The sequence below is a fragment of the Domibacillus sp. 8LH genome (assembly GCF_038806185.1).
GTDB lineage: Bacteria > Bacillota > Bacilli > Bacillales > Domibacillaceae > Domibacillus > Domibacillus indicus_A.
This window is the reverse complement of sequence record NZ_JAVJNG010000002.1, coordinates 344,762-575,447: the sequence shown is the minus strand read 5'-3', so window position 1 is coordinate 575,447 and position 230,686 is coordinate 344,762. Positions and strand designations below refer to the sequence as shown.

General features: G+C 45.5%; 193 protein-coding genes, 2 pseudogenes and 8 riboswitches (2 of these 203 cut by a window edge). Of the genes and pseudogenes, 46 read left to right on the top strand and 149 right to left on the bottom strand.

From position 1 onward, the window contains the following. A protein-coding gene (locus RG959_RS06215; RefSeq protein ID WP_342796389.1) for an N-acetylmuramoyl-L-alanine amidase crosses the window boundary here: on the top strand, window positions 1–127 show its 3' end. The gene continues 404 nt to the left of window position 1, outside the view; the window shows 127 of its 531 coding nt (coding positions 405–531); its start codon lies beyond the left edge, outside the window; its stop codon occupies window positions 125–127. 36 nt (window positions 128–163) lie between these two features. On the opposite strand, the gene RG959_RS06210 is transcribed toward RG959_RS06215, so the two are convergent. The 22 genes and pseudogenes from RG959_RS06210 to spoVAC all read right to left on the bottom strand — a co-directional run bounded on the left by RG959_RS06210 (window position 164) and on the right by spoVAC (window position 21,713). After that, window positions 164–511 carry a phage holin family protein gene (locus RG959_RS06210; protein ID WP_342796388.1) on the bottom strand — a complete coding sequence of 116 codons (348 nt, stop codon included), beginning with the start codon at window positions 509–511 and terminating at the stop codon, window positions 164–166. 28 nt (window positions 512–539) lie between these two features. Beyond that, window positions 540–1,742 (bottom strand): DUF4097 family beta strand repeat-containing protein, encoded by a 1,203-nt coding sequence (locus RG959_RS06205; RefSeq protein WP_342796387.1) that lies wholly within the window; start codon window positions 1,740–1,742, stop codon window positions 540–542. Window positions 1,743–1,807: 65 nt separating this feature from the next. Next, window positions 1,808–4,660, bottom strand: coding sequence for an excinuclease ABC subunit UvrA (gene uvrA, locus RG959_RS06200; RefSeq protein ID WP_342796386.1), 2,853 nt, complete (start codon window positions 4,658–4,660; stop codon window positions 1,808–1,810). Between the two features lie 10 nt (window positions 4,661–4,670). After that, entirely contained in the window at window positions 4,671–6,647 is a 1,977-nt protein-coding gene (uvrB, locus tag RG959_RS06195; RefSeq protein WP_342796385.1) for an excinuclease ABC subunit UvrB, read from the bottom strand. Window positions 6,648–6,794: 147 nt separating this feature from the next. After that, window positions 6,795–7,031: a CsbA family protein gene (locus RG959_RS06190; protein WP_251270042.1), complete on the bottom strand. Its 237-nt coding sequence runs from the start codon at window positions 7,029–7,031 to the stop codon at window positions 6,795–6,797. Window positions 7,032–7,097: 66 nt separating this feature from the next. Beyond that, window positions 7,098–7,733 carry a YfbR-like 5'-deoxynucleotidase gene (locus RG959_RS06185; protein ID WP_342796384.1) on the bottom strand — a complete coding sequence of 212 codons (636 nt, stop codon included), beginning with the start codon at window positions 7,731–7,733 and terminating at the stop codon, window positions 7,098–7,100. A 157-nt stretch (window positions 7,734–7,890) separates the two neighbouring features. Then, the gene (gene yhfH, locus RG959_RS06180; protein WP_242231866.1) at window positions 7,891–8,019 is read right to left on the bottom strand and encodes a protein YhfH; all 129 of its coding nucleotides are present in this window, start codon (window positions 8,017–8,019) and stop codon (window positions 7,891–7,893) included. Between the two features lie 478 nt (window positions 8,020–8,497). Then, window positions 8,498–9,691, bottom strand: coding sequence for a PDZ domain-containing protein (locus tag RG959_RS06175; RefSeq protein ID WP_342796383.1), 1,194 nt, complete (start codon window positions 9,689–9,691; stop codon window positions 8,498–8,500). Between the two features lie 94 nt (window positions 9,692–9,785). Then, window positions 9,786–10,916 (bottom strand): trans-sulfuration enzyme family protein, encoded by a 1,131-nt coding sequence (locus RG959_RS06170; protein WP_342796382.1) that lies wholly within the window; start codon window positions 10,914–10,916, stop codon window positions 9,786–9,788. A 75-nt stretch (window positions 10,917–10,991) separates the two neighbouring features. Then, window positions 10,992–11,531: a redoxin domain-containing protein gene (locus RG959_RS06165; RefSeq protein ID WP_342796381.1), complete on the bottom strand. Its 540-nt coding sequence runs from the start codon at window positions 11,529–11,531 to the stop codon at window positions 10,992–10,994. Between the two features lie 127 nt (window positions 11,532–11,658). Next, window positions 11,659–11,766 carry a YjcZ family sporulation protein gene (locus tag RG959_RS06160; protein WP_242231870.1) on the bottom strand — a complete coding sequence of 36 codons (108 nt, stop codon included), beginning with the start codon at window positions 11,764–11,766 and terminating at the stop codon, window positions 11,659–11,661. Window positions 11,767–11,899: 133 nt separating this feature from the next. Continuing rightward, entirely contained in the window at window positions 11,900–13,258 is a 1,359-nt protein-coding gene (locus RG959_RS06155) for a murein hydrolase activator EnvC family protein (RefSeq protein ID WP_342796380.1), read from the bottom strand. Between the two features lie 33 nt (window positions 13,259–13,291). Beyond that, on the bottom strand, window positions 13,292–14,176 hold the full coding sequence (gene ftsX / locus RG959_RS06150) for a permease-like cell division protein FtsX (RefSeq protein ID WP_342796379.1): 885 nt from the start codon (window positions 14,174–14,176) through the stop codon (window positions 13,292–13,294). Further along, window positions 14,166–14,852 carry a cell division ATP-binding protein FtsE gene (gene ftsE / locus RG959_RS06145; protein ID WP_342796378.1) on the bottom strand — a complete coding sequence of 229 codons (687 nt, stop codon included), beginning with the start codon at window positions 14,850–14,852 and terminating at the stop codon, window positions 14,166–14,168. The genes ftsX and ftsE overlap by 11 nt, the downstream gene beginning before the upstream one ends. Window positions 14,853–15,063: 211 nt before the next feature. Continuing rightward, window positions 15,064–16,188 (bottom strand): Ger(x)C family spore germination protein, encoded by a 1,125-nt coding sequence (locus tag RG959_RS06140; protein WP_342796377.1) that lies wholly within the window; start codon window positions 16,186–16,188, stop codon window positions 15,064–15,066. After that, the gene (locus tag RG959_RS06135) at window positions 16,185–17,273 is read right to left on the bottom strand and encodes a GerAB/ArcD/ProY family transporter (RefSeq protein ID WP_342796376.1); all 1,089 of its coding nucleotides are present in this window, start codon (window positions 17,271–17,273) and stop codon (window positions 16,185–16,187) included. Before RG959_RS06135 ends, RG959_RS06140 begins: the two co-directional genes overlap by 4 nt. After that, window positions 17,270–18,742, bottom strand: coding sequence for a spore germination protein (locus RG959_RS06130; RefSeq protein WP_342796375.1), 1,473 nt, complete (start codon window positions 18,740–18,742; stop codon window positions 17,270–17,272). Before RG959_RS06130 ends, RG959_RS06135 begins: the two co-directional genes overlap by 4 nt. A gap of 90 nt (window positions 18,743–18,832) precedes the next feature. Continuing rightward, window positions 18,833–19,192, bottom strand: a complete 360-nt coding sequence (gene cccB / locus RG959_RS06125; RefSeq protein WP_342796374.1) for a cytochrome c551 — start codon at window positions 19,190–19,192, stop codon at window positions 18,833–18,835. A 143-nt stretch (window positions 19,193–19,335) separates the two neighbouring features. Beyond that, window positions 19,336–20,031 (bottom strand): annotated as a pseudogene (locus RG959_RS06120) (DUF421 domain-containing protein); the annotation flags it as partial. Between the two features lie 25 nt (window positions 20,032–20,056). After that, on the bottom strand, window positions 20,057–20,233 hold the full coding sequence (locus RG959_RS06115; protein WP_342796373.1) for a DUF1657 domain-containing protein: 177 nt from the start codon (window positions 20,231–20,233) through the stop codon (window positions 20,057–20,059). After that, window positions 20,230–21,240, bottom strand: a complete 1,011-nt coding sequence (gene spoVAD, locus RG959_RS06110; protein WP_342796372.1) for a stage V sporulation protein AD — start codon at window positions 21,238–21,240, stop codon at window positions 20,230–20,232. Before spoVAD ends, RG959_RS06115 begins: the two co-directional genes overlap by 4 nt. Next, complete coding sequence (spoVAC, locus tag RG959_RS06105; RefSeq protein WP_342796371.1) at window positions 21,240–21,713, bottom strand: stage V sporulation protein AC; 474 nt, start codon at window positions 21,711–21,713, stop codon at window positions 21,240–21,242. Before spoVAC ends, spoVAD begins: the two co-directional genes overlap by 1 nt. Before the next feature lie 153 nt (window positions 21,714–21,866). On the opposite strand from spoVAC, the gene RG959_RS06100 reads away from it, so the two are divergent. Next, window positions 21,867–22,853 (top strand): M23 family metallopeptidase, encoded by a 987-nt coding sequence (locus RG959_RS06100; RefSeq protein WP_342796370.1) that lies wholly within the window; start codon window positions 21,867–21,869, stop codon window positions 22,851–22,853. A 45-nt stretch (window positions 22,854–22,898) separates the two neighbouring features. Here the strand turns inward: RG959_RS06100 and prfB are convergent. The 13 genes from prfB to recQ form a co-directional block, all read right to left on the bottom strand. Next, window positions 22,899–23,997 (bottom strand): peptide chain release factor 2 gene (gene prfB, locus RG959_RS06095; protein WP_342796369.1). Its coding sequence is split into 2 segments (ribosomal slippage): window positions 22,899–23,924 and window positions 23,926–23,997, totalling 1,098 coding nucleotides; the frame shifts between segments, so codons are not numbered across the junction. Between the two features lie 137 nt (window positions 23,998–24,134). Beyond that, complete coding sequence (gene secA, locus RG959_RS06090) at window positions 24,135–26,645, bottom strand: preprotein translocase subunit SecA (protein WP_342796368.1); 2,511 nt, start codon at window positions 26,643–26,645, stop codon at window positions 24,135–24,137. A 95-nt stretch (window positions 26,646–26,740) separates the two neighbouring features. Next, on the bottom strand, window positions 26,741–27,790 hold the full coding sequence (locus RG959_RS06085) for an SEC-C metal-binding domain-containing protein (protein WP_342796367.1): 1,050 nt from the start codon (window positions 27,788–27,790) through the stop codon (window positions 26,741–26,743). Window positions 27,791–28,011: 221 nt separating this feature from the next. Continuing rightward, window positions 28,012–28,563 (bottom strand): ribosome hibernation-promoting factor, HPF/YfiA family, encoded by a 552-nt coding sequence (gene hpf / locus RG959_RS06080; RefSeq protein WP_309091183.1) that lies wholly within the window; start codon window positions 28,561–28,563, stop codon window positions 28,012–28,014. Between the two features lie 141 nt (window positions 28,564–28,704). Further along, window positions 28,705–29,049 (bottom strand): flagellar protein FliT, encoded by a 345-nt coding sequence (gene fliT / locus RG959_RS06075; RefSeq protein ID WP_251270061.1) that lies wholly within the window; start codon window positions 29,047–29,049, stop codon window positions 28,705–28,707. After that, window positions 29,049–29,453, bottom strand: coding sequence for a flagellar export chaperone FliS (gene fliS / locus RG959_RS06070; RefSeq protein ID WP_342796366.1), 405 nt, complete (start codon window positions 29,451–29,453; stop codon window positions 29,049–29,051). Before fliS ends, fliT begins: the two co-directional genes overlap by 1 nt. 20 nt (window positions 29,454–29,473) lie before the next feature. Continuing rightward, window positions 29,474–31,321, bottom strand: a complete 1,848-nt coding sequence (gene fliD / locus RG959_RS06065) for a flagellar filament capping protein FliD (protein ID WP_342796365.1) — start codon at window positions 31,319–31,321, stop codon at window positions 29,474–29,476. A gap of 14 nt (window positions 31,322–31,335) precedes the next feature. Next, on the bottom strand, window positions 31,336–31,686 hold the full coding sequence (gene flaG, locus RG959_RS06060; protein WP_342796364.1) for a flagellar protein FlaG: 351 nt from the start codon (window positions 31,684–31,686) through the stop codon (window positions 31,336–31,338). 162 nt (window positions 31,687–31,848) lie between these two features. After that, window positions 31,849–32,823, bottom strand: a complete 975-nt coding sequence (locus RG959_RS06055; protein WP_342796363.1) for a ring-cleaving dioxygenase — start codon at window positions 32,821–32,823, stop codon at window positions 31,849–31,851. A 16-nt stretch (window positions 32,824–32,839) separates the two neighbouring features. Further along, window positions 32,840–33,256, bottom strand: a complete 417-nt coding sequence (locus tag RG959_RS06050; RefSeq protein ID WP_342796362.1) for a MarR family winged helix-turn-helix transcriptional regulator — start codon at window positions 33,254–33,256, stop codon at window positions 32,840–32,842. 75 nt (window positions 33,257–33,331) lie between these two features. Next, window positions 33,332–33,625, bottom strand: coding sequence for a TspO/MBR family protein (locus RG959_RS06045; protein WP_342796361.1), 294 nt, complete (start codon window positions 33,623–33,625; stop codon window positions 33,332–33,334). A 71-nt stretch (window positions 33,626–33,696) separates the two neighbouring features. Beyond that, complete coding sequence (locus RG959_RS06040; RefSeq protein ID WP_342796360.1) at window positions 33,697–34,632, bottom strand: RecB family exonuclease; 936 nt, start codon at window positions 34,630–34,632, stop codon at window positions 33,697–33,699. Further along, window positions 34,625–36,751: a DNA helicase RecQ gene (gene recQ / locus RG959_RS06035; protein ID WP_342796359.1), complete on the bottom strand. Its 2,127-nt coding sequence runs from the start codon at window positions 36,749–36,751 to the stop codon at window positions 34,625–34,627. The genes RG959_RS06040 and recQ overlap by 8 nt, the downstream gene beginning before the upstream one ends. A 185-nt stretch (window positions 36,752–36,936) precedes the next feature. Here recQ and RG959_RS06030 point away from each other — a divergent pair, with 185 nt between their 5' ends. The 7 genes from RG959_RS06030 (at window position 36,937) to mmuM (ending at window position 44,785) form a co-directional block, all read left to right on the top strand. Then, window positions 36,937–37,854 (top strand): proline dehydrogenase family protein, encoded by a 918-nt coding sequence (locus RG959_RS06030; protein WP_342796358.1) that lies wholly within the window; start codon window positions 36,937–36,939, stop codon window positions 37,852–37,854. 19 nt (window positions 37,855–37,873) lie between these two features. Continuing rightward, window positions 37,874–39,415, top strand: coding sequence for an L-glutamate gamma-semialdehyde dehydrogenase (gene pruA / locus RG959_RS06025; RefSeq protein WP_342796357.1), 1,542 nt, complete (start codon window positions 37,874–37,876; stop codon window positions 39,413–39,415). Between the two features lie 170 nt (window positions 39,416–39,585). After that, complete coding sequence (gene putP, locus RG959_RS06020; protein WP_342796356.1) at window positions 39,586–41,058, top strand: sodium/proline symporter PutP; 1,473 nt, start codon at window positions 39,586–39,588, stop codon at window positions 41,056–41,058. Between the two features lie 12 nt (window positions 41,059–41,070). Further along, window positions 41,071–42,300, top strand: coding sequence for a PucR family transcriptional regulator (locus RG959_RS06015; protein ID WP_342796355.1), 1,230 nt, complete (start codon window positions 41,071–41,073; stop codon window positions 42,298–42,300). 31 nt (window positions 42,301–42,331) lie between these two features. Continuing rightward, window positions 42,332–42,799 carry a low molecular weight protein-tyrosine-phosphatase gene (locus RG959_RS06010; protein ID WP_342796354.1) on the top strand — a complete coding sequence of 156 codons (468 nt, stop codon included), beginning with the start codon at window positions 42,332–42,334 and terminating at the stop codon, window positions 42,797–42,799. A gap of 214 nt (window positions 42,800–43,013) precedes the next feature. Further along, window positions 43,014–43,850 carry a basic amino acid ABC transporter substrate-binding protein gene (locus RG959_RS06005; protein ID WP_342796353.1) on the top strand — a complete coding sequence of 279 codons (837 nt, stop codon included), beginning with the start codon at window positions 43,014–43,016 and terminating at the stop codon, window positions 43,848–43,850. Then, window positions 43,847–44,785, top strand: a complete 939-nt coding sequence (gene mmuM / locus RG959_RS06000; RefSeq protein WP_342796352.1) for a homocysteine S-methyltransferase — start codon at window positions 43,847–43,849, stop codon at window positions 44,783–44,785. The genes RG959_RS06005 and mmuM overlap by 4 nt, the downstream gene beginning before the upstream one ends. Window positions 44,786–44,828: 43 nt before the next feature. Here the strand turns inward: mmuM and RG959_RS05995 are convergent, their stop codons facing one another. The 3 genes from RG959_RS05995 to RG959_RS05985 all read right to left on the bottom strand — a co-directional run bounded on the left by RG959_RS05995 (window position 44,829) and on the right by RG959_RS05985 (window position 47,941). Next, window positions 44,829–46,007: an S-layer homology domain-containing protein gene (locus RG959_RS05995; protein WP_342796351.1), complete on the bottom strand. Its 1,179-nt coding sequence runs from the start codon at window positions 46,005–46,007 to the stop codon at window positions 44,829–44,831. A 191-nt stretch (window positions 46,008–46,198) separates the two neighbouring features. Then, window positions 46,199–46,816 carry a histidine phosphatase family protein gene (locus RG959_RS05990; protein WP_342796350.1) on the bottom strand — a complete coding sequence of 206 codons (618 nt, stop codon included), beginning with the start codon at window positions 46,814–46,816 and terminating at the stop codon, window positions 46,199–46,201. Between the two features lie 87 nt (window positions 46,817–46,903). After that, a complete protein-coding gene (locus RG959_RS05985; protein WP_342796349.1) occupies window positions 46,904–47,941 on the bottom strand; it encodes a PTS sugar transporter subunit IIC in 1,038 nt (345 codons plus the stop codon). A 155-nt stretch (window positions 47,942–48,096) separates the two neighbouring features. Here RG959_RS05985 and RG959_RS05980 point away from each other — a divergent pair, with 155 nt between their 5' ends. Continuing rightward, window positions 48,097–48,771, top strand: a complete 675-nt coding sequence (locus tag RG959_RS05980) for a hypothetical protein (protein ID WP_342796348.1) — start codon at window positions 48,097–48,099, stop codon at window positions 48,769–48,771. A 34-nt stretch (window positions 48,772–48,805) separates the two neighbouring features. On the opposite strand, the gene RG959_RS05975 is transcribed toward RG959_RS05980, so the two are convergent. The 17 genes from RG959_RS05975 to RG959_RS05895 all read right to left on the bottom strand — a co-directional run bounded on the left by RG959_RS05975 (window position 48,806) and on the right by RG959_RS05895 (window position 67,097). Next, entirely contained in the window at window positions 48,806–53,908 is a 5,103-nt protein-coding gene (locus tag RG959_RS05975) for an OmpL47-type beta-barrel domain-containing protein (RefSeq protein ID WP_342796347.1), read from the bottom strand. An 82-nt stretch (window positions 53,909–53,990) separates the two neighbouring features. Further along, a riboswitch (cyclic di-GMP riboswitch) is annotated at window positions 53,991–54,085 on the bottom strand. Window positions 54,086–54,376: 291 nt separating this feature from the next. Beyond that, window positions 54,377–55,201, bottom strand: coding sequence for a flagellin N-terminal helical domain-containing protein (locus RG959_RS05970; protein ID WP_342796346.1), 825 nt, complete (start codon window positions 55,199–55,201; stop codon window positions 54,377–54,379). 420 nt (window positions 55,202–55,621) lie between these two features. Continuing rightward, entirely contained in the window at window positions 55,622–55,849 is a 228-nt protein-coding gene (gene csrA / locus RG959_RS05965; protein ID WP_342796345.1) for a carbon storage regulator CsrA, read from the bottom strand. 3 nt (window positions 55,850–55,852) lie between these two features. Further along, complete coding sequence (gene fliW, locus RG959_RS05960; RefSeq protein ID WP_342796344.1) at window positions 55,853–56,287, bottom strand: flagellar assembly protein FliW; 435 nt, start codon at window positions 56,285–56,287, stop codon at window positions 55,853–55,855. Between the two features lie 12 nt (window positions 56,288–56,299). Further along, on the bottom strand, window positions 56,300–56,860 hold the full coding sequence (locus RG959_RS05955; protein ID WP_342796343.1) for a DUF6470 family protein: 561 nt from the start codon (window positions 56,858–56,860) through the stop codon (window positions 56,300–56,302). Window positions 56,861–56,875: 15 nt separating this feature from the next. Continuing rightward, window positions 56,876–57,778, bottom strand: a complete 903-nt coding sequence (gene flgL, locus RG959_RS05950; RefSeq protein WP_342796342.1) for a flagellar hook-associated protein FlgL — start codon at window positions 57,776–57,778, stop codon at window positions 56,876–56,878. A gap of 18 nt (window positions 57,779–57,796) precedes the next feature. Then, complete coding sequence (gene flgK, locus RG959_RS05945; RefSeq protein WP_342796341.1) at window positions 57,797–59,359, bottom strand: flagellar hook-associated protein FlgK; 1,563 nt, start codon at window positions 59,357–59,359, stop codon at window positions 57,797–57,799. Window positions 59,360–59,370: 11 nt separating this feature from the next. After that, window positions 59,371–59,811 (bottom strand): flagellar protein FlgN, encoded by a 441-nt coding sequence (locus RG959_RS05940; protein WP_342796340.1) that lies wholly within the window; start codon window positions 59,809–59,811, stop codon window positions 59,371–59,373. Between the two features lie 14 nt (window positions 59,812–59,825). Then, on the bottom strand, window positions 59,826–60,263 hold the full coding sequence (locus RG959_RS05935; RefSeq protein ID WP_309088969.1) for a YaaR family protein: 438 nt from the start codon (window positions 60,261–60,263) through the stop codon (window positions 59,826–59,828). 19 nt (window positions 60,264–60,282) lie between these two features. Then, window positions 60,283–61,095, bottom strand: a complete 813-nt coding sequence (locus RG959_RS05930) for a flagellin N-terminal helical domain-containing protein (protein ID WP_342796339.1) — start codon at window positions 61,093–61,095, stop codon at window positions 60,283–60,285. Window positions 61,096–61,098: 3 nt separating this feature from the next. Then, complete coding sequence (locus RG959_RS05925) at window positions 61,099–61,536, bottom strand: flagellar export chaperone FliS (RefSeq protein WP_342796338.1); 438 nt, start codon at window positions 61,534–61,536, stop codon at window positions 61,099–61,101. A 43-nt stretch (window positions 61,537–61,579) separates the two neighbouring features. Further along, the gene (locus RG959_RS05920) at window positions 61,580–61,864 is read right to left on the bottom strand and encodes an EscU/YscU/HrcU family type III secretion system export apparatus switch protein (protein WP_342796337.1); all 285 of its coding nucleotides are present in this window, start codon (window positions 61,862–61,864) and stop codon (window positions 61,580–61,582) included. Beyond that, window positions 61,861–64,038: a hypothetical protein gene (locus RG959_RS05915; protein ID WP_342796336.1), complete on the bottom strand. Its 2,178-nt coding sequence runs from the start codon at window positions 64,036–64,038 to the stop codon at window positions 61,861–61,863. The genes RG959_RS05920 and RG959_RS05915 overlap by 4 nt, the downstream gene beginning before the upstream one ends. 75 nt (window positions 64,039–64,113) lie before the next feature. Continuing rightward, the gene (gene flgM / locus RG959_RS05910) at window positions 64,114–64,383 is read right to left on the bottom strand and encodes a flagellar biosynthesis anti-sigma factor FlgM (RefSeq protein WP_251274674.1); all 270 of its coding nucleotides are present in this window, start codon (window positions 64,381–64,383) and stop codon (window positions 64,114–64,116) included. Window positions 64,384–64,661: 278 nt separating this feature from the next. Next, window positions 64,662–65,072, bottom strand: coding sequence for a TIGR03826 family flagellar region protein (locus tag RG959_RS05905; protein ID WP_342796335.1), 411 nt, complete (start codon window positions 65,070–65,072; stop codon window positions 64,662–64,664). A 58-nt stretch (window positions 65,073–65,130) separates the two neighbouring features. After that, window positions 65,131–65,793, bottom strand: a complete 663-nt coding sequence (locus RG959_RS05900; protein ID WP_342796334.1) for a ComFC family protein — start codon at window positions 65,791–65,793, stop codon at window positions 65,131–65,133. Beyond that, window positions 65,790–67,097, bottom strand: a complete 1,308-nt coding sequence (locus RG959_RS05895; RefSeq protein WP_342796333.1) for an ATP-dependent helicase ComFA — start codon at window positions 67,095–67,097, stop codon at window positions 65,790–65,792. The genes RG959_RS05900 and RG959_RS05895 overlap by 4 nt, the downstream gene beginning before the upstream one ends. A gap of 147 nt (window positions 67,098–67,244) precedes the next feature. Here RG959_RS05895 and RG959_RS05890 point away from each other — a divergent pair, with 147 nt between their 5' ends. Further along, window positions 67,245–69,539, top strand: a complete 2,295-nt coding sequence (locus tag RG959_RS05890) for an S-layer homology domain-containing protein (protein ID WP_342796332.1) — start codon at window positions 67,245–67,247, stop codon at window positions 69,537–69,539. A 57-nt stretch (window positions 69,540–69,596) separates the two neighbouring features. Here the strand turns inward: RG959_RS05890 and RG959_RS05885 are convergent, their stop codons facing one another. Next, entirely contained in the window at window positions 69,597–70,451 is an 855-nt protein-coding gene (locus RG959_RS05885) for a DegV family protein (RefSeq protein ID WP_342796331.1), read from the bottom strand. Between the two features lie 106 nt (window positions 70,452–70,557). On the opposite strand from RG959_RS05885, the gene RG959_RS05880 reads away from it, so the two are divergent. After that, entirely contained in the window at window positions 70,558–71,493 is a 936-nt protein-coding gene (locus RG959_RS05880) for a DMT family transporter (protein WP_342796330.1), read from the top strand. Between the two features lie 184 nt (window positions 71,494–71,677). On the opposite strand, the gene RG959_RS05875 is transcribed toward RG959_RS05880, so the two are convergent. From RG959_RS05875 to RG959_RS05835, 9 genes are all read right to left on the bottom strand, one after another. Next, window positions 71,678–72,937 (bottom strand): dihydrolipoamide acetyltransferase family protein, encoded by a 1,260-nt coding sequence (locus RG959_RS05875; RefSeq protein ID WP_342796329.1) that lies wholly within the window; start codon window positions 72,935–72,937, stop codon window positions 71,678–71,680. Between the two features lie 13 nt (window positions 72,938–72,950). Continuing rightward, window positions 72,951–73,979 carry an alpha-ketoacid dehydrogenase subunit beta gene (locus tag RG959_RS05870; RefSeq protein WP_342796328.1) on the bottom strand — a complete coding sequence of 343 codons (1,029 nt, stop codon included), beginning with the start codon at window positions 73,977–73,979 and terminating at the stop codon, window positions 72,951–72,953. Further along, on the bottom strand, window positions 73,976–74,935 hold the full coding sequence (locus tag RG959_RS05865; RefSeq protein ID WP_342796431.1) for a thiamine pyrophosphate-dependent dehydrogenase E1 component subunit alpha: 960 nt from the start codon (window positions 74,933–74,935) through the stop codon (window positions 73,976–73,978). Before RG959_RS05865 ends, RG959_RS05870 begins: the two co-directional genes overlap by 4 nt. A gap of 201 nt (window positions 74,936–75,136) precedes the next feature. Beyond that, window positions 75,137–76,960, bottom strand: coding sequence for a sigma-54-dependent Fis family transcriptional regulator (locus RG959_RS05860; protein ID WP_342796327.1), 1,824 nt, complete (start codon window positions 76,958–76,960; stop codon window positions 75,137–75,139). A gap of 142 nt (window positions 76,961–77,102) precedes the next feature. Further along, window positions 77,103–77,570: an S-ribosylhomocysteine lyase gene (locus RG959_RS05855; RefSeq protein ID WP_251274684.1), complete on the bottom strand. Its 468-nt coding sequence runs from the start codon at window positions 77,568–77,570 to the stop codon at window positions 77,103–77,105. 30 nt (window positions 77,571–77,600) lie between these two features. Beyond that, window positions 77,601–78,155 carry a YybH family protein gene (locus RG959_RS05850; protein WP_342796326.1) on the bottom strand — a complete coding sequence of 185 codons (555 nt, stop codon included), beginning with the start codon at window positions 78,153–78,155 and terminating at the stop codon, window positions 77,601–77,603. 132 nt (window positions 78,156–78,287) lie between these two features. Then, window positions 78,288–78,473 carry a hypothetical protein gene (locus tag RG959_RS05845; protein ID WP_251274686.1) on the bottom strand — a complete coding sequence of 62 codons (186 nt, stop codon included), beginning with the start codon at window positions 78,471–78,473 and terminating at the stop codon, window positions 78,288–78,290. A 133-nt stretch (window positions 78,474–78,606) separates the two neighbouring features. Continuing rightward, complete coding sequence (locus RG959_RS05840) at window positions 78,607–79,287, bottom strand: response regulator (protein WP_342796325.1); 681 nt, start codon at window positions 79,285–79,287, stop codon at window positions 78,607–78,609. 13 nt (window positions 79,288–79,300) lie between these two features. Then, window positions 79,301–80,467, bottom strand: coding sequence for a sensor histidine kinase (locus RG959_RS05835; RefSeq protein ID WP_342796324.1), 1,167 nt, complete (start codon window positions 80,465–80,467; stop codon window positions 79,301–79,303). Window positions 80,468–80,790: 323 nt separating this feature from the next. Here RG959_RS05835 and RG959_RS05830 point away from each other — a divergent pair, with 323 nt between their 5' ends. Then, the gene (locus tag RG959_RS05830) at window positions 80,791–81,429 is read left to right on the top strand and encodes a YigZ family protein (RefSeq protein ID WP_315694231.1); all 639 of its coding nucleotides are present in this window, start codon (window positions 80,791–80,793) and stop codon (window positions 81,427–81,429) included. Window positions 81,430–81,513: 84 nt separating this feature from the next. Then, on the top strand, window positions 81,514–82,554 hold the full coding sequence (locus RG959_RS05825; protein WP_342796323.1) for an LCP family protein: 1,041 nt from the start codon (window positions 81,514–81,516) through the stop codon (window positions 82,552–82,554). Window positions 82,555–83,202: 648 nt separating this feature from the next. Here the strand turns inward: RG959_RS05825 and RG959_RS05820 are convergent. Then, a complete protein-coding gene (locus RG959_RS05820; RefSeq protein WP_342796322.1) occupies window positions 83,203–84,270 on the bottom strand; it encodes a glycosyltransferase family 4 protein in 1,068 nt (355 codons plus the stop codon). 253 nt (window positions 84,271–84,523) lie between these two features. On the opposite strand from RG959_RS05820, the gene secA2 reads away from it, so the two are divergent. The 4 genes from secA2 to RG959_RS05800 all read left to right on the top strand — a co-directional run bounded on the left by secA2 (window position 84,524) and on the right by RG959_RS05800 (window position 90,573). Further along, the gene (gene secA2, locus RG959_RS05815) at window positions 84,524–86,875 is read left to right on the top strand and encodes an accessory Sec system translocase SecA2 (protein ID WP_342796321.1); all 2,352 of its coding nucleotides are present in this window, start codon (window positions 84,524–84,526) and stop codon (window positions 86,873–86,875) included. A 3-nt stretch (window positions 86,876–86,878) separates the two neighbouring features. Beyond that, a complete protein-coding gene (locus tag RG959_RS05810) occupies window positions 86,879–87,778 on the top strand; it encodes an accessory Sec system S-layer assembly protein (protein WP_342796320.1) in 900 nt (299 codons plus the stop codon). 293 nt (window positions 87,779–88,071) lie between these two features. Further along, window positions 88,072–89,517, top strand: a complete 1,446-nt coding sequence (locus tag RG959_RS05805) for an MBOAT family O-acyltransferase (protein WP_342796319.1) — start codon at window positions 88,072–88,074, stop codon at window positions 89,515–89,517. A 12-nt stretch (window positions 89,518–89,529) separates the two neighbouring features. Continuing rightward, window positions 89,530–90,573: a hypothetical protein gene (locus tag RG959_RS05800; protein WP_342796318.1), complete on the top strand. Its 1,044-nt coding sequence runs from the start codon at window positions 89,530–89,532 to the stop codon at window positions 90,571–90,573. 28 nt (window positions 90,574–90,601) lie between these two features. On the opposite strand, the gene RG959_RS05795 is transcribed toward RG959_RS05800, so the two are convergent. The 3 genes from RG959_RS05795 to RG959_RS05785 all read right to left on the bottom strand — a co-directional run bounded on the left by RG959_RS05795 (window position 90,602) and on the right by RG959_RS05785 (window position 94,663). Continuing rightward, a complete protein-coding gene (locus tag RG959_RS05795) occupies window positions 90,602–92,047 on the bottom strand; it encodes a peptidoglycan endopeptidase (protein WP_342796317.1) in 1,446 nt (481 codons plus the stop codon). Window positions 92,048–92,172: 125 nt separating this feature from the next. Beyond that, window positions 92,173–94,173 carry a penicillin-binding transpeptidase domain-containing protein gene (locus RG959_RS05790; protein ID WP_342796316.1) on the bottom strand — a complete coding sequence of 667 codons (2,001 nt, stop codon included), beginning with the start codon at window positions 94,171–94,173 and terminating at the stop codon, window positions 92,173–92,175. 67 nt (window positions 94,174–94,240) lie between these two features. Further along, window positions 94,241–94,663 (bottom strand): hypothetical protein, encoded by a 423-nt coding sequence (locus tag RG959_RS05785; protein ID WP_242231943.1) that lies wholly within the window; start codon window positions 94,661–94,663, stop codon window positions 94,241–94,243. A 195-nt stretch (window positions 94,664–94,858) separates the two neighbouring features. On the opposite strand from RG959_RS05785, the gene RG959_RS05780 reads away from it, so the two are divergent. Together RG959_RS05780 and RG959_RS05775 are read left to right on the top strand one after the other, a co-directional pair. Then, window positions 94,859–96,001 (top strand): MFS transporter, encoded by a 1,143-nt coding sequence (locus RG959_RS05780; RefSeq protein WP_342796315.1) that lies wholly within the window; start codon window positions 94,859–94,861, stop codon window positions 95,999–96,001. A 79-nt stretch (window positions 96,002–96,080) separates the two neighbouring features. Beyond that, window positions 96,081–97,208: an amidohydrolase gene (locus RG959_RS05775; protein ID WP_342796314.1), complete on the top strand. Its 1,128-nt coding sequence runs from the start codon at window positions 96,081–96,083 to the stop codon at window positions 97,206–97,208. 23 nt (window positions 97,209–97,231) lie between these two features. On the opposite strand, the gene RG959_RS05770 is transcribed toward RG959_RS05775, so the two are convergent. The 3 genes from RG959_RS05770 to RG959_RS05760 all read right to left on the bottom strand — a co-directional run bounded on the left by RG959_RS05770 (window position 97,232) and on the right by RG959_RS05760 (window position 99,907). Further along, window positions 97,232–97,873 (bottom strand): protein kinase family protein, encoded by a 642-nt coding sequence (locus RG959_RS05770; protein WP_342796313.1) that lies wholly within the window; start codon window positions 97,871–97,873, stop codon window positions 97,232–97,234. A 362-nt stretch (window positions 97,874–98,235) separates the two neighbouring features. Beyond that, window positions 98,236–98,994, bottom strand: coding sequence for a LysM peptidoglycan-binding domain-containing protein (locus tag RG959_RS05765; protein ID WP_342796312.1), 759 nt, complete (start codon window positions 98,992–98,994; stop codon window positions 98,236–98,238). A gap of 355 nt (window positions 98,995–99,349) precedes the next feature. Further along, window positions 99,350–99,907 carry a 3D domain-containing protein gene (locus RG959_RS05760; RefSeq protein ID WP_251274570.1) on the bottom strand — a complete coding sequence of 186 codons (558 nt, stop codon included), beginning with the start codon at window positions 99,905–99,907 and terminating at the stop codon, window positions 99,350–99,352. 230 nt (window positions 99,908–100,137) lie between these two features. Here RG959_RS05760 and RG959_RS05755 point away from each other — a divergent pair, with 230 nt between their 5' ends. From RG959_RS05755 to RG959_RS05745, 3 genes are all read left to right on the top strand, one after another. Continuing rightward, the gene (locus RG959_RS05755) at window positions 100,138–100,800 is read left to right on the top strand and encodes a hypothetical protein (RefSeq protein WP_342796311.1); all 663 of its coding nucleotides are present in this window, start codon (window positions 100,138–100,140) and stop codon (window positions 100,798–100,800) included. 19 nt (window positions 100,801–100,819) lie between these two features. Continuing rightward, window positions 100,820–102,070, top strand: a complete 1,251-nt coding sequence (locus RG959_RS05750; protein WP_342796310.1) for an efflux RND transporter periplasmic adaptor subunit — start codon at window positions 100,820–100,822, stop codon at window positions 102,068–102,070. Window positions 102,071–102,173: 103 nt separating this feature from the next. Beyond that, a complete protein-coding gene (locus tag RG959_RS05745; protein ID WP_342796309.1) occupies window positions 102,174–103,790 on the top strand; it encodes a M14 family metallopeptidase in 1,617 nt (538 codons plus the stop codon). A 52-nt stretch (window positions 103,791–103,842) separates the two neighbouring features. On the opposite strand, the gene RG959_RS05740 is transcribed toward RG959_RS05745, so the two are convergent. The 3 genes from RG959_RS05740 to serC all read right to left on the bottom strand — a co-directional run bounded on the left by RG959_RS05740 (window position 103,843) and on the right by serC (window position 109,661). Continuing rightward, entirely contained in the window at window positions 103,843–107,235 is a 3,393-nt protein-coding gene (locus RG959_RS05740) for a S8 family peptidase (RefSeq protein ID WP_342796308.1), read from the bottom strand. A 146-nt stretch (window positions 107,236–107,381) separates the two neighbouring features. Further along, complete coding sequence (locus tag RG959_RS05735; protein ID WP_342796430.1) at window positions 107,382–108,542, bottom strand: phosphoglycerate dehydrogenase; 1,161 nt, start codon at window positions 108,540–108,542, stop codon at window positions 107,382–107,384. Between the two features lie 24 nt (window positions 108,543–108,566). After that, window positions 108,567–109,661 (bottom strand): 3-phosphoserine/phosphohydroxythreonine transaminase, encoded by a 1,095-nt coding sequence (gene serC, locus RG959_RS05730; RefSeq protein WP_342796307.1) that lies wholly within the window; start codon window positions 109,659–109,661, stop codon window positions 108,567–108,569. 473 nt (window positions 109,662–110,134) lie between these two features. Between serC and RG959_RS05725 the strand changes: the two genes are divergently transcribed. After that, window positions 110,135–111,451: a trypsin-like peptidase domain-containing protein gene (locus RG959_RS05725; RefSeq protein ID WP_342796306.1), complete on the top strand. Its 1,317-nt coding sequence runs from the start codon at window positions 110,135–110,137 to the stop codon at window positions 111,449–111,451. Window positions 111,452–112,004: 553 nt separating this feature from the next. Next, the gene (gene uraA, locus RG959_RS05720; RefSeq protein WP_342796305.1) at window positions 112,005–113,267 is read left to right on the top strand and encodes a uracil permease; all 1,263 of its coding nucleotides are present in this window, start codon (window positions 112,005–112,007) and stop codon (window positions 113,265–113,267) included. 36 nt (window positions 113,268–113,303) lie between these two features. Here uraA and RG959_RS05715 read toward each other — a convergent pair whose 3' ends face one another. Beyond that, complete coding sequence (locus tag RG959_RS05715; protein ID WP_342796304.1) at window positions 113,304–114,176, bottom strand: CvfB family protein; 873 nt, start codon at window positions 114,174–114,176, stop codon at window positions 113,304–113,306. Between the two features lie 126 nt (window positions 114,177–114,302). Between RG959_RS05715 and RG959_RS05710 the strand changes: the two genes are divergently transcribed. Next, window positions 114,303–114,431, top strand: coding sequence for a hypothetical protein (locus tag RG959_RS05710; RefSeq protein ID WP_309089047.1), 129 nt, complete (start codon window positions 114,303–114,305; stop codon window positions 114,429–114,431). Window positions 114,432–114,465: 34 nt separating this feature from the next. On the opposite strand, the gene RG959_RS05705 is transcribed toward RG959_RS05710, so the two are convergent. From RG959_RS05705 to RG959_RS05690, 4 genes are all read right to left on the bottom strand, one after another. Next, window positions 114,466–119,406, bottom strand: coding sequence for a lamin tail domain-containing protein (locus tag RG959_RS05705; protein ID WP_342796303.1), 4,941 nt, complete (start codon window positions 119,404–119,406; stop codon window positions 114,466–114,468). Window positions 119,407–119,551: 145 nt separating this feature from the next. Continuing rightward, window positions 119,552–120,592 (bottom strand): ribonucleotide-diphosphate reductase subunit beta, encoded by a 1,041-nt coding sequence (locus RG959_RS05700; RefSeq protein WP_242231957.1) that lies wholly within the window; start codon window positions 120,590–120,592, stop codon window positions 119,552–119,554. Between the two features lie 12 nt (window positions 120,593–120,604). Continuing rightward, a complete protein-coding gene (locus RG959_RS05695) occupies window positions 120,605–122,830 on the bottom strand; it encodes a ribonucleoside-diphosphate reductase subunit alpha (protein WP_342796302.1) in 2,226 nt (741 codons plus the stop codon). Between the two features lie 141 nt (window positions 122,831–122,971). Beyond that, window positions 122,972–123,141: riboswitch (cobalamin riboswitch) on the bottom strand. Between the two features lie 143 nt (window positions 123,142–123,284). Beyond that, window positions 123,285–124,529, bottom strand: coding sequence for an S-layer homology domain-containing protein (locus RG959_RS05690; protein ID WP_342796301.1), 1,245 nt, complete (start codon window positions 124,527–124,529; stop codon window positions 123,285–123,287). Between the two features lie 156 nt (window positions 124,530–124,685). On the opposite strand from RG959_RS05690, the gene RG959_RS05685 reads away from it, so the two are divergent. Further along, entirely contained in the window at window positions 124,686–124,850 is a 165-nt protein-coding gene (locus RG959_RS05685) for a hypothetical protein (RefSeq protein WP_315694192.1), read from the top strand. 91 nt (window positions 124,851–124,941) lie between these two features. Here the strand turns inward: RG959_RS05685 and RG959_RS05680 are convergent, their stop codons facing one another. The 3 genes from RG959_RS05680 to RG959_RS05670 form a co-directional block, all read right to left on the bottom strand. Further along, complete coding sequence (locus tag RG959_RS05680) at window positions 124,942–126,309, bottom strand: aspartate kinase (protein WP_342796300.1); 1,368 nt, start codon at window positions 126,307–126,309, stop codon at window positions 124,942–124,944. Between the two features lie 158 nt (window positions 126,310–126,467). Beyond that, window positions 126,468–128,603: a 5'-nucleotidase C-terminal domain-containing protein gene (locus tag RG959_RS05675; RefSeq protein WP_342796299.1), complete on the bottom strand. Its 2,136-nt coding sequence runs from the start codon at window positions 128,601–128,603 to the stop codon at window positions 126,468–126,470. A gap of 160 nt (window positions 128,604–128,763) precedes the next feature. Then, on the bottom strand, window positions 128,764–130,155 hold the full coding sequence (locus tag RG959_RS05670; protein WP_342796298.1) for an O-antigen ligase family protein: 1,392 nt from the start codon (window positions 130,153–130,155) through the stop codon (window positions 128,764–128,766). A gap of 281 nt (window positions 130,156–130,436) precedes the next feature. Between RG959_RS05670 and RG959_RS05665 the strand changes: the two genes are divergently transcribed. Then, complete coding sequence (locus RG959_RS05665; protein ID WP_342796297.1) at window positions 130,437–131,162, top strand: hypothetical protein; 726 nt, start codon at window positions 130,437–130,439, stop codon at window positions 131,160–131,162. Window positions 131,163–131,202: 40 nt separating this feature from the next. Here the strand turns inward: RG959_RS05665 and RG959_RS05660 are convergent, their stop codons facing one another. The 7 genes from RG959_RS05660 to RG959_RS05630 form a co-directional block, all read right to left on the bottom strand. Then, window positions 131,203–133,191, bottom strand: a complete 1,989-nt coding sequence (locus RG959_RS05660; protein ID WP_342796296.1) for a hypothetical protein — start codon at window positions 133,189–133,191, stop codon at window positions 131,203–131,205. Beyond that, a complete protein-coding gene (locus RG959_RS05655) occupies window positions 133,166–134,065 on the bottom strand; it encodes an ABC transporter ATP-binding protein (protein WP_342796295.1) in 900 nt (299 codons plus the stop codon). Before RG959_RS05655 ends, RG959_RS05660 begins: the two co-directional genes overlap by 26 nt. Beyond that, window positions 134,058–134,447: a GntR family transcriptional regulator gene (locus tag RG959_RS05650; protein ID WP_309089070.1), complete on the bottom strand. Its 390-nt coding sequence runs from the start codon at window positions 134,445–134,447 to the stop codon at window positions 134,058–134,060. The genes RG959_RS05655 and RG959_RS05650 overlap by 8 nt, the downstream gene beginning before the upstream one ends. A 609-nt stretch (window positions 134,448–135,056) precedes the next feature. After that, window positions 135,057–135,698 carry a class A sortase gene (locus RG959_RS05645; protein ID WP_342796294.1) on the bottom strand — a complete coding sequence of 214 codons (642 nt, stop codon included), beginning with the start codon at window positions 135,696–135,698 and terminating at the stop codon, window positions 135,057–135,059. Further along, on the bottom strand, window positions 135,695–137,140 hold the full coding sequence (locus RG959_RS05640) for a SpaA isopeptide-forming pilin-related protein (protein WP_342796293.1): 1,446 nt from the start codon (window positions 137,138–137,140) through the stop codon (window positions 135,695–135,697). Before RG959_RS05640 ends, RG959_RS05645 begins: the two co-directional genes overlap by 4 nt. A gap of 123 nt (window positions 137,141–137,263) precedes the next feature. Continuing rightward, a complete protein-coding gene (locus RG959_RS05635; RefSeq protein WP_342796292.1) occupies window positions 137,264–138,115 on the bottom strand; it encodes a prohibitin family protein in 852 nt (283 codons plus the stop codon). Further along, window positions 138,084–138,248 (bottom strand): hypothetical protein, encoded by a 165-nt coding sequence (locus tag RG959_RS05630; RefSeq protein ID WP_242231970.1) that lies wholly within the window; start codon window positions 138,246–138,248, stop codon window positions 138,084–138,086. Before RG959_RS05630 ends, RG959_RS05635 begins: the two co-directional genes overlap by 32 nt. 170 nt (window positions 138,249–138,418) lie before the next feature. On the opposite strand from RG959_RS05630, the gene RG959_RS05625 reads away from it, so the two are divergent. From RG959_RS05625 to RG959_RS05610, 4 genes are all read left to right on the top strand, one after another. Then, window positions 138,419–140,062 carry a PhoX family protein gene (locus RG959_RS05625; RefSeq protein ID WP_342796291.1) on the top strand — a complete coding sequence of 548 codons (1,644 nt, stop codon included), beginning with the start codon at window positions 138,419–138,421 and terminating at the stop codon, window positions 140,060–140,062. 12 nt (window positions 140,063–140,074) lie between these two features. Beyond that, window positions 140,075–140,269: a twin-arginine translocase TatA/TatE family subunit gene (locus RG959_RS05620; RefSeq protein ID WP_050179753.1), complete on the top strand. Its 195-nt coding sequence runs from the start codon at window positions 140,075–140,077 to the stop codon at window positions 140,267–140,269. Between the two features lie 68 nt (window positions 140,270–140,337). After that, a complete protein-coding gene (tatC, locus tag RG959_RS05615) occupies window positions 140,338–141,042 on the top strand; it encodes a twin-arginine translocase subunit TatC (protein ID WP_483298852.1) in 705 nt (234 codons plus the stop codon). 160 nt (window positions 141,043–141,202) lie between these two features. Further along, window positions 141,203–141,532 carry a helix-turn-helix domain-containing protein gene (locus RG959_RS05610; RefSeq protein WP_251274287.1) on the top strand — a complete coding sequence of 110 codons (330 nt, stop codon included), beginning with the start codon at window positions 141,203–141,205 and terminating at the stop codon, window positions 141,530–141,532. A gap of 32 nt (window positions 141,533–141,564) precedes the next feature. Here RG959_RS05610 and RG959_RS05605 read toward each other — a convergent pair whose 3' ends face one another. Together RG959_RS05605 and RG959_RS05600 are read right to left on the bottom strand one after the other, a co-directional pair. Continuing rightward, window positions 141,565–142,011 carry a YaiI/YqxD family protein gene (locus RG959_RS05605; protein WP_342796289.1) on the bottom strand — a complete coding sequence of 149 codons (447 nt, stop codon included), beginning with the start codon at window positions 142,009–142,011 and terminating at the stop codon, window positions 141,565–141,567. Continuing rightward, the gene (locus tag RG959_RS05600; protein WP_342796288.1) at window positions 141,992–143,317 is read right to left on the bottom strand and encodes a M48 family metallopeptidase; all 1,326 of its coding nucleotides are present in this window, start codon (window positions 143,315–143,317) and stop codon (window positions 141,992–141,994) included. Before RG959_RS05600 ends, RG959_RS05605 begins: the two co-directional genes overlap by 20 nt. A gap of 148 nt (window positions 143,318–143,465) precedes the next feature. On the opposite strand from RG959_RS05600, the gene RG959_RS05595 reads away from it, so the two are divergent. Further along, complete coding sequence (locus RG959_RS05595; RefSeq protein ID WP_342796287.1) at window positions 143,466–144,092, top strand: DUF975 family protein; 627 nt, start codon at window positions 143,466–143,468, stop codon at window positions 144,090–144,092. A gap of 26 nt (window positions 144,093–144,118) precedes the next feature. On the opposite strand, the gene RG959_RS05590 is transcribed toward RG959_RS05595, so the two are convergent. After that, window positions 144,119–144,622, bottom strand: coding sequence for a VanZ family protein (locus tag RG959_RS05590; protein ID WP_342796286.1), 504 nt, complete (start codon window positions 144,620–144,622; stop codon window positions 144,119–144,121). Between the two features lie 204 nt (window positions 144,623–144,826). Here RG959_RS05590 and RG959_RS05585 point away from each other — a divergent pair, with 204 nt between their 5' ends. Continuing rightward, window positions 144,827–145,153, top strand: a complete 327-nt coding sequence (locus RG959_RS05585; RefSeq protein ID WP_342796285.1) for a helix-turn-helix domain-containing protein — start codon at window positions 144,827–144,829, stop codon at window positions 145,151–145,153. Between the two features lie 87 nt (window positions 145,154–145,240). On the opposite strand, the gene RG959_RS05580 is transcribed toward RG959_RS05585, so the two are convergent. From RG959_RS05580 to RG959_RS05540, 9 genes are all read right to left on the bottom strand, one after another. After that, entirely contained in the window at window positions 145,241–145,450 is a 210-nt protein-coding gene (locus RG959_RS05580; protein WP_342796284.1) for a hypothetical protein, read from the bottom strand. A gap of 286 nt (window positions 145,451–145,736) precedes the next feature. Further along, on the bottom strand, window positions 145,737–145,922 hold the full coding sequence (locus tag RG959_RS05575) for a hypothetical protein (RefSeq protein WP_342796283.1): 186 nt from the start codon (window positions 145,920–145,922) through the stop codon (window positions 145,737–145,739). Window positions 145,923–146,176: 254 nt separating this feature from the next. Then, entirely contained in the window at window positions 146,177–147,397 is a 1,221-nt protein-coding gene (locus RG959_RS05570; protein ID WP_342796282.1) for an ATP-grasp domain-containing protein, read from the bottom strand. Window positions 147,398–147,986: 589 nt separating this feature from the next. After that, the gene (locus RG959_RS05565) at window positions 147,987–148,283 is read right to left on the bottom strand and encodes an iron-sulfur cluster biosynthesis family protein (protein WP_251274260.1); all 297 of its coding nucleotides are present in this window, start codon (window positions 148,281–148,283) and stop codon (window positions 147,987–147,989) included. Then, window positions 148,280–149,746, bottom strand: coding sequence for an aminomethyl-transferring glycine dehydrogenase subunit GcvPB (gene gcvPB, locus RG959_RS05560; RefSeq protein WP_342796281.1), 1,467 nt, complete (start codon window positions 149,744–149,746; stop codon window positions 148,280–148,282). The genes RG959_RS05565 and gcvPB overlap by 4 nt, the downstream gene beginning before the upstream one ends. Then, complete coding sequence (gene gcvPA / locus RG959_RS05555; RefSeq protein WP_342796280.1) at window positions 149,743–151,083, bottom strand: aminomethyl-transferring glycine dehydrogenase subunit GcvPA; 1,341 nt, start codon at window positions 151,081–151,083, stop codon at window positions 149,743–149,745. The genes gcvPB and gcvPA overlap by 4 nt, the downstream gene beginning before the upstream one ends. Beyond that, a complete protein-coding gene (gcvT, locus tag RG959_RS05550) occupies window positions 151,080–152,177 on the bottom strand; it encodes a glycine cleavage system aminomethyltransferase GcvT (protein ID WP_342796279.1) in 1,098 nt (365 codons plus the stop codon). The genes gcvPA and gcvT overlap by 4 nt, the downstream gene beginning before the upstream one ends. Before the next feature lie 65 nt (window positions 152,178–152,242). Beyond that, window positions 152,243–152,324, bottom strand: a riboswitch (glycine riboswitch). A gap of 3 nt (window positions 152,325–152,327) precedes the next feature. Next, window positions 152,328–152,422, bottom strand: a riboswitch (glycine riboswitch). A gap of 196 nt (window positions 152,423–152,618) precedes the next feature. Continuing rightward, window positions 152,619–154,511 carry a S8 family peptidase gene (locus RG959_RS05545; RefSeq protein ID WP_342796278.1) on the bottom strand — a complete coding sequence of 631 codons (1,893 nt, stop codon included), beginning with the start codon at window positions 154,509–154,511 and terminating at the stop codon, window positions 152,619–152,621. 13 nt (window positions 154,512–154,524) lie between these two features. Next, a riboswitch (cyclic di-GMP riboswitch) is annotated at window positions 154,525–154,608 on the bottom strand. A gap of 301 nt (window positions 154,609–154,909) precedes the next feature. Continuing rightward, the gene (locus RG959_RS05540) at window positions 154,910–155,818 is read right to left on the bottom strand and encodes an SGNH/GDSL hydrolase family protein (protein ID WP_342796277.1); all 909 of its coding nucleotides are present in this window, start codon (window positions 155,816–155,818) and stop codon (window positions 154,910–154,912) included. 141 nt (window positions 155,819–155,959) lie between these two features. On the opposite strand from RG959_RS05540, the gene RG959_RS05535 reads away from it, so the two are divergent. Together RG959_RS05535 and RG959_RS05530 are read left to right on the top strand one after the other, a co-directional pair. Beyond that, on the top strand, window positions 155,960–156,619 hold the full coding sequence (locus tag RG959_RS05535; RefSeq protein WP_342796276.1) for an ABC transporter ATP-binding protein: 660 nt from the start codon (window positions 155,960–155,962) through the stop codon (window positions 156,617–156,619). After that, on the top strand, window positions 156,616–157,938 hold the full coding sequence (locus RG959_RS05530) for an ABC transporter permease (protein WP_342796275.1): 1,323 nt from the start codon (window positions 156,616–156,618) through the stop codon (window positions 157,936–157,938). The genes RG959_RS05535 and RG959_RS05530 overlap by 4 nt, the downstream gene beginning before the upstream one ends. Before the next feature lie 176 nt (window positions 157,939–158,114). On the opposite strand, the gene RG959_RS05525 is transcribed toward RG959_RS05530, so the two are convergent. Then, complete coding sequence (locus RG959_RS05525) at window positions 158,115–160,469, bottom strand: phosphodiester glycosidase family protein (RefSeq protein ID WP_342796274.1); 2,355 nt, start codon at window positions 160,467–160,469, stop codon at window positions 158,115–158,117. Between the two features lie 218 nt (window positions 160,470–160,687). Here RG959_RS05525 and RG959_RS05520 point away from each other — a divergent pair, with 218 nt between their 5' ends. Continuing rightward, window positions 160,688–162,742, top strand: coding sequence for a methyl-accepting chemotaxis protein (locus RG959_RS05520; protein ID WP_342796273.1), 2,055 nt, complete (start codon window positions 160,688–160,690; stop codon window positions 162,740–162,742). A gap of 115 nt (window positions 162,743–162,857) precedes the next feature. On the opposite strand, the gene RG959_RS05515 is transcribed toward RG959_RS05520, so the two are convergent. Then, window positions 162,858–162,986 (bottom strand): hypothetical protein, encoded by a 129-nt coding sequence (locus RG959_RS05515; RefSeq protein WP_285881935.1) that lies wholly within the window; start codon window positions 162,984–162,986, stop codon window positions 162,858–162,860. Between the two features lie 38 nt (window positions 162,987–163,024). Next, window positions 163,025–163,106, bottom strand: a riboswitch (cyclic di-GMP riboswitch). Window positions 163,107–163,688: 582 nt separating this feature from the next. On the opposite strand from RG959_RS05515, the gene RG959_RS05510 reads away from it, so the two are divergent. After that, on the top strand, window positions 163,689–164,780 hold the full coding sequence (locus tag RG959_RS05510; protein ID WP_342796272.1) for an ATP-binding protein: 1,092 nt from the start codon (window positions 163,689–163,691) through the stop codon (window positions 164,778–164,780). Window positions 164,781–164,793: 13 nt separating this feature from the next. Here RG959_RS05510 and RG959_RS05505 read toward each other — a convergent pair whose 3' ends face one another. From RG959_RS05505 to RG959_RS05365, 29 genes and pseudogenes are all read right to left on the bottom strand, one after another. Then, a complete protein-coding gene (locus tag RG959_RS05505; protein WP_342796271.1) occupies window positions 164,794–165,186 on the bottom strand; it encodes a Rok-like winged helix domain-containing protein in 393 nt (130 codons plus the stop codon). Between the two features lie 197 nt (window positions 165,187–165,383). Then, window positions 165,384–165,788 carry a Rok-like winged helix domain-containing protein gene (locus RG959_RS05500; RefSeq protein WP_342796270.1) on the bottom strand — a complete coding sequence of 135 codons (405 nt, stop codon included), beginning with the start codon at window positions 165,786–165,788 and terminating at the stop codon, window positions 165,384–165,386. Between the two features lie 647 nt (window positions 165,789–166,435). Then, complete coding sequence (locus RG959_RS05495) at window positions 166,436–167,257, bottom strand: carbohydrate ABC transporter permease (RefSeq protein WP_342796269.1); 822 nt, start codon at window positions 167,255–167,257, stop codon at window positions 166,436–166,438. Window position 167,258: 1 nt separating this feature from the next. Beyond that, window positions 167,259–168,254, bottom strand: a complete 996-nt coding sequence (locus tag RG959_RS05490) for a carbohydrate ABC transporter permease (protein WP_342796268.1) — start codon at window positions 168,252–168,254, stop codon at window positions 167,259–167,261. Then, complete coding sequence (locus RG959_RS05485) at window positions 168,208–169,521, bottom strand: ABC transporter substrate-binding protein (protein ID WP_342796267.1); 1,314 nt, start codon at window positions 169,519–169,521, stop codon at window positions 168,208–168,210. The genes RG959_RS05490 and RG959_RS05485 overlap by 47 nt, the downstream gene beginning before the upstream one ends. A gap of 20 nt (window positions 169,522–169,541) precedes the next feature. Continuing rightward, window positions 169,542–170,702: a diphosphate--fructose-6-phosphate 1-phosphotransferase gene (locus RG959_RS05480; protein ID WP_342796429.1), complete on the bottom strand. Its 1,161-nt coding sequence runs from the start codon at window positions 170,700–170,702 to the stop codon at window positions 169,542–169,544. Between the two features lie 13 nt (window positions 170,703–170,715). Further along, window positions 170,716–171,504 carry a DeoR/GlpR family DNA-binding transcription regulator gene (locus RG959_RS05475; RefSeq protein WP_342796266.1) on the bottom strand — a complete coding sequence of 263 codons (789 nt, stop codon included), beginning with the start codon at window positions 171,502–171,504 and terminating at the stop codon, window positions 170,716–170,718. A gap of 397 nt (window positions 171,505–171,901) precedes the next feature. Continuing rightward, window positions 171,902–172,732 carry an SGNH/GDSL hydrolase family protein gene (locus tag RG959_RS05470; protein WP_342796265.1) on the bottom strand — a complete coding sequence of 277 codons (831 nt, stop codon included), beginning with the start codon at window positions 172,730–172,732 and terminating at the stop codon, window positions 171,902–171,904. Between the two features lie 105 nt (window positions 172,733–172,837). Further along, window positions 172,838–173,401: a hypothetical protein gene (locus RG959_RS05465; protein ID WP_342796264.1), complete on the bottom strand. Its 564-nt coding sequence runs from the start codon at window positions 173,399–173,401 to the stop codon at window positions 172,838–172,840. Window positions 173,402–173,406: 5 nt separating this feature from the next. Then, complete coding sequence (locus RG959_RS05460; protein ID WP_342796263.1) at window positions 173,407–173,970, bottom strand: YdcF family protein; 564 nt, start codon at window positions 173,968–173,970, stop codon at window positions 173,407–173,409. A gap of 381 nt (window positions 173,971–174,351) precedes the next feature. Beyond that, window positions 174,352–174,741 (bottom strand): SMU1112c/YaeR family gloxylase I-like metalloprotein, encoded by a 390-nt coding sequence (gene gloA2 / locus RG959_RS05455; protein WP_342796262.1) that lies wholly within the window; start codon window positions 174,739–174,741, stop codon window positions 174,352–174,354. 476 nt (window positions 174,742–175,217) lie between these two features. Then, entirely contained in the window at window positions 175,218–175,421 is a 204-nt protein-coding gene (locus RG959_RS05450) for a hypothetical protein (protein ID WP_342796261.1), read from the bottom strand. Between the two features lie 37 nt (window positions 175,422–175,458). After that, window positions 175,459–175,545, bottom strand: a riboswitch (cyclic di-GMP riboswitch). Window positions 175,546–175,915: 370 nt separating this feature from the next. Then, complete coding sequence (locus tag RG959_RS05445) at window positions 175,916–176,479, bottom strand: YdcF family protein (RefSeq protein WP_342796260.1); 564 nt, start codon at window positions 176,477–176,479, stop codon at window positions 175,916–175,918. Window positions 176,480–176,577: 98 nt separating this feature from the next. Beyond that, window positions 176,578–177,732 (bottom strand): DegT/DnrJ/EryC1/StrS family aminotransferase, encoded by a 1,155-nt coding sequence (locus RG959_RS05440; RefSeq protein ID WP_342796259.1) that lies wholly within the window; start codon window positions 177,730–177,732, stop codon window positions 176,578–176,580. Between the two features lie 126 nt (window positions 177,733–177,858). Next, the gene (locus tag RG959_RS05435) at window positions 177,859–178,524 is read right to left on the bottom strand and encodes an acetyltransferase (RefSeq protein WP_342796258.1); all 666 of its coding nucleotides are present in this window, start codon (window positions 178,522–178,524) and stop codon (window positions 177,859–177,861) included. A 50-nt stretch (window positions 178,525–178,574) separates the two neighbouring features. Then, entirely contained in the window at window positions 178,575–179,186 is a 612-nt protein-coding gene (locus tag RG959_RS05430; protein ID WP_342796257.1) for a sugar transferase, read from the bottom strand. A gap of 35 nt (window positions 179,187–179,221) precedes the next feature. Further along, window positions 179,222–180,502 carry a nucleotide sugar dehydrogenase gene (locus tag RG959_RS05425; RefSeq protein ID WP_342796256.1) on the bottom strand — a complete coding sequence of 427 codons (1,281 nt, stop codon included), beginning with the start codon at window positions 180,500–180,502 and terminating at the stop codon, window positions 179,222–179,224. 1 nt (window position 180,503) lies between these two features. Next, window positions 180,504–181,733 (bottom strand): glycosyltransferase family 4 protein, encoded by a 1,230-nt coding sequence (locus tag RG959_RS05420; protein WP_342796255.1) that lies wholly within the window; start codon window positions 181,731–181,733, stop codon window positions 180,504–180,506. Between the two features lie 14 nt (window positions 181,734–181,747). Next, window positions 181,748–183,817, bottom strand: coding sequence for an alginate lyase family protein (locus tag RG959_RS05415; RefSeq protein WP_342796254.1), 2,070 nt, complete (start codon window positions 183,815–183,817; stop codon window positions 181,748–181,750). Window positions 183,818–183,823: 6 nt separating this feature from the next. After that, a complete protein-coding gene (locus tag RG959_RS05410) occupies window positions 183,824–185,938 on the bottom strand; it encodes a bi-domain-containing oxidoreductase (protein ID WP_342796253.1) in 2,115 nt (704 codons plus the stop codon). Beyond that, on the bottom strand, window positions 185,935–187,362 hold the full coding sequence (locus RG959_RS05405; protein ID WP_342796252.1) for a lipid II flippase MurJ: 1,428 nt from the start codon (window positions 187,360–187,362) through the stop codon (window positions 185,935–185,937). The genes RG959_RS05410 and RG959_RS05405 overlap by 4 nt, the downstream gene beginning before the upstream one ends. A 2-nt stretch (window positions 187,363–187,364) precedes the next feature. Beyond that, window positions 187,365–187,556: pseudogene (locus RG959_RS25575) on the bottom strand (DapH/DapD/GlmU-related protein); the annotation flags it as partial. 335 nt (window positions 187,557–187,891) lie between these two features. Further along, on the bottom strand, window positions 187,892–189,142 hold the full coding sequence (locus RG959_RS05395) for a hypothetical protein (RefSeq protein WP_342796250.1): 1,251 nt from the start codon (window positions 189,140–189,142) through the stop codon (window positions 187,892–187,894). Between the two features lie 133 nt (window positions 189,143–189,275). Further along, window positions 189,276–191,108: a polysaccharide biosynthesis protein gene (locus RG959_RS05390; RefSeq protein ID WP_342796249.1), complete on the bottom strand. Its 1,833-nt coding sequence runs from the start codon at window positions 191,106–191,108 to the stop codon at window positions 189,276–189,278. Window positions 191,109–191,390: 282 nt separating this feature from the next. After that, a complete protein-coding gene (locus tag RG959_RS05385; RefSeq protein ID WP_342796248.1) occupies window positions 191,391–192,146 on the bottom strand; it encodes a tyrosine-protein phosphatase in 756 nt (251 codons plus the stop codon). 98 nt (window positions 192,147–192,244) lie between these two features. After that, entirely contained in the window at window positions 192,245–192,925 is a 681-nt protein-coding gene (locus RG959_RS05380) for a CpsD/CapB family tyrosine-protein kinase (protein ID WP_342796428.1), read from the bottom strand. A 16-nt stretch (window positions 192,926–192,941) separates the two neighbouring features. Then, complete coding sequence (locus tag RG959_RS05375; protein ID WP_342796247.1) at window positions 192,942–193,685, bottom strand: YveK family protein; 744 nt, start codon at window positions 193,683–193,685, stop codon at window positions 192,942–192,944. A gap of 188 nt (window positions 193,686–193,873) precedes the next feature. After that, entirely contained in the window at window positions 193,874–194,386 is a 513-nt protein-coding gene (locus tag RG959_RS05370) for a hypothetical protein (protein ID WP_342796246.1), read from the bottom strand. Between the two features lie 8 nt (window positions 194,387–194,394). Continuing rightward, window positions 194,395–194,877, bottom strand: a complete 483-nt coding sequence (locus RG959_RS05365; protein WP_342796245.1) for a sigma-70 family RNA polymerase sigma factor — start codon at window positions 194,875–194,877, stop codon at window positions 194,395–194,397. A 462-nt stretch (window positions 194,878–195,339) separates the two neighbouring features. Between RG959_RS05365 and RG959_RS05360 the strand changes: the two genes are divergently transcribed. Beyond that, window positions 195,340–195,945, top strand: coding sequence for a TetR/AcrR family transcriptional regulator (locus RG959_RS05360; protein ID WP_342796244.1), 606 nt, complete (start codon window positions 195,340–195,342; stop codon window positions 195,943–195,945). Between the two features lie 43 nt (window positions 195,946–195,988). On the opposite strand, the gene RG959_RS05355 is transcribed toward RG959_RS05360, so the two are convergent. Continuing rightward, entirely contained in the window at window positions 195,989–198,118 is a 2,130-nt protein-coding gene (locus RG959_RS05355; RefSeq protein ID WP_342796243.1) for an S-layer homology domain-containing protein, read from the bottom strand. Window positions 198,119–198,349: 231 nt separating this feature from the next. Here RG959_RS05355 and RG959_RS05350 point away from each other — a divergent pair, with 231 nt between their 5' ends. From RG959_RS05350 to RG959_RS05340, 3 genes are all read left to right on the top strand, one after another. Beyond that, window positions 198,350–199,240: a hypothetical protein gene (locus RG959_RS05350; RefSeq protein WP_342796242.1), complete on the top strand. Its 891-nt coding sequence runs from the start codon at window positions 198,350–198,352 to the stop codon at window positions 199,238–199,240. 244 nt (window positions 199,241–199,484) lie between these two features. Further along, complete coding sequence (locus RG959_RS05345) at window positions 199,485–200,459, top strand: S-layer homology domain-containing protein (RefSeq protein ID WP_342796241.1); 975 nt, start codon at window positions 199,485–199,487, stop codon at window positions 200,457–200,459. 139 nt (window positions 200,460–200,598) lie between these two features. Next, entirely contained in the window at window positions 200,599–201,318 is a 720-nt protein-coding gene (locus RG959_RS05340) for an SH3 domain-containing protein (RefSeq protein WP_342796240.1), read from the top strand. Window positions 201,319–201,353: 35 nt separating this feature from the next. Here the strand turns inward: RG959_RS05340 and RG959_RS05335 are convergent, their stop codons facing one another. Beyond that, the gene (locus RG959_RS05335; RefSeq protein ID WP_342796239.1) at window positions 201,354–202,913 is read right to left on the bottom strand and encodes an S-layer homology domain-containing protein; all 1,560 of its coding nucleotides are present in this window, start codon (window positions 202,911–202,913) and stop codon (window positions 201,354–201,356) included. A 27-nt stretch (window positions 202,914–202,940) separates the two neighbouring features. After that, window positions 202,941–203,024, bottom strand: a riboswitch (cyclic di-GMP riboswitch). Window positions 203,025–203,173: 149 nt separating this feature from the next. Between RG959_RS05335 and RG959_RS05330 the strand changes: the two genes are divergently transcribed. Continuing rightward, on the top strand, window positions 203,174–204,184 hold the full coding sequence (locus tag RG959_RS05330; RefSeq protein WP_342796238.1) for an S-layer homology domain-containing protein: 1,011 nt from the start codon (window positions 203,174–203,176) through the stop codon (window positions 204,182–204,184). A 203-nt stretch (window positions 204,185–204,387) separates the two neighbouring features. On the opposite strand, the gene RG959_RS05325 is transcribed toward RG959_RS05330, so the two are convergent. The 9 genes from RG959_RS05325 to RG959_RS05285 all read right to left on the bottom strand — a co-directional run bounded on the left by RG959_RS05325 (window position 204,388) and on the right by RG959_RS05285 (window position 220,629). Continuing rightward, complete coding sequence (locus tag RG959_RS05325) at window positions 204,388–205,128, bottom strand: hypothetical protein (protein ID WP_342796236.1); 741 nt, start codon at window positions 205,126–205,128, stop codon at window positions 204,388–204,390. 5 nt (window positions 205,129–205,133) lie between these two features. Then, entirely contained in the window at window positions 205,134–208,910 is a 3,777-nt protein-coding gene (locus RG959_RS05320; protein WP_483298851.1) for a DEAD/DEAH box helicase, read from the bottom strand. Between the two features lie 213 nt (window positions 208,911–209,123). Beyond that, window positions 209,124–212,183 carry an S-layer homology domain-containing protein gene (locus RG959_RS05315; RefSeq protein WP_342796234.1) on the bottom strand — a complete coding sequence of 1,020 codons (3,060 nt, stop codon included), beginning with the start codon at window positions 212,181–212,183 and terminating at the stop codon, window positions 209,124–209,126. 246 nt (window positions 212,184–212,429) lie between these two features. Then, window positions 212,430–215,210 (bottom strand): S-layer homology domain-containing protein, encoded by a 2,781-nt coding sequence (locus tag RG959_RS05310; protein ID WP_342796233.1) that lies wholly within the window; start codon window positions 215,208–215,210, stop codon window positions 212,430–212,432. A gap of 614 nt (window positions 215,211–215,824) precedes the next feature. Beyond that, complete coding sequence (locus RG959_RS05305) at window positions 215,825–215,965, bottom strand: hypothetical protein (protein WP_342796232.1); 141 nt, start codon at window positions 215,963–215,965, stop codon at window positions 215,825–215,827. Between the two features lie 688 nt (window positions 215,966–216,653). Then, a complete protein-coding gene (locus RG959_RS05300) occupies window positions 216,654–217,748 on the bottom strand; it encodes a glycosyltransferase (RefSeq protein ID WP_342796231.1) in 1,095 nt (364 codons plus the stop codon). After that, complete coding sequence (gene galU / locus RG959_RS05295) at window positions 217,745–218,620, bottom strand: UTP--glucose-1-phosphate uridylyltransferase GalU (protein WP_342796230.1); 876 nt, start codon at window positions 218,618–218,620, stop codon at window positions 217,745–217,747. The genes RG959_RS05300 and galU overlap by 4 nt, the downstream gene beginning before the upstream one ends. A gap of 14 nt (window positions 218,621–218,634) precedes the next feature. Then, entirely contained in the window at window positions 218,635–219,906 is a 1,272-nt protein-coding gene (locus RG959_RS05290) for a nucleotide sugar dehydrogenase (RefSeq protein WP_342796229.1), read from the bottom strand. 3 nt (window positions 219,907–219,909) lie between these two features. After that, window positions 219,910–220,629 carry a WecB/TagA/CpsF family glycosyltransferase gene (locus tag RG959_RS05285; RefSeq protein WP_342796228.1) on the bottom strand — a complete coding sequence of 240 codons (720 nt, stop codon included), beginning with the start codon at window positions 220,627–220,629 and terminating at the stop codon, window positions 219,910–219,912. Window positions 220,630–220,862: 233 nt separating this feature from the next. Between RG959_RS05285 and csaB the strand changes: the two genes are divergently transcribed. Next, window positions 220,863–221,984 (top strand): polysaccharide pyruvyl transferase CsaB, encoded by a 1,122-nt coding sequence (csaB, locus tag RG959_RS05280; protein ID WP_342796227.1) that lies wholly within the window; start codon window positions 220,863–220,865, stop codon window positions 221,982–221,984. A gap of 2 nt (window positions 221,985–221,986) precedes the next feature. After that, complete coding sequence (locus tag RG959_RS05275) at window positions 221,987–223,153, top strand: glycosyltransferase family 4 protein (RefSeq protein ID WP_342796226.1); 1,167 nt, start codon at window positions 221,987–221,989, stop codon at window positions 223,151–223,153. Window positions 223,154–223,295: 142 nt separating this feature from the next. On the opposite strand, the gene RG959_RS05270 is transcribed toward RG959_RS05275, so the two are convergent. The 4 genes from RG959_RS05270 to murJ all read right to left on the bottom strand — a co-directional run bounded on the left by RG959_RS05270 (window position 223,296) and on the right by murJ (window position 228,963). Next, the gene (locus RG959_RS05270; RefSeq protein ID WP_342796225.1) at window positions 223,296–224,225 is read right to left on the bottom strand and encodes a nuclease-related domain-containing protein; all 930 of its coding nucleotides are present in this window, start codon (window positions 224,223–224,225) and stop codon (window positions 223,296–223,298) included. A gap of 254 nt (window positions 224,226–224,479) precedes the next feature. Beyond that, window positions 224,480–225,895 carry an NADP-dependent phosphogluconate dehydrogenase gene (gene gndA / locus RG959_RS05265; protein WP_315694073.1) on the bottom strand — a complete coding sequence of 472 codons (1,416 nt, stop codon included), beginning with the start codon at window positions 225,893–225,895 and terminating at the stop codon, window positions 224,480–224,482. Between the two features lie 51 nt (window positions 225,896–225,946). Beyond that, complete coding sequence (locus tag RG959_RS05260) at window positions 225,947–227,449, bottom strand: hypothetical protein (RefSeq protein WP_342796224.1); 1,503 nt, start codon at window positions 227,447–227,449, stop codon at window positions 225,947–225,949. Next, entirely contained in the window at window positions 227,446–228,963 is a 1,518-nt protein-coding gene (gene murJ / locus RG959_RS05255; protein ID WP_342796223.1) for a murein biosynthesis integral membrane protein MurJ, read from the bottom strand. Before murJ ends, RG959_RS05260 begins: the two co-directional genes overlap by 4 nt. Window positions 228,964–229,161: 198 nt before the next feature. On the opposite strand from murJ, the gene RG959_RS05250 reads away from it, so the two are divergent. Next, window positions 229,162–229,284: a hypothetical protein gene (locus RG959_RS05250; protein WP_255821829.1), complete on the top strand. Its 123-nt coding sequence runs from the start codon at window positions 229,162–229,164 to the stop codon at window positions 229,282–229,284. A 50-nt stretch (window positions 229,285–229,334) separates the two neighbouring features. On the opposite strand, the gene RG959_RS05245 is transcribed toward RG959_RS05250, so the two are convergent. Next, window positions 229,335–230,686 carry the 3' portion of an S-layer homology domain-containing protein gene (locus RG959_RS05245; RefSeq protein ID WP_342796222.1) on the bottom strand. The gene runs 601 nt beyond the window's last position, so only the last 1,352 of its 1,953 coding nucleotides appear in the window; the start codon falls outside the window, past its right edge — the gene reads right to left on this strand; its stop codon occupies window positions 229,335–229,337.

Here is a 230,686-nt window from a genome sequence, read left to right as displayed (position 1 = left end):
GCCCGCTATTTTAATCGAAGCCGGATTTATGACCAATAAAACGGAAGCGTCCCTGCTGCAAAGGACGGATTATCGAAAAACGTGCGCAAGAGCGATTGCGTCAGCGATTCGGCTGACCTGTATGTAGCCAAAAAAAGCAGGAAGCGGCTGCTTCCTGCTTTTTTTATTTTCTTCTTAAAATAGTCGATTGCAAAATCATATTGACCAAAGCCATAATGATGGCGATCACAAGCGCGAGCCCGAAACTTTCAATTTCAAATGCGTAGCCCATAATGCTGTCTGTCATCAGAAGCGTAATAGCGTTAATGACAAATAAAAACAACCCAAGTGAAATCATCGTGATCGGCAGTGTTAGGATCACAAGCACTGGCCGGACAATAAGATTTAAAACGGATAATACCAGGCTGGCAATAACTGCATAGAGGAAACTATCCACATGCAGCCCTGGAAAATAGCCTGCCAATGCAACAAGCAAAATGGCATTAATAAGCACGCCTGCTATCCAGCCCATTCTGAAAACTCCCTTGCTTCTTTAGTAATTAAATGCCATCCCCAAACGAATCCTCGTCCGAGCCTGGCGGCGGTGTCTGGCGCAATGAAGACATCCGCAGTGTAATCGAGCCTGTTTTCGTTTCCGCATCAATCATGAGCTGACGGTCACCCATCACGTTTTCACTTTCAAACTTCAATGATTTTTGGATGCGCTCATCTTTTTCTGAAACATGGCCCATTCCTGTTTCCGGCAGCGTCAGCCGGCCTGCGGTTGTGCGAATCTCTCCTTTTACAGCAAGATCCTGTGGTACATAAAGTTCAATATTTCCCGTCATGGATTCAGCGCGGACTGCCTCGGCCTGATCTCTTTTCGCATCGTATAGCAGGTTGCCATTAAACGTCTGCAAATCGGCAAACCGATAGGTTCCGACCATATGAATCGCACCGTTAAACGTATTAAGCTCTGCCCGTTCTCCTTCACAGTCAATCAGGCGGATCGGGCCGTTTCCTGTTTCTGCTTCGATCACCGCAATGCGGCTGTTTTTCAATTCTATTTTCCCGTTTCCGGAACGGACCTCAAGCTTCTCTGCTTCTACATCCCTCATATCAAATGCACCGTTAAATAGTTTTACCGACACATCATCCAGTTCCTTTGAAGGAATAAAAAGCGTAATATCTGTTTTCATCAGCTTTAAGCCGACTGAAAGAGACAGTTTATCTTCGCGGGCATAAAAAATGCTGTTTTTCAAAAAGGACTGTTTTGCTTCTTCTTCTGTAGAAACGCCAAATACTTTCACATGGCATTCCGCTTTTACACCTTCGCCATCCCATGGACGGACTGTAACGGATCCATTCGCTGTCTCAAGCTTTAAACGGCGCGGCGTTACATTTTGCTCATGAAAAACATGTGTAAATTCAGTTCCTTTTCCGACAAATGGCATTTCTACATCTTTCAATCGTTTAACAGCTGACTGCATAAACTCGAATAACTTGTCTTTTGACTGAGTAACGGTTTCGGTTGTCGGGCGCTGGCCGGCCATTTTTTGACCGAACTTCTCCAGTTCTTCAAAAAGGCCGCCCAGGTTGAAGCCTTTCGAGCTCTCTTCCTCTTTTGCTGCAGAAGAACGCGTTTCTTTCTCGCTTGAGATGGCGCTGCCCTTCTCTAAGGCTTCAATCAATTTGACTGCTTCATCCGCTGAAATCACTCCGGATTCAACCATTTTTAATATGCGCAGTTTTTCTTCGCTCATCAATGTAAACCTCCCGTTTTTCGTTTCTATTCGTATATACGAACGCTCCATCAAAAGGTTTCATTTTATTCTGCTTTGACAGCCATACGCTCACGATCACGCTCTAAAATTTTCTTCAAATAGTGACCAGTATGTGATTCTTTCGTCGCAGCGATGTCTTCAGGCGTGCCGGATGCTACGATCGTTCCACCTTTATCGCCTCCTTCAGGGCCAAGGTCAACAAGATAATCGGCCGCCTTAATCACATCAAGGTTGTGCTCAATGACCAGCACCGTATCACCATTATCAACGAGGCGCTGCAGCACTTGAAGAAGCCGGGCAATATCATCGGTATGCAGGCCCGTTGTCGGCTCATCCAAAATATAAAACGAGCGGCCGGTCGAGCGGCGGTGCAGCTCGGATGCCAATTTAACACGCTGCGCTTCCCCGCCGGACAAGGTAGTGGCCGGCTGGCCAAGCGTAATATAGCCGAGGCCGACATCTGCAATGGTTTGAAGCTTCCGGCTGATTTTCGGAATGTTTTCAAAGAACTCAAGCGCATCTTCAACGGTCATTTCAAGCACATCTGAGATGCTTTGGCCTTTGTATTTTACTTCAAGCGTTTCCCGGTTATACCGTTTGCCATGACATACTTCACACGGTACGTATACGTCCGGCAGAAAATGCATTTCAATTTTAATGATGCCGTCTCCCCGGCACGCTTCACAGCGGCCACCTTTTACGTTAAAGCTGAAACGGCCTTTTTTGTACCCGCGTACCTTCGCTTCGTTTGTCTGCGCGAACACATCCCGAATGTCATCAAAAACACCCGTATAAGTGGCCGGGTTGGAGCGCGGCGTGCGGCCGATCGGCGACTGGTCAATATCAATGACTTTATCGAGCTGATCGATTCCTTTCACTTCTTTGTGGGCGCCTGGACGCGCTTTTGCCCGGTTCAGCTTTTGCGCCAGTGCTTTATAAAGGATCTCGTTAATGAGCGTACTTTTTCCTGAACCCGATACACCTGTTACAGCTGTAAATACGCCGAGCGGGAATTTCGCTTTTACGTTTTTTAAATTGTTTTCTTTCGCGCCAATGACTTCAACCCAGCGGCCATCCGGCTTGCGCCGCTCCTCCGGAAGAGGAATGTATTTATCGCCCGACAAGTACTGGCCGGTGAGTGATTTTTCATTTTTCATTACTTCTTCCGGTGTGCCCGCCGCAATAACCGAACCGCCGTGAACACCTGCGCCCGGACCGATATCGATCAAATAGTCAGCTGCAATCATGGTGTCTTCATCATGCTCAACGACAATAAGGGTGTTGCCAATATCACGCATATTCTGCATCGTGCGAATCAAGCGGTCATTATCACGCTGATGAAGGCCGATGGAAGGTTCGTCTAAAATGTACAGTACACCGGTCAGGCGTGAGCCGATTTGCGTGGCGAGCCGGATCCGCTGCGCTTCTCCACCGGAAAGTGTGCCGGCTGCACGGCTTAATGTTAGATAATCAAGGCCGACATCAATTAAAAATCCAAGCCGTTCGCAAATTTCCCGCAGCACAAGGCGGGCGATTTGCATTTCCTTTTCAGTCAGCTCAATATCTTTGAAAAAGTCAGCTGCTTCTTGAATGGAAAAAGCAGTCGTATCAGAAATGGTTAAGTCGTTAATTTTAACGGCCAGGCTTTCTTTTTTCAGCCGCTGTCCTTTACAAGTCGGGCACTTCGATTCACCCATATACTTTTCCATTTGTTCCCGGATATAATCCGAGCTTGTTTCTTTATAGCGGCGCTCTACATTGCTGAGTACACCTTCAAAGACGATATGGTTGTCCCGGATTTGTCCGAAGTCATTTTCATACCGAAAACGGATGCGGTCCTTTCCAGAACCATTCAAAAGTTTATCCTTATGCTCGTCTGGAAGGTCTTTCCACAGTGTATCCATATCAATCTTGTAATGTGTACAAACCGCTTTTAAAAGCTGCGGATAATATTGAGAACTGATCGGTTCCCATGGAGCAATCGCATTGTCGTTTAAAGACAGGTCTTTATCAGGAATCACTAAATCCGCATCTACTTTTTTCTTCATGCCAAGACCGTCGCAGGATGGGCAGGCACCGAATGGGCTGTTGAATGAAAACATGCGCGGTTCCAGTTCCCCAACCGAAAACCCGCAATGCGGGCAGGCATGGTGCTCACTAAACAGCATTTCTTCTTTACCGATCACATCGACGATGACATTTCCTTCACCAAGGCGGAGAGCCGTTTCCATCGAATCTGCCAGACGCGCTTCTACACCTTCTTTTACGACGATCCGGTCAATAATAACTTCAATGGAATGCTTTTTGTTTTTTTCCAGTTCAATCTCTTCTTCTAAATCACGCATGTCTCCATTTACACGCACGCGGACATACCCTTGTCGTTTTATGTCTTCAAATACTTTCGCATGCGTGCCTTTACGGCCGGAGACAACCGGAGCGAGCACTTGAATTTTAGTTCGTTCCTCCAGCTCCATAACCCGGTCGACCATCTGGCCGATCGTCTGGGAAGTAATTTCAATGCCATGGATCGGACAGATAGGCCGCCCAACCCGTGCATATAAAAGACGCAGGTAATCATAAATTTCTGTTACGGTTCCTACGGTCGAACGCGGATTACGGCTTGTTGTTTTCTGATCGATGGAAATCGCCGGTGATAATCCCTCGATAGAGTCGACATCCGGTTTATCCATCTGCCCTAAAAACTGGCGGGCGTAGGCAGACAGCGATTCTACATAACGCCGCTGTCCTTCCGCATAAATGGTATCAAAGGCAAGCGATGATTTTCCTGATCCGGACAAGCCGGTTAATACGACCAGCTGGTCACGTGGAATGGTTATATCAATATTTTTTAGATTATGGGCACGTGCCCCTTTTACAGATATATGATCAATGGCCATGAGGGCACCTCTATTCTGATTTTAATTCAAACAATGCGTCACGAAGCTCGGCAGCACGCTCGAAATCGAGTGCTTTCGCTGCTTCTTTCATTTCCGCCTCTAAGCTCGCAATAAGTTTTTGTCTTTCCTGCTTTGAAATTTTTCGGCCGGTATTCTTTGAAGCGTATGTTTCGGTTTCCTCCGCTGCTTGTGTGGCACGTATCACATCGCGGATATCTTTTTGAATGGTCATTGGCGTAATGCCGTGCTTCTCATTGTACGCTTCTTGAATTTCACGGCGGCGTTTTGTTTCTTCGATCGCTTTTGTCATGGAATCTGTCATTTTATCAGCATACATAATGACTTTTCCTTCGGCATTACGTGCAGCCCGGCCAATGGTTTGAATAAGCGACCGTTCGGAGCGAAGGAACCCTTCTTTATCTGCATCGAGAATAGCCACTAGCGATACTTCCGGGATATCGATTCCTTCCCGGAGTAAGTTGATTCCGACGAGAACATCATACTTGCCGAGGCGCAAATCGCGGATAATTTCAATTCGCTCAAGTGTTTTAATTTCCGAATGCAAATACTGCACTTTAATGCCGATTTCTTTCAAGTAATCCGTTAAATCTTCCGACATTTTCTTTGTTAATGTTGTGATCAGTACGCGTTCGTCTTTTTCGATGCGTTCATTGATTTCGCCGAGCAGATCGTCAATCTGCCCTTCGATCGGCCGGACGTCAATGGTTGGGTCAAGCAGGCCAGTCGGGCGAATAATCTGCTGTGTCATTTCTGGCGTTTGCTCAAGCTCATATGGGCCTGGTGTTGCCGATACGTATACAATCTGGTTAATGTGCTCTTCAAATTCCGAAAAAGTAAGAGGCCGGTTATCCTTCGCGGATGGAAGGCGGAACCCATGGTCAACAAGCACCTGCTTGCGCGCCTGGTCGCCATTGTACATGCCGCGCACCTGCGGCAGCGTAACATGGGACTCATCAATGACCATTAAAAAGTCATCTGGAAAATAATCCAATAATGTATAAGGAGTTGAACCTGGCGGACGAAGTGTTAAATGGCGCGAATAGTTTTCAATTCCTGAGCAAAAGCCCATTTCCCGCATCATTTCCAGATCATAGCGGGTCCGCTGTTCTAAACGCTGCGCTTCTAGAAGCTTTTCCTCTGCCCGAAGCTCTGCCAGGCGCTCTTCCAGCTCCTGCTCAATGTTGCCGATGGCAATGTTCATTTTTTCTTCCCGCGTAACGAAGTGGCTGGCCGGGAAAATAGCGGCGTGCTCGCGGTCACCCATAATTTCTCCGGTCAAAGCATCCACTTCGCGAATGCGGTCAATTTCATCTCCAAAAAATTCAACACGAATACACCGCTCGTCTCTTGAAGCCGGAAAAATTTCTACTACATCTCCACGAACCCGGAACGTTCCGCGTTTAAAATCAATGTCATTTCGTTCATATTGAATGTCAACAAGGCGCCGAAGCAAATCATTTCGCGGCACCTCCATGCCTGTGCGGAGCGAGATCACCATTTCCTTATATTCTTCCGGTGAACCGAGGCCGTAAATGCACGACACAGACGCGATAATAATGACATCATCGCGTTCGAATAGAGAAGACGTTGCCGAGTGGCGCAGCTTATCAATTTCATCGTTAATACTGGCATCTTTTTCAATAAATGTATCCGTTTGCGGGACGTACGCCTCCGGCTGATAATAATCGTAGTAACTGACGAAGTATTCCACTGCGTTATTTGGAAAAAATTCTTTAAACTCACTGTAAAGCTGGCCAGCAAGCGTTTTGTTATGGGCGATGACAAGCGTGGGCTTTTTCACTTCCTGAATCACATTTGAGACGGTAAATGTTTTCCCTGTACCTGTCGCGCCAAGCAGCGTTTGATGTTTTTTGCCACTGCGAATGCCTTCGACAAGTTCTGCAATGGCTGCCGGCTGGTCGCCCTCCGGTTTATATTTAGAAACTAAGTTAAATTCATGCGCCAACGCATTGTCCCCCTGTCTATATCCGTTCTTCTTTCTTTTATACTTCCCATTTTATCATGATCGAAACAAAAAAAGCCAACAAAAAGCACACACCTGTTCGGAATGAGTGTTTTTGCGGCGATAAAAAACACCGAATCCACTTCGGTGTCAATTCAGCTTTACCTTCAGCCGTTTCATCATTCGGTTGGACAGCCAAAGGCCGGCTGTAATAGAAAAAGCGTCCATTACGATCAATTCCCACGTATGGGTATATCCTTTATAGGCAGATGCGGCAATCAGTGCGACTGTCAAAATAACGCCAAGAAACTGGTTGTATGTTACACGTGAAAACAGTAAAACAAGCAAAGCCGGCATAAACATTGCCAGAATCAGCTTATCCACCATCATGCCCTCCTAAGTTTTTTCTTTTATCATACTGGATTTTTCTTTTTTCGGAAAGATTGGATTTTGTTATGACCGGTTAATAATGCGCTCTGTTAAATCTCGAAGCTCACTGTGCGGCATAAATTTCTCAGCCAGCATATCCGGCATAATGTGGTCGATAAAATACTGCACACAACGAAGATCTTGAAATTTTAAAATCGTGTTGAGCGCTTCTTCGTAAATTTCAAAGAAAAGCGGGTCTGGATTTCGTTTTAAAATTTCTCCATACGCTTCATACAGCAAATCCACTTTATCGGCTACTGACAAAATGCGTCCTTCAAGCGTACTGTCTTTCCCTTCTTTTAAACGCCTAAAATAGGCTTCGTGGAACTCCGGTGGAAATTCCGCTTCAATAAAGCGGCGTGCCATTTTTTCTTCTACCTGCGAAAACAGCTCTTTTAATTCTGTTGTCGCATACTTCACCGGCGTTTTAATATCTCCGGTAAACAACTCCGCATAATCATGGTTGAGTGCTTTTTCATATAAAGACCGCCAGTCCACTGTTGCGCCTTTCATTTCCTCGACTGTGCCTAAAAATTGAGCGATTTTTGTAACCTTGAATGAATGAGCCGCCACATTATGGCTTTGAAATTTAAACTTCCCCGGCAGGCGGTATAAATGCTCAAGATCTGACAGTGTTTTAAAGTATGTATGTACCCCCATGACATCCACTCCTTTTCTAATGAAGAAACCTGTTCATTTTCTGTAAGGTATGATGACTATTGTAACGGCAAATAAACAGAAAAAAAAGAAAAATCCACTCTGTTATGGAACAACGAGTGGATTTTTGTATTGAATCCGATTACATTCTCCGAAAAAGTTACTCTTCTACTTTACTTAAACAGCGTTCACATTCCGTATGGTACGACTCATGCTGCTCTGTTATCTGTGCCCCGCACTGGCAGCACTCTTTCCCCGGGATATTACGGTAAAATTCTAACGGCATCATGTTCATGTCCCCCTTCTGATTTTTGGTTGATGTGTTGCTGTACGTTTATTGTATTATAACAGATACAAAAAGTCAACATGTGTTATATAATAAATTCGTTTTTTGCGATAAAAAAACGCCCTTCGAAAAGGGCGTTTCAGACTGTAGATAAATTATATGGATCCGTGCACATGAATGGGATAGATCGGCGGCATCCAGGCAGCTCCGCTTTCCATGGGGCAGGCGCTGAGCCCAGCTTCGCCTGGCGGCTCCACCGGTCTCCGCTGCCCGCTAGTCCCATAGGAGTCTGCGCCGCCCTCCCGCCGCCAAGTGGCTTGCGACAAGATTGTATAGAGTTAATAAGGTCATATCTTTCTGTTTAAAAAAGGGGAAAATGTCTATTCGGTCCTTGCTTACGGATCTTCCACACCACTTATCGGCTCTTTTTTAAAAGCGAAAGACTTTGTCTAGACAATGAAACGCCCTTCAAAAAGGGCGTTTAATCAGAAAACACAGAGTCATCCAGATATTCTTTTTCTTCAGGCGCAAATAGCAGGCCAAGCTCATGGTGTTCATTTTCATAAATAGAGCCTTGCGTAAATCGAACCTGCCCGTTTGTACCAATCACTTCAAGCTTGCAATAAGCAGCATTTTTCTGCAGCGCTTTATAAAATTCTGGTTCTGTCCCTACTGGTATCCCGTTTACTTTTGTGATAATTTCACCAATCATCAGCCCCATCTTTCGGGCAGGTGCTCCCGGCAGAACGCCCACCACCATGATTCCTTTCGGCTGGGTTGTAAAAAAGTATGGACGATGCTTTTCATAGCTGAAATGCCGGCGGGTAATTGCTATGCGCGCAATAGCCGCGAATAAAACAGCGGCCGCGGACAGCTGCCATACCCAATAAGAGCCTGCCGCAATAAGCAATGTCAGAGCACCGGCCCAAATAACACTTTTACCCGTCGCCTGTACGGCCAGCGCCGGAAGTGTACTGCGCACAGTCATTGAAAAGCCGACTAGAAACGGAAATAAGATCAGGTAGTAATGCTCGGCGCCAATTGGGATCACCGGCCACCAATCCGCAAATGATTCAAGCGGGCGGGCTCCTGGAACCGGGAGAAATACTGGAACAAGCCAAAGGCGCCGCGCCAAATGAACCGCCGTTTTTTGTCCGCGCTTACTCATCTCCAGGCGCGGCGACGTTCCCTGATAACCGCGCTTATGAATAAGCACCCCTTCGGCTATTACCAGAAGTGCCGTGATAAGGGCTAGAATAGATAAAATGCTTTCTATTTTCAAAGGTTCATAGGAAATAAATGAATATCCCGCGTAATCGGCCAGAACAAATACAGCATAAGCGGCTGTTAAAGTCCAGGCAGGCGACAGCAGAAAAAAGCCGCCAATACTGAAGATAATAAACAGCGCTGCCATAAAGCTGAGCAGGTCAGCCGGTAAAGCCAGGCCAAGACCAAGAGAAATAATAGACAGCACGAGACCTACTGCCAGGCTCGACGGCAAAATAAACCGGATTTCTTGATATATATCATATACGCGTGTGCCGAAGTCCTTGCGTTCACGCGTGACACGAAACATGCCGACTACAAAAGCCAGAACAAATGAAAAATAAAAGACAGGGTGAAGCAATAATCTTCCTGCAGCCGTAATGAGCTGCATGAGCCAGTCCAAAGCCATAAAAGTCCCTCCAGAGCGTTGCACAAAAGTCTTTCTCTCTATTATTGTATCAGAAAGCTTCTGCAATCGTTAACAGACTTATGGCGCTTTTTCATCAAGCTTCGCTGAGCGCCTTTTCAAACTGACCGATAATGTCTTCTGCTTCTTCAATACCAATTGAAATACGAACGGTTTTCTCAGAAACACCGACGGCTGCTTTTTCTTCTGCATTAAGTGAACGGTGGGAAGTACCAAACGGCCATGAAACGGATGTTTCTACACCGGCAAGCGACGGAACAATCCCGATCCAGCCAAGTGAGCGGAAGAAAGCAAATTCGTCTGTATCTTTCGCCAGGTCAATCGTAACGATCGCTCCATTCCCCTGCTCAGATACGCCTTTTGGATAAAAAACTTTTTCTACTTTTGAATGAGTACGGAGCCAGTCTGCCACTTTCTCTGCATTGGCAGACTGGCGCTCCATCCGCAGGCCAAGCGTTTTGGCTCCTCGGCATGCGAGCCATGATTCAAACGGGCTTAAGTTCATGCCAATGTTCACAACACGGCTTCTCGCTGCTTGTATGTATTCTTCCTTTCCAACTACAACACCTGCTGACACGTCACTGTGTCCGCCGATATATTTCGTCGCTGAGTGAACAACGAGATCTGCACCTAACTCGTAAGGCTTGATTAAAAACGGAGTGGCAAACGTATTATCCACCATTAAAACAAGTTCTTTTTTCTTGGCAAGAGCCGATACTTCTGCTATATTCTCAACACGCAAAAACGGGTTTGTAATTGATTCTGTATACAGCATAACCGTTTCCGGGCGGATGGCCGCTTCCACAGCTGACAAGTCTTCAAAATCTACAAACGAAGTTCCAATGCCCATACGCGACAGCTCTTCTTTCATCGCATAAAACGTGCCGCCATATACATCCTGCGCGGCTACAATGTGATCGCCGCTTTTGGCCACAGCCAGAACTGCAGCTGTAATCGCACCAAGGCCAGATGACGCTGCTACTCCCTCTGGTGCTCCTTCAAGACGTGCTGTAATATTGGCCAGCTCATCTGCATTGGGATTGCCGACACGTGTATACAGATAAGGGGATTCCCCATTATAATAGCCTTCCATTTCTTCCAAGCTGTTGAATGCAAACACAGATGTCTGGTAAATCGGCGTAACCTTGCTTTGAATATTTTTTGGCAGCTTTTCGCCATGTAATGCTTTTGTGTTAAAAGAATCCATCGTTGTCCACTCCTTTTCATCTGTCCATTATATTCCGAAAATTGCACAAAAACAATCCGCCCGGCAGGGAGCGGATTAGCGGATTAGCTCTTTCATCATCGGTTCGTCCATCGGACCAACGATTTTTTGGGATACCGTGCCTTCTTCATCAAGCACGTATGTAGTAGGGATTGTATACACATCATACTCCTCTGTCACTGCACCGCTTTCGTCGAGCAGCACAGGAAACGTGATATCATATTGATGGGCAAAATCCTTCGCTTTAGACGAACTTTCTTCTATATTAACCGCCAGTATCTCAACATTGTCCGGCTTTTCCTCGTAAAAGGCCTGCATGTGAGGCATTTCGTCTTTGCACGGGGGGCACCATGTTGCCCAGAAATTTAAAAACACTTTCTTCCCTTTGTAATCCGACAGCTTCACCTTTTTCCCATCTATTGTTTCCAAATGGAAATCTGGTGCTTTCTCTCCGATTGCAATACCGTTTTTGTCGTTTGTCACGGCTATACCTTTTTCACCGATATCCGTTACGTCTTTACGATCTTCATACAACCGAAAGCCGGCCAGCCCTATTAAAAGAATGAGCAGTGCGATGCCTAGCCATTTCTTGCGCATATGCGTCTCCTCCAGCAGGTTATGATCATTCCTCACTCCTTCCATCATATCATATGACCGCTTCCCCCCACTTATCTGCAAACAGTAGAAAAACAAAAAAAAGCCGCCATAAAGCGGCTTTCCTGCATTAAAATCCCCAGCCAACATATGCTGCGCCCACGATGATAAGTAGAATAAACAATACGACTACAAGCGCGAATCCGCTGCCGTACCCGTTTTCTTTGTATTCGCCCATGTTTCTCCACCTCCCTGTCCGTTACACTTACAGCGTATGCACAAAGGAAAAAGCCGGAAGGGCAAGCCGCCTAGATAAAGAAAAAAGTGCTCGTCCCCTCCTGCTTTTGGGCAGGGAAGACAAGCACTTTTTCTTACAGGTCAATATATTGAGCCGGGTCAACAGCGTTTTCTTTGCCTAATGTCCAAGGACCTTTATGAATTTCGAAATGAAGATGTTGTCCGTAAGAACGGCCTGTGTTACCCATGTAGCCAATCACCTGGCCTTTGGATACGCTGCCGCCTTGTACAACACGCTCAGACAAATGCGCATAAACGGTTGTATAAACTTGTCCATTGATAGAATGCGAGATAAAAATCGCATTTCCATATGAATCTGAATAATAAGAACGGCTCACTACACCATCTGCAGCAGCTACGATCGGCACACTTTCGCTGTTCGCAATATCTATCCCTTTATGGTCGCCAAGTGAACGCAGGCCGAACCCTGACGTAAAAGTTCCCTCGGCCGGGCGCATAAACATGCCGCCTGTATCAGCTGGCGCTGCTGTTGAACGAGCCTCCTGCTTTGGCTCTGCTGCTGGAGCCGATTGCTGTTCTTGAGCAGCCGGTGCTGATGAAGAAGCAGCGGCGGCTTTTGAAGCTGCGGCTTTTGCTGCCGCTGCGGCTTCCTGCTCCGCTTTCTTTTTCGCCGCTTCTTCCGCTAAACGTTTCTGCTCGGCAATACGGGCTTGTTCTGCTTTGATGGCTGCTTGAATCGAAGCTTCCTGCGCGCTTAGCAGGCTTTGTTCTTCTTCAAGGCTGAGCTTTTGCTCATGCGCTTCATGCTCATCCGCAACAAGACCTTTCATCACTTCATTTTTCGCTGCACGCTGTTTTTCCAGCTTCGCTTTCATTGTTTGCAAGTCTGCCAGCATGTCTTCCAAGCTTGCAAGCTCTTCTTTTACTTTTTGTTCATTGGCTTCAAGCTGTTTTTTGTCCCGCTCCTGCTCCTGCAAAATCTCTTTATCTGCATTTACAAGCGCCGTAACGGCTGTTGCACGGCTGACAAAATCACTGAAGCTTTCTGCTCCAAGCAGTACTTCCATGTAGTTGGCCGATCCGCCGCTTTGCTGAATCGAGCGGGCACGGTCTTCTAATACTTCCGTACGCTCAGCGATGCGAATCTTTAACTCTTCGATTTCCGCTCTTAAGCGTTCAATTTCTGCTTTTGTATCGGCAATTTCCTGCTCTTTTGCCCGGATCTTTGACTCGGAATCTGTAATCGCCCCATCCAGCTTACGGATTTCCGCGTTTACACTGTCCTGCTGCTGCTGAAGATTAGAAATAGCTTCCTCTTTTTTATTGATATTTTGTTCAAGACCGGATTTTTGTGACTGAATTTGCTGCTGGCGCTTTTGCAAATCAGATAAGCTTTCTGCTGAAGCGCCTCCCGTAAAACTGAATCCAATGGACGCTGCCACCGCAAGCGCCACGTACGATTTTCTTTTCAACGAATTGACCCCTCTCATCCCTGTATGCTTGTTTTATATTTTTAAAAACCGTCTGACGGAAAGGAAGCTGCCCCATATTCCGATAAACACAGCCATCACCAGCATGAGTGCTGTGACCGGCAGCACAAGTGGAAGATAGTCGATAAATTCTACCAGCTGCGCTGCAAGTTTTGCAGAAAGGGCCTGCTCCACATAATAGTATCCAACTGCAATCGCTGCGATCGGAAGAATGGAGCCAAGCAGTCCGATCCACAGTCCTTCTAATAAAAACGGCCAGCGGATAAACCAGTTTGTCGCTCCAACAAGCTTCATAATCTCAATTTCTTTTCGACGGGCAAAAATAGTGATTTTAATTGTATTGGAGATTAGGAACATCGCAGTAAACAGAAGGCCTGCTACGAGGACAGCACCAACATTGCGCGCTGTTTTCATAAAGCTGAACAGGTTTTTCACTTCTTCTTCTCCATACACCGCTTTTTCTGTTTGGGCGAATTGCTCAATTTTCCGTGCCACATCCGGTGTATCCTGCGGACGCGCTGTTTTTACAATATAAACGTCATACAGCGGATTGCTTTGTTCAAAGAGAGCGTAATCATTGCCCATATCTTTAATCAAGTTTTGCAGTTCCTGCTCCTTGGACGAATACGCAATGTTTTCAACTTCCGGCAGACTGCTAATCTGTTTCTTTAATTGCTCTTTTTCAGCTTCTGTCGTATCAAGCTTTATATGAACGCGAACTTCGACGTCATTTTCAATATCCGTTCCCGCTTTGTTTAAATTCAGCATAATCACCAGAAAAATGCCGGTTAACAAAAGCGTCACTGTGACCGCTGAAACAGCGGCAAACGTCATCCAGCCGTTCCGCCGGAGATTCTTAAAGCTTTCCCTGAAATGGCGGCGCAAGGTTCTAGGCTTCATAACCATAATCACCCCGCTGTTCATCACGGACAATCCGTCCGTTTTCAATCGCAATAACCCGGCGCCGAAGCGTATTGACGATATCTTTATTGTGCGTTGCCATCACGATTGTCGTGCCGCGTTCGTTAATTCTTTCAAAGAGGCGCATAATGTCCCATGATGTGTCCGGATCAAGATTCCCGGTTGGCTCATCCGCGATAACCACCTTCGGATTGTTGACGATCGAACGGGCAACGGCCACCCGCTGCTGTTCCCCGCCGGACAATTCGGTCGGCAGCATGCGCGCTTTATGCTTCAGCCCGACTAAATCGAGCACCTCCATTACTCTCTTTCGGATGACAGCCGGCTCTTCTTCAATCACTTCAAGTGCAAAGGCCACATTTTCATATACAGTGAGAAGCGGCAAAAGCTTAAAATCCTGAAAGACAACGCCAACTTTGCGGCGCAGCGCAGGCACCGACCGCCTCTTTAGGGTGGCGATGTTCATACCGCCGACCGTTACGGTTCCGCCGGTCGGCTTTTCTTCACGATAGATTAATTTAATAAACGTCGATTTTCCGGCACCGCTCGGACCGACGATGTAAACAAATTCACCTTGCTTAATTGTGACGTCAACGCTTGACAGCGCTGTGACCCCATTTGGGTATTTTTTCGTCACGCCTTTCATGTCAATCATTTCATCACCTGGTTTCGTTAATTCGGGCGGCTTATATACCCACTCCGCCTGTCCACAAAACATTATAGCACTGTTTGTTTTGTCACAATGAAAAGAATATGTTACAGATTTATTTCCTTTTGTAACATTTTTCGACAAAAAAGCAGCAAAAAAGCGCTTATCGAATAAGCGCTTTGGGTGTCTGAAAGATAATGGGATGGAATTGTGTATATTAAAAGATGGCCCCGGTTCTTTCAATTTTTACTTTTGTCTCAACTTTTATATCCATATCGGGATATACTTCTCCCCAGTCGAGCTTTTTGAAGGCGTCTGGATCTTTCGCTATAATTCTTCGTCCAATACCTAATGCGTCCGAATTGGCCTCCTGCATTTTTTGGACCGTTTGCTGGAACAGCTTTTCCGCTTCTTCTGTCAGCTGCTGATTTAAGCTTTTCATCACCTTTTCTTTTTCAAAGTGATCCGGAGGATACTCGATTACCTGCACCTCCATATCTACAGACACCGTTGCCGTCGGATTTCCGTTTTTCGGCACATTCACTTTCAGCTTTGCTTTTGAATCTATAAGCGTGACTGAGATATCCTCTTCTCCCTCTACACGGAATGTAAGCGGCAGCTCCTGTTGCGCCTGATTTACCATGATTAAAAATGATGAGGTTTCTTTCGCTGTCAGCTCCCCGCTCATCGAACGCCCGTTAAATAGCGCGCTTCCGTTTATCTCAGCTGCTTTCTGCTCTTCATTATAGGAAATAAGAGGAATCACACCATCGCTTCCCTCGTCTAAAAGAAGGTTACAGGCCAGCTGCATATTTGTGACGGGAATAGCTGATTCCTGTTCAGCTGTTTCAATTAACTTAAAAAAATAATCACTGTAAAGAGTCTGGCCCTTGAAATCTTGATGAAAAAATTCATCCGCCCGCCCGTCTACGACCAAAAGTTTGGCGTTTAAGGGGCTGATAGGGTTACGGAAGTAGGCGTCCAGCAGAGCATACAAATCGTTTTGCGCACTTTCTTTTCCAATCATTAATACACTTAATTTTGAAATATCCAGTGCACCATCAATACGGCGGTCCATCTGAAACGCCACGTCCCGAATTGTCTGCCCTTTTTCCGACATGACTAAGCTTTGCGCAGCCTGCTGGGTCGGCCCTTCGGTTCCGCCCCCTCCACTGGTGGTTCCTTGACTTTCCTGGGGAATTTCGATCGTCAGCGTCAGATTGTTTTCTTCTTCCCTGTCGATGCCTACACCAAATATTAAATTCAGATCTTTAACTGACTTTTGGTCCCAGCAGCCTGCTAAAAGCAGAGAAAGAGGAATGATAGTCCACCAATTTCTCATCCTGTAACCTCCCGTTTTTTTCTGATAATGGCCACAAGGAGTAAAAACAACGGAATAACAAATAGAAAAGCAATAGCGGCTGTTCCAGTGATTCTGCCGAGAATTTTGATAGCCTCTGCATTACTCGTATAAATAGCCAGCGGTACGATTAATACGCCCAAAACGTAAACAGACTTCTTATGGTGCTTCGCATTCACAACTTTGGCGGCACCCATTGCTGCTATATACAAGTAGCTCATAAAAGAAGTAATCGAAAACACAGCCCAAAGAGAAAGAAAAATAAGATCGAGCCGTTCTACAATGCCGAGTTCAATCGATTTAATCATATAGAGAACCGGCTCTGGTACATGTGTTAACTTAACGGTACTGAAATAAGCAAACGCGCAAAGCGCCAGCAATGTATAAATGATCGTAACAACCAAGCTCGCTCCTGCAGCAGCCATCCATTTTTTTTTGTTTTCCGCCTGTGTAAACGGAAAAAGCCAGAGCAGAATTTCGATACCGTTCAACGCAAAAAGAGCTTTTTGGGAACCTGATAAAATGGCTTTGAAACCCGAAGAACCGACCGGAAGCAAATAGTACACGTTTAAGTAATTCCACATTAAAAGAAAGACCAGGAGCACACCGAGAAGCAAAAAGGACATCAATACGTGAAACCGCGCGATGACGCGCACATCTTCCTGAATCAAATAAATGGTAAGAGCCGTAATAATGACTGCAAAAACAACAAACGGTGTACGTGGAAATGCCCAGTCTGCTGTAATAGAAAGAAAAATCGCTAAAACCTGGCTGGCAACTACGAAAAAAAAGAGTGTATAAAAGGCTATAATAATGATACTTAAAACGCGTCCAACAAGGAGCGGTAAAAAATCAGCCAATGTCTTTTCAGGGAAACGACAAGCCAATAGCCATATAACAAAGATCCCTATTTGTATGAAAAAACCAGCCAGTAAAACGGACATCCAGCCATCTTTTCCAGCAACTTGGTGAACCTCATATGGAAGAGTTAAGATTCCTACCCCTACCTGAGTTTGCAGCAGGAAAAAAAAGAGCTGCCACCCCGAAATACTTGCTTCTCTTTTCATTTTTCCACCCACTGTCTTCCTTTGTTCTCTCTTTTCAGTGTCTGCGGTTTGCTGTCATATGGCCGCTTCGTTAGTTTCCACCACGTTTTCCTTATAAAAACGTCCTTTAAATCCTTTACTCGAAGTGGCGCAAGTGGTGAGAAATAAGGCATGCCAAGAGACGTGAGCTTGCACAAATGAATTAAGAGGATCATAAGCGCAAACACAATACCGAAGAATCCAAACAGGGATGCCGACACCATAAAAGGAAATCGAAGAAGGCGAATGGCTGTGTTCATTTCGATTGAAGGCACCACATAAGAAGAAATGGCGGTTAAGGCGACAACAATGATCGTAAAGTTCGAAACGAGCCCCGCACTTACGACCGCATCCCCGATCACCAGACCGCCGACAATGCCAATTGTCTGGCCAATTGGCGTCGGCAGCCGGATCCCCGCTTCCCGGATCAGTTCAATCGTCAGCTCCATAAATAGAGCTTCAATTAGGGCTGGATACGGAACTTGTTCCACGGAACCCTTTAACTGCAAAATTAAATCCCTCGGCACGATTTCCGAGTGAAAGCTGACGACTGAAATATAAAAAGCCGGCAGAAGAATCGCAAAGAAAAAGGAAAACAAGCGGATCATTCGATAAAAAGATCCGGCAAGCGACCGTGACGTATAATCATCCGGAGACTGGTAAAAGGAAAAAAAGGAAACCGGTGCGATCAAGCAGGTTGGACCGCCGTTTATGAAAACGGCAATACGCCCTTCCAGCAAATTAGCCGCGACCCGGTCCGGTCTTTCCGTGTTCAACATCTGAGGAAAAGGGGACAGGGTGGAATCTTCGATTAATTCTTCAATCTGCCCTGCATTGTAAATGATCTCCGCATCAATGGATTCCAGCCTTTTTTTCAATCGTTGGACAAGCTCTGGATTCGCAATATCTTTTTCATACATAATCGCCAGTAAATTAGTAGTTCTGTTTACTTTTTCTAAATATTCAACCACCAGCCCTTTACTTTCAATCCGTTTGCGGACCAAGAAGATATTAACTGAAATGTCTTCAACAAAGCCGTCATGAGGACCGCGCACTACTTTTTCATTCATGGGCTCCGTAATGGAGCGCCCTGCATCTCTTTCTGTTCGGCAAAGCAGACAAGCTGGATTTCCTTCTATAAATAGCAGGGTCTTCCCTCTTAATAACCCTTTTAATGCATCATTATGATCTGCCGCTTCTTCATACTCGACCACCGTTAAGGCCGCTTCCGGCTTTCTTGAACCATTTTCTTTTAATGGCTGAAGAACATGACTTTCCACTTTAACGGCTTCAACCATCGTTTCCATATAGATAAGGATTCCCTGTACTTTCCCGTAAGAAAATGTTCTTTGTTTTACATCACTTGAGTCAGTCAGTGCTATGATCGCGGCCGCATTTTCAGATGCTGATTTCTTAAATACACCGCCTTTATCCTGCCACCAAAATGGCATAATGCCTCGCCCCTTTTCTCAGTAGGATGAGGAAAAAACAGTATTTTATGCACAAAAAGAACCAGCATATGCCGGTTCCGCATTTCAGTGTTATTTTTTTTCAGCCAGCCAGGCAGCCACTGCCTCCGCCTCTTCGCCTTCTACTACATTTTTTGGCATCTGCCCCTGTCCGTTTTCAATCACGTTTAAAATTTCTTCTTTGCTCATCTTCGCTCCAATATTGCTCAGCTCCGGCCCAAATGCGCCTTCAAGATTTTCGCCGTGGCAGCTTAAGCAGCTTTGAGTATACACTTCTTCACCGACCGAAGCTGTTGTTTCACCTGTTCCTTCATCTGTGGACGGTGTTTGTTCTTCTGTTTCTTCGACCGCTGCATCTTCTCCGCCACCACATGCAGCCAATGCCAGAGATGAGCCAAGCATCAATGCCAACAGTGAATTTTTCCATTTCATTTGCTGTTCCCCCTTCTCTCGATAAAAACTCACCGTAAGTATACCAAACTCGGCAGCCTATGACGAAAAAGCAGGTTTTATTCCCGGCTTTTCATCAAGGCAAGTGTGTAGATACACCGGGGGCTTTCTTACAGCTACGTCATTGGAGGAACTTGAAGACGGTCGTCAAACAAATCAACGGTCAGCTGACCAGATGAATCCACTTGTCCGAGAAAAACGTTATCAACGGTTACTCCCTGCTTCTGGAGTTCTTCATGAAGCCAGCCTCTATTTAACCGGAGAGCGGCAAGCGACTCGTCAAGAATATGGCCATCCATAATGATGGTCTGCGGTTCTTTTTCCGGGCGGACCGAGAGTCCCAGCATCGCAGGTGTTAACGGCTGGTTTTCTTTTTTTAGCAAGACACTTAAATCCCCTGATGCTTCCAGTACCGCAAACTCTACATCTGCGGCTTGAAACACATTTTTTTGTCGCAGAAGTTCGGAAAGTTCATCAATGGTGTACCGTTCTTTTTTTAAATTTTCTTCCAGTATTTTTCCTTCTTTAATAAAAACGACACCTTTTCCCTCCACAAAACTGCGGAACTTCCGGCTCTTCAATGAAATATAGCCCGTTAAAAATGGAATCACGGTAAACACAGCAAGACCAACCACTCCGTGGACCACATCCCGTTCCAGCCCCATAATCACTTCCCCGCCAATACTTCCGATGGTGATACCTGCTACATATTCAAAGAAAGACAGCTGGGCCAGCTGCTTTTTCCCCAAAACTTTCGTAATAAGAAACAACACTGCTGTAAACAGTACGGCGCGAAAGGTAACATCTAACCAATCCGGCATGGCTGTACCTCCTTTTTCGCCATTCTTAATACGTTTCTAACCGTTTTTGTATATCGTCTGCTGCTTCCCTGACAGCCAGAATAGCCTCATACAGCTCCTCTTTAGACTCTTCCCGCTTTGACAGCACGATAAGTGTCGAAAGGCTTGACTGGATGCTTCTTAAGCTGGCCAAGCATTGATCCATTTCACTTGTTACTTTCATTCCCCTTCGGCCTCAATCGATACGGCATGGGCGATACATGGAATGGATTCACCCTGCTGGTACGTAAGCGGCGATAAAAGGGCACCGGTTGCTACAACAAGCATACGGTTGATTTTTCCTTTTTTCATCTCGTTCAATAAATGGCCGTACGCGACTACAGCTGAACAGCCCGGACCGCTGCCGCCTGAATAAACCGGCTGACTTTCGTTGTAAATCATAATGCCGCAGTCTTTATACTGCTCTTCCTTAACAGGCGTGCCATTTTTCTTGAATAAGTCCATGGAAACAGAATGGCCGATTCGGCCCAAATCACCGGTTACAATTAAGTCGTAATACGAAGGATCAACGCCGCGGTCCTTTAAATGTGCTTCAATGGTATCGACTGCGGCCGGAGCCATCGCACCGCCCATATTAAACGGATCGGTCAGGCCCATATCGATCACTTTCCCGATCGTTGCAGAAGTCACCCGCGGGCCGCTTCCTTCATTTCCTAAAAGTGCCGCTCCCGCTCCCGTTATGGTCCATTGAGACGTCGGCGGCTTTTGACCGCCATATTCCGTTGGATAGCGAAACTGTTTTTCCACAGCCGCGTTATGGCTTGAAGCACCGGCGATCACATAATTTGCACCGCCTGCATTGATAATCATTGCGCCTAGCGCCAGTCCTTCCATCGAAGTGGCACAGGCGCTGAACAAGCCGAGATATGGCGCGCCAATCGACCGGCTCGCCAGGCTTGTCGGCGTGATCTGGTTAATTAAGTCGCCGCCTAAAATATATTGGACCTGCTCTTTATGGCGTCTTCCTTTTGCCAGTGCGGTTTCACACGCCTGCTCAAACAGGAGCCGGTGGGCTTTTTCATAAGAATCTTCCCCCAGCCATAAATCCTCGTGCAGCATATCAAAATCATCCGCCAGCGGGCCTTTTCCTTCAAACGGACCGCCTATGGTTCCTGTTGCTACAATCACCGGTTTTTGGTCAAACACCCACGTGCGCTGCCCTATCTGCATCACAAACCACCCCATTGAATCCATAAAATTTTAATAGTGGCGACGATAAAAGCTGAAAACACCCCAAATAAAATAACCGATCCTGCCAGCTTAAACATGTTGCCGCCGACCCCAAGCACAAATCCTTCTGAACGGTGCTCGATGGCAGCTGAAATCACCGCGTTGCCAAATCCGGTCAACGGTACAGCAGAGCCAGCTCCCGCAAATTGAGCGATCCGGTCGTAAACGCCAAACCCGGTCAGGAGCATGGCGATAAAAATCATCGTGCCGGCCGTCGGGTTCCCGGCTGTCTGCTCCGTAAAGTTAAAAAAGAAAATATAAAAGTATTGAATGGCCTGGCCGACTACACAAATAAGACCGCCGACTAAAAAAGCATGCAGGCAGTTTCGTGCAACCGGACGTTTTGCCTCCCGCTTTTTCTGCAACTTTTGATAATCTGTCTGTTCTTGTGTTAACTTTTTTTGATTTGCCATGTTGTCACGTCCTTCTCTGTCGCTGTCACATTTTTTTGCTTGAACAGAGATAGCGTGACAAAAAAAAGCCATATTTATTCATCCAAGAAGTAACAGGACAAACGGAGAGAAAGTTGGGGCACGATATAGCTGTAAAGAAACGGAGGGGTGTAAATGTCAAAGTGGAGCCGGCTGCCGATGGCATGCCTCATCCTTTATTTTTTAAGCGTCATGCCTGTTTCCGCGGAACAGCGCGTTACGGAGGAAAGAGCAGCATATTACGAAAAAATGGAACGGCAGACGCTGGTGCCGTGGTATTATTTAGCCGCTGTTGACCAATTCGAGCGGAATATTCAAGTAGTCCGCGATGACCTGCCTGACCGAACCGGCACAATCAGCATTCATTTTCCGCGCAGCACCTGGGTTGGACAGCTGAACCCGCTGAAAAAAACAACGACACCCGCCGTGATTTCTTTTTTTGGCGGCCACGGGCTTGATGGCGATCAGGACGGAAAAGCCGATCCAAATGATCCGGATGATGTATTGTTTACAATGGCGACCCTGTTAACGAAAAATGGCTATCTGGAATCGGATATTAAAAAAGCATTGAAGGATTATTATAAAAAAGACGCATCAGTGAAACAGATTATGACGATTGCGGCTTTGTACCGCCACTTCGATACAATTGAGCTGGATGGCCATGCTTTTCCTCTTCCTTTAGGGTATAACTACAGCTACCGCAGCACGTGGGGGGACAAACGCGGATGGGGCGGGCGCCGGATGCATGAAGGAACCGATTTGTTTGCTTCTTATGGTGTCCCGGTGCGGGCCACCACATACGGGATCATTGAAATAAAAGGATGGAATGAATATGGCGGCTGGCGGGTCGGCATCCGAGATGTCCATAATGTGTACCATTATTTTGCCCATCTGTCGGGCTTTGAAAAAGGAATAAAAGAAGGCATGATTGTTAAACCAGGCACGGTTGTCGGTTACGTCGGCAGCTCCGGCTATGGTAAGCCAGGCACAGCCGGCAAGTTCCCACCTCATCTTCATTACGGGATGTACAAATATAACGGCCGGATGGAATGGGCATTTGACCCGTACCCGTCTCTCTCCCACTGGGAACAGGCGGAAAAAGCTGAGAAAAAGTCGAATTAACAAAAAAACCACCGAACCGCATGGGTTCTGGTGGTTTGTTTCTTTTTATAGGCGGGAGCGAAGGTACGCATTAATAAATGCGTCTAAATCGCCATCCATAACCGCTTGGATGTTTCCTGTTTCCTCACTTGTCCGGTGGTCTTTTACCATGGAATACGGATGGAATACATACGAGCGAATCTGGCTTCCCCAGCCGATTTCTTTTTGTTCACCGCGAATTTCGGCAAGCTCTGCTTCCTGCTCCTCTAAGCGGCGCTGATACAATTTCCCTTTGAGCATTTTCATCGCATGCTCACGGTTTTTAATTTGCGAACGCTCTGTCTGGCACGTGACCACAACGCCTGTCGGAATGTGGGTAATCCGAACAGCGGAATCGGTTGTATTGATGTGCTGACCGCCGGCGCCGCTTGCCCGGTACGTATCGATTTTCAAATCTTCTGTCCGGATTTCGATTTCGATTTCTTCATTAAATTCCGGCATGACTTCACACGATACGAAAGAAGTATGGCGGCGGCCTGATGAATCAAATGGTGAAATCCGCACAAGGCGGTGAACGCCTTTTTCCGCTTTTAAATAGCCGTAGGCGTTATGGCCTTTAATAAGCAGCGTTACACTTTTAACCCCGGCTTCATCGCCCGGCAGGTAATCAATTGTTTCCACTTTAAAGCCGCGCTTTTCTGCCCAGCGTGTGTACATCCGCAGCAGAAGTGATGCCCAGTCCTGTGACTCGGTTCCGCCGGCACCAGGGTGAAGCTCTAAAATGGCATTGTTTTTATCATGCTGTTCGCTCAGCAAAAGCTGAAGCTCAAAATTGTCAAGACGCGTTTGAAATTCTTTCGTTTCACTCGCAAGCTCTTCATGTAAATCCGCATCGTTTTCTTCTTTTAACAGCTCGTGGGTCATTTCAAGATTTTCCTGTGTTTCCACCAAATCTTTATATTCATTCACAAGCTCTTTGAGCGCGTTTGATTCATTAATAACCGCTTGTGCACCCTGCTGGTCATTCCAGAAATCAGGGTCAAGCATACGGTCTTCAAGCTCTGCCATTCGTGCCTCTTTGTTTTCTAAGTCAAAGAGACCCCCTGAAGTCCGCCAATTTCTCGGCTGAATTGTCAAGCGTGTTGCGAATTTCAAATAGTTCCATCTAGTCCACCTCTAAATTAATGTAATAAAAGAGTGCGGGTGCGGAAAACCGCACCCCAGTCCGCTGCCAAACGCCTGCTTTCAAGGCTGCTGCTCGCTGCTCGCCTTGAAAGCAACTCGTTTTTGTGCATTCTGTTTTTACTCTTGAAGTCCGTGACAGTTTTTATACTTTTTGCCGCTGCCGCATGGGCACAGCTCATTGCGTCCGATTTCCGGCGCTTTACGAAGCGGTTTTTTCTTTTTCAGTGCTTCTTCTTCTTTCGGATTAACCGCCTGGCCTTTTGCTACTTCCTGGCGCTCAAGGTTGCTGCGGATTTCCGCTTTCATGACATACTTGGCGGCTTCTTCGTTGATGGCAGCAATCATCTGCTCAAACATGGCAAAGCCTTCGTTTTGATACTCGCGAAGCGGATCAATCTGTCCGTAAGCACGCAGGTGAATCCCCTGGCGAAGCTGATCCATCGCATCAATGTGGTTGATCCATTTTGAATCGACGGCACGAAGCAGTACAACTTTTTCAAATTCACGCATTTGCTCGGCGCCAAGCTGTGCTTCACGCTCATTGTAGCGTTCCGTGACTTTGTCAGAAATAATGCGGCTGATTGTATCCAGGTCCTGGCCGCGAAGTTCATCCGCTGATACCGCTCCCTCTTCAAGCAGGTTCGCGTTTACCGTGTCGGCAATGCCTTCTGCGTCATACGGCTCGGCCGCTTCTTCATCGTTCGCATGTGCCGCAATCGTCGCCGCGATTGTTTTGGTCACCATTTCTTCTAAAATGCTGCGCAGGTTTTCTGCTTCGAGCACTTCGTCACGCTGCTTGTAGATGATTTCACGCTGCTGGCGTAATACATCATCATATTCAAGAAGACGTTTCCGTGCGTCAAAGTTATTGCCTTCTACGCGTTTTTGCGCAGATTCAACCGCCCGGGATACCATCTTGCTTTGAATAGGCTGAGTGTCATCCATGCCAAGCTTGGCCATCATCGACTTCATATTATCCGATCCGAAGCGGCGCATCAATTCATCTTCCATTGACAGATAAAACTGGGTGACACCCGGGTCGCCCTGACGGCCGGAGCGTCCGCGAAGCTGGTTGTCAATCCGGCGTGATTCATGACGCTCTGTTCCAATAACAGCCAGTCCGCCAAGCTCTTTGACGCCTTCACCGAGTTTGATATCGGTTCCGCGTCCAGCCATGTTAGTCGCAATCGTCACAGCACCCGGCTGTCCGGCATCCTGAATGATTTCCGCTTCCCGCTCGTGGTTTTTCGCATTCAGCACGTTGTGCGGAACGCCTCTTTTCGTTAAGTGGGCTGAAATAAGCTCAGATGTTTCGATCGCCACTGTCCCGACTAGAACCGGCTGTTTTTTCTGGTAGCGCTCATGGATATCTTCCACCACAGCCATAAATTTACCGTTCATCGTTGCATAAATTAAATCGGCGCGGTCATCACGGGCAATTGGACGGTTTGTCGGAATCGCCACTACACGCATATTATAAATGTTGCGGAATTCTTCTTCCTCCGTGCGGGCCGTACCCGTCATACCGGAAAGCTTTTCATACATCCGGAAGAAGTTCTGGAACGTAATCGTCGCCATTGTCATGCTTTCATTTTGAATTTGAACGCCTTCTTTTGCTTCAATTGCTTGATGAAGCCCGTCAGAATAGCGGCGCCCTTTCATTAAGCGGCCGGTAAACTGGTCAACGATGACGACTTCCCCGTCCTGCACAACGTAATCCACGTCGCGATGCATCGTCACACGCGCTTTTAGCGCCTGTGTAATATGATGGTTTAAGCCGACATGCTTCAAGTCAAACAAGTTTTCAATGCCGAATGCTTTTTCCGCTTTCGTCATTCCTTCTTCGGTTAACAGTACGCTTTTCGTTTTAATATCAACCGTGAAGTCTTCTTCTTCTTTCAGCGTGCGGACGAATGAAAACGCATGGATATACAGCTGCGTTGATTTGGCTGCCTGTCCGGAAATGATAAGCGGCGTCCGCGCTTCATCGACTAAGATAGAGTCCACTTCATCGATAACCGCATAGTGAAGCGGACGCTGTACTTTATGCTCTTTGTACAGCACCATATTGTCACGCAGGTAGTCAAAGCCAAATTCGTTGTTTGTTCCGTACGTAATGTCACGCTCGTACGCTTCTTTTTTCTGCTCTTTCGACAAGCTGTTTAAATTCAGACCGACTGTTAAGCCGAGAAACTCGTAAAGACGGCCCATTTCTTCCGCATCACGGGATGCCAGGTATTCATTGACGGTAATAACATGAACGCCTTTGCCTGAAATCGCATTTAAATAAACCGGCATTGTGGCCGTCAGCGTTTTCCCTTCACCGGTTTTCATTTCAGAGATATTCCCCTCATGAAGGGCGGCTCCCCCCATGAGCTGAACACGATACGGGTAAAGGCCAAGCACACGCTTCGCGGCTTCCCGTACAACGGCAAACGCTTCTACAAGCAGGTTATCAAGCGATTCGCCTTTTTGATAACGCTGTTTGAATTCTTCTGTTTTATCTTTTAACGCTGCATCGGAAAGCGCCGCTGTTTCATCCGCCAGCGCCTCCACTTTTACAGCTGTTTTTTCAAGTTTTTTTATTTCTTTTTTATTCGCATCAAACACTTTATTTAATAAACCCATTTTAAACGCTCCTTTTCAGGTTCAACAGGGCAAAACCTTCGCATTTTTCCTAGTTAATAGTACCACTTCTGAAGGTGAGCGTACACTCATATGGTTTATTTTTGCCCGCTTCCCGCTGCCTGCAATTTTTCTTCCAGTACAGCTTCCATTTCCTTCTGCCGTTTTGAAAGTGTTGCAGCAGAAATACCGTAGCGGCTTGCGATCGCTGCCTTTGATTCTTTCACATCAAGCAGTTCGTGCGCTTGAAGAAGAGCGATCATGGCAGCAGTAAAGACTTCTGGCTTCCGGACTGCCGGATCTTCCTTCGAGCAGTAGTAATTCCAAAGAAGCACGGCCATTTGAGCTACAGGCTGCCCATACTGCTCCTGTTCAAACGAAGCTTCCATATGTGCAGCTGTTTCCTTTTGTGCTTCTTTTGCCCACATCAATGTTGTCAGATCAACAGCGGCATGTCCTTTTTCATACACAGCAAACAATGTATCCATTACACCGACAAAGTCATGTGTGAAAAAGTCCTGCGTGTCTTCAAAAGCAGACTCATTAAACATATTGCGGACAGCAGCTGCCATCGCTTCTGTATGCGCTGCTTCAAAGTGGAAATCTGTCATAAAAAACGTATAATCAGATTCATGCGGCAGCAGTGCTCCGGTCACAAACGCGCCGACAAGATCAACACTTCGGAGTGCCCGTACGGAATAAACCTCATCTGTTAAAATATCACGCACTCGATAGACAGGGCCGTCGCAGGATTCGATCACTCCGGCCATAAAGCGGTAATCTATCCACGAAGAGACAATTTCTGCAGTGCGCTGACGTGAAATAGACGGTACACGACGTTTCACAAATTTCGTTAAAATCGTCTCGTTTTCTTTAATCGTCCGGGTTAAAATCGCCCAAATTTCAAATGTTACAAGAAACACCTGTTCATTTTGACGCAGTGTTTCATTTGACCGAAGCAGCGGCTGAAACTCTTTTTTCAGCATCGCTGAATGATTTTCCATTGCATAATCAATCAATTCCCGCTGAATCGCACTTGCTTCTTCTACCAAAACCGGTACAATCGCCGCTCCTTCTCTTTTTCCGCAGCATTTTTTATATTTTCTTCCGCTGCCGCATAGGCACGGATCATTTCGTCCAATTGACATCTTCTTTTTTCCTCCTCGTGCAAAGTCACGCTCTTTATCATATCATGAATCGCACATACAAAAAAGAAGCCCGCGTATTCTGCGGACTTCTTAGGGTGCTAATACATACTCGGCTGCTGGTATCTGCCGGCTCCGATGCTCATGATCCGGATGGTCACTCGCTTTGTGCCTTAAAAGACAAGCATGTTACCAGCCTGCTTTTTTAATAAATAAGAAAAAGATTAGTTGGTTTCAATTAAGCCATATTTGCCGTCACTTCGTTTGTACACAATGTTTGTGCCGTCTGTTTCAGCATCTGTGTAAATAAAGAAATTATGGCCCAGCAGATTCATTTGAAGAACCGCTTCTTCTGAATCCATTGGCTTCAAGTCAATTTGCTTCGTCCGGACAACCTGCAGATCGTCCTGCTCTTCTTCTACAGCCACGCTGTCAGCCTGCACCGCGAAATAATCCTGCGGCTCACCTTTTTCACGGAACTTGCGGTTTACTTTCGTTTTATGTTTGCGAATCTGGCGCTCTAATTTATCTGTAATTAAATCAACTGCTGCATATAGATCCGGATTACGTTCCTCTGCGCGAAGAACGAGATTTTTCATCGGGATCGTCACTTCTACCTTTGCGTTTGTGTTATTGTACGTTTTTAGGTTCACGTGTACATTCGCATTAGGAGTTTCGGTGAAATAGCGCTCGAGCTTACTGATCTTTTTCTCTACATACTCACGAATAGCCGGAGTCACTTCAATATTTTCACCGCGAATGTTATAGTTCATCATGCTAGAACTCCTCCTTCAACTAATTGCTATACTTCTATATTCTTTATGTACCCTTCAGAATCCTTCTTAATCCACGAAAAAATTTGTCGAATTTTCAAAAAACTTTCATCAAGAAAAAATCCGGGCTTTGAGGGCACCGGATTAATTGCGTTTATCGTAAAAAACACCATCTGTCTGCAGCGCTTCATACGGATTTGAATACTTGCTCATCGTCTTCTTTTTCACTTTTACTTCCTGTAAATCTTCTTTAACAGCCCGGCTCAGCTTTTGCAGGTGCTGTTCAATTTCCTGATTCATTAAATGAATCTCGCGTCCAAGCTTTTGCTCTTCCTCCGTAAAAGGCGGCTGAATGTTTGGAAGAATGTCACCGCGCTGGTCCAGCAGCTCTTCAACACCTTGAATTTGACTGTCACGATCTTCATTCGCTGCCTGAAGCAGATCAAGCAGCCTTTTCGTCATTTTATGACAGTCATGAACCGGCGTCATTACACCCGGCCGCCCGCACCAACTTGCTGCATGCGGCGGTTTTCCTGAATAACCTGCTTCCACGTATCACGGAATTCAATGACAAACCCTTCTACTTCTTTTAAGATAGCCGGGTCATTTTTAATGTTTGCTTGGACAAGGCGTTCATTCATAAACTCGTAAAGAGCGAGCATGTTTTTTGCGAGATCTGTATCTGTTTTAAGCGTAATACTCAATTCACGGATAATCGCCTGTGCTTTTTGCACATTTAGGTTTTTTTGTTCAATATTATTCTCTTTCATCGCGCGTTCAGCCAGATGAATAAATTTCAGGCATCCATTATACAACATTAACGTCAATTCACCAGGCGATGCCGTATTCACCGAGTTATTCGCATACGCTTGATGTGGATTATTGATTGCCACTAGAGGTTCACTCCTTTTTATTAATAACTGCTAAACTGCTGCATTAAGTAAGCAGATTGCGAGTTTGCATTCTGCATCGCTTTTTCCATGGCCGTGAATTGCTTCCAATAACGGTCTTCTACTTGAGTCAACCGGTCTCCAAATCGAGTAATACTGTTATCAACGCTCGTAAGCTGGCGGCCGATCGCAAACTTTTGGTTTGTATAACCAGCACTCCCAGCACGATCTTTTAATTGATCCATTGCTTTATCAACAGTGTTATATAGACGGTGGATAATCCCCTGCTCACTAACGGACGTTGAACCGGACCCGCCAATAAACAATGCTTCAACAGCTTCCGGGTTCTCCGCTAATGCTTTTTTCAACTTTGTTTCATCAATTTCAAGCTTACCGCCTTCTAAATAGTTAGACGAAGTAGTAATGCCGATTTCTGCCAGCTGATTGTAGGAAGCATTTGTGCTGCTGTTTGTTACCACCTGCGAGAAGTTGCTTCGCATTGCACTGAGCACTCCCGTTAACGTTGTATCACGGCGCAGCAAACCGCTTTTTGCTTTTTCTTCCCACTGTTCTTGCTGCTTGTCTGAAAGCTGTTCACGCTGCTCGTCGGTCAACGGTGTATAAGAGCGATAGCGTTCTTCTGATGTCTTTGTGCTGATTGCCGCGATCAACGTATTATATTTGTCGATAAAATCTTTAATATTGTTGTAAACTTTATCCGTGTCTTTTGAAACTGACAAGGATACAGCTTTTGTTGAGTCAAATGTTCCTTTTAAAGTAATAGACACACCATTCATATCAAATGTATTAGATTTCCTCGTAGTTGCCAGCCCATTAATAACAAATTCCGCATCAGAACCTTTCGACACTGTTGCAGTATTGTCCAATTTCAAAACATCAGCAGCAAAAACACCGGAAATAGACAAATTCGAAGCTGTATTAAGGGTATAATCTCCATTGCTGTCTTTGGTAAAGTCACCGGTTTCCTTTTGCATAAGTGAAACTTTATTGGTGGCCGTGTCAAAAAACATAGACACGCCGGCGTTTGAGCCATTTACTTTTGAAACAACTTGATTAAGCGTATCCGTTGAACTGATTAAAAAGTTTTCCTCTATTTCACCCTTTGATGTTTGGGCGGTAATAGAGAAGTCGGCATACTGCTCACCATTTTGTGCTACCGAAATATAATCTACTTTTACTGTAGAACCGGCAGCAATAGAGTTACTAAAAGTAATATTTCCGTCAGCATCGATTTTCGCCTGATTTTTTGATGCATCAAAAGAATCTCCTGCTGCGATTACATTGTAATCGACGCCGTTTACTTTAACAGACATCTTTACTGCATCGGCAGCTTGAACAGATCCTGCTGTAACTCCAAGACTGACAGTGTTTCCACCTGTAACACTTGAAAGAGTCTTGCTTTCTACTTTCCCCGATGTCCAAACAAAATCTTTTGCAAAAGAATTATTAGTTACATCACTTAAGGCCTTTGTAGCATCAAGTGTTTCACCTGTTGTCTCATTTAATTTCCCTGTTACCCACGTTTCTGCCGATGCCAGCTTCGAAACACTAGAAATATTGTAGGATCCTTGTGAAGCAGCGGTTGAAGACGTGGCTGTTACAAGCGATTCATTAGAAGTTGTTACGCCGCTAGATCGGTAGTTTTGTGTCTTTTTCATTCCCGTAGAAGACGTTAAGTTTTTAAAGTCATTGAGCAGGAGGTTCATTTCCCGATACTGGTCCCGCTGCCACTCCAGCGTTTGTTTTTTCTGTTTTAATTTATCAAGCGGTATCCGCTCTGCTTTCATTAAGTCTTTAATAATCGACTCAGTGTCCATGCCACTGGCCATTCCGCCTACGCGAAGTACCATAATCGTTGTCCTCCCTACGCTTTTTTATCGACGAATAAGCCGATAAATTCGGTCATTGCCGCATACATGTCCAATATTTTTTTCGATGGAATTTCTTTAATGATCTCATCTGAGTTGTTGTCTACGATCACTGCATAATATTCCTGCAGTTCATCATGGTATTCAAATTGAACGTGCGTCTGGGTCGGCTGTAAAAACGTGTTGACCTGATCCGCAAATTTTTGCAGCTCCTCCTCCCTTACAGGAGTGCTCGGCTCAGCCGCCTCTGCTAGAGGCTTCTGCTCTGCTTCCACTGCTTTTGTTTCATTTACTTCAATTGGTTTGACTGCTGCTGGTATTGTACTTTCGCCTATACGGTCAATCATCGTTTTGCCCCCTTCATGCACATTTTCTTTTCTTTATATCGACGTATTCTATTTTTTGTTAAGCAAAATTTGGACAATTCGTCTGATTTTGCAAAACATTGACATCTTGTGTACGCAAAAAAACCTTCCTTCCCGGCATGTAGGGGAAGAAAGGATTTTCCATCACGAAAATGTAACTGGCAGCGGTTTTAAGCGCGCTTCAATTTGTTCACGCTGTGGCTCTAAAAATGGCGGCAGTGCCAGTGATTCACCAAGGTGCTCCAGCTCTTCATCTGTATCAAATCCTGGTCCGTCGGTAGCCACTTCAAACAGGATACGGTTCGGTTCGCGGAAATAAAGAGATTTAAAGTAAAAGCGGTCCACAAATCCAGAATTGCCGATGCGCGCCTCACGAACACGCGCGATCCATTGGCGCAGCTCTTCTTCATCCTCCACCCGAAAAGCAACATGGTGAACACCGCCTCGTCCCGGCCGTTCGAGCGCAAGATCGTTTCGCTCTTCCACATGCACCTCTGCTCCTGTGCCGCCTTCACCTGTTTCGAAAACAATGACGTCCGGCTGTCCTTCTACAGGCGATGGGTATCGCTTCGCTTCGCGGAATCCCATCAGTTCAGTTAACGCAGCAGCAGTTGGTCCTGCAGCAGGCACAGTTAAATGAACCGGTCCGAGCCCAATGATCCCAACCTCAGTCGGCACCTGGCTCTTCTCCCATGGTATACCGCCGGCGACACCCTCGTTTCCTTCATCCGACACAAGGAAAAACCGCTGCCCTTCGAAATCCTGGAAAGGGAGTGCTTTCCGGCCGCCTTGATCGATGATAGCTTGATGCTTAACATCAAATTCGTCAAACCGGCTTTGCCAATAATCGAGTGCTGCGTCGTTCGGCACGCGCAGAGAAAGACCCGAAATAGAATTGTTTCCGTTCCGGTTCGGGGCGGCCATTGGAATTTCAAAAAACGTCAGCTCCGTCCCCGGGTTCCCTCTTTCATCGCCGTAAAACAAGTGATACATCGACGTTTCATCTTGATTGACCGTTTTCTTAATTAAGCGCATCCCCAGTACTTCCGTGTAAAACGTCACGTTTCGTGCTGCATTCGCTGTAATGGCTGATACGTGATGAATGCCTTTAAACTCCATTTTCATTCTCTCCTTTTTATGACTGGATTTTTTTCAGCAGCTCAAGCAGCTGTTTCTTTTCTTCTATAGAAAGCTTTCCAAATTGGTCCGCTTGAAATTGTTCCTGAACCGGCAGCACTTCCTCTACGAGTGATCTGCCGGCTTCGGTCAGCGAAATATATTTTGTTTTCCATTCGCGCTCTCTCGTGACCCAGCCCAGCTTTTCCATTTTCGAGAGCATATGCGTAACATTGCCTTTTGTGACCAGGAGCTTTTCCGCCAGATCCTGCTGGCAGATACGGCCGCTCGCCCTAATTTGAGCCAAAGCATCAAATTGTGCAGCGGAGAGCCCCCACTTTTTTAAATGCTGATTAGACTTGCGGATGCTTTTATTGTAAAAGCGTGACAGCCGAAACCAGGCCAGAATGCTGATCATCCGCTCCCGTTTCTGCATCCGTCTCACTTCCTCTCATTTGGTATAGTCAATTTAATACTAAACTGACAATCAATCAAGAAAAAAGCTCATCTGTTACGAGTGAACTCTATTTAACGACCAAATAGAATAATTCAGCCCAAGCTGAATATTGTAAGGAAGCGCTGTTGTCGGCTTCCGGACGGATGCCCGGTATTTCGCAATGCCCATGGCTGTGTAAAGACCAGTCCATACAACGGGGAACACCCAGCCTGGCGGTGAAAAGGACGGCTTTTTCAACTGCCGGTAATCTTCTCTCGTATTTCGATTGGCGACTGCACCTATAATGGAACCGCCAACAACGGGCAGCAGGACACTCGCGGCCAATTTTTTTCCGTTTAAAACGTTCATTGGCAAAACTCCTTTACTCAGTATACTTTTATTTTGCCGCTGTCCCTCTTTTTAAAACAAAAAAACACCGTCTAAGACGGTGCAAGGCAAATCTCTTTATAATTACACATTTGGCAGCGCTGCTCATAAGAAGTCCGCGGAAAGTCATCAAGTTCAGCCGGCTCGTTGGATAGAATATCAAGCTGATAGCGGCGCATCATATGGACACTTTGGCGCATTTTTTCCAGCATGAGCGCAATATCCCCTTCACTGAGCGTGTATGATTTTTGCACGCCGGTCAGTACGTATTCGTTGCGGATTTGAATATCCTCCACACGCGCATTGTATTTTTGCATCAAATAATACGCATAAAGTGCCAGCTGGCTCCGGTCATCCTCCGCTTCTTTACCGGTTTTCCAATCGACAATGACCCACTTGTCCGTTTCTAAATCGCGGTATAACAAATCCATCACGACGAAAATTTTCACTCCGTCAACGGTCATAAAGCGGAATTCCTCTGCCTGCTGAAACTGCATCGTCTGCGGGCGGCCGTTAATATCGCCAAAGGATTTACTCGCCAGAAAGTTTTGAAACACAATGGGCAGGCGGCGTCGGTATTCTTCTGCTTCCATCCGGTTCAGTTCGCCTTCGTAATATATATCGTACAGCATATGAAAACGGGCAGGCTTTTGCAGCCACTGCTGCTTTCGGTCGCGGGAATCGAGGTACGCCTGGTTCAGCATCTTTCTTGCTTCTTCCACAAGCTCTGCTTCGGTCATGACGTAGCCATGGTTAAGAAACATACGGAGTGCTCGTTCTGCCAGCTCATGCACAATTTGCCCGAATGCAATCGGCACGTTTTTCAGCTTTTTCAGCCGGTACACATGCCTGGCTGCTTCATCTGCGTCATACAGCCAGCCGTTATGGCCGGCGTAATACTCATACGCATATTTTCGTGCACACGTCATCAGCGTTTTATGCCGCGAAAATGACCAGGAGAATTCAGGAAATGCTTTGACCTCAAACATGATTCCGCCTCCGCATCTCTAAAAACGCTTTGATCATGCCATAAGTTACTTCTTCCGGCACCTGCTCTTTAATCGGCTTCAGCCGGTCCACTCCTGCTTCTTCAACAGCCCGCTTAAGCACTTCATGATGATGAGCCGGCACAAGCAGACCGAGATTCACATCAAGCCCTTCTTCCATGCACTGAATCAAATGATTTTCGACCGTTCCGACTGTCAGGTTTCGTTCCGCTGCAATCGCTTCGGCAGCCATTCCTTTTTGATGCAGCTGGAGTGTATCTAAATAGGAGTTAACCGATTTTTTCTTTGGAGCAGCTGCGGCGGGCTCAGCAGTCAAATCTCTTTGCCGGTCCGGGTTTTCTTCTGTGTACGCTTTGATTGCAGTTAAAAAAGCAGCTCCGTATTTCGCCATTTTGCTTTCTCCGACACCGCTCACGGAAAGAAAATCTTCTTCATCCATTGGCAGCTTGGCACACATATCGTGAAGTGTGTTATCCGAAAAAATAACAAATGGCGGTACGCCCGCTTCCTCCGCAATGTTCTTACGAAGCGCACGGAGCACATCGAACAGCGGGTCGTCTGCGGCAATTTTTTTCGTTTGTACCGCTTCCTTGCGCATCACGGTCTCCCTGCCCAGCAAAACCTCCCGTCCCTGCTCTGTCACAAAAATGGTCGGAAACTGTTTTTGTTCGACGCCGATCAGCTCCTGCGAAATTAAAAACTCAATAAAGTTGGTTACATCCTTCACGCTTTGCTGCTTTAAAATGCCGTAAGTGGACAGGCTGTCAAAGCAGAACTCAATCAGTTTTTTGTTGCGTGAACCTGTGAGTACCTGCGCTGTCATCGCTTTGCCGAACCGCTGTCCCATCCGGATCACACAGGATAGCACCATTTGCGCTTCTTTTGTCACATCGACACTGCTGCGTGAATCAGTGCAGTTGCCGCAGCGGCCGCACGGCTTGGCACCTGGATCACCAAAATACGCCACAATAAATTGCTGCAGGCATTTTTCTGTATGGCAGTAATCCACCATGCCCTGCAGCTTTTCAAGCTCCTGCGGAATGCGGTCGCGTTCAAGCGCCTGGTCAATTAAAAAGCGCTGTGTCTGTACATCCTGCGACGAATAAAGCACAATACACTCACTGTCGAGGCCATCACGCCCTGCACGGCCGGCCTCCTGATAATAGCTTTCCATATTTTTAGGCAGCTGGTAATGAATGACGTAGCGGATGTTAGACTTATCAATCCCCATCCCAAATGCATTGGTGGCGACCATTACGGTTGCTTCATCTGCTAAAAACCGGTCCTGCTCCCGTGCCCGCTCCACATCGCTCATTCCGCCGTGATAACGGGCAACGGAAATGCCCGCCCGCTGCAGGCGTTCATGCAGCCCGTCGACCGTTTTCCGGGTCGCGGCATAAATAATGCCTGATTCCTTTTCGTTTTTCTTTAAATAGTCTTTTAAAAAGCTGTTCCGGTCTTGTCCTTGAACGACAGAAAATGATAGGTTCTTCCGTTCAAATCCGGTTATAACCGTGTTTTCCTCTTCGATAGAAAGAAGACGGCAAATATCCTCGCGCACATGCGGCGTGGCCGTCGCAGTCAGCGCAAGCACAACAGGATTGTTTGGAAACAGCTCGGTCATCCGCTGAATATGGCGGTAGCTTGGCCGGAAATCATGTCCCCACTGCGAAATACAGTGCGCCTCGTCCACAGCGATCAGCGGGACCGTCAGCTCCTTTAAATCTTCAATAAACGAATACGATTCAAGCCGTTCCGGCGCTATATAAAGCAGCTTGTATTCTCCGTTTCGCGCCGCTTTGATGGTTTCATATATATCTGTACCCGTCATCGTGCTGTTAATATACGCTGCCGGGATTCCTGCCGCAAGCAGCGTATCAACTTGATCTTTCATTAAGGAAATAAGCGGCGAGACCACAATCGTTGTTCCTTCCATCACAAGCGCCGGGATCTGGTAACAGAGCGATTTCCCTCCACCTGTCGGCATCACACAAATCGTATTTTCACCGTTTAATACGTTAGTTATTGCCTGCTCCTGGCCGGTCCGGAATGAATCATAGCCGAAATGCGACTGCAAAAAGCTGCGTGCCTCTTCCAGCATGCAAACACCTCTTTGTTTTTCTTTCATTTTAGCACATATGATCGAGAAACGAAGAAGCCTGTCCACTTTATTGTCACTTACCGACAATGAAGCGTTTACATTTTTAGTTTCTGTGAACATTGTTCCTGAAATCAAATCCGCATACACTAGTAACAAGATAACATTCCTTTTAGGAGGTGCTTTTTATGGAAGCGGTTACGAGAGATTTCTTTCTTTTTCTTTCTAAAAATAAAACATTAAATCATTTGGCACAAAGCCGCGGCAGTAACTTTGCGGCTGGCAAAATCATTGGCGGCACGGACTTTGCCAGCTCTATCGCCTATATTAAAGCGTTAAATGAGCAGGGGTTGTTGGTAACGGTTGATCACCTTGGTGAATTTGTCGATTCTCCACAGGTAGCAGCTGAGCGGACAGAAGAATGCATCGAAACGATTCGCATGATTCATAGAGAAGGACTTGATTCTCAAGTTTCATTAAAAATGACATCACTCGGCCTTGATATTGATCGGGAGCTGGTTATTGCGAACATGACCCGCATTTTAGATGAAGCAGAAAAACTTGATATCATGGTTACTATTGACATGGAAGATGTTACCCGCTGCGAGGCAACGCTTGAGTTATTCAAGCAGTTTAAGAAGCAATACAAAAATGTCAGTACTGTGCTTCAGGCTTATTTATATCGGACTGAACAGGATTTAAAAGAGCTCAGCCGCCTGAATCCTTTCCTCCGCCTCGTAAAAGGCGCTTATAAGGAAAGCCCAGAACATGCTTATCCGGACAAAGCAGATGTGGACACAAACTATATGAGACTGATCGAACAAAGCCTGCTGGCTGGCAATTACACAGCCATCGCTTCACATGACGAAAACATGATCGAATTTACAAAAGCGATGCAGCGCAAACACAAGATTCCGCTTGAACAGTTTGAATTTCAAATGCTGTACGGCATGCGCACTTCTTTGCAGCATGAACTAGTGAAACAGGGCTACCGCGTCCGTGTTTACGTGCCATACGGCATGGACTGGTACGGCTATTTTATGAGACGGCTGGCGGAACGGCCGGCAAATATCGCCTTTGCTTTTAAAGGCATGACGAAAAAATAAATAACAAGGAGCGAACCTCATGATTCCATACAAACACGAACCCTTTACTGATTTTTCAAAAGAAACAAACCAGGCTGCATACAAAAAAGCATTGGATGCAGTAGAAAGCAGCCTCGGTGGCCATTATCCGCTCATTATTGGCGGTGAACGCATTACGACAGAAAATAAAATCGTCTCTTATAATCCGGCTGACAAAAATCAGGTGATCGGCTCCGTATCGAAAGCAGACCAGGCTCTTGCTGAAAAAGCGATGCAGGCAGCATCTGAAGCGTTCCAAACGTGGAAGAAAACTGCCCCGGAAATTCGTGCAGATGTATTGTTTAAAGCAGCAGCAATCGTCCGCAGACGCCGCCACGAGTTCTCTGCCCTTTTAACAAAAGAAGCTGGCAAGCCTTGGCGCGAAGCGGACATTGATACCGCTGAAGCCATTGACTTTATGGAATACTACGGCCGGCAAATGATTGAGCTGAAAAACGGCGCGCCAGTGCTGAGCCGTCCGGGTGAATTTAACCGGTACAGCTATATCCCGCTTGGTGTCGGCATCGTCATCTCACCGTGGAACTTCCCGTTTGCGATTATGGCCGGTACAACCGTTGCTTCCATCGTAACGGGCAACACCGTTCTTCTAAAACCGGCCTCTACAACGCCTGTTGTAGCAGCTCGTTTTGTGGAAGTGCTGGAAGAAGCGGGTCTCCCGCCGGGCGTGGTGAACTTTGTACCGGGCAGCGGCGCAGAAGTTGGCGACTATCTTGTGGATCATCCACAAACCCGCTTTATTACGTTTACAGGTTCACGTGACGTTGGCCTGCGTATTTTTGAACGGGCGTCTAAAGTCGGCGAAGGCCAAAAGTGGATGAAGCGCCTGATCGCTGAAATGGGCGGTAAAGATACGATTGTTGTAGATAAAGAAGCTGATCTTGATCTCGCTGCCCAGTCGATCGTCCAATCTGCATTCGGCTTTGCCGGACAAAAATGCTCAGCCTGCTCCCGAGCAGTCATTGTAGAAGACGTATATGATGAAGTGCTCCAAAAAGCGATTGCACTGACGAATGACTTAACTGTCGGCAACCCGGTCGATAACCATTTTGTTGGACCAGTTATTGATCAATCGGCATATGACAAAATAATGAGTTATGTTAAAATTGGTGAAGAAGAAGGACGCATTGTGGCGGGTGGAAGCGGCGACAATGAAACAGGCTACTTTATTCAGCCAACGATTGTTGCTGATGTAGCGCCAAATGCCCGTTTGATGCAGGAAGAAATCTTTGGCCCGGTCGTGGCGTTTGCGAAAGCGAAGGATTTCGATGAAGCACTCGAAATCGCGAACAACACCGATTACGGCTTAACAGGTGCGGTTATTACCCAAAACCGCTTTAACATGGAAAAAGCACGCGAAGAATTTCATGTTGGCAACTTGTACTTTAACCGCGGCTGTACAGGCGCGATTGTCGGTTATCAGCCATTTGGCGGCTTTAATATGTCCGGTACGGACTCAAAAGCCGGCGGCCCGGATTATCTCCAGCTTCACATGCAGGCAAAAACAACATCCGAAATGCTTTAAAAAGGAGGCTGTCTCTTAAGCTGCCACGCCAGCTTAAGAGACGCCTCTTGTTTAATAATGAATCGTTTTCGACCCTTTCAGCATGACCCAACTGAAAGGAATCATGATTCCCACTACACGATGCCTTACTTTTTCTTCATGACTATTTTGCATAGAAAGAAGGGATTTACGTGGTCGACACTTCGTTAATTGTCTCCATCGTTGTATACATGACCGGTATGCTTTTAATCGGCTGGTACGCATACAAACGAACATCGAATTTATCTGATTATATGCTCGGCGGACGCGGACTCGGCCCTGCGGTTACAGCCCTTTCTGCCGGCGCTTCTGACATGAGCGGCTGGCTGATGATGGGCCTGCCCGGTGCCATGTACGCGAGCGGCATCAGCGCTTCATGGATTGCGATCGGTTTAACGCTGGGCGCCTGGGCAAACTGGCTGTACGTAGCACCCCGCCTGCGTATGTATACAGAAGTCGCGGAAGATTCTATTACCATTCCAGCGTATCTTGAAAACCGGTTTCAAGACCGGTCGAAAATTATTCGGCTCGTTTCCAGTTTTGTCATTATCGTCTTTTTCACGTTTTACATTTCATCGGGCATGGTGTCCGGAGGCGTACTATTCGAGACGACATTCGGCCTTGATTATCATATCGGTCTGTGGATTGTTGCCGGTGTCGTTATAGCCTACACTTTGTTTGGCGGATTTTTAGCGGTAAGCTGGACTGACTTTGTACAGGGCATCATTATGGTGCTGGCACTTGTACTCGTTCCAATTGTAACGGTTATGCATGTCGGCGGGATTGGCCCTTCGATTGATACGGTCCGTTCGGTAGACCCGGCTCTTTTAAATATTTTTACCGGGACAAGCTTTATTGGCATTGTTTCTCTTTTTGCCTGGGGACTTGGCTACTTTGGCCAGCCGCATATTATCGTCCGCTTTATGGCGATTACATCGGTAAAAGAAATTAAAAAAGCACGCCGCATCGGCATGAGCTGGATGATATTCTCTGTTGTCGGCGCTATGGTAACCGGTTTTGTCGGCCTTGCTTATTACACAAACAATAATATGAAAATCGCTGATCCGGAAACGATCTTTATCGAACTGGGGAATATTTTATTCCATCCGATCATTACCGGCTTCCTGATTTCCGCTATTTTGGCTGCCATTATGAGTACCATTTCATCGCAGCTGCTTGTTACATCAAGCTCGCTGACGGAAGATTTATATAAAACATTTTTCCGCCGCGATGCTTCGGATCGGGAGCTTGTATTCCTAGGACGCCTGGCCGTTTTAATTGTCTCAATCGTTGCCTTGATCCTGTCATGGGAACAAAATGCCACAATTTTGGCGCTCGTCGGCTACGCATGGGCAGGCTTTGGTTCTTCGTTCGGCCCAGCGATCCTGCTGAGCTTGTATTGGAAACGAATGACCCACTGGGGAGCGCTCGCCGGCATGATCGTCGGTGCCGTCACAGTGATCATTTGGACGAAAACACCTTGGGCAGCTGACGTGTATGAAATGATCCCTGGTTTTGCCGCAAGCTTACTGGCGATTGTTGTTGTCAGCCTGCTGACAAAGCCGTCTGAAGGAACGGCTCAGCGCTTTGATGAATTTGAACGCACGTTAAACGAATCAAAATAAGGAGGATCCGTCATGGATTTAACCCAGCCGCTTGAAAAAATTCTCTCATTAACCGATTTAAACGAAATGACCGATGTGATCAGCGGTGTGCTGAAAAAACCGGTCGTGATTGAAGACGATCGATTTTCTCTTTTAGCGTACAGTTCCTATTACATTGAGCAGTTTGACCGGGCTAATCAGCAGACGATTTTTTCAAAAAGCTGGACCACCTCTATTTTGAAGACGTTTATGGATGAAGGCATTGTCGATCAGCTGAAGTCGATGCGGGAACCTTTTCGCGTAAAGGAAATGCAGGAAATCGGGTTGAATCAGCGCGTTGTGGTCAGCGCCCGTTTTAAAGAGCACATCCTCGGCTACATTTGGGTGCAGGAAACAGAACCTTCTTTAACGGAACAGGAGCTCGCCTTTCTGCACGATGTGTCCTTTCATATCGGCAAGGTCCTTCACAAGAAAAACCAGCTGGCACGGCGGCGTGATGAACGGAAAAATGATTTTTTCCGCAAGCTTATTCATCAGTCCTACCAGACCGACAGCGAAATGAAATGGGAAGCGGCGCAATTAAATATTGCGCTGCCTTCTTCGTTTATTGTCACGGTTTTTTTGCTTGATTCGATCGAAGAAGAAACGATCGATGACCTGTATGAAACGATTGCTCTTTTTGCCAACACGCTGGACCAGCCGGCTCATGTGTTCACCGATCACCTGCAAGTCACCGTGCTGCTCGGCGGACCGTCGGAAGAACTGCCAGCCAGTGCCCGTGTACTCGTACGGACGGTAAGAAGCCAGTTTCAAGAACATGGGCTTTATTCCGGCATTGGCAATGCGTACTCTTCCATGGCTATGCTCAGAAAAAGCTATCTTGAAGCGCTTGAAGTATGCCGGACAGCTGCTTTTCTGCATGACAACAGCGAGATGGAACCTGAATACAGCCGCCTCGGCATTCTTCGTTATTTAGAGACGATCGCACAATATCACTTGAGCACGCATTATGTGAATGAAGATTTACTCAAGCTCCGTCAAAAAGACGCCGACGCCCACTCTGACCTGGTTCGGACGGTTGAAGTGTTCCTGCTGAACAACTGCCGGATCAAGCCGACAGCAGAGGAGCTTTTTATTCATACAAACACACTTAAATACCGGCTGAGACAAATTGATGAACTGACATCAATCAACTTCAATGACTTTCATACACGCTGCCAGCTGTATATCGATTTGCAGCTGATGAAGCGGGATCTCCGTTAATGCTATAATGAAGAAAAAAGGAGTGAACGCTGTGATTCACGTTTTATTTGTTTGTCTCGGCAACATTTGCCGGTCACCGATGGCCGAAGCAATGTTCCGCGACCTTGTTCAAAAAGAAGGACTGAGCGAACGTATTGAAGTGGATTCCGCTGCGACCAGCTCGTGGCATATCGGGTCTCCTCCCCATAAAGGGACACTGGCCAAGCTGAAGGAATATAACATCTCTTCAGAAGGCCTCAGCGGCCGCCAGCTGGATGCAGCTGATTTTGAGAAATTCGACTATATCGTTGGCATGGATGAAAGCAACATCACCAACATTCGTGACATGCTTGGTCAGCCGGATCACCCAAAAATTATTCGCTTTCTGGATTTAACGGAGCATCAAAAAGACGTACCCGATCCGTACTACACAGGCGACTTTCAAGAAACATATGACCTTGTGCTGGACGGCTGTGCAGCGCTGCTCGAAAAAATCCGCGCCGATCACGCGCTTGCGTAAGAACCAAAAGACTGCCGCAGGGGCAGTCTTTTTTTACTGTCATGAAAAAATTACATTGCTTTCAATTCTGCACGTTATTTTGGAAATTAATGACTCTCCTTTTAAGTATTTCTTTTCTATTAAAAAAATTCAAAATTTGCTTTGTTAAATTCACAGTATTCAGGTATGATTAAATATAATTATACCTATAAAAAGAGATTGGGAGGAACAAGCAATGAGAAAATGGACATCAAAAGGATTATTAGGTGCAGGGCTGGCAGCCGTTCTTGCCTTTACATCTGCATGCAGCCAGGAAGAAGAAAGCAGCGGAGGAAGCGGAACCGAAAAAAAAACATTGGTGGTCGGAACAGACGCAGCCTACGCTCCCTTTACATACATGGATAAAGGAGAAATCGTCGGCTTTGATATTGACATCGTCGACGCTGTGATGGAAGAAGCCGGTTACGAATACGAAATTAAAAATATGGGCTGGGACGGCCTTTTTGAAAGCACGCGCCAGAAGCAGCTTGATCTTGCCGTCTGTGCAATTACAATCAGCGATGACCGGAAAGAAACATTCGATTTCTCATCCCCTTACTATCAATCCACTCATATGATTATGACCAAAGAAGAAACGAAAGTGAACAGCGCGAATGATTTGAAAAACATGACGGTCGGTGTCCTGAACGCGTCAACAGGCCAGATCGCTGCCGAGAAAGTGATGGGCCAAAACAGCCCGAACTTAAAAAAATATGAAAGCGACGCTGTTTCCATTATGTCAATGAAAAACGGCGCGGTACAGGCATCTGTTGCCGATAATACAGTTGTCACAGAATATATGAAAAACAATCCGAACGAGAAGTACAATACATTGACAGACCCGGAAACATTCGGCTCTGAGTTTTACGGTTTAATGTTCCCGAAAGGAAGTGAAGTCGCGGATGACCTGGATGCGGCGCTGAAGACGATTATCGAAAACGGTACTTATGCTGAAATCTATGAAAAATGGATTGGCACAAAGCCGGACACAGACGTTTTACAAAAAGCAGCCCAGCAGGTAGCGGCATCATGAACCCAATTCAATCGATTTTAACAGAGTTCCCGGTGATCGTGCTCGACGGTGCGATGGCAACAGAGCTTGAGCGCCATGGCTGCCAGTTAAACGACAGCCTCTGGTCGGCCCGCGTATTAATGGAAACGCCGGAACTCATTAAACAAGTGCACCTTGACTATTTTCAGGCTGGAGCAGACTGTGCCATTACCGCAAGCTACCAGGCGACCATTGATGGGTTTGCCCAGTACGGCCTTACTGCCGAAGAAACGATTAACGTCATTCAGGCTTCCGTGCGCATTGCTGCCCAGGCGCGGGACGAATTTTGGCAGTCGCTTGATGACAAAACGAGCCGGCCGAAGCCGCTCGTTGCAGCTTCTGTCGGTCCCTACGGTGCATTTCTTGCAGACGGCTCCGAATACCGGGGTGACTACAAGCTGACGCAGGAAGAATTGATTGAGTTTCACCGTCCGCGCATTCAAGCGCTGATCGAAGCAGGAGCCGACCTGCTTGCCTGTGAAACCATTCCGAATCTCACGGAAGCAAGCGCACTTGCACGCCTTCTGCAGGAAGAATTCCCGGAGACGTATGCATGGATCAGCTTCAGCGCCAAAGATGGGCAGCATATTAGCAGCGGGGAACGAATCGCGGACTGTGCCCGGGAACTCGAGCCTGTTTCTCAAATTGCAGCGATTGGTGTAAACTGCACCGCTCCGGAATTCATGCCGGAACTGATTGGAGAAATTAAACGCGCGTCATCCAAGCCTGTTATCGTGTATCCAAACCTTGGCGAAGTATATGACGCTGATACAAAAACATGGTCTGGCGCACCGGACATGGAAGCATACAGCCAGCATACACGCCACTGGCACGAATGCGGCGCCCAGCTCATCGGTGGATGCTGCCGCACGAAGCCTTCTGATATTGAAACGATTGCCCACTGGGTGAGAGCTTAATAAAAAAGCGTTCAGGAACTTGTGCCCTGAACGCTTTTTTCCCTTAACGGATTAATGAGTATGGCATTGTAAATTGACGAATGCTGTCTGAATATGGACCGTATTCATATGGATTAAAGAACATCACGAACCCATTTTGTTTCATGTAAAATTGATATTTGTGTTCATCCAAGCTATAAAGTCCATCCCAAGATCCAATTTGTCCTCTGTTTTGCATTGCATACGCCTGCGCGTTAATCCGGTCAATTACATTGTCCTCGTAATAATACTGTGTAGCTAAATCATCCAGTGAGATAAACGAGTCGCTTTTTACCTCATAGTTATCCGCAAAAAGCTGCTCATATCCATGCGCACCACCTGTATACTCAAAGCTTTCGAATAGCACACTGATATAATTCAAATCAGCCCGCGGCACCGTGTAGTCCACAACAAATTCATAGTATTCACCTAGATAATCATCCTCTTGAGCCAGCTCCATAATGTCATTCCGCTGTGCCACAAGATCGGCTCCTGCTTCGCGGAAGTAGCTGTTCAAGTAAGAAAAATCATGCTGGTTCGTTGTGTCTGCAAACTGAGGGTAATAAATATCCTCTGCTGCCCGTTTCGGATAATTCACCACTTTTAAACGGAAGTTCGCATTCATCGCACGTGCTACAAATACCGCAAACTGGGCACGTGTTACTTTGGCGGACGGGTTAAACGTTGTGGAGGTATAGCCGGATGTAATACCGCTTGCCAGAAGCGGCGTTATGTATGTATTGCCGGAGTAAGACGTGTTCATATCTTCCCACTGCACCGGTACAGATCCCTTGATGCCAAAAGCCAGCTGTGTAATTTTGGCCATCTCTACCCGCTTCAGCTGATTGTCCGGCTGAAACGATGTTCCTTTTGAAAACCAGCCTGCGTTTACCGCTGCAGCGATTTCTTTATAAAAAGGGTGAGATGTCGGCACATCTGAAAATCCAGGATTCGGAACGTTTGTGAGCGAAAGCTTTTTTGCCCGCACTAAAATGGCAGCTGCCTGCGCTTTTGTAACAGAAGCGTCTTTATTGTACTTTCCGTTTGAACCGCCTTTAATAATGCCGCGGTCACTCAAGTAGGAAATTTCTTTTGCAGCCCAATGCGTTGACGGTACGTCGGTAAAAGTCGCCGCGTTTGCCTGTGTTGCTGATAACCCAATCAATAGCGCTGCTAAAATCGTCATAAATGAGTACTTTTTCACCTGAACCCCTCTTTCCTATTATGATGGCTGCCAGCCAGCAAAAGCTGGACCGGCAGCTCTTTCCGTTCGTTCTGCCCCCCGGCAACGGACATCCAAATTATACTATAATTCCCTTTTCAGTGATATAGTAATAGTTAAAAAGTTTTATCGAACTAGAACAAAAAGGATATCTTCCAGGAAGATATCCTTTTTTATCCTTCAAATGTATCCCGGACCTCTTTTAAGTGAGGCGTTTCATTGACCGATACCACCGACAGCTTTTTACCGTCCCAGGCAATTCTTGTGATGGACGTATTATCAATTTTGCCTCGCCCGGTGCCGGCCTGCCCGTCTGTCAGCTTATGAACGAGGGCATTGATGGCTCCACCGTGCGTAACGACGAGAGCAGGCGCTCCATTTGTTTCTTTTGATATCATAGTGAGTACCTTTACCATCCGCTCCTGCATATCTTCTATCGATTCCATGCCATGTGTCATCGGAATGCCGAAATTATCCGCATAATTCGGCACTTGCTCCAGGATATCGGTGAGCAGCTGTCCCTGAAGCTCTCCGTAAAATCGCTCCCTGAGCAGCCGGCTTGCGGTGATCGATTCAACCGGCATCCAGGCCGTCGCAAGCTTCGCTGTTTGAAAGGCGCGGTCCAAATCACTTGAAAACACATAATCAAACGAAATACCTTCCCGTTCAAAATAGCCGCCCAGTGCGGCTGCCTGTTTTCTTCCTTCTTCACTCAGCCCAATGTCCCTCTGCCCCTGCAGGCGTCCGAGCGCATTCCATTCTGATTCTCCGTGGCGTACAAGATGAATCATAAGCAGCCCCCCTTTTTTCCAAAAGCATACCATTGTGCACTCTTCTCCACAATGAAAAAAGCAGCCAATCATTTGGCCGCTTTCTTCTTAATCAAATTGCAGTTTATAATCGTCTGCTTTGATCATTTTTAGTTTTCTTGCAAACACATAAATGAGGCCAAGGTTCAATACAACCGGCAGCACTAAAAACAAGCTGAGCATAACCGATATATTTTTTGCCGACCAGCCGCCCTCCGCTAAGTGAATGTAGTTCAGCGGACCGACCAGGCCGGACAACCCAAAACCGGCACTGTACGGCGTTCCCTGCACATTCAGCATGCCCGCCAGCGCGCCCAGAACTGCTGCTGTAATCAGCATCGGCAGCCCGATTTTCGGCTTCATAAAAAAGTTGCGCATTTGAATTTTCGGTGAACCAAGCACATGTGCCAGTGCGGTGCCTAATGAATTCGCCCGGTAGCTGGCAATCGCAAAGCCGACACCTGCCGCTACAACGCCAAGGTTTGCTGCACCCGATCCAACGCCTGACAGCATAATGACCGTCGCGACACCAACCGTTGAAATAGGAGATAAAATAATCAAACAAAAAATAACTGCAATAATTGCCCCCATTAACACCGGCTGCCATGTAGTTACGTTATCCACTGCTACACCCACTACACCTGCTGACGACTTCACATACGGAAGGGTCATTAAACCAATCATACCCGGCACTAAAATACAAAGCGTTGGCATTAGTAAAATCGAATACTCCTTTAACCGCCCGCCGATCCATTGTACGAACAGAACCGACAAAGCTGCCGTTAAGCCTGTATTGATGACAACGCCAATGCCATTCAGGGCAAACAATCCTTCAGCCGTCTGCTGCACCGACCCGCCGCCGACCATCGCCGCAATGCCGACGCTTGCTGTTTGAATGGGTGTTAACTTAAACATCATCCCGACCATGACGCCAATTAAAATCGGCAATAAACTCATCGCGATCACCGTCATGTCCAGCACGGACTGCAGCGCTGGTGCATGCGGAATAATCAGCTTCAAAATTTCACCCAGCAGCGCATTCGGAATCAATGCCACTACAATCCCCATGCTCATCCCTGTTAACAGCTTACTGAAAAAATCTTTCATTCTGCCAGTCTCCTTACTCTCGATGTTGTTAAAATTGTATACAATATTCTGGAAGAAAGCAACGAATTTTTTAACGCTTTACCGCATATAAGCGTTAAAGCGAAGTGGTTTGATTTTGGTGGAAAAGGTAAAACATAAAAGAAAAAGGAGACTATATGGATACCTTTTTATTCAGCTTTTTTGCCGCTGCTTATCTTATTCTTTTTATTTTTGCTCTGCGTTTATTTAAGAAAAGGCGCATAGTAAACGCAGTTCTTCTGCTGCCTGTTATTGCCGGGCTTGTTTATGATAATAGCATCATTGCCGCCGGGCGCTTCATCGGTGAAGGTGCTGCACTAGAAGCACTGAACGCTGCCCGCTTCTGGCTGCATGCTTTGTTTACTCCGCTGCTCGTTTTGTATGCGTGGATGACGTTGAAGCAAACAGGCATTTCTTGGGCGCAGACAGCCTGGATTCGCTTAACAGCAATCGTTTTGACTATAGCGCTTGTGCTGCTTGAATTACTCACAGAAGTACGCGGCCTTTCGCTCCAGCCGAGATGGGAATACGGGACATTAAGCTATACAAATGCCGAGCCATCGAGCGGGCCGCCGCTTATGGTCTTAGTCGTTTCCGTTGTGCTGCTGGCTGCTTCCATTGTGATATGGCGAAAGCAAGGATGGATATGGTTCTTCGTTGGTTCGCTTGTGATGATTGTGGGAAGTGCTGTGCAGCTGCCGATTGAGAGCGGGGCTGTGACAAACTTGTTTGAGCTGGTGCTCATTGTGTCACTTTTGGCAACAGCCTGGTTTCAAGGAAACAATCAAAGGGCCGAGCCGCAGACCAAATAAAAAGGTCCTGGCTGGGCCAGGACCTTACATAAACCTATTTAATTTCGACGTTTTTGCTTCCAACGACAAGGTAGCCATTCAGCATGCCGCGGAATTCTGCTTTGGCAGTTCCAGGCTTCCAGGTAAATTCTTCCCGGTTAAACTTGAACTGTCCTTTTTTCGCCTGCTGCTCCAGTCCATTCGTTCCGTTATTAGCAGAAACGCCGTTTAGTTGAGCGCTGCTAAGATCGAACCCGGCTGGATTGAATTCTTTTGGCACTGTTACCTGAACAGTGATCACCCCAGTATTTTGCTTGATCACACCTGGGTTTACATCAATAGAAGCTGGAATGTACACAACAATGGTTTTCTCAACTGTTGTTGTCCAGCCCGCTTCGTCTGTAATCGTCACAGACGCTGTGTAAGTACCCGGCTGGCTTAGTTTAACATCATCGCCGTTTTGATATATTTGGCCATTAAATGTTAATGTTTCAACCGTAATATCAGAGGTTGCATCCTCTGCTTTATAAGCTAAATCCAGCGAAGCGCCAAGTGCATATTCTTCCGATAGATTCATAGATACGACTGGAGCCGTTTTATCGATCTTCACTTCGATCGTTTTAGCTTCTTCCGTATTTCCGGCTTGGTCTATCGTATAGAATGAAACAGTCGTGATACCTTCTTTATTAATGGTGAAGCTTGTTCCTTCTTTATACGCCGATCCATCAATGGAGTAATATGTTTTGGCCGCACCGCTTGTATGGTCTGTTGCAGTTAAATGAATCGTCGCATCTTCTTTCAACCATTGATCTGAAGCATCAGATTGCGTAACAGGTGCCGTTTTATCGACTTTTACTTCAATCGTTTGGACGGCTTCTTTATTGCCCGCTTTGTCTACAGAATAGAAAGAAACCTTGTTCACTCCTTCTTTCTCTACAGTGAAAGATGTGCCTTCTGTGTACTCAGTACCATTAATAGAATAGAAGATTTGCGCTACGCCGCTTGCTTCGTCAGACGCTGCTAGTTTCACTGCGACATCTTCCTTGCTCCATGCCTCTGCTGCATCTGCTTTTGTCACAGGGGCTGTTTGATCGACCTTCACTTCAATCGTTTTTGCTTCCTCTTTGTTTCCTGCTTTATCGACAGAGAAGTAAGAAATGCTGTGAACGCCCTCTTTTTCAACGATAACCGTCGCACCCTCTGTATAATCAGATCCATTAATAGAATAGAACGTTTGTGCAACGCCGCTTGCTTCATCAGTGGCTGCCAGTTTGACTGCTGCATTTTCTTTGCTCCAGCCTGCTGGCGCTTCCGCTTTTGTCACAGGAGACGTTTGGTCAATCTTCACTTCAATGGTTTGAGCGGTTTCTTTGTTGCCTACTTTATCAACCGAGTAGAAAGAAATGTTATGCACGCCTTCTCCTTCAATTGTGAAAGACGTACCCGATTTGTATTCGCTGCCGTCTACTGAGTAGTACGTGCCGACGACGCCTGTTTCATTGTCCGTTGCGGACAACGCAATAGAAGCTTTTTGATTCGTCCAGCCCGCTGGTGCTTCCGCTTTCGTAACTGGCGCTTCCGTATCGACGATCAACTTTGCCAGTACAACGTTTGAGCGGTCAGATTCACCGAACGAGTTGCTGTAAGATGTGACGAAGTATTCATGATTTGCATATGACAGATTAGAAACTGTGTAAGACAGGTTATTTACTTTTTCTGCTACCAATACTGGCTCTCCATTTACGAGCTCATAAATGTTATAGCCATTCGCATACGTCACAAAATCCCAGACAATACGGGCGCTTGTGTCGCTTGTTAACGTAAGAGTTGCTTCCGGAGCTTGCATGACCGGATACACGATTTTCTCCGTAACTTGCTCAGAAGGCTTCGATTCGCCGAAGCGTGTATTGTAGGCAGTTACTTCAAAAGAATGCGTATCTTCTGTCAGGTTGTACACTTTATATGACAGCACGTTTCCTTTGTAAATCTGTTTTTTCTCACCATTTGTGATTTGATATACGCGATATTCGTTAGCCCATGTAACAGCTTTCCAAGTAAGAGTCATATTATTGGCGTTAAATACAGTAGCGGCTGCTTGCGGCGGCTGTACAACGGGCCATGTTAATGTAAACTTAATGGTGCTTCCTTCCGGTGATTCATTAAAGCGGCTGCTATAAGAATGAACCTCGTACGTATAGTCACCTTCAGCCATGTTAGTAAGAGACAAAGAAGTACCCGTTACCGTTTTGATTAATTTCTTCTGGCCATCTTGAACTTGATAAATGTTATATGCTGTTGCATAGGTTGACGCGGTCCATTTCAAGACAATGTCGTTGCCGTTTGAAATCGAATGAGTCGCATTCCCCGGTGCCTGCATAATTGGATGAGTAACGTTCAAGGAAACTTGACCGGCTTCCGGTGAATCTCCAAAGCGGTTGCTGTAAGAATAAATTTCATACGTGTAGTCGCCTTCTTTTACGTTTGTGAACGTTGTAGCTGTTCCCGTTACCGTCCTAACAAGCTGCCGTTCGTCGCCCTGCACTTGATACACTTTATACGCTGTTGCGTAAGTAGCAGCATTCCACTTCAAGGCAATATCATTTCCATTTACAATGCTGCTCGTTACGTTTTCCGGTGCCTGCATCGTGTATTCGTTCATTGTTACATCGATTTGACTTCCTTCAGTTGATTCTCCAAAGCGCGTGCTGACGGAATGAACAATATATTGATGCTGACCGAATGTAATTCTCGGAACGACAGCCGTTGGAGAAGAAACGGTTGCTTTCAGCACTTTCTCGCCGTTAATTACTTCATATACTTTATAGCTCGTTGCATAAGCAGAAGCGGACCAGCTTAATTTCAAATCATTGCCGTTTTGGAATTGATATTTTACATCCTCTGGCGCCTGCATAACTGGGTGAACTAATTCAACGTTAACCTCTGATCCTGCCTCTGATTCCCCATGTGTAGCAGAGTAAGAATGGATAAGATATTGATAATTCCCGGCTGGCAGATTTGAATACGTAGCAGAAGTGCTCGTTACAGTACTCTTCAATACTTTTTGTCCGTCCACTACTTGATAAATTTTATAGCTTGTTGCATTTGTTGCAGCCGTCCAGCTAAGACGGATATCGTTTCCATTTAAAATAGTAGAGGTTGCATTTGTTGGTGCCTGCATCGTGGCGCCTGCTAACGTAAAGGTTGCTTTTGCTCCTTCTGCCGATTCACCAAAGCGTGAAGAAACTGCATGAACCACGTATGTGTACTCACCCGCAGGCATGTTCGAATACGTAGCAGTCGGGCTTGTTACAGTACTCTTCAATGTTTTCTGGCCATTGATCACTTGGTACACTTTATAGCTTGTTGCATAATCTGCTGCATCCCATGATAGTGTAAAAGAAGTATTAGACTTGATTGTTTCTTTTAAATTGGCTGGTGCCTGCATAACCGGATGGACGAGCGAAAGAGAAAGACTGCTTCCTTCTACAGACTCGCCGAAGCGGCTGGAGTAAGAGTGGACTTCATATTTATAGTCACCCTCCGGCTGATTTCCATATGTTATTGTCGTACCAGTAGTTACAGTACTTTTTAACGTTTTCTGCCCCGAAGCACTAATTTGGTATACTTTATAGCCGGTTGCGTACGGCACAGTCTCCCAAGTTAACGCAATATCGTTGCCATTTTTCACGGTGGATACGAAATTTGCTGGTGCTGGCATAATCACTTGTTCTAATGTAAAGGATACCTTTCCGCCTTCCGCTGATTCTCCGAAGCGGTCGCTGTAAGCATGCACTTCATACGTGTACTCGCCAGCATTCATATTCGTATATGTTACAGCAGTGCCTGTAACTGTACTTTTTAATACTTTTTCGCCATCGACAATTTGGTACACTTTGTAGTTTGTTGCATTTGCCACACTGCTCCAGCTTAAAGCAATATCATTGCCGTTTTGAATTTTATAAGCAGCATTTTGGGGTGTCTCAAGAGCAACCCCCTCCACTGTTAACGAAACGCGGCTGCCTTCAGCTGATTCGCCAAAGCGGTCGCTGTACGAATATACTTCATATACATAATCGCCCGCTGGAACTTTCGTATAGGTTACAGCAGTGCCTGTCACTGTGCTTTTTAGTACTTTTTCGCCATCGACAATTTGATATACTTTGTAGCCCGTTGCGTTTGGCACACTTCCCCAAGTAAAGACTACATCATTTGTATTTTGAATTTTAAAAGCAAAATTTCCCGGCGCCGCCATTGTTACAGAACCGACTGTTACAGACAGCTTGCTGCTTTCAGCTGACTCGCCAAAGCGTTCACTGTTAGCCCGTATCTCATACGTATAGTCACCTGCAGGGACATTCGTTAATGTTGCCGTTGTCGTTGCTGATGTGCTTTTCAACACTGATTCTCCATCAACAATTTGATAAATCTTGTAGTTTGTTGCATATGGAACAGCACTCCATTTGAATATTACATCATTCCCGTTTGCTACTGTGTATGTGAAGCCGGCTGGTGCCGTCATAACGGGATGCACCACTTCTGCCTGTACAGACTCAGACAGCGGCGATTCGCCATATAATGAATTGATCGCTGAAACAGTGTACGTTTTGTTTCCTTCAGACGCATTTGTTACGGTATACGTTCTTTCGGTTGTAGACGCAACAAGGGTTTGCCCGCCATCCTCTGAAGTTTGATACACATTATACTTTTCTGCATAAGCGGATGCGCCCCAGCTTAGAACCACGTCATTCCCATTTTTGATCGTTTGTGTCAAAGAAGCCGGCGCTGCCATTTCTGGATAGACGACTTCCACCGTTACCGGCGCAGAAGGACCCGATTCTCCATCAGCGCTTAAGGTAGAGACCACATAACGATAGGACCCTTCCTCCATATCATTCAAACTGTAACTCGCAGCTGTCGTCTTTCCGAGAAGGGTCAACTGCCCATCCTTAATTTCATATACTTGATATCCTGTTACTCCATAAACGGTACTCCATGTTAACTTCACATCATCCGGTGTCACCATCTGCGCAGCCAGATTACTCGGCGGCAGCATGCTGCTATTTGTTGCAGCCAACGCATTGATCGCCGGAGACACCAATTGAAGTATAAGCAGAAGAACAGCCAGAACTGACAACTTCCTACCCACCTGTTTATTCATACAAAAGTCTCACCTTTCTTTTTTAAACCAAATAAAAAATGAACCTTAACAAGGTTCATCCGTCTATGAGACTATGATCCCTTGCGGCAACCGGCTGCCAATCATGTTAACTAATCAACATGACACAGGCCCATGGCTTTGCGTCCTGTGGTTTCCCATAGTTTGCCTTTTTCACTTGGTTTTTCTGTGATATAAGTCTATTATAAGAGGTTATATACGCATTGTATAGCTAAAAAGTCACATAAAAATAAAAAATGAAGATTCCAAGTAACCAGAAGGAACTATTGTTATACTGAGCTAAAATAATTTTATACGAAGGAATTTTAATGGATTGTACAGAGAAAAAGACTGTAAAAAGTTTAAAGATATAAAATAGATAGTTTACAAATAACTTAATACACAAAAAAGAGACTCTGAAATCATCCAGAGTCTCTTGCTTTTTAGCTAATCTAAGCCGCGGGGCGAAGATTAACGAAGAAGCTGAAGAACACCTTGTGGTGCTTGGTTTGCTTGAGAAAGCATTGCTTGTGCTGCTTGAGAAAGGATACCATTCTTAGTAGAAGACATCATTTCTTTTGCCATGTCTACGTCACGGATACGAGATTCAGCCGCCGTCAAGTTTTCAGAAGATGTATTTAAGTTGTTGATTGTATGCTCTAAACGATTCTGTTTCGCACCCAATTGCGAACGCTCATCTGAAACTAATTTAATTGCATCATCAATAGTTGTAATAGCTGTTGATGAAGTCGCTGCATCTGCACCAAGATCAACACCATCTACACCAAGAGCGGCAGCTTGCATATCAGCAAAAGTGACAGTTAGTTTTTGATCAGCATTAGCTCCGATTTGGAAATCAAAAGCACCACTAGTTCCGCCTGTAGTATCTAAAAGTTTTTGCGTGTTAAATTCAGTAGTAGTTGCAATACGATCAATTTCTTCAATTAGATCAGCATTTTCTTTTTGGATTTGTGCTCTATCGTCTGCTGTATTTGTATCGGAAGCAGATTGCACTGCAAGTTCACGCATACGTTGAAGAATAGCATGAGTTTCGTTCAGTGCACCTTCACCAGTTTGAATCATTGAGATACCATCTTGAGCGTTACGAGATGCTTGGTCCAAGCCACGAACTTGTCCACGCATTTTTTCAGAGATTGCAAGACCTGCTGCGTCATCTCCAGCACGGTTGATACGCATACCTGAAGATAATTTTTCCATGTTTTTTGCTTGTGCATTTGCTGCACTGCCTAACTGACGATGTGTGTTAATTGCTGACATATTGTGATTGATAATCATTATAATTTCCTCCTTGAGTATAGCTGTTCACATCCGTGTGAACAGTCTTTCATTTGTTCAGCAATCCGTTCCAGGTCGGCCGCCCCGTTCCTTTTTGCTTACACTACTATTATCGTCCTATTAAGGAAATGTTTAATAGATTTTTAATTGTTTTTTATTATTTTTTTGGCAAATTTGTGAAATGATTATTTTATTATTTGAGATTGACGGACTAGGTAGAATTCCATAAACATCTTAAATTAAAAAACAAAGTTATTGCTGGTTTTCTAACGATTAGGAAGTATTAAAAATAAAAAATAGCTAATGAATAGTAGGAAGAAAATACAAGTAAGGAAGCCGAGGAATATGCTATTTTCTTGATTATAGAGAGGACTAATTTCTGTATTGAAAAGATGCTTTTAATAAAAAAACTCCCATCCATTATTTTAATGGCGGGAGTTTGAAAAGGCCGGATATGTCTGTTACGCCGGCAGAAGCGGATTTGTTTTCATTGCCGATCTGCACGTAAATTTCTTTCCGGTGGATATCGATATGCTTTGGTGCATTAATACCTATTTTTACTTGATCGCCGGAAACGGAGATAACGGTGATTTCAATGTCATCACCGATCATCAGCGATTCACCGGACTTTCGTGTTAAAACGAGCATGGGTTACGCCTCCTTTGCCTGGAACAAGCTGTGGCGTGTTTCATACGGTGTGCCGGTTAAAATAAGCTGGCGGGCGCTGTTTGTTTTTTTGTTAATGACAAGCGGAGCCTGCAAGTTGGCGGTCGTTTCTTCAAATGGGTCACGCACCGTTAAAATGTTTAAGAGCGTGACGTCTTCTTCCTTCTCAATCGACAAAGCTTCAATCGTTGCGTCATCAATTTGTACGTTGTAGTCAATAAAAAAGGAAAATGGATCTGTGACGACAAAGCTTAAGCTTGGTGTAGAAATCGATTGAAGGGCATAGAAAACATCGTTGTCTGGAAATGACAGCAGAGTAAATTCCTTTTCCGATTCAAAGCCTGGAATGCCGCTTGAAAAAGTAATAATATCTTCGTTTTTGATTTCTTTTTCACCGTGGTATTTCGTTTCGATCTTCACGTTGATCATCCTTTAAATCGTTTTATTGACCGCCTGAAAGTGGACGGACGGATATTGGTTCATCTGGAAGCGAACCTCACCTGGCTGATAGTGAATGATTGGCTTGTTGGCCCGGGTGTTGTTTTCAACCTGGTGCGTTTGCACGTTGATTGTTACATCCCCTACCTGGTAATCAATTTTAACACTGCCATGGGATGGAATCCAGGCTAATCCTGTTTCAAAATTGCGGGTGGATGCACGCTGGGCCTGCTGCTGGATAGCGTTTGCTCCTGTATGGATATCAGCAAGCTCTCTGCCTTCCATCGCACGGCGCCCTGTGCCTTCAAGTGCCTGCTGGCGCGCTTTTGCTGCGGCTTCGCGTGTTAATTGAAAAACATCTTTCCGTCCCGCTTCGGCAAATGCCTGGGACTGGTCAATCCGAAGCTGGCCCGGAGTTGTTTCGATCGTCATTTCCGCTTTCGGCTGGCGAATATCGAGCGTGGCACCCGGCTGCTGAATCGACTGCTTGGCCGGAGTTGTTTGAATACCCAGTCTGGCATTCTTAATCGTATAATCAAGCGTTGTAATCTGCATCGCTCGCCCCTCCTATTAACGGAGATAATCCATCAATGTCGGCTGAATAATTCGTGAGGCAACAGAGAGCGCCGCTTTATGAACGGTTTCCTGAGTCGTTAACTCTGTCACTACTTTCTCAAAGTCTACGTCTTCGTTTTCGGACATAATTCGTGACGCGACGACTTGCTGCTCAGCCATGCGCGCTTCCATCAATTCGATGCGGTTATACCTCGCCCCAATTTCGGCACGGGCCGTTGTGTTAGAAGAAATATGGGTATCAAGCGTGCTTAAAAACCCGGTTAAGTCTTTTCCTGTTGTTGTATCTGTATCAAGCTGTGTAGTAAGCCGGTCAATCGTATCAAATACGGACTCTCCCGAACTATTGGATGCCCCAAACACACTGCTTACATCGATATTAACTTGAATCATAACCCCTTTTGACAGCTCTAGTTCTACTTTCCCAGTACTCAACCCGTCTGCACTGACTGTCCCATCGTCGTTAAATGGCTGTGTCGTTGTTTTTGTACCGTTAAATAAATATTGGTCATTGAACTTTGTATTGGCAATTTCGACTAAGTGCTCTTTCAGCTGCTTGATCTCTGCGCCGGCCGCCTGGCGCTGCTGTGCGTCATACGTATCATTCGACACTTCAACGGTTAATTCACGAATACGGTCCAGTGCAAGCTTGGCTTTATCTAAAGCAGAGTCTGACGTCTCTACCCAGTTATACGCTTCGCTGAAGTTGCGCTGGTACTGCTCAACCTCCGATAAACTGCGGCGATATACGATTCCTTTCATCGCCGTTACCGGGTCATCAGAAGGCTTTGTGATTTTTTTCTGTGTAGAGACCTGTGTATTTAATTGATCAAGACGAGCCAGGCTCGTCTGCAGGCTTTTCAAAGAATTGCCGGACAACATCGATTGTGTTACACGCATTGTTTTTTCACTCCTCTATTAACGGCCGCCTGTACCCATGCCGTTAATAATTTTATCAAGCATTTCATCTACTACTGTAATCATACGGGCAGCGCCGTTATAAGCATGCTGGAATTGAATCAAGTTGGTCATTTCCTCATCCAGTGATACCGCCGAAATAGAGTTACGGTTTGTTTCGGCAGATGTACGCAGCACTTCCACGTTTGTCGCCGTGCGGCTGGCCTGCTGAGAATCTACGCCAAGACGTCCAATAACTGCCTCAAAAAATTCATTAATTGAAGTCGTTGTCTCAGGCGTTGTAGTATTGTCCGTCACAATTAAACTTTTATCGGTAAAGATATTCGCCAGGTTATAAGCATTGGCCCCATCTCCTGCTTCGCCGTTTTCAGAAGCGCCAATATCTTTGCCGGTTGTGCCTGCTACAAGCTGAATGCTTCCAGCAGCATTTGCCGTATCTGTGATTTCTAAAATAGCTCCCGGTGCTGTACCGTCCGTTCGTTTACCGGCGCTGTTTACTTCATTAAATTTTGATACGAAAGCTTCAGCCAGTGTATTTAAATCGGAAAGCATATTCGAGTACATCCCAACTGTTTTCGTGCCGTCACTGTAGCCATATGCTTCAATTAATGCGCGGATTTCCCCTCTTGAAAAGGTAACCGCGTCTTTTGTTCCGGAGATGGCGGCCGTGCCGCTATAAGCATTTCCGCCAGCCGCTCCGTCTTTTGTATAGCTGGCAAATACAATTTGCGTAACTTTGTCACCGTCTGTTTGAATATCAAGCTGCGTGTAGCCTTCTCCATTCACGAGTTCATTTGTTGTTGCTGAGCCGTTTGCATCTGCTAAAAGGATTTTATACGTTCCTTCCGCGATAGGCAGAGAGTTGCCGCCGTTCGGAACACGTTCAATTGAAATATTGACATACTGAGACAGCTCATCCACAAGCGCATCCCGCTTGTCGTACAAATCATTTGGCAAATAGCCATTCGGCTCGGTTTCTTTGATTTGCTGATTTACATCATTAATTTGCGACAGAATGGAATTGACTGCTTTCTCGGTCACATCCAGCTGATTGCCGTAATCGTCTTTCATTGCCTTCAGTGAGTCATGCATATAATTAAATGTTTCAGTCACAGACTGCAGCCGTTCGATTACGACACTGCGGGCCCCGTCATTTGTTGGCGAGCCGCCAAGCGTCTGCAGGGAATCCCACAATTCATTAAAGGTTTTGGCAAGCCCCTGCTCGGACGGTTCATTGATAATGTCTTCGACTTTCGTAAGCGCATCTGCCCGCTCGCTCCAGTAGCCAAGCTTGTTGTTTTCATTGCGGTACTGCACATCAACAAAAGCGTCCCGTATACGCTGCACGGAGCCTGCTTCTACACCTGTTCCCATTTGGCCGGGAATATTTGGACGATTTAAGCCGACAGCCGGGTAAGGAGTTGTCGTTTGAAAGTTTACACGCTGGCGTGAGTAGCCCGGTGTGTTCGCATTTGAAATGTTATGCCCGGTTGTATAGAGGGCACTTTGCTGGGTAAACATGCCGCGCTTGGCTGTTTCCAGCCCCATAAAGGTTGATCTCATATTCTTCTCTCCTATGCTTTCGAGTCAAAAATGGGTCCAGTTGACGGCGGCTGGTTTGATTCCCCATCCGCTGCATAATTCCCTGCTTCCGGCGGGGCAAGCAGGTCAAGCTGCAGGTGAACGAATTGAAGCGACTGGTCCAGGAGCTCTTCATTGAGCCGGTTCGTATGTTGCAGTTCCCCCAGCACCCCTACTAATTGGCCGCGAAGTTCTTCGACTTTTCTCTGTTCTTCTGTTGAAAGAGACGGCAGTAGCTCGGTTAACGTTTGGCCTGATTGCTCCGTTCGTTTCTTCTCCAGTATTGTGATGGCACTAACATGTTTTTGTTCATCCCGGACAATCCGGTTCAATTCGTCCATCTTGTTTTGCTTGACCGCTTCTGTTTTCGCCTGTGCTAACGCAAGCAGGCTTTTATGAAGCGCCAGCTGTTTTTCGAGCGTTTCGATGAGCATGACGCTCCCCCTTTTTACGTGTAAATATTAACTAACAATCCTTGAATTTCCCCAACTTTGCTTAAAATATCAAGCTGTGATTTTTCTTTATTAATGACGTCATTGGCAAGCTGGGTGAGACGGCTGTCTACTTCTTTCACAATTTTATAAACCTTCGTCCGGCCGCGGCGGTTAAAGCCTCGCTGTTCTTCCAGCTGCAGACCGCTGTCTACCGCTTGCTGCATAAATTCTTTGACCATTTTTTTGTATTTGCGCAAGTCGTCAATGGTTCGGTGCTCGGAGAGTTTTTCTCCCTGCGCCTCAATCTCTTTCATCATGCCGTTCATTTTTTCAAGTACAGCATTTTGACGTTTGTTTGCGATCACATCCGTGAATGTCACAGATGCTTTTGCTGTTTCTTCTTTTCTTTCGGCCCGGGACGCGGAAACTCTATTTACGCGCTGGATTTCCATCATCATTCACTCCGTTCGATTATTGAAGAAGCTGCAGGATACCTTGTGGAAGCTGATTCGCCTGTGCAAGCATCGCTTGTCCTGCCTGGTTCAAAATGTTATTTCTCGTAAACTGGGTCATTTCCTCTGCCATATCCAAGTCGCGGATACGTGATTCTGCCGCTGTTAGGTTTTCATTCGCTGTCTGCAAGTTTGTAATGGTATGCTCTAAGCGGTTTTGAACGGCACCCAGCTTGCTTCGCTGCTCTGAAACTTTTGCAATGGCTGTATCAATTGCGCTAATTCCATCCTGAGCGCCACCGTTTGTAGAAAAGTCTAAGCCGCCTGCTCCAATTGTCGTGGCATCCATATTGCCAATAGAAAGTGACAGTGTCTGATCAGCATTGGCACCAATTTGGAAAGTCGCCTCTTGTAACTCACCATTCAACAATTTTTTCTGGTTAAATTCTGTCGTCTCGGCAATCCGGTTAATTTCAGCTGTCAGAGCTGTTACTTCGTCTTGAATGGCCTGGCGGTCTGTATTTTCCAATGTATCGTTTGAGGCTTGTACCGCAAGCTCGCGCATCCGCTGCAGAATATCATGTGTAGACGCAAGCGCTCCCTCAGCTGTTTGAATAAGCGAGATCGCATCGAGTGAGTTGCGCTCAGCCATATCTAAGCCGCGTACCTGTGAACGCATTTTCTCTGAAATAGCAAGGCCTGCTGCGTCGTCCGCTGCCCGGTTAATGCGAAGACCGGATGACAGCTTTTCAAGACTTTTCGATGTGGCATTGTTTGTATTTCCCAAGTTACGGTACGCATTCAATGCTTGAATGTTATGGTTAATTCTCATTGATCAGTTCCCCGTTTCAAATGTATTGGCCGGTCTGGCTTCGACAAAAATGTTTTGTTCATACGCATTTCTTTTGCGTGCAGCCGGCTTGGCCGGTGCCGCTTTTAACGCTTCGTTCCATGCCTCCGCAATCGTTTCGAAAAGCTGGCGTGCCTGCTGAAGTTTTTCGGCATCTTTGTATAAATTGGCTTGAACGACGGTGTCAGCAATAAAGTTATATACATGATCGAGCTGGTCGGCGATAATGCCCGCTTCATAGTTCAAGCCGGCGCCGAGCCGCTCCGTAATATCGTTAATTTTCTGCATCGCCTTGTTGGCTTCTGCATATTTTTTTTCTGCTAAAAAAGCGATCGCATGGTCAAATTGCGTCAGTCCTGCTTCATATAAAAGGGTTGTAATTTGCTGTGGTGTTTTTTGATAAATCATTTCTTTTGTGATCACATTTGTCACCTCATGTGAGTGTATCGGCAACATTTGCCGAATTTTAATACGTAGATTCCATTTCTTCGATTAAAATAAGCATTTCGGCAATGACCGAATACAATTGAGGCGGAATCGAATCACCAAGATCAATATCGATCAGCTCTGACAGGAGTGACGAATCCTGCTCCATCGGAATGCCATGCTGGCTGGCAAGTTCCAAAATTTTTGAAGCGAGCGCGCCTTTTCCCTGCGCAACAACTGTTGGCGCACTTCCTTCTTCATAGCGGATAACCGCGGCAGACGGACCATTTACTTTCCGGCGCTTTATTTGATTGTAATAACTCATATCGTCAAATCAAACCCTTTCGTGGAAGCAGCGGCGGCTGCCTGCTTCACAGCTGTCCCTCTCTTTTCTTCTTGAGCAAACGGACCGAACTGAACCGCTCCAACCCGGTAGCCGATATCGGAAAGCCGGTTTTTGAGCACGGCAGCGAGCGGCGCCATTTTTTGCTCAAAGCCTTCCTGGTCGTTTTGTACTTTTAAAGAAAGGTTGCGGTCGGCGGCTGTGATGGTCATGCCGACCGGTCCGAGTTTTTTTGTTTCAAACAAGAAGTGAAGTGAGCAGTTTTCCCAGTCTACCTGCTGGCCGCCATTTTTTGAGCGGATAAACACATTCACGTTATCCGCCTGGCCGCCCAGTAAAAACGGCAGGGACATCATCATCGATTGCAGGCCGGTTTCCGGTTTGCTTAAAAGCTGCTGGCCGGTTAAGGTGGAAGCGGCCTGATCGCCGGACTGGCTGCTCATCGTGGCAAGCAGTGCCTGCTTCACGGCATTCGGCACTTCCGCTTTTCCTTTTAACAGCGCGGCAGACTGCTCATGCTCATAGTTCAAGCCAGCCGCCCGGACCAGTTCAAAAGCGCTGCGGGCGCCTGGCGTATCATAAAGGCCCGCCATAGCTCCTGCCAAATGGCGCTGCGGCGTATCGGCCAGCTCCTGCGTGGCCATATGAACAACACGGGCATCAGATGGTTTAAAGGTTACTTTATCGATCAGTACCTTTACCTCTGATACAATCCGGGCTGCAGCCTGCGTATCACCTTTAGCAAGCAGCTTGCGTGCATCTGCGAGCTGTTGGGATGCCTGCATCAGCTCTTTTTCTGTTTTCATATCAGTAAATAGCATAAAATTGCCCTTTAAAATGGCGTTATCCAATGTTTTAATGGCGGTTTCCACGACCGGCTTTGCCTGCTGCGGCGTTTTAACGAGCAGTTCAGCGGTCTGCAAATTGCGTACAATGTCCCGCTTGAATTGTTTAAAATCAATCGCCGACTGTGACATTTTTTCGGTAATCGTCGTCATCACAACCGTTTTGGAAGCAGGCGGCACGTGAGCAAATAAATCCTCCGGCAGACTGGCCCTCTCGCTTGCAGCAGAAGGCGGAATGAGCGGTTCAACAGCTTTCATCAATTCACCGCGTGCAGCGAGCTCTTTTCCTGATGCAGCTAGTGTCTCTGCCCTCTCAACTGTTTCCCTTAATTCCGGCAGAGTATCTCTTACAAAAGCAGCGACCCGCTCAAAAGAGGGTTCTTTTTGGATCATAGCCGCTGCTCTTTGCGGCAGAGACGGCTCCGTTTCATCTGTTTCCGGCAGGACAATGCCTGACGGCTGCAAAGTGCCCGTTACTCGTTCCTTTGCCAGGTCAGCCAGCTGCAGGGCTTCTGCGACGGGTTTCAAAACAGCGGTACGATTTCCAGTAAAAGAGGTGCGCAGTGCCTGGACAATTTCCTCCAGGGAACCATTTTGATCGAGCTTTTGGACGAGCGCTTGAAGGAGCGTATCGGCTGGCTGCTGCTTTAACAGTGCGTTCAATGCTTCTCCAAGTTTTTGCTTAGCCGTGTTTTGAATCGTTTCTGCTTGAATAGCGCCTGCCCGCTCGATCAGCCGGGCAGCCGGGATATTCTGCTCGGCCGCGAGGTTTTTTAATGCCTGAACCAGCTGGGCAGGCGAGCTTGTCTGCTTCACCAATACTTCAATTTGCTTCACAACCTGCTCGGGAAGCGGCGAAGATTTTATCGCAGTAATGGCTTCCTGCGTCCTGCCAAGCTGCAATGCTTTATCGATTGCCGCGCGGATGTTTTCTGGAAATTCGATGCCCGACTGCGCCAGCCACTCGGCTGCCTGTCTGCCAAACGGCGTACCCGTCAGTGCGGCATGAACTGCTTTGAGTGATGCCTCAGACGGCATGATTCCCTTATCCGCTAGAGCTTTGACTGTCGCAAGCTTGTCCGCTTCTGTTCCCGGTGCTATTTCCATAAACGTTTGAACAGCCTGTGCGGCTTCTTTTGTAAGGGTAACTCCTTTTTGGGTAAATACCGCGAGTTCCGCAGGCTGCTTGTCCATACTCGGTGCGGATGCGGCGGGGGCGGTGTTTGACGATGGCGCTGCTTTCGTTTCTCCTTGAACGGCTGCGGGCGCTGTTTGACTTGGTGAGGGTGCCAATTGTGGCTGAATCTTCATCAGTCGGTCTCCTTTCCTTGGTCTATACATAAAGAAAGATCGCCCAACAATAGTTTGTGGGCGATCCGGTGACAGTTACAGCTTTCCGTAAAAGTCGAGCATGGCTTTGGCGGTTGCATCTGCATCCGGCTTGTATGTGCCATCCGCGATCTTTTCCTTCAGAAGCGCGATTTTTTCGCGGCGTTCAGCTAGTATTCTGGATGAGTCTTGCATCTCTTTGGCGGCGCTTGAAATTTCAAGTTTATCGCCGGCTGCCGGGCTGGCTGATTTTGCCGCATCTACTTTTTTTAGCTGCTTCTGATACGGATTGATTCCATTTACTCCAGGTGTATGGTTAATTTTCATCTCCGTATCCTCGCTTTCTTTTTGTACTTGTGCTTATTATATCGTCAAGACGGTGGAAATGTTTAGTGAGGAATTTGGCGTAATTTTCGAATAAAAAAACCCCGCCAAAAGACGGGTTTGAGAGTGCAGACAAAGTAAGAAAGCAGGCTGATTGAAAACGTCTGACTTTCCAGGAACGCCGCCGGCTGAGAAGCGGAGTGACCTTTTTGGGGTCATGAGCATTCACAGCCGGCAAGTGACGCCGAAAGCGGGCGTTTGCCAACAGCCTGAAGACGAGTTTAATGATTTCGTCTGCCCAAATAAGTTTGCTGGCTCTCCTGGCGTTCATTCGCAAATTGCTGCTCGCGGTCATGCTGCTTCAGGTCAGACTCGATTTCATCAACACATTTATTGCACAGCTTGCCCCGCTGGATAATAGCCCCGCAGCGGTCACACGGATAACCAAGGTTCGGAAACTGTGCTGCTTGAAGGCGTCCTTTCTTTACCCATTTATAAATCATTTCTTCGGTCGCACCGGTTACCTCGACAATACGCTCCATTGTTGCGGCGCGGTTTTCTCTTTTTCTTAAAAATGTATAAGCAGCTTGATAAAGCTCTTCTTCTGATCGGGAACATTTTGGACATACATCACGAAAGGCATTTTTAGCATACAATGCGCCGCAGCGCGGGCAGTCAACGATCTCGTTCATCCCATTCACCTCATGTTGTCATTCGTTTGTTTTATTTTCGGTGCGGGATCCCAAATTGTCAAGAGCCACTGCGGGCAATCGTAATACTTTTTACGGAGATGGCACCAGCTTTCTGTAGTACTTCGGACACAAGACGCATCGTAGCGCCAGTTGTATAAATATCATCAATCACAAGAATGGTTTTCCCTGCTGCATCTCTGATCGGGTAAAACGTCTGCCTAGCGTTTATCCGCTCGGCACGTGTTTTTTTAGACTGCTTGTCGGATTCACGCCGCCCAAGAAGCGCGGTCTGCGGCAGTCCTGCCCGCTCAATAAGCGCCTCTGACTGATTAAAGCGCCGCTCTGCAAGACGCGAAAGAGACAGCGGGACCGGGCAGATGATGTCATAATCCAACCGCTTGGCCATCCTCCTGATATCTTGTGCAAAAAGGGCCGCCAATGCATAATCTCCCCGGTACTTAAAGCGGGCGATCAGTTCCTTCATGGCATGATTGTACTGATAGAAAGAATGGTTAGAATGAAAGATGCCCTCCTCCCATGCAGCGCAATCCGGGCAGATTCCGGCTTCTTTCATTTCCCGGCAGCAGATTTTGCAAAAAGGGCCTGTTAGTTTTTTGAGTGGTGCGGAACAATTTTCGCACAGCAGCGGATCCTTTGCCCCGAAAAAAGCAGCCCATGACTGAATTGCTGTTTCACTTTCACAAAGCAGGCACCGGCTCATACATCCAGCAGCCCCTTTTCTTCTCCAAGCTTGTTCATTCTGTTAATCTGGCTGATGGCCCGCACCATGGCATTTGTTTTTCCATAATGAAAAAAAGTCACAATGCCGGTTGGGCAGTCTGCGCTTCGTCCGGCACGCCCAGCTATTTGCACAAGGGCGCTTTCCGTAAAAATCCGGTCTTCTGCACCGACTATTGCCACATCCACACCGGGGAATGTCACACCTCGCTCTAAAATCGTTGTGGTAAGCAAAACCGGAATGTCTCCTCTGCGCATCGCTTCGACTTTTTCTTTGCGGAGAGGGTCCTCGGCATGCACACTTTGGATACGTGCATCCATTTCTTTTAATGTCAAAAGGGCTTTGTCCATCGTTTCAATATGAGGATAAAAAAGAAGTGCTTTCTCTTTTTCTTTCAGCCAATCCAAAACAGATGCGGGGACAATCGATTTTTTCCAATTTCCACACCACTTCATCTCCGGCACAGGCAGCGGATGGCGGTGATAGCGGGCCGGAATTACGGTCGCTTCCCGCCTGCCGGAGTGGATGTCTTCCTGCCAGGATGGTTCAGGCGTAGCTGTTAAATAAATAAGAGAGGATATTTTTTTGCGTGCTTTTTGAACGGCAAATTGAAGCGAAGCATCAAACGTGTACGGAAAAGCATCGACTTCATCAACGATCATAACGTCAAACGCTTCAAAAAAGCGGAGCAGCTGGTGGGTTGTAGAGATCACAAGCGGACTGTACGTGTGCCGGTCTGGACTGCCTCCATACAGTACAGCAGGCGGCGTATCAGGAAACACATTTTGAAGGCGCGGAGCTAGTTCCCGAACAACATCGGCTCTTGGTGCGGCAATGCAGACACGCTTCCCATTTTGAAGAGCTTCAGCGATACCGCCAAATAACACTTCTGTTTTTCCGGCACCGGCAACGGCCCAGACGGTATGTTCACGATCATTTTCAATCGCAAGCCGAACATGCTGGGAAGCTGCCTGCTGTCCGGCCGACAGTGTGCCGGACCAGTGCATCTCTCCAGCTCGCTTCGGATGCAATGGCTCGGGGCCGATCCAGCGGTACAGGGTTGTACAGGATGAGATTTTGCCCATTTGAATGCAGTTTCGGCAGTACGCGCAGTCGGTGCCGCACCGGGCACATGGATGGGATGAGAAGTTCGAGGTATTTCCGCAGCGGTGGCAAAGAAGCGGATGGGACAAGCCGGGGCGGACAGCGAGAGAGTGAACATCGGAGAGAATCGGAATTTCTTCATCCGTTAATTCACGGCCTGAAAAAAAGAGAGCTTGTTTCATAGGTCACATCCTTTCAAATTCAGTATACTTCCTCTGGATAAATATTACAATCGTTATCAGAATGTCATCATAATTTAACATTGGGTCATTTTTCCGGTATGCTATACTTTTCTTTGTAACATTGAAACAAAAAAGAAAGGGGATTTTATGCGAAAAATTGGAGGAAGCCTGACGGCACTTTTACTCGTGATCCTATTCGCGGTTAACGTGTCAGCACAGAGCTTCAGCGATATTTCAAGCCACTGGGCAAAAAAAGAGATCGAGGATCTTGTGGCAGATGGTGTCATTGCGGGTTATGAGGATGGAACCTTTCGTCCTTATGCGAGTGTAACAAGAGGCCAGTTTTTGGCGTATCTTGCCCGGGCACTTGATTTGCCTGCCGGCGATTCCGCTTTTGTGGATGTGGGTCCTGGCAGTACCCTTTACCCTGAAATTGCCGCTGCGAAAAAAGCCGGTATCATCCAGGGGACAACCGAAGGAAAAGCGCTCCCGAACGAAGCCATTACCCGTTCTGATGTAGCGGTTATGCTGGATCGGGCGATGCAGTATAAAGGCAATTATATGGAGCGTACACCGTTAACCTTCACAGATGCGAAAGAAATTGGCGCTTATGCGTATGCATCGGTTGAGCGAATGACGCATTACGGACTGATTTACGGAACGGCAGATAATACATTCCTGCCAAAGAAAGTAGCAACACGCGGCGAATCAGCTGTATTTATTCACCGGATGATGACAAAGCTTGGACTTCTTGGCACCGTTAAAGAGCCGATTGAAGTGCCAAAACCGGCTGATAATCAGGAAGTGATTATTCCGATCAACGATTATCAATATGTAAAGGTTCGTATGAACTCACGCGGCGTGCCGCTTTCATATGACCGTCAGGAAACGGACAAGCATATTGAATCAACAGACTATCATTATTACTACCATATGGGTTATGCTTCTAAACCACTCGGATCTCTTCGTGTAACCCTTCGCAAGCTGACAAACGGCGATACATTCGTCTTCACGAAATTTACTCACAATGCGGACAATACATATTCCGCTACTGTTTCCCTGCCGTTTTCACAGTCTGATAACTATTCACTTGCTAAATACAGCGATCAGGGGACCGTTGTCCGTGAACACCATGACGTATTTGGTATTGATGAAACGAGCCACCCAATTGGCGTGCTTTCTGCCAAAAAAGGCTCTGCGGTTACAGGCGAAGTCATGATGGGCAAAAACTATGTAGCCGTTCCGAAAGAGCAGAAATATGCAGACGGCACCGTTTCCCGCATTCGTGTGCTTGATCAAGAGTATGCAGGTTATAACGTTCAGCAGGCTGACAATACCGTTACGGCAAATATGAACATGACGGTAAAAGGCAACGCCATTTCAGATTCATGGGCGCTTGTATCGGACAATTCCTTGTTCCAGAGCTCATCTACACGCGATGAATGGTTTAAACGCACAATTGCTGAGTATATCTCGATCAATAACTGGCTCACAGCAGACGGGGCCTATACAAAGCTTCCTTGGTCGATTGAACCAGGCTACCAAATGGGCTATGGCCGCAGTATTAACCGTATGCAGGCTGGTATTTATTTGACAGCTTACCAGGAACATAATGACCGTTATTTATATGACCTTGTGTTAAATGGAGTCGCGGACCTTGATGTGTTCTCCGGTGGTGAAGTAACGAAAGGAACCCAGCCGCTTTTTTATACGGAATACACAAGTACGTGGCTGAAAAAATCATACGGCACGACAGCGCCATATGTAGATACACGTTTAAATGAAAATGCAGCGATGTTTTTGAAAAACACAGGCGAAGCACTCGGCATTGAAGCGTTAAAGGATGATAACTTAACGTATGCGAACTTCCTTGTAAACCAAAAATCATTTGGCAATATCATTCCGGTAACCTCATCGAGCTATATGATTTCAGATTACTATAAACCTGGTTCCAAGCAGACACATTCGTCGCTTAACCATGCACTCGGCGGCATGCGTTTCTTGATCGTCGCCTATGAGCAGACCCGTGATGAAAAGTATCTGAAACCGATGCGCGAATTCAAAGCCGGTATTGAGAATTTATATCCAAAATGGATTCGTACCGACAGCGGCCGAAAGGGCGACTTCTGGTATCAGGTCAATCCTGATTTAACCTTTGCCGGCAATGACTATGAGCTTTTAACCCTTTTGGATCTTTTGTTGAACCAGGAAGCGCTAGAGCGAATCGGCATGCCGCGCAGCGCTGTGTTTGATCAAATGATCCGGTCAAAAACAACCTATCTTGTCGAAAACAACCGTCCATTTATCGATGAAGTGGTGAAGAAGCTGAATGAGCAGGGCTTCGGCGACTTGATCAGCGGTACACGTGCGGCAAGCACAGAACGGATCGACAGAGAAGAAATGCAAATGATCACAGATGTACTCAATTCCGTTCCAAAATAAAAAAAGCGTTCCAGCTTCAAGCTGGAGCGCTTTTTCTTTTTATTTGATGACCATTTATTACTCGGACGTTCTTTTTTTCGTCCAGCCGAGCGCCAAGGCGCCTTCTCCCAAGTGTGTGGCAATGACCGGACCGAAGCTTGAAATGCTGATTTCAGCGTTCGGGAACCGCTGCTTTAATTCCGCTGTCCATTTCCGGGCTTCGTCCTCCCGGTTCGCATGAATCACAGATGCCTGCAGCTTGTCTCCGTCCTCGTAATCTTCTCCGAACAAATCGCCAATGCGTTTGAGCGCTTTTTTGCTTGTTCGAATTTTTTCAAATGGCGCGAGCCGCTTGTCTTCCACATGGAGAATCGGTTTTACTTGAAGCAGGCCGCCAATCAGCGCCTGTGCCCCGCTTAAGCGTCCGCCCCGCTTTAAATGGTTTAAATCATCTACCATAAAGTACGCTTTCGTCCATTTTTTCATCTCGGTCAGCTCAGCCAAAATGTCATCCGGCGTTTTTCCTTCTTTGACCAGTTCTGCCGCCCGCAGCACGTAAAAAGCCTGTGGTGCACAGCTGATTTCCGAATCAAATGAATACACATCCAATTCTGCTGCCATGTCTGCGGCTGTAATGGATGACTGGTAGGTGCCGCTCAGTTCACTTGATAAGTAAATGCCAATGACTGCATCGTATTCCTTGGCAATTTGTTCATACAGCTCAACAAAGTGGCCGATCACCGGCTGAGACGTGGTAGGCAGCCTGCCTCCTTCATTCACTTTTCCGTAAAACTCTTCCATCGTGATATCGAGCTCTTCACGATATACATCCTCACCAAAAATAACGCTGAGCGGAATCATAAAAATATTAAGCTCCTCGCGCAGCGCTTTTGGAAGATAAGCGGTGCTGTCGGTCAAAATGGCCGTCTTCATCTGCTTATACCTGCCTTTTTCATTTTTTCATATCCCTTACATTTTAGCCCAATAGAGGTTGTTTTGCACCCCTTTTCCGGTAAGATAAAGAGGAGGAGGGATGATCATGAAATCTGCATGGCTTGTTTTGACGGGTGCCACGCTATGGGGCACGATTGGTTTGTTTGTACAAGGACTTTATACATACGGTTTCTCGCCTATCGATGTGGTGGCGCTGCGGGTGCTCGGCTCTGCTTTAGTGCTCTTTCTTTTTTTGCTCCTTTTTAAGCGTAACCTGCTTCACATTCAGCCGCGCGATTTATTTTTTTTCGCCGGCTGCGGCATTGTCAGCATCGTTTTTTTTAATTTATGCTTTTTTACTGTGATGGAGCGCTCTTCAAACTCCCTGGCTGTTGTGCTTTTGTATACCGGGCCGGTTTTTGTTGTGCTGCTGTCGCGCCTTTTTTTCAAAGAGCCGATGACAAGCGGCAAAGCGATTGCGCTTTTGTTAACCGTGCTCGGCTGTATGCTTGCGGTAGGGCTTGTGCCGTCCGGCGATGCGGACATGTCTGCCGGCACTATTTTCATCGGGCTTTTATCCGGCTTTTTTTATGCCTTGTATTCAATTTTCGGCAAATTTGTCGCCCATCGCTATCATTCTGTTACCATCACGGCTTACGCGATGCTTACGGCCTCCCTTTGCGTCGTACCGATGTCGGGGCTTGCGGCAAAACAAGCGCAGCTGTTGGAGCCAGCGGTTCTTTGGAATACGTTTGGTCTGGTCGTGTTATCAACGGTTTTTGCTTATAGCTTCTACACAGCCGGTCTTTCCCAAATGGAATCCGGACGCGCAGCTATTTTAGCAGTCGCCGAACCCGTGGTAGCCATTTGGATCGGTATTCTTCTTTTTGGAGACAAGCTGACGATCTGGCAGGCTGGCGGCATTCTTTGTATTCTAGCAGCCGTCCTGTTCACGATCGAGCGGCGCCCGGCAGGAAAAGAGAAGTCCCAACGCCTGTTTTTCAGCCCGGAAAATCGGAATGAGGACCGAAAAACACTGTAATTCTCTTTTTTCGATCTGTTCATCTTGAAAGTCTAGCTGAACAAAAAGGGTGTCTCATAAGCCGATCTTCGCTTAGAGACACCCTTTCTGCATTCTAACCTATCCATTCAACAGCGCTTCTTGTTGGAAAGTACCGATAAGATTGTTTGATTCGACTGTCATGTTCTTTTTTGGCTGCTTCCGATTATTCCGCCAGCATGCGATACGGCTGTTCAAGCATCCCTTTTAGCGTCTGCAGGAAAGCGGCCGCCGGGGAGCCGTCAATCGCACGGTGGTCGAATGTCAGGCTGAGCGGCTGAATGTGCCGCTTTTGCAGTTCGTCTCCCACAAACACCGCTTCCGGCATCGCGCGGCCGAGGCCAAGAATACCGATCTCCGGCGGGTTCAAAACAGGTGTAAAAAACTCCACCTCGTAGTTTCCAAGATTGGTAATCGTAAACGTTGAGCCTTTTAATGTTTCTGCCTGGATGCTGCCGCCTCTAACGTCGTCCGCATTGGAACGGATCCGGCTGGATAAGTCTCTCAGCGACAGACGGCACGCATCATTGATCACCGGTACCATCAAGCCGCCATCGAGCGCTACTGCGATTCCGAGATGGACGCGGTCATGCAGGGCAAGCTGGCCGTTCTCAAGGGTCGCATTCATTTCCGGATGCTTTTTCAGCGAAGCAATGACCGCTTTAGCGACAAAGTCAGTCAGCGTAAGCTTCACGCCGCTTTCTGCCAGCGACTCATTCATCTGCTTGCGAATCGTCATTAAATCCGTTACATCTGCCCTCATCGTAATGGTCAGCTGCGCGGTTGTCTGCAGGCTGTCAAACATGCGCTCCGCAATTACCTTACGCATACCGGCAAGCGGTTTGCCTGATGCAGAAGAGCGGGAAGACATCGGTTCTACGTCTGCTTCCGGCGCCGGCTGAACAGCTGCGGCGGCTGGCTGTGTATTGTGGTTTAAATGGCGTTCCACGTCAGACCGGGTAATCCGCCCATTCGGCCCCGTTCCCGGAATGCCGGCTACATCCAGATCATGTTTCCTGGCAAGCTTGCGGGCAGCAGGTGAAATGCGGGTTCTGCCGCCATTCCTTTGTACTTTTGTGGCGGCCGGCTCGGGTGTTTGTTCAATCGAAGCGGGTATTTCCTCCGGCATATCCGGTGCTTCCTGATGAAGCTCCGCTTGAGGCGCATTTGCCGCTTCCGCTTCTTCCCCTGCTGCACCGACAAAACCGATTGCTTCGCCGACTTTTACCACTTCATCTGAAGACGCCTCGATTTTCAGCAAAATCCCGTCTGCCGGCGCTTCTATATCTTTCTCAATTTTGTCTGAGCTGATCACGGCGACTGAATCCCCTTTTTTTACTTCATCGCCCTCCTGCTTCAGCCATTCAACGATCGTTCCTTCTTCCATCCCCATACCGAGCTTCGGCATAATCAACTTTACAGCCATCGCTAATCCCCCTTTATATCACCAATTCGCTGCCGGTCATTTCCTGAACGGCTTTGATGATTTTATCTGGTGTTGGCAAATAAATGTCTTCCAAAGATGGAGCAAACGGAACCGGTGTATGCGGCGCGGTGACCATTTTGATTGGCGCATCCAGATAGTCAAACCCTTTATCAGCGACAAGAGCAGCGATGTCGGTTGCGGCACTGCAGCGCGGGTTGGCTTCGTCCACGACAATAAGCCGCCCTGTTTTTTCAACCGACGATAGAATTGTATCCTCATCAAGCGGTGACAGAGTGCGCGGGTCGATAATTTCGGCCTCTACTCCATTTTGGGACAGCTCAGCCGCTGCTTTGATGGCGGTATGCACCATTTTACCGATCGCTACAATGGTCACGTCTTCCCCTTTCCGCTTAATATCGGCTTTTCCAAATGGAATGCGGTATGACCCTTCCGGCACTTCTCCTTTCATCGTATAAAGCGTTTTGTCTTCAAAAAAGACGACCAAATCATCATCAAAAATAGATTCGAGAAGAAGCCCTTTCGCATCATATGGAGTGGATGGAATGACGACTTTAAGACCTGGAATGTGCGTAAAAAAGGCATACAAGCTTTGAGAGTGCTGAGCTGCAGCACGGAAGCCTGCACCATGCATCGTCCGAATGGTGAGCGGCACTTTCGCTTTTCCGCCAAACATGTAGCGCAGCTTAGCCCCCTGGTTCATCACTTCATCCAGACAGCTGCCGATAAAGTCATTAAACATCAGCTCGGCAATCGGGCGCATTCCAGTAGCAGCCGCGGTCACCGCTGCACCGACGTAGCCCGCTTCCGCTATCGGTGTATCAATAACCCGCTCCCGGCCAAACTCCTGTACAAGTCCTTTTGTAACCCCCATTACGCCTCCCCAGGCTTCTTCATCCTGCAAGTGGTCTACCGCTGCGCCGCCCGCTACATCTTCACCGAGCAGAATCACATCCTGATCTTCTCTCATTGAAAGAGCCATCGCTTCATTTACGGCCTGTGAAAAAGTGATTTGACGCGTCATCGTGCAGCACCTCCATCTGTTTTATACGATACATACACGTCTTCCATTAGCTGCTCTGGAAGCGGATATGGGCTTTTTTCCGCAAACTCGACGGCACGATCCACGGCGCTCCGCACATCGTCATCCATTTGGTCGAGCTCCGCTTCGGTCATAATCCCCTGCTCGGTTAAGTATGTGTAAAACTTTTTAATGGCATCGAGGTCATCCAGATGCTTGACTTTCTCTTCGCCTTTATATGTCTGGGCATCCCCTTCAAAATGGCCGTAGTTCCGATACGTGATACATTCGATTAATGTCGGTCCTTCACCGTTACGGGCCCGCTCTACTGCCCGCTGCGCTGCTTCCCGTACCGCCATCACATCTTTTCCGTCTACCGTTTCGCCTGGAATGCCGTATCCGACGGCCCGGTCAGCAATCGATTTACAGCTGGAGGCGTAGTGGAAAGGCGTCGCTTCCGCAAATCCATTGTTTTCCGCGACAAAAATAACCGGTAAGTTCCAGATCGCTGCCATGTTAATGCCTTCATGGAACGTTCCGTGGTTATTGGCGCCATCCCCGAAAAAGCAAACCGCCACGCCGCCTGTTTTTTTCAATTTATGCGTCAAGCCGGCCCCGACAGCCAGTGGAAATCCTCCGCCCACAATTCCATTGGCTCCTAGCATTCCTTTTTCTACATCAGCAATATGCATCGAGCCGCCTTTGCCTTTGCAGAGCCCGGTCGCTCTTCCGTAAATCTCTGCCATCATGCCATCTAAATCACAGCCTTTGGCAATACAGTGGCCATGGCCGCGATGGGTGCTTGTAATGTAGTCCTTATCGTCGAGATGAGCGCAAAGGCCGACTGCAATCGCTTCTTCCCCTGCATACAAATGAACAAAGCCAGGCAGAATTCCCGTTCCGAAAATATCGTGAACCCGGTCTTCAAAGTGGCGTATTTCGAGCATTTTTTGAAACATCCATGTGGCTTCTTCTTTCGAAATAGTCGGCTGGTTTGTTTGCGTTTGTGACACTGGTACCCTCTCCCTTTCATTGATAAATGAAATAGAAAACGCTTTCAGTATCCTTAATGCAAACATCGTGCCAATTCGAGAAAGCACCCGAATAAAGGAATATTCCAGCCCAAAACATCATTTTTCCCGCCGCTGTCCCACCATGTCTCAATTCATCTCATATTGTTTCAGCTTCCGGTAAAAAGTGCTGCGGGGCATTCCAAGCTGTTTTGCTGCAGTGGGAGCATGGCCTTTTGCTTCTTTCAATACCCGCATAAATTCTTCCCGTTCGATTTCCTGGCGGCTCGTCCATTGTTTCTCATCCTCTGTCTCAAATGAGATCATGCAGTCCGCCGGCGATAAATTCGCTGGTACATCATCGCCATACAAAATACGAATGCGATCCAAAATATTAAACAGCTCGCGGAAGTTTCCCGGGAATGCGTGCTGCTTCAGAACATGCAGGAGAGGCGCTGGAACCGTTCCTTTCCAATGTGTCCGTTTCTGGTAGTCCTGGATAAACCGCTCAAGATCGCAAAGCCGGTGGCGAAGCGGCGGCAGGCTCAATGGAAACACATAAATCCGGTAAAAAAGATCCTCACGCAGCTGTCCTTTCTTTACAAGATCAATTAAGTTCCGATGGGTAGCGGTAATAATCCGAATATTAACCGGGATGGGCTTGGAGGCACCGACTGGCATGACCTCCTGCTCCTGTAAAACACGCAGCAGTGAAATCTGCATTTGCTCTGATATATCACCGATTTCATCCAGAAACAGCGTACCTCCGTCTGCATCACGGATTTTCCCCCGGCGGCCGTTTCTGCTTGCGCCTGTAAAAGAGCCTCCTTCGTAGCCGAATAACTCGCTTTCCATCAATGAAGGCGGGATGGCACCACAGTTTACGGCAATGAACGGCCCATTTTGGCGGCTGCTGTTTTCGTGAATAGCCCGCGCCAAAATTTCTTTTCCTGTGCCGGTTTCACCGTGAATGTGCACGGCTGCGTCTGTTTTAGCGACGCGTTCTGCCTGCCAAAGCACATGCTGGAATGGTTCTGCTGTACCAATGACCCCATTGTAATGAAAGGTATTGATCCAGCCGGGCGCAGCCGGTGCTTTTTTTGCAGCTGAAAACTGAACGAGGCGTCCGATTTGATAGGAGCGCGGTTCATCGAATACATCCCGCATTACATCCTGTATCCATGCTCTGTCTGGCAGATCCTCAAGCGGAAACGGCACGGTCATTTGACACTTCTCTTTCATCGTGTCGTTCATCCATACAACCAAACCGGATGCAGAAACCGCTGCAATCGGAGCGGGGTGCTGGCGATAAAAAGAGGCCGTCATAATGAGCGACTGCTCGTCCAATTTCTCCATCGCTGCCCACTGCTGCTCGACCGCAAAAGAGGCGGCACAAACAGCTGCCAGCATATGTTCATGACGGGAATCCTCCACGGGGCTTGTGATGTCCAATACACCTAAAAGCGTACCGTCCGGCGCGTGGATGGGAGCCGCTGAGCAGGAAAAATGCTGGGAGGCGATCGAATAATGCTCCGTACCGACCACTGTAATGGCTTCTCCTGTTCTGAGAGCGGTTCCAACTGCGTTCGTGCCAACGACATCTTCTGTCCATCTGGAGCCTTCTATAAAATTGATCTTAGAAGCCTGCTTTAAAGCCGGATCCGGACCGCGCGCTGCTAAAATGTAGCCGTCCTTATCAATAAGCAGGATGATCGTGTTTGCCTGGCGGATCGAAGTGATCATTTTCTCCATAATGGGAGCTGCAATCGAAGCAAGCCGGTCATTTTTCTCCAGCCGCGTGCGAAGCTGATCCGGTGTTAAAATGTCGCTTCCTTTGCCGTCGTATGGATTAACCCCGCTTTTCTGGCATAGATACCAGGACTCCTCAATCCGTTTTTGCAGACGTGCCGTATCGAGCACTCCTTCTCTCACGAAGCGCTGCCATACATTCCGATTTACTGTTTCATTGGTCATTGAAAAACCTCCCCGTTTTGAAAATGAAACATGCCTGCCTCCGCTCAAAAGCCTTTCCTTCCGGTTCTTCATACGCTCCCCCATGGCAAAACAAAAAAGCGGATAAAAGGCGATTCCTTTTATCCGCTTGTCAGCACACGGCTTACCCGGCAAATACTTCTGTCCATTCTTGACGTTTAGCAAGCATATTGCGCGCGATTTCTTTTGCGCCTTCCAGGCTGTGGCTTGCTGCCCAGCCGCATTGTACTTCGTTGCAGGCAGGCACTTCTGTCGCTTCCAGCACGTCTTGTAATGTTTTTTCAAGGATGTTTAAAATGTCATCGTAATCTTCATGATTGATCACAGCGATGTAGTAGCCTGTCTGGCATCCCATTGGGCTGATGTCGACAATTTTATCCGAATGGTTACGGCTGAATTCCGCCATCATGTGCTCCAATGAATGAAGAGCCGGCATTTCCATGTGCTCTTTGTTCGGCTGGCAGAAACGAATATCATATTTTAAAATTTTGTCCCCGTTTTGGCCTTCTTTTACGCCGGCAAGGCGGACATAAGGCGCTTTTACTTTTGTATGGTCTAAATTAAAGCTTTCTACATTCATTTCTTTTGTCATGTTTAAAAAACCTCTTTTCTTTTTACTATATCATTCCATCGCAAAAAGGGAAACTTGCTTCCAGCTGCCCTCTTCTTTTTGAAATACCATCATCTGCCGGGTGGTCTGGCTGACTTCTTTGCCTGTTTTGATATCCTTCGACGTCGATTTCATATTCATGAAAACGTTGGCGGTTTGGGCCGTTTGATCGAACTGGATAATCGTTATATTTGCCGGCTCCATCACAGCATCAAATGTTTGAAATACCTTTTGTACATATGCTTTTTCTTCATCATAATCAAATGACTTTGGATGTTCGGAAATAGTCGCCATATAGCCATCAAGATCTTTGTGATTGAATGACTGGATTTGCTGGTTCAGCGCAGCCAAAATAGCGGTCCTTTCCTCGGGGGGGATGTTTTTTGCTTCTTCAATAGGCGCCCGTGCAGTGTTACTTTCTCCTGTTTCGGCCGTTCCGTGTGTTTCCTGCCCGGTGCGGCTTGATTCACCGTCCTCTGCTGAGTAAGCGGCTTGGTCGTTTTTCTCGCCGCATCCTGCGAGCAGTACACCGGTTAAAAAAAGAGCAGCTGTCCATTTATGGTTCACCGTCCGTGCACATCCTTCCAAGGCCTGTCCAAAAGAAGTACGGCAAGGCACCGCACCTCCCGCCTTTGATCCTTATTTCTCTTTTATTGTAAAAGAAAAAAGGCCCGCGCTCAACCAGCGCAGGCCGTTTTTTCAATAATAACGTCTGAAGGGCGGACGGCCGTAGAAAAACGGCGTCAATAAGCTTCCTGTTAATCCGCCGAAAAATCCACCTAAAAATGGATTCTGATAGCCACCATAGTAATAAGGAGGCTGATAATACGGCGGGTATGGCGGATACGGATAATAATAAGGCGGGCGTACGTTGAACGGACTCATCTTCATCGCTCCTTTCGCTTGTAGTGTATGCAGCAAAAGAAAGGGTGGTGAGTGCCCGGTTACCATGGTGAATAGGTGCCGACCCTTGTTATCCGTCGTTCTTCTACAAAAAAAGCCCCATAAAGGGACTTTTTTAGCGAACTTCTACCCAGCCTTTTTTGATGGCTGTTACAACAGCTTGTGTGCGGTCATTTACGTTCATTTTTTGCAAGATGTTACTCACATGGTTTTTAACTGTTTTTTCACTGATATAAAGAGCTTCCCCGATACCACGGTTGCTTTTCCCGTCAGCCAGCAGCTGAAGTACTTCGCACTCGCGGCGTGTCAGCAGATGAAGCGGCCGGACAACCTCTGTTTGTTGGAAGCCTTTTCCTTTTCCGTCATCTGTTGAAAGACGGCGGTAATCCGCAATCAGGTTGTGCGTCACACGCGGGTGAAGATACGATCCGCCATCTGCCACCACTTTAACTGCTTCTACGAGCTCTTCTGCATCCATTTCTTTCAGCAGGTAACCGAGTGCGCCGGACTGAAGGGCATGGGTTACATAGTTTTCATCATCGTGAATCGACAAAATAATAACTTTTGTGTCCGGGTGTTTATCCACGAGCTTGCGTGTTGCTTCCACGCCATTCACTTCCGGCATGTTAATATCCATAATGACAACATCCGGGTCGTGCTCTTCAACGAGCGAAAGTGCTTCCGTTCCGTCATCTCCCTCTGCAAGCACTTCAAACGACTCTTCAAAATCAAGAATACGTTTTACCCCTTCACGGAATAATTGATGGTCATCAATAATAACAATTTTCGTTGTCATCGTCTTTCCTCCTCTAAGTCAATGGCTGCTCAATTATTGGGACGCTGATTAAAACGACTGTTCCTTCATCTGGTTTCGACCGAATTGTAATGTCTCCATCCAGCAGGTCAATTCGCTCTTTCATTCCCATTATGCCAAAAGAGCCTGATTTTTTCTTGTTTACGTCAAAGCCTTTGCCGTTGTCTTTCACAACAGCTAATACTTGCTCTTTTTTTATTTCCAGTTTTACTTGAATCTCAGTTGCATTTGCATGTTTTAATGCATTTTGGACGGACTCCTGAATCAGCCGGAACAGCGCTACTTCCATATTAGATGGAAGCCGTTTTTCAAGACCGATGTTGGAAAACGTGAGGTTCGGCACAGCATTTTGGGAACGGCTGTATTCGCTGACAGTAGCTAAATACTTTTTAAGCGTTGGAATCAAGCCAAGGTCATCAAGCGCCATCGGACGCAGATCGTAAATAATCCGGCGCACTTCATACAATGCGGAGCGAACCATTTTTTTCAGGTCGCGAATTTCCTTGAAGGCCGCCTCCACGCCCCGTTCGCGGTACAGCTTCTCGATTAAATCGGAACGCATTAATACGTTCGCCATCATCTGAGCCGGCCCGTCATGAATCTCGCGGGATAAACGCTTTCGTTCTTCTTCCTGTGCTTCCATCACCTGCAGGCCAAAAGCCTGCTTGGACTGGGCATCTTCAAGCGCCCGGCCGAACGCCTTCATATCCTGGGTTAAATAGTTCAGGACAACAGCGGTTTGTGAAATAAGCTGCTCCGCCCGCTCGATCGTTGTATGTACGGCTAAAAGCCGGCGGTCCAGTTCATTGCGGCGGTCTATGAGCTGCTTTTCGTTTTGCCGCATAACGAGCAGCTTCACTTGTAAATCATGGGCCTGTTCATAGGCCTTGCGCACAACTTCCTCTGAATGTACAGAAAAGTCACGGCTTACTTCTGAAAGCCGTTTTCGTGCCATTTTCACTTTTCGTTCCAGTTCTTCCTGTTCTACAATGGAGGAATGAATGTGGCTTTTGATCTGCTGGAGCTCTTTCAATAGGGCTTCATAATCAACCCTGCTTTGTTCAGCAATTGAAAAAATTTGACCTTTGCTTTGATCAACGGTTTCCACCATTTTATCCAAAATTGTATCAAGAAGTTTGGTATCCGAGTTTCGCATTAACATAAGCGGTTTCCTTCCAAATGAAATGAATGGGGACCTGCCCAAAAGATACAGCACCTATTTCACACAGCTATATCTTTTGATGGTGGAAATAATGCATAGTTTACCTTAAATCACTCAAAAAAGACCCGGTGAAAACCTCACACGGAAAGGACATTCTCATTATATCATTACAGCAGGAAACGAACATTAAAGTTTATTTACGATTCGTTTAAAAGTATTTCGAAGCATGTCTCTTTTCATCCGGACTTTTTTCCTTTACGATAAACTATCAATACCGAGTACCCTTATTTTTCATTTTCAAACCTAATAAGGAGGAATTTTTTTTGTTATCTTACTACAAAACGGTGAAAACAGCCGGCACTCATGAAATTGTCATTCAAAAATCGCGTTTTATCGCCCATACCGCGAGAGTAGAATCTGCTGAGGAAGCGATCGCGTTTATTGACCAAATTAAAAAACAGCACTGGAATGCAACGCATAACTGCTCTGCTTATATGATTGGCGAGCACGACCACATTCAAAAAGCAAACGATGATGGCGAACCGTCCGGCACTGCTGGCCTGCCTATTTTGGAAGTCATTAAAAAAAGAGAACTGAAAGATACCGCGATCGTAGTAACACGTTACTTCGGCGGCATTAAACTCGGAGCAGGCGGCCTGATCCGCGCATACGGCAAAGCCGCATCCGAAGGCTTGAATGCAGCCGGCATTGTCGAACGCCGTCTTATGAAGGTTATGACAGCCTCGATTGATTATACATGGCTTGGCAAAATTGAAAACGAACTGCGTGCCTCCATTTATGAATTAAAAGAAATCCGATATGCAGAAGGCGTAGAAGTGGACGTGTTTGTGGAAGAAGGACAAGCCGACACTTTTTGCGGATGGATAACGGAACTGACAAACGGGCAAGCCGCTTTCAAAGAAGGCGACGTTTTATACATGGAAAAAGACGTCGAATTTTAAAAAAATTTGAACGAACTTATCCTTTCATAGTAAAATAACAGATGGTTCTAAATTTGATTATTACATCTAAAAGGAGATAAATACATGAGTTCACCCAATCAACGCATGGGTCGGCGCCGAAAGAAAACGCAAAAACGCCGAATTTTGTTTTTTACGCTTTTTCTTCCGCTGCTGCTCGTTGTTTTTACTGGTGCAGGCTACGGTGCCTTTCTTTATAAGAAAGCCGAGACGATTGTATCAGATTCTTATATGACGGACGGACGCGAAAAATCGGCCCTGCGTGATGCGGACGTTCATCCGCTTGAGGATAACATTTCAATTTTGTTTATGGGGATTGATGATAACAACAAACGGAAATATGGAGATAATTCCCGAACGGATGCCCTCGTTTTAGCTACATTAAATGTAAAAGACAAAACGATTAAAATGCTCAGTATTCCACGTGACACGTATGCGTATATCCCAGAAGAAGATGATTACAATAAAATTAACCACGCACACGTTGTCGGCGGCCCGACGGCTACGATTGAAACGGTTGAGGAACTGCTTGATGTACCAGTCGACTACTACGTGCGCTTAAACTTCTACGCTTTCGTTGACGTCGTCAACGCATTGGACGGCATTAAATTTAATGTGCCGTACGACATTAGAGAAAAAGATTCAAGCGACGTCCACTATACGTACGTTAAAGAAGGACTTCAAACATTAAATGGAGAAGAAGCATTAGCGGTGGCCCGCACACGTCATGCTGACAGCGATATTGAGCGCGGCAAACGTCAGCAGCAGATCCTTCAGGCCATTGCAAAAAAAGCGACTTCATTTAACTCCATTACGAAATATGATGAACTACTAGAAGCAGTTGGTTCTAACATGCGGACAAACCTGACGTTCAGTGAAATGAAATCGCTCATTACGTATGCAGAAACTGACCAAGGCTTAAATTATGAGTCCCTTGCTCTTAAAGGAACAGACGACTTCTTACCTTCAGGTGCTTATATTTACCGGCCGGATGAAACAGAACTTGAAGTGATTAAAGGCAAATTGCAGCGTCACCTTGATATCGAGCCAGCCGATGATTCAGATGAAGACAGCGAATCCGAAGATGAATCATACAGCACAGAATAAAAAAGACTGTCGACTTTGTCGACAGTCTTTTTTATAAAAGTTTTCACCGCCGAAAACGGGTAAGAGCCTTTTTGGGAAACATCGCTTCTTAAAAAGAGCCGATAGGAGAAGCCGGACGGACTTCGCTTTCCGCGGGCAGTGCGGGAGCCTCCTCGGCGCACACGCCTGCGGGGTCTCCCGACTCTCTGTGCATCCCTCAGGAGTCTTCGTCCGGCCGGCTTCCCCATTTGTTTCGAAAAAGCAGCAAAGAGAGCATCTCCACATGCACTTTTACTGCTTTGGTGATAGAGCAAGTGTATCTATCAAGCTGTGCAGTCTTGTTTAACCGCACAGGCGGCGGGTGTGCGGCGAAGACTCCTATGGGACAAGCGGGCCGGCTGAGACCGGCTGGGCTACTATGCGGCAGAGACGGGCTCAGCGCCTGCCCCATGGAAAGCGAAGCCGCGCGTCCGCCGCCTTATCGGCTCTCATCCCAGCCTCCTGCATGCCCTTCATAAAAAGAAATCCTTTGGCAATAGATTTTATTTGTCTACAATTTAAACCCGCTATCCTTGTTGATAGCGGGTTTTTTGGCTGCTGACAGCTCCCTGTTGTACTGTATCGTTTACATAAAAAAACCGCCGTCTTCTGGACAGCGGTTTTTACTAATTACATATTCTTTTTCGTTCCGCCTCTGACAAAGTTCAAAAGCGGCTTATAGTCATTGCCGATAAGCCCGATGCTTTCAACGAAAATTTCAATGGCAATGGTAATCACAGCCATCATAATAATGGCACCCCACAGCGTGGCCATTGAGAAAATAATCGCCGCAAGACCAAACATCATCGCGATCATATAAATGATCAAAACGGTTTGTTTATGTGTATAGCCTGTCCGAAGCAGGCAGTGATGAAGATGCGATTTATCTGGTGCAGAAATGGGCTGCTTGTTCAGCTTCCGGCGGATAATCGCAAAAATAGTATCCGAAATCGGCACACCCAGGATAATAATCGGAATGATTAATGAAACGACGGTGATATTTTTAAAGCCAAGCAGAGATACGACGGAAATAATAAAGCCGAGAAACAGCGCGCCCGTGTCTCCCATAAAGATTTTTGCAGGATGGAAATTGTACTTTAAAAAGCCGATTGTGCTGGCCGCCACAATAAGCGCGATGCTCATAACATACACATCGCCTTTCAAAAAGGCCATAAAACTGATGGTAAATAAAGCAATCGTTGAAACACCGGCTGCCAGTCCGTCCAGACCATCGATTAAATTAATGGCATTTGTAATCGCCACAATCCAGATAATCGTCAATGGAATACTTAAAAAGCTGTTGAATTCAATGGTCCCGCCAAACGGCAGGTTAAAGAAATCAAGGCGGACATCTCCATAGACAACGACCACAAGAGCAGCTGCAATTTGGCCGGCAAGCTTTACTTTTGCGGAAAGCTCAAAGCGGTCATCAAACACGCCCGTCAGGATAATAATAAAACTTCCAATGATAATAGCGGGGTTCATCAGCGGCAGATCGTACGGTGCATCTGGACGCAAAACAAGCATGCCAATCAAGAAGCTGATAAAGATGGCCAGCCCGCCCATACGCGGCATAATACGCTGATGCACTTTCCGGTAGTTTGGTTTGTCAACAGCTCCAATGGCGACAGCGAATTTTTTCACAAGTGGTGTAATGGCTAGAGAAGCCAGTACACAGATAATAAAAGCAACAACCATAAGATCCTCCCTCTGTTGGCCAGAAGCATAGTGTATATGATGAACGTCATTATTTTTATTTGCCCTCAATTTCAACATTATAAGCCCAAACCATCATTATATCCACCATAAACATGAAAAAGACCTGATATTTTCTTTCATGCCGTCTTCTGTTAAGATAAGGATGGGCAGCTGCATGCACGGCATCCAGCTATCATGCCTTTGTGAACCGCATAAGACGGGCCCATGGACGTATTCTGGGGAGTGAAATAAATTGGTTTCATTATTTCGAAAAAAAGATGCTGCCGATCGGCAGTTAAAAACATACCGAAAACTTGTAACAGCCATCAATGAGCAGGAAGCAGCCATTGAAGGCTTAACAGACGAAGAGCTGCGCGGCAAAACAGCGGAATTTAAAGAGCGTCTTGCCGGCGGTGCTTCCATTGAAGATATTAAAACAGAGGCGTTTGCCGTTGTACGCGAAGCGGCGAAACGTGTTCTTAGCATGCGCCATTACGATGTTCAGCTCATTGGCGGCCTGATTTTATCCGATGCCAACATTGCGGAAATGGCGACCGGTGAAGGAAAAACGCTCGTCGCTTCCCTGCCAAGCTACCTGCGCGCTCTTGAGGGCAAGGGCGTTCACGTGATTACCGTAAATGAATATTTGGCGAAACGCGACCGTGACACCATCGGACCGCTTCATGAATTTCTCGGCCTGAGCGTTGGCTTAAATGTGCCGCTTATGGACGGTAAAGAAAAGCAGGAAGCTTACAATGCAGACATTACATATGGAGTCGGAACAGAATTTGGATTTGATTACCTGCGTGACAATATGGTCTGGCACCCTTCTCAGCGTGTTCAGCGTCCGTACCATTTCGCTATTATTGACGAAGTAGACAGCGTTTTAATCGACGAAGCCAAAACACCGCTTATTATTGCCGGCAAAATGCCGCCTGCCGCTGACCTTCATTACATCGGCTCACGTGTAGCCAAGCGTTTTGTCCGGGATGAAGATTATCATTTAGATGATGAAACAAAAGCGGTCAGCTTAACTGACGGCGGGATTGAAAAAGTCGAAAAAGCGTTTGGCATTGACAATTTATACGAACTGGAACACCAAACGCTTTATCACTATATGATTCAGGCGGTCCGAGCGCATGTAATGTTCGAAAAAGACGTGGACTATATCGTGAAAGACGGGAAAATTCTCCTTGTCGATATGTTTACCGGCCGGACGATGGAAGGCAGAACGCTGTCAGACGGCCTTCACCAGGCGATTGAAGCAAAAGAAGGCCTGGAAATAACGGATGAAAACAAAACACAGGCTTCTATTACGATCCAAAACTATTTCCGTATGTATCCATTCTTATCGGGCATGACCGGTACGGCGAAAACAGAAGAAAAAGAACTGCTCGATGTTTATAACATGCAGGTCATCCCGGTTCCAACCAACCGGCCGGTACAGCGTGTGGACATGCCTGACCGCATTTACCGGACAATCGAGGAAAAATACGCCGCTGTCACAGCAGAAACAGCTGAACGCCACGCAAGCGGACAGCCTGTATTAGTCGGAACCACTTCTATTTTGCAGTCCGAAAAAATCGCCCAGCACTTTGAAGATGCCGGCTTGTCTTTTGAGCTGTTAAACGCAAAAAGCGTAGAGCAGGAAGTGGAGCTTATTTCCCGTTCTGGCCAGCGCGGCCACATTACCATCGCGACGAACATGGCAGGACGCGGCACCGATATTCTGCTTGGGGAAGGCGTACCGGAACTCGGTGGTCTTCACGTGATCGGCACTGAACGCCATGAAAGCCGCCGCGTGGACAACCAGCTTAAAGGCCGGGCCGGGCGCCAGGGTGATCCGGGATCAAGTGAATTCATTATTTCACTGGAAGATGCGATGTTCCGCCGCTTTGCCAAGGACGATTTAGCAAAGCTCGAGAAAAAAGTGCAGACAAACAGTGAAGGTCTTGTTACAAACAAAAAAATACACGAATTTGTGGACCGCGTTCAGCGGATTGTGGAAGGCTCCAATTATTCGATTCGCGAGTATAACTTAAAACTCGATGATGTCATTAATGAGCAGCGCGGTGTTATTTTCGGACTTCGCAACGCAATTATCGATGACGAGTCTCAAAAGGATCGTCTTGCAGATATGATTACGCGTTCGGTCCGGGAAGAAATCGACCACTATTGCCATGAGGAAGCGGAACCCGAAGAATGGGCGCTCGACATTCTTTCCGGCCATCTTCAAGCGATGTTTGGCGGACGTGAGGTTCCCCTTCCGGAAGAAGTCTCCAGCAAAAAAGAAGTGGAGCGTACAGTTGAACCTGTTTTAGCCGACTATCTCGCCTGGGTAAACAATGAATATGACCCTTCCTGGGATGAAGGCATTAAACGGATCATGACAGCCGATCTGGATGCCGCCTGGGTTCACCACCTGGAACAAATGACCCGCTTAAAAGAAGGCATTGGCCTGCGCCATTATCAGCAGGAAGATCCGATGCGCATTTATGCACGTGAAGGACTACAGCTTTTCCAAACGTCTTACCGCGACCTGCTTCGTTCTATTTCTGCCAAAACGGCCGCTTTAATGACGGAATTAACGAAAAAGGAGAATTAACCGATGTTTTCTTTCTTTAAACGAAAAGGGAAAAATGACGATACACTAAAAAATGATGGACGTGAAGCTTCTGTTTCTGCCGCCGATGTCACTGGCGGAGAAACAGAAGCCGGCACTGAGGAAGTAACGACAGACTTGTCGCTTCATCCGTCCCAGACGGTTTCTCAAGAGCAAATGTATGTACTGCGGTTTTTAAATAACGAACTGCCGCCGCTTAAACGAAACCAGTTGTCTCTTTCCGGCATTGAGTGGAGCGAACAGCCGAATGGCATTGCGGTTTCCGCTTTTGTCCGCAATACGGTTGAGCGGGAGATTACACTCGGCGAGGTCCCTCTTCTTTTGCTGAATGAAAAAAATGAACTCAAAGCGCGGGATACGTTTAATTTAAAAGATCTCGGCTCACTGCCGGCTGACTCAAGCCGTCCGTGGACGTTTCTTTTTCCTGCTGCGTCTCTTGACCCACGGGTTGAGCTGGGTAAAGAAAACTGGTCGGTTGCGTTTGATTTAACATCGCGCAAGCATAAGCTTGATCTTGATGAAAAATGGGACAAGACCCTGCCTGAAGAGCAAAAAGAAAACCTGAAGCGTATTGTGGAGAAGCTCGGAAATCCCGCTAAAAATGAACTCAATTTTACGGGATTAAGCGCCGCTACACTCGATAATGGAGATTTAACGATTTCTCTGCTGATCCGAAATGGATATGAACGGAATGTAAATATTGAAAAACTGCCGCTGCAGCTTTTTGATGCAGCCGGCGATCTTGTTGCCCAGGGTCAATTCAACGTCGGTGATTTTGAAGTAAAAGCGAATACAACAAAGCCGTGGTCATTTGTTTTTCCGTCCTCGCTCGTTCAAAAAGAAAATGCCGATTTCTCCAAATGGAGCGTTCGGGTAAGCAAATAAAAAAGTGCGCTTATCGTCAGCTGGACTGATGATAAGCGCACCTTTTTTAGCGGGATACAATAAAATAAGCACCTGCCATACCGGACAGATGCTCACAGCTTGTACCAACCACGTTCTAACAAAACGAGTTATTTACATACAAAACGGAAACTATATGTCCATTCTATCACATCTTTTTGCACTTACAACTGTTATTTTTGTTATCGAAGCGGCCTCACGGCTTATTGTCGAAATTTAAGAGCTGTAGTATGATTAGTGCTGTCGTTATTCGTTTCTCGTTGGAGGAGATTACGTTGATTTTCAACTCATTTGAATTTATTTTTCTCTTTTTACCTCTTGTGTTTCTCTTGTACTTTCTCTTAAACCGATGGCATTTTACAGCAGCGAAAGTCTGGCTTCTACTTAGCTCGTTGTTTTTTTACGGATACTGGAATCCGATTTACCTGCCGCTTATGTTAATCTCTCTTGTGATTAACTTTGTGATTGGCAGTTACCTAGGGAAAGACAGTCCAGAAGGCCGCCGAAAAATCATTTTAACGATTGGCATTATCTTTAACGTACTGCTGCTCGGATACTTTAAATATTACGATTTCTTTGTCGAAAATATTAATTACGTATTTCAGACAGATATAGAGCTGAAAAATTTATTGCTGCCACTGGCCATCAGCTTTTACACCTTTCAGCAGATTGCATACCTAGTTGACTCTTACCGAAAAGAAACAAGCGAGTATAATTTCTTAAACTATGGCTTGTTTGTTACGTTTTTTCCACAGCTTATTGCAGGACCTATCGTTCATCACAGTGAAGTGATGGAACAGTTCGAAAAAGCGGAAAACCGTCGGATTCAGTCGAGAAATATAGCAGTCGGCCTGTTTATATTTAGTATCGGCTTGTTTAAAAAAGTGGCGATTGCCGACACGTTTGCTGTATGGGCCAATCAAGGCTACTCCATGGCGGACAGCTTGACTTTTGTGGACAGCTGGATGACAACACTTGCGTACACGTTTCAGCTTTACTTTGACTTTAGTGGATATTCAGATATGGCGATTGGCATAGGCCTGCTTTTTAATATTCACTTGCCGCGTAACTTTTTCTCTCCGTATAAGGCGAAGAGCATCCAGGATTTTTGGCGGCGCTGGCACATTACCTTATCCAGGTTTTTAACGCAGTATATTTATATTCCGCTTGGCGGTAATCGCCATGGAAAGTTCAGAACCTATCTAAATATTTTTATCATCTTTTTAATCAGCGGCTTTTGGCACGGAGCTGGCTGGACATTCGTTGTGTGGGGAATTCTGCATGGTGTCGCCAGTATGATTAACCGGGCGTGGACATTGTCTGGCCGAAAGATGCCTGGCTTACTCGCCTGGTTTTTAACATTCACCTTTGTACATGTTGCCTGGGTATTTTTCCGGGCGCCAGATATGGAGACTGCCTGGAATGTCCTTGGCAGCATGATTGGACTGAACGGCGTGCTTCTTCCAAAAGATTTTGTTCATGCCCTTCATTTGCCGCTTGGCAGCCAGACGTTATTCCATTTTGAACTGGGAGCACCATTTATCGAAGTGCTTATGTGGACTGTGGCTATCATGATGCTTGTTCTTTTAGGGAAAAACTCCATTCAGCTGAGGGATGAATTTAAACCGAAACTATGGATAGCAGCCGCTGCGGCAGTGATGTTCATTTACTGTACAGTGCAGCTTCAAAAAGTATCTGAGTTTCTTTATTTTAACTTTTAAGGTGTGATATGCGTGAATCAGTCAAGGCGATTTACAGCTGTTTTTTTCTCGATTGTGTTTCTAACACTCGTTCCGCTTGCTGCATTGAACTACCTAATGGATCCGCTTTGGACATTCAGCCCGAAGCATGCCTGGAATGACCGCCAGGATGTGATTAATGAACGGCAGCAAAAAACAAACCGGATTTACTTTCAGCCCTTTTTATATGATACGATCCTGCTCGGTTCCAGCCGGTCTACTTATGTCGATCAGCACGAGTTTAAAAGCATGAAGGTATACAATTATTCCGTCAGCAATATGTCGATTCGCGAGTATGACACCTTCCTGGCTTTCGCGGAAAAACATAGTGAGCAGCCGATCCAGCGTGTGATTTTGGGAGTCGATTTCTTTAAATCGTCTGTGCAGGAAAGTAGCCAGCCCTATTCACTGACCAACTATGAAAAACAGTTTGAAGATCCGCTGTACCGGTTTAAAAATTTACTTTCGCTTGATACGCTGAAGTATTCACTGAAAGACGCCCGTATGTCTATCACAAATGAGGTATCGCTTGAACGTGTATATAATCGGGAAAATGTAGCGGATGCTAAAGAAATTTCTCAAAAAGTGCGTGAAGAACAAACAGCACAAAAAATCAATCGCTTTAAACAAGAATTCTATGGAAGTCACTATGTGTATAACCCGAGGTACAAGGAATATTTAACGATATTCAACAAACGCCACCCGAATGTAGAAAAAATTGTTTATACGACACCGATTTCAATGGAGCTGTTTGATGCACTTGTTGAAACGGGCCACCTTAAAGACTATGAACAATGGCTGCGTGACCTAGTAGATGCGTACGGCGGTGTTTATAACTTTATGTATCCGAATGAAGTCACCAACGATTTAAACAACTATTTTGATGGCCACCACTTTTATCCGGAAACCGGCACAAAAATCGCCAAGCGGATCGATGCGGGTCCTGATGCTGAAAGCTCATTTGGTGTTTATGTAACCAAAGAAAATATCGATCAGCACCTGCAGGATGTGCGAAACGCTCTTTTAAAACGAAAATAAAAAACGGTCCCTACATGGGACCGTTTTTTTAGTAGAATCGTTTAAAAGCAGTGAATCTTGGTTGAAAGTAAGAATTGCTTAAACTTGAAATGGTAATACCTGACGAAGAGCTGGCGTGGATAAACTGCCCGCCTCCAATATAAATCCCCATATGGGAAATGCCTTTTTTATACGTATTGCTGAAAAACACAAGATCCCCTACAGCCGGACTGGAAACTTCGTAGGAACGGCTATAATAGCCCTCTGTATTCGTCCGGGCAATACTTTTGCCCGCTTCTTTGTACACATAATAAATAAAGCCGCTGCAATCAAAGCCAGAAGTGGACGCACCGCCCCATACGTAAGGAATGCCCATCAAGGACTTTGCCGTACTGATCAGCGTGTTGACGCTGTAGCCGCCGGAAGAAGCGGGATTACTTACCTGTGTCGGCGTCTTGCCAGTACCCGTACTGCCGGCTACCTTTAATTTCTGTCCAACGAAAATAACATCTGATTTCAAGCCGTTCATTTGTTTCAGTGCCGCCACAGTCATTCCATACCTTGAAGCAATCGCGCCTAATGAATCTCCTCTTTGCACAACGTATAAACCATTAGACACGGAAGACGATGGTTGATTAGGTGAAGGCGGACTTTGAGTAACAGGGGCACTTCCGCTTACTTTCAGCTTTTGTCCAACGTAAATCACATCGGTTGTTAAACCATTTAATTGCTTCAGTGCTGAGACCGTTGTTTTGAAGCGGGAAGCAATGAGTCCGAGAGAATCTCCGCTTTGTACGGTGTATGTGCTGGTTGAAGTTGATGGCTTCGATGTGCCCGTATTAGCGGCCGGCGTTGAAGAAGAGGCACTTCCGCTCACCTTCAGCTTCTGACCTACATAAATCACATCCGTTGAAAGAGCATTTAATTGCTTCAGCGCTGAAACGCTTGTTTTATAGCGGGAAGCAATCAGACCAAGAGAATCCCCGCTCTGTACAGTATATGTACTCGTTGAAGTTGAAGTCGATGGCTTGGACGTACTGGCCGGCGTTGAAGAAGCACTTCCGCTCACCTTTAGCTTCTGCCCTGCATAAATCACATCGCTTGAAAGACCGTTTAATTGTTTTAGCGCTGAAACACTTGTTTTATAGCGGGAAGCAATCAGACCAAGAGAATCCCCGCTTTGAACAGTGTAGGAAGAAGCCGCAGCTGTATACACAACTGCTGCCGGCTCCGCTGTTTCTGTTTTGACCTCATTCGGCTCTTCCTGAATGTTTTCTTCCGTTTGGGAAACGATAAGCTGGTCATTAATGGACAACGCATCTGACGTAAGATCGTTTAGTTCCATTAACTGAACGACTGATAGTTTGTACTGGTTGGCGATGCTGAACAGCGTGTCACCCTTTTTCACTGTGTACAGTTCTGAAGCATGCGCAGCCGACGCGGCACCGGTTGCGATAAATGCTGCAGCTGTTAAAGAAATAACCGTTTTATTCATTGGATCGCTCCTCTACTCTCCGTATCTACTCTCTAGTTCTATCGTCTAGTTTTCTTGACTTTTTATCGCTTCTAGTAAACTTTTATTCTTTCAGTCTAATGATCTAGAGAAAAACCTATATTTTCTTATTTACGATACGTCTTCCATTTTACATAAAAAGCACGTGCTTTGTCGACCGCTTCTTTACTTCCACCCGCTTCTGCCGCATCTTCCACAAGCAGCGCAAGGACAAAAGACGGGTTGTTTGCGTCATAGGAAACAAATAAGCCGTTTTCTTTTCCAGTCGTTCCTTGTTTCTCTTTGATTTCGGCTGTGCCGGTTTTGCCAGAGATGGCCATGCCTTCAATATTCGCAGCGCGGGCGGTTCCACGTTCTACTACGCCGCGTAGTCCTTTTCGAATGATGGACGCTTGTTCTTCTGTCACAAGTTCTTTCTGCCAGACAGACGGCTCATCATCAAGAAGCAGGAGCGGCCTCATGATTGTTCCTTTGTTTAGAAAAGCTCCATAGGCATTGGCCAGATGCGTCATCGATGTAAGTACTTCTCCCTGGCCGTACCCGGTATCAGCCAGTAAAATGTCTGAATCAAATGTACCGGTATTTGAGATCTGCGACTCACGCACCGGATAAGCAAACGGATACTTCACGCCGAATCCAAATGATTGGAGTCCCGCTTTCATTCCATCTGCTCCCGTATCAAGCGCCGCCATCGCAAAATAAATATTATCAGATGCCACGATAGCGGATTCCAAGTTTACAGGACCCGCCGACTCACTGACACGGGTTACCCGGTAATTGCCCCACGATGCATCCTTTTGCCATTGAAGCCCTTCAATCGTTTTACCGGCCGCCGGATCCAGTTTCCCCGCTTTCATCGCAACGGACGCTGTAATCGGCTTCATGGTGGAGCCTGGTGAGTAAGCCGCCGCAAAGCGATTCAAAAGCGGCTGCTTTGGATCATCTTGAAGCTCGGTATACCGATTTGCGGGTATGCCCCGGGCAAATTCATTTGGATCAAAAGAAGGAGAGGAAACAAGCGCCAGCACATCTCCTGAAGCCGGTTCTACAGCTGAAGCGGTTCCGGCTGCTCCTTCCATTTGTTCAAACAGTGTTTTTTGCATTTCTGCGTTGATGGTTACCTTCACATCCTGGCCGTTTTTCGGCTCCTTCTTCGCGATAACTACCGGCTCTTCTTCCTCTTTTTCGATAAAAACCTGCACACCGTCGGTTTCTTTCAACTGCTCTTCAAACAGCTGCTCCAGACCGCGTTTCCCAATTTGATCACCTTGTGTGTACCCTTTGTTTTCTTTCAGCTCTTCTGCGCTGATCTCACCTGTATAACCGGTTAAATGCCCGGCAGCTGCGCCGTATGGATAAACACGGACTGCTTTGGAAGCTGTAGCCGCTCCTTTCACAGTTGAGACTTTTTTGACCAATTCCTTGTTGGATGAAGCGACGGTTTGAAGCGGAACAAAGTACCCGTCCTGCACCCAGCTTTGGCCGAGCTGCTTGTTTATGTCTTCTGTTGTTAAGCCAAGTAGTTTGGCCAGCTGCGCTTTCCCTGCTTCATCAATGGCGCCGGCGTTTACACCAATCGACACCGCTGTTCCGTTGACGGCAAGCGAGCTGCCGTTCCGGTCAAAAATACGCCCCCGCTGGGCTTCAAGCGTTTGAATGCGTACTTTATCCCCCTCGTCGTAATCAGGCAGCAAAAAAGAAGGATCCCAGTCAATCAGCCATTCTTCACCCTCATCTGTTTCTTCCAGCTTCATCACTGCTTCTTTTTCAAATGAGATCGGCCCGGCGATGGTCTCCATTTGGATTTGAAGCGGCAGCCGTGCCGTTTGATCATTGTCCATCTTCACGTCTTCTTCTGTTGGCAGCTCTACTTGAAGCTTATCCATTTCAATATCTGACATGATATTTTTATATCGTTCTGTAAACTCTTTTTTCGTCATAGACGATTTGGTTTCCTGCGTAAAGTGTTCATACATCCCGCCATAATCGTTGTCCTGCCACTCGCTTACATACGCTTCCAGCTCACTTTCCGGTGCTTCCGGTCCGCCGCAGCCGCTGATGAGCGCAGCTGAACCCGCTGCCAAAAACATTGCAAAACGCTTCATCATTCCGCTCCCCCCTGTTTTTCTACTAGTATAGCAGAAAAAAACGGCTCTTTTGAAAAGAGCCGTTTTTTTAAAGAATCGGAATATCAATCAGGAGACAGCGTTCAGGCTGTGCCTCTGTATGATGGAGGAGGGCACGGGCTGATAAGAATTGAACAGCTTCCCCCCGGCGAATATAGAAACGCCTGGCGATTGACATCATCACGGATTTTGATAAAAAGGATGCTGTCACAGCTGTAATATATAAATAGCCTTCTGATAAGTTGTAATCAATGATGACCTCCTGCCACACTCCCTTGTGGGCCACAATCATTTTAATGGCCCCTTTTTCGCCAAGATGCCATTCTTTTTCAGCCGGCTGGGCGAACGGGGTAAATTCGGCATCGAGTATGAGTCCTTCCTGATAAACCGTCATAAAGCGAATCATGCAGTCGTCTTTCCGTCCATTGACAAAAATAAGCGAGCTTTCCACTGCTTCATTTGGTTTCTCCATCCGATTCTCCTTTTTCACGTCTTATTCGTCCCTTTTTCCTATTTCGACACCACTTTTCAATATCCTTCAAAAACCCTCAGAAAAATCCAATTGTTAAAAAGAAACAGGACATAAGAAAGATTCTTTTCTTTTCACGCAAAAAAAATCATATTTTCGCTATAATGGATAAATACTGACAAAATAAAGGAAGATTCGATGATTTTTACTTCACAGTTTTGGCTGTCTTTAATGTTTTTTGCTTTTTACTTTTCATGGGGGATTTTTATGCCCTACTGGAACGCGTGGCTTGTTTCAGAAAAGCAGCTGCCTGTTGAAACCGCCTCTACGCTTATTGCGATTGGGCTGTTTATCCGTGCAGCTTCTACCTTTTTTCTTTATCCGGCTTTGAGCGCCAAGTTTCCAGCCGGCACGCTTCTCAAATGGTTTTCCATACTTGCGGCCCTTCTTTCCCTTCTTTTTATCCCGGCTTCCAGTTACATGATGCTGCTGATCGTAATGATCGTATTCAGCTTGATTTACCCGATTATTATGCCAATGGCTGACAGTGCGGGCGCCCTGTTAATGAAAACAGAACACATTCATTATGGAAAAAGCCGTTCCTGGGGTTCAATCGGCTACACCATATCTGTTTTTTTAATCGGCATCGCTACTGCTATGTTTACCAATACAGCGATTTTGTATATGTTAATCGGAAGCCTTGTTTTCACAGCGGCTGTGGCTTCTTTCCGCACACCATCTGTTCTCCAGCAAAGCGGAGACCTGCGGCATGTGCCGCTTCGCCAGCTGTTTCGATCACGCCGTTTTGTGACTGCGCTCATCATCTGCGTGCTCATTCAAGGCGCCCATGCCGCTTATTATAATTATGGTGTGCTGTATTTAGAGTATCTTGGGGTAAACAATATTTGGACGGGGGTTATTTTAAACATTGCGGTTGCCGCCGAAATTCTTTTTTTCATGGTAGCCGACCGGTTCCTTGGCCGCGTCTCTGTCCGTTCCATGTTTATGTGGGCAGCACTGGCAGCGGTTTTGCGATGGGCTTTCATGTTTATCTTCCCTTCGGTTCCTGTTTATATTTTTGCTCAAGTCTTTCACGCTTTTACATTCGGGCTGGCACATTATGCGTTTATCCGGCTGCTGAATGAAGAATTCGACTCTTCGGAAATTCCAGCCGCCCAAGGCGTTTATTCTTCACTTGGAATGGGGCTGAGTACGGCTGTTTTAACATTTGGGGCAGGCTTCTTATACGACATAGAGCCCCGCCTTGCTTTTTTAAGCATGGCAGTCGTGGCACTTCCTGCTGTTTTTATCAGCTTTTTGATGAGAAAAGGAAAAAGATAAGAATTTTCAGTTATTTGCCAAGCCAAAAGGTTTATTTTCGCTTATACTAATAGAAAGAATGACTGGGGGAGGGCTTGCGATGGCTCAAACGGAATTAACATTTGAAAATAGACTTCTTGAGATTTTCGAACATTTGCATGCGCATCCAGAAATCAGCTGGAAAGAAACAGAAACAACCGCATATATATCACAGCTTTTAACAAAAGAAGGCGTTCGTTCTTATACATTTGACGATTGTACGGGATTAATTGCGGAAATTGGGAGCGGTTCGCCGGTTGTGGCGGTTCGTGCCGATATTGATGCTCTGTGGCAGCAGGTAGACGGGAAATTTCGCGCTAATCATTCATGCGGGCATGATGCCCATATGTCGATCGTGATAGGCACGATTTTAACATTAAAGGATCAGGTGACAGAAGGCGGCGGCACCGTTCGATTTATTTTTCAGCCCGCTGAAGAAACGGGCACAGGGGCACTGAAAATGGTTAAAAAAGGCGTGGTTGATGACGTTGATTACTTGTTCGGTATTCACCTCCGCCCTATTGAAGAGGTGCCTTTCGGAAAAATCACACCGTCTGTTCACCACGGAGCTGTTGCTTTTTTACACGGAAAAGTGATTGGTGATGACGCACACGGCGCACGGCCGCACCAGGGAGTGAATGCCATTGAAGTGATGTCTTCTTTGAGCCGTCAGCTCAACACCATCAATTTCTCACCTTTTGAGCCGTATTCTGCTAAAATGACGCATATTGAAGCCGGCGGACAAAGCTTAAATATCATTCCTGGTTCAGGAAAGTTCGGGCTCGATGTCCGTGCACAGCGTAATAAAGTGCTGCTCGATCTTCAAAAAGCCGTCGAGCATAAAATTGAACAAATCAGTATGCTGTATGAAGTACAGATTGACTATGAATGGATGGATTTTACTCCGGCCGCTGAAGTCTCTGAAGAAGCAGAAGCGTTTTTACGGAAAGGAATCATTGAAGTGTGCGGCGAACAAGCACTGGCTGAGCCACTCATCACATCCGGCAGCGATGACTTTCACTTTTACACCATTAAACGTCCCCATATAAAAGCGTGTATGATGGGGCTTGGCTCAGGACTTACACCTGGCCTTCACCATCCGCATATGACGTTTGACAGGCGGATTATCAAAATTGGTGCTGAAGCGCTGGCTGCAAGCGTCAGACATGCATTAAAAAGCGAATCATAAGCAAAATCCGCAGTAGACCGAAGTCACTGCGGATTTTTTGCGTGAGCTGTCCGGGAAACCGGCAGCAGCCGTTTTTTATACAAAATACCAATCATATTAAGCAGCGGTTTCGGCCACCGCTTTGGGAAAAAGGGCTTCATATAAAAAGCGGAATGAGCCGTTTTAATATCTTCCCAGTTCATACAATCCTTCGTCTGGCGGAAACGGGCTACGTCAATAATCATCGTACTGCCTTCTGCTGTAATCATAATATTTCTTAAATGAACATCTGACGGATTTAATCCGCGCTTTCGTGCAGTTTGAAGCGCCTGGTCCGCTTCACGGATGTGGCGGGCAGAAATTTCTACCCCTTCTTCGAGGCACTGAAAAAAGGTTTTGCCCTCTACCCAGTCGATTACAATATAGGTGCCGCCGGCTTCGTGCAAATGAGGGAAATGTGGAACACCTGAAAGAAGGCGGTAAATGTCCGCTTCTTCTTTTGCAATGTGCACTTTATCCGGGTAAAACACTTTAAGTGCCCGATCCGTTCCTTTAATGCGAAACACGACCGCACTTCTGCCTTCTCCTGCAAACGTTAATTCTCCGTGACTGGCGATGACTGGCCGCCAATGACCGCCATGCCGATTAAACCGGACACTTTCTGCCAAATGCTTATACCGTTTCATGCTCACTCCTCATTTCTTCTTTCTTCTATTATATACGGGCAGACCCCCAAAAACGATTCATTTGCATAAAAGAAAAGCGAAAGTCGGCCGTTCAGGCCCGGCAGACATAAGACAAACCGGCTTAGTGGCGCTTTTTTCCACAAAGACGGGATGGCTTATGACCGAGGGACTGGCCGACTGGAGCTGGACACCAATAGATCAAAGGCTAAAAGCGCAGCGTCCTGCTGCTGCGCTTCAAACTTGCTACGTCCTGTGACATTTGCCCGACTAGGTCATCTAGAATGTGGCAACCCTTTACACAAGACAAAAGAAAAAACCGGCCGTATATAGGCCGGTTTTTAAAAAAACGGGGTATATAATGATTAATCAAGAATTGTTACGTTAACTGTACGTACGCCCCAGCTGTATGCTGCATCGTTGTTTGGTACGTGAAGATCGATTTTGTTTCCTTTAATTGCTCCGCCAGTATCACCGGCAACGGCTTCACCGTAGCCTTCAACGTATACGCGTGAACCAAGCGGAATCACGTTCGGGTCAACAGCGATAACTTTTTTGTTTGGATTGTTGTTAAGGTCGATACCTGTTGCTGTTACACCAGAGCATCCTTCACATTGTGCTGTGTATGCTGTTGCCGTTACAGTGATTGTTTTGCCTTGTGGCGCTGATGCTTGAGCCGGCTCAGCAGCTGCTTGCGTTGAAGCCTGCTGTACAGGCGCTGCTTGAGCAGGTGCAGCAGAACCGTTTGTTGACAACTGATCACCCGGGTAGATCATATCTGATGAAAGACCGTTAATAGCTTTTAACGAGCTTACTGAAATACCGTGTGCTGTAGCAATTTTAAATAGTGTGTCTCCTGCTTTAACAGTGTATGTACCGTTTGAAGAAGCTTGAGCTGTTCCACCTGCTGAACCAGATGTTTGAATAGTCGATCCAGCGTAAATCAGATTAGAAGAAAGACCATTTGCTGCTTTTAATTGTTCAACAGTTGTACCTGTTTTTTGAGAAATGCTCCATAGTGTATCGCCTTGTTGTATTGTATATGAGCTAGCTGATGCTGCGGTGCCGAATGCGCCTCCGCCAATTACTGTTGTTGCTGCTAGTGCCATGATGTGCTTTTTCATAATAAAAAAACCTCCTGGAATGTTCCTGCCGGTGTGACGAAGCACACGTACGCAAGAGTTTTTAAAGCTGTATTTCTCCGTGACTGTAGGGACAGCGACTAATTTATATAAAAAGCGCGATAAACGCTTGATTGAGGATTCGGTTCCTCTCGACCAGCCGGCTCTCTCCGGCCTAACGAGATTCATTGTACCACGCCAAACAATGTAATGTTTTTAAAAGGACGTTACGCTTCGATGTACAAATGTGACGCGAATGTTACAAGGAGACCATTATCTTGAATTCGTAATAACCCTGACATAAAGACTCCATAAAAAAACAAAAAAGGAAGCTGATTCCCATCAGCTTCCTTTTGGATTATTTTAAAATCTGAACTTTTACTGTACGTACGCCCCAGTTTTTTGCTTTCTGGTTTGTAGCCACATGAACATCGATTTTATTTCCTTTAATCGCGCCGCCTGTATCGCCGGCAACAGCTTGTCCGTATCCTTCAACATATACTTTCGTGCCAAGTGGAATCACTTTTGGATCCACGGCAATCACTTTTGCATTCGGGTTTTTCTTTAAGTTAATGCCTGTTGCGGTGATGCCGGAGCATCCACTGCAAGAAGCTGTATAAGCAGTTGACTTAACGGTAATCTCTTTTTTAACATTGCTTGTTTTTGATGCTGGCGCCGGTGCCGATGAAGAACTTGCGGCTGCCGTGCTGCCGATTGAAAGCTTTTGTCCCACTTTAATAACATTAGAGGAAAGGTTGTTCCACTTCTTCACTTGATCTACTGACGTACTGTAACGTTTTGAAATACCGTAAAGCGTGTCCCCTTTTTGAACTGTGTGAGTTGCGGCGGCTGCTTGTGCCGCAGAAGCTGAGAAAATCATCATTGCAGCAAGAAAAGACATGGCCATTTTTTTCACGTATCATTACCCCCTAGTTTTCTAACACGAGATTGATTGTAACATGGTTCTATTTCAACACTATTACACTAGGATGTTCATTATATTACATTCACATTTCAAATGTTTAATAATTCTGACAAATTAAAAATAGACCAATAATGTTAGATTATTATTGGTTCATATAACAATAGTTGTATATAATGAAAATTGATCTTTATTTATTATTCTATTTGATGGGAGATTTGAAAATGGCTTATCGGCTTCAGCTTTTAAAAGGGCTGTTTCGCACTTCCCATGAACTCGCGCAGCTGTCACAGGCCGAAAAAGTTCGCGGTTTATGGACAAAGTTTTCACTATTACTATTGATCAGTGTGCTTCTGTCTTTGCTTGCCGGCGCATTAGGCATACAAGGCGAGGGCATATCTGCTTATATGGCCGAATCCGATATGTATACATATGAATGGCTGAAACTGCTATTTACCGGAGGCGCTGGCCTTGCCGGACTGCTGCTTCCTCTTTTCTACATCTTTGTTCCGGCTCTTCTTTTTTGGACATTTCTAGAATTAGAGTTTAAAAAGCTTGTCGCTTTACAATGTATTACTTTCTCAATCTACTTAATTGAGTTTGCCCTGCTTATGGTCTGGAATGTGTTTTTCTCTATTCCGCGTGACTCTTCGCCTTTCTCGCTGGGGGTTGTCGCACAATATGCCACAGAAAATGCAATGGCCATTCGTTTTTTCAGCTTTATTACGATTTTTCAAATTTGGATTTTAGCAGTTCAATACCGTTTTCTGCGGGTGTCAGAAGCTAGAAAACCTCTTTTCGTTTTCTTGATGGTCTTTCTGACAGGCCTTGCATTTTGGATTTTAGCAACGTTGTTTACATCGATCCAAGTGGAAAACTTGTTTTAATTGAAAAGAGGTGAAGACAGTGAAAAAAATAAAAAAGCAAGTATGGCTTGCAGCCAGCGCGGTTGTGATCGCCGGCAACTTATACTTAATTTTCAAAGAAGACAGCAAAGCCGTCCGAAGCGAATGGCTGACCGACTGGGACCGCTCTGAGACGGGAGATGTGGTAGAGTCATTTTCAGCAGAAGGTGTTGTCGTTCCCTCTGACGAGTACCCGATTTATTTTGATGAAAGTAAAGGGTCGCTTGAGGAAGTTCTTGTTAAAGAAGGCGATGCTATTCAGCCAGGAGAAGAATTATTCAGATATTCTTCAGATGTAATAGATGATGAGATTGCCCGCTTAACAGCTGAAAAAGACCAGACTCAGCAGCAAATCTCGTTAATTGACAATCAGTTAAGCCAGCTGCGCCTGCTCCTATCCGAAGCGGAGAACGAGGAAAACGAAACGTCCAATACAGACGATTCTTCAGATACGGATAGCGACACGACGATCGTTCAAAGCGGTGATGCGAGCACGGGAGTAGAAGAAAGCATCCTGCAGCAGGAAACCGAAAAGCAGAAGCTGCAGGAAGAAGTAAAAAAATACGATACGCTTATTGCTGCCCAGGAAGCGAAAAAAGATAATTTAACTGTAAAAAGCACAAATGAAGGTTATGTGAAGAAAATTGATACAAGCTTAAACAATCCGGTGATGATCATCAATTCATCAGTACCGGCTGTAAAAGGCGTGTTTGATGAAAAACAGATGGCAGTGGCTCAATCTGGACAGTCGGTTGAAGTGACTGTGGATACGACGCTTGAGCAATTCGGTGGATCTATCAGCTCTGTCAGCACGTATCCGGAAGAAGAGCCGTCTGTAAAACGAAAAAGCTTATATCCATACTCTGCTCAGCTGAGCGGCGCTGCATCAAGTGATTTGTATCCCGGCTTAAAAGCGACTGTGAAAGTCATAACGCAGGAACAGCCGGACGTGGTTACGATTCCGAACACGGCTATTTTAAGAAAAAATCAAAAATCATATGCCATCGTTCTGAATCAGGAAGGTCTTCTTGAACGCCGGCGTATTGAAACCGGTCTTCATGTGGATGGTGTATATCAAGTAACCAAAGGCGTAGAAGAAGGTGAAGCGATCGTGATTGATCCGTACCGCCTCGTGATGAAACACGGTCCTTTTATTACGCCGATTGACACCGATCATATAAAAAAGAAACCGTGGAACGAGCTGTCTCGTACTGAAAAAATAAAATACGCGCTTATGGGCTTTTTATCTTAAAAAAGACGCTTTCAAAAGCGTCTTTTTTATTTGCAAATCAGCATTCTTTCATTCTCCAAACCTGTTAAAATAGAGGTAAATATTCTATAAATTGGAGGTTGTAATGAAAAAATGGCTGTCTTTTTCTCTCATCGTTCTTCTTTTAAGCGCCCTGTTGCCATCCACTGCCGCACAGGCTGCTTCGTATTTACTGACAAAAGTAGATACAGTGATTTACACCCCGCCTTCCTCTGCTGAACAGCAGGCCGTGCTGACACCAATTCCTGCCCGCACAAATGTAAAAGTAATAGAGGAGCAAGAAACGAGAATCCGTGTTTCCTGGCAGGGGATCAACGGCTTTATTGCAAAAGAAGATTTAATAATAGAAGAGAATGAACAAGCAGAGGCATCCAGCTCTTACATTCGCCTTGAAGGCGATGCAGAATTGTTTCAAAAGAAAAACGGGGCTTACGTGAAAACGGGGCGCCTTTTAGCAGGAGAAATATTTAAAAAAACGGGCACAGAAAATGGGTACGTTTCATTCGTATTGGGTAATACAACCGCTTATGTTTCCGAAACAGCTGTTACATACTTGCCGGAAGCGTCTCTCGCTGGCGGTGTACAGCCCGGCTATGTGTTTCAAAACCGTGCGATTACCCGGAAAACAGTCGACCTGCTTTATTCGAAAAACGGCCGGTTAACATCACTTGGCCGCCTGCAGGCAGGTACCCTGCTTCAAACACGCGCCGCTTACCGTGATTATTACATTGTCGACATTGGCGGCCGGACAGCTTATATTCTTAAAGCAGATATGACCTTGTATACCGGCAACTATGTAAACCCGTTTAAAACGATGACGTATGAGCAAATGGTGCAGGACTTAAAAGAGCTTGTGCTTTGGCATTCAGACATCGCTTCCTTAGAGGTGATCGGCAGATCGGTGGACGGCCGTAATTTATACGCTCTTCGGCTGGGCACCGGCAAAGAAGAAGTGCTCCTTAACGGCTCGCATCATGCACGTGAGCATATTACGACAAACGTAGTAATGGAAATGGCCGATCAATACGCCCATCTATTTCAAACGAATGGCTCTATGAACGGCTATCCAGCCCGGTCCATTTTAAAGAAAACTTCTATTTATATTGTGCCGATGGTGAACCCGGACGGCGTTTCTCTCGTACAGCTCGGGGCGGGCAGTGCGAAAAACAAAGACGCTATTTTGAAGTTAAACGGCGGCAGTACGAATTTTTCCGCCTGGAAAGCGAATATACGCGGTGTTGATTTGAACCGGCAATACCCGGCAGACTGGCGTAACATTTGCTGTAATCCGGGTAAGCCTTCTTCCCAAAACTATAAAGGGCCAAGCCCGCTCAGTGAACCCGAATCAAAAGCGATGTATGACTTCACGCTCAAGCATTCTTTTAAAGCGAGCGCAGCTTATCACAGCTCCGGCCAAATTATTTACTGGCATTATTACCAGTCAGGTGCCCGCAAATCGCGTGACCTGGCTGTAGCAAAGCGGGTAAGCCAAAAAACGGGCTACAGCTTAGTCGCACCAGAGTCTAACCCAAGCGGCGGCGGCTACACGGACTGGTTTATTCAAAACGAGCAGAAGCCGGGTTTGACAATTGAAGTGTCGCCATACGTTGGCAGCCGCCCTGTTCCTATTGTTTATTTCTCAAGCATCTGGCAGCAAAACAACTCGGTTGGCCTGATGCTGGCAAATGAAACAATCCAGTAACATGAAACGAATTCAGATTCATAAAAAAGCAGAGGGCTCAGCCCTCTGCTTTTTATTTTTTCACAATTAATTGGTACGGTGCCGTTGAAGCAGTGCCGCTCGCTTCACTCAGTTCAATAAAATATTTTCCTTTTGGCAAATTCAGTGATGCCAGTTCTTCATCATTTTTACCGTACTGGTCAAAGGACGCAACAAGCGCTCCTTTAGCATTGTACACGGCCATCACGCCATCCAGGTTTTGACCGGCTGAGAACGCAAGGGAAACCGTGCCCTGCTTCGTAAGATTTAAAACGAAGTGATCCACATCTCCAAACGATACACCGCTATTAAAATAGCCGCGTGCTCCGTATTTCCCGCCTGTCGTTTTAAGCGGCAGCGGCTTTGTTGGAACATGGTTGACCACTTTCGCGTCGCCGTCCGCAAATTCATTGTACGTTGCTCCTACCTTTACTGCATATGGCTGAAGGTTCGGCCCAGTTGATAGAAACGGAGCTGCTTCAATAAAGTAGCCGGTATCTTCCTTCGCTGCAAAGGATGTGTGTACATCTGTTTCTGTAATCATCATTGAAAATAAATCCGGGCCAAACGGTGTAACCCGGCTCAATTCGTCTTCATCAAGCACTTTGTCTCCATTTACATCTTCATACACTGCACCGCTAAAAATATGTCCTGGGCGTAATTGAAGTGGAATGCTTGCTTTTTGTGCAGCAGTCAGAGCGCTTGCTGTAATATCAAGCGTATAAACACGTGGTTTTCCTTCATTCATAAAATAATAGTAATCAACATCTCCCGATTGAACAAAGTAGTTTTGAACCGCTTTGCCGGCTTTTAAGTTCTGCCCTTCTTCAGGAAGATTATAATCGGTATCTTTTTCTGGCGGTACATTCGCAATCCGCTTCGATGTGAGTGTATATGGATCGGCTGATGCATTTTCTCCATTGTTAAAGACCATCATGATGTACGTTCTGTTTTTTGTAAGGGCGACATTAAGATTTTTAGATCCCATTGAGCCGCCAAGAAGAGACGCAATCAAATCCATTTCCCCGTCGCTGCCTGAAACAGGGATCAGCTCACCCGTCTCCGAATCTACTTCTAACAGCGTCGTAGAAGTATTTCGTTCATTTTCCTGGCTGGCACTAAATGAGTAAATACCATCTGCTGTCGGTGTAAAACGATAATAGTCTTCGTCATATCCCGACTGGAAAAAGCCTTTCTTGCTGCTGCCAAGCGTATACGGAATGGCTTTTTCGAGAATTTTCCCGCTTTCCACGCCTTCCTCGCCGCCGTCAATCAGCTCATCTTCTTTCATTTCACCGTATTCAGCCGGTGTGACACTTCCATCCATTAAATCTTCTTCAAGCGTGCTTTCTTCCGGGAGTCCGTCTTCATCTGCCGGAATGGTTCGTTCTTCTACTTTAAACGTATACGGCTGAGCGGATTCACCAGCTGTTTGTTCTTCAAGCATGGACATATCCAAAGATAAAAGGTCTAAAAGGGAATCCAGGAAAATGTCTTCGCTAAATGCGCCATTTGTCACTTCAATCCGGTAGTTCATTCCTGGAACAGCCTGAAACGAAACGGTTTCGCCTTTATTGACCGGCTGGCTGTTTCCGTCTATAATGCTGTATTCTTCTCCTTCTTCCTCAACATAAACATTGATAGCTGAATTTACCCCGGGAAGAGCGGAGACGGAAAGCGAAACTAACTTTTCTTCTTCTACTGAGAAAGTAAAAAAGTCTGAATCCGGCACGCCTTCTTCACCGCTATAAAGTGTAAAATTATTTTTTGTATATGGAAGAGATGTAATGGCAATTGGCTTTTCAGATGTTGCCTGATCCGGTGTAATCGGACCCCGCTTTTCAGCTTGAAGCGTAAAAGCAGATTTGCCGGCCGCACTGTAATTGCCGTTTGTGTCCTTTACGCCAATGACGAGTGTGCCCGCTTCGCTGGCCGTGTATAAATAACCTTCCTGCCCGCTTGCTGTTGTTTGGTCGACATCACGAAGATACTGAGGATCTCCATCCTCCGGTACAAAATAAAGCTCCATTGCATAATCGTAGCCCTTACTTCCGTTCAGCACAGTCTGTACGTGCTGGCCTTCTGTCACGTTTGCTTTAAACCAGTGAATCGTCTCTGGTGATTTGAAAGTGCCGGTAAAAGACTGCTTTCCTGACTTAATTTCTCTAGCTGTTTTCAAGATCGTTTCACCCGATACATCCGGGCGCTTCGGAAGCTTTTTCGTATCAAATTTCAGCGCATTAAGCGGATTAATCAATCCGTTTCCATACGTTAAATCGTAGCCTTTTTCACCAAGATCTGTGGCCGTCTGCTCCAAAATATATTCAATGTCGAAAGCTGTTAAATTTGGATATTTAGATTTTAACAGTCCCACTGCAGCTGCTACCATCGGCGATGCCATGGAAGTACCAGTCAGCCGTTCAAATTTAGATCCTGCCTCTGCATCGTAGGATGTGCTATAAATGTTTTCACCCGGTGCTACCACATCAACAGAGGAACCGTAGTTAGAGCTGTCAGATAACGTTTTTGCTCCATTGATATTCCCCACACTGATAACCCCTGGATAAGCAGCCGGATAAGAATACTGATCCGTTGCTTCATTGCCTGCCGCTGCAACGACGACAACCCCGGAATCAATTGCATATTGAATCGCTTCTTCTACAACAGGAGAAGGCATAAAGCCGCCAAGGCTCAGGTTGATTACATCTGCTCCCTGGTCGACAGAGTAGGTAATGCCTTCTGCAATCGTAAAGTCATTGGCTCCCATAGAACCGTTAAACACATCAACCGGCAAAATGTTTGCATTTGGAAACACGCCATATCCGCCAAGACCGTTATCCTTCGTGGAGGCGATAATGCCTGCTACGTGTGTTCCATGCAGGTCACGAACCGGATTTCGTGCCGGATTAGCCGCATTATACGGCTTTAATAAATTTGCTTTTAAATCAGGATGCTTATAGTCCACCCCGCCGTCCACTACCGCGATGGTGACTTTGTTTTTTCCCGCATACGAAAGAGTTTTTCCTATATTGAGCATGGCTAAGTGATCCATATTCGCTGCTTTTGGATCTGGTTTAGCGGCAAATGCTTTGTATTGAATGCTCGGTGTAATCGCTGTTACTTCTGAACGATTTTTATAAACACTGATCACGTCGCTCAGCTTTTTAGACGCCGGCACCCGCACCACGTCATATTTCAAGCCGGACAGACGCTTTACAAGAGACACACCTGCTTTTTTATGTACACTTTGCGGCAGCGCTTTTGAATATTTAATCACTAGTGTCCGAGAATCTGTTACCTGCTTGTCCGATTGAGCTGCTTTATACTGTGCTTCTTTGTCAGCTGACGGCACCTCTGCCAAAGCGGCTCCCGGCATAAGAAGTGAGACGCTCACAGCTGCAGCCATCATTTGTTGCCATTTTTTCAAAGTAGATCCCCCATTCACATTTTCTTTCTCTTCATCATACAGGAAAAAGTACCAATTGGTTTCAAATTTTTTCAAGTTTTGAGATTTATTTTTGTCCAATACAAAAAGAGATTCTGGGTAAAAACCCAGAATCTCTTTTTCTCGTTTTAGATAATACGCGCTGTAATTACGCCAGAAATACTCAGTAGCTTTTCTGTTAAACCAGGAATAACATCCCCGTTTACTTGATTGTCAATATCAATCAATGTGTACGCGTAGTCACCTTTACTGCGGTTTACCATGTCCGCAATATTCAAGTCATAGTCAGAAAGAGCACCTGTGATCTGGCCGACCATGTTTGGCACGTTTTTATGTGCTACAGTCACACGGCGTTTGCCGGTAAACGGAATTTCTACGTTACCGAAATTCACGGAGTTTTTAATGTTTCCTGTTTCTAAGTACTCTTTCATTTGGCGTGCTGCCATAACGGCGCAGTTTTCTTCTGATTCTGTTGTAGATGCGCCAAGGTGAGGAATCGGAACAACATTTTTCATGCCAATAACGTTTTCGTTCGGGAAGTCTGTTACGTATTTACCGACTTTGCCGCTTTCAAGTGCTGCCCGCATATCTTCTTCGTTTACAAGCTCGCCACGTGAGAAGTTCAAGATAGTGGCACCGTTTTTCATAACAGAAAATGCTTCTTTGTTGAACATACCGCGTGTGTTATCGGTTAATGGAACGTGTACTGTAATGTAGTCACTCGCCGCAAACAATTGTTCAATTGTTAAAGCGCGCTGTACGTTACGAGACAGGTTCCAAGCGGTGTCAACCGAAATAAACGGGTCAAAGCCGATTACATCCATATCAAGGTCAAGCGCATTGTTCGCAACCAAGGCCCCAATGTGGCCAAGACCGATAACGCCAAGCGTTTTGCCTTTTACTTCACGGCCGACAAATTGCTTTTTGCCTGCTTCAACAAGCTTTGGAATCGCGTCTCCCTGGCCTTGTAGCTCTTTTGTCCAGCTGACGCCGTCAAACAAGTTGCGGGAAACAGCCATAATCGTTGTCAGGATCAATTCTTTTACAGCATTGGCATTGGCACCCGGCGTGTTGAAAACCACAATGCCGCGCTCTGTGCATTCTTGTACAGGAATGTTATTTACACCTGCACCAGCACGGGCAATCGCTTTAAGACTGCCGCTGAACTCTGTATCATGCAGGTTGGCACTGCGCAAAATAATACCATCTGGTGTGTTTGTGTCGTCGTTTACTTGAAAACTATCTGCATTGTGGAATACGTTCATGCCGATATCGGCAATATTGTTCATGGATTTAATAGTATACACGTCTCGTTACTTCCCTTCCGCTGAATGAGTCTGTTCGAATTCTTGCATAAAAGCGACAAGTGCTTTGACGCCTTCAACTGGCATAGCGTTATAAATACTTGCACGCATGCCGCCAACTGAACGGTGTCCTTTTAATGTTTCAAGTCCTTTTGCTTTTGCTTCTTTCACAAACAGTGCGTCTAGTTCTTCGCTTGGTGATACGAATGGAATGTTCATCAGAGAACGAGCTTCCTTCGCAATCGGTGAGCTGAACATAGCCGATTGATCAAGATAGTCGTACAAAATAGCCGCTTTTTCCCGGTTGATGCTTTCCATTGCTTTGATACCGCCTAAGCTTTCTAACCATTCAAATACAAGCTTCGCCATGTAAATCGCAAACGTTGGCGGTGTGTTATAAAGCGACTCGCTGTCTGCGTGCGTTTTGTAATCCAGCATGGTTGGAACGGAGTCATCCGCTTTTCCAATTAAATCTTCACGGATAATCACAAGCGTCAAGCCGGCTGGGCCGACATTTTTCTGCGCCCCCGCGTAAATAATGCCAAATTTTGATACATCAATTTCCGTTGATAAGATATTGGAAGACATATCTGCCACAAGCGGCACATTGCCTGTATCCGGAATCTGTTCGAAAACCGTTCCTTCTATTGTATTGTTTGTTGTGATATGAACGAAATCCGCTTCTGGATCGATCATATCCGCTGTTACGGCTGGGATGTAGCTGAAGTTTTTATCTTCAGAAGATGCAATAACACGTACTTCCCCGTACTTTTTCGCTTCTTTAATTGCTTTTTTCGACCAGGAGCCTGTATTCACAAAATCCGCTTTTTTGCTGCCGGAAAACAAGTTCATCGGCACCATAGCGAACTGCTGGGAAGCGCCCCCTTGAAGGAATAACACTTTGTAGTTGTCCGGAATGTTCATCAGCTTGCGAAGAACGGATTCCGCTGTTTCAATGATTTCTGTAAACCATTTCGAGCGATGGCTCAGCTCCATCACCGCCATGCCGGAACCTGCGTAATTTGTCAGTTCGGCTTGTGCTTTTTCGAGTACCTCAAGAGGCAACATGGAAGGACCTGCTGAGAAATTATAAACTCGTGTCATCATACTACTCCTTCATTCGTGTTATTTTCGATAATCTGAAAATTTACTACTTTATCAATACCCGAATTATAAAATAACATCCTGTACTTATCAAGGGCTCCTTCCTTTCATTTTCAAGGAAATATTAGATTGTTATCGCTTACAACCCTACGTATGAACACACTTTTCATTTCCGAACATTTTGTTAAATTTTCTTACATTCATTCGCTTTTAAAGACAAGCTGCTCTGCTTATCGACAGCCATCACTAGAGAGGGCTCCGCCGGTGGTTCAAACCGCGAATGGATAACAGGAGAGCAGATTCGCCAAAAAACGAAAGATTTGTCATAAAATGAAGCATTTGTTCATCAAACAGCCCCTTACAACATTTATCGTCAAAAGCCCTTTTTCACCCTGGTAAAATTGGTATATAATGAAAATTAACTAATACTTTTGGAGGTGCTGGGTTTGTTTTGTGTGAAATGCGGAACGGAGATGGGCAGTCGTGCTCGTTATTGTCCAGGCTGCGGCAGAAAGCGCCGCAAATCGTTTTCCGTGATCAAGTTTCTCGGGTTTTTATGTCTTTTTTCTGCACTTGGATTTGGCGGCTTTATTTATTATCTGGTACAAGGGAACCAGGAAACGCAAAAAGCAGCACAGCCGGTGAAACAGCCGGCTCAAACGCAACAGGCAGTGGTGCGTGAAACGGTGGCTCCCCCAAAAGAAATAACAGCTGATGAACAAACCTCGATGAGTGATCTGATCGCAGATACTCAGCAGAGTGTATTCACTGTTTTTACAGATTACGGCCAGGGGTCCGGTTTTCTAATCAATGATCAAGGTGATGTCGCAACAAACGCACACGTTGTGGAGGGCACGGTTTATACGATCGTTAAAGACATCAATGGGGCAGAACATGAAGGCACCGTGATCGGCTATTCCAATGAAACCGATGTGGCGCTGATCCGTGTACCAGATTTGGCTGGACATTCCCCGCTCAAGCTTGAAACCGGCCAAAAAGCGCAGGTCGGAGATGAAGTGATTGCTCTTGGAAGTCCGCTGGCGCTTGAGAATACAGCGACTTTCGGCTACATTACCGGTGTGGATCGCAGCTTTGTGATTGAACCCCATTCCTATGATCACATTTATCAAACATCCGCTGCCATCGCTCCTGGAAGCAGCGGCGGTCCGCTTGTGTCCAAAAGCACCAGCCGTGTCGTTGCGATCAATTCAGCGAAATTAACCGGCGAAGAAGCGATTGGTTTCAGCATTCCGTATAAAGATGTGGCAGGCATGCTCAATGGCTGGAGTGCCGACCCTCTTTCTGAAGATGAGGTTACAAGCTTGTTTTATACAGAAGACGGAGCCCTATTTTTTGATGAATACTGGAACGAGGACGCCTATTTTGATGGCGGCGAATACAGTGAAGATGATATCTATGATTATTATGATGTTCCGGATGCCTGGCTGGAGGAAGAAGTGCCCGCCCAGGAGCCGGTTGAAGAAGATATCATTGTAGAAGACTATGTAGAAGAAGTGCCGGAAGAAGAAATTCCTTATTTAGAGCCGGAGCCTTCGGAGGAAGAAATCGTCGAGGAAGTGCCCATAGAAGAAGAACTTGTAGAAGAAGATGTTGTAGAAGAAGTGCCAGCTGCGGAGGAAGAACTGCTCATAGAAGAGCCGGAAGAAGAAATTCCTGTTGAGGATTTCATCGATATAAATGGGGATGGCATCATGGATGAGCTGGACGATTTAAATGGAGACGGAAAGGTCAACGAGCTGGACTTGGAAGAACTTCCCGCTGCTTCATAACATGTTTTAAAGAACCTGATATTCAGTTTTTTTGAATATGTAGACAAAGTCTTTCGCTTTTAAAAAAGAGCCGATAAGTAAAGCCTGCCGGACTTCGCGTTCCGCGGGCAGTGCGGGAGCCTCCTCGGCTGCGCCTGCGGGGTCTCCCGACTCACTGTACTTCCCGCAGGAGTCTTCGTCCGGCAGGCTTTACTAAGTGGTGTTGAAGATTTATAAGCAAAGACTCAATAGAAATTCTCTCTTTTTTAAACAAAAAGATACGACCTTATTAGCTCTGTACTATCTTGTCGCAAGCAACTTGGCGGCGGGAGGGCGGCGCAGACTCCTATGGGACTAGCGGGCAGCAGAGACCGGTAGAGCCGCCAGGCGAAATCGGGCTCAGCGCCAAGCAGAGCTGCCTGGACGCCGCCGATTCATCCTATCCATGTTCACAGTCATCTATGTAATTTGTCTACAGTCTGAAAGAACCTGATAGTCAGGTTCTTTTTTTGTAGTCAGATGACGATTTTTGAAGTATAATGACTACAATTTGTGTATTTAGGAGGAAGATCACTTGCGTACTTATCAAGTTGACGAGCGGCCGCCGATTCCGGCTCTGATTCCGCTTAGCTTGCAGCATTTATTCGCCATGTTTGGGTCAACGGTCCTTGTTCCGGTTTTGTTTGGTGTGAACCCAGCGACGATTTTATTAATGAATGGTATCGGTACATTATTGTACATTTTTCTTTGTAAAGGCCAGATTCCGGCTTACCTCGGATCCAGCTTTGCTTTTTTATCGCCTGTCTTTTTAGTACTTGAAGGCGGCAGTTACGAGCAGGCATTAGGCGGTTTTATTATCGTTGGCCTTATTTTCATTCTCGTTTCAGGAATTATTAAAGTGGCCGGCACTGGCTGGATCGACGTGGTCTTTCCACCGGCAGCAATGGGCGCCATTGTAGCCGTAATCGGGCTTGAGCTTGTACCGACAGCTGCACAGATGGCGGGCATTATCTCGGACGGTTCAGCGGATTGGTCACCAGACCGTAATACGATTATCGTTTCCATGCTGACGCTTCTTATCACGGTTATTGGCAACGTGATGTTCCGCGGCTTTTTAAAAATTATTCCGATTCTGGTTGGGATTGTTGCCGGCTATATGATCGCGGCGATGTTTGGAATGGTGGATTTCACACCGGTTCGTGAAGCTAAAATGTTCGCTCTCCCGCAATTTTATTCGCCGGAGTTTCATTGGTCGAGCATTGCCATTATTGCTCCTGCCGCACTTGTCGTCATTGCGGAGCACATCGGACACCTTGTAGTTACACAAAATATCGTAGACCGGGATTTAATGAAAAAACCAGGTCTCGGTGTTTCTTTATTCGGAAACGGAATTTCAACGGTCATTTCTGGTTTTGTCGGCTCAACGCCAAACACCACATATGGTGAAAATATCGGTGTTTTAGCTCTGTCAAAAGTGTATTCTGTCTGGGTCATTGGCGGTGCGGCTGTTATGGCGATCCTGCTATCGTTTTTCGGCAAGCTCGCTGCGCTTATTTCAACGATTCCAGGTCCGGTTATGGGCGGCATCTCCCTGCTTCTATTCGGTATTATTGCGGCGAGCGGCCTGCGCATGCTTGTAGATTCACGGGTGGATTATTCTAAAACAACGAACATGATTTTAACAACGATCGTACTTGTGATCGGTTTATCAGGCGCTACGTTCACATGGGGCTACCTGCAACTAAAAGGAATGGCACTGGCAACGGTTGTCGCGATTATTTTAAGCTTGTTCTTTGCCTTGATTAAAAAATTAAATTTATCAAACGACCATGATTAATGAAAAAAGACGCTGCCAAGTGAGGCAGCGTCTTTTTTATTCGCTTTTTTGTTTTGTGCCGGCGTAGGTCCAGCCGCTTTCCTGATAGGCTCTGCCTTCTTTCATCAGCTTGCCGAGCGCTCGCTTAAACGCTCCTTTGCTGATGCCGAACCGTTTTTCGATTTCTTCCGGCAGGCTTTTATCCCAGTATGGCATTTGGCCTCCGCGGCTCATTAAGTAGTCATAGACATTTTCTGCATCGTCTTTTTGCCGTTCCACACGCCGCCCTAAAAGGGAAACATTCACCGATCCGTCGTCGTGCACCGCAATAATGCGCCCTGTAACCTCCTGCCCGACACGCGGTTCATCCTCACGCTCAGTCGGATGCAGGAATGCCCGGTACAAGTCATCGGTAATAATCCATGTACCTGCTTTCCCTGTCCGGTAGACTCTGCCGGTAAAGTCCTTGTTTAAGTCGGTTTTATTGGCCCGCTTGGCAATGTCCCAAATTTTTTCTTCTGTTGCCGGCTTTGCAAACATCCGGCCGTTTTTATCAAGCTTAAGTGTGCAGTACAGCTTGTCACCTGCAATCGGCCGCACCTCAAATTTATACGGCAGGTCATCTTCTGACACGAGTGCATCTTTTGAAATACCGATATTCACAAACACACCATGCTTTATTTCTTCCCCAACAACTTCCACCCAGCCGTATTCGCCAAGCGTAATAAGCGGGCGGTCCATCGTAGACGCAAGCCGGCCGCTGTGGTCCTGATAAAGGAACACCTCAATCGGTTCGTTCGGATCGAAACCGTCTCTTATTTCACTATTATGAAGGAGTACGGCTTCTTCTTCTTCATTTTCAAGAAACCAGCCATATTCTTGTTTGTTTTTTACATGCAGTGTTACGATCGTTCCAGCTTCTAGAGCCATTCACGCACGTCCTTTCCAAAATTCTCATTGCTTCTCATTATATCAGCTTTCCCGCTTGAATGTTTAATAATCCAAGGTTCGGGTACACTTGTAGTACTAAAGCGAAACGGGAAGGTGAAAAATATTATGGCTCGTTCATCACGAAGTATGACAAACTTAATTAAAATGGGCATGAAATACGGCCCGATCATTTACCCGATTGTAAAAAAATATTTGGACAAGCGCAGAGCGGCAAAAGTATACCGTCCACGCTAAACAAAACGCCGGAGCAAATGCTCCGGCTTTTTGTTTATTTTTCTTTTTTGGCTTTCATCGCATTGTCAGACAAAACGGTAAAAGTGGAGAGCTGAGAAGCTGGAAAAATCCAATATCCATTTTCCTCATACCCGCCGGCAGGCTCCCATTGTTTCACTGCTTCATTGTAAAAAGCACCGTTTGTTTTACCCGCTTTGACAGCTTTTGTTAGTTTCAATTTTATTTCGACTGGAGCGTCCAGTGATACAAATGCATGCTCCCCTGCCTTGATCACTGGATCAAGCACACTGCTGTGTACCTGCCCAGGCGGGAGTAAAACATCTTTTGCCTGAAGCGTATTTAATGAAACAGAGACGGTTTCCTGTCCAGCTGCCTGCAGTTGAAGAAGAACTTTCTCCGGAATAAGCACACCGCTGCCTTCAGCTGTCTGCATAAAAATCGGCTTCGCTGATTGAATAGCGGAATCGATAATGGACAACGGCAGTCTCCATTCAACACTTGCTTCATCTGCAGTTAACGTCCATTGCTGCTGCCCTTTGTCGATCATCGAATCAGTCACCTCTACAACCGGCAGATCTGATGCCGGCGGCGCTGGCGTGCCACCTTCTTCATTTCCGCTGCCTTGTGAGCCAGTTGTAAACGACCAAATACCCGACTGGGCTTCTCCGCCAAATGAATCTTTTACTTTCACATACCAGCCATGCTCGGTTGAACGTTGGAGGTCTTTCCAGGAGGTTTTTGCTGTTTCACCATCTTTTATGCCGGATTGCGAGCCGATTTTTTGGTCTGTGTACACTTCCGCTTTAAAGGAATCTGTTGCGACCACTTTTTCTTTTGGTGTTAAATCTACGTCAATCGCAAATTCGTCCTTACCCGGATAGTCGACCGGACTGTAATAATTGTACTGATCGAGGTAAGGCGAATACGTCTGTAAATAGATTTTGTTTTGGATCGGATTTACTTTCATTAAACGAAGGAAGCCTTGTCCGCCTTCCGGCCCGCCCTGATAGTCGGCCAGCATTTGGTATACACTTCTGTCCGGTGTGCCATCGCCGTTATCATCAATTTGATCTACCAGTGTCTCACTATCGTGATAATGGCCGGATAGAACTGCTATCACGTTTTTATTTGGCTTTACCACTTCCTCAAATACTTTTTCGCCAATCGGGCTGCGGTTACCTGACACAAGCAAATACTCATGGAAACTTAAAATCGCTTTTCGGTCCGGATGCTCGGCCAGCACTTTGTTCATCCAGGCAATATCTTCCTCGTCCACACCCCAGCCCATATAAAGCATAATAAAATCATTGCCGTTCGAGCTGATTAAGTCGTAATGGCCCCGGTTGTCTTTATAGGACTCACCGTAATAATCCTTCCCGGCAAACCTTGCTTCCCCGAAATACTTGCTGTACTCGTTGTAATCGCCTGTTTTATGGCCGACATCGTGATTGCCGGCGAGAACGCCATATGGAACTTTTGCGTTATCAAGTGTTTTCATATACGTATCTGCATGCTCCCATTGATACGGCTGATCTGCTTCATCGACAAGATCGCCTGTATGGAACACATACTTTAAGTTCAGCGATTCTTTTTGCTCTGCAATCCATTTAGTCATGCGGTCAAAAATATGCGGATAGCTTTCGGAATAATATTGCGTATCCGACATCCAAACAAATGAATAATCAAATTCTGGCGTAGAAGCGATCTCATCCTGCACCATTACCTGCACCTTGCCGTCTTTTACGTAATCAAGCCCTTTTACATGTCCGGTTAGGGTAAAGTTTTGGTCATCTTCCGCCACTTTCCATTCTTCAAGCTCCCATTTGGAAGCAGCATAGTTCCATACATACATGGACACTTTCCGGCCGATTAATGATTTTCCTTCCCAATGAAGTGCAATTTCGTCTGTTTCATCTACTTCTTGATCCACGGCGACTTCAAAGCGGTGGTACGGAAATTTCTCAACAGACTTTGTTTCTACATACTGGCCGTCAGCCTTTGCCATTTTATCCGTATCCGAAACAGCCGATTCACCCGCTGATGCCAGTTCTTTCGGCGGCTCTTGATCAGCATTGTTTTGGAATACACGCACGCCGGCATCATTTGCTGCGTACTCATAGCCGCGGTAAAATTCCACGTCGAGTGTATCTTTCGTCGGATCGGTGACTTTTACCTCCAGGCTCGCGTTATTCGCATTTACATTTGTCTGTCCGTCTGCAGGCGTCACCGCTTCCGGCGCATATGGCTGCTCTTCCACTACCGTAAAAGCAACCGATTTTTCGGCTTCGTTGCCGGCCCGGTCCACTGCTTTAAATTGAACAGTATGCGCTCCCGGAGACAGCTTCGCTGATGATGTGTCGAGTGGAAGAGAAATTTCTTCGCCATCCAGATGGGCTGTTAATGTTTCCACATCGGAAGTATCCTCTGCTTCTGCATTAATCGTAAATTCTCCTTTATATTCCCGGTTTTCTTCAACTGAAGGAATAATAACAGGAGCGCTGTTATCTACTTGAACTTCTGCACGAGCCGAAGAAGATTCGATAAGATGAGAGCCGTCTTCCACTGCTGTTGTATCCCACTGGTAAGCTTTCGCGGTAAATGCTTCATCCGGCACATCAAAGGTAAAATCCACAGCCGGCTTGGCACTTGCTCCGTCACCGACTGAAATTTCTTTAGCCGCGTCGCTGTAAGCCGGATCATACAGTGTCGTACCGTCTTCAAGCACGAGACGCACATTTTTCACATAAAAATCGTCCCGGTTTTCTTCAGAATTCGTATCAAATGGCGATACCTTTGTGCCCGCACGGATGGACATCGTCGTTCCTTCTCCCTGCTTAAACTGGGAAGGGTCAACCGGCACGGTAATTGTTTCATACGTATTGATCGTATCATCAAAAATATGCAGTGTTTCGTCGCCGATCGTTACACCGTTTTTAAAATACAAATTCACTTTTTTAGCATCAAACGCAAAGTAAGCGTGTGCCGGCAGAGAAGGTTCTGTTTCACCTGTCACATCCCGTCCGTCAACAGACAGCGTGGACTCCTTGCCAAATGATTTGATCACAGCCGTTTTGCTGAGCAGAGAACCATCCTCTACATTCAAGCCTGTTTCTGCGCTTATATCATTTTCAATTTGAATCGTTTTCACATCTGTTTCGATTTCGTTCGCTCCATCGGATGCTTTCACATAATACTGCAGGCTATCTTTGCCGAGCAGATCAGGTGAATAAACGGTTTGGGAAAACAAGCCGGTATCAAAGTTCTCGGTTAAATCGACCGACTTATATTCATCCGTTTCGCTTGTTTTGTAAAACAAGCGCATCGTTTTAACGGATTGATCATCTGCAGCATCAAATGACAGCGTTACATTTTGCCGGGCTGAAATCGGCGCTGTTTCTGTTAAGTCTGTTACGACAGGTTCCGTTTCGTCCAAGGCCGTTTTCTTTTTTACCGCAGGAACCTGGGCCGCTTCGACAGTTCCGGGTGCAGCTGCTTCTTTTCCGGCACTGTATTTATACATTTCCCTGCTTCCCGCCTCACGCGGGAACGAGTACAAAATACCTTTGTCCGCCACCGTATCATCCACATTCGGCTGATCCAAATAAGCCGCTGTTGAAACGTCGAACCCTGTGTTTGTTGCAATGGAAATGACCCGGGCGCTTCCGTTTGCCATGCCGTCTGCTTGAACCTGGACAATGTTTTTGTTTTCATCCAGCTTTGTTCCGTAATGAGCATTAAAGTCGGCAACGGTTTTGGATTGATTTGTACTGTTTTTAATCCAGTACGTCATCGTTTCCCCGGACGGCAGCACCAGGTCTTTTTTGTCTGCTCTCCAGATCAAATCTCCTTCCGGCCCGTCAGCCGGATACCGGTAGCGGATGGTATAATCTTTTAAATTAATAGGTTTATCCGTGTTGTTATACACTTCAATAAATTCATAGCCATCAAGGCCGTCTATGTTCGCTGAATCCGGCACAATCTCGGTTACAAGCAGATCCGGGACAGCCTGCGGATCGTAATCCAGTCCCGCTGCTTGAATGGTAATGTCTTCTGTTTGTGCCCTGTTTTGGCCGTCAAATGCTTCAATTCTGTACGTGAAGCGGTCTGATAAAAGCTGAGACGCTTCAATAACGGCTTCATACGATCCGTCCTCTCCCGCTGCCATGTCCGTTTCAAGCCAGTCACCGCCTGCTAACGGCTGATACAATACCTTCACACTGTCCAGTTTTGTTTCATCTGTGACAGAAGCGCGGATTACGATATCTTGACCGGCTTCAACCGATTCCACCGGTGTATGGGTAATAACCGGCTTTACCGTATCTACTTCGATTGGGGCTTCCGGCTTCTGCCCTTCTATCAGCATGCCGGGTGTTGCGGGTTCTGAAGAAGTAAGAACGTCCATTGTCCTGCCGTCCGCGTTTGGCTTAAATTGAATTCCTTTGTTTAATTCCACTTCATTTGGTGTATAAGCGGCGGTTGTTAACAAGTGGCCGGCCGTGTCTGCAACTGACAGGCTTCGCTCGGAGCCATTTGCCATTCCGGCAGACTCTATGTATGTAAACTGTGTATCTGTTAAAGAAGTGCCGAATTCAGCATTAAAGTCCGCTAATGTAAGAGATTCGTTTGCTTTGTTTTCAAGCTTTACCCAAACGACCATCGTTTCGCCAGGTGCAATCTCTTTATCTTCTTTAAATACCCAATCAGCTGTTGTTCCGTCTGGATAGCCGTAAACCAGTTTATAATTCTTTAAACTAAACGGCTGGGTACTGTTATTGTACAGCTCAATAAATTCATAGGCGTCTGATCCGTTCAGGTTGTCACTGTTCGGCAGCAGCTCTGTAATAAGGATAGGCGATACTGCAACCGCTTGCGCAGAAGGCATTTCTTCTGCATAAGCAGCAAGTGGCAGCGTCACCAGAGATGAAACGGATAAACTGCTGGCGAGCACAAGTGAATAAAAAGGCTTTCTTTTCATGAATGCTGATCCTCCTCTAAATAAACATCTCTTGTCAGTGTAGCGAAAGAATATATGGAGGATATAAATAAAATGTAAAAATCATGTAAAGAAGTCGATAAAAAAGCTTCCGCCCGATTTCTCAGGCAGAAGCTCTTTTGATTTATTATAGTTCGTCGAACCCGTTATCCTGCACGTTTACTTTTACGTATTGGCGCGAACGCTGTTCAAAGAAATCCGTTTTACCCAAATCCACGTCTTCATATGCTTTAATCCATTTAAGCGGATTTTTGCGGTAATCCGGATACGGCTTTTCATAGCCAAGCTGTGCGCAGCGCACATTGGCGTAGAAGTAGATGTATGCTTCTACATCTTCTACATCAAGCCCGTCAATTTTATCTCCAATGACTTCACGTGCCCACTCCACTTCAAGCTCAGCCGCTTCTTTGAAAATCGCCTGTACTTTTTCTGCGCGGTCCGGTGTATCAAGCTCCGGATATTCATTTAAAAGTTCCTGGTAGATTTTCACGAACAAGTCGACGTGAAGCTGTTCGTCACGATTAATATAGTTAATCATTGTGCTTGAAGCGACCATTTTCTGGTGGCGCGCCAAGTGATAAAAGAATGCAAAACCTGAATAGAAAAACAAGCCTTCCAAAATGACATCGTGTACGATTGACTCCAGCATATTTTCCACAGTTGGGTTTTCCGCAAAGGACTGATAGCCTTTTACAATAAAGTCATTGCGTTTTTCAAGAACCGGCTCACTGCGCCAGTAATCGAATACTTCGTCCTGCTTTGATTTCTGAACAAGACTGGACAGTACGTAAGAGTAAGAATGGTTATGAATAACCTCCTGCTGCGCCAAAATAATCATCAGCGCCTGCAGGCTTGAATCCGTTAAGTAGTCTGCTACTTTCCCGGCATAGTCTGTTTGAATACTGTCTAAGAGGGCAAGCAGGCCGATAATTTTCAAAAACGCTTCCCGCTCGCTGTCTTCGAGATTCGGAAATTGTTTTACGTCATTGCTCATGTTAATTTCAAACGGAGTCCAGAAATTCCCAAGCATCCGCTTGTACTTTGGATACGCCCAGTCAAACTTAACGTCATCCCAGTTTAAAACGTTGGATGAACGGCCATTTACAATGGCCGTCGAACGGTTTGGCGCTTCTTTATCCATTAATTTTCGTTTTTCAATAAGTGTCATGGTGTTCTCCCCTTAGCTTGAGCAAGATTCGCACTCAAGTAGTTCCACAGATGTTGAACGAACATAATATGTTGTTTTTAATCCTTGTTTCCAGCCAGCCAGGTGCAGATCAAGCAATTCTTTCGCTTTAATAGTGTTTTGCACGTACAGGTTCAGCGAAACACCCTGATCAATGTGGCGCTGGCGCGCAGCATTTTGGCGCAATGTCCAGTGCTGGTCAATAAAGTAAGCGGATTTGTAGAACCATGTTGTTTCCGCGTTTAAATCTGGTACCGTTACAGGAATTTTATAATCTTTCTTTTCCTCAGAGTAACTCTTTTGGAAAATCGGATCGATACTCGCTGTGCTTCCGGCAATGATCGATGTAGACGAGTTTGGTGCGACGGCCATTAAGTAGCCGTTACGCATACCGTTTTCCCGTACCTCTTTACGAAGTGCTTCCCACTCGTCTCCTTCATAGCCGCGTGCATCAAAATAAGCACCTGTCTGCCAGTCAGATCCTTCAAATAATGGGTAAGCCCCTTTTTCTTTTGCCAGTTCCATAGACGCTTGAATCGTCAAACGGGCAATGGTTCCGTACAGCTCATCTGCATACTGAACAGCTTCGTCTGATTCCCAACGGATGTTTTTCAGCGCTAGCAGGTGATGCCAGCCGAATGTGCCAAGACCGATGCCGCGGTAACGGCTGTTTGTCCGTTCTGCCTGCGGTACTGGAATCATGTTTAAATCAATAACGTTATCCAGCATGCGCACCTGTACGCGAATCAAACGCTCCAATACATCTGCCGGCACTGCTTTACCAAGGTTGATAGAAGACAAATTACATACAACAAAGTCACCCGGCTTTTTGCGCGTTACAATCACATCGTCTTCAAGCTGAATAGATTGGAATTCTGTTGCACTCATATTTTGGAAGATTTCAGTACACAGATTACTAGAATAAACCATTCCTTCATGCTTGTTTGGGTTGCGGCGGTTTACTTCATCACGATAGAACATAAACGGTACGCCTGTTTCAAGCTGCGAGCGCATAATGCGTTTCATAATGTCGATCGCCTGTACCGTTTCACGGGAAAGCTGCTCGTTTTGTACACACTGCTCATATTTTTCACGGAATGAGCCTTTACCGCGCGACTCATCATAGAAGTCTTCAAGCGAGAAGCCCATAACTGTGCGAACTTCATGCGGATCAAACAAGTGCCACTCTTCACGCGCATCTACTTTTTCCATAAACAAGTCTGGAAGACATACGCCTGTGAAAATATCATGCGCACGAAGACGCTCGTCACCATTGTTTAATTTCAAATCAAGGAAAGCAAAAACGTCTTTGTGCCAAACGTCTAAGTAGACCGCTATCGCACCTTGGCGCTGGCCAAGCTGGTCAACGCTGACCGCTGTGTTGTTCAACTGCTTAATCCATGGAAGAACACCGCTTGATGCACCTTTGAATCCACGGATAGAAGAACCGCGGCTGCGTACTTTACCCATGTAAACGCCGATGCCGCCGCCGTATTTAGATAACGTCGCAACATCTGTGTTGCTGTCATAAATGCCCTGCAGGCTGTCATCCACTGTATCGATAAAGCAGCTTGAAAGCTGTCCGTACGGTTTACCCGCATTTGATAGTGTTGGTGTTGCTACGGTCATGTACAAGTTGCTCATTGCCCAATAAGATTCGGCAATTTTCGCCAGACGGTTCTCTGTTTCATTTTTCATAAGCGTCATGGCAATTGTCAGCCAGCGTTCCTGTGGAAGCTCAACTGGTGTTTTATCAAAATCACGAACCACATAGCGGTCCATCAGCATCTTAAGTCCAATGTATGTAAACAGCTGGTCGCGTTCTGGTTGAATAAGCTTGCCGATTTCCTCAAGCTCTTCTTTTGTATAAGCTTCGATCAGACGGTTATCATAAAGTCCTTTTTCCGTTTCGCGGTGAAGATAGTCAGCAAAAGCCGTATAAACGTCTTTGGCTTCTACGCCTCTTTTTGCTGCAATCGCACGGTATGTTTGATGCAGGTAAATACGTGCCGCTACAAACGTCCAATAGGGCTCTTCTTCATCCATAAAGCTGAGCGCTTCAAGCGTCATAGCTTTCGACCAGGCATCCATATCCGCATCCGGGCGCTTTGCCGTCCAGCGCTCGCTTGCGCGGAGAAGCGGTCCGATTTTTTCTTCGCCGAATTCAGTTGTCAGCGTATGTAAAAGTTGATCAATGCCTAAAGCAGTAGTTATGGTCATGAAGTATGTCCTCCTTTTAATATGAGCAAAATAAAAAGAGCGATCGCTCAAGTTTTTTCGACTGAGTCCGCGCTCTAGGTGGGTAAACGTGAAAAATGGCAGAGTTTCGCCATCTTCACCTCTCAGCCCCCGAAGAAAGTGGTGCTTACAGAAAAACAGGCAGGTTTCCTGGCTCGTGCGTCCTCCTCCTGCCGCCTTCCCGCTTTCGCAGTGGCCCGGCATTCGTCTGCACTTACAGTTGCGGGGACAGCTCCGGCATCCAACCGGATTCCCTTTACACCATTACTGGTACCTATTTTCCATCACATACTATATATTGTGTTTGTTCACGTTGTAAATACTAGCATATTGTATCCTAGATGTACAGTTAAAAAAACGGCTCGAAATGTTCTGTATTCTTAATCTATTCGTGCAAAAGAAAAGAACTGCCGCCGCCTGGCAGTTCTTTGGGCTGTTATGGCTGCTTGCTGCTCCACACATTAAAAATCGTCATGGCAAATTGTTCACGGGTAATGCCCGCTTCTGGAAGAAATCTAGCAGAGGCACCGCCGGTCATCAGGCCGTTTGCGTAAACAGCATCAATTTCATTCTTTGCCCAGTGGGAAGCCGGAACGTCTGTGAAAGCGGCAGGTGCACCTGCTTTCAGATTCAATGCTTTTGTTAATATACGTGCTAACTGGGCCCGTGTAAGCGGCTGATTCGGATTGAATTTCGGCGCTTTCGCAAAAACGCCCGCTTCAGTAAGCTGTGCAATCGCGCTGTAAGATTTCATGTGCGCAGAAACATCTGAAAACCCTGGATTCGGCGCCGCTTCCGTTTTGCCAAGAATACGTGCTAAAATAATCGCGGCTTCCGCCCTGGTAATCTGGCTTTTAGGTGCAAACGTACCATCCGCATTTCCTTTAATAATATCATTCTCGGCCAGTTTCATAATCGCCAGGCGTGCTTGGGAGCCGATAGCGGCAATATCAGAAAATGGGTCCGAGTCCGCCGCTCCCTTCCAAACCGCAAAAAATTGATTGGCAATCAGCTGATAGCCGGCTGTATTCGGGTGAATATCACTCGGGTTTGGCAAATACTCTTCACCGAACTGGGCAGAGGCATCAACAAACGTTGCGGATTGTTTTTGAGCGGTCGTTTTTAATTGCGTATTAAAAAGTGTAAAAAATTCTTTTAAGTGATCTTTTTGCGGTCCTTCTTCCATACGTGGAAACGGAAAATAATAGCCTGTCACATACACATCGACCGTTGGATTCAATGCTTTAATTTGCCCAATACCGGCTGTGAGATTTCGGTCCACCTGCGCGACTGCTTCTAATAGCTTAATGGGATCTGTATTTCCGGCAAGCGCTAATTGAAGCAGATCATTAGCACCTGTTGAGATCGTAATCAGTTCTGCCTGCCGAATCGCTTCCTGTACATCCGTTAAAGAGAGCTTCGCTAAAAACTGGGCGCTCGTTTCACCGGAAACGGCAAATTCTTTCGTAAAAGAAGAAAGCAATCCTCTTTCGATCAGCCCTGCTTTAATAAAATCAGTATAACTTTCTTTAATTTCTCCATTATAAGGCGTTTGGCCGGCCGCAATAGAATCACCGAAAGCGACATAGTCTATTTTCGAAGCAGCTGCGTCTGCTGGCGGCACAAGAAAAATGCCCATGCCCAATACGCCGGCTGAAAGGGCTGATATGTATTTTTTCACTTTTTTTCCTCCCGCACTCGTTTTATCCATTTTACCATGTGAAGAAGCAATACGTGCGAACTTCTTAGAAAAAATGAGGAAATGTGGTATAATGAAAACGTTGTTTCAACATGCTTTAAATGGGTATAGTAATGTAATGAACATTTGAGAACGGAGATGACAGAAATGAATTTAAAAAAGCTGATCAAGTACGGTGCTATTATCGCTCCAATCGTTTACCCGAAAGTAAAAAACCGCCTAGGAACAAACAATTTGCGTAAATCATACAGTGATTCCCATAGAACACGTATGTCTGGCAAAAGCATTCTTGATAAACTTTAATCCGTCATAAAAAAGATCCTGCACAGGATCTTTTTTTCATGTAGACAAGCTAAAAAACCCGCCAGCAGCTGGCGGGTTTTTAAATATTTCTTTATTGAAGAACTGCACTCCTGCTGAAAAACTCTTTGTACAGCTCACGCAATACATTGTTTGTATCTTTTTCTTGAATACCAAACACAAGGCTGACTTCCGAAGAGCCCTGGTTGATCATTTCAATGTTTGCGCCAACGCGGGAAATGGCCAATGTGGCACGTGCAGAAAGTCCAAGTGTATTATGCATACCTTCTCCGACAAGCACAATCATCGCAAACCCATGCTCCACATTTGCTTTATCTACATCCAGTTCATTGCGGAAACGAGCTAAAATGCGCTCTTCTTTTTCTGGTGTAAGCTGGTGGCTTCTTACAATAACCGACAAATCATCAATGCCAGATGGCGTATGCTCATATGATACACCTTCTTCTTCTAAAATTTGAAGGAGACGGCGGCCAAATCCGATTTCACGGTTCATTAAATACTTGCTTACGTACAAAGTAGAAAATCCAGTGTCTGCTGCAATCCCAATAACCGGATTTTTCGTGTATTCACGCTCTGCTACAATCATTGTACCTGGTGCGGATGGGTTGTTTGTATTTTTAATGCAAACAGGCACCGAATGCTGGAATGCAGGCATAAGGGCTTCATCATGGAAAACAGAGAAACCGGCATATGACAACTCGCGCATTTCACGGTATGTCATCCGTTTGATTTCAGCCGGATTGTCCACAACATTCGGGTTCGCTGCAAAAACAGAATCAACATCTGTAAAGTTTTCATACAGCTCCGCTTTTAAGGCAGCGGCTAAAATCGAACCAGTAATATCCGAACCGCCGCGGGCGAACGTCATCATCACGCCTTCTTTTGTGTAACCAAAAAAGCCCGGGAATACGACAATCTTTCCGTTTTCACGAAGCTTTTCTAAGTTTTCATAAGCCTCTGGAAGCGCACGTGCGCGGCCCGGCTCATCACTTACAATTAAGCCCGCTTCTTTCGGATTTACATACTCCGCATCTAATCCGATGCTTGTAAAATACGCAGCAATTAATTTTGCATTATTATCTTCTCCGCTTGCTTTCAGCTGATCCATGAAAAGCGGCGGGTTATCGCGGTTTTCTGTTAAACGGCCGCGCAAATCTTCTTCAATAATATAAACAATCGTATCATCAAGACCGAGCCCTTGAGCGATGTCTGCATAACGGTCAACAACGGCTTTAAGTTCCGCTTCCGCATCCTGCTTTTGCAAAGAGGCATTCGCAAGCGCAATCAGCAGGTCCGTTACTTTCGTATCTTCGCTGAAACGTTTACCGGGTGCCGATACAACAACCGCCTTTCGCTTCGGTTCATCTTTTACGATAGATGCTACTTTTTTAATTTGTTCTGCACTGGCAACGGATGTGCCGCCAAATTTACATACGATCATGTCTGCCACTCCTTGCTGGTTTGCATTCCTTGACGAAAATGCGCTTTATCCAAAGAATTATACCACCGTTCATACGAAAAAAGAAGAAATAATCAGAATTTCGTTGCGAAAACGGGAAAAATGCCCGGGCTCACAAGCTGCCCGGGCATGTTCTTTCCTTATTGAGCTGAATTTGTATCTGTAATACGTCCTTCAACTGCTGCGTTAACCGAAGGGTTCGCTTTTAAGTAATCGGTAAAGGTTTCCCAGTCGACGTTGCCCGGCTCACTCACACGGCCTTCATCGTACGCTGTTTTAAACATTGAATAGTTATCGCCGCCTTTTGCGGTAAAGGTGTTTGTTGCTACAGCATATGTTTTCGCTTCATCCAGCGGAACAAATGTGCCGCCTTCGTTCACTTCTACCGATGTTACACGGGAACCTGCCGCTTTGGAGGAGTCATACGTAAACTTCAAGCCGGACGCCTGCAGGAACGCGCCGTTTTGTTCTGGCGCCAGGCTGACGCTGTGTTCAAGCGCGGCTTTGATTTCTGCTCCTGTTAAGTCCATGATAGCGAGCGCATTGCCAAACGGCATCACGGTAAGCACTTCTTCCATTGTAATGTCTCCGGCATTGATTGATGCACGGATTCCTCCGCCGTTTTGAAGCGCAATGACGGTATCTGGATCAATTGTCTTGGCTTTTGCAAGCATAGCATCCGTAATGAGGTTGCCAAGATTGGTTTCCTTCGTGCGCACATTCGCCCGCTCGCCATCTAAAGCAGCTGCAGCTGAACCCACTACCTGGGCTTTTACTTTCTCAATTTCCGGTGTATAAGCGGATGCCAGCCGGCTTTTCACTTCTTCGTTTTCTTCAAACACATAGGTGCCGTCTTCATTTTTCTGATCGACTTCAATCAGTTCGCCGGCGTACTCCGTGATAGCCCCTTCTTCGTCAAAGATTACATCAAGTGTACCGACAAACTTGTTATACTCATTGGCCTGTACAATAACGGTCGGCTCTGCTCCTGTTTCATCAATATACGGCTCGCTCAGCTTGTCATGCGTATGGCCGCCGACAATCACATCAATGCCTTCCACTTCTTTTGCGAGCGTGACATCATTATCACCGCCGCCATCCCGGAAGCCAATATGGGACAGGGCTACAACTTTGTCCACTCCTTCTGCTTCAAAGGACGCTACCGCTTTTTTCGCTTCTTGAATATAGTTTTCAAACACAACATCGTCGCCAGGAGATGAAATCGTTTGTGTTTCTGCTGTTGTCAAGCCGAAAATGCCGACTTTCTCGCCGTCTACTTCTTTAATAATGCCATTATATACCCGTCCGTCCATCGGTTCATCCGTCACCGTTTCGTTCATTAAAGAAGAAAGATTCGCATCCGCGGATGCGTTTACGTTCGCCGATACAAATGGGAATTTCGCATTTTTGATAAAATCAGCCAGCGGCCCTGTGCCAAGATCGAATTCGTGATTTCCAAAGGTCATGGCATCATAGCCGAGCATGTTCATAAAATCAAGATCAGCCTGCCCTTTGAATTGGTTGAAATAAAGGGTGCCGGAAAACACGTCGCCGGCATCAACGAGTAGAGAAGACGGGTTTTCTTCCCGCAGCGCTTCTACAACCGTTGCTTTGCGCGCGACGTTTTCAATATGTGCATGTGTATCGTTCGTGTGGATAAGGGAAAGCAGGAATTCTTCCGGCAGCTGAGATCCGCGGTGGAGGAATAACGCCCATTCACCCCGAAGCAGCCTGTCCGCTGCGCCAAAAGTGGTATCCGTTTTGCCGAGAGAAAGACCAGATTCTACAAGGGCGTTTACATAAGGGCCAAAGCGTTCATTCACATCCGTAAATGGCGTCTCCGTTACCGTTTCGTTCACTTCAAGCCCATACGCATTCGCAAGCCAGTAGGAAGCTTCGCCTCGCGTGATAGGTTCAAACGCACCGAATTTACCTTTTGCTTTTCCTGCTGTAACCCCGACTTCTGCCAGCGCATTTACAGCCCATTGACCTCGCTCTGGTACATCGGTAAATCCTGCGTCTTCATATGTATCATCTTCTGTAAAGCCAAGCGCCTTTGCCAATTGAATGGCCGCATCTACGCGCGTGATGGACATAGACGTGCCAAACTTACCTGCAGAATAGCCGGCTGTAATATCGTTTTCTGTTAAAAATTGAACCGCTTCCTCATAATGCGGCGGTACATCTGTAAAAGCAGATGCAGCCGAAACCGAAACAGCGGATACACCAATAGAAGCCACAGACGCTGCTACAATAAACTTATGTTTGTTTTTCAATGAACCTGCCCCCTTATAAAATAAAAACCTTTAATTCAAAGGATAGGTGATCTTTAACCTAAAAACAAGAATATTACAAAAACTTCAACAAATCGTTACATTACGTTCATAATTCGAAAAAAACCGCCCTGACATCGGCCGGGGCGGTTTTCTTGCTCTTTTATTCTTTTATAATGCCTTCTTGCACCATAAGCAGTGCCATAACGGCTGCTACATAGATAGAGACGGCAGGAGCCGTTAACACATGCCCTGCCGTTGCACTGATCCCGATTCCAAGGATAAAGGCAACTCCATACATAATGTTAACCGGCGTGAAGGTTTGTTTAATGTTTCGGACAAAGTGAATCACAAAACGGAACGCATAGTAAAGCGGCAATGACATCATGGTCAGGAAGCCGACGATGCCGAGTGAGAAAAAGAGATCAAAAAAGTCCATCTCGATCATTCTCGGTGTTTTGCCTGGTGCTGGTTCTTCATAGTTCCCGGCAAATCCCATACCGAAAAGCTTTTGTGAAACCGGCGCTTCGGCAAACTGGTCTTTCATCTCAGCTAAGTATTTTTCCCGGCTGCTGAATACAAGATTCTGCACTTGTTCATTTGTAATCTCAGGCTCTTCTTCCTCCTGCTCATCTTCCGGCAGTTCTTCGCCTGTATCTGGATCAATCTCTTTTTCTTTTTCCTTGCTAAAGTCGATGTTTAATAAACTTAAGTGTGCAAACATGTTATGAAACACAGGCGTAACCGGTGTTGTCACAGCGAGCACAGCAATGAGCACTAGCGAAATGAGCATATTAGAACGCGTTTTTCCTGAACGCTCTTTGGTGAAATACAAAATGAGCATAGAGAAAAAAGCAGCCAGCAGCACAACGACGATACCGCCGTACCCAACTTTCGTTCCAAGAAACTGCATCGAAACAGCCAGCAGCACAAATGGAATCCAATAACGCCACTCTTTTACACGATTTGTTTTCTCAATTGCGTAAAGGGCCGTCACCGGAAGAATGATCGCCATGATGGCACCAATTTCATTTCCGGCATAAAACCAGCCGGTAAAGCCGATTTTCGTGTGGGAGTAATTGGACAGGCTTGTTCCTGTTGCAAAGGAAACAAGAAACACGGCACTGATGATCAGCGAGGCGTACAAGAAATAAGAAGTGGTTTTTTCTTTAAACGGCACTTGCTCCCGCTTTAAATAAAGGTACAGAACGCTAAAGCCCGTAAACAGGATTGGGAAGTACACAATCTTATTGAAAAACTTTAATTCGCTCCCAAGGTAGTAAGGATCTTTTACGTTCATATTCAGCACAATGTTAATAGCAATGACGGCCGCAACGGCTAGTAAATAAAGAATGTACTTCCTTGCCAGCCCGCTTCGCCGCGCTTTCCATAACAGCATCAATACGATAGCGGCCATAAACAGCACGCGGACAATTACACCGACAGTTAAACTAATGTTAAGCAGCAGCAGCGATGCGCTTGTGAGCACATCAATAACCGGCTGCCAAATAATAAAAGCCAGGGCCAGCAGCCAAAATGTCTTCTCATTCTTCATGTTGAAAAGTCCTCTTTCCTTCCAATTTCGTAGATTTTTATACTATCATATTTTATAGTAAAAGAATTGTGTAAACCTGAAAATGCATCTTTTCTATTATATCGGAAAAGCGTTGAGAATCCAGCGGAAAATGAATCGTTCCTTCAAATGAAAAAGAAGTTCCCTGTTTGTTATACTCATTGTAACTACATTCATGATAGGGTGGCGGATTTTTCATGCGCATGTTTGTGTTTGGCGGAATACTCCTGGCCTTCATTCTGCTTTTTTGGGGAGGGTGCGAATTGTCGAAAAAAGAAAGAGCCACATGGGTATGGGATGCCCATACGCTCAAAGATTCAACAGAAATGCTGTCCTTCTTTGAGAAACAAAGTGTGAAAGATGTATACGTCCAAATCGACGCTTCTGTTTCAGATTCCGTCTATCAATCTTTTATTGAGAAAGCGCACGAGCAGGGTATGCGGGTTCACGCGCTCGATGGATCACCCGAATATATGGAGAAAGATCTGGACACCTTTTTGGATCGGATACGTCCGCTGGATTGGGACGGTATTCACCTTGATATTGAACCATATTTATCCAGTGAATGGAAAACTGATCAGAAAAAGGCGGTTTATCGGTACGAAAGGCTGATCAAGCGGGCAGCAGACAGCGGCTGGACACTCGGAGCCGATATTCCTTTTTGGTACGATGAAGTTTCCGCTTCTACCGGAGGAACGTTAGCAGAGTTTGTGATTCAGCATACGGATTATACGGTGATTATGGCGTACCGCGACAGTGCAGAGAAAGTTATGGATGTTTCGGCCAAAGAGCGTGCGCTTGGCCGTTCGCTCGAAAAGAACGTGTCGATTGCTGTGGAGACGATTGCAAACCCGGAAGCAGGAGGCATTTCGTTTTTCGGAAAAAGCGCCGCCTACTTCGAGAAAGAGCTGGAAATACTCGAAAATGAATGTGGCTGCCAGGTTGCTGTTCATCACGCTGAATCCTGGAAAACTCTATTAAACCAATAAAGGAAAGCAGCCGCATAACGCGCGACTGCTTTTATCGTTCTTATTTTAAACCGGCTGCTGAAATAATGGTGGGCCCAGTTCCGCCCTTCCATTTAATCACAAGCATCTGATCTCCATCTCTAGTCAGAGAGGCCGGGTTCAGGAGCTGCTGGATTTCCTCCTTACTTGTTACCCGCTTGTATTTCAGCGGCATTTTACTCCAGTCCGGCTCCTGGCCTTCATTGTTCCAAATAAATTGACTCAGCTTTTCCTTTTCTTCCTCGCTTGCTGCGTTCACGACGAACGCTTTATCGACATTTGAAGCAGAAGCGAATGCCTCACCGTTTGGAACATATTTCCGGATGGCAGCAATCGTATGCTCATCATCCAAATGAACGTTGCTGTACAAACTGACGCCATTTTCTTTCCCTGCCCAAAAATCGATCGATCCGGCAATTGAATTGCGGGTCGCGCTGAACATATCCGCTTCTCCTGACAACAGATCGCTTTCAATCGCTGCGCGAATCGCTTCAACGGCTTTCTTTTCCGCGACATTTGCCATTTGAATTTGAGTTACGTCGTTAAAAACCGTTAGGTAATTGATCGCAGCTTCTGGTGCCAGGGCAAAAATAGGCGTCGATGCTTTAATAAACTCGACATTTTTTCGCAGTTCCTTTGTCGCTTTGTCTGCTTCAGTTGTTGATACAGAATACTGACGCAGTACCCGGCTCCCGTCTTTCATCTTATACGTAATATAGATAGAGTAGCCATTTAAACCAGGGTGTTCACTTTGAACATCGATCAGTTTTTGGTGCACCTGTCGCCCCTGCTCAATAGAATACCCGTCTGTCATAAATCCAGCATCCGCTTTTTTCAGCTTGTTCTGCACTTCCTCATAAAACAGGCCTGAAAACGGCTCTGCCTGATCGCCAATATATACTTTTTCAATATCATTCACATTTGGGATCGCTTTTTCGTATGACCGGGCAAACAGGGCTCCCGGCAGCAGCAAAATCAAAACGAGCAGGGCATAGAAAACAAATCCCTTCCATGGCCATGTAAGCCGCAGCGACTTTTGCACAATCATCTGCAATAGTGTATAACCGGCAGCTGCCCCGATCACATAACCGGCAATCATCCATCCGGATGTAGCACCAAGAAGCTCCGCAAAATACATACCACCAATGAGCATCGCTACAAACGTTAAAACGAAGATAAATGCCCATCTAAAAAACGGAAATACGATCGTTTCATCTACCGCTTCGGCAGGCCGCACTTTATATACATAATAGGAAACAGCTATCATGACCGCTCCAATCACCAGGTAGACCGCCCATTCTGTTCCAGTGAACGGGCGAGTTTCATAGCTCGCGGCTCGAATTAAGAAAATACCGTCCTCCATAATTTTAGACGCATAAGCATCTACGGCCAGCCCGTTGATAAAATAACGGGCATTGGTCAGCGTCATGAAAACAAGCGCAGCCGGCAATACAAAGATGCCGTAAGCCATGATCCCCTGCAAAATCGCCGGACCAATAAACAAGCCAATTAAAACAGTGGTAATAAACATAAACAAAACGACAAACAGGGAAACACCAGCCCATTCCGCAATATTTCCCACTGTATAGTTAATCGGCTTTACTGTCGGCCGTATCGCCAGCAAGATCAAAGCATTGACTAAAATAGGCAGGCCAAGAGCGGCAGCCCCTGCTGCATACACGTGTGTCAGCAGTGTTTCGCGCTTAAACGGCAGGCTGTGCATAAAATCGGACGAGCTTTTTTTGGTCATGTAGCTCGTTAACACGATACCGGCTAAAACCGGGAACACCATATACGTTATATATTGAATCGAAAAAGAAATCGTAAGCAGTACATTGCCGGTGTTTGTTTCTAAAAACGACTTTACGCTCCATTCATCCCGAAGAATGACAAAGATGCCAAGCGGCAGCAGGACAACCTGTGACAAAAGAAAAAACAGACCGATCCATAACACAGAGCGCACATGCTGCAGAAACAGCCCTTTATTAAACGATAAGATTCCGGATTTCATAGCCGACACTCCCCATTTCGTACGTAAAAATTTCTTCAAGTGTTAACGGCAGCACGTCGTAAATGGCCGGTTCATAAGAGCGTACGTGCCGGTCAATGTCCCCCTCATTTCCGCGAACAATACAGGTCAGCACCCGGCCCCGTTTCTCATAATGCATCACATCCATGCCTTTAATGAACGACTCGTCCGGCATTTTTTTAAATGCCACCTGCAGCTTGCTCACATCGGTTTTTAGTTCCTCTAAATCACGCTCATACAAAAGTCTTCCTTTATGCATAACACCGACAGCATCACAAAAGTCTTCCATTTCCCGCAGGTTGTGTGAGGAAACAAGAACCGTCATAGAACGACTGCTGACATCTTGAATAAGGAGATTTTTAACCTGCTGGCGCACCACAGGGTCCAGCCCGTCAAAAGGCTCGTCCAAAATAAGCGCATCCGGCATTGCCGAGAGCGTTAAAATAAAAGCGGCCTGGCGCTGCATCCCTTTAGACATACGTGAAAGCTTTGCTTTTGGGTTGAGATTAAAATGATGATACAGCTGTTGAAATCGTTCTTCATTCCACCGGTCATAAACCGCTGCATAAAAGTGAGCCATTTGAAGCAGAGAAGTTTGATGAAAGAAGTATGGCTGGTCCGGGATAAACAAAATCCGTTTTTTTACTTCCGGCTGTTCAAAAATCGATTTTTCTTCGATTACAGCGCTGCCCTGATCGGCTCTCATAATCCCGGACAGCATTTTGAGCAGTGTCGTTTTTCCGGCACCATTGGAGCCGAGCAGCCCATAAATCGATCCTTTTTTCACATGCATCTGTACATCCTTTACGGCTTCAAAACGGCCAAATCGCTTTGACAGATGATCCGCTTTAATCATTTTTGTCTGCTCCCCTTTCCGGCTCCTGTATCGTTTCAATCAGCTTGATCACTTCATCCTTCGGCACGCCGAGGTACAAAATCTCCCCGACGATCCGTTCAAGTTCGTGTTTCAGCATCTCCACCCGCTCCTTATTGATTTCGTTTTTTACCGGCGACACGAAGCTTCCTTTGCCCGGAATAGAGTAAATAAACCCTTCCCGCTCAAGCTCCCGATACGCTTTTTGGATTGTATTTGGATTGATGGTTAATTCCTGCGCCAGCGTACGGACTGAAGGCAGCTGCTCATCTGCCTTCATGACCTCGCGAATGATTAGTTCTTTTATTTTTTCTGTCAGCTGCTCGTATATCGGCACACGACTTCTCGTGTCAATCGTAAACATCGCCGTCCTCCTTTTCCCCGAAACCGTATTAACTGTACTAACATAAATAATACAGAACTACTGGAAAAATGCAACATGTAATCATAAAATTTACTATTTCCTTCTTTTTGTTCAAAAAAAAATAAAGGCACCTATAAAAGGCGCCTTTCAGAATGTAGACAAATGATATGGATGACCGTGCACATGAATAGGCTGGATCGGCGGCGTCCAGGCAGCTCCGCTTTCCATGGGGCAGGCGCTGAGCCCAGCTTCGCCTGGCGGCTCCCCGGTCTCATCTGCCCGCTAGTCCCATAGGAGTCTGCGCTGCCCTCCCGCCGCCAAGGGGCTTGCGACAAAATGGTATAGAGAGAATAAGGTCGTATCTTTCTGTTTAAAAAAGAGAAAATATCTATTTAGTCTTTGTTTATTACTCTTCAACACTACTTAGTGAAGCCTGCCGGACGAAGACTCCTGCGGGAAGTACAGTGAGTCGGGAGACCCCGGAGGCGCAGCCGAGGAGGCTCCCGCACTGCCCGCGGAACGCGACGTCCGGCCGGCTTCACTTATCGGCTCTTTTTTAAAAGCGAAGGACTTTGTCTACACACTAAAAGGCGCCTATAAAAGGCGCCTTTATTTCTTATACTCATGGGTTTCCTTTAGTTCTCCAGTTACAATAAACCGCTTTGTACGATCGTCAGAACTATAGCAAGTGACCAGTGTGATGTTCGGTTCAATTGTATTCTCTATCACATCTGTCCGGCTTTCATGCACTACTTCTGTTTTGGTGACGCTGTACGTATATTCATACGTTAAATCCGTTACATAAATGAGGTCGCCTTTTTTCACCTTCAAAACAGGGCTAAACAGGAGATCTTCCCGATTCATGTGATGCCCGGCAAGCGGGTAATTGCCAATGCCCATCCATTGATTTTCCCGCATCGTTGTGGCGCCGGCCATTAAATTTTGGTTCGTCGTTCCTTTTAAAATGGGCAGATCCAAGTTTACCGAGGGAATCCGGATTTGGCCGACAACCGATTCTTCGTCTGCTTTGGCTTCCTTTACGACTGTATCCATAACAGAGGGCGGTTCAATGGATTCCATATCAAACTCTGCAGGCTTCTTGTTGTTTTGCTCGATTTTTTCCGGCGTCAGTGATTGAGCCGTTACATGGCTCGATTTGGCTTCAAGCAGTTCATACTTTAAAAAAGGAGCCCCGATCAGCACAATCGCTGTCAGAATACAAAGCACACCGATAACCTGTCTGATCTTCACGCACGTTTTCCTTTTCTCATCAGCATCCAGGCACCGGCTGCAAGCAGCACACCAGCAAACAGATACAGAGCACCTGATTCATCTCCGGTTTGTGGAAGCGTTCCGGTTCCAGCTGCTTTTGTTTTCACAGAGGTTGTTGTGGAAGAAGCCACCGCCGTTTTTGTATTCTCCATTTCTACATCCACTGTTTCACCGCTTTTGATCGTGACATCTGTTTGGCCCGTTGAGCGAGTGTAACCATCTGGCGCATCCGTTTCTTCTAACTTATAGCTTCCGGCTTTTAAACTTGTAAAAGAAGCAACTCCGTTGTCATCTGTGACAACCTTGGAAACGAGTTCCTTTTCTTCATCATAAAGAGAAAATTCCGCTCCCTTAAGCTCCGCCCCGGATGAAGCATCTGTCAGCGTAACCTTTAAGGCACCATAAGCATTCACAAGGCTGTTTTCCACTTTTTGTTCCACCGGCGTCTGACGGCCGATCGTCACTGTCCAGGACTCCGTCGGCAGCACATAGTCACTGTCTGTTTTTGTTTGAGTCAGCTCGTAGGTGCCATAGGAAAGACCGGTTAGCGAAGCTTTTCCTTTCGCATCCGTCACTACTTTTTTTGAATAAAGACCATTTTCTGTTTTGAGCTCAAATTCAGCTCCGGCAATCGGTACAGCCGTTCCTTTCTCAACAGCTGTAATGTTTAAAGCTCCCGCTAATCCTGTAGACTTTTCATGCATAATTTCTTTTGTCACAAGGACGGTGTTTAAATCCAGCTTCCAGGGCTCCAGCGGAACCGCGTAGCCATCGGGCGCCGCTGTTTGAGTGACCGTGTATGTACCGAACGGCAGGTTAGGCACCGATGCTTCTCCCGCTGCATTCGTTTTGAGCGAAGCGACTACTTTTCCTCCCTCGTTTACAATCGTAAACGATGCACCAGCCAGCTTTTCTTTTGACTTGGCATCCAGCGCCACCATTTTGATGGCTCCCTCTGCTTCCTCTGTAATCGTAAAGGAAAGCTGTTCGCCGGTCGGAAAAGCTACGCCGTAGGCGCCTATTTTCGCGAGCTTGTCTTCCTTGAATACCACTGGAACTTTAGCGGTTCCTTTTGCACCTGACTGTACATCTTCCTCCAGCACAGCGATAACAGTATTGTCCGCAGCGTTCATCTTCAATGTTCCAACCGTTTCTCCAGACGATGTTTTCAGCGGCTCTTCCCTGTCCTCACTAATGTAAAAAGGAGTCGGCACTTTATACAGATCAGGCTCTTCCCCACTGTACACCCAGTCAATTTGAAGGGTCATCGGTTCATTCAATGCATAAACCGGTGTAGTGGTTCCATCTGTGTGTGCAACCGCGGATTTTGTATAAAAAGCCGTTTCTGCCGCGGCCTGGGCAGGCTGCATGATACCAATGACTACAAACAACGCCGTGAGCAGCATTAACCATTTTTTCATTTTTTCTTTCCTCCAGCTCTCTTCACTTGTTTCTACTAGACAATTTTACCATAAAAGAAAACAAAAACCATGAACGATTTTTCAAAAAAAGGGTCTTACTGTAAACAGTAAGACCCTCTTGGCTTATGGCTGGCTGGAGGCTGCTTCGTCCAGCGGGATGGAAATTAACTGGTTTGATCCGGTTGCTTTCGGCATCACACCGTCCCATTTTTCAATCCATTTGTTTTGAATGACTTCCTGTGAAATGGACTCTTTAATAATCTGGTTGTACTCGGCAATACCCTGCGCTTCAATTTTCTTTTTCTGCGCTTCCGCTTCCGCTATCTTTAGCTCGATTTGTTTTCTTTCAAGCTCCTGGGCGGCTTCTACCCGTTTGTCAATCGCCGCCTGGGTGGATTTATCCGGCTTTGGTACACCTAATGTCATATTATCAACAACAAATCCTAAATCTTTAATATCCTCCGCAAACAGCGTTTGTACATCTACTGCCGCTTCCGATGACTTTTCTCCATATGTGTCAATAACCGAGTATTTGGCAATGCCTTTTCGGCCTGCATCCCATAAGCGCGTACGCAAATACGAATCTTCAATCTGCTCTACTTCAATTGGGCCGAACTGATTAAACACATCTACTACTTTATCCGGCTGGATGCTGTAGTTGTAGGCAAAATCAACCGTTACGCTTTTGCCGTCAGATGTGGCCACTTGTATATCTTTATAGTTCACAGTCTGCATGCGGACCGGATAAATCGTCACTTTATCAAATAAGCCGACAACATGCCATCCCTGCCCCAGTGTATCCTCCTGCACACCGCCGTTCGGGCTGTATACAACCCCTACATACCCATTTGGAATTTTTTCAATAAACATCGATAAAAGAGCCAAACCGAGAATAAGTGCTAAAGCAACAAGCGAACCACCCAATACCTTCCTGTTTGGGCCCTTACTTCTCTTTTTCGGTGTCAGTTTCTCCATGTTCTTCCTCCTTCAATCTATTCTTTACTTTGTCTGCTGTTTCCCCCACTTTGTTAAACATAGGCGACAACATAAGCCAAATGCCTGCCCCAATCAGAAGAAGCACTATAATAGATCCAATAAATACTTTCATTTATCGATCACCTCTTTACTTCTTTCTACGAAACGAAGAAGGAAATGGTTTCAAACTTTTTTACAAACTTAATAATCTTTTACATAATTCACACAAATTTTCTACATTCACTTCATACTTTTTTTCTATCATAGCTCTGGGGAACAAAATACATAAAGGTGGGTTCAGGTATGCCACAAGATTTAAACAGACGAAAATTTTTAACATATGTTGGTACAGGGGTTACCGCTTTAACCGTTGCATCTGCCGGGCTGGGTGCATTCGCGCCGAAAACGCAGGCAGAAGGTACAAAAGCTGCTTCTCATTTGTTCGGACGCAAGAAAAAAGTATCGGGCGTAAAATTCACGCCAATTGAAGCATCCGGAAAAGACGAGCTTGTTCTGCCACGCGGCTATAAATACGATGTAATTGCATCTTACGGAGACGTTATTAATAAATCTGGCGACACATTCGGTTACAACAATGACTTCACCATGTTTTTCCCAATTGACAGATCGAATCAGCATGGCCTTCTCTGGGTTAACCATGAATACACAAGTGACCTGTGGGTAACAGGCGCTCCGGTAAACGGTAAATATTCCGCTTCCCAAATTCAAAAGCTTCTATATAATCAAGGCGGTTCGATTATCGAAATTCGTCAGGATGAAGACGGCGTCTGGAAAATGGATACTTCATCAAAATATGCCCGCCGGATTTCCGGATTAACGCCATTCCGCTTAACAGGTCCTGCTCGCGGGTCAAAAGCAGTCGGCGGTGTAGACATTGTCCAGGGCACATTTGCAAACTGCTCGGGCGGAAAAACACTTTGGAACACAGTTTTGTCTGCAGAAGAAAACTATGAATCCACATCAAAAGCGGCTGCTCTAAATGAAACGCATTACGGCTGGATCCTTGAGGTAGACCCATTTGATCCGAACTTTGCACCACGCAAGCACACTGCGCTTGGCCGTTTCCACCACGAAAACGCGGCAATGGGCTTAACAAATGATGGACGTATCGCCGTTTATATGGGTGACGACAAACAAGATGCGTGTGTATACAAATTCATTAGTAAAAACAAATATGTTGAATCTCGCAAGCAAGCGAATTCTGACTTGCTTGAAGAAGGTACACTGTATGCAGCAAACTTGGGCAAAGGAACTTGGGTTGCTTTAACCATTGAAGCAGTCCGGGCGGCTGCAAAAGGAAATGCAGATATTCTTGCTAAATTCCAAACGCAGGCTGACGTCCTTGTTCATGCTCATGATGCAGCGATTCTTTTAGGAGCAACACCTACAGACCGTCCAGAAGACGTGGAAATCAGTCCATTTGACAAGTCTGTATTTATTGCACACACAAACAATGCAAAACACGGCAATATCCACGGTCACATTACCCGTTTCCTTGAAACAAACGATGATCTTGGTTCATTAACATTCGACTTTGAAATTTTCGCTTGCGGTGGACGCCAAAGCGGGTTCAGCGCGCCGGATAACTTAACATTCGACAGCGAAGGCAACCTTTGGACTGTAACAGATATGTCTTCAGGTTCAATGAACAAAGGTGTTTTTGAAACATTTAAAAATAACGGCGTCTTCGTCATTCCAACAAGCGGGGCAGCAATGGGCGAAGCCTACCAGTTTGCATCTGCGCCAATTGACGCGGAATTAACAGGACCTTGCTTTACAGACGATGAAACAACGCTGTTCCTTGCCGTTCAGCACCCAGGCGAAGAAACAGAAGATATCAACAATCCAACGAGCATGTGGCCGCACCGTAAAGGCGACAACCAGCCTCGCCCTTCTGTTGTGGCGATTACTGGATTTAAATATTAAGGAGGATGTTTTATGCTGCAAAATATCGGAGTACCCGGATTAATTTTAATCCTCGTCATCGCATTAATTATTTTCGGACCGTCTAAGCTGCCAGAAATCGGCCGTGCATTCGGCTCGACGCTGAAAGAATTTAAAAAATCTACCCGTGAACTCGTCTCGGATGACGAAGAAAAAACGGAAAAGAAAAAAGAAAAAACATTGGTTTAACCATTTCGGCTGTCCCCGCCTGCTGCGGGGCGGCTTTTTTTGGAGGTTCTATCGTGGAAAATCAAAATATGAAGGCACTTGAGCATTTTGAAGAAATGCGTAAACGGCTTATTATTACCATTGCCTCATTTCTCGCTTTTTTCATTGTATCCTTTACATTCGTTCAGGACATCTACGCGTACATCGTAAAAGATCTCCCGTTTAAGCTTGCTCTGCTCGGTCCAAGCGACATCATTATGGTGTATGTGATGATCGCGGCAGTTATAGCCGGCGCTGCAACGATACCGGTCGCAGCCCACCAAACGTGGCTGTTCGTTCGGCCAGCCCTGTCACCAATCGAGAGAAAAGTGACTGTTACCTATGTTCCGGCGCTGTTTTTCTTGTTTATAGCCGGCCTGTCCTTCGGTTATTTTGTTTTGTTTCCTATTGTCTTGTCGTTTTTAATGTCACTGTCAGGCGACTTGTTTGCTACTTTTTTTACAACCGAAAAATATTTTAAATTTCTTCTTCATATGACATTGCCATTTGGCGTTTTATTTGAAATGCCAGTCGTTATGATGTTTTTAACAAGTCTTGGCATTTTAAATCCATATAACCTGCAAAAAACGCGTAAATTCGCGTACTTTGCCCTGATTGTCGTCTCGATTTTAATTACGCCACCTGACTTTTTATCAGACGTCCTGGTCATAATTCCGCTTATCCTGCTGTACGAAGTAAGCGTGTCCCTGTCCAAAATGGTCTATAAGCGAAAACTAGCCGCAGCCGCAAACTAAACCGGCGCGGCTCTTTTTATGGCTATTCTCCGCTTCTGGTAAGCAGCACTCCCCTTCCCGGTTACTAAATTTTGTGCTTTTTTTGTTCATCTGTATTATTGAAGCGGATTCTTTGATACTATTTAAAAATAAAGAGGAAAACACGAATAAGGGTGATAGGATGTCGATTGGAGAACGTATCCGAAAGTTGCGCATGGAAAAAAAGCTTTCCCTGACCGAACTGGCTTTGCGGGCAGCCGTAGCAAAATCATATCTTTCTTCGGTAGAGCGGGGCTTGCAAATAAATCCTTCCATTCAATTTTTGTCAAAAATTGCGGCGGTTCTGGACGTATCCGTGGAGTCTCTGATCACTGAGCCGCACCAGTCCTTGGGGTCGATCGATGAGGAATGGGTTCACCTGGTGAAAGAAGCCATGGAATCGGGCATCAGCAAAGAGCAATTCCGGGAATTTTTAGCTTTTCAAAAGTGGAAAAAACAAGCGGATGAATAAATAAAAGCAGCGGTTCAGAGGCCCGCTGCTTTTTATTTATGCATAATACGATGGAGAAGAAGGGCTAATTCGTTCGAAAAGCGTTCATTGTCTTTTTCCTGTCTTTTGGACGGACCTTTTAATCGCCCGCCCGCCTGACGGATTTTTTTTGCTGTATGGCGGCTGAGCAAAAGCTGATCGATGTTCTCCGGCGTATACTCACGACCGTTCTGGTCGATCGCGTATCCTTGGCGGGCCAGCACCATGGCAGCCAGGCCATAATCCTGTGTGACAACCACATCTCCCTTTTGAACCCGGTTCACCAGCACAAAATCAACCGCGTCCGCTCCCTTTGAAACGATGATCGTTTCTGCGCCGGGCCGGGTCATTTCGTGAGAGGTGTCGCAAATCAACACAACCGGCAGGCCGTATTCTTTTGCTGCCTGACAGGCTCGGTCTACAACTGGACAGCCATCTGCATCAATTAACAAGGCTGGCATCCGGCTTCTCCTCGTCAAAGATGGTTAAAAAGGCGTCGTCCTCTTCACTTTCCGCCACTTCCCGCACCGTTTCTCCATACATGTCTTCCTGGTTCGGATCTGCTCCATATCGAATCAGCAGGCGGGCCATGTCCGGATTCCCCATTTCATAAGCATTCCAAAGCGGTGTATAGGCTGCATTATCTTCAATGTTCGGGTCTGCTCCTGCTTCTAAAAGCATTTCAGCCGTTTCAAGCTGTCCGTTGCCAGTGGCATAATGAAGCGCTGTTTCGCCGTTACCGTTTAACGCATGAATGTCCGCTCCTTCGTCGATCAGGCGCTCGAGAGAAGAGGTATCCCCTGACAGGGCTGCAAGCATCACATCCGTCTCACCCGTCATTTCTTCATCCGCTGCTATGTCTTCTTCCATTAGGGCTTCTCCTGCCAGATCGGAAAACCAGCCCGATGTGTCTATTTTCTCAACCGCATACGCTCCTCCAGCTGCTAAAGCAATACTGGCAGCTGTAAGCACACCAGCACCGACAACAATTTTTCCTTTTGGGGTGCGGTAATCGGTTGCTGTCGGCAGGCGCAAAAATTGGCCGACCTGCTGGATTCGCTTCGGCAGTGCCGGGTGCGTGGAAAGCTTCTCGGCCAGCCAGACGAATGGATTTGTTTCCTGTTTGATTTGTTTCACATACGCTTCTTCATTTACTTCAGTGTACAATATTTTTCCAACGCCTAAAATCGTTAAGGCGCGCTTGGCAGCTTCACCGTCTTCAATAAAATGAGCAGCGTAGCGGTCACACGTATATTCCGCCGCACGCGAGTAGGCATTGCTTAAAAAGGGAACCCACGCAGCCGGCAGGGTCAGCCAGCTTTTCCACAAATGGCGCCGTTTAATATGAGCCAGCTCATGTGCAATGATGAAGTCCAGCTCTTTTTCCCCCTGCTGGCGGGCCAATTCAAATACTTCTGAATAAAGAACAACGACATCCCGGCCGAAAAAGCGTGTGGCAAAGGCATTTAACGCTCCTTCCGACTGGATAATATACACATCCGGAGTTCTTGGCAGCCGCATTTCAAGCGACAGTGCATCAATCCGCTCATATACGTCCGGAAATTGCTCTTTGCTTACTTTTACACCATTTCCCCGAATAGAACCGATCATCACAGCGTGAAAAAATAAAGACAGCAAAAACAAGCCGGCCGCAATCGGGAGTAGGACGAGAGAAAAAAATAATGACACATAAAATCCTACACTCACCAAGCAGCATATAATAAAGTAAAGAGTTTCTTTCGGATACACTAAATTTCGATTTTCCAATCCACATTCTCCTTTTGATTTTTCTTTCATGCTTTCCAACATACGACACATTTTCACAGGGGTCAAGACGAAAAAATGGCTTATTTTTCAAACAACGTGAAACTTTTTGCATGGTTGTACGTAGGAAAAGAAGAAAGGTGGAATCTCAATGTATTACAGTAAATTAAGGGCAAAAGCACGTGACTCTCTTCGCGGGAACTGGCTGATAGCGATAGGTCTTTTTGTAGTAGCTACTCTTTTGTTCAGTGCGCCTGATCTGGTCTTAAATCCCGACGAATATGAGTTTACGTGGAAAGATCCGTTGATCCTTTTGTTTTCCGTTCTTCTCCTTCCTATTTCCATTGGCCTGGTATGGGCATGGGTGGATCTGTCACGCGGCAAAAAAATCGGCTTCGGGCATTTAATTGAGCCATACAAAACGATGTTTGGCAAAAGCATTCTTGTCGTGATTCTTCAGGGACTGTTCTTATTTTTATGGACTCTTCTATTCATTGTGCCTGGCATTATTAAATCTTTTTCTTATATGCTGACCTATTATATTTTGCGCGATGAACCGGGGCTGTCTCCTCTTCAGGCGATCACAAAATCACGCCGGATGATGGACGGCCATAAAGCCGAAGCATTGGTTCTTGGCCTTTCCTTTATCGGCTGGATTTTACTCGGGGTTGTCACACTTTTTATCGGCTTTTTGTGGATTGCCCCTTACATGAGCGTCACATATGCTCACTTTTACAATACGCTCCGTGCAGAGTATGAAGAAAAAAACTCATTTTAAAAAACGCATTTTAAAAACCGGCTCTGTTAAGGGAGCCGGTTTTTTTCTTTTCGCTTTCGAATTTTATAAAAAAATGCTGATAAAACAAGCGCAAAGAACGCGCCGACCATATCAAGCCCTACATCTTTTAACATCGGCGTCCGTCCCCCTGTTAACAGCTGATGATACTCATCGAGCAGCGCGTACAAAGCAGTTCCGGCAAGAGACAGGCAGAACACGGGCCAAATTCGTCTTGGACGGGCCAGCGCCAGTACGTGAAACAGCGCCGCGGCTAAGCAGCCAAACAAGAAAAGGTGTGCAAATTTTCGAATAAAAAATTCAAGAAAGTAATAATACCCTTTTGTTTCAATAGAAATAGGAGTTCCCCAGTATGATACTTCGATAGGCGCAAGAATCCCGGCAAACGGCTCTCCCGGAAGAAGCCGTTCAAGCTGCGGTACAAGGGACTGCTCCTCATAGGTCTGGGATGAAAAATTAAAAATAATAGCGCCAATCACAATTAAAACGGCAACACGCATTACTTTCTTCACTAAACCACCTCGTTGTGAACATGTCCAGCTGTGGAAACCATTGATAAATGAATAGAATACATGAGTAGGAAAGAAATGTCTAACTATAACCCGGACAATTATACAATTATATCCATATATAGTAAAATGAATTTAGCAACTGATTCTGTATTCATTTTTTATACAGATCAAGCTTAAAAATATGAAAGAAGGCAGGAGATACACATGTCGATTGGCGAGAGCATTCGCTCTTTTCGTTTAAAAAAAGAATTATCTTTAACTGAACTGGCCAGCCGCTGTGGCATCACAACATCTTATATTTCATCTGTTGAACGGGGGATCCAAACAAACCCGTCGATTGGGATTTTGCAAAAAATAGCCAAAGAGCTTGACGTGTCAGTTCACCAGCTAATCAACCATCACGGCCTGCCGATTGAAGAAGAACTAAACGAAGAATGGAGAATGCTGGCCCAGGAAGCCATGCAATCGGGTGTCAGCAAGGAGCAGTTCAAAGAGTTTCTTGCATTTCGAAAACGGCAGAAAATGAACTAGTGTGCGTTTGCTTGTCCGATAAAAAAGCAGCTGACTCTTTATAGAGCAGCTGCTTTTATCATATGTGCGGGCCTGGATTTGTATGTGTTAACTTTCTTTCGTTTCTTGCTGCTGTGCTGCTTGCAGAAATCTATGAATTTCTTGAATTGATAAGCCCAACTGTTTTACTTCCCGCATCCGGCAGTACAGACATCCGAGCGAAATCGTTTTAGGATCTGTAACTTTGCGTCCTTCCCCTTTGATAAGTTTCCTTTGTCTCCCATTACCTAATTTTTTGTTGATCAATGCTTCAATCAAGCAATACACCAATCTTTCTACATACCTATACTTAATAAACAATAGATGAGATGGCTGGCAGGCTGATTAAATCTTCTTTATTTCTTTTGTCTTTTATTACTTATGCTTTTTTTAACCAGCAAACGTTAAGATAGTTTTGAGCAAAATATAAAAGGACCATCTTCTTTTTTCGCTCTTTAAAAAGAACGATTTTGTACTATATGTATTAGGTAAAAAAATGTAGTTAACGGGCAATATCGCTTCCTTTTATTTGTTCTTTATAATGAGTTTGATAGTATATAAATTATTAAAGAGACAATGAATGACTAAGAATATTTAAAATGATTTGCTGCTTTTTGCTGCTGTGTTGAAATGGCCCTTTTTTCGATTGAGACCATAAAAAAAGCTGGACTTCTTTAACCTCAAGGTCAATGTCTTTTGCTTTCTGCATTAATTCCATACACTCCTGGTCTATGTCAGCTTTCCATTCCATCTTTCTGCTCCTCTCTGCTATTTCCTTTACGAAAACACTGGCTGCTTTCTCCTTCCTCTTTCAATCATGCAAAATAGTATATGAGCTTATCTCTTTTTTTATTACAGCTATTTGATCATCTGCTAGCTAGATTTTCATAATATTAATGAGTAATTTCTAAACATTGCACGACTTTTTCTTTCACTAGATACAAACTCATTTATCAAATAGCTATTTTGCTTAAAAAGCTGCCCCTTTCGGAGCAGCTTTTTAAGTTATTCCCGCCTTGTTAAACGGTCCTTTTCCATATGCATTAAAATCGATTCTACTTCTCTTTCATCACGGCCCATGACAAGGCCAATGACTTTAGAAGATCCGACAGCGCCTTCTACATAAGCGGCATCAAGCAGGCTGAGCGGCACAAATTGTTCAAGATCCATGTATTTTTCCACGACAGCAAGCCCTTCATTGAATGGCCCATCCCATTCCAAAGAAGACAAACGAATCGTCGGTTTCCCATATACATTCAACACCTCTTCATGCAGCATAAGGGCACACGAGGAAGCGTTGAAACGAACATTTAAGTCTATAAAATAAAAGTCATCACCGCGCATCAGCACATCAAAGCCAGCAACTCCAACGTAGCCTGTTGCTGCAATGTTTTCCATTACCCGAAGACCTGCTTCCACCACACGCTCGAACGGTTCAGCGTTTGTGCTGACCCAGCTGCCACGGAAGCAGTTATCCTCATTGACCACCTGCTCGGATTTGCCTAAAAAACGCACGCGTCCGTCTTGGTCAGCCACGTAATGAAAACCAAAATTACGGTCATAATCAATGAATTCTTCCAAGATAATCGTAGATAAATCCCCAAAGTCTTCACTAATCTCGTAAAGCTGCTGCTTTTCTTCAATTAAGAGCACACCGCAGCCGCCGGAGGTTGGGCGTCCATCTCCTGTTTTCAAAACAAATGGCATAGGCGGTGTGTCCTCCAGCAGCTCTTCTAAGCTGACCATCCGTCTTGGCGGAACATGCTCGGCTGGTACAAGTGCCGGAATACTTCGTTTATCGCTTAAATACGCAATAACAGACGGATCTACCCAGTAAAGAGAAGTGGGGGCGTCCTCTGGCGGATGTGGATATTGGAAAATGACTTTTTTCCCTTGTAAGGATAGTTTATTTAAAATAGATACATATTCTTGATCATTACGATACGTATAACGAACAGATGGCAGCCTCAGTCCTGCTTTTTCAAGCAGACGGACGGCTCCAGGGGTTACAGCACCTTCATGGCAGATGACCGGCATTTCTCCAGCCACGCTCAATTCTCGTCCAGTTAACGCTTCTAAACTAAGCAAATCGCCGCCAAAGTGCTCATAATCATGCGAAAACAGTTTCGGCGAATAGACATATTCTTTTCCGTAAATATCTTCTGAACTTTGCTTCGGTTGAATAACACTTGTAAATGAATGAAACGGCCATGCTCTTTCCCCCATTAAAGCCACCTTCTTTCATAAGGATGTTAACTACATATATATATCCAACAGAAAGCGTTTTCAATCTCAAAAAATAAAAAAGAGGAAGATAGACCTACAAACAACCGGGTACCGTAGCAAGACTAACAACCTGACATTCTATAATTGGCATAAACAAAGAGATGGCTTATACCATCTCTTCAGTGTATAGACAAAGTCTTTCGCTTTTAAAAAAGAGCCGATAAGTGAAGCCGGCCGGACTTCGCTCCCCTTAGGGCAGTGTGGGAGTCTTCGTCCGGCAGGCTTCACTAAGTGGTGTTGAAGATCCATAAGCAAAGACCGAATAGACATTTTCTCTTTTTTAAACAGAAAGATGCGACCTTATTATCTCTATACAATCTTGTCGCAAGCCACTTGGCGGCGGGAGGGCGGCGCAGACTCCTATGGGACTAGCGGGCAGCGGAGACCGATGAAGCCGCCAGGCGAAGTCGGGCTCAGCGCCTGCCCCATGGAAAGCGGAGCTGCCTGGACGCCGCTAATCCATCCCATTCATGTGCACGGTCATCCATATCATTTGTCTACAGTCGAAAGAGATGGCTTATGCCACCTCTTATGTTGTACAGCTTGAATCAAATCTATCTCCAAAAATAAATCCGTCCGTCTCGCGGTAATCTACTAAAGTATGTTCTTCTAAATATCTTTCTGTGAATCGGTCCAGATGAAGAAACAAATCATCGCCAAGCGGGATAACCGTATCCCCGCGCCGCGGTTCCTCCCAGACAAGAGAAAAGCGGACGGAGACGCCGCATCCGCCAGACATCTCCGCATCAATTCTTGGCACATGTCCTTCAGCTGGTGAGGAGGCGAGCAGCTGCCGACGGGCGGCATCTGTCAGTACGATGTTCATGACTGAACCGTTTCCCGCTCGTAGCGAACGACCGGCTTCCGAGCTGCTTTCACTTCATCAAGCCGGCCGATAACCGTTGTATGCGGCGCATTCAGCACTGTTTCCGGATCTTCTTCTACCTCACGGGCAATGCGGATCATCACGTCCGCAAAAGCATCCAGCGTTTCTTTTGATTCTGTTTCAGTCGGTTCAATCATCAAGCATTCCTCTACATTAAGCGGGAAATAAATGGTCGGCGGATGATAGCCGAAATCAAGCAGCCGTTTCGCGATATCGAGTGTCCGGACACCAAGCTTTTTCTGTTTGGAACCCGACAGGACAAACTCATGCTTGCTGACCTGCTCGTACGGCGACACAAAGTATGGTTCCAGCTTTTTGCGCAAGTAGTTTGCATGCAGCACTGCACTTTCCGATACTTGGCGCAGCCCCTCAGGCCCCATCGTCCGAATATACGTATAAGCACGCACGAGAATGCCGAAGTTGCCATAATAGCCTTTCACCCGACCAATGGACAGCGGCTCCTCCCTATTCAACAGGAAGCGGCCGTTTCTTTTCTCCACACGCGGCACCGGGAGAAAAGGAATAAGCTTTTCTTTTACGCCGACCGGGCCTGCACCCGGTCCTCCTCCGCCGTGCGGTGTCGTAAAGGTTTTATGAAGATTTAAGTGGACGATATCGAATCCCATTTTCCCTGGCGTCGTCTTGCCTAAAATCGCATTTGCATTGGCTCCATCATAATAAAGCAGGCCGCCCGCTTCGTGAATCACACGGGCAATTTCGACAATGTCCTTTTCAAACAAGCCAAGTGTGTTCGGGTTCGTGAGCATCAGAGCTGCCGTGTCATCATCCACATGCTTTTTCAGCTCTTCCACATCGACAAGGCCATGTTCATTAGACGGAATGGTCACCGTACGGAAGCCGGCAACCGTCGCGCTGGCCGGGTTCGTACCGTGAGCAGAATCCGGCACAAGCACCTTCGTCCGCTTTTCTCCTCTTTGCTTATGGTACGCTTTTACCATCATCAGTCCGGCCCATTCTCCCTGGGCACCGGCAGACGGCTGGAGCGTGACAGCATCCATGCCGGTGATCACCGCCAGGTCCTCCTGCAGCTCATACAAAAGCTCAAGCGCTCCCTGCACGGTTGCTTCCGGCTGATATGGATGAATGCGGCTGAAGCCGTCAAGCTTTGCTACATCTTCGTTGATTTTCGGATTGTACTTCATCGTACAGGAGCCCAGCGGGTAAAAGCCGTTGTCCACACCATGGTTCTTATTCGACAGGGCCGTGTAATGGCGAACCAGCTGCAGTTCTGAAACTTCCGGGAGTTCCGGTGCTTCCCCGCGAATAAGATGTGCGGGCAGCTTCTCCGATAGGTTTACCGCGTCTACATCGCGTTCCGGCAGGCTGCAGCCGCTGCGTCCCGGTCGGCTGATTTCAAAAATAAGATCTGTGTAGGTGGTCATTGCACAATCCCCTCCAGCGCATGAATAAATGCCTCAATCTCTTCCTTTGTCCGCTGCTCGGTCACTGCGACCAGCATCCCATTCGGTTCTCCATAATCCGGTCCTAAATCAAAGCCGCCGATAAATCCTGCGTCAATCAGCGCGTCTTGAACGTCCGCAACGGGCTTCGGCAGCTGAACGACAAATTCATTGAAAAAGGGTGACTGATTAAGTACGGAAAAGCCTTTTTGCTGCAATAGCTTACAGGCATAATCGGCTTTTTCCAGATTCAAGACAGCCATCTCCCGCAGGCCGGTTTTGCCAAGGGCTGCCATACAAACAGCGGAAGCAAGCGCGTTCAGTGCCTGGTTCGAGCAAATATTAGACATCGCTTTTTCACGGCGGATATGCTGCTCACGAGCCTGCAGCGTCAGGACAAATCCCCGGTTTCCGTCTTCATCGGTTGTCTGGCCGACGATCCGGCCCGGCACTTTGCGCATCAATGGCTTTGTGACGGCAAAGTAGCCGCAATGCGGGCCGCCGAACGCCATCGGAATACCAAGCGGTTGCATATCGCCGACGACAATATCGGCCCCAAGCCGGCCCGGTGACTGGAGCAGGCCAAGTGCCAGCGGGTTGGCGCTCACAATCAGAAGGGCACCGTGCGCTTTTGCGATTCTTTTTACTTCCTGTAAATCTTCAATCGATCCGAAAAAGTTTGGGTATTGTACAATGACCGCAGCTGTGTCGCCATCCACTTGTTTGCCCAGCGCATCAAGATCCGTTATATCTTTGGAGAGGGCGGCTTCCTCCACCACATAACCCGGACCAGCTGCCACCGTTTGCAAAATGGCACGGGATTCCGGATGAACGGCGCGGGACACAACCACTTTCCTTCCTTTCGTATGCCCAACTGCAAGTGATGCGGCTTCTGCAAGAGCGGTAAAGCCGTCATACATCGATGAATTGGCTACATCCATTCCTGTCAGCTCACACACCATCGTTTGAAATTCAAAAATAGCCTGCAGCTCACCCTGGGAAATTTCCGGCTGGTATGGGGTGTATGCAGTGTAAAATTCCGAACGGGAGATCATATGGCCGACCACACTCGGAATGTAATGGTCATAGGTGCCGGCTCCAAGAAACAAAGGCAGCTCCATATTTTGGCGGGTCATATTTTTCATTTTTTTCCATAGAGCCGGCTCCGGCAGTGCATCCGGAATGGCAAGCTCCCCGTCAAGGCGGATGGACGCTGGCATATCAGAAAACAGTTCGTCTATAGATGAAACGTTTAAAAACGACAGCATCTCTTTTTGGTCCTGGTCTGTATCAGGCAAGTAGCGGAATGTGGACGTCATACGTTTCTCTCCCTTTTATAAAATGGCGTTTGAACAACGATGGCTTCTGCTCTTTTCCCGCGGATCTCTATGAAAAATTTAGTGCCAACACCTGAGAAATCTGTTTGAACAAGCGCGAGGCCGATCGGCTTTTGGAGCGTTGGCGAATGGGTGCCGGATGTAACAACCCCTATTGGCTCGCCCATTTCAGATAAAATGCGATACCCGGTTCTCGGGATACCCCGGTCAATCATTTCAATTCCGACAGTTTTGCGCGAAAGTCCCGTTTCTTTTTGTTTTTTCAACGCTTCCTGTCCGATAAATGCCGCTTCTTTCGCTGTTTTAACAGCAAAGCCGATGCCTGCTTCAAGCGGGCTGATTTCTTTTGTCAGCTCCTGGCCATAAAGCGGAAGCCGTGCTTCTAAGCGCAGCGTATCCCGCGCACCAAGGCCGCATAAAGGAATCCCTTCTCCGGCCAGCCGCTGCCAGAGGGCAACGGCTCCTTCTGCCGGCACATACAATTCAAACCCGTCTTCCCCTGTATAGCCGGTGCGGGAGATGAGCACGCCTTCCACACCGCCGACAGAAGCGGAATCTACAAAACGAAACGGACGGATAGCGGAAAGATCCGTGTCCGTAAGCGGCTGAAGCATTTGGACTGCAGCAGGCCCCTGCACAGCCAAAAGCGCCGTTTCATCTGATAGATTGGTGATAGTCACTTCTTCTGCGAGATGCTGCTTCATCCATTCAATGTCCTTCTCGATATTGGCGGCGTTTATCACGAGCATAAAGGCTTCATCTGATTTCTTATACACAAGCAAATCATCGACTGTGCCGCCGTCTTCATAGCACATGGCGGTATATTGGGCGCCCCTTGCCTGAAGCAGCGTCACATCATTGGTGAGAAGGCGGTTTAAGTACTTTTCCGCTCCTCGGCCTTCTACAAGTACTTCTCCCATGTGCGATACATCGAACAGCCCGGCATGGCTTCTTACCGCCTTATGCTCGGCCAATATACCTGAAAACTGCACTGGCAGTGCCCATCCGCCAAAATCAATGACTTTGGCGCCGTACTTTTCATATTCAGCAAAAAGCGGTGTTTTCTTCGAGTCCATCCTTCCAGCACCCCCGTTGATCGTTTTGGTCCAAAAAAAAGACAGAGAAAAGGTATGATCCTTTTCTCTGTCCGTTTACCTGAGAGCTTAATCCAATCTGGATTTTCCCCTTTGGTGGCATGACTATGCGCCATGCTCTCTCCAGAGCTGCGTCCGATTGAGGTCCTTGTGCCTGAGAGATTCGTTTCAAGGCTTTTGAAACTTGCTCCGTCGGCGGCATGTATGCACTCTCCCTCAGCCGTCATCCGCGTATATTCATTTGACACTTTCATCTTAATGAATCAAAACACCTTTTACAAGTATTTTCTGAAAAATGTATATTGTCAGATTTTATGACCGTTCAGTTGACATATTCATCTAAAAAGAAATTTGCTTTCAATAAAAAAACCCGGCACTTAGCGGCCGGGCTTCCACTGCTTTCTTCACAACAGCGATGATGGTTTATTTTTTGCTTTCAATTAAAATATTCACCGTTTTCCCCATAAAAGAAGGAGCGGCATACGTTCTGCCATACTGCGAAATGGAAACCACTCCGCCTGATACGTTTGCAACTTTTTGATTCAGCACTTTCCATGTAACAAGCGGCGTTACATCTACACGCTGCCCGCTGGACAAAAGAGCCGTAACGGCTACTTTTTGCACCGTTCCCGGTTTTCCGGCTACACGTTTTGTGCTGACACTCAAGCTGCGCACGCTGGCATCTACCGTGATATTCACCGTTTTGCCGCCGTATAGTCCGGAAACGGTTGTTTTGCCATAGTTTTGAATCGTGATGATTCCACGGTTAACGGTCGCTACTTTACTATTAGCCGTTTTCCACTGCGCCGCTTCCGTAATATCCACTTTGCTTCCATCTGCACGTACAGCCGTTAACTGAACCGCTTTTGTGTCCTGAGGCTTTCCTGCAATAAGCGTTGTGCTGGCTGTAAGAGGCCGTACTGTCGCATCAACCGATACCTTTGCCGTTTTACCGCCGTCTGCTGCACTGATCACTGCTTTACCGAACTGGTGGACCGTAATAACGCCGCCTTCAACGGTAGCAACAGCTGGATTGCTCGATGTCCACACAGCTTCTTTTGTACGGTCCGCTTTTGTCCCATCCGTATGAGAAGCTGTAAGCGTAACCGCTTTTGTCTCACCTGGCAGCGCTGAAACCGAAGTAGTACTGACTGTGAGGCTGGAAACTGTCGGGCTTACAGCTGGAGCGGATTGAACGGTTTGCGCGGCGGCACTCGCCGGCGCCTGCATTAATCCATAGCCAAACCACGGATCTCTTCCCGCTGTGCCCAAATCCTTGCTTGTATCTTTTAAAATCGCCCGAAGGCGGACAGCATCGGATGTCGGATTTGCCTGCTTCAAAAGCGCAAGCTCACCGGATACGTACGGCGCGGCCATCGATGTACCGCTCATGCGCGCATATCCGTTATTCAGATAAGTAGAAACAATGCTTTGTCCCGGCGCAGCAATTTCAACCGTGCTTCCAGTGGAAGAAAAGGACGCACGTTTCAAAGAAGAATCTACAGCGCCAACAGCAATCGCCGAGTCATAACGTGCCGGATAATCCACGGTGTCATCTGTTCCAGAAACCGATCCGTCATTTCCTGCCGCCGCTACGACCAAAATGCCGCTCGCATACGCTTTATCGACCAGTGCCTGGAAAGCGGCCGAATTGGTTTGTGTGCCAAGACTTAAGTTGATAATATCCATTTTATTTGTAATGGCCCAGTCAATGCCGGCTAAAATGCTCGACAAACTGCCGGAACCGCTTTTTTCTAATGATTTAACCGCATACACATCTGCATCCGGTGCAACTCCTTTTGTGCCAAAGCCGTTGTTCTCGGCTCCAATAATGCCGGCTACGTGCGTGCCGTGCCCGTTATCATCCTGATAGGACGTTGTATAAGAAACAAAAGATGCACCGCCTGCAACTGCTAAATCCGAATGCGCGGCCACTCCTGTATCTACAACAGCTATTTTTACACCCCTGCCCGTAAAACCTGCATTCCAGGAAACCGGTACATTGGTGGCGCCAATACCCCAATCCAGTGTGTCGGCCGATGCGTGAACCGTAATATCTTTTTCTACACGGATCACATCTTTATCCTGCTTCAGCTCTTTCACTTCATCTGCTGGAAGTGTTACGGAAGCGATCGGCAGCTGCTTAAACGTCTGGTCAATTTCCCCTTCCGCCTCTGCAATCGCCTTTTTATCTACTTTCTCATCAAAAATGACAATGACATTTTGTTTCTCTTCCTGCGCGGCAAACGCAGCATTTGGACCAAAAGAAGCAACAAGCAACCCAGTGGCTAACAAACTAGCTGCAGCTTTCTTCATGATGAATTTCCTCCCTGGCAGCTGGCTGGCATACCAAAACGGCTTAGCCCCTATAGCTTTGCGTCTCTGCATTTCTACAGATTTGCCTTTTCAAATTAAAGCAGTCGAAACTGCCTATCTTTATATCGGAGAATCTTCACCGAACTTAAGCTCGTTTTCTATCTTTTTTTGCATATTCACGAAAATATGTCCATAAAAAAAAGCATATCTCTTTTTGGGCCGGAAAGTGCCGCGGCCGGGCCGGATTCTCTTTTTTCCGGCCTTAGTGGACCACAATCCGGCCATAATCAGCTTTTTCCGGCCATCACAGCCCATAATCCGACCGTAATCACCTTTTTCCGGCCATAAAAAAAGAGCTGTCTCATCAGCCAGTTTTCCGGCTTAGAGACACCCCTTTTTTAACGGCTTAACACCCGATTCACAGACTGATAAATCATGTCAGCGCCTTTTGGCGTTAAATGCGTGCCCGAAGAGTCGATTAATCCTGATAGGATCAACTTCTGATCGGTCGCGCCGCCGGCTGCCAGATTCATATTTTGATAGTTATCGATCAACGCTACCCTTTCTTCCTTGGCCACCTTACGGATGATGGCATTGTAAGAATCATTCCACTGCCGGGCACCATTGTATTTCTGGTACAGCTTCTCGTCGTAGCGTTTATAAAACACCCCTTGAACAACAGGCGGTGTCGTCATCAGCACAACACGAATCTTCTTCGCTTTCAGCGTGTCGGTAAAGTAGCGGATATTCTGTTCAAACTTTGTCTTAGAAACACGCGCCTGCCCGTTGGACCGGATCACGGCATCATTTGTCCCAAACATAATCGTAACTACATCCGGACGCTTGTTTAACACATCCTGCTGAAAACGATCGCGCCCCATGACCGACGTGTCGCCACCAATGCCTGAATTCACAACGGTATATGTCTGCCCGAGCTTTGCGGCCCATTTTGCCGCCTGCGGGTAAGATGGATTCTGCTTCCAGTTCGTTCCCTGCGTGTTGCTATCACCGAAAGCGACAACGATTGTTGATTTCGCTGTTTTCAGCTGGCTTGACGGGACGTATGCCCTGCGGTTTTGAAAGCGGATCTCCGACCATCCGCCCGGCGCCTGCCCGTAAACAGATAGGGCAGTATATCTGGACAGTGACCCGATTACTTTCGCACGCGGACTTGCATTCTCCCGTACCGATAAAGAAGAAGCCATAACCTTTGCCGGCATCGGCTCGGCTGCTTTGGCTGTATTGCTAAACACTGCTGCAAGTGTGAAAAACAACAGCACAGCAGCTAGTACATGATATTTCTTCAAAACAACTTCCCCCACTTACTAGTATAATAGTCTCCAACAAACGATTATACCATATTTTATGAATTAGTATGGATAGGACTGGGAAATTTATAACACTTATGCTAGCATGCTAGCATAACAGAATCTATGGGAGGTTATACGATGATTACGCTTCGCCGTGTTCAAAAAGCATTTCAAACCGGCAGCAGCAGGCAAGACATTTTGCGCAGTGTGGACTTACAGATCGATCCAGGAGAATATGTCGCAATCATGGGAAAATCCGGCTCTGGAAAAAGCACACTTCTGAACATACTCGGTGCGCTCGATTCCACTGACTCAGGTGAATACATACTAGCCGGCAAGCCCGTGCATAAAATGCGGCAGTCGAAACGGACTGCTCTTCGAAACACCGAAATCGGATTTGTTTTTCAGCAATTTCAGCTTATTCCGAATCTATCTGTTTATCAAAATGTGCTTCTCCCCCTTACATATGGACGAAAAAAACTGGGAAGAAAAAAAGCGCGGGTTCTGCAGTTGTTAGAAGAAGTAGGACTAGCCGATAAAAAAAAGCAAAAGCCTTCCCGGCTGTCCGGAGGAGAAAAGCAGCGGGCTGCGATCGCACGGGCGCTTGTGAATGAACCGTCGATTCTGCTGGCGGATGAACCGACGGGAAGCCTAGATGAAGCAACAACTGAAACGATTTTACAGCTGTTTGACCGCGTTCATCAGCAGGGCACGACGATTGTGGTCATTACCCATGATCAGGAAGTGGCAGACCGTGCGCAGCGGGTCATTCATTTAAAGGATGGTGTACTCGCATGAGGCTTGGAAATGCATTAAAGCTCGCCTGCTTCGGTCTTTGGTCGAATAAATTTCGCGTCCTGTCCGCCATGATGGGCATTGTCATTGGTCTTTTTGCGGTCATTGTCCTTATTGCCATCGCCGTAGGCGTAAAAGATACCTTACTGAAACAGATGGGAAGCCTCGGTGCCGAGCAAATTCTTGTTATGCCGGGCCGCGTCCTCGATTCCGCGAACGGGCAGAAGGACTTTTTAAGCGGCATTACAAGCGTGCCCAGCACGTTAACATACGAAGATGCCAAAGCCGTTGAAGCGGTGCCGAATGTAAAGTCGGTGACACCACAGCTCGAAACCGTTTCGAAAGCAGCGTATGGAGAACAAAACGTCCAGGCCGTTCTCGTCGGCAGCACCCATCAATACAGCCGTGTTCAGCACGCTGACCTGGCAGAAGGACGCTTTTTTACAGAGGAAGAACAGCAGTCGAAGAAAAACGTGATTGTCCTTGGCAGCAACATTCACGACGCGCTGCTAGGAAAAACAGCCGAACCCCAGTCTGGAAGCACGGGAATCTCGGCTCCTCAAGAAAAAACGTGGTGGCAGCGTGCCCTCGATTCGTTGATGGCAGGTACCGTTGTGTCTGCTGAAGAAAAGACGCTGGTCGGCCAAAAGCTGACAATCGGCGAAAAAGAATACACGGTTATCGGTGTACTCGAACCGAATGCCACACTCGGTTCAAGCACTGATAACAACATCGTTATGCCGATTGAAACGGCGCTCGCCAACACGGATATGAAGTATTTAAACAAAATGATTGTCGAAGCGAACAGCACCAATGTAATTGATCAAGTAGATGGTGCGGTGTTCTCCGCAATCAAACAAAATCATAAAGAAATCGATTTTAGTGTGGTCAAGCAGGATCAAATGCTTGGAGCCATTGATAACGTGACCGTGATTTTACAAGTGATGCTGCTCGGTATTACCGCTGTTGCGCTGTTTATCAGTGGTACTGGCATTATGAACGTCATGGTGATGTCTGTGAGGGAACGCACCCGGGAAATTGGCATTCGCAAAGCGATCGGTGCCACCACCTTTGAAATTATGGCCCAGTTTTTCTTTGAAACCCTCCTTCTTTGTGTGATCGGCGGCTTATTTGGCATTGGCCTCGGCTATGCGTTTATTGAACTATGGAATCACTACGTTGATGCGTTTACACTGACCCTCCCACTATGGGCCATTCAGCTGGCTCTCGGCTCTACGATTGTGATTGGCGGTTTGTTCGGCATTTATCCTGCTCTCAAAGCAGCACGAATGAAACCGAGCCATGCGCTTCGGTTTGAATAACGAAAAAAACGGGCTTATCCAGTTGGATAAGCCCGTTTTTAAATGATAAGCCGCTTCCTGGGCCGGAATTGTCACATTTGGGCCGGAATCTGCTTCGCCTGGGCCGGAAAAAGTATTTTCCGGCCGAAACGCCCGATATTCCGGCCCAGCATCCAAGATTCCGGCCCAACACAATGTTAGTTTGTTTTTTCTAGTCCCCGGTTCAAGAAAATGCTGAAGTCAGCGCGCTTGATCGGTTCACCCGGCCGGAACGTGCCATCCGGGAATCCTTGCGTAATGCCGGATGCAGCCAGTGCATTCACGGAGCTGTATGCAAACGTGCCGGCATTATTGTCCGGGAAATAATTCCGGTTTGCTTCTGGAAGCTTAAGCGCCCGTGCTAAAACGGCAGCCATTTCGGCCCGTGTCAGCTTTGCCTGCGCATCAAACGTACCGTCTGTCCGGCCAAACATAATCCCGGCCTGTGTGACAGCGGCAATGCTTCCATAAAACGCATACGTCTTTGGTACATCAGAAAAACCTGGATCTTTCACACCGTCTGTCGGCAGCTTCATCGCACGCTGCAGCATAATCGCCGCCTGCACGCGCGTTAAGGTTTGCTGCGGTCCAAACGTGCCGTTCGGAAAGCCGCTGACCACGGCCCGGTCTACAAGCGACACAATATCCCTTTCAGCCCGGAAGTCCACCGGCACATCACGGAATAATTCTTCTTTGTACGAAGTGCCATAGACCGCTTTTAAGGAATCCACATAAACGCCCGGCTTCGAAGAAGAAAGAGCGGACAGCTTCGTCCAGCCTGCCTGCACCGGTACGCGCACATTCTTCCAGCCGTTCCATGTTACGCTTCCGAAAGACGCTTGATGAGCTGTTCCCTTTGCATCAAGGAACGTACCGATTATTTCCGCTCCGTCTGCCTGTCCGTATACACGCAGGCTGACAAACGACGGGCTGCTGGACAGCGCGATCGGCTGGACTGGCCGAACAGTGCCATCTACTTTCAGAGAGCGGCTGCCGTCATAATAAAACGTACTGACAGACGGAACCGACCAGCTGACGCCTTCAAATGAATCGAGTACACTCGCCCGGCTTTCCGGCTGCGCTTGAACGGTAATCGGCAGTTTTACCTCGGCATTCCCTTTTTTAACTGAGATGAATCCAGAACCTGATCGAGCAGCCGTAAAGGTTGTACCGGATACAGTCCCAAGATCGGAGGTAATCGTCACATTTTCCACTTTAACCGGATTTCCGTATTCATCCATAATCGAGTGAATATTTACGCCAACCGTTTCCCCAACGGCAAGCGGTGCATCCGATGACAGGCTCGCATTGATCGTCGTTGGCACACCCTTTGGCGCAGTCGTAATGGCCATTAAAAAGGTTGATACCGGCCGCTCACCCCACGGGTCAGACGGCTTATTTTGAATCGTTGCTGTAAAATCACCCGGCTCGCGTGCCAGCATCGTAGTGGAACCGCCGCCGTCCATATTAAGCGCTCGATCATAGCCAAGTGACCGAATGTAGGCCGCAAATTCTGATAAACTCATACCGGTGCTGTAGCCCGGCTGGCGTCCATCGACCGTAATAAACGCTACTTTTTCGCCCGTTTGATCAATTGCCACAGCCGTACGCGGTGCTCGCTCGCGTGCTTTCGGGCTGTTCGGGTTCATCGTCAGCGCTACTTTCCCGTCTTTCACAAGCAGCGGCCCGCTGCCGATCATAAAATCAGCTCCCTTCCATTTCTCATCCACATCGACCGACACGGATACGGTATCACCGATTTTCATGCTGCGGAGTGCTTCCGTTTCGGTTCCATGCGCGGACAGAACAAAGCCGTCCTTCGGAATCACCGCTCCCGCTGTTTGTCCGTATGGGCGGAAGCCCGTCACTTTACCGGTTAACGTGCCGCCAAACTGAAGCGACGGGTCACCGGCTCCGGATACGATGACTTCATAACCGTACGGGTTAGTCGTCGTTACACCGGATGAAAAGTTGGGCGTATATACCATCGTCGTATTCGGATAACGCTGACCGTTATGGCCGGCCATCGTTCCGGTCGTTCCATTGTGCGCATATGTAAAAGTCGTAGAATAAGAGTCAATCTGTCCTTTTCCTTCTTTGTTGATGCTAAAGGCGATTTTCTCGCTGACAAACTCATCCTTGCTCGTTTCAATCATGCCGCCGTTCACTAAGTAGTTGTCGATCGCGACAAAATAAAGCGGCATCGGCTCCCGATTAAAAAACGAACCGTTAATCGCCCCGATCACTTCATGCCCTTCCTCGCTTGCCGCAAGTGCCTGCTTGGACGTCTGCACCAGCTTATTAAGCGGATCCGGCACCCCCGCCTGAACTTTTGTGTACGGGTCTGTCGTATCGATTTCCATTACGCGAACCGACTGAGGTACGGTTCCTTCCTCTACAATTTCGGTGTACGTTACCCCATTCGAAACATCAAACTCATCCGTAACTGCCGCCTGTGCCCACGTCGGAAACAGCAGCATTAGTGCCAGCAGTCCTAACCTTACCCTTTTCATGGAAAACCTCCCTGCTTTTTGAAACTAGTATAGCATAGGCAGATTAAGAGAATAGCGGTCTTCTAGAAGAGAATGTAAAAAGTTAAAAAAGAGAAAATCAAAAGAAAGTATTGCTTGACCAGGAAAATTCAACTATTCTTTTAAAGGCATGTCTCAATTCCAAGGTAAAATGAGGGTCATTTTTCCTATATATACATTTTAGAAAGAAGGTTTCATGTTTGTCCATTCAAAGAAAGATTATTAGTTTGCTTGTTGTGCTGATTGTTTTACTTCTCGCGTGCTCCAGTCTCCTTCAATGGATCGAGTCCCGGTCCTTAAAAAAAGAAATGGATGCCGCTGCTGTACATATGAATGAAAACTCTCAAAAAAGTGTCGAAGAAGAACTAACCGAATTAACGGCCAATATGTCAAACCACCTCGTTTCGCTTGAAGAACAGGTGGATAAAACGATGTTAAACGCGGCCTATACCCTTCAGCAGATGGATACTGCACGCCAGCTGACCAACGCGGATCTGGAAGCAATCGCCAAACAAACCGGCATGACGGATCTTTACCTGGCGGACCGGCAGGGTGTGTTTACGCAATCTACGGAGGAAGCTTCACTTGGGCTGAATTTATTTTCCTTTAACGAAGCGTACCGCTCGGTTCTCGACGGTAAAACGCCAGTTATTGCGGAGCCGCTTATTTTAAAGCAGGAAACGATGGAAATCTTCAAGTTTATGATTGTTCCAAGAGCGGATGGACGCGGCGTACTTGAAGCCGCAATGAATGCCGATATTTTTGAGGCATCCTTAAAAACCTATATTCAAAAAGGAAATGGGATAAAAGGCATTTACATGCTCAGTCCAGACGGGCTTGTGTTAACAGGAAATACGGCAGAGGGTGAAAAACCGCTTTGGAAACAAGGAGACACCATCCAAAACGACAATATTGGAGCCGTGCTGAAAAGCGGAAAGCCGCAGATGCATGTGAACCAGCAAAAAGCGGATATTTTTTATCCTATGATGAAAAATGGAAAAGCGGCTTACGTGCTGTCTGCACAAATCGATACCGCTCCTTATTTCGCCAATGCTTCTATAGCCCAAAAAACGCTCAGTGAAGTCGAGCAGTCGCTGAAGGATAATATTGTTCAATCGATCGTCAGCACTCTTTTAATTGCCTCATTATTTTCTGCCGTTTTCATCTGGATCGTGAGACGGACGTTAAAGCCGCTCCGCGATATGGCGGATCAATCGGAAAGAATGGCCGCAGGAGATTTACGGACAGAAGGCACGGTTCTGCACAGCGAGGATGAAATCGGGCGCTTGTCCGCTTCATTCAGCAAAATGACCGGACAGCTGCGTCATGTGATTACCCAGATCTCTACGCATACCGAGCAAGTAGCGGCTTCCTCCGAGGAGCTAACGGCCAATGCCGAGGAAATGAGCAGCGCGTCTGAACAAATTTTCTCCACGGTAGCCGGCGTCGCAGCAGCTGCCGATGAGCAGCGGCAAAGCGTTGAGGATATGACGCGGACGGTTGAAGATATGTCAGCCGGGGTCGGACAAATCGCTGAACGCTCCGAGCAAATGCTGCACAGTGCCGGTGAATCTCTTTCCAAGTCACAGGAAGGAAGCACGTCGATTCAAACAGCCGTAACTCAGATGCATACGATCCAGGAAACCGTACATGAAACGGCTTCTGTAATTGAAGAGCTCGGCAGGCGCTCACGCGAAATTGGCACGTTCACAGAGGTTATTACAACCATTGCCGGCCAGACGAACATGCTGGCACTGAATGCAGCAATTGAAGCAGCCCGGGCCGGCGAGCACGGCAAAGGCTTTGCGGTTGTCGCCGAAGAAGTGCGGACGTTAGCCGAGCAGTCATCCGAATCGGCGGCCCGGATCAATGGACTAATTGCCACTACCCAATCTGAGATCACCCGCTCGGTTCAATCGATGAAACGAGTGATCGGCGAAGTCGCGGCAGGAATCGAATCCGTTCATCATTCCGGTGAGTCTTTCCAAAGCATTCACGCGGCGGCCCGGGAAGTATCGGACCATATCAAAGCGGTCTCCGCCTCTGTGAACCAGCTTCAGTCAGGCACCGAGCAAGTTCAAGAAGTGATTCGCCTCGTAACCTCTCATTCGCATGAAACGGCCGCCAGCACCCAGCAGGTCTCTTCTTCAACGGAAGACCAAATGGCCGCGATGCAGGAAATTTCATCGTCTTCCGCATCGCTTGCTTCCATGGCCGAAGAGCTGCAAGCTTTAACGAGTACCTTTAAAGTGTAACAAGAAAAACCGCCCTGTATGCCGGGGCGGTTTTTTCTTGACCATTTTCTTGTTTTCGTGACCCATTCTACGTTTTCGTGGCTAACTAACTATCTTAGCCGTCAACGCCTGCCGGTTAGTTGATTCTTTTTCTTGGACGGCTTCCTACCTTCATGTAGAAGCTTCCTTCATCCAGTGTTTTAAAGAATTTGATGCCTACCCATTTTAGCGGCGTCCAGATCTCCTTCATACTGTATAACGGCATAATAGATGCCCTCCTTTAGATGAGTGTCCGAGACCGTATTCGATAACTGGCTGGCATAGATTTTCTTTAGCCCCTATAGTTTTGCGTCATCACTTTTCAGCGATTTTGCCCTTTCGCACAACGTTCGTGTTGTCTTTATTATAAAGCAAAAAACCCTAAGAATATAGGTATATTCGTTCGACAATTTCCAACAAACCGCGTCGTTATAAGGTTTTTTGTGTCCTTTCCAAAAACACACTTTCGACCTATACCGCTAAAAAATCTCTTATATTTTGAATGATATTCATTTAAAGTAATTTAATTTTCTGCCACCATGCAATGAATCCACTACACACACTGTAAATATAGGATTTCACAGAAACAGGAATTTTAAAACCCGCCTACAGGAAGGAATGAAAAAATATAAACAAAAAAGATACATATCCAAAAAGGAAAAAATAAACAGTCTATTTTCTTAACAATAGGTGTAATTAGCACTAGTTTCACCAATAGAAGGCTTAATGCTATATATCTATAACAGCCCATTCTTTTTTAACCATCATTTCTACAGGAAAAACAATAGAAAACGCACCGTCCAATAATAAAAGGGCAGTTCCAAATAACGATGCTTTCCTGTATGATTTAATCAATAAACGTACCGAAAAAACATTCCTGTGTTCAGAAAACTCAAAAAAGCAAAAAATAAGCAATGGAGTGAAAAAGATGCACCCATTAAATGAGCTTTCTGCCTCTTTTATTGAGCACAATCGGGACCCGATTCTGCTGCTGGATCTGGACGGAACGATCATGTTAGCCAATCGAGCATTTTCCCATATGCTCGGCTGGCAAAAGGATGAGTTAGAAGGCTTAAATATTTTCAGCTGCCCATCGATTCCACCCCACCTGGTCGAGCAAATGCAGCAGTATCATGACCGCATCGTCCATGCGCCGGCCGCTGCTTCGGACGACGAGAAAAAACGGTCTGCCCTGGAAACGATCCGCATCTCCAACGATGGAAAAGCGTATCATATGATGCTTTCCATCACGCCGATCTTCACTGACAGCCAGGAGCAGAGCAACTGGGCGGTTCACCTGCGGGATATTACGGAGCAAAAAGAACTGGAAAAGCGGCTGCTTCGCGCTGAAATTTTAGTGTCCGCCGGAAAAATGGCGGCCGGTATCACGCATGAAATCCGCAATCCGCTCACTGCAGTCAAAGGATTTTTACAGCTCATGCAAACAGAAGGAACATGCAAGCCCGAATATCTTTCTCTTATGAGCGGAGAAGTGGACCGGATTGAAGCGTTTGTCGATGAAATTTCCCTGCTGGCAGCGCCAACAGCCTCACCCTGTGTCGAAACAGATTTAATCAAGCTGCTGCAATCGATCATTTCCCTGCTGGATACACAGGCGATTATGAGCCGGGTAAACATCCAATTTGATTTCGAACCGGTTCCGTCTATTTCATGCAGCCAGGAAAGCATTAAAAAAGCGCTGTTTAACATTCTTCAAAACGGAATTGAATCAATGCCAGCAGGAGGGCTTCTGTCCATTCATTTAAAAAAACTGGACAACACGATTTGTATCGAAGTGATCGATGAAGGGGTAGGTATTGCTGAAGAGCGGCTTCCAAAGCTTGGCGAGCCGTTTTATTCCAATAAAGAAAAAGGTATCGGCCTCGGGTTAATGCTTACCTTCAAAATCATGCAGCAGCACAGCTGGGCTATTGGCGTGAAAAGCCAGCTGGACCATGGCACCCGTGTAACGATCTCGATTCCGCTGGATACCCAGCACGAAAAAAGCCGCCTCATTTAGAGGCGGCTTTTTCCTATTTTACTCCGTACTCATAAATATATAAGCCGCGGCCCAGCCGTACAACACGGTCATACTCGGGCTCTAATGCTTTCATAAAGGAACTCATGTTTGAAATACGCTTTCCGGTCGCTCGTTCGACAAACTCCTGAATTTCCACTGCACGAACCGGTTCCTTTCTTTCTTTTAAATAGGCAACGGCCACCTCGCGCAGCTCATGTACATTTTCTCTCGGGCGGCGGCTTACTGTATGCTCCTTCTTCCTGCCTTCACTGTTTTCCAGCTCTTGCAGCCTTTTTAAAAGCTCGTCCCGCTCTTCCTGCATTGCTTCCAGCATCTGTGCTTCCATTTGACCAATTTGGCTTAGTCTCGTTTTAATCGCTTGTTGTTCAGTAAATCTTCCGCTCAAAATGGATCCCGTTCCCTCCTAGGAAACTACAGATATTGTTTCCTAACATTTCATACTGTTCCATATTATACTATAAACGAGTAACTTTTGGTCTATTTAAGTTACTAAAAAACAATAAATTTCTTTGCATTATTTCGTAACTATAAGAACTCATTTTGTGCGCTTTCTCTCGATTTAAACCATTATTTTGCTTTACCTTACACGTGCGACAACACTTTTTTCTCGTATACATACATACCGCGCCCGAGCTTGCGGACTTCTTCGTGTTTTGGCATCAGCGCATTCATAAATGCACTCATATTGCCAATATGGTGGCCGGTCTGATCCTTCACAAACTGCTGAACCGCAAAGCCGCGGACAGGACGCTTTTCCTCTTTTAAATACGCCACAATCACTTCCTGCAAATATTCTACATACGCTGACCGCCGCCGTTCTTTTACACTGCCGGCTCTCTTTTTTGCATTCGGCAGTTCCATCATCGCCAGCCTGAGTTCCAACTGCTTTCGTTCCTGATCAAAATACCGTCTAATCTCTCTTTCTGTTTGGTCAATTTGATGAAGCCGATTCTGAATCGCTTCCCGTTCTCCAAACACTGCTTTCATCGCTGCCCCTCTACTTTCTTCGAATTAAAAATGTATTAATTGTAAATGTTTAAAAATATACGGAAATATAGTACTTTTATCATAGTTAATGAATAAAAAAGTAAATAAATCAATCAAATACATACAAAATGTGACAACCGCAGTTACATCTTTTCCCCACTGCTGATTCGGTTTCTGACGCCTTGATTCATCCCTTTTATCTGCAGGCAGAAGCACCATTCAGCCCTTTGTTCTGTATCGTGTTTTTATTATAGTAAAATAGTTCTTTATAAAGAACAAAATAAGCGAAAATTGAGATGGATGGCCTTTTATGAGAAAGTAAGGTCATCGAAACTTTTTTATGACTCTAAAGATCCAATCATTGCTTCTTATAAAACCCGCTTGAAACGCTGCAGCATTTATTTTGATACTGAGACAACCTATAAGTCTATTATCCTACAAATTCTAAAAAAATCCACATTTTTCTATCGACAAATTGTGACACCCCTGTCTAATACGACGGCCAGGCTATTCAAATAAGCATAAAGCATTCAGCATATTCGAATCATCCCTTTCCATTTACCTATAGCTCAAACCAACAAAAAAAGAACTGGGATATTTCTCTAAACACCCAGTTCTTCCTTTTATAAAGATTATAAGTCATTCACTTACTTTACACTTCCAGCTGTTAAACCTTGCAGGAAATACTTTTGAACGAAAAGGAATACAACGATAAGCGGTGCACTGGCCATGAAAGACAAGGCCATCAACGCATTCCATTCGGTCGTAAACTCCCCAATCAACATGCCGATCCCGATCGTAAGCGGCCGGACACTAATCGAATTCGTGAGCACGATCGCAAATAAAAATTCATTCCAAGCCAGGATAAAGGTATACACACCCGTGGCAATTAACCCTGGCAGGCTTGGCGGAAGAATAATATGGAAGAACGTCCGGAAAGGGCCGCAGCCATCGATTTTAGCTGCTTCGTCCAGTTCATACGGAATCGTGGTGATAAAATCACGCATCATCATAATGGAAAAAGGCAGCGCAAATGATGTGTAAGCCAGAATAAGAGCAAAATAACTGTTGTACAGGCCAACACGGGTAATAAACAGAAAGTATGGGATGACGAGAAGCACCATCGGGAACATTTGTGTCACCAAAATGTATGTAATGGCAGCTCTCTTCCCTTTAAATTGAAATCTGGAAAATCCGTAGCCCGCCAATGCAGCAAACAAAAGACAAACAAACGTCACGGACAGAGCTATAATATAGCTGTTTACAAACAGCTTCATCAGCTCTGCATTCTCAAACACCTTTCCGAACGCCTCCAGCGTCCAGTTTTGCGGCAGGATCGACAGCGGCATGGAGAACACCTCGGTGTTGGCCCTGAAAGACACACTGACCATCCAAAAAATCGGAAGAAGCGCGATGCTTCCCAGTACGATTAAAGCAGCATACGTTGTGTATTGCGGCCTGCTTGTCATCTTACGCTCTCTCCTTTCGAATCGATGCCCGAATGTACAATGAGGAAATCACAATCATGATCATCAGCATGAAAATAGCGGTCGCAGATGCATAGCCAAAGTCAAGTGTTCTAAATGCATAATGGTATACGTATGTGGATAGAATTTCGGTTGAATTTACCGGTCCTCCGCCTGTCATGAGAAAAACAAGATCAAAAGAGCGGAAATTCCAGATAAATTCTAACACCGCTACGGTTAAGATGATGTTTTTAATCTGGGGAATCGTAATGTAGAACAGCTTTTGAAAAAAGCCAGCGCCGTCAATATCGGCTGCTTCATATAAATCGTGCGAAATGGTCTGCAGGCTCGCTAAAATCATCAGCATCATAAACGGAAAACCGCGCCATACGTTGGCAATAATGACGGCAAAAAGAGCGGTTGTTTCATTGCTTAGCCACGCTGTCTGCGAAATCGTCTCCAGTCCAATTCCTTTCAGCAAGTAGTTGACAAGTCCGAATGGATTAAACATGAGCATAAAAATCGCAGCCACGACGGTAGAAGAAGTCAGCCATGGAAACATGAGCAGCGCCCGGAAAACGCCACGAAATTTCGAGTTGATTGGCTGGTTTAATAAAAGAGCGAAGGTCATGCCGGCTGTCAGCCCAAGAAGCACGCTCGTAAAAGTAAAAATGACTGTATTTTTTAGGGCGTTCCAAAACAGCGGGTCGACGATAAAGTGGCTGTAATTCGCCAAACCGGCAAAAACCGGATTCGCTTTGTCCGTGTAATCATAAAAGCTCATTTGAATCACCTGGAAAAGCGGATAGCCTGTTAACAGAATCAAAAGCGTCATCGCCGGCATAATAAAGGAAACTTTTACGAAGAATTGCTGCAGGTTCTTTGCTTGATTCCCTGCCGGCTCCTCGTTACTTTTCAGAAAGGGGAGGCTCTTTGAGAGCCCCCGCAGACCATCACTGCTCAGCTTTTTCAAACGCTGCATTCCAATAGGTCGCTGCATCGTCCAAAGCCTCCTTCGCTGTCTTTTTATCTGTTAAATAGTTTTGCACCTCAATCGTAAATTGCTTTCTTAAATCATTTGCCTGCGGCAGGAAGTTATCGATAACTTCTACCCGATCTGCCGTTTCCGCTTGATCGATAAACACCTTCAAGTACGGATCTTCCTGGAAATAAGGGTCCTGCATCGTTTGTTTATTGTACGGGAAGAAGTTTGTCGCTTTATCCCACAGCAGCTGTCCTTCTGCGCTGCCCATAAACTCAATAAACTTCCAGGCTGCTTCTTTGTTTTTCCCTTTTGATGCCAGAGTCAGGACCGAGCCCTGCGCAATCGTGCCTGTTTGTTCACCAGCTGGTAGAGGCACGACACCAAATTCTAAATCGGGGTTTAAGCCTTCTTGAATTTTAACGCCCCATGGGCCTTCAAACATAAAAGCCACATTTCCTGCTGAGAAGTTCGCCCGTTTTTCTTTTTCGCCTGCACTCAATTCCCCAGGCGTTGTGACTTTGTGTTCTTTCACTAACGACTTATAAAACTCGAGTGCCTTTACGCCTTCTGGAGTATTAAAAGCCGCCCGGTTATTTTCGATAATTTTGCCTCCAGCTTGAAGGATAAACGGGAATACCTCGTAAGAAATAACCGTTGGCGGCTCTGCAGCCAGGTTACCTGTCAGCGCATATTGATTTTTGCTCGTATCCGTTAATTTAATCGAGGCAGCTAAAAACTCGTCCCACGTTTTCGGCGGCTCTACGCCTGCTTCTTCAAGAAGCTTTTTATTATAAAACAGGGCAATGTTTCCGTTCGTAATCGGAATGCCGTAGCGCTTACCTTTCCACGGCTGTGTCATCGGGCCTTCAATGGCCGCCTGGTAATCTTCCGGCAGCTTCTCGATATACGAATCAATCGGGTCAATCATACCCGCATCCGCAAACTCTGTTACCCAGGCGCCCGAAGCCGTAATGACATCCGGCGGCATACCCGCTAAATCCAGGGATAAGAGCTTGTCATGCTCTTGTGCAAAAGGAATATCTTCAATGATGAGTTCAATATCTGGGTGTTGTTTTTCAAAAGCGGCTTTTACTTCGTTGATTTTGTCGGGACCTTGTTCATTTACCCAGTGCTGCATCCAGCGCACCTGTGTTCTTCCGTCGTCGCTTTTGGATGCTTCCTGCTCTGGTTCAGAACCGGCTGTATTGGATGTTGAAGGGGGGGAGCATGCAGTCATTAATAAAGAAACAGCAAAGAGCGTTGAAAACCATTTTTTCTTCAAAAGGTTCATCTCCCTCAATGTTAAAATGATTTACGTGAAATGGTAAGCGGTTTCATAATATCGAAATCGATTAAAGGCCGTAAATAATTCTGAAATGCTGGAGTAGCCATTTGAGCTTGATCATCCCAATAAGAAGAAGGAAGCGTCCTTTCTTTTCCGGCAATATCGTTCAGTAGCACCGCTTCGACCGCGCAACAGTACGGGTCATCCTGCAGCCGCTTTAAGCTCATCATTACACCGGACGAACCGCCAAGCGCTGCTTCAACGGCCCTTTCTCCTAAAAGCTTTGCTTCCTGAAGATCCGTTTGGGAGGCCAGACCAAAAGCGCTTCTATATAAGGAGCCGGGATTGGTCAGCCTTGTTTTGTAGCCGAGCTTATCCACAATCTCACTCGACAGCGTATGGCTGATGCCGCCGTTATAGCCTTTTCTTTTTTTGTTAGCCGAAGACGCAGAGCGGATGCCGCCCACTTGGAAATGGTCTGGCACAATGACCATGAGCTTTTTGAACTTCTGGTAATGGCTTTCAATCTCCTGCAGGAATTGGTCAAGTGTCCGCGTTTTTTCCGGCAGGTAAATCAGCTGTGGAAATTGATCCAGCCTTTCTTTGCCAAAAGCACTCGCAGCCGCCAGCCAGCCTGAATTTCCTCCCATCACTTCAATCAATTCAACTTGATCATACGTGCCTAAAGAGTCCATATCTGCCCCAATCCATTGAATGGACTGAATTAAAAACTTGGCGGCACTGCCGTAGCCGGGCGTGTGATCTGTGCCAAACAAATCGTTATCAATCGTTTTTGGAATATGCACAAACACCATGTCTTTCCGGATGGATTGTGCGTAATGGTGAAGCGCTTGAACGGTTCTGGATGAGCCGTTTCCGCCTATGTAGCAGAAAATACGAATATCCCGTTCATCCATTTTGCGGATGATCCGCTCCATATCCCCTTCGATTAATTCATATCTTGATCCACCGAGTAGAGCTCCTGGCTGCCCGGCCGCTTTCTCGAGCGTACCCAGCTCACCGTCAAGCAGCACCATCCGTTCGTGCAGCAGACCTTCCACTCCATTCAAGGAGCCGTACACATGATGGATCGCTGGATTTGCCACAGCAGCCGAAACGGCTCCATACAATGATTGATTAATCACCGCTGTCGGCCCGCCTGATTGTGCGATCAGCATGTTCGTCACGTTCTCACCTCCTTTCAGCAATCATCACATTCACTCTTCGCTGCAATTGTTCAAGAATAGAAGACTCAACCTTGTCATCCGTAATAATGGTATGATGAGATTCCAAGTCTAGAGCCTGAAATGAGGCAATAGAGTTTATTTTTGAAGAATCAGCTAGCCAGTAGACCTCCCGAGCAGAGTGGGCAAGCATTCTCTTTACCTCGACTTCTAATAAATCATGGCACGTAAAGCCTTTTTCCAGCGACACGCCTGATACACCGATAAATACCTTATCCGCATATAAAGTACTCAAGCTGTCCTTTAAAACAGAGCTGACAATCGTTGTTGTCCTTGAACGAAAAATGCCGCCCATCAATACTTTTGTAATGTTTTCTTTTTCTTCAAGCGCCTCGGCAATATTTACTGCCGTTAAAAAAGCGGTGATTCTTTTTTGCGAATCGAGACTTTGGGCGAGATGAAAGGTGGTCGATCCTGCATCAATGATAACGCTTTCATTTTGTTTGATAAGAGATGATGCTTTCTGAGCAATTTGCTGCTTTTCAGATCTGTTTTTTTCGTATTGCTGCTGAAAACGATCGTTCAAATCCTTTGTTGAATAATCCGGCAGGTCTGCTTTCCATTCAGCCCCTCCCCTGATTCGAATCACATTCTTAGACTGCTTTTCCAGAAACTCGACATCGCGCCGGGCCGTTACATTAGAGATGCCCAGCTCTTTTGCCAGCTGTGAAATACTGACGGTTTTTTTGTCCCTGATCATTTCAAGCATCAGGTTGTGTCTTTGCTTTGTGATCATAGCCGCTCACCTACGATTAAATTATCAGAATATTGATTCATTTTTTACTTTTTTTTATTATAGTTGATCGTTTCTCCTTTGTACATGTATTTTTCTGATCAAAATTTTATTGTTTTCGAAAAAAGGAGCATATTATGTAAAAAAGAGTGAATCACCAGAATTCATCACTCTTATTTTATAGAGGAGATCTTAGAATGGTTTGAACGATCTCTTTTTCTCTTCAGCGGACATTTCCCAGGCTATTTTTTAATTCAATAAAAATTCAACTTTTTAAACATAAGCTCCTGCATACAAAAAACACCTGGAACCAACATGTTCCAGGTGCTTTATTTCTTATAGGTTTTCCCATTCAATCCTCAGTAGACTTATCCTTTATTCACCCTTCTGCACGGTACACCTATTTTGTCATATGGGCAAATATCATTTCTGCCCATAGCAAGTACCCGTCATCATTTGGATACATGCCTTGCGTTAAAATCGTCGACAGCTTTTTGTTCTCTGCAGCCAGACGGGCTTCCATTTCGTTGTGGATATTCACGTAAGCCCACCTTTTCTCTTTCGTAAGCCTAGTAAGTTCTCTCGTATAATCGTTATAGGTATAGCCTACATGATTTTCTGTTCTTTCTTCTGAAACGATTGATATCGGGTTGGATGACGTGAGAAGGATTTTGGCTTCAGGTGCGTTTTTTTGTATAGAACGAACGATTGCGTCGATATTCTCTTTTGTTTCGTCCATCGATACATGCTGGTCGTAATTATGAAAAAGGGCGGTTTCAACTATAACCAGATCTGGATTGTCGCCAATGACGCTTTTGACTTTTGCTTCTTTCACCAACCGGGCTGTGGAGTATTCGGGAAATCCATGCGTATGTATGTGTATTTTCTGAAAATCTTTCCCTAAAGAGTGCAGTTGTGCTTCGAGACGATTTCCCCAGGTGTATGGCGGACCACTCGCTCCGATACCAGCGGTTCCGCTGCTGCCAAGCAGTGAGATTGCCACCTGATCCTGTGTCAGGGACTTATACTGAAGATAATCGACAAGAGGCTGATCTGGATTCAATTTCGGATCTAAAGAATCAAGCAGTTCTTTTTGCTCCGCTTTCTGTTTGTAAGCCGCATAAGCTGTCTGACCCTGCACTTCGATTTTGTTGTCATAGTGCCACTTGCCTGCAAGCAAGACGGAAATAGTTGAAACGATAGCTAGGATCAACGGAAAGTGTTTAGACATCTTCTTCTCCTTTGCCAGTAATGGATGATAATACCATTATAAAACTTAACTTTCATTGAAGTAAGGTTATTCGTTCGACAAATTTCGTTTCTTTGCCTGTTAGCTTTACTTTAGTGCTGCCTCAATCGCCGCAATTTCTTCCGCACTAAAACGGGAATAAGCAATTTGAAGAGCCATTTGCTGCTGCTCCGCCGTCAACCCGTTGGCAGAAACCTTGTTATAAAGCGCGATTTCCTGTTGAGAGAAGCGGCTAAAGACAAACTGCATCGCTTCTTCTCGGGACGCAAAATGCAGACCGCCGGTTTCGGCATCTGTACCCGTTGAACCTGTTTCCGCTTTTGGTGCTCGCGTTTCTTCCGAAGCTGTCCCTGCTTTTTCTGCTTCCTTCAGCAGCTCATTGGCTTCAGCCGGGATCTCTGTCACTTGAGGAGCCGTCTCCTCCACTGGTTTGGCAGCTGCCGCTTCAGACGTTTCATCAGATGTTGTTTCGTTGCTTTTAGCTTCCTTTTCTTCTACATGCTCTTTAACAGAGTCAATTTGTTCAGCGACTGGCTTGTTTTCCTGGGCAGCCTGCTCTGTCTGCTCCTGCTTTTCTTTGCCTGGCGACCAAATAGCCGCCAAAGCTATAAGGAGTACAACAACCCCTATTACACTGATCCACTTTTTCATCTTCATCATCCCTCCATATCAATCCATTTATATAGCCGAAGCCCATAAGCGGGCAGCTTGATCAACTCTTTTAGTGTAAAACGAATGTTTTCCTTGTCACGATACCATGCTTGATCATTCCTCAGTGACGATACATAAGTCAGCTCAATCCCGCTGTTCTTGAAAACTTGGTCAAAAATGAGCTTTACCCTCCTCATATGATAATCAGATGAAACGACAATGGCTGAATCAAATCCTTGCTCAACCATAAGTTCTTTTGTATAAAGCGCATTGGTGTATGTACTAGTTGCTTCTTTTTCTAACAAAAGATCCTGCTTTGGTACGCCAAGCGTTACGGCTTCCTCTGGCGTTGTTTCTGGTTCAGCCGCATTAGACAGCATTACCTTGTTGCTATAGCCTTTATGATACAAATCTGCTGCTTTTCCCAATCGTCCCACATCACCACTAAGTGTGATAATGACCTCCGCTTCCGTTGGCTGTTCATCAACGACAAGAAACATTCGTGCCAGCGGAAGAAGGAGCAGAAAACCCATTACTATGTAAAAAGTATACTGTATGATCTTTCGCATGAGCTGCTGCCTTTCCTTCGTTTACTCATCGAGCTGTTCCGTTAAACGGCGATTACTTCCTGATCAATAGCTTTATCGGACCTTTATAAACAGGCGCGTTCCTTTTTTACTAAACCAAAAACAGAGCTTCTTTACGGAAGCTCTGTCTTACTTTTATTTTATTTTACCATTAATATCCTATTGAGAAAGTGTTCTTTTTACAAAAAAACACCAAAAATTTTTAACCATCCGAAAAAGGAAATCCAAAGCGGAATGCTGAGCCCGATACCCCATCCCAAGCCTTTCAAAGTGGAGCCTTCTTCTTGCTGACGATTCATTTTTATCACCTCTCTAGATATCCTTGCAATAGTATAGCCAGAAAGAGCAAAAATTAAATGAAAGTTAGATTTTTTCGTACAATTCGAGCGGAAGGCCATCCGGGTCATGGAAAAACGTAAAACGCTGACCCGTTCCTTCGTCTACGCGAATCGGCTCTACCATTACCCCCTGCTTCTCCAGCTCACGAATCGTTTCATCAATATCCCCCACCTCAAACGCCAAATGACGCAGCCCTTGTGCTTCTGGGTAGCTTGGCCGCTTAGGAGCGCCTGGAAAAGAAAATAACTCAATCTGGTCAGCCATTCCCACACGTAAATCTAATTTAAAGGAGTCTCGCTCCTCTCTGTATGTTTCTGCAATAATATCCAAACCCAATATTTCAGTATAAAACTTTTTTGATCGTTTATAGTTTGAACAAATAATTGCTGCATGATGAATTTTATTAATATTCATAGAATCATCCTTTACTTATAAAGAGAAATACCATTTGTTATTATAGCTTTTTGAGATTGCTATTTACAGAAACAAAAGCAACCATACATCTGGACAGGGATCCAAGAGTACTTACTAGTACATTATTAATATCAGTCTATCGGTTTGGCATAAAACAATTGAACTAAACCTAAAAAATAGCGCCAATTGTATTTAAGTAAGAATTGTTTACTAGCTCTGCTTAAATAGAATGAAATAATTTAATATTAATGCCACTTGACCGTTTACCGACCTTTAAAAAATAGTGACTCAGTATTATGAAATAAAGAATAAATAAAACTGAAGCAGCTGATACATTAAAAGAAACAATTTAGAATAGATAAATGATTAAGTAAAATAAAAAAAGCCATCCACTTTTTTATGGATGAACTTTTTTCTTCAACGAGTGCAGAATTTTTCATTTAATCAGCCAGCTAGCTTCTTGGCCTCTTCACACTTCAGCGGATTACGGGATGAATGCCAGCATTTAAAGACCACTCAACATACTTGTTATAATGATGCTTTTTCTTTTCTTCAAGTTCTTTTCGGATTTTTTTATTCAGACAGCCTAATTCTAAATACTCATACTTTAAGTACTCATGTCTGTGCCAGGCAATAATGAGAATTAACATAATTTTCGGCAGCTTTACATACTGTTTCATTCGTTTCCCTCCATTCTAAACTGTACAGAGGCTCGGATTTGGCAACTGGCTGGCATAAAGTCTCTTCTTGTTAGCCCCTATAGTTTTGCGTCACCACTTTTCAATGGCTTTGCCCTTTCGTACAATTTGTTGCTTTTATCATACGACAAATACCGACAAAATATAACATTATTCTACCTTTTGTTCTCTTTCATAATTATATTGGTCTTCTTATTTTAACACATTTTGAAAACGCTTACAATAGTGTTTTTCAAAATACAAAAGGGCGGTTCTAGTTATTCCAAACAGCCCTATTTTATTAACTTCACTTTAGTTTCATGACCCATCTATACTTTGAGTAGGATTGATATCGGCAGCTCTATGTACAATACTGAATCGTCAAGCTGGCTCCTTTTCTCTTTTGTAGAAGCAAAAATAATTACATTATAATCCAGATAGTTGCAGTGCTCATAGTTATATGTATACACTTACCATGCTCTGATTCTCCATTCTTTCTACCCTTCCAAGTCCACAAATTTATACAGCCTCAATACATACCCCGGCAGTTTTACAAACTCCTTTGCCGTCAAACCAATATTCCTTTTATCCAAGTACCAGGCACCATTACTGCGCAATGATGATACATAAGTCAGCTTAATGCCACTTTCCTTGTATACTTGATCAAATACAAGCTTGACCCGCCGCATATGATAGTCAGAAGAAACCACAATGGCAGAATCAAGTCCCTTCTCTATCATTATCTCTTTTGTATATAACGCATTTGTATATGTACTGGTCGCTTCTTCCTCCAACACAAGATCTTGTTCTGCTACACCAAACGCTACAGCTTCTTCCGCTGTCGTTCCCGCTTCTTTTGCATTTGAAAGGAGGATCTTATCTGCATAGTCTTTATCATACAAGGCTGCTGCTTTCTTTAATCGTCCCGCGTCTCCACTTAACACAATAATGGTATCCACCTTTTCCGGCTCTTCATCTACAACCAGATAAAATCGAGCGAGCGGCAACAGAAATATAGCACTAATTATCGCAAGCAAGCACCATTTTATAATGCTCTTCATGACCGCTCCCTTCCTTTAACAAAACACCGTACTAAAGTTCATATCCAAATAAAATAAAATCCAGCCGTTCTTTCAAACGGCTGGATTTTATTAAAAAATCATTCTGAAACTTTAACACGCTCTAGCATTTCCTGAATCACTGAAATAACACGTTCCTGCTGTTCTTCTGTCATGTTAGAACCGGACGGAAGACATACACCTTTTTCAAACAATTCATCCGATACACTATGCTCTTGCGTATGCGAATAATATTTTACGCCTTCAAACAGCGGCTGCAAGTGAAGCGGCTTCCAGACGGGACGTGCTTCAATGTTGTATTCCGCCAGGCGGTCAATTAATTGCATCGGTGTAAAGCCTGCTTTCTCCGGATCAATCGTCAATGTCGTCAGCCAACGGTTATGTTTCGTACCATTCATTTCTGGCATAAAATCAAAGCCCACTGCTTCACCAAATGCTTCTACGTAACGGTTAAACACCGAACGGCGGGCACCTACACGATCATCCAGCACTTCAAGCTGCGCACGTCCCACGCCGGCTAGAAGATTGCTCATCCGGTAATTATAGCCCGCTTCGCTATGCTGATAATAAGGGGCTGGATCACGAGCCTGGGTAGCCAAAAAGCGTGCTTTCCGAAGTGCTTTCACATCATTGGACACAAGCATGCCGCCGCCTGAGGTCGTGATAATTTTATTCCCGTTAAATGAAAAGACTCCAAATTTGCCGAACGATCCGCTTTTTTTGCCTTTGTATTCTGCTCCAAGTGATTCTGCAGCGTCTTCCACAACCGGAACACCATAACGGTCACAAATCGCCATAATTTCATCCATTTTCGCACTCTGACCATACAAATTTACCACAATCACGGCCTTTGGAAGCACCTCTGCCTCGCTAAATGCACGCTCCAGTGCATCTGGAGACATATTCCATGTATCTGGTTCTGAATCAATAAATACTGGCTCAGCGCCCTGGTATAAAATTGGGTTCGCACTTGCAATAAAGGTAAGGCTTGAGCAAAACACGGCATCCCCTGCCTCTACACCCAATAGACGCAACGCTAAATGAATGGCTGCTGTCCCTGAACTGACCGCGGCCGCATCTTCCACACCTGTGTACGCCGCCAGCTCTCGTTCAAAATTATCAACATTCGGCCCAAGCGGTGCAATCCAGTTTTGGTCAAATGCTTCATTTATGTACAGCTGCTCCCGCCCGCTCATATGAGGCGATGATAAGTATATTCTTGATGAATCTGCCATCTTTATCACACTCCTAAAAAATAAAGCTTCTGCAGGGCAGAAACTTCAAAAAGTAACCCTCTTAATAAAGAAGGTTACTATACCTTATTAAGGAAAAAACTAAAGTCTGTATATTAACCGATAAAATTAATTTATTAATCCTTTAGATTTAACTACAGCAGGTACACCAATGGCGGTCTGTTCAGATGGTATATCATGAATGACCACTGCTCCGGCACCAACCACTGTCCAATCGCCAATCGTTTTTCCTGGTATTACTTTCGCTCCGGCACCAACATGAGCACCCGTCCCAATAGTTACGTTGCCGGTCATAATACTTCCTGGCGAAACATGTGCATAGTCTCCAATAACATTATCATGCTCCACAATGGCACCAGAGTTGATGATAGCATGGGAGCCAATTACCGTATCTGCGTTGATAACAGCTCCTGGCATGACAACTGATCCGGGACCAATATGTGCAGACGGACTAATAAACGAAAAAGGATGAATAAGCGTTCCAAATGTAACACCGTAATCAAGCAGCTCTTTTGCAATCTTTTCACGAACCCGGTTGGTTCCAATTGCAATGGTAAACACAATTTCAGCGTCTATCGCCAGTTTCTCTGCGTGTAAAACCGGCCCAAACAGTATACCATCTTGACAAGAAATACTTGTATACTGATCATCTAATATAGCAATCAATTCATAATCATCTAATGAACGGATTACATCCTGTACTACTTTGCTGTGGCCTCCGTGCCCAATCACAACGATTTTTTGCACTCCCTCACCGCCTCTTCGCTTTGTCATGATTCTCCGGCTCTTTCAACCGCCATTTTATAACACTTCAATTCATAAGGCTATTTTGCGTCAAACTTATCTTTTTTCGCTCCTGTAAACTTTGTCATGGTCACATGCCCCTGCTGGCTGACACCCTCCGACTTAAACACTTTCATCACTGTCATCATTAAAATCTTCAAATCCAGCCAAAACGACCGGTTCTCCACATACCAGACATCCAGGCGAAACTTTTCTTCCCAAGAAATTGCATTGCGCCCATTCACCTGCGCCCAGCCGGTAATGCCTGGGCGTACTTCATGACGACGCGACTGTTCCGGCGTATAAAGCCCCAAATACTCCATTAATAACGGGCGCGGGCCAACCAAGCTGATATCCCCTTTCAGCACATTAAACAACTGCGGCAACTCATCCAAACTTAGCTTCCGTAGCAGCTTACCAAATGAAGTTAACCGAATATGATCTGGAAGCAAATCGCCAAACTCATCTCGTTCATCCGTCATCGTCCGAAACTTATACACAAAAAAAGGTTTGCCATGCAAGCCAGGACGTTGCTGTTTGAAAACAATTGGCGAACCAAGTTTAATACGTATTAAGAGGGCTGTAATTAAAATGATTGGTGATAATAGAACAATGCCTACAAATGAACATACAAAGTCAAATAGTCGTTTCATTACTATATCCTTTATTTCTAGTCTTTAAAAATATTTTAAGATTCAAATGTAAGCACCTTCTTCAAATTCAGCTTGCCAAAGTTGATATACTCAATATTATTGTTTTCGATAAGAACACAGTTTTTCGTATCAAAAACAAGAGGCTCTTTCATAAGTTGAACTAGTTTCTCTTCTTCTAGCTTTTTGAATTCATTATGGTCCGTTAAAACAAGAATACACTCTGCACCTTGAATAGCTTCTTCAAATGAAGAAAGGTGGAAGTTTACTTGTTCTTGCTGCACGTGTGGATCGTGAATACCTAATTTATACCCTTCAGATTGCAGCAGGCTCAATACATCCATTGCCGGACTTTCCCGCACATCATCAATATTCCCTTTATAGGTTAAGCCAAATACTGCTACTTTTGAGTCACTCTGAGGAAGCAGACGTTTCACCTGCTCTACCACAAATGCCGGCATAGAATTATTGATCTGCCGTGCATTTGAGATAAGCACGGATTGTTCTGGTGCTTTTTCAATAATAAAGTATGGATCAACAGCCAGACAATGTCCGCCTACACCTGGTCCTGGAAGATGAAGATTCACACGTGGATGATGGTTTGCCAGCTGAATAACTTCTAATGCATCAATGTTAAGCTTCTCTGAAATCTTAACCAATTCATTTGCCAATGCAATATTTACATCACGATACGTATTTTCCATAAGCTTGGACATTTCCGCACTAACTGCACTCGTTAATAAAATATCTCCTGTAACGAAACTGCGGTATACATCTGCTGCTTTTTGTGCGGATACTTTGTTAATGCCGCCTACAATACGTGTGTTTTCTACTAATTCAATTAAGATACGACCTGGCAATACGCGTTCCGGGCAATGAGCCAAGTAAATATCTTCTCCGGGTTTCCATCCTGCTTCAGCTAGTAAAGGTGCCACTACATCATCAATTGTCCGAGGCGGAATCGTTGACTCAACAATAACTGTGTTTCCTTTTTTCAAAAATGGCACAATCGCTTTTGTTGCAGATTCCACGTATGTTAAATCAGCCGTATGGTCAGCACGGTGAGGTGTCGGTACTGCAATGATAAAGCAGTCTGCTTCAACAGGTGTCAGCTTTGCTTTTAAACGGCCAGCATCTACACTTTCTTTTACTAATTCACCAAGACCGACTTCTTCAATATGAATCTCACCACGATTTAACTTTTCAACGGCTGTCGTATTTACATCAACTCCTGTAACGTCCCACCCAGCTTCAGCAAACATGGCGGCAGTTGGCAAACCAATGTAGCCCAACCCTACTACACACAATTCATTGTTCATTTTATTTCTTCAACCCCTTAATCTCTTCAATGTATTTCGTTGCTAAGCTTTCACGACTAAAATTATTTTGAACAAAGGCTAAACCATTCTCTCCAAGCTGTTTTTGAAGCTTTTCATTCTCATAAAGATTCATAATCTTCTCTTTAAAATCGAGAGGGTTTTCCGGATCAACATAGTACCCGCTGCCGCTTTCTTCGACAAGCTCTCTTGCCACGCCATCGATTCCTAAAAGAATTGGCTTCGCACATGACATATAATCAAATACTTTATTTGGGTAAACTGTTTTAAAAGTCTCAACCTTTTTTAAGACAGCTGTACAAATATCAGATGCGTTACAGAAATCCGGAATTTTTTGTTTCGGCTGTGAATCTACAAACAGCACATTGGTTAATCCTTCACGCTTAACTCGTTCTATCAGATGTTTCTTCTGCATTCCGTCACCAATCAGCATAAACACAATATCTTGATGTTCCCTGCACTCTCTGGCAGTATCAATAATAGAATCTAAATGATTGGCAACACCATGGGCACCCATATAAGTAATAACAAATTTCCCGTGCAAATTATATTCGTCACGTACCCAATTCTCTTTTAGACCTGGCTGAAAAATATCAAGGTCCGCCCCATTTGGAATAAATAAAATCTTATCAGAATTAATTCCTTTTTTATCCACAAGCGTCTGTTTAAAAGCAGGTGTTAAAACATTGATCCGATCTGCAAACTTATAAGATAATTTCTCAACGAGATATGCCATTTTAATCAAAAATGGATTGGTCAATACACCTGTATCAATCGCAGATTCGGGCCATAAGTCTCGTACTTCAAATACCATAGGCATTCTTTTTAACCATTTCGCTAAAATGCCAGTAATTCCAACAAAAAGTGGAGGTGAAGTTACAATCATGACATCATGCTTTTTCACATGAAATAAAATAGCCGAAAGCGACGAGAGTGTAAAAGAAAAATATCCCCACAAGCGGCCTAAAAATGATTTATTATATGCTTCTGATACGTAGGTTCGGTACAATGTCGTTTTTTCTGAATATTGTTCTTTAGAGATCCATTTCCCTTTATACTTTTCGTCTTTCTTACCCGTTATATAGTGAACATTTCCGGCTACAACGGTAATTTCATGTCCTCGTTCTTCCCAGTACTTAACGAATTGGTTAAAGCGTGATCCGCCTGGATCATCCTTACCCAAAAAATATTGATGGAGCACTAATATTTTCAAAAATAAACACCCTTTTATGTCAATTTAAAAATGGTTTGATCACCAATTTTATTTAACTTGATAGTACAGTCAGCTAGAAAAACCTCATCTTGCTTTGGTGAAACAGCTCTTTTTAAACGAGAAGGCCCCACTACTGTTACAAAGCGAGTTACCTTACACACTTCTACTTTTAAAACAGCTTGAGGAAACGGATCCTTGTGTCCATAGTAAAGTGAACGCCATCCACGCAACGGCTTAATATTCCCTTTGTATAATTGAGATTCAACCTTCTGATTCGTAAACATGTTTAATGACCATTCCTCATCATTTTGCAGTTTCATCAGCCACTCATTTGGTTGAGACTGCTCAACATTTTGAATACCAAATAACCAGCTAAGTGAGATTTCTGTATTGTTTAATGATCCAAAGATATCATCTACAATTATCCATTGTTCACCAGCCTGGATAACGCCACGTCTATGTGTAATTGGGCTATATCCGTAATGCTCCCCTTCAAAAATTTGCATATTATTGATCTTCTCGGCCCTAAGCGTTTTTGACTTCGTCCAGTTTAACCAAATAAATCTTGAAGCTTTCTTCATCTGATCCTGATTATTCACCATTACTGTATTATGCGAAGCAGTACCGTTAAAGTACAGAATATGATTCATATCTGTATTGTAAGAAAACGTTCCAGCATCCGCCAAAATATTTTCTTCTTGATGCCATAGATCAAAATGCAGCATATCCGCTTGTGCAGGACGATGCTTATAGGTTGCACTTCGAATCATTCCAAAAGAGTCATCCGTGCGAAGTGCATAATAGCCTCCTAAAGGATAAGCTTGAGAACTCTGATTCACTTGTGCAAGAGAGTCCTCAAAATCTCTTGAAAGCCAATATACAATTTCGTTAACAGATGGATCGTCGTATAAAAATGTTCCATGGAGTGTGTACCAGGCAGCTTGCAGTGCTGGTCGATGATCTAAGTATTCACAGGATGTTAACGGATGGATATAAGCACCGTCATTCATTCCGTAATTGGGCAGGCGGCCTGATTGAAGATTCTGGTGCTGATACATAAACAAGACCGTCTGGCCAAATCGCTTTAAAAATCCATCATCAAATGGGTCATTATTAATCTGAGATAAACGGACAACCCAGGTTAAATCCTGAATCGCAAGCCGCTGATAGTTAAAGGAATGCTGAATATAAGAACCATCCTCGTATATCTGCCACATCGCTTCAGATCGAATATATTTCTTCCCTGTCTTCCGCCATTTTTCCGCTTTATCAAAGAAAGGAAAAAGAATTCCCGCTGTATACATACCTGCTGCTTCAGATAAGGAATGATTATTTTTCACTGATTTTAGTGCAAAGTCAAAATGTTTTTCAACGTGATCCGCATGATGATAAACAGCTTTCATCAACATTTCCAAACGCTGTTCGGTTGTTGATGGATGTGTTCGAAAAGCAAATAAGCCAAATGTCCATGCCATTAAGCGAAGTGACATTTCCTGCCCGCACTTATAATTGGCACCAAGTTCAGGCGGATTGTGCTCTATGAAATCCTCAAAATACTTCCAAAACACTTCTGCATATTGGTCATCGTTTGTTGCTGTATACGCTCGTACAAGTGGATAAACGAATGAAAAACGAGATAATTCCCAAATCCATTTAATATCGCCAAACTCGCTGCCTAAATCCGCGATGTCAGTCCAATGCACGTCCTGGGGAGCTGACTTTTGAGTATGAGGGCTATATTGCCAGTTTACATGTTTATAGGAAAAAGCATGCTTGCTGAAATATTGAAAAGTTCCATTGCAAATCCCATCTGCTTCTTTAATAGCTTTTTCTATTTGAAACACATCTTTTAACTTTGCATAATCAATTGGTAGCTCACCAAAAAAGTAGCGGTGGCTCGCTTCTTCGGTTAGCTGCTTAAATGATTTTTTGCTTTTAATCGCTTTATGGATATTCATTTCTTCATAAGAAAAAGCCGGAAACTGTTTTTTTAACAGTCCCAGCTTCTTCTCAATTTCATATTTCACCCGAAATGCAGTCCAGCTAAGTCCCATGTTTTGAACCATTTCTAATTTATCTTTCATAGGCATTCACCCTCTTAATTGATCGACGGCATCAAACGTCGCTTCCGTAACTTCATAGATTTCATTCAGCGGAATCGGTGCCTTCCCAGAATAAACACCACTGAAGAAAGCTTCAATACCCTTAGCGTGGCCTTTGTCCTGCGACTTCGTTTTAAACTTATTGAAATTTGACCATCCGTATCCTGTAAGTGTTTTAAAGTTATCGAGCTCCAAAATTTTGCCACCTACAAAAACATCGAGGCGTTCTTTAGGAAACGATTTATGCCCATTTGCAAAATAATGAACTGTTCCAATTGATCCATCTTCAAAAGATAATTGTATTGTTACTTTATCTTCTAATCCCTCTTCAGAGGGATCAGATAAACTAATTGCTTGAACCGTCTTAATTGGACTGTCAGTCAAATAACGAAGTAAATCAATAAAGTGACAAGCTTCGCCAATAACACGACCGCCGCCAACCTCTATGTCCTGAGTCCAATGATCAGCCGGAATCATGCCTGCGTTCACAGTCATAACCATCGCTTTTGGTTTTGAAGTTGTCTCTAGCAGCTTTTTAATCTGCTGTGTATGGGGTGAAAAACGACGATTAAAACCAACCATTATTAACTGTTCATGATCAATAGCTTTAATCTCCTCCAATTCATCACGGGTTAAACAAAGCGGCTTTTCTACAAAAACATGTTTTTTTGCTTCAAGAGACTTCTTTACATAGTAAGCATGTGAATTATGTCTTGTCGTGATAATAACAGAGTTAATCTGTTCATCAGAAAAAACATCATCTGCATTTGTTGAAGCTTTAATAAAATTAAATCGTTTTCCAACATGAACGCCGTTTGTGCCACCGCTGCTGACAATTGTTTTATTAAAAATATTCAATCCACTCATCGCTGGTAAAAGTGTCTGATTTGTATAATTTCCTGCGCCAATAACTCCGACAACCGGCTGCTCTCTAGTAGGTCGAATATCATTCAATTGCAGTGTCACTGTTGAAGAATCTGCGCTTGAAAAATCCTTTTCTGGATAATTTAACACAATCCCAATTGCTGTTTTGTCTTCAGTCAATGTATTGTAAGCCATAATTGCTTCTTCAAATTCGAATTGATGTGTAATAAGTGGTTCTACATTCAGCTTTCTTTCACTCATCATATCTAGAATAGCTTCAAAATTACGTTGTTCCGTCCAGCGCACAAAGCTTATTGGATAATCCTGGCCCTTTTCCTCGTAATTCACATCATAGCGACCAGGACCATAAGAGCAGGATACTTGAAATGAAAGTTCTTTCTCATAGAACTCTGAACGATTTAGCTCAAGACCTGTTACACCAACCAAAATAATCCGGCCACGCTTGCGCGACATTTGCGCCGCCTGTGAAACCGGATCACTGCTTTTTGTGGAAGCCGTGATAATCACTGCATCCGCACCGCGTCCATTTGTTTTGCTCATCACATAATCAACAATATTTAATCCATTGCCAGCATTTACGGCATCTACACCGAATGACTTTGCCAATTCCACTTTCTTTTGATCAAAATCAGACGCAATCACTTTACATCCATGTGCACGAAGTAACTGGACCGTTAGCAAGCCAATTAATCCAAGGCCTGTTACAACAACAGTTTCACCTAGTGTCGGTTCAGTCAGACGAATACCTTGAAGACCGATTGAACCAATCACAGTAAAGGCAGCAGCTTCCGAAGAAACTCCTTCAGGGATCTTCGTACATAAATTTTCAGGAACAGTTACTATTTCTGCATGTGAACCATTCGACACCACTCGGTCTCCTACTTTAAACTGAGTCACGCCTTTACCAACCGCAATTACTCGGCCAGCATTACTATAGCCCAATGGAATTGGTTGGTCCAACTTCGTTTTTACTGCATTAATTGTCGGCTGCAACCCATCTGTTTTCACTTTGTCGATCACTTGCTTTACTTTCTCCGGCTGCTGACGTGCTTTTTGGATGTAATTCGATTTTCCAAAGTCAACAAGCATGCGTTCAGTTCCAGCAGATACCACCGATGTTTCCGATTGAATTAATAAAAACCCCGGCTTTACAGCAGGGGTTGGAATATTAACCAATTCTGTTTCACCGTTTTTTAGGTTTTGGAGTACTTGTTTCACTTTAACACCTTCTTCATTAAAATTTTTAAAGGTTTATTTTTTAAAAAATACTGGATTACTAAATATGAAGTTAATGAAATAGCTAAAAGAAAAATGTGGATTAAATTACTTTCCACAAATGTGACAGCATAAAATAATATCAATACCATTGGTATTGATGAAATAAGAGAGAATGACAAAGCTTTACTGTAGATTGTTCTCAAGTTCTTATTCAAGAAGATAAAGATTGAGAAGAAATATGCAACTGAAAGTGATAGTGAGTAAAGAGCTAAAGACTGCATTTTCAAAGATACTAAGTTTAAAATCATAGTTAAAGAAATTATCATTAGAGCACTTAAGTAAATCCTTCTCCATTCTTTTAGCACATATAAGATTCTTAACTGCGCAGAATAAACGGCTAACATAGGTAAAAGGAAAGCAAAAAACTTTAACTGATATGATGTTAGGAACAGACTTTGTTCATCAAAATTCCCTCTTTCGAACAAAAAGCTTATTATAAAATGAGGATAGTAAAATAACACAATAGAGCAAGGCAGCATTATTAAAAGCACACCACTTACTAGGTTTTCATACATATTATTAATTTTATTTTTTTCTCGTAGTTTCGTTATTTCTGGAAACATAACCGAAAGAACCGCGAATAAGAATATAGAAATAGGCAGATTCATTATTTTATATGCATAATTTATTGCTGAAATTAAGCCTTCATATTCAAAGTAATTTGCAAATATTTTTTGTATCGAGATTAGTATTTCAATCAACCCGTAACCAAGTACTATAGAAAAAAAAGAGTGGTAAAAGTTACGATTTAGATTACCCTTCTCGAGTTGAAATATAGTAAAAAGATCATGATGAATTATTTTATATATTAAGTATATTGTCTGTGCTATTAAACCCACAAGAATAGCTAAAACCAAAATTATGTAACTTATATACCAATATGATAATAAAATTAAAATTATGCTTAAAATAATTTGAATTATAGAAGATGTTGAACCTATATCAAATCTTTTAAAACAGTGCATATAATAAACTAATAACACTTGGACTAAAAAAAGCAGACTAATTAAATAGCTAAAAACCATGCTCCAAATGTCTATCCCTCTCTCTGAAGGCTGAGTGATAATAGACAAGAATAAAATAAAAACTAGAATTATGCCTAAAAATCTCACTTCGTTTTGCTGAATTATAATCTTCTTTTTATTTAAAGAATAATATGAGACTAGAATCATCCCTAAGGCAGGTCCAATAGTATTTAATGATATATTTGGGGCAACCATTGTTAGGTTATACTTGTCTGCAAGATAGCTCGTCCCATAAAAATATGAAATCTCTATTTCTTTTGCAAAATTTAATACTTTTATTACAGCAGTAGAAACGAGAAGCGAAGCAATCAATGAAAATAAGCTTTTTGAATTTGCCATATTTAATCTCTTTCTTTAATTAATTTAGCTGGAATGCCACCTACTATTGTAAATTCCTTTACATTTTTAGTAACTACAGAGCCAGCTGCTATAACGGCGCCTTCTCCTATAATCACTCCCGGTAAGATGATAACATTAGCACCAATCCAAACATCATTTTTGATGATAACTTCTTTGTGTGTATGACCCGAGTAAAAAATTTCACCTTTATTCTGAGGAATATTATGATTAGAACTCAAAATTTTTGTTCCGTATCCTATTAGAACACGATCTCCAATAGTCACTTTGCCCCCCGTAGTAATAAGAACATCCTTTGCAAAATCTACATAATCGCCTACACTCAAATTTTTGGGAGGCATTATCCATACTCCTGGATAAAAAACTGGTTTTTTTCCAACATTATTCCCCATTAAAACTAGGAAAAATCTTTTAAATTCGTTTAAAAATTTAAAACGCGGTAGTTTAAAAAGGGATTCCATAAAAAACTCTATACAAACAATAAAAAAGTACTTTATTTCTATGCAACTCCTTAAAGTGATTTAAATGACCTTTCATTTTTTTCTAAATTTTTATTTTCATTAATATTTAGCATTACAAATATAGAATTTAAATAAAACCATGCGAAAATAGCTGGGTTGGTATTACTTATTGGTACATTTACATTAAAATCTACAATCCATTGAATAAGCAATATTAACCCAAAATAAAGCAAATTAATTTCTCTTTTTTGAAAATTGCTCCATATAAAAACCAAAAGATAAAACAGAGTTGTTAAGAGAGCAAGTAATAATAACACTCCTCCTAAACTCAAAAACTCCAGATACTGGTTATGGGCCGTGATGCCGTCAATGTCCTGATAGAAATCACCGAATAAAAAGTCAACCATGTAAAAGTCTTCAAAAACTGATTTCCAAATATCTGTTCTGCCACTTAGAGATTGAACACCACTTGTGTTATCAAATCTTCCTACTATTAATTCTAATCCAAAATTATAAATCAGTAAGCAAAGGAATAGTATTGAAAACAAAATAATATTAACTTTTTGAAGAACTTTAAATTTCACAAAAAATGCAATTAACAACATTAATAAAAACGATATAATCGCTCCACGTACTTGCCAGCTCAATAAGTTTAAAAAATACAATCCTATATATGGATAGATAAACCACTTATATCTTTTCATAATATAGGGAAGACTCATGTATAAAACGGTAGTTAAAATAAATGGGTAATAAACATGAGTTTGATAGATGTCAAACAACCCGAGTGAAGGTCTCAATGCGCGCCCAAAACTTGCCAACCCCACCTCCGTAAAAGAATAGAGATAATTTATGATGATTATCCAAAAATACATCAAACCTAGCTGCCCAAAAAATTTCTCAATATCTAGTTTTTTGTATTCAAATAGATACCATGAAATAAACAAACCTGCAAAACCTGTTATCATTTGGACAAATCTAACATAAGCGTTAATATCGGAATAAATAATTACTCCTGTCGAAGCAATAAAAAAACCAACTGTCCCAATACATAAGACCACTTTTTTAATTTCAGATGACAGTATAAATATTTTTTTTTCTTTAATAAATAACATCAGGACGTACAAGAATAGGAAACTTCCTATAAAAAAATAAATCGGAAAAACTAATCCTGAATCTCCAAGATGGAGACCATCTTCAGTTGCAATACTTTGATATAACCCTTGCGGTGTTATAAATAAAGGCAAAAAAAACAAAACTTCCCAGTAAACATTTTTGTGGAGTCTTTTCGATAGTTGCATAACTTATATTCCGCCTATTAATTAAATTATCAAATACTTACAAAATTTTGATAAAAGCTAATAAAAAACAAATCCAAAAATAAATTTTATAAATATTATGTTCTTCTTTTTAGAAAGGTCATATTACTTTCTCTTATATTACTACTTTCCCCATTACTTTTTCCAAATTTTCTTTAGTATTTGCAATTTTAATTAAGTGCTCTCTCAGTTTATGACTATCCTTGTCTTGTAAACAACCAATAAATTCCCAAAGAATATTTCCTTCTACCACGCCTGCTTTCCCAATATGAATCTTTGGAAACACCTGCTCAGGATGAACCTCATTTTCATTAAGAAGCTCTTCATACATCTTTTCACCCGGCCGTAGCCCTGTGAATTGAATGCCAATTTCCTCTTCCGTGTAGCCGGAAAGCTTAATAAGGTTGCGAGCAAGATCCACGATTTTAACTGGTTCACCCATATCAAGCACAAAAATTTCACCACCGCGCGCCAGGGCACTGGACTGGATGACGAGCCGAGATGCTTCCGGTATTGTCATAAAATAGCGGGTCATGTCTTCATGTGTCACCGTCAAAGGGCCCCCTGCTGCAAGTTGCTTCTTAAATAACGGAATAACCGATCCGCGCGAGCCCAGAACATTACCGAACCGGACAGCCGTAAAAGTAGTGTATGGGTACTCACGATCAAGCTGCTGGATAACCATTTCGGCAACGCGTTTGGTTGCGCCCATGACATTTGTTGGGTTGACCGCTTTGTCGGTTGAGACAAGTACGAACCGTTTCACGCCTGCTGCAGCCGAAGCTTCGGCCGTGTTTTTCGTGCCAAAGATATTGTTTTTAACGGCCTCCTTCGCATTGTATTCCATAAGCGGTACATGTTTATGGGCAGCGGCATGGTAGACAACGTCCGGGCAGTGTTCGTTCAGCACGTCAAACATACGTACCCGGTCCTGCACATCGGCAATAACAGGTACAATTTCAATTGTATCTTTATGGCGGTTGCGCATTTCCATATCAATCTGGTAAATACTATTTTCACCATGTCCGACCAGAACGATTTTTTTCGGTTTGAAGATGCTGATTTGCCGGCAGATTTCCGAGCCGATCGAGCCGCCTGCGCCTGTAACAAGCACAGTTTTACCTGTAACCGTTTCTGCGATCGATTCAATATCGAGTTCAATTGGTTCGCGACCAAGTAAGTCTTCTACCGCCACGTCACGCAGCTGGCTGACAGACAGTTTACCGGTCATGACGTCTTCAATCAGCGGCATGATTTGCACTTTCGCGTTCGTTTTGATGCATTGTTCGTATATGTGCTTGATTTGCTGACGCTTCAATGAAGGGATGGCAATAATGATATTGTCGACCCCATGCTCTTCCACTAAGTATGGAATATTCCGCGTTGTGCCCATTACCGTCACGCCATGAATTTGCAGGCGGATCTTATGTAAATCATCATCGACAAACATAACGGGATTGAATTCGGAGTCGTTCGATAACAGCTGGCGCACAACGGTAGAGCCGCCTGCTCCGGCACCGACGATCATCGTCCGCTTGCGACTGTTTTGTGCTCTTTTTATGTAGCGATCGCGGTATAATCTCCATGAGAATCGTGATCCGCCAATTAAAATAACGTGCAGCATCCATGTGACCATCAGAACACGGAAGTAAATATCATGGAAGGCCACCATTTGAACAATCGCTGTGGCGGCGATCGAAAACGAAACCGCTTTGACGATGGCAATCAGCTCCCGCACACTCGCATATTCCCATGCTTTATGGTAAAGCCGGTAAATGGCCGCAAACAAGTGATGACTCACAAGCAATGTCAGCGAGCTGATGAGAAGTGTACTTGGACTATAAATGTTCATGTATGGATGTAAAATAAAATAGCCGATATAAATTGAAAATAAAACGATGGCTGAATCAAGTCCAACTAAAAAGGACATTCTCCGCGGATAAGCCAACAAGTCTTCCCCTCTTTCTTTAAATGAATGGTCTGAAACATAAAACAGCTAATGAAAAAGCATTTTCAGAATGCGCTTTCATTAGCTGTTTTTTCTCTATTTTTTAAAATGAAAAGTGGGCATTTAACCCGCCCTCACACCACGCGCTTGACGACAGGCGTCTAAGCATTCCGTTGCTCGGAACACCACCACGCGGCCGAGTGCCTCCCTTGATAAAGGTATGGGAGACATGACCTTAGAGATTCACAGGATCAAAACACAAGTTCCTGTTACTCGTGAGTATTAAAAAATGCCGAGAAATTTTCTCCGCCTTGCAACGTGCTGCGGCGGCTCCTTCTCTATATATCTGCCGGAAAAAATCGCTTCTGCATTTTCTTGAAAATACGCAGCATAATCCGGATGGATTTCGTTGTAGGCCTGTGCCAGGCCAAAGCTTCTTGATGTTGTGTTGTGGGCGTCTGTTGCGATAAAATGTGTCAGGTTTGACTCAATAAGCTGTGAGGAGAGGGTTTTTGCTTTTTTGCCGAACAGGCCGTTTACAGAAGCGGCCGTTACTTGTGATAGTGCTCCATTTTTAATAAGTTTGTACAAGCGGTCCGGGTTTTCAGCAATGGCGGCATTGCGCTCTGGATGCACAATAATCGGTGTAATGCCGTTTAACTGCATGTCAAAAAGCAGCTGTTCCGCAAATCCTGGGATAGAGCTTGACGGAAATTCGACCAGCATATGTGTTGAGTGGTTCACTGTTAGTAGTTTGTTTTGATGGTAGTCTTCGAGCAGTTCACCGTACAGACGAACTTCCTGCCCGGCCGCAATCTTGACGTCGATGCCCGCACTCGCAAGCTGCTTGTTTAAAAAGTCGACGTCCTGTTCGATTGCCCCTTTTTCGTTGTTGTATGATCCGTTCTGGTGATGAGGAGTCGCCACGATTGTCGTGATGCCTTCTTTTTGAGCGGCTTCAGCCATTTCTAAACTTTGTACGAGGTCACGGGCTCCATCGTCTACGCCCGGCAGTATATGGCAATGAATGTCAATCATGGGCTTATACCCCTTTCACCAATTTGATAAACGTAGTATAGCACAAAAATTTGGAATTGCATGATATTTTTTTCCGTTTTTACACTTTTTTAGAAAAATTACTCATTTCCGTAATAATAGTAATACGAAGATTCGGTTATTTTTTGGTTATTCAGCACAGCGCCAAGCAATTTTGCCTGCGCTGCATCCAGCAGTTCTTTCGCTTTTTGGGCTGCTTCAATTTCGGTTTTGCCACTGTTAATGACCAGGACAGTGCCATCACACTGATTCGCAAGCACCTGGGCATCGGTTACAGCCAAAACGGGCGGCGTATCAAAAAACACATAGTCATAGTCATTCTCCGCCTGGGCAATAAATTCCTTCATTGAAAGTGAACCAAGCAGTTCAGCTGGATTGGGCGGAATCGGCCCGGACGGCAGAGCCGATAAATTTTCAATCGGTGTTCGTACAGCAGCTTGTCCAAGTGAAGCTTGTTTAGTCAGCACGTTTGTCAGGCCGATGCTGTTTTGAAGACCAAATGTGTAATGCATCGTCGGCTTACGGAGATCTGCGTCTACGAGCAGAACCCGTTTTCCCTGATTGGCGAATACGACCGCGAGATTAGAAACGGTCGTCGATTTTCCTTCTCCCGGGCTTGTCGAAGTGACAAGAATCGAGCGGAGCTTGTCATCGACCGATGAAAACAGGATATTCGTCCGGATCGTCCGGTACTGCTCCGAGATTGGCGATTTTGGATCTGTATTGGTAATCAGCTTCCGTTTTGCAGAACCGGGAGCCATTTTTTCTTTGTTGCGCTTAAGAGCCAATCGTTTCACTCCTTACGGCTTTCGGAGCCGATGTTTTTTTCGTTGGACGACCATTATTGGCAGAAATAGTCGTTACACCGCCCAGTACAGGAAGACCAAGTGTTTTCTCAATATCTTGCTCTGATTTAATCGTGTTATCGAGGTATTCAAGTAGAAAAGCAAGACCGATACCAACCATTAGCCCAACGACCATCGCAATCGCGATGTTGAGAAGCGGCTGCGGCTTTACTGGCGATGGGTTTTCTCCCACTTCCGCTGCTGCCAGAATGCTGACATTGTCCACATTCATGATCTTAACGATATCTTCTTGGAACACACGCGCGGTTTCATTGGCAATGTCCGCTGCAAGACCCGGATTCTCATCCTGCACGGTAACATTGACTACCTGTGAATCTTGTTCACTCGCAACCGTAATTTTAGAGGACAGCTGTTCCGTAGTAAGATTTAAGTCGAGATTTTGAGCGACTTTTTCAAGAATGGCCGGCGACTTCATAATGACATTGTATGTACTAATCAATTGAAGATTCGTCTGCACTTCACTAGGGTTATACAATTGCTGTTCAGTTTTTGCTTGGTTGACAAGCACCTGCGTAGATGACTGATAGATAGGAGTAAGGACAAAGTAGCTGATGATGCCGCTGATCAGTGCTGCTGCGATCGTGATCAAAATGATCAATTTCAGCCTCTTTTTCAATGTTTGGGCTAGCTCTTTCAGGCTGATGGTTTCTTCCATGCTTTTCCTCCTGTTATAAAATAATGTCTTTGCCATTATAGCACAGCCAATTGTTTAATTTAATGTCATTTTCGTAAATTTTCCACCAGCAATTCCAAATTCAAGATAAAAATATCCATAGATAGTCTGGTTGAAAAAAGAAGCGGCAAACCCTTTTTGGGCCATGGCAGCCGCTTCTCATTACAAAATCACCAGTAGTTCTTTACATGAAATGCTTCAAGCCTTTTACACGTGATCCTTCCTCCTCTTATAAACACTTCTTCTATGTCGCACTCCTGCCGAAAGGGAATATGAAAATCATATTCATGCCATAAGGAAAGGTTATTCCGCTGGAACGTAATGATGCGTTTTTCAAACGATGTATCGATGACAAAGTGCCTTTCCCAGCCGTTCCAGTAATAACAAACGCCGGTTTCCTGAAAGATTGCTTTTGGCACGGATCCGCGCAGGCGGGCGCCTCTTGCTTCACGAAGTTTTGCATACCGAACGTACCGCGATGCATCCAGTATCCAGATCGGCTCTACGCCAGCAAGCTTGAACTGGTCCTGCTGCTCGTACCAATCGTTGAGCGTCAGGTTTTCACGTACGTAGAGAACCGTTTGCTTTCGTTCCTCTTCCCGCGTTGTATACAGTACATTTCTTTTCACATCGAGCTTCATATCAGCTTCGGGCAGCTGGCGGTGAAACCATTTGTACAGCACATACAAGCTCATCGGCTGTGACCAAACTCATTGTACAGTTTCATTTGAGCAGTCTGCTGCCATTTTCGTACGGCTGCAGGTGTTACGCCGTACTTTCTGGCGATGTCAGGATTCGACAAACCTCTTAAAACCGATTCGTTAAACCAGTCCTTCGCCCGTCCTTCAAGTAAGTCTCCACAAGAGTGAACAAGGGCCGCGGTCTCGGGCGTTGGCTCCGGGTCCACTCCTTCAAACAAAGCCGGTTCACCGGTCAGGACCGTTCCGTCACTGAACGCGGCATCTTTCGTCAGCGTATTTTTCAGGCGTCCCTGAATCGTTGAATACGCAAAAGGCGCAAAGTCGCCTTTGGTTTCATCAAACCGTGTGTATGCTTCCCATAGGGCAATCATCCCTACCTGATGAAAATCCTCTTTGTTCTTGTAAATGTGCAGCTTGTTCATGATGCGGTGGATCATCGGGTCGTATTGCTGCGCGATTTGTTCAAATTGCATGTGTAACATCCAATCCGGCTAGCGCGCCAGCCCCGTTTACTCCTCAAGGGCATGACCATCGTATCGGGTCAATATCTGTGTGTAAATACCTATAAATAAACCAATTTGGTTCTAATTTTTACAAAAAAGAGCCAAAAGACCCTTTTACTCGATTTCGGCCCGGTATCTTTGTTACAATGCTCGCTGTCGACCTGCTTGAAAGCGCATTTTCTGTCGAAATGATCATTTTCGAAAGAACTATGTAATTTTTTTATAAAGAGATTATGAAGATTTAAGAAGTGCTTTGAACAAGGAATATTTTCTCAGCATAACACCAGGCGATGACGGATTCTTTCTATTAATAATGTTGCTTCTTCTCTCCACCACTTACTTTTAATTCCAGTTTGTAATAGGATGTGCTCTATTGTATGATAATGACATACATACTATAAAAGAACAGAAAGCGGTTAAGGAGATAACGAGATGGCGCAACGAGGAAGAAAAAAAGGTTCTGACGGGGAAGCAAGCCGTGCCCTTCTATTGCGAATCGCTGCGGATGAATTTGCCGAACACGGCTATCATGAAACAAAAATTAGTACGATCGTTCAAAAAGCGAATGTGACACAGCCTACCTTTTATTTATATTTTAAAAGCAAGGAAGCCATCTTTGAGGAGCTGGAGGACTTGTTTCGCAAAAAGCTTTCCTCCCTTACAATGGGCAGCTTTCTTGATAAAGACTTAGACAATGCGAGGCTGCCAGACCGAATCAAGGAAAGCCTGACGAGGGTTTTTCAATTTTTTATGGACCACCGCAGTCTCGTCCGGATCGGGTTTTACTTAGCCCCATCGGCAGCAGAGGTTAAAAGCCAAATGGCCGCAAAGATCGAGACCAATCTTCGGGAAAAAGGGGTAGCTGAGTACTTTCATCCCCATGTAGATATGGGCATCGTCGCGAGTGGGCTCATCGGCATGATCGAAAGGCTGACGACAACGAAACTTTGGACAGGAGAAAAAACAGCTTCTGAGCTGGCGAAGGATATTGTTGCCATTTTGCTGTTTGGATTAAAAAAAGAACCGAGTATCCAATAAAAAAAGGCCGTCTCTAAAAGAGACGGCCTTTTTCGTTTCATACTTACTTAATGTCGTCCATCAAGTTTGCTTTGATTAGGAATTCAGCAAGAATACGCGCCATTTGGTCACGTTTTGTGTAATCATTCGGATTGAATTCTTTGTTGCTTGCACCGGACATAATACCTGCCTGGTACACTTTCAATACTTCTGCACGAGTAGAAGCACCGATTTCTTTTGCATCTTTGAAGTCAGACAGTTTCTTCGATTTGTTCAACTGAGACTCGTCAAAGTCGATAAAATCAAGTTCAAGTGCACGGCCAATCATCGCTGCGGCTTCGGCACGTGTTACTTTATCATTCGGTGCAAATGTGCCGTTCGGTTTACCGGCAATAATGCCGTATTTCACAGCAGCCATAAATTCACCGTTCGTATTAAACCACTCATTGCCTTTTACATCTTTAAAGCGGCCATCATAAGCAGTTGTGCCTGGCAAACCAAGCGCACGGCTTAATAGAACAGCAAATTGTGAGCGAGTCATGTCTTGATCCGGCTTGTATGTGCCTGCTGTTGTGCCGGCAATGATAAATTTAGATGCCAGGGACTCAATGTACTTTTCAGCCCAGTTTTTGCCGTTATTTACATCCGGGAATGTAACAAACGATTCAATCACAGTGTGCACACCGTCTGCGTTTGCAAGTGTGCCCACTACGGCGATCTGCTTGCCGTCTTCTGTTGTTTTAAATGTTGTTGGAAGAGCTTTTAGCGATCCATCCGCTGCTACGACAACACCCGTTGCATTGTTTGTGTTTACAGTGCCATCAATCGTAAGTTCTTGATTTACATACACGTCACCAAACGATTTAAGCTCGCGCACCACTGTTCCGTTTTGAGCCAGTTCCACTTTTACTTTAACTGCTGGTGCCTTTATTTCAACCGCATTTACAATCGCTGCTGCTTTTGTTTCAGAAGAAGCCGCTGATGTACCTGCTTTGTCTTCGATCAAGTCTTCCAGGTTGTCTGCTTCCGTCTCTGTCAGCTCATCAATACTGATGCGCAGTGAAGCGCCTGAAAGGTTGCCGCCAAGACTTGTTGCCAGTTCACTTACACTTATCTGTGAAAGAGGAATCACATATTTTACATCACCTGCATCGATTACAAGGTCTGCTGCTGGTGCTTTCGCTTTAATGGCAATTGCAAGTGAAGCAGGAAGATCCAGTACAACCGGCTTGCCATCTTCACGGTCCGGTACTTTAATAACTACTTGTTCTGCATTCACTGGCAATGCTGATATAATTTTCCCTTGAAGATCTACTGGAATTGTTACTAGCGCTTCAGTTGGACCCTCAGTTACACCCGGTGTAACTACAATCCCACCATCAATAGGTTGTGGATCAGGAATTGGGTTTGGGCCAGGACCAGGATCTGGTCCAGGACCTGGTCCCGGTCCCGGTGCGTTAACTGCACTCCATCCAACGTATGCACCATATAAAGCGTTTCGAATTTTTGTAGTAGTTGTATTAGGCGCTGTACCGCTTGTCAGTGCTGCAACAAGACGGTTTTTCACTTCATTCGCTTTTGCTTCTGTTAAAACAAAAGTTTGTTGAATTTTATTTTTAATACGGGCATCTCCATCAGCTGCTTTGAATGCCATTAAAATGTCATCAAACGATAGTTCAGCAGAGTTCGACGCCAACGCTTTTAATTGGACTTCAACATTTTCAAGGTATGTTAAATATGCTTGTTCCACTTGCGCTTGAGGAGTCGAGCCAAAACCGAAGTTATCTTTTGTTGTTGAAATAACAGCATCAACATCCGCTTTCGTTAACTGCCCTAATGTAAGCCCGAGTTGCAATTGAAGCAAATTAATAGCATTATTTAATTCTGCTTCTCTTGGTCCCCCATCAAGAACGCCCTCTTCAAGAACAGGTGTTAGGATGCTCTTCCACTCGCTGTCGCTAATTGCTCTTAATGCTGACTGCAATTCAGTGATTTCAGTTTTATAGCTTGCATTTTGGTAAATAGCGTTCGCATAGCCTGCCAGTGAAGCTGTGGTATCAAAATGCACAGGAGCAGCTTCGACTTCATTAGTTCCACCAAACAAACCTGCTGTTGTTGCAACTGGTGTAAAAGCGATTGTTGCGGCGATCATTGCTTTTGCTGCTTTCGTGCTAAACGGATACTTTTTAACCAATACCGTCACCTCTTCTATAATTTTATATAATTCTGCTAACGCAAGATGTTTATGTAATCACAGGTAAAATAATACAGAACTGTCCTACTAAAAGCAAGAGTTCGTTACATAATTGTAATAAAATCCAAACTAATTTTACAAATTATCAGATTATTCAAACGCTGTTACTTTCTAAATACTGCATGCTATACTACAAATAAGAAATTATCCAAAAAAGGGAGGCATTTACTCTTGCGAAGGTTTTTTAAAATTGCTCTAATCTCTATTCTTTTTCTTGCCCTTGCCGGTGGGGGCGCACTTTACTATTTTACGAAGGTAAAAAAGTATGATGTAGCTGATGAGCAGGTAGATAAAATCGTGGAAGACCCGTATTCTATTTCCTTTCCGGAAGGAACACCCCTTCCTGAAGGTGTTCAAAAAGACGAAGAAGGCCTTGTCATTGTCGATAAGAAAGGCGACTTTGTGTTAGCAGATGGATCGACCATGTCAACGGACGAATGGTTCAGCTCACCAGAATACAGCAAAGCCCTCTCAGTTGGCACAAGCGGCGCAGCTGGCAGCACAGCTTCCGGTAATACAGACTCCAGTACGAATGGAACAGCTACTTCAACTGGCGGCACTGCTGGCTCCGGTACTTCTGGCAGTACAACTGCTTCGACTGGCTCTAGTTCCTCTGGCTCTTCTGGCAATTCAAGTTCAGGTGAATCTGCGTCCAACGGTTCCGGCACAAAAACCCCGGCTTCTGAAGAGGAAACCGGCTCAACTGGCCGTACGACAGCAGCAGACATTAAGTCGCGCTACTCCGGTTCATTTGACAGCCTGCAGGGGCAGGCACAAAGCCAGCTTGGCGCCTTAGTCGGCCAGGCACAAAGTGAATACGCAGCAAAAAAAGCAGCCGGTGAAACGATCAACCCCGCTTACTTTTACCAAAAATACAGTGGTGCGGCATCGAGTGTAGAAGCGAAAACCGACTCTGCTTTTAACTCCCTTTACAAGTCGATGACAAGCGAGCTGAAAGCAAACGGTCTTAGCACTTCCGCTGCGGATGAATACAAGGCCCAATATGAAGCGACTAAAGATGGATTGCGCAATGAATTGATGAGCAAAGTAACAGGTGGATAAATTCTAGAAGGACCCGCAGACGCGGGTCCTTTTACTATGAACTGATGCATTTAACGTTTTTACCTTACATATCAAATAGTTGCTCTAAAAAAATCTAGCAGGCTTTTTCTACCCAACCGCCTTTATTTAATATATTCAGTGTATGTTTCTTCTTTATTTGGAACTTAAAACAAAAGAAAAACATGGGAGTTCACCCAGAAGCATGCTATAATTCTTGTACTATATTTCAAAGGAGAATGTGTTCATGACGTTTAAAAAGAAAGCTGTGGCTGCTGCTTTAACGCCTGTGCTGGCCGCTTCTATTTTTGTTTCTTCTGTTTCTGCCGCCCAGTTTCCGGACGTAAAAACGAGTCACCGTGCTTATGAAGCGGTGGAAGCAATGGTGGAAGCAGGAGTGATTTCAGGCTTCCCAGATGGCACATTTAAGCAATATCAATCTGTTACGCGTGCCGAGAGTGCTATTTTAATTGGACGTGCACTTGGTATTAAAACAAGCACATCTACTAAGACCTTTACCGACCTTCCATCTACTTCACGTGCTTATCCGTATGTGGCCGAGTTGATGAAGCGCGGTATTTTCAGTGACAGCAGCCGCTTTTATCCAGAGCGCCCGCTTTCCCGTTCTGAAATGGCGATTATTTTAACACGTGCGTTTAATCTTCCAGCTTCATCCACAATGCCGTTTATAGATGTATCGCCTACACATGGTGCCGCTGCTTATATCCGTGCGCTGGCGGCAGCTGGTATTACAACGGGCGTTGGCGACGGGAAATATGATCCGGCTGGCGTCGTAACGCGCGGCCAAATGGCGATCTTTTTAAACAATGCCCGTAAGTTTGAAACACCTGGCGAAGATGTAGAGCCGACTCCAGGCGGGGAGACACCTGGCACTCAAACAGCGGCAGAGATTAAAGCAGAATATGCAGATGATTTTGCAGCTCTGCAAGCTCAAGCAAAAGCTGATTTGGACGTGCTTGCCGGCCAGGCAAAAGCCGAACTTGATGCTGGTGCCGACTTGATGACCGTTTACAATAAATACTTTCCACTTGCTTCAAAAGTAGAAGCTGAAACAGACGCGGATTTTAATACGCTTTACGCGGAACTAACAGCAGCATTAACAAAAGCCGGCTTCAGCGCCTCTGAAGCACAGTCATTTAAAACAGCGTACGAAGCAGCGAAAAAGCAAATGAAAGAAGATTTGATGAACCAAATTCTATAAAAAACAGCCCAGTATCGCAGTACTGGGCTGTTTTTCAGTTTCCTGTTTAAAAATAAATTCCTTTGTTCTCTATTTTTTAGGGATCATCTTATTGGTTATACAGTATAATATCCCTATCAACCACAAAGGAGAATAACGGATGAACAAGAAAAAACTGGTTTATTGTGCTTTTGCTTTTATTTTAGCAGTTTCCGCCCTGTTTGGATTTCATCCTGCTCAGTCTGAAGCTGCCTCGGGTGCAAAGGTTGGCTATGTCAGCATTGACAGTGGTGTCCTGAATGTCCGGAGCGGCCCGGGAACGAACTACAAAATCATTGGTACACTGAAAAACAACGTGTCGGTGTCTGTTTACTCACAGTCCAAGTCCGGCTGGAGCGAAATTAACTTTAAAGGCAAGCGAGGCTACGTGGCATCAAAATACTTGCGCATGTACAGCTACTTGATGGACAAAACAAAAGTCTACACATACAAAGCAAACGGTGAGACGTTTAAAAGCACGTATGTGGGCAAGTACAATGGATGGGATGAGTGGCAGGAAACCTCTACCGGCAGCACATACCTTTTATATGAAAACAACAAAGGACTTTATATTGGCTGGCGGGAGTCTGAATACTACATGGAAATCGCCTATCCAATCAAGGTTGGAAAAACATGGGGTGATGGCTTCGATGATGGAATCACGTATAAAATCACAGGAACGGGCGGCATTCTGACAACTGCGGCCGGAAAGTTCAGAGGCGTTGTCACGGTTAAATCAAGCGAAGGCTTTATCATGTATTATGCGCCTAATACTGGAATCATCAAGCAAATCTACAATGGAAAAACGATTTCTGAATTGATAAAGGTCACAACAAAATAAAAAGAGCTGTCCTCTCACGGACAGCTCTTTTTTTATTAAGAAATCTCCACTACTTCTAGATCTTGTGCAGGCTGCTTTTGCGCTCTGTGGAAGAACACCGCAAAGTCGCCGCGTTTAACCGGATCTGTTGTGCCAAAGGCTGTTGCTGTTTTGCCGTTTGTAATACCGTTTGCGACCATGGCTTTTACAGCCGCTTCATAGCGTGCCGGCACATCTTTAAACGTAAGTGTTGTAGAATCCCCTGACAATTTAAGCGCACGCGTCAAAATAATCGCTAGTTCCCCGCGTGTTAATGTTTGATCAGCGCCAAACGTTGTTGCTGTTTTGCCGGAAAGAATGCCCGCTTTTACAAGCGCATTGACTGCTGCCTGCGCACGTTTTGGCACATCTTTAAATCCTGCATTTGGCGCAGAACCTGTCTCAAGCTTTAATGCTTTTGCCAGCATCACAGCTGCATCCACGCGTTTAATTTGCTGATCGATGCCAAACTTGCCGTTGCCAACACCGGATGTAATTCCCTGGTCGACCATTGCCTGCACCGCTTCCTGATAGCGGTCTGACACATCAGAGAATCCAGCTGCTTTGATGCTTGCCGCAGCCGTTGTGCCAGTTGTTGTCGTTGTGAAGTCCATTTTTACCGTGTGTTTCAACTGCACACCGTCAGTACCTTCAATGCCTTTGCCAATGTAAAGCGTGTATACCGCGCCTTTTTGGTATGGCTGAAGCGGAGTCAGCGTGATTGATTTTGTTTTGTCGGAATACGTAAAGGTTGTTTCTACAAGGCTTCCCTCTGCGTCCATCACCACAAGATCCAGTGTAGACACCGTGTCTGCATCCAGGCTTTTGCTGAATTTAATCGTCCAGCTCTTTGTCAGCGCAACACCTTTTTTCGCCGCTTTTTCCTTCACGGTTTTATCCGCCTTGATTTCAGCTTGAACCTCTTTTTCAATTTGGCCGATGGATGCAAGGACCGCTGCTACATCCTTCTTTAAAGCATCAATGCGGGCTTGTCTTTCCGCTACTGCTGCTGCCTCCGCTCCTTTTGAAGCAAGAGACGCAACCTGCTTGGAAACAGCGTTCAAGCGGTTTTCAAGTGCGCCAAACTTCCCGCGGTAGCCTGGCTGGCCTTCAAGGTCTTTTTCTACCTGTTCTTCTTCTGTTCCTTCTTCTACCGTTGAATCGTCATCGCTGTCTGTTTCCGTTTCTTCAACGGAATCGGCGCTTGTTGTCACGGTTTCATCTGAAGCTGGCGTCTGCTCCTCTGCCGGTGCTTCCGCTGGTGTTTCAGGTGGCGTTTCTGTCGGTGTTTGCTCTACTGGCTGAACCACTTCTTCTGTTTGATCGCTTTCTTCCTGCTTTTCTTCTTCCTTGATTTTATTCATTTTCTCTTTGTATTGAATCAGCTTTTCTTCGATTTTATCGAGCTGCTTATCAATTGATTTAAACTGCTGCGCTTGGCCCTGATTTTCTTTTTGGCTCGCAAGCACGTTGTACGGCGTGCTCTCCGCCTGGGCAGCAAACGTGATTCCCTCTCCTGAAAACATAACGCCTGCTGCAAGCACAGCTGCAACGGCTGGTGTCCATTTTTTCTTCATTCCCTGTTCCTCCTTCTGTCTTTAGGGCATGGCAGCTGGCTGGCCTTGCAAATCGCTTTAGCCCCTGTAGCTTTGTGGCACCGCATTTCTACGGCTGTACCCTACCAGGTTTATCGGCGGATTTTTTATAAAATGAAATAGATAAATGAAAAAAAATAAATAGAATATCGCTGATTTATGAACTGGATGACTTTTACAAATTCATGGGACAGGGTATTGTTTTATAGGATAATACAGAAACAAGAAACGGAGGGAATAAAATGAAGAAGAAGTTAGCTGCTTTGTTGACCGGACTGCTTTTGACGGGCTCATTTTGGAACCATTCAGCAAACGCCGCCGCCTTCCCGGACGTACATCCTAATGAAAAAGCATACGAAGCCGTAGAAGAAATGGCCGCCCGCGGGCTCATTGCCGGTTTTCCTGATGGGACATTCCGCCAAAACGACCCGGTGACACGAGCCCAGAGTACGATTTTTTTAGGGCGTGTTCAAGGCATTGACGGCTATGAAGATGCAAAACTTCCTTATTCTGATGTTGCCCCAAGCCAGGCCGCTTTTCCGTACATCGCCTACTATGCTTACCAGAATGTATTCGAACTTGGTAATCGTTTTTATCCGGACACAAAAGTGACACGCGCAGAGCTTGCCCGCACCGTTGTAAGAGCGCTTGGGTTAAGCGGAACGCCCGATGTGCCGTTTACCGATGTGCCCGCCTCTCATCCTTACGCTTCCTATATTAATGCACTCGCAGCCAATGGCCTGACAAGCGGCACAGGCAATAACCAGTACAGCCCGGACGGCATTGTATCACGTGGACAGATGGCCATTTTCATGCTGAATATTGATAACTTTTTAGGAACGGATGAAAAACCCGACTATACGATCGATCCTTCCTTTGTGCCGAATGCAACTGAAAAAGCGATCGGACAGCTTGTGAACGAGGAGCGGGCAAAACATGGCCTTGCCCCTGTGAAACTGGCAAATGACGTTAGCTTTGTTGCACGGACGAAATCAAAGGATATGCACGACCGGGGTTATTTTGACCATAACTCCCCGACATACGGCAGCCCGTTTGATATGTTAACGGACTTTGGCCTTCGTTATTCGGCCGCCGGTGAAAACATTGCCGCTGGTTACGCGGATGCAGCAGCTGTGATGGAAGGCTGGATGAACAGCCCCGGACACCGAAGCAATATTTTAAATCCGAATTTTAAAGAAATCGGCGTTGGCGTTTATAACCGGTACTATACACAGATGTTTATCACAAGATAAGGGACCGAAAACCTCCTCGTTTGGGCCGGAAAATAAAAATATAGGCCGGAAAAGCTTGGGGGATGGCCGGATTTTCTTTTTTCCGGCCATTACGATCGATAATCCGGCCTTGATCCGCTTTTTCCGGCCATAAATAATAGGAATCCGGCCGTACATGCTAGTTTCCGGCCATAAAAAAGAGGGCTGTCTTAAAGACACCCTCTTTATTCATCAGCTGGAAGCCACTTTTCGCGCCATTCCAGCCGTTCTTGTTCCTCGATTTGTTTTTCGAGTGCTTCGTCCCAGTGCTCTAGATGTGTGTTCCAGACACGCGCGTAAAAAACATCCTGCTCCTTGTTGTACAGCCGAAACTCCAGGCAGGGAACGTATGAAGTAAACTGCTCTTCAAACCCGGTTACTTCTGATACTGGTGTTTGAAATTCTTCGTCTGCCCGTTTCGTATCTTCTTCAGCGAGCACCTGCAAGAGACGCTCTGCTGTCATTTCCCGTTCGGTCAGGTAGCGGTAGGTTGGCTCGCTTGCTTCCTGCTCTTCGGCTGCCGGCCAAAACTCGTCGTGAACCGGGCTGTAGGTAAGAGTCGTTTCTTCTTCATCCATTTCCTCTTCAACAATGCCTTCTGCCAGCTGTGCCTGACCACGTTCGCTCAGCTTGTAGCCTTCTCGTTCCATCCGAATGGAACCGCTCCTGAGCATTTTTTGAATTAAATCTTCAATAAATAGTTCTTCGACGAGCAGCATTTCAGCCAGGTTTGCGGCCCGGCGGATATCGGTCTGATTAAACGCGAGCAGCAGCATTTTCATTAAAATATCCATCTTTAGCCGCTTCACCCGTTTAAACGTGACGGCATAAGTGATGACCGGTAGCTGCCATACGGCTGACTCCTTGATTTCCACTCCCGGGTTTTCAAGCAGGTTTGCGCGCAGCTTTTCGATTGTTTTCTTCATTCTGCTTACCCTCTGCTTTCTTCAAGCACGCGTACACCATTTTGCCGCTCGGCTGTCTCCAATACGTGCTTGTACATCTTTCTTGTTGAAACCTGCTTTGTCCGCTCGGTAAACATTTTCGTGCTGCCGACTAACACAAGCAGCTCCCTTGCTCTTGAGAGGGCGACGTTCAGGCGGCGGTAATCGCGGGCAAAGCCGATATCGTCATGCTTGTTTTGATGATTGCGCACCATACTCAAGATAATGACATCCATCTCCATGCCCTGGAACCGGTCTACCGTTCCCGTACGGATCGTTAAATGCTGCAGCCCCAATTCCTGCTCAATAAGACGGTTCAGCTTTTTCACCTGTTCGCCGTAAAAGCTGATTACGCCAACACTTTTCTTTTCCTCTGCGTTCACTCGGCCGGCTTCTATCGCCTGTGCCGTTGCTTCATCCAGTTCTTTCAGCAAAGAACCGATTTCTCGCAGCTCCGCCGGATTGTACAAGCTTTTGCCGCCTTTCATGCGCTCCTCGAAAAACGCCGGCTCATTCGGCATATCGAGCCACAGTAAATGATTGTTCCGGCGGATGAGCGGTGATTCCAAGAGGTGATCACGCGCTGCATCCGAATCGGTCAAACCGCATTGAAGCCGGTCTTTTTCACCTTCATAAAACGGCGTAATGGTTTCCATAATGTTTTCGTGCATGCGGTACTGAATGGCAAGCATCGTTTTGTTCGTGTCCGGCACGCTTTTAAACAAGCGCTCAAACAGCGATTCCTCAAGCAGCCCTTTCAGCTCCGCTTTTCCGGCAAACTCTTCCTTTTCTTCAGCCAGCTCCTGGAGCGTTTCTTCCAGTGTGTCATTTCCTAAAAGCGGCGGCAGCTGGTGATGGTCACCGACTAAAATGACTTTCTTTCCTTTTAGCATCGGCAACAGCAGCTCCGGCGGCGTCGCTTTGGATACTTCGTCGATAATGACCACATCAAAAACGGGGTAGCTGTCGATAAAATCCTTGCGCGCGGATGCCACACAGGTTGTGCCGATTACGTTCGCATGCTTCACATACAGCTTGCGAATTTCATCCAGATCGTGGTCGCTCGCTTCTTGAAGAAGCGACAGCCATTCTCCTTGAACCGATTGAAAAAGCGGCAGGCGCTGCCGTTCCTGCTTAAGTGATTCCCGCGTAAAGGACAGGCTCGCCATTTGCTTCAGCAGCTCTTCATGTTCTGCTTCTGGATTCGTATTTAAGATCGCTTCAAGAGGCTTCAATTCTTCTTTCTTTTCTTGAATCGTATTTTGCAGTGTTTCCATTTGCGCTTCTGCCTGAGCATGGCCCTGGGCTGCTGCTTCTCTTTCGGCAGATTTTTGTGCCTTTTCACGCTGGTCTTCTTCGATCCGACGTTCTGTTTCTTCGAGCTTCTGCTTTTTCTTTTCTAAAAGAAGCGCCCTTGTTTCCTGCTGGTCGAGTGTTTCTTTCGCATTTGGAATCGGCTCGCCCAGTGACACCATCTGTCGGTACTTTTGTTCAAGTGCTTCAAGCTCTGTCCGCTGTCTGTGGAGTGTTTGGCGAAGTGATTCATAAGCTGCTCTTTCCTCTTCCTGCTTCCGGCTCAGCTGCTCGATCACATTTCTCTTTAAAAAGAGGAAAGTATCCTGTGCTTTTTGCTTGTATTCCTCATAAGGCTTCAGCCGTTTCGCTCTTCGCCAGATGAAATGGCGGCGGACATAAAGCCCTTCTAAAAACTCCGCACCCCGTCTCGGATCGATGTTCGACCCACTTTTTAACGCGGCTCTTAAACGGTTTAAAAATTCATCGATTTCCTCTGCGGAGTGGGACGAAGTCGTGCGGCTGGCACGTTGCTGCAGCTCTCCTAAAGGTACATTGTATCTTGCGAGCAGCCCTTCCATATAAGAAACAGCTTTGTTAAGCTGGTCATTGTATGCCTTCAGCTTCGTCAGCTGGTTCATCTCTCCGCGAAGATGGTCCAATTCCTCCAGCAGCTGCACGATGCGCGGTGACCGTTCGATATTTTGCTCGAGCATCATCCACTTTAGGGCATCGATCCGTTTCACGTCAGATGCTTTCTCGTAAACAGCTTCTGCTTGTTGCAGCACCTGGAGGTACCGCTCTTCATCTGCTGCTGTCTTCTGGAGTGTTTGTCCTTTTCGCTCGATCTCTTCCTGGAGTTCTTCACAGGCCAACGCATGATGGAGTGCTTCGATTTCTTTTTGAAGAACTTCCCATTCACGCTGGATGTCTTCAAGGCTCGGCTCACTCGCAAGAAAGGCTTTATCCTTTTCAATAGAAGCTATTAATATACGTAGATCCTGTTCTATTTCTTCTTCGTGCTTTTGCAGCGCCCGCAGTTCAGCTTCCGCTTCCTGCATCCGCTGTTGTTCATTTTTAAGAAAGGCCTGTCCCTCTTCGTACAAGCTCGCTACCTGTTTTTTTTCGGCAACGGCTGCTTCTGCTTGGACCAATAGAGGCTTTAGCCGTTCCTGCTCCCGTTCATTTTTCGTCCACTCCGCTTCAATCTCTGCTTCTCTTTTTTTTCTTGCTTCAAATTGAGTGGATACTTCATGAAGCGTGTGATCCTTCCAATACTGGCCGACGTTTTCTTCAATAAACTTTTTGCCTTCTTCTTCAATGCTTTCCGTTCGGCCGACCCGGAGAATACGGATATCTTTATTGGCTAACAGCCGCCCTAACGCATTGTCTACCGCCAAGTTGGACTGGGAGGCAACCAGCGTACGCAGTCCTGCCCGTGCATTTTGCAGGCAGATTTCCGAAATCACGGTTGTTTTACCCGTTCCCGGCGGCCCCTGAATTACATACAGGTCTTCCGCTTCCATTGCACCTGTTACCGCACGTCTTTGAAACTCGTTCAGCCGGTTATGAAACTGCAGGGCACCCAGTTTTTTAGGCGGACGAAGCGGCGGCTTTTTCTCAAATAAAATCCGTTCTAAATCCGGATTAGCCGCGAGCCCGTCTTCTAAATGCTTAAACCCCTGCCTCAGCCGCTTGACCTGGCTCAATGCGGCAAAGTTGCTGAACACCACTTCTTTTTGCGCCGTAGTAAACTGCTGCTTCCGCGCACGTTCCGCCATCGGGTCGCTCAGTTCAATTTCAACCGTCCCGGCGCCTCGGTTTGCCCTTAGCACTTTGCCGGCATCCTGATCCATTCCTCTAAACTTAACACTTAAGTCTTTAAGCAGCTTCCATTCCTCTTCTTTAAGCCTGCAGCCGGTCAGCGTTACCCGGCTGAAGTCACCATTAAACGTCATTCCTGCATAGCCCGCTGTGATATCCGGAATATCGGCATCCCGCTCCTGGATCGTCAAATAGCCTTCCCAGCTGGCGATCCGCTTTTTCACGTACTCCGAGCTTTCCTTTGCGACCGGCATGTCATGGATGGCGCGCAGCAGATCAAGCGGCATTTCCCGCCGTGTTTCTTGAAAGGCAATCGAAGCCGGGCGGCGCCAGTTCGTCTGCACCGGCGTATGAGGGGCACGCGCGGTTACATTTGTCGCAATAAACCGGTCTTTTTCAGCGACGCAATGCAGCACAATGACCGCATTGCCGCTTGCTGCCGCCAGCCGTTTATTGGCGTTGTTATCAAAAAACAGCGCAACAGACAGAAGCCGGTCCGCAGACGGCGGGTACTTTTCTATATAAACCATAAAAGACGCTTCCAACGAAAAAAACGAGCGCTCCTCCAGCCCGAGCTCCCGCATTTTATCCTTCGCTTTATTCGTCAGCGTCAATGGACATCTATATGTTTTCATGTTTGTTTGGATCACGTATTCACCTGCTTTATTATTGCCAAAGGTTTTATATTTAATAGAAACATCAAGTTTTTTAGTATTATCTTAGTATTAAATTATAACATATGATTTTTTAAATATATGTAGCTCAAACAAAATAGAAACAAGACTACTATACCTATATAAAAAAGCAGGGCGTTGAGTGAACGCCCTGCTTTTCATTTATATTAAATTTTACTTTTGTGATTAAGGAGCTGGAATTACTATTGTTTTTGCAAATTCTTTTGTATTCCCGCCAATTAATACGGAACCATCATAAGATGCCAATCCGGATTTTACGGTAATAACATTTGAGGAAGCGAGTGTTTCTTTTGGAAGTGTAATAACCACTTGCTCATAGCCATTCGACGAAACTTCGTCCGGATTTGCTACTGTAAATGTTGTTCCTTCCGGCAAAGAACTTCCATTTAATGTATAGACACTTGCAACTGTTGCATCGTTAGCACCGCCAGTGTACACAACACCTTCAGTAAATGTAAGTCTGATTTCATCTTTTTCTCCAACAGTTGCAGCCGTAACAGTGGAAATCTTGAAATCCACATTTGTAACTTGTTTTGACACTGTGAAAGATTTTGACACAGAAGTAATAGTTGCGTTACCTAAATCGTCTTTAATATTTTTAATAACACCACTCCAGCTCGTACTGTAGGCATCTTCATTTACTAAATCTTGAAGCTCATCTGATACAACTTCAAGTTTTGTATCTGTTCCGTCTTCTACAAGATTAATATTGCTTCTTGTAATTTCTGTTGCAGTTTTCACTACACCATCTTTATTTTTCCCTGTAAATACGACTGCTTCATTGGCATCCTCATCACCAAGTTCACTAAGCTGTACAGGCTCACTCATTGTGAAAATATACGTATCTGTTGTTCCAGCCTTACGTGTAATACTTTGAAGTACAGGGCCTGTTGTATCGACTTTTGTTAATGGAGAACCAGAATAGCTTAAGTTTAAAGCCAGATCTACATTTTGCACGCCATTTGTTACATTTGTGATTGTTTCTTTCGGAATAAAGATACGAAATTTTTTAGCAGCGTAAGTAGTATCGCTCCATCCGTCTAACAGTTCAACAACGTATTCGTTTTTGTCAGCGACCTTTTTAACTGTGTAAGCTGCCGATGAATCAACATACGTATTCGAAGTTGCATTATATTCCTGAAACTTCAAAGTACTTTCATCCACTCCAGAAACTTCCGTGTTGAATGTGACATGGAATTGCTCTGGGGACGCGACTTTAACAGTTGCTGTTGGTTTGGTTGTGCTCTTTGAAACAGTAAAGGTTGCATTTTGCGTTATACCACGGTTTCCGGCCCAGTCTTGAAGACTGGCAACTTCTACTTTATGTTGTCCTGCCGTAAAGTAACCGCTAATGGCACCAGTAAATCCATCATTAAAGTCACTGTCCACAGTAATAGTTGCTACATGGCGGTTATCTTCCTGTGTAGCTGGATTGAAATCGCCAAATTCAGTTGTAAAGTCTGCTCCTTCTGTAAAGCGTGCATCAATCGTAAAGTTTGCATCTGCCACTGATTCAGAAAAATTCACTTTTACTTTCGTTAGTCCATCTGCTTGTGCTGAAACAACTTCCGGTTTTTTCGCATCGGTTAAATAAAACTTCGTGCTCGATTGAACTACTTTTCCTTCAGAATCTTCTGGAGCCACACTAACTGATACTTGAGTGTTATTCGTTAAGGTTGTTTCTTTGTTTAAAATCACTTCAATAGCACTTGGATCACCTGACACGACTTTTAAGCCCTGGATTGTTTTCTCTCCAACTTTGACAGCATCTTCCCGCAATACGTGGCGAATGTCTTTGCCTACTGTACCTGATGGAATATCTGCTTTTACAACCGGAGCAGACCATGCCTCTCCTGTTTTGTACGTGTATAGAAGCTCGCCTTTTTCGTTTGTTTCAACTAATGCATCTAATGAAATTGCACGGTCAAATTGCAAACGAACACGATCCGCTTGTGTTGTTGAGGCACTTGCCAAAATTGGTACTGTGCCTACAACATCTGGTTTCTTGAACGAAACGGATACGCTGGCTGTTTTACCAATTATTGATGCATAATCGCCAGTTGCTGACGCAATTTTAGCCGTCACGCTTCCTGTTACGTCTGTTGAGCTCACTGGTGAAGTCAATTTAACGGTTGCCATTCCATTTTGCATCGTTACACGTGTAGATTCTAAAGAACCTTGTGTTGTAGAAACATCAACTGCAATATTGTCTGCTGCTGTATCGACCGTACCTGTGGAAGCGTCAGCCAGTTGATAGGTAATAGTGGTTGTTGTTTTTCCGTCTGCTGTTAGTGAAGTAGAGCCTACACTTGCGCGCAAATTCCATGTTTTCACAGCCGCTTCAGGCGTTTTAAACGTTTTTGAAGCTAATGTTGCTTCATTGCCAGATGTTTTGATTCCGTTAAATGCAACTGTATAAGATGTAGCATCTGCTAATCCTGTTACTTGAAGTGTTGCCACTGTTTTTGCTGAATTCAATGACACAGAAGAAACCGTACCGCCGGCAATTGTGAAGTTGCTCGCAGTAGCGTTGTCAATGGCTTTACTGAATGTAACTTGTACACTTGTTTTAGAAGAAGCAGATACACTTACAACTTCTAAAGCAGGTTCCTCAACAGGAGGTGTCTTATCTAACATTTCAGCACGATAAAGGAAAATTGCAAACTCACCGCGTGTAATCGGTAAATCTGTTCCATAACGTGTCGCTGATTTACCCGTTGTAATACCCGCTGCCACTAATGCCTCTACTGCGTTTGTATAACGAGCCGGAACATCTGTAAATTTCAATACTGCCGTTCCTTTTAATTCATATGCATTGGCAAGAATAAGCGCCATTTCTCCACGTGTCATCATATGGTCAGATCCGAAAGAGGTAGATGTTTTGCCGTTTACAAGGCCCGCTGCTTTTAATGCATTAACCGCACCTTGACCACGCGCTGGTACATCTGAAAAGCCTGCATCGGGGGCGGAAGATGTGTTTAGTTTAAGTGCTTTAGCAAGCATGATTGCCATATCAACCCGCTTGATTTGGCCAGAAATTCCGAACTCCGTATCCGAAAACCCATTGGCAATCCCGTTTGATACGAGATAATTAACCGATTCCTTGTAAGGGCTCGTCACATCAGAAAAAGACGCTGCTACTGCAGGTGTAACCGCAGAAGCAACGAGAGTGGCTGTCGCAGATGCTACCATAAATCGTTTGTAAGACTTTTGTTTGAAATCCATGTAAATATCCTCCTTTTATATACAAAAATATCTATATATTTAGTTTATAAAAGCACAAAATTAGTAAAATAAAGAATTAATTATGTACTTTTTACTATTATAAACGGTTTATGGAATATTAACAAAGAGTTTTAATATATAAATTTATTGAAATAATAGATTTTAAAACAAAAAGCAGGGAGTCATTTGACTCCCTGCTTTTTTATTATCTCTGAAAGATTTTTCAATCGTTCGTCAGATAATTTATTAGTTAGTAACTTTTGTGTTAGCAACGGCTGAACTTGATTCAAGAACATTATCGTTACCATCAACAATAGTTGTAGTTGCATTCTTAGTTGTATCTAGCTCAAGAGAAATCGTTGCCGCTTGAGAAACATTAACTGTTCTTGCAAGATCAACAACTAGTTCATTGTTCTCTGTACCTGCAGTAATACCTTCAACAGTGAAGATTTCATTGTTAATAACAACTTTCAAGTCATTAGCATCTCCACCAGTTACATCTTCAGAGAATGTAACTTTAATTTTGTCAGTTTGAGTATCAGAAGAGCTAGCTACTAGGTATGCAGCTGATGTGATTACAGGCTCAACGTTGTCGAATACTGTTACGTCAGCATTAATTTGTGCTTTCGTATCTACATTTTCAACAACTGCTTTACCAGCTGCAGTTTTAACGTTTGAGCTGATAATCAATTTTTTAGTTTCTTCTTTTGTGAAAGTATCATCCGGCAATACAATGTGAACTTCTTGCTTGCTGCCAACAAATTTCACTGTTGTTCCTGTAGGAAGAGCTTGTCCATCTAATGTATAGTTAGAAGCTTGCAATGCACTGTTACCCATCTCTACACCGTAAGGAATAACAATTGTGTTTTCAGTAGATTCAGAATCGACTACTGGAGCAAGTACCACATATTCATTGATTTCAGAAGCTACAGTAGTAGTAAGTGCCGCATTTTTATTACCTGCAAGATCCTGAACTGCATCAGCAGCAAACGCTACTGCATATGTGCCTTCTTCAACATTTTCATTCAATGTAATTTGAACAATTTTATCATCGCCGTTTTCATCTGCTACTACAGTTGCAGATGAAATAAGACCTGGTTGCTCAATTCCGTCAAAAGAAGCTGTCAACTTGCTTACATCAACCCCAACTTCAGCATCTAACTCTTCATTGAAACGTACATTCAATACGCTTCCTGAAGCAGTATTTAGAGTATTAGAGACGATGCTTGGACGAGTCGTATCTTTTGTAAGAACAACTGTACCATTGTATTCATCACCAACAAAGTTAGCTACATCTTGGTAACCATTGATTTTCACTGAAAGTGAAACGTTAGTTTCGCCTGATGCATAAACTGGGTTACGCTCTCCAGCGTTTTCAGCGATTGTTACTGTGTACTCATCTCCAGTTTCGTTAGCATCAGCAGAAACTACTGGAATAACAGTTGTGCCTTTACGAATTGTAAGATCTGAAGTTTCAAGCTCTACAGCTTCACTGAATTTCACTTTAAATTTATAAGAACTTACTGCAGAGACAGATGTCACTGATGGCTTTTCTGAATCATTTGAAACTGTATAAGTTGCATTTGCAATAGTAGTTACATTATCGTTAGCGTCTGTTACATCATAAAGAACTACTGTGTGATTTCCTAGTTTGTTTGCCCCAGTTAAGCCTGAAACAGTCGCAAAGTATTTACCTTCTTCATTAGTAGTTCCACCAGTAAATGACTGTGCTGTGCCACCGTCCACTTTGATAGAGAATGATTCAACTGGCTCGTTGAAATAAACTTTTACAGAATCAGTTCCAGCTGCTTCTACACTAGATACTGTTGGAGCAGTTGCATCAGTGAACAATGCTGGAGTGCCATCGTATTTTTCAACTTTTTCGAAATCAGCATTGACTACGCCGTCAACATCAATTTCATAAGTTTGACCATCTAAAAGTGGAGTTTCTAACTTAACAAGAACAGTACGCTTGTCAGCCTGAAGCTCAAAGTTGTCAGCATCCAAGCCTGTTACCACTTCACCGTTAACTTTTACTGTGTAGTTGCCTGCATTTTTAGCAGATGCTTCAGCTACCGCTTGGTTAAACACAACTTTTAATTCTTGTGCATTAAGAGCTGTTGCTGCATCAACTTTCGGAGTCATTTTAACAACAGTGAAAGTAGTTTGAGCAGTAGACTCACCAACAGTTACTTTTGCAATGTGAGTTCCAGCTGGAAGATCTGTGAATTGTGCAGATACTTTTCCGTCTACAACTGTTACATTTTGTGAAGCAACTGCAGTAGTATCAGTATTGCTACCAGCAAAGATTTCAACTTTAGCAGTTGCGTTTGCAGGAGCGTTTTTAACTGTTGCAGAAACAGTAGTTTTAGTGTTAGAAGTTGTTGCAGAAACTGCTTCAACTAGAGTTTTGCCAAGGTTTTCTGCTTTATAAAGGAAGATAGCGAATTCACCACGTTTGATTGCGTCAGCTGTACCAAATGTAGTTTCTGTTTTACCGTTAGTAATACCAGCTGCTACAAGTGCTTCAACTGCTGCTGCGTAACGTGAAGAAACGTCAGAGAATTCTTTGTCAGAAGTTCCGTTAAGATCATATGCGTTAGCAAGGATCAAAGCGATCTCGCCACGAGTAATGTCTTGGTCAGAACCAAAAGTTGTCGCTGTTTTACCATTGATGATGCCTTCTGCTTTAAGTGCATCAACGTATGCTACTGCACGCTCAGGAACATCAGTGAAACCTGAAGCTGGACGGTCTGCAATGTCAATTTCAAGTGCTTTTGCGATCATTACTGCTGCATCAACACGTTTGATTGCTTGCTCAGTACCGAATTGAGTGTCAGTAACACCATTAGTGATTTTGTTGTCTACTAGGTAGTCAACTGCTTCTTTGTAACGATCTGAAACATCTGTGAAAGATGCTGCTGCGCCAGTTTCTGCTGCGAATGCAGGTGTTACTGCAGATGCTACTAGAGTAGCTGTTGCTGCTGTAGCAACGAATTTACGATAAGACTTTGGTTGGTAAGCCATGTAATAAGTTCCTCCCGTTTTGTGTGGTTGTGGTTTTTTTATGAAATCAAACAGCAGGTAAGCTGATTGTTCCGTATAATATCATTTTGAGTTTTTAACTGTTTTTCTCATTTCATGAAAAGCTATGTATTGCAAGGAGAATTTAACAGGTTTGTAACTCAAGTAACATTCTATCAAACAAGAAAGTTTTTTCAACCGGTTTTTCATTATTTCCATAATTTATTCAAAAAGTAATATCTGATACCTTCTTGTCAAAACAATGAAAATAAATTGTCGAATAAAACCAATTTGTTTCATAGCTTATTCATTATATACCATATGCTAGGTGAAATTAAAGTTTTTTCCCCTAGAGGATTTTTCATTTTTGTTGCATATTTCCTTCAAAACCAGACGGGGCATAGGCTGAAAGATTACAGCAAGGTTGCAATTCTCTTAAACTTCTGCATATGGTTCTTTGTTATTATCGGCACGTTTTCATGATTATTTAGTTATATTTTTATAACATAGAAAAAAGCTTTTTCGTCCAACAAAAGCCTTGCCAAATCAGCCTTTTTTCCATAAAGAGGCATAAAAACTAATACTTACATAAAGAAACTTCCATGCCCTTTAACACTCTAGAGCAGGCCGCCTAACAGCCGCTCTCCAAGACTTTTATCAGTCAATACGACTTCTACGTATCCACGGTCAATATCTGCTTGTGTAATTAGTTTTGTGGTCGTCTCGTACTGCGAACAGTTCAGTTTAACTCTTCTCAATCGCGGTTAGTTGCTTCTATATCAAGCAGCTCTCCGCCTGTTACCTTCTTAAAACGTCGATGCTAAGGTGAAAATTTACAAAACCGTTAAGGAAAATCGCAAATTCACCACGTGTGATCTGGTCTTCCGTTCCGAATGAATCCTTACCTTCACTGAATATGATTCCGCTTTCAATACTAGACTGACAGCCGCTAGCAGCAGTGTAAGACATTGGTAAGCCTCTTTCTTTATATTATCCTGTATAGATGTGCCAATCACATACGCTCTCGCCAGCATGAGGGCTGCTTCCCTTCCTGTTACGTTTTGCTATGATGCCGATTGTTTCACTTATTTCCCTTTGTAACAAAACCTCTCCTTTCGAATTTATGAAATAAATTCTAAAGTAAATAACCTAAATACTACGAAAAAATAACAATTACTTTACAGCATATACCCTTTTATTACAGGTAAAATAAACATAATGAAGTAAAATAAACTATAATTACTCGTTTATGGAATTTATTAGTTTTTACTCCTATACAATTACTTATTTTTCTTTTCTGTCTTAATCTACTTGACAATTCGTTCAATATATTAGACAGAACGCGTTCCTGCTTTTTCCCTATTTTCCGAAAATCTTTACTGCCTTTACAGCGAAAAATTTTTCATAAAAAAAGCCCTGTCCCGTTAAATGGGACAAGGCAAAATATTATAATTGTTCAAAAATGGAAATCAGCTTTGGCTGAATAGCTGATTCTTCGTATTCAAGCGCTGTCTGATACGCGGCTTCAGCGACTCGGTCACGCTCCGCCTGCTGCAAGTCATCAAACGCAAGAAGGGCTTCTTTCAGCTCTTCCGGGTTGCCCGGCTCGAACAGCCAGCTGTTTTCGCCTGGCTTCACGTAATCTAGAATGCCGCCGATCGCGCTGGCGATAATCGGCGTGCGGCACGCCATTGCTTCCAGGCCGACAAGGCCGAGGCTTTCACCTTTACGCGTGGTCGGAAACACAAAGGCTTCCACAGCATTATACACATTGGCAAGGCCGGATTGCTTCATTAATGGGTAGTGGATGACCACATCCCCGATGCCAAGCTCGGCGACAAGCTCTTTAAAAGCCGCTTCGTCTTTGCCGGAACCGACTGCGATAAATTTCGTTCCGTGATCCGGCTTTTCATCCACATACCGCTTAATGGCATGCAAATAATGGTCCCAGCCTTTGCCGACGTCCAAACGGCCGACATAGCCTATGTAGCGGTAAGACGGATCTAGCTCGAGCTCGGACAGCGCCTGTGCCCGCTCTTTCGGATGAAACACGTCTTTGTTGACGCCGCCGGACGGGAAAACAGCCACGGGTGTCTGCACGCCGTATTTTTCTTTTACAAGTGACTCGTAATAGTGGGACGGCGTAATGATCAGCGCAGACTGCTCAAGCAGCTGCTTCACATACGGCTGGTATTTTTCCTGGGACGGCACTTCCGGCACGACGTCGCTTCCGTGAACGTTCGTCACAATGCGGACCGATGGTTTTAACCGCTTTAAAAGCAGCAGCGGCAGCGCGTTGTGCGACGCATAGTGAACATAGATCGCATCATAGCGGCCGGACATGCCTTGACGTACGAGGTTCGCATAATACGATGCGTAGCCAATGGCTTTCGCCGCTTTTGATGTCTTTTTTTCAAGCACAACCCGGTCGACTTCAAAGCCGCCGTTTTTCAGGATGCGCTCAGTGTTTTGCACGAACACGCCGTAGCTTGGAAACTGGGCATTCGGGTACATGTTCGCAGCAAGCAAAATACGCTTCATTTCCGGTACTCCCGCAGTTTTTGTTCCATATAATCAAGCAGTCCTTCCCGAAGGTCCGGACGCTGGAGGGCGAATTCAATCGTCGTTTCCACAAAGCCCTGCTTTTCACCGACATCATAGCGGTTTCCGTCAATTTCATAGCCGTACACAGACTGGATCGTATTCAGCTTTTCAATCGCGTCCGTCAGCTGAATTTCTCCGCCTGCACCGATTTCAAGCGCGCTCAAGTAATTGAAAATTTCCGGCGTAAACACGTAGCGGCCGATAATTGCCATATTAGATGGCGCTGTGCCCTGCTTCGGCTTTTCCACAAACTTGTTTACTTTGTAGCGGCGGCCAACCTGTTCAGACGGGTCGATAATGCCGTAGCGGTGCGTTTCAGACGGCGGCACTTCCATCACGCCGATCACGGATGAGCCAGTTTCTTCGTACTGTTCGATCATCTGCCCGAGGCACGGTTTGTCCGCCTGGACGATATCATCCCCTAACAGCACGGCAAACGGCTCGTCACCGATAAACTTGCGTGCCGTCCAGACGGCATGGCCAAGACCAAGCGGCGCTTTTTGGCGGATGTAGTGAATATCAACTTTGCCGGAGTCCTTTACTTCCTGCAGCAGCTCGAACTTTTGCTTTTCTTCCAGCTTGTGCTCGAGAAGCGGCGCGGAGTCGAAATGATCTTCGATGGCACGCTTGTCTTTGCCGGTTACGATAATAATATCTTCAATGCCGGATGCGATTGCTTCATCAACGATATATTGAATCGTCGGCTTGTCAACAATCGGCAGCATTTCTTTCGGCATCGCTTTGGTTGCCGGCAGAAAGCGGGTGCCGAGCCCCGCTGCCGGAATAATGGCTTTGCGTACTTTTTTCATGACGAACTCTCCCTTTAGTTTTTCGAATCGCCGAGCACGTACACGTCAAAGCCAGCCGATTCCCACGTCGCGCGGTCAATGCAGTTTTTCGTGTCGATGACGATTTTGTTTTTCATATTCGAAAGTGTTGTCGGGTAAATCTCTTTAAATTTATTATGGTTGGTCAGAATTAGGATCGCCGATGCATCCTGCAGTGCTTCTTCCTGCGACTGCACCTGCTCCGGAATATTGTTTTCTTTAATATGCGGATCATATGCGCTCAGCTCGATGCCGCGTTCGCGCATTGCTTCAATTACATCTATTGACGGGCTTTCACGCATATCGTCAATGTTGCCTTTGAAGGCAAGGCCAAATACGGCTACTTTCGGATCTTTGATGCCTTTTGCGTCCAAAATGCTCGCTGTCATTTGAGCTGTGTAGCCTGGCATGCCGTCGTTTGTCTTACGCGCAAGGTGAATCATTTGAGCGGTTTCCGGCGCAAGCTCAACTAAGAACCATGGATCAACCGCGATGCAATGGCCGCCGACACCAGGACCTGGCTCATGCACGTTTACACGCGGGTGGTAGTTGGCCAGCTTAATCGCTTCCCAAATGTTAACGCCGAGCGTCTCTGCCAGTTTTGCCAGCTCGTTCGCAAACGCAATGTTAATGTCACGGTATGTGTTTTCCATGACTTTTACAAGTTCTGCTGTTGTGGCATCGGTTTCGTGCATCTGCCCTTTTACAAACGATTTGTACAGCTCTTTTGTCTGGTGGGCCGATTCCGGCGTGTAGCCGCCGATGATCCGGTCATTTGACACAAGCTCTTCAAACACGCGGCCAGGAATAACGCGTTCCGGTGAGTGAGAAACAAACAATTCTGTGCCGATCTCAAGGCCTGACTTCACAAGCTCCGGTATCATCACATCCTGCACCGTACGAGGCGGAACGGTTGATTCCAAAATCACCAGGTTGCCTTTTTCAAGATATGGCACAACAGAAGCGGTCGCTTCGCGTACGTATTCCAGGTTCGCCGTTTTGTCCGGCATAATTGGAGATGGTACGGCAATGATAAAGACGTCTGCTTTGCGCGGCTTTGTAGAAGCCGAGAACAAACCTGCATCGATCGCTTTTTCCAGACGCTCCTGCAAGCCGTTTTCTTCAATATGCAATTGCTTTTCGTTAATCATATTGACTGCTTTTTCATTTACATCTACGCCATAAACCGTATGGCCGTGGTTCGCAAACATAACCGCTGTCGGAAGCCCAATGTAGCCTAAGCCGACAACACAGATTGATTTTTTCATGACTTATCTCCCTTTAGTTATTAACACACGCACTAAAAAGCGCGGTAAATTCATTTGGCGTTTGATTCGTTTCGGATCAGAGCCGAGACGGTACAGCCATTCAAGCCCTGCTCTGCGGAATGCGGCAGGTGCACGCTTGACCATTCCCGAGAACACGTCAAAGCTTCCGCCGACGCCTTGAAACACAAGAACGTTCGGCAGGTTTGGCATATTGCGCTGAATCCACAGCTCCTGCTTCGGGCTGCCAAGCGCCACAAACAGCAGGCGCGCACCGCTTTCGTGAATGCGGCGCACCAGTGCTTCTTCATTCTTTTCATAGCCGTTCGTGTATCCCGCAACGACAAGTCCCGGATTTGTTTTCTTTATATTTTCGATCGCTTTTGTGACAACTTCTTCCTTCGCTCCGTAAAAATAAACCGGATGCCCTTCTTCTGCGGCAAAACGAAGCAGGCGGGCCATCATGTCCACACCGGTTACACGCGATGTGATGCGTCCTCCCTTTAATTTAGACGCAAGAAGAATGCCGACGCCGTCCGCGATTTGAAACGTGGACGAATTGATCAGCTGCTTTACCTGGTCGTTTTGATTCGCGGCAATCACTTTTTCCGGATTGACCGCGATAATCGTCGACTGCTGCTGCTTCTCCATACGCTCGCTGAGGGATGCGATAATTTGGTCATATGTTAAAGGCGAGACATCTACGCCAAGATATGTTTCCTTCATTCTCTTACCAGCCTCTATTCCGTTTGCTTTCAATTTTCTTAGTATAGCAGATTTTCGGAAAGGGTGCATCCCGTTGAATGGACCGGTTTTTTGTCGAATAAAGGGCATCCCTTCTTTTTCTGGCAGGGAATTAGGACTTTTCGGTCGATTTTCGATGGCTTCAAGAAACATTTTACTCTACACGTTACAAGTGATAGAATTTTACAAGATATATTCTCGAGGAGGAAGAACCTTTGAAAATTGTGATTTCCGGCTTCTACGGCCTTGGCAACACAGGCGATGAAGCGATTTTAAAGTCGATTGTCGATAATCTGCGCACAGAGCTCGACAATCCCGATATTACGGTGTTTTCTCTGTCACCCGACAAAACAGCGAAAGAACATAACGTAAAGTCTTTTTACCGCGGCTGGCGTCATGACAATAAAGAGAAAGTAAAAGTGCTCCGTAAAGCCGACCTGCTGATTTCCGGCGGCGGCGGTCTGCTTCAGGATTCGTATCCGACGAAGTTTTTATTCGGCCCGCTTCCTTATTATTTGCTTATTGTCTTTTTGGCTAAACTCTGCGGGGCAAAAGTCATGTTTTTCTCCCAGGGTATTGGACCGGTTACCTCAACATGGGGCAAAATTTTAATGAAGGTATTCGCGAACATGGCGGACTTTGTAACCGTACGCGACCAGTATTCGAAAGATTACCTCCATTCTTTAGGCGTTAACCGCCCGGAATCTGTTGTAACGGCTGATATCGTATTCGCATTTCAATCGAAGGAAGAAGATATTGCGTACAACACTCTTCCATTAAAAGGTGACGAGAAAATTGTAGCCGTCACGGTGCGTCCTTGGTTTGACCATCCGGACTACATTGAAAAAATGGCTTATGTGCTCGATGAACTGATTGAACGCCGCGGTGTTACACCCGTATTCGTGCCGATGGAAGGAAAATACGATGTGCCGGCTTCTGAAGATGTCATGTCTAAAATGAAGCATGCGGACAAAACGATGATGCTTGGCTCTCATTTTTCACCGGAGGAATTTTTAAACTTTATCCGCCGTTCGGATTTAACGTTCGGCCTGCGTTTGCACGCGCTTATTTTCGCTGCACTGTCAAACGTGCCACATCTCGGCCTCAGCTACGATAAAAAAGTGGAAAGCTTCCTGAAGCGCTCCGGCATGTGGGATTACTCATTCCCCCTTGGCGAAATTGACCAGGAAAAAATGCTCGAAAACGCGCTGTACCTGCTTGACCATAAAAAAGAGGCACAGGCGGTTATCGCGCCAAACGTGGCAGAGCTTCGCCGCGAAGCGTTACGGAATTTAGACTTGTTAAAAGAAAAGTTCGGATCTAAAAGGAGATCATAAACGTGAAAATTTTACTTGCTACTTCGTATGATTACCCGCATCTTGGCGGATTGTCGACGCATATGGCGACATTGAAAGTTGGCCTTGAAGCACGCGGCCATGAGGTTGATACGCTGTCTTTCAGCGATGTGCCGAAATGGAAGCGTGACTTTATCGCACGCGGCCCGTCATTTCTTTTAAACAAAGCATCTCTTGGCGCCGGCTACGTATGGACGCTGGAGCGCCGCCAGGCTTTTTTAGAAGAAATGCTGAAGCGCCCGGACTGCCCGAAGTATGATATTGTCAACGCGCAGGATGTATTCGCGACGCGCGCTTCTATTAATGCAGGCTTACCGACCGTTACAACCGTTCACGGCTACTTAACGTATGAAGGGATTTCCAAAGGCTCGGTCGCAGAGGGCTCGAAGCATGCGGACAAGCTGATGGAAGTGGAGCGCGAAGGCTACCGGAAAACACGCGCGGTCATTACCGTAGATACCCGCATTAAAAATTACGTGAAAAAAGAAGCGGGCATTGATGGAACGGCGATCCGCAACTTCATTAATGTCGATGACTTTAAACCGGATTCCGAGAACAAAGCGGCTTACCGCCAGAAACACGGCGTGGATGCAACAGCGCCTGTTTTCTTCGTACCGCGTCGCTTAACAAAGAAAAACGGTGTGATTTATCCGATTCTTTCGTTCCCGCCGGTACTGGAGAAATACCCGAACGCTCAGCTTATTTTTGCCGGAACCGGTGAAGCGATGGACGAAATGAAGCGCTTGATCGCAGAGCGCGGCATTGAGAAAAACGTGCACTTGCTTGGTGCTGTCGATCACAGTGTCATTAAAGAATATTATGCATTGGCTGATGTGGTGCTTGTACCGAGCGTATTCTCGGCTGGCGTAGAAGAAGCCACTTCAATTTCGGCTCTTGAAGCGATGGGCTCCGGCTCACCATTGATCGCCTGCGCGGTCGGCGGATTAAAAGAAATCGTGGACCATGGCGTCGATGGACTCCTAGTTGAAGAGAAAAACGTTGAAGAATTATCCGATGCCATGATCGAATTGCTGGATCATCCGGAAAAAGGCGCCCAGTACGCGGCGGCTGCCCGGAAAAAAATTGAAGATGAGTACTCACATACGGCAGCTGCCGAGAAATACGAGTCGATTTATAAAGCTTCCCTTTAATGGGAGGCTTTTTTTATGTTTGGGCCGGAATTTTTTCATTTGGGCCGGATTTTGGTCTGCCAGGGCCGGTATTTTCTTTTTCCGGCTTAAGCGAGTCATTTTCCGGCCCAAACTTCTTTTTTCCGGCCCAAGACTGCATAGTTTATTCCCATTTCCATTCTTCCGGCAGATGATACACTCTTCCTTTTGTGTCCCCTTTCTTTTCAACCGCCCACTTTCTTAACAATTTTTTGGCGACTGATTCTGATTGAATGCCCGTAAAGGCTCTGATTTGTTTATTCACCGCTTTTGTGCCGAACAGCCGCACATATTCTTTCAAAGCCGGGAGATGCGGGTTCTTTAAAGAAGTGCTGCATTTTCGGCAGAGCCACCTTCTTTTTACGCGTTCAACCGACCAGCACCGGCAATATGGGCATTGGATGCCGGTGTGAAGGTGTCCAGGCTCAATCCGAAATTGTTTCATGATATTCGGATCATAAGGTTTGTGATGCCGTTCAAGCTCACTAGCGATTTTGTATACTTGCAGTTTGGTTAAAATGGTTTGTTTATCTTGAAGGAATTCGTGGACTTTTGCAGGGATTTCCTGCGCATAGAGGATAAGGGAATGATCAAAGGCATCCGGAGGAGTGATTTCTATACGGACATTCGGGTGGGTTAGAACGACCGCAGCCATAATAGGGATTGGCTGATCCAGCCACTGCTCAAGCCCACGCTTGTGGCGAAGTACCTGTGTAATGGGGTCATCATATGTTACATTTCCTCTTCTCAGCTGCCTCGTTAAACGGTCGAAAACAAGGCGGCCGCTAAAATGCTTGGCGTCTAAAATGAAGATCATTTGCTGCGTGATCACGACGGTGTCCATTTGAAAATAAGTATAGCCAGTGGAAAAAGGAAGCCGTATATCATGAAGAACTCTTGCAGAGCCTTCGATTTCAGATAAGTAATACAGCAATTTTCTTTCCCCTTCTAAGCCAGCCTCACATCTTGCCAGCTCTTCTTTTACTTCTTTTCTTGGCCGGATCAGGCGATTGTCGAGAGCCATTAGCTTTGCATGTAAAATCGATTTTTTCATTTCCTTCTCTCCTTTCTTCCTCATCATACATGGTTTTCTGATCATGCGATTCACATTTACAATTTCTTTACAAAGTTCGTCTCTTTGGACCGGAATTTTTTCATTTGGGCCGGATTTTCATCGGCCAGGGCCGGAATCCTCTTTTTCCGGCCCTGGCAGGTATTTTTCCGGCCCAAATTTTTATTTTCCGGCCCACGCGGAGCCAACCCACAAAAAAACAGCCAGGGACGAGTCCCTGGCTGTACAGTCGCTTCTTATTTCATCCACTCAGTGTGGAATGTACCTTCTTTGTCAATACGCTTGTACGTATGCGCACCGAAGTAGTCACGCTGCGCTTGAATCAAGTTCGCAGGCAGTGTTTCTGTACGGTAGCTGTCGTAGTATGCTACAGCGCTCGCGAAAGATGGAACCGGGATACCGGTTTCGATCGCAAGAGATACAACTTTACGAAGCGACGTTTGGTAATTTTGAACGATATCTTTGAAGTATTCGTCCAGCAGCAGGTTTGGAAGCTCTGCGTTGCGGTCGAATGCTTCTTTGATTTTTTGAAGGAATTGCGCACGGATGATGCAGCCGCCGCGGAAAATCATCGCGATGTCGCCGTAGCGAAGGTTCCAGTCGTACTCTTCTGATGCAGCTTTCATTTGTGCAAAGCCTTGTGCGTATGAGCAGATTTTGCTCATGTAAAGCGCCTGGCGGACTGCTTCGATCAATTCTTTCTTTTGATCTGAATCCACTTCTTTCGGAGAAGGGCCGCTCAATTGCTTGCTTGCTTCTACGCGCTCTTCTTTAAGGGCAGAAATAAAGCGTGCGAAAACAGATTCTGTGATGATTGGAAGCGGAACGCCAAGGTCAAGCGCGTTTTGGCTCGTCCATTTGCCTGTTCCTTTTTGGCCGGCTGCGTCTAAAATCACGTCTACAAGCGCCTTGCCTGTTTCGTCATCTTTCTTCGTGAAGATGTCAGCTGTGATTTCAATCAGGTAGCTGTCAAGCTCGCCTTTGTTCCACTCAGCAAATGTGTCAGCTAGCTCTTCTGTTGACAAACCGATTACATGCTTCAAGATAAAGTATGCTTCTGAGATCAGCTGCATATCGCCGTACTCGATGCCGTTGTGCACCATTTTTACATAATGGCCGGCACCGTCTGGACCGATGTATGTAGTACATGCTTCACCGTCTACTTTTGCTGCGATCGCTTCAAAGATTGGACGAACTAGCTCAAATGCTTCACGCTGTCCACCTGGCATGATAGAAGGCCCTTTTAGCGCTCCTTCTTCACCGCCGGATACGCCTGTGCCGACAAAGTTAAAGCCAAGGCCGGCAAGCTCTTTGTTGCGGCGTACAGTGTCCTGGAAGAACGTGTTTCCGCCGTCGATGATGATATCGCCTTTGTCCAAGTATGGCTTCAAAGAATCAATCGTTGCATCTGTTGCTGCACCTGCTTTTACCATGAGCAAAATTTTGCGCGGTTTTTCAAGTGAGTTTACAAATTCTTCTACGCTGTATGCGCCTTTGAAGTTTTTGCCTTGTGCTTCTTCCTGAAGGAAAGCGGTCGTTTTATCTGCAGAACGGTTAAATACTGCTACTGAGTAGCCTCTGCTTTCGATATTAAGCGCCAGGTTTTTACCCATTACGGCAAGACCGATTACGCCAATTTGCTGTTTTGTCATAAAGAAATCCATCCTTTCTTTTTTCCCCTTAATTAAGCATTATAGCGAAAGTTATTTTGAATTTAAATACTGTTCTTTACTTTCAATCAATTTCTGCAAAATAGGACTCGGTTTTCCGCCCAACTGTTTCCAATTTTTCTCGTGGCGGCGCAGGTCGTAAAGCGTCAGCAATTCATAGTCGCCGCCGTCGAATGTGCCGTCTCTGTTAATCTGATACCAAAGGTCGCCATTCGGGCGAATCCATTTCTCGCCGGTTGACTCGACTGCCTGGCGGATATTGCGGGCTGCCAATAAATATTTTTTTTCTTTCGTTTCTTTATACGCTTTGATAAACATATTGGCTTCGCCGAGTGAGTGGTTGAGCGAAGCATGGATAAACTGTTTACCCTGCTGCGGCGAATAGTAATCAGCCGGGTAGTAGCCCTTCTCCGCAGGCACTATGTTATCAATACTGATTAATTTGAGCAAATAATCGCTATAATCCGTGAGTGCAGCTTCGAGCTCAGGCACCCCAAGCTCCTTGCCGATCCGGTGCAGATAAAGTGCGATCAGCTCATTATGGCGGGTATCGACATAGGGCGCGGTAATATCATACTTCTGCTTCAGCCACGTGCTTGTAAATTCGGTTTTCCAGATGACGTCATTACGTGATGTCCGGTACGTCCACAGATTCGCCGCAGACTGCACGGTTAAATCATAAAAATAACGGTCCTGGTCTCTAAAATAACGGTCAATCGCTTCTTTTTCAATCATTGTACCTAAATAAAGTCCGTATCCGTCTTTTGTAAAAGGTTCAACAGACCAGGGCAGTTTTTTCATCGGCCCGTCTACTGCAAACCAGTTGTTTACTTCTTTATAGTGTTCTTTTTGAAACGTAATCCAGTCATTTAAATGGCTGCTTTCGTCAAAAAGCGGATGGTCGGCCAGCAAAAACCACTGGTCAGCCATTTGGTCCCGTTCCGATGTTAATTCAAACTGAACCCCTTCTTTGGAATGGGTTACGGTGTTTTTTTCGGCAAGCAGCTCATGCAGCCGGCTTTCCCGTCCGCTCCCGTACAATTCTGTCAGTTCTTTTGATGTAAACGAGTGGCTCATCACAAGCTCGTTCATAAACTCATGATTCTTCGTGTAGCGGAGGAGCCCTACAGGCGGCTTGGTCGGATCGACACCGGTCACTTTATTGTGCTCACGCACCGGCATGTCCTTCGTCCAGTCTATCATATAATAATCGTCCGCACCCGGAATCGAGATTGTTGCTTTTATCGTCCCTTTCCCGCTCAGCCGTGTCATTACAAACTGGTCGCCGTTATTCAGCTTGCGCACCCGGACGGTAATACTCGCGGACTGAGCGTCCAATTTATAAACCGTGTCTTTGTAAAGCGAGTCAAGTCCTTCTGGCTGAAATTCCTGCTCCAGCTGAAGCCCTTCCGCTTCCAATACGAGCAGCCGGCTGCCGAGCGGGATTTCTGCCCTGTCTGCCGGCTCTTCTTCCTTCGTTTCTGTACAGCCAGCCATGATGAGCACAGCCAGCAAAAGAAGCAGCGCTTTTTTCACGACAGCGCTCCTTTGTTTCGTTTCACCAGGCTAAGCAGCTTCCGGAATCCTTCCTTGTAAAAAAGGAACAGCCCGGCCACATAAAGGGCAGCAGCGATTGGGACAAGAATCACCAGCTGCCAAAGAGAGTACAAATCTTCAATAAACGGGCGAACGAAATAAAGCGGCACAGCCATAAACGCCGTTACAACCGCTGTTCGAATTAACAGCCCAATCAGGCGGGCAGGCTCCGACTTATCAAAATCTTTATATACAAATACGGTACAGGTTGTTAAATAATAAAGAGACACAATAGAGGTGGTCAGTGCCAGACCCGGGTAGCCGAACGGTCCGATAAACAGCCAGTTGAGCAGAGCGTTAATCGCGATGGTAAATACACTGATACGAAAAACGGTTTTTGTTTTCCCCTGTGCATACAACGCTTTGGCGACAATATACTGCATCCCCTGCGTCACAATCGTCGGCAAATAATACACAAGCGCCACGTATGTACGATGTGTATCTGCTGAGGTGAATTTCCCCCGTTCAAAAATAAAAGACAGCACCGGCTCCCCTACAACCCAAAGACCAGCCGCAATGGGCGCCAGCGTGAGCAATGAAATTTGCATGCCGCTGAAAAACGTGTTTTGAAACCGCGGACGGTCATCGATCTGTTCAGCCAGCAGCGTAAAGATAATCACCGCAATCGTTGTGGCATAAATCGTATGCGGAATTGAGGAAAGCAGCTGGGCATTGTTTAAATAGGTAACCGGGCCTTCCCCTATGCCGGAAGCAAAGCTTTTATTCACAAATACGTTGATCTGCCCGACAACCGAGCTGAGAATGGCCGGTGCCAGCAGCACAAGAAAGGAATGCTGAAATTCTTTGTCTCCGGACAGTACCGGCTTCCACCGATAATCAGTTTTAAACAAATAATAAAATTGAACGAAAATACCCAAAATGGTTCCGGCCATAAAGCCGTATGCAAGACTGGCAATGCCCCACTGATCGGCAAAGAGAAGTGCGAATGAAACTCCAAAGACGGTCTGCAGCAGCTTTGCCACCTGTGATGGAACAAAAATACGCCGGCCCTGTAAATAGGAATCTAAAATACTCGTTAACGCGATAAAAGACATAAATACAAAGAAAAACCGCGTGATCGAAATAGCTGTTTCTGCCGTTGCTTCGGTCATGTTTCCATAAATAAGCGGCACGAACCAGGGCGCAAACAAATAGCCCAGAATAGAGATCAATATAAATAGAAGAAACGTAACATTCATAATAGCACTCGCCGTCCGGTCCGTGCGTTCTGGATTGGCCTGCCTGTTTTTCACATACATCGGCAGGAACACATTGTTAAACCCTCCGGCAATCATCGCAATCGCCAGTGTAATAAAAGAGAATGCAAGCAAGTAACCATCGGTTTGGCTGCTGACACCGAATTTGTACGCCATAATACTTTCGCGTACAAATCCGGACAGCTTGACAATAAGCGCAAAAAGGGCAAGCCACAGCGCTGTTTTTTTCAAAGACATAGTCGTCGTACACCCCAGTTTTCTATTAAATTTCCCCGTTTATTTTACCCCATTTCTTTCTTTTGCGCGACAATCTGCCAAAACGTCCCAGAAAGAAACTGTGTAAGATAAACTAACAAAAAGTGAGATTGTTCTTTATTCATGCTTTATATTTAAGATACATTCTTTATACATCTTATTTCGAAAGGAGTTTTCTAGATGAAAATGATCACTTTCTTATACGGATTTTTAGCGCATGGAGACGCAGACAAAGAGGTGGCCCATCACTTGACGGATTCCTTTACTGGAATTGAATCTTACTGGATGCCCCCTTCTCAATAACGGATTGATAAGGAAAGCCCGCTTCAGACAATGGCCTGAGCGGGCTTTTTTTATTTTGCAATCGGCAGTATATTTACTTCGCTTCGCTGAAGGTATCCAAATGTACGAGTTGGAACGTCGGAGATTACCTGCATCCAATCGCCTGTCTGCGTAATCGTAACAGGCATTCTCGTTAAGTTATAAGTGTATACGGCACTTCCGCCCGCGCTGACACGTATGTGAACGCCCGCTTTGTTTGTAAAAGCGAGAGTGTAACGGCCAAAGTCTTTGCCGCCCATTTCTTTGTCAACGTTGTACATATGTCCTGCCAGCTTCGCCCCCCAGTATGGATCGGACGCATACTTGACGTTTACACCATTCGATTTGTTGCCTGGTGCTGTGCCGTATGCACGCCAGTCATTTGGCGTAAAGTAGCCGCCGCGCCAGTCACCGGCTGTACCTTTAAAGTAGGCGTCAACAAGGTGGACAACGCCTTCTTCTACCGTCTGGAACGCTTTTCCGCCGCTCGGATCAGAATCATACACCGCAATACCGAAAAGATTGTTTAAAAGCTGTGCTTTGTCACTCATTCCGTAGTCACTTTCATGAATCGCCATGCTGACAATTAAAAGCGCATTTACGTGATACTGGCTTTCTATCTTTTTCGCGATCGTGCCAAGGCCAATCAGCTTGCTTTTCGTTGTGGCATTCTCGTATTTTGCAAGGCCGGTAGCCTGACGCTCCGCGAGCGCTTGTTTAATATAGCTGTCCAGCTGTGCGGCCGTGTAGCTCGTTGTAGAGCGGCCGGATAAGAACTGGAAGTATTGATAAGCTCGTCCAACCGACTTTCCGCCGGCATTATAAAACGAAATGCCGTCCCAGCTGTAATACTTTGAACCTGCCTGCATAAAAGAAGGCGCCGGCCCGGCCGTATAAGAAACGGTTTTGTTTGTGTCTATATTATAAATGTTATGAACGAGCGTACCGCCAGAAACAGCGTAATAGCCTCTCCCCTTCGCACCTTCATATGGCACAAGGCGGGCATCTGCCTGCTTCATATAATAATATTCTCCGCCAAGATACACTTTTACATAGGAATCGGTTGACGTAATATATTGCAGCTCAGTGGAAATCCCGCTGCTTCCGATCGCCGATGCGGTCACATACGTTTTAGCGTTTGTGAGTGCTGGGTCTGTATACAGGGAAACCGTTGTCGCATTGCTTGCAGGCTTGGCGAAAACAAGACCTGCATAGTTCTTCATGTAAATAATTTTCCCATCTTTTAGGACAAGCTCAGAACCGCTTTTGGTCATCGCCTGTTTAGCGAGATCAAATGATTCGTATGGCATCGGAGCGCGCGTGATCGTTCCGCTGCTGTCAATATTCGCTGTTTGATAATCTTTTGCAGGCGGCTCTGGCAGAT

Bases quoted from the DNA above. Each gene is read 5' to 3' on its own strand.
- RG959_RS05905 (WP_342796335.1), bottom strand. From the start codon at position 65,072: ATGAACGAGATCGTTGACTGCCCGCGCTGCGGCGCATTGTATGCTAAA.
- RG959_RS05480 (WP_342796429.1), bottom strand. From the start codon at position 170,702: ATGCTGATCGCACAATCAGGCGGGCCGACAGCGGTGATTAATCAATCA.
- RG959_RS05385 (WP_342796248.1), bottom strand. From the start codon at position 192,146: ATGATTGACATTCATTGCCATATACTGCCGGGCGTAGACGATGGAGCC.
- RG959_RS05820 (WP_342796322.1), bottom strand. From the start codon at position 84,270: ATGGTTGTTGCTTTTATTATCTGTGTACTGGCTTCTCTAGCCATTACA.
- RG959_RS05310 (WP_342796233.1), bottom strand. From the start codon at position 215,210: ATGGCTTACCAACCAAAGTCTTATCGTAAATTCGTTGCTACAGCAGCA.
- RG959_RS05670 (WP_342796298.1), bottom strand. From the start codon at position 130,155: ATGAAGAATGAGAAGACATTTTGGCTGCTGGCCCTGGCTTTTATTATT.
- RG959_RS05725 (WP_342796306.1), top strand. From the start codon at position 110,135: ATGGGCAGTCGTGCTCGTTATTGTCCAGGCTGCGGCAGAAAGCGCCGC.
- RG959_RS05715 (WP_342796304.1), bottom strand. From the start codon at position 114,176: ATGGCTCTAGAAGCTGGAACGATCGTAACACTGCATGTAAAAAACAAA.
- RG959_RS05315 (WP_342796234.1), bottom strand. From the start codon at position 212,183: ATGGATTTCAAACAAAAGTCTTACAAACGATTTATGGTAGCATCTGCG.
- RG959_RS05475 (WP_342796266.1), bottom strand. From the start codon at position 171,504: ATGATCACAAAGCAAAGACACAACCTGATGCTTGAAATGATCAGGGAC.
- RG959_RS05545 (WP_342796278.1), bottom strand. From the start codon at position 154,511: ATGAAGAAAGCTGCAGCTAGTTTGTTAGCCACTGGGTTGCTTGTTGCT.
- RG959_RS05330 (WP_342796238.1), top strand. From the start codon at position 203,174: ATGAAGAAGAAGTTAGCTGCTTTGTTGACCGGACTGCTTTTGACGGGC.
- RG959_RS05825 (WP_342796323.1), top strand. From the start codon at position 81,514: ATGAGTTCACCCAATCAACGCATGGGTCGGCGCCGAAAGAAAACGCAA.
- RG959_RS05930 (WP_342796339.1), bottom strand. From the start codon at position 61,095: ATGAGAATTAACCATAACATTCAAGCATTGAATGCGTACCGTAACTTG.
- spoVAC (WP_342796371.1), bottom strand. From the start codon at position 21,713: ATGGCAAATCAAAAAAAGTTAACACAAGAACAGACAGATTATCAAAAG.
- flgM (WP_251274674.1), bottom strand. From the start codon at position 64,383: ATGAAAATTAACCATACACCTGGAGTAAATGGAATCAATCCGTATCAG.
- RG959_RS05885 (WP_342796331.1), bottom strand. From the start codon at position 70,451: ATGAAGACGGCCATTTTGACCGACAGCACCGCTTATCTTCCAAAAGCG.
- RG959_RS05755 (WP_342796311.1), top strand. From the start codon at position 100,138: ATGGCTTATCGGCTTCAGCTTTTAAAAGGGCTGTTTCGCACTTCCCAT.
- RG959_RS05780 (WP_342796315.1), top strand. From the start codon at position 94,859: ATGATTTTTACTTCACAGTTTTGGCTGTCTTTAATGTTTTTTGCTTTT.
- RG959_RS05915 (WP_342796336.1), bottom strand. From the start codon at position 64,038: ATGAAGATTCAGCCACAATTGGCACCCTCACCAAGTCAAACAGCGCCC.
- RG959_RS05775 (WP_342796314.1), top strand. From the start codon at position 96,081: ATGGCTCAAACGGAATTAACATTTGAAAATAGACTTCTTGAGATTTTC.
- gloA2 (WP_342796262.1), bottom strand. From the start codon at position 174,741: ATGAATATTAATAAAATTCATCATGCAGCAATTATTTGTTCAAACTAT.
- RG959_RS05565 (WP_251274260.1), bottom strand. From the start codon at position 148,283: ATGAACATCGTACTGACAGATGCCGCCCGTCGGCAGCTGCTCGCCTCC.
- RG959_RS05865 (WP_342796431.1), bottom strand. From the start codon at position 74,935: ATGTTTCAAAAAATGCTCGAAATACGCCACTTTGAAGACCGGGTTCAC.
- RG959_RS06050 (WP_342796362.1), bottom strand. From the start codon at position 33,256: ATGCAGAAACGGGAGCGGATGATCAGCATTCTGGCCTGGTTTCGGCTG.
- RG959_RS05300 (WP_342796231.1), bottom strand. From the start codon at position 217,748: ATGAAGCGTATTTTGCTTGCTGCGAACATGTACCCGAATGCCCAGTTT.
- galU (WP_342796230.1), bottom strand. From the start codon at position 218,620: ATGAAAAAAGTACGCAAAGCCATTATTCCGGCAGCGGGGCTCGGCACC.
- RG959_RS06055 (WP_342796363.1), bottom strand. From the start codon at position 32,823: ATGGAGTTTAAAGGCATTCATCACGTATCAGCCATTACAGCGAATGCA.
- RG959_RS05835 (WP_342796324.1), bottom strand. From the start codon at position 80,467: ATGTTAATGCGAAACTCGGATACCAAACTTCTTGATACAATTTTGGAT.
- RG959_RS05495 (WP_342796269.1), bottom strand. From the start codon at position 167,257: ATGACAAGCAGGCCGCAATACACAACGTATGCTGCTTTAATCGTACTG.
- RG959_RS06015 (WP_342796355.1), top strand. From the start codon at position 41,071: ATGGATTTAACCCAGCCGCTTGAAAAAATTCTCTCATTAACCGATTTA.
- RG959_RS05585 (WP_342796285.1), top strand. From the start codon at position 144,827: ATGTCGATTGGCGAGAGCATTCGCTCTTTTCGTTTAAAAAAAGAATTA.
- RG959_RS05785 (WP_242231943.1), bottom strand. From the start codon at position 94,663: ATGGAGAAACCAAATGAAGCAGTGGAAAGCTCGCTTATTTTTGTCAAT.
- RG959_RS05685 (WP_315694192.1), top strand. From the start codon at position 124,686: ATGACAGAAATGAATTTAAAAAAGCTGATCAAGTACGGTGCTATTATC.
- secA (WP_342796368.1), bottom strand. From the start codon at position 26,645: ATGGGTTTATTAAATAAAGTGTTTGATGCGAATAAAAAAGAAATAAAA.
- RG959_RS05450 (WP_342796261.1), bottom strand. From the start codon at position 175,421: ATGAAACAGTATGTAAAGCTGCCGAAAATTATGTTAATTCTCATTATT.
- RG959_RS05515 (WP_285881935.1), bottom strand. From the start codon at position 162,986: ATGCCGTTATACAGTATGAAGGAGATCTGGACGCCGCTAAAATGGGTA.
- RG959_RS05435 (WP_342796258.1), bottom strand. From the start codon at position 178,524: ATGACAAAGCGAAGAGGCGGTGAGGGAGTGCAAAAAATCGTTGTGATT.
- RG959_RS06040 (WP_342796360.1), bottom strand. From the start codon at position 34,632: ATGTTTGAGGTCAAAGCATTTCCTGAATTCTCCTGGTCATTTTCGCGG.
- RG959_RS05655 (WP_342796295.1), bottom strand. From the start codon at position 134,065: ATGATTAAAGCGGATCATCTGTCAAAGCGATTTGGCCGTTTTGAAGCC.
- RG959_RS05700 (WP_242231957.1), bottom strand. From the start codon at position 120,592: ATGACACTTATTGAAAAACGAAAATTAATGGATAAAGAAGCGCCAAAC.
- RG959_RS05290 (WP_342796229.1), bottom strand. From the start codon at position 219,906: ATGAAAAAATCAATCTGTGTTGTCGGCTTAGGCTACATTGGGCTTCCG.
- gcvPA (WP_342796280.1), bottom strand. From the start codon at position 151,083: ATGACGTCCACATTCCGCTACTTGCCTGATACAGACCAGGACCAAAAA.
- RG959_RS05345 (WP_342796241.1), top strand. From the start codon at position 199,485: ATGACGTTTAAAAAGAAAGCTGTGGCTGCTGCTTTAACGCCTGTGCTG.
- RG959_RS05940 (WP_342796340.1), bottom strand. From the start codon at position 59,811: ATGCTCATCGAAACGCTCGAAAAACAGCTGGCGCTTCATAAAAGCCTG.
- RG959_RS05570 (WP_342796282.1), bottom strand. From the start codon at position 147,397: ATGGGGGAAAGAGCATGGCCGTTTCATTCATTTACAAGTGTTATTCAA.
- RG959_RS05890 (WP_342796332.1), top strand. From the start codon at position 67,245: ATGCGAAAAATTGGAGGAAGCCTGACGGCACTTTTACTCGTGATCCTA.
- RG959_RS05985 (WP_342796349.1), bottom strand. From the start codon at position 47,941: ATGAAAGATTTTTTCAGTAAGCTGTTAACAGGGATGAGCATGGGGATT.
- RG959_RS06045 (WP_342796361.1), bottom strand. From the start codon at position 33,625: ATGAACGTTTTAAACGGAAAAAAATTGGCCGCGAGTGTCCTGCTGCCC.
- RG959_RS05870 (WP_342796328.1), bottom strand. From the start codon at position 73,979: ATGACGCGTCAAATCACTTTTTCACAGGCCGTAAATGAAGCGATGGCT.
- RG959_RS05500 (WP_342796270.1), bottom strand. From the start codon at position 165,788: ATGAAAGCAGTGTTTGGAGAACGGGAAGCGATTCAGAATCGGCTTCAT.
- RG959_RS06170 (WP_342796382.1), bottom strand. From the start codon at position 10,916: ATGGATTCTTTTAACACAAAAGCATTACATGGCGAAAAGCTGCCAAAA.
- RG959_RS05625 (WP_342796291.1), top strand. From the start codon at position 138,419: ATGCCACAAGATTTAAACAGACGAAAATTTTTAACATATGTTGGTACA.
- RG959_RS05325 (WP_342796236.1), bottom strand. From the start codon at position 205,128: ATGAAGAAAACAATCGAAAAGCTGCGCGCAAACCTGCTTGAAAACCCG.
- RG959_RS06165 (WP_342796381.1), bottom strand. From the start codon at position 11,531: ATGCGCAAGAAATGGCTAGGCATCGCACTGCTCATTCTTTTAATAGGG.
- RG959_RS05430 (WP_342796257.1), bottom strand. From the start codon at position 179,186: ATGAAACGACTATTTGACTTTGTATGTTCATTTGTAGGCATTGTTCTA.
- RG959_RS06185 (WP_342796384.1), bottom strand. From the start codon at position 7,733: ATGGGGGTACATACATACTTTAAAACACTGTCAGATCTTGAGCATTTA.
- RG959_RS05405 (WP_342796252.1), bottom strand. From the start codon at position 187,362: ATGGCAAATTCAAAAAGCTTATTTTCATTGATTGCTTCGCTTCTCGTT.
- RG959_RS06205 (WP_342796387.1), bottom strand. From the start codon at position 1,742: ATGAGCGAAGAAAAACTGCGCATATTAAAAATGGTTGAATCCGGAGTG.
- serC (WP_342796307.1), bottom strand. From the start codon at position 109,661: ATGACACGAGTTTATAATTTCTCAGCAGGTCCTTCCATGTTGCCTCTT.
- RG959_RS06140 (WP_342796377.1), bottom strand. From the start codon at position 16,188: ATGAGAAATTGGTGGACTATCATTCCTCTTTCTCTGCTTTTAGCAGGC.
- murJ (WP_342796223.1), bottom strand. From the start codon at position 228,963: ATGTCTTTGAAAAAAACAGCGCTGTGGCTTGCCCTTTTTGCGCTTATT.
- RG959_RS05975 (WP_342796347.1), bottom strand. From the start codon at position 53,908: ATGAATAAACAGGTGGGTAGGAAGTTGTCAGTTCTGGCTGTTCTTCTG.
- RG959_RS05360 (WP_342796244.1), top strand. From the start codon at position 195,340: ATGGCGCAACGAGGAAGAAAAAAAGGTTCTGACGGGGAAGCAAGCCGT.
- RG959_RS06210 (WP_342796388.1), bottom strand. From the start codon at position 511: ATGGGCTGGATAGCAGGCGTGCTTATTAATGCCATTTTGCTTGTTGCA.
- RG959_RS05610 (WP_251274287.1), top strand. From the start codon at position 141,203: ATGTCGATTGGAGAACGTATCCGAAAGTTGCGCATGGAAAAAAAGCTT.
- RG959_RS05470 (WP_342796265.1), bottom strand. From the start codon at position 172,732: ATGTCTAAACACTTTCCGTTGATCCTAGCTATCGTTTCAACTATTTCC.
- RG959_RS06160 (WP_242231870.1), bottom strand. From the start codon at position 11,766: ATGGGCGAATACAAAGAAAACGGGTACGGCAGCGGATTCGCGCTTGTA.
- spoVAD (WP_342796372.1), bottom strand. From the start codon at position 21,240: ATGCAGATAGGGCAGCGCACGTGGGTGTTTGACCAAAAACCGGTGATT.
- fliT (WP_251270061.1), bottom strand. From the start codon at position 29,049: ATGACGCCGGTTCATGACTGTCATAAAATGACGAAAAGGCTGCTTGAT.
- RG959_RS05335 (WP_342796239.1), bottom strand. From the start codon at position 202,913: ATGAAGAAAAAATGGACACCAGCCGTTGCAGCTGTGCTTGCAGCAGGC.
- cccB (WP_342796374.1), bottom strand. From the start codon at position 19,192: ATGAAATGGAAAAATTCACTGTTGGCATTGATGCTTGGCTCATCTCTG.
- flgK (WP_342796341.1), bottom strand. From the start codon at position 59,359: ATGAGATCAACCTTTATGGGGCTGGAAACAGCCAAGCGCGGCATGTTT.
- RG959_RS06005 (WP_342796353.1), top strand. From the start codon at position 43,014: ATGAGAAAATGGACATCAAAAGGATTATTAGGTGCAGGGCTGGCAGCC.
- RG959_RS06135 (WP_342796376.1), bottom strand. From the start codon at position 17,273: ATGAAAAGAGAAGCAAGTATTTCGGGGTGGCAGCTCTTTTTTTTCCTG.
- csrA (WP_342796345.1), bottom strand. From the start codon at position 55,849: ATGCTCGTTTTAACACGAAAGTCCGGTGAATCGCTGATGATCGGTGAT.
- RG959_RS05710 (WP_309089047.1), top strand. From the start codon at position 114,303: ATGGCTCGTTCATCACGAAGTATGACAAACTTAATTAAAATGGGCATG.
- gndA (WP_315694073.1), bottom strand. From the start codon at position 225,895: ATGACAAAACAGCAAATTGGCGTAATCGGTCTTGCCGTAATGGGTAAA.
- RG959_RS05380 (WP_342796428.1), bottom strand. From the start codon at position 192,925: ATGGCTCCCGGTTCTGCAAAACGGAAGCTGATTACCAATACAGATCCA.
- RG959_RS05250 (WP_255821829.1), top strand. From the start codon at position 229,162: ATGAAAATGATCACTTTCTTATACGGATTTTTAGCGCATGGAGACGCA.
- fliD (WP_342796365.1), bottom strand. From the start codon at position 31,321: ATGGTACTTCGCGTAGGCGGAATGGCCAGTGGCATGGACACTGAGTCG.
- RG959_RS05445 (WP_342796260.1), bottom strand. From the start codon at position 176,479: ATGAAGAGCATTATAAAATGGTGCTTGCTTGCGATAATTAGTGCTATA.
- RG959_RS05660 (WP_342796296.1), bottom strand. From the start codon at position 133,191: ATGAAATCCGGAATCTTATCGTTTAATAAAGGGCTGTTTCTGCAGCAT.
- RG959_RS05490 (WP_342796268.1), bottom strand. From the start codon at position 168,254: ATGCAGCGACCTATTGGAATGCAGCGTTTGAAAAAGCTGAGCAGTGAT.
- flgL (WP_342796342.1), bottom strand. From the start codon at position 57,778: ATGCGTGTAACACAATCGATGTTGTCCGGCAATTCTTTGAAAAGCCTG.
- RG959_RS05375 (WP_342796247.1), bottom strand. From the start codon at position 193,685: ATGGAAGAAACCATCAGCCTGAAAGAGCTAGCCCAAACATTGAAAAAG.
- RG959_RS05695 (WP_342796302.1), bottom strand. From the start codon at position 122,830: ATGACCATAACTACTGCTTTAGGCATTGATCAACTTTTACATACGCTG.
- RG959_RS05640 (WP_342796293.1), bottom strand. From the start codon at position 137,140: ATGAAAAAATGGTTAATGCTGCTCACGGCGTTGTTTGTAGTCATTGGT.
- RG959_RS05745 (WP_342796309.1), top strand. From the start codon at position 102,174: ATGAAAAAATGGCTGTCTTTTTCTCTCATCGTTCTTCTTTTAAGCGCC.
- RG959_RS06130 (WP_342796375.1), bottom strand. From the start codon at position 18,742: ATGCCATTTTGGTGGCAGGATAAAGGCGGTGTATTTAAGAAATCAGCA.
- RG959_RS05680 (WP_342796300.1), bottom strand. From the start codon at position 126,309: ATGATCGTATGTAAATTTGGCGGCACATCCGTTGCCAGTGCAGAACAA.
- RG959_RS06030 (WP_342796358.1), top strand. From the start codon at position 36,937: ATGGAAGCGGTTACGAGAGATTTCTTTCTTTTTCTTTCTAAAAATAAA.
- RG959_RS05425 (WP_342796256.1), bottom strand. From the start codon at position 180,502: ATGAACAATGAATTGTGTGTAGTAGGGTTGGGCTACATTGGTTTGCCA.
- RG959_RS05810 (WP_342796320.1), top strand. From the start codon at position 86,879: ATGTTTTCTTTCTTTAAACGAAAAGGGAAAAATGACGATACACTAAAA.
- mmuM (WP_342796352.1), top strand. From the start codon at position 43,847: ATGAACCCAATTCAATCGATTTTAACAGAGTTCCCGGTGATCGTGCTC.
- yhfH (WP_242231866.1), bottom strand. From the start codon at position 8,019: ATGATGCCGTTAGAATTTTACCGTAATATCCCGGGGAAAGAGTGCTGC.
- RG959_RS05875 (WP_342796329.1), bottom strand. From the start codon at position 72,937: ATGGCTGTAAAGTTGATTATGCCGAAGCTCGGTATGGGGATGGAAGAA.
- RG959_RS06100 (WP_342796370.1), top strand. From the start codon at position 21,867: ATGTCAAAGTGGAGCCGGCTGCCGATGGCATGCCTCATCCTTTATTTT.
- RG959_RS05630 (WP_242231970.1), bottom strand. From the start codon at position 138,248: ATGAAAGTATTTATTGGATCTATTATAGTGCTTCTTCTGATTGGGGCA.
- RG959_RS05990 (WP_342796350.1), bottom strand. From the start codon at position 46,816: ATGATTCATCTTGTACGCCACGGAGAATCAGAATGGAATGCGCTCGGA.
- RG959_RS05510 (WP_342796272.1), top strand. From the start codon at position 163,689: ATGCACCCATTAAATGAGCTTTCTGCCTCTTTTATTGAGCACAATCGG.
- RG959_RS05770 (WP_342796313.1), bottom strand. From the start codon at position 97,873: ATGAAACGGTATAAGCATTTGGCAGAAAGTGTCCGGTTTAATCGGCAT.
- ftsX (WP_342796379.1), bottom strand. From the start codon at position 14,176: ATGAAGCCTAGAACCTTGCGCCGCCATTTCAGGGAAAGCTTTAAGAAT.
- RG959_RS05525 (WP_342796274.1), bottom strand. From the start codon at position 160,469: ATGAAAAGGGTAAGGTTAGGACTGCTGGCACTAATGCTGCTGTTTCCG.
- RG959_RS05285 (WP_342796228.1), bottom strand. From the start codon at position 220,629: ATGAAGGAAACATATCTTGGCGTAGATGTCTCGCCTTTAACATATGAC.
- RG959_RS05920 (WP_342796337.1), bottom strand. From the start codon at position 61,864: ATGAGTTATTACAATCAAATAAAGCGCCGGAAAGTAAATGGTCCGTCT.
- gcvT (WP_342796279.1), bottom strand. From the start codon at position 152,177: ATGGACTCGAAGAAAACACCGCTTTTTGCTGAATATGAAAAGTACGGC.
- RG959_RS05530 (WP_342796275.1), top strand. From the start codon at position 156,616: ATGAGGCTTGGAAATGCATTAAAGCTCGCCTGCTTCGGTCTTTGGTCG.
- RG959_RS05935 (WP_309088969.1), bottom strand. From the start codon at position 60,263: ATGGAAATCCAGCGCGTAAATAGAGTTTCCGCGTCCCGGGCCGAAAGA.
- hpf (WP_309091183.1), bottom strand. From the start codon at position 28,563: ATGATGAACTATAACATTCGCGGTGAAAATATTGAAGTGACTCCGGCT.
- RG959_RS05840 (WP_342796325.1), bottom strand. From the start codon at position 79,287: ATGACAACGAAAATTGTTATTATTGATGACCATCAATTATTCCGTGAA.
- pruA (WP_342796357.1), top strand. From the start codon at position 37,874: ATGATTCCATACAAACACGAACCCTTTACTGATTTTTCAAAAGAAACA.
- RG959_RS05900 (WP_342796334.1), bottom strand. From the start codon at position 65,793: ATGAGCCGGTGCCTGCTTTGTGAAAGTGAAACAGCAATTCAGTCATGG.
- ftsE (WP_342796378.1), bottom strand. From the start codon at position 14,852: ATGATTGACATGAAAGGCGTGACGAAAAAATACCCAAATGGGGTCACA.
- RG959_RS05795 (WP_342796317.1), bottom strand. From the start codon at position 92,047: ATGAATAAAACGGTTATTTCTTTAACAGCTGCAGCATTTATCGCAACC.
- RG959_RS05535 (WP_342796276.1), top strand. From the start codon at position 155,960: ATGATTACGCTTCGCCGTGTTCAAAAAGCATTTCAAACCGGCAGCAGC.
- RG959_RS05270 (WP_342796225.1), bottom strand. From the start codon at position 224,225: ATGAAAAAATCGATTTTACATGCAAAGCTAATGGCTCTCGACAATCGC.
- recQ (WP_342796359.1), bottom strand. From the start codon at position 36,751: ATGCTGGAAGAGGCACGCAGCTTTTTGCAGTCGCATTTCGGCTATGAT.
- RG959_RS05955 (WP_342796343.1), bottom strand. From the start codon at position 56,860: ATGCAGATTACAACGCTTGATTATACGATTAAGAATGCCAGACTGGGT.
- RG959_RS05650 (WP_309089070.1), bottom strand. From the start codon at position 134,447: ATGTTTACGATTGACACGAGAAGTCGTGTGCCGATATACGAGCAGCTG.
- RG959_RS05970 (WP_342796346.1), bottom strand. From the start codon at position 55,201: ATGATTATCAATCACAATATGTCAGCAATTAACACACATCGTCAGTTA.
- RG959_RS05855 (WP_251274684.1), bottom strand. From the start codon at position 77,570: ATGACAAAAGAAATGAATGTAGAAAGCTTTAATTTAGACCATACAAAA.
- RG959_RS05575 (WP_342796283.1), bottom strand. From the start codon at position 145,922: ATGGAATGGAAAGCTGACATAGACCAGGAGTGTATGGAATTAATGCAG.
- RG959_RS05980 (WP_342796348.1), top strand. From the start codon at position 48,097: ATGGATACCTTTTTATTCAGCTTTTTTGCCGCTGCTTATCTTATTCTT.
- RG959_RS05895 (WP_342796333.1), bottom strand. From the start codon at position 67,097: ATGAAACAAGCTCTCTTTTTTTCAGGCCGTGAATTAACGGATGAAGAA.
- RG959_RS05340 (WP_342796240.1), top strand. From the start codon at position 200,599: ATGAACAAGAAAAAACTGGTTTATTGTGCTTTTGCTTTTATTTTAGCA.
- gcvPB (WP_342796281.1), bottom strand. From the start codon at position 149,746: ATGACCACCTACACAGATCTTATTTTTGAAATCAGCCGACCGGGACGC.
- RG959_RS05365 (WP_342796245.1), bottom strand. From the start codon at position 194,877: ATGCAATTTGAACAAATCGCGCAGCAATACGACCCGATGATCCACCGC.
- RG959_RS05845 (WP_251274686.1), bottom strand. From the start codon at position 78,473: ATGAGTCCGTTCAACGTACGCCCGCCTTATTATTATCCGTATCCGCCA.
- RG959_RS05415 (WP_342796254.1), bottom strand. From the start codon at position 183,817: ATGAAAGATAAATTAGAAATGGTTCAAAACATGGGACTTAGCTGGACT.
- uvrA (WP_342796386.1), bottom strand. From the start codon at position 4,660: ATGGCCATTGATCATATATCTGTAAAAGGGGCACGTGCCCATAATCTA.
- flaG (WP_342796364.1), bottom strand. From the start codon at position 31,686: ATGATTGACCGTATAGGCGAAAGTACAATACCAGCAGCAGTCAAACCA.
- RG959_RS05440 (WP_342796259.1), bottom strand. From the start codon at position 177,732: ATGGCAGATTCATCAAGAATATACTTATCATCGCCTCATATGAGCGGG.
- RG959_RS05860 (WP_342796327.1), bottom strand. From the start codon at position 76,960: ATGACCAATGAAACAGTAAATCGGAATGTATGGCAGCGCTTCGTGAGA.
- RG959_RS05395 (WP_342796250.1), bottom strand. From the start codon at position 189,142: ATGCAACTATCGAAAAGACTCCACAAAAATGTTTACTGGGAAGTTTTG.
- tatC (WP_483298852.1), top strand. From the start codon at position 140,338: ATGAAGGCACTTGAGCATTTTGAAGAAATGCGTAAACGGCTTATTATT.
- RG959_RS06115 (WP_342796373.1), bottom strand. From the start codon at position 20,233: ATGAAAGTAACAAGTGAAATGGATCAATGCTTGGCCAGCTTAAGAAGC.
- RG959_RS05595 (WP_342796287.1), top strand. From the start codon at position 143,466: ATGTATTACAGTAAATTAAGGGCAAAAGCACGTGACTCTCTTCGCGGG.
- RG959_RS05880 (WP_342796330.1), top strand. From the start codon at position 70,558: ATGAAATCTGCATGGCTTGTTTTGACGGGTGCCACGCTATGGGGCACG.
- RG959_RS05705 (WP_342796303.1), bottom strand. From the start codon at position 119,406: ATGAAAAGAAAGCCTTTTTATTCACTTGTGCTCGCCAGCAGTTTATCC.
- RG959_RS05735 (WP_342796430.1), bottom strand. From the start codon at position 108,542: ATGAACAATATTGCCGATATCGGCATGAACGTATTCCACAATGCAGAT.
- RG959_RS06190 (WP_251270042.1), bottom strand. From the start codon at position 7,031: ATGGTGGATAAGCTGATTCTGGCAATGTTTATGCCGGCTTTGCTTGTT.
- RG959_RS05620 (WP_050179753.1), top strand. From the start codon at position 140,075: ATGCTGCAAAATATCGGAGTACCCGGATTAATTTTAATCCTCGTCATC.
- RG959_RS05765 (WP_342796312.1), bottom strand. From the start codon at position 98,994: ATGAAAAAGCACATCATGGCACTAGCAGCAACAACAGTAATTGGCGGA.
- RG959_RS05460 (WP_342796263.1), bottom strand. From the start codon at position 173,970: ATGCGAAAGATCATACAGTATACTTTTTACATAGTAATGGGTTTTCTG.
- RG959_RS06175 (WP_342796383.1), bottom strand. From the start codon at position 9,691: ATGGCTTTGGACTGGCTCATGCAGCTCATTACGGCTGCAGGAAGATTA.
- RG959_RS05790 (WP_342796316.1), bottom strand. From the start codon at position 94,173: ATGATGAAGCGTTTTGCAATGTTTTTGGCAGCGGGTTCAGCTGCGCTC.
- RG959_RS06085 (WP_342796367.1), bottom strand. From the start codon at position 27,790: ATGTCAATTGGACGAAATGATCCGTGCCTATGCGGCAGCGGAAGAAAA.
- RG959_RS05635 (WP_342796292.1), bottom strand. From the start codon at position 138,115: ATGGAGAAACTGACACCGAAAAAGAGAAGTAAGGGCCCAAACAGGAAG.
- RG959_RS05465 (WP_342796264.1), bottom strand. From the start codon at position 173,401: ATGAAAAAGTGGATCAGTGTAATAGGGGTTGTTGTACTCCTTATAGCT.
- RG959_RS05605 (WP_342796289.1), bottom strand. From the start codon at position 142,011: ATGCCAGCCTTGTTAATTGATGCAGATGGCTGTCCAGTTGTAGACCGA.